Genomic DNA, 230,686 nt, shown 5'->3' on the forward strand with positions numbered 1-230,686 from the left:
CGCCCCCGGCAAGGCCGCAGCCGGGTTCGGTGGCGTCGGGCTCGGGGGAAGCGATGCCGAGGGGGTCGGGTGTCCGGAGCGGACCACTCGCGCGACCGCGCGGGCCAGGCCCGCCGTCTCGACCGGGCCCAGGCCGTCCGCAGCGGGCAGGACCCCGAACGCGTCCGGCCGCAGCGCCAGGCGACGCCCCCGCACGTCCCCGAGCACGAGCATCCGCCGCGTCCGGCCCCGGGTGAATGCCGCGAGCTCGTCCTCGTGTTCGGGTTCGGGCTCCGCGCAGACCAGGACCCGCACCCCGGGATCGGCGCACAACTCGCCCGGCGTACGGCCCGCGAAGCCCGGATGCACACCCCGAGCCACCCCGACCGAACCAGCCGGCAAACGCCGCGCCAGTTGCGCGGTCAGCGCGTGCCCCAGGTCCCGACCGGAGGCCGGATCTCCGGTCACCGCGACGACCGGTGCCACCGCCGACAGATCCAACAGCACGACACCCGAGTCCAGCAACCCGACCACGACCGGCAGCGCCGCCTCCGCATCCGGCGCCGCCGAATCCGGTACTCCCGGACCCGCCGCCCCCGGACTCGGTGCCGCCGCGCCCAGTTCGGCCACCGAGGCCGACCAAAGCAGGGGATCCTCCGGGTCCGCCGACCAAGGCCCCGTCACCTCGGGGGACTTGGCGGCGGCGAGCCGCACCGACACCCGCTCGTCCGCCAGGACCACGGCCCAGGGCTCGACGCCCGCCGACCTCGCCCGCGCCACCGCGCGCGTCGCGAGATCGAACGTCTCGGGCGTACCCAGGTACCGGGTCAGCGTGGCCACTCCGCGTCGATCCCGTCGCCAGGCGACGAACGGTGCGGCGAACGCCCGCCCCGTCGCCACGATCTGCTGCCACAATCCGCGGAACAACCCACGCGGCCCGGCCCGGCGGGCGAGCACCCGCAGCAACACCACGACAAGGACCACGAGTTCGAGCAGAGCCAGCCAGGCGATGCCCCGGTTGCCGCTCCAGAAGTCCGCGCCGAATGGATTCGCGGCCGTTGTGCTGCTGATCGTGCCCTCCCGAAGAACAGGTGATACCGAGGCCACCCGGAGATCAGTGAGCATTGAAGCAGTCGCGCAGCGTATTCGAAAGGCCTGCGGCGATATTCGGGAAAGGGCTTTCCGGAAGCATCCGTCACCGTTTCGGGGGAGGGAAGGACGTTGGCGAACCGCATCGACCCCATGGTCGCCCGGGCCCATGTCCACCTGGTGAAAGGGCTGTGACCTGCGCATACGGCGAGATGCCCAGGGCTCGTTCACACCTGCGCGGCAGCGGCCCCCCGGACCGCCCGTCCCGCTTTCCTCATTCTCTGGAAAATCCCGCAACGAACTCGAAACGGGATTCCGGCAATCCTGCACGCGGATCGACAAACCTGCGAATCGACGTGACATTCCCCTTGCCTGGGAAATATGTGCGCCCGTGTTGCGGCGATTCCACAAAATAGACGCGGAGTCGCCCGCGCGACACGGATCTGAGCATCATCTGAGGTTTCGCTTGCACGAACGCATGTAAATGGGCGCAAGCAGAGCAAATCGCCCCAAGTGCCGTATTACGCCCGAAGATGCCAACCCGGCGCCCTGCAACCCCGCGCGGTCCGCCCCGCGACTCCGCCCCGCAACCCCGCGGGGCCCGCCCCGCGACTCCGCCCCGCAACCCCGCTCCGCGACTCCGCTCCGCAACCCCGCTACAACACCCCGCGCTCCAAGCGCGCCCGCAATTCCGGATCCGGACTCGCCGTCGCCGCCCCGGCCAACAGCCCGACCGCCACCAACACCACCGGAAATTCGGCCACGTAGTCCATCGAGGCCTGCACGACGAACGCCGTCAACGTCGCCGTGCCCACCACGACCACCGCGACCGGCTGCGGCGAACGCCACAACCGGACGTACGTCCACCCCACCAGCGCGACCAGACACAGTGCGCCGGGTACCCCCTGCTCGGCGCCCTGGCGCAGCCACAACGAGTGCGCCGACCGCGCATCCGCGTCCGCGCTCGCGGTCGGACTGTTCGTCACGAACATGCCCGGACCGGTCCCGCGCAGCGGGTACCTCTTCGTCAGATCCACGGCGTCGGACCACAGTTGCACCCGACGCTCGGTCAGACCCGCCTCGGCGGCACCCTCCAGGCCGCCCGTGCGGCTGCCGAGCACCCCCAACACCACGGTGCCCAAAGCCACTCCGAGTACGCACACCGCCGACACCACCACGACCGTGCCCTTGCGATACACCACCGCCGACAACAACGCGGTCAGCAGCACGGCCAACGCGCCGACCGCCGCCGCCACCGAGCGCGTCGCGAATGCCGCGAGTACCAACAACCCGGCCAATACCAGGATTTCGCCCCGCCGCCGATCGGACGCGACGACCAGTGCGGCCAGACACGCGGCGCCCACCGCCTGCGCCACCAACGCGCCGTCGGCGTTCCCGTACTCCAACGGCGGCGCCGTGGCGTCCCCGCTCAACGCGCCGGGCCACAACACCAGCAGCGCCGTCACCCCGCCGGCCACCAGTGCCGGCGCCAATAACGCGGAACGCGCGCCCAGCACCCGCCCCAGCACATAGCCCCCGACCGCGGCCAACAGCGCGAACAGATACGCCTCCGGCTCACCGGCCCGATTCGCCGCCGCCGCCAACGCCCACATCGCGGTCGCCGCGACCACGGCCGTGCCCAACAGGTCCAATCGGGACAGATACCGCGCCGAACCCCGGACCCGATGGTCGCCTTCCCGGTCAGTACTCACAGCACAATCCGCTTCCGCTCGAGGATCCGGACCACCCGTACCGCGCCCGCGTGCGCGGGCGCCCCATCCCGGCCGCCCGGCGATGCCAGGATGTCCCCATGCCGCTCTACATCTGCGGGGCCGGCGGCGTCGGCCGCGAAGCCCTCGACGCCGCCATCGCCGCCACGCTCACCGTCACCGCGTTCCTCGACGACGCCCGAGCCGGCGAGAAGGTGCGCGGCCTGCCGGTGCTGCGCCCGACCGACGTCGACGCCGGCGACTACCTGGTCGGCATCGCCGCGCCCGACGCGCGCGCCCGACTCACCCGCCTGCTCGACGAACGCGGCCTGCACGCGGTCACCCTCGTACACCCGCGCGCGGTCATCTCGCCGGAGACCGCGATCGCCGCCGGCTGCCTGATCCAGGCCAACGCGCACGTCTCCAGCAGCGTCACCCTGGGCCCGCACGCACAGGTCCACTACAACGCCACCATCGGACACGACGCCGTGCTGGACGCGCGCAGCACCGTGTACCCGGGCGCGAACATCTCCGGCAACGTGCACCTGGGCGAGGACGCCACCGTCGGCAGCAACGCCGTGGTCCTGCAAGGGCTGACCGTCGGCCCCGGCGCCTTCGTCGGTGCGGGCGCCGTGGTCACGCGCGACGTACCGGCGGGCACGACCGTGGTGGGCTCGCCGGCCCGCCCGCTGCGCCCGCGCGAGGACGCGGACCGGCTCAGTTGAGCCGAGACCGGAACCACGCGACCGTCTGCGCGAGTCCCTCGCGCAGTTCGACCGGCTCGGCGGTCGGGAACAACGCGCGCAGCCGCGACCCGTCCGCCTGCGAGTCCCGCACGTCGCCCGGCCGAGGCGGCGCGTGCTCGACCTCCACCGGATGCCCGAGCACCTCCGTCAACAAGGCGATCAGCGCGTTCAGCGAAGTCCGCGAACCGAACGCCAGGTTGACCGGGATGTCGGAGACCACCCGGCGCAACACCGCGTCGATGAGCACGGCGCATACGCTGCCGATGTTGGTGAAGTCGCGCGTCTGTTCGCCGTCGCCCTGCACGGACAGCGGTCGACCGGCCAACGCCGCGTCCACGAACCGGGGAATCACCGCCGCGTAGGCGTGATCGGCCGGCTGACCGGGCCCGAACACGTTGAAGAAGCGGAACGGCAGCACCGGCAGGTCGTAGCAGTTGCCGTAGGCGATCAGATACGACTCGGTGGCCAACTTGCTGACCGCGTACGGACTCAGCGGCGCGGTGCGCATGTCCTCGCGCTTGGGCAACTCGCGATTCGCTCCGTACACCGACGACGAGGACGCGGCCACCACATGGATGTCGCCCGCCCGCCGTGCCGCCTCGAGCACCTCCAGGGTGCCGGTCGCGTTGGCGTGATGGCTGGCCAGCGGCGCCTCCACCGAGCGCGGCACCGACGGCAACGCCGCCAGGTGCACCACCGCGTCCGCGCCGGCGAACGCGCGATCGAGCAACTCCGGCTCCAGGATCGACCCCTGATGGAACGTCACCTTCAAGCCGTCCAGGCTCGCGAGCGACCCCGTGGAAAGGTCGTCGACCACGTGCACGTCGCGCACGACGTCGTGGTCCTGCAACGCGGCGGCCAGATTCGAGCCGATGAAACCGGCACCGCCGGTGATCACTACCTTCACAAAGTCCCCCCGGACCATCGTGCGGAACCATCCCCGCCAGGGCCTGTGTTTCGAACTCCCCCAAGTCCGATCCGAGGCCGACCCGCCCCCGGTTCCCGCACTGTACCCACGGCCCGCTTCACGAGAGGGCAAAACCCGGACAACAGGCCGGAACGTGCGCCACACTTTCCCCTATCTCGGACCCGGGACACCGCCCCGGGCACCGATACCGGGGTGGGGGACACTCATGAAATTGCCCAGACCACGGCTGCGCAGAGCGACGATTCCGACATTGTTCGCTTTACTGCTGGCGCTGACCGTCGCGGCACCGAATACACCCGAGGCCGCCGCGGGGCCGTGTGACGCACCCGTTGCGAACGCGGTTGCCTGCGAGAACACCAAGACCGGCAACCCGCGGACCGAATGGGACATCAGCGGTGCCGGCAGCAACGCCATTCAAGGCTTCTCCACCGACATCAGCGTCAACGCCGGTGGCCAGATCAAGTTCAAGATCGACACGTCCGCAAGCTCCTACCGCATCGACATCTACCGACTCGGTTGGTACAACGGCAACGGCGCTCGCAAGGTCTACACGATCCCGGCGTCGGCGGTCACGCCGCGGCAACAGTCCAACTGCGACACCGACAACCTGGTGACCGGACTGATCGACTGCTCCAACTGGACCGACTCCGCGTCCTGGACCGTGCCCGCGGACGCGGTATCCGGCTACTACATCGCCAAACCCACGCGTACCGACGGCTCATCGGGCGCGAGCCACATCCCGTTCGTGGTCCGCAACGACGCGTCGCACTCGGCGATGTTCATGCAGGCGTCCGACACCACCTGGCAGGCGTACAACGCCTACGGCGGCAACGACCTGTACACCGGGCAGCCGGTGGGCCGGGCGTACAAGGTCAGTTACAACCGACCCTTCACCACCCGTGCGGACAACCCCGGGGACTCGCTGTTCAACGCCGAGTTCGCGATGCTGCGCTTCCTGGAACGCAACGGCTACGACGTCACCTACACGACCGGCGTGGACAGCGACCGACGCGGCCAACTGATCAAGAACCACAAGGTCTTCCTGTCGGTGGGGCACGACGAGTACTGGTCCGGCACCCAACGCGCCAATGTCGAGGCGGCCCGCGACGCGGGGGTCAACCTCGCCTTCTTCTCCGGCAACGAGATCTTCTGGAAGACCCGTTGGGAGAACGGCGGGATCAACGGCAACGGCCCCGATCACCGCAACCTGGTCTCGTACAAGGACACCCACGCCAACGAGTCGATCGACCCGCTCGGCCCGGCCATGTGGACCGGCACCTGGCGCGACCCGCGATTCTCACCGCCCGGCGACGGCGGCCGACCGGAGAACAGCCTCAGCGGCACCATCTTCACGGTCAACTGCTGTACGACCGACATGAACGCCAACGGCGCCGACGGCCGCCTTCGCCTGTGGCGGAACACCCGCCTCGCCACCCTCGGCCTCACCGCACAGACCACACTCGGAAGCGGAACCCTCGGCTACGAATGGGACTCCGATCTGGACAACGGCTCCCGTCCCGCGGGCCTGATCCGGCTCTCGACCACGGTCAAGTCCGGCATGTCCGTGATCCAGGACCAGGGTTCGACCTACGCCGACGGCAGCTCGACGCACAGCCTGACGCTCTACCGCGCACCCAGCGGCGCCCTCGTCTTCGGCGCGGGCACCATCCAGTGGGCCTGGGGTCTGGACGTATACCGGGTCGGCGCCAACGGCACCGTGGACACCGCGATGCAGCAGGCCACCATCAACCTGTTCGCCGACATGGGCGTGCAGCCCGGCACGCTGATGGCCGGCATGGTCGCGGCCACGGCGAGCACCGACACCACCCGGCCCACCTCGACCATCACCGCGCCGACCAACGGCGGTAGCCTGCCCGCCAATTCCAACGTGACGATCACCGGCACCGCGACCGACATCGGCGGCAAGGTCGGCGGCGTCGAGGTCTCGGTGGACAACGGCGCCACCTGGCACCCGGCCACCACCGGTCGGGAGAACTGGACCTACGTCTTCACCACCGGCGCCGGCGGCTCGATCACCATCAAGACCCGGGCCACCGACGACAGCGCGCGCACCGAGATCCCGTCCGCGGGCGTCACGGTCACCTTCGGCGGGCCACCACAACCGGTGAACTGCCCATGCACGCTGTGGACGCCGACCGACCAGCCCTCGTCCGGCCCGGATCCGGACACCGCCGCCACCGAACTGGGCGTCAAATTCCAGCCCGACCGGGCCGGTTTCATCAACGGCATCCGGTTCTGGAAGAACGCCGAGAACACCGGCACACACACCGGGACCCTGTGGTCCGCGTCCGGCAGCCCCCTGGCCACCGCGCCGTTCACCGGCGAAACCGCTTCCGGATGGCAACAGGTGACATTCGCCCAGCCCGTGCCGGTCACCGCCGGAACCACCTATGTCGCGTCGTACCAGGCGCCCAACGGCAGGTACTCCGCCGACCAGGGCGGCCTGACCAACGCGCACATCCGCGGTCCGCTCACCGCACCGGCGAGCAACACGTCCGGCGGCAACGGCGTCTACCGCTACGGCACCGGATTCCCGACCTCGACCTGGAACGACAGCAATTTCTGGGTCGACCCGGTGTTCACCACCTCGAACACCACGCCGACCGGCCCCGCGCCGGTGGTCACCGCGACCGCCCCGGTGAGCGGGGCGACGCTCGCCCCGGTCGGCGGCAACATCACCGCGACCTTCGACCTCGCGGTCCAGCCCGCGACGATCGTGTGGTCGGTCACCAAGGCGGACAACAGCACCGTCGCCGGCACCGCGAGCTACAACGCCGCGACCCGGGTCGCGACCTTCGACCCGACCGTCGACCTGGCCGCCGGCACGACGTACACGGTGTCCCTCACCGGCGCGCAAACCGCAGAGGGCACCACGATGGCCGCCAAGACGTGGTCCTTCACCACGGCGGGCAGCACGCCGCCGCCCACCTGCAACCCGTCCTGCACGATCTGGCCCGCCACCGCGACGCCCGCCGTGCTCCAGGACAGCGACACCACCGGCATCGAACTCGGCGTCAAATTCAGCAGCACGATGCCGGGTAGGGTATCCGGCTTGCGGTTCTACAAGGGCGCCGGCAACACCGGCACGCACACCGGAACGCTCTGGTCCGGCACGGGCACCCTCCTCACCAGCGCGGTCTTCGGCAGTGAGACAGCCTCCGGATGGCAACAGGTGAACTTCACCCAACCGGTCGTCATCGCGGCCAACACCACCTACGTGGCCTCGTACTTCGCCCCGGTGGGCCGGTACTCCTCCACGGACGGCGGGTTGACCGCGGCGGCCGGCACCGGACCCGTCAAGGCCGCCGCATCCGGCACCGTCGGCGGCAACGGCGTGTACGCCTACGGCGCAAGCGGGTTCCCGACCGACACATGGAACGACAGCAACTACTGGGTGGACGTCGTCTTCACCACCAACTAGCCGCGGCAGCCGGTCGCGGCAACATCGAACACCGAACGCCCGGTACCCGGCACCGAACCCGATCGAGTCACCACCATCGACCGGGCACACCCCGCGAGCCGGCCGCCGGCGGCACCGATCCGCCGGCGGCCGGCCCCGGGGCGAGCGCGGCGGCCCGGACTCCCCGCGCCGCCCGCCCCGAACCACGAACCGACCGTCATGCCATTGAGGAGCACCAACTCGATGAAGGCTGCCCGCGCCAGAACCAGATCGGGTCACCGACAACGCAGAGGAACGTGGACGAGCATCGCGTTCGCCGCGATCGGTGCGTTGCTGTTCACCCTGTTCGCACCGATCACCGCGGCCCAGGCCGCGCCATGCAGTCTGTGCTCGCTGTTCGCCGGCGCCATCCCGAACGGCGCCGTGACCGACACCGACGCGGTGGCCGTCGAACTGGGCGTGCGCTTCAAGCCCGACAGCAACGGCACCATCACCGAGATCAAGTTCTGGAAGGACGCCGGCAACACCGGCACCCACACCGGCCGGATCTGGGACACCGCCACCGGCACCGCGACCTCGGTGACCTTCATCGCGGAATCCGCGTCCGGCTGGCAGACCGCGACCTTCGCAAGTCCCGTCGCGGTCACCGCCGGACACACCTACATCGCCTCCTACGTGGCACCGGTCGGCCGCTACACCGTCACCGACAACTACTTCGCGTCGGACCGCACCGTCGAACAACTCGTCGCCCCCGCCAGCAACGGCAACCAAGGCAACGGCGTCTACACCTACAACCCCGGCGGCGGCATGCCGACCGACTCCTACCAGGCCGGCAACTACTGGGTGGACGTCTCCTTCGTCCCCGGCGCCGACACCACACCGCCCACGGTCACCCAGACCACCCCCGCCGCGAACGCCACCGGAGTGGCCACCGCCGCGCCGCTGTCGGTGACCTTCAACGAGCCCGTACAGCCCGCCACCATCCAGTGGGCGGTCAACCAGACCGGCGGCCCGGCCGTCGCCGGCACCGCGACGTACAGCGGCAACACGGCGACGTTCCAGCCCTCCGCGCCACTGGCCGTGTCCACGGGCCACACCGTCACGGTGACCGGCGCCAAGGACGCCGCCGGCAACACCATGGCCACCAAGTCCTGGTCGTTCACCAGCGGCACCGGCACCAGCCAGTCCGTGGAGACCAACATCTGGACCGGCCCGGTCAGCCCGAACACGCCGAACCAGACCGACAACAACAGCGTCGAGGTCGGCGTCAAGTTCCGCACCACCACCGACGGCCAGATCAAGTCGATCAAGTTCTGGAAGCTCACCGGCAGCACCGGCCCGTACGCGGTCAGCCTGTGGGACAAGAACACCCAGACCCGCCTGGCCACCGTGCCCAACGTCAGCCGCACCGGCAGCGGTTGGCAGACCGTCGACCTGCCCACCCCGATCACCGTGCACGCCGGCGTCACCTACGTCGCCTCCTACTTCGCGCCCAACGGCAACTACCCGGCCAACACCGGCTCGTTCTCCCAGCCCGTCGGCAACTCGCTGATCACGGCCCTGGCCGACGGCGTCGACGGCGGCAACGGCGTCTACAAGTACAACGCGGGCAGCATCTACCCGACGGACAGCTGGAACGGCAGCAACTACTGGGTGGACGTGGTCTTCAGCACCAACGCCGAGGACACCGTCGCCCCCGCGGTCACCGGCCAGTCGCCGATGCCGAACGCCAACGGCGTGCTCTCCGGCGTGCAACCCTCGGTGACCTTCAGCGAATCGCTCAAGCCCACCGGCCTGAGCTTCGCCCTCAAGCGCAACGGCACGGCCGTACCCGCCGAACTCGAACTCGACAACCCGACCACGCCGACCCAGCTCACCCTCAAACCGAACGCCGAACTCGCCTACGGCACGCCGTACACACTCACCGTGAGCGGCGTCAAGGACCAGTCCGACAACGCGATGCCGGACACGACCTGGACCTTTACCACCGGCCAGGCCCCGCCCACACCACCGTGCGACGCGCCCAACACCGGCCCCATCCTGGTGATCAAGGCCGACTCGAACCCGTTCAGTTGCTACTACACCGAGATTCTGCGCAGCGAGGGCCTCAACTCGTTCGCGGTCAAGGACGCGAGCGCGGTCAACGCCGCGGTGCTCGGCGGCTACACCACCGTCGTCCTCGGCGACTTCGCCCCCTCGGCACAACTGGTCACCGACCTCACCACCTGGGTCAACGGCGGCGGCAACCTGATCGCGATGCACCCGCGCGCCGCCCTGGCCGGCCTGCTCGGCCTCGGCACATCCGGCGGCTTCCAGGCCAACCAGTACATGAAGGTGGACAGCGGCACCGCCGCCGGCGCCGGCATCTACAGCCAGCAGAGCATGCAGTACCACGGGCCGGCCGACGTCTGGACGGTCCCCGGCGGCGCCGGCACGGTCCGGGTCGCGGACCTGTACACCCGCACCGGTACCACCCCGCTCGGCCCCGCCGTGACCACCCGCTCCGTGGGCAGCGGCACCGCGTCCGCGTTCACCTACGACCTGGCCCGCTCGATCGTGCAGACCCGCCAGGGCAACCCGGCCCAGGCCGGCGTCGAGAACGACAACTTCTCCGACAGCGGCGGCCCGCTGATGCGTGCCGACGACATGTTCTACCCGGACTGGATCGACCTGAGCCGGGTCCAGATCCCGCAGGCCGACGAGCAGCAGCGCCTGTTCGCCAACCTGATCGAACTCGGCAACCGGGCCAAGGCCCCGATCCCGAGGACCTGGTACCTGCCCGGCAACGCCGCCACCGCGGCACCCGACCTGCTCAAGGTCGTGATGGTCTCCACCGGCGACAACCACGGCCAGAACCTCAGCGACATGCAGGGCAGGGTCACCCGCTACAACAACAACAGCTCCGACCCGGCCTGCTCGAGCCCGATCGCCGCACTGCGTGACGCCGCGGTACGGAACTGGAAGTGCATGCGCGGCACCATCTACGTCTGGGGCCCGGGACCACAGGGCACCCAGGCGCCGTCGGTGTCCGACGTGCAGAACTGGACCGCGCAGGGCTTCGAGATCGCCCGACACGTCGACCAGAACGGCAGCTGCCCGCAGCTTCGCGCCGGCGCCTCCCAGACGGACATCAACGCCGGACTCGGTGCGGTGTACGAGAACAGCCTCGACGACTTCACCCGCTACGCCCCGCTGAAGCCCACCACCAACCGGACACACTGTCTGACCTGGCCCGACTGGAGCTCGAACGCCTCGATCGCCCGGGCCAAGGGAATCCGGCTCGACACGAACTACTACTACATGCCGGATTACTGGAAGAACACGTGGGGCGGGCCGCTCATGAAGGCGAGCCCCGGATTCTTCACCGGTTCCGGCTTCCCGATGCGATTCACCGACCCGAGTGGTCAGATGATCGACATCTACCAGGGCACCACCCAGATCAACGACGAATTCCAACAGGTCTACCCGGACACGTTCGACCAGCTCGTCAACGGCGCCAACAACGACGGCTTCTACGGCGCGTTCGTGATGAACAACCACACGGACTCGGCGAACGCCAACGGCGGCGTCGGCAACGTGGGCCAGCTCGACATCGAACAGGCCCTGATCGCGTCGGCCAAGGCGAAGAACGTCCCGATCGTCTCCGCCAAACAATTGCTGGACTGGACCGACGCCCGGAACGCGTCCACCATCACCGGCCTCAACCGGGTCGGCAACACGGTCACCTTCACGGTCAACCAGAACGCGGCCGCGACGAACCTGATGACGATGTTGCCGACCACCGGCTCCGGCGGCACCACCCTCACGGGCCTCTCCCGAGGCGGCTCCGCGGTCACCTTCCAGAAGACCACCGTCAAGGGCATCGAGTACGCCGTCTTCGACGGGACCTCCGGCGCGTACACGGCGACCTACGCCAACGCGGTGGCGCCGCTGATCGCCGAGGCCAAGGCGGCCCCGGCCGCCGACGGCTCGGGCACGCTGACCTGGACGACCGACGTGCCCTCGACCACGGAGATGCAGCTCGGTACCAAGCCGGACCAGATGCCGATCACCCACAAGAGCGTGGAGACCGCGGGCGAGCACAAGATCGCCCTGGGCGCGCTCAAGCCCGACACCACCTACTACTACCGACTCACCTCGGAGAACGTGAAGGGCGAGCGCACGGTCTGGCCCGCCCCGAACGCGAAGCCCGCGGAGTTCCGCACGCCCAAGGCCGACCGCAAGGCGCCGGTGATCAGCGACGTCTCGGTCAAGACCTGGCCCGACGGCAGCGCCGACCTGACCTGGAAGACGGACAAGCCCACGACCACCTCGGTCCTGCTGGGCGACAACCCGAACTCGGTCCGACCGGTGTACGCGGACCGGAAGCAGTCCACCACCGAGCACCACGCCAAGCTCGGCCACCTCGGCGCCGGCAGCACGTACGCGTTCCGCCTCGCGGGCGTCGACGCGGCCGGGAACGAGGGAACCTGGACGGGCGGCAGCGACAGGAAGAAGGACACCGCGCGTCTGGTGATGCCCAGGCCGGGTGTCGCCGAGACGGGCGCGTTCGACTTCACCAACGGCACCGTCTCCGGGGGAGCGGTGAGCGGTGACCGCCCGGACGCCCTCACCCTGGACAAGGCCCCGACCGGTACGTACGTGTCGAAAGCCTTGGACGCCGGCCGGATGGTGACGTGGCTGGCCGGCGATTGGCAGGCCGAGATCCCCAAGGGCACGACGCTGCGGGTATCGGTGCGGACCGGAACGACGGCGGTTCCGGACGCGAGCTGGACCGCATGGAAGGACCTGTCCCGACCGGGCGACACCGTGGGGACCGCGTCGCGTTTCCTGCAATACAAGGTGGAGCTCACCGGCGACGGGCGCGCATTGCCCACCCTCAAGGGCATCGGCTTCACCCACGACGGCAAGGTCACGACCACGCCGCCGGTGACCGAGGCGGGACCGAACACGGTGCCGGGCCCGAACCCCGTGACGGGGAAGGGGCGTTGATCCTCGGCTGAGCCCGCAGGGGCGGTACGAGCGGCCGGGCCCGGAACGATTTGGAGCTCCGGGCCCGGCCGTGTACTGTTGCGAAGTCCGCCCGGGAGGCGAGCAAATCCATGATCACCGATTAGGTGATCGGGAATGCGCTCCGCTAAAGTCTGCGGACATCGCCAAATGCCTCGGAGAATGTGAATTCCCGATGCCCGAAGCGATGGGCGGAGCAGGCCGGAAGGGCTGCTAAGCTCGAAGAGCCGGAAGCCGGGAAACGAAAGTTTCGTAGGCCGAAAGCAACGGACGAAAAGCGGGTCGGAAGATCTGCTAGAGTCCGGGAGGCGGAAAACGCGGAAACGCGGTGGAAGCTGAAAGCGAGGAAAGCGAAGCCGCCGAAACGGTGTGCTAGGCTGGAAACGCGAAAGCGAAACACGGAAAACGAAAAACTGAAACATCTTGAACGTTAAACGCCCGGAGGGCGCGGTTGACTCCGCACCGAAGGAAGTGTCCGTTCCTTGAGAACTCAACAGCGTGCCAAAAGTCAACGCCAAAGAAACACCCCCGGCGCTTGAAGCCCCGTCACATGGCGGTGTGTGGAGAGTGTTGGTGGTTCCTTTGAAGAAAATCCTGGGTTCCGTCAGTGGGCCCAGGTCACAGCAAGGACGCCGGCGACATACCCGGACTATTCCTTCGGGAGAGTCGCCGCTCACTTATTGTGTTCCACCGGATTACCGGTGAACATCAATGGAGAGTTTGATCCTGGCTCAGGACGAACGCTGGCGGCGTGCTTAACACATGCAAGTCGAACGCTGAAGCCCTTCGGGGTGGATGAGTGGCGAACGGGTGAGTAACACGTGGGCAACCTGCCCTGCACTCTGGGATAACTTCGGGAAACCGGAGCTAATACCGGATAACATCCTCCTCCGCATGGTGGGGGGTTGAAAGTTCCGGCGGTGCAGGATGGGCCCGCGGCCTATCAGCTTGTTGGTGGGGTAGTGGCCTACCAAGGCGACGACGGGTAGCCGGCCTGAGAGGGCGACCGGCCACACTGGGACTGAGACACGGCCCAGACTCCTACGGGAGGCAGCAGTGGGGAATATTGCGCAATGGGCGAAAGCCTGACGCAGCGACGCCGCGTGAGGGATGACGGCCTTCGGGTTGTAAACCTCTTTCAGCAGGGAAGAAGCGAAAGTGACGGTACCTGCAGAAGAAGCACCGGCTAACTACGTGCCAGCAGCCGCGGTAATACGTAGGGTGCGAGCGTTGTCCGGAATTATTGGGCGTAAAGAGCTCGTAGGCGGCCTGTCGCGTCGGATGTGAAAACTCGGGGCTTAACCCCGAGCCTGCATTCGATACGGGCAGGCTAGAGTTCGGCAGGGGAGACTGGAATTCCTGGTGTAGCGGTGAAATGCGCAGATATCAGGAGGAACACCGGTGGCGAAGGCGGGTCTCTGGGCCGATACTGACGCTGAGGAGCGAAAGCGTGGGGAGCGAACAGGATTAGATACCCTGGTAGTCCACGCCGTAAACGTTGGGAACTAGGTGTGGGCGACATTCCACGTCGTCCGTGCCGCAGCTAACGCATTAAGTTCCCCGCCTGGGGAGTACGGCCGCAAGGCTAAAACTCAAAGGAATTGACGGGGGCCCGCACAAGAGGCGGAGCATGTGGCTTAATTCGACGCAACGCGAAGAACCTTACCAAGGCTTGACATACACCGGAAACATCTGGAGACAGGTGCCCCTTTTGGTCGGTGTACAGGTGGTGCATGGCTGTCGTCAGCTCGTGTCGTGAGATGTTGGGTTAAGTCCCGCAACGAGCGCAACCCTCGTTCTGTGTTGCCAGCATGCCCTTCGGGGTGATGGGGACTCACAGGAGACTGCCGGGGTCAACTCGGAGGAAGGTGGGGACGACGTCAAGTCATCATGCCCCTTATGTCTTGGGCTGCACACGTGCTACAATGGCCGGTACAATGAGCTGCGATACCGCGAGGTGGAGCGAATCTCAAAAAGCCGGTCTCAGTTCGGATCGGGGTCTGCAACTCGACCCCGTGAAGTCGGAGTCTCTAGTAATCGCAGATCAGCATTGCTGCGGTGAATACGTTCCCGGGCCTTGTACACACCGCCCGTCACGTCACGAAAGTCGGTAACACCCGAAGCCGGTGGCCCAACTCGCAAGAGGGGGAGCCGTCGAAGGTGGGACCAGCGATTGGGACGAAGTCGTAACAAGGTAGCCGTACCGGAAGGTGCGGCTGGATCACCTCCTTTCTAAGGAGCACATAGCCCGCTTCGATCGCATGTATCGAAGGGGTTGCTCATGGGTGGAACGTTGACTATTCGGTGGGATCTTTCAAAGATCTTCGTGAGTACTGCTCTTCGGGGCGTGGAAAGCGCGGGTCGGTCGGAGGCTTCCGCCGGGCACGTTGTTGGGTCCTGAGGGAACGGGCCCGGCCCCACAGCCTGTTGGCTGTTGGGGCTGGTCTGTTGTCTCGGGAGGGTTCCGATCCTCGGACGGTCCTCGAACCACTTGCCTTTGGGGTGAGCAGGCGGGATCGGATGTTCGTGGGAATCGGTTGTTGTTTGAGAACTGCACAGTGGACGCGAGCATCTGTGGCCAAGTTGTTAAGGGCGCACGGTGGATGCCTAGGTACCAGGAACCGATGAAGGACGTGGGAGGCCGCGATAGGCCCCGGGGAGCTGTCAACCGAGCTGTGATCCGGGGGTGTCCGAATGGGGAAACCCGGCAGTCGTCATGGGCTGTCACCCGCACCTGAATATATAGGGTGTGTGGAGGGAACGCGGGGAAGTGAAACATCTCAGTACCCGCAGGAAGAGAAAACAACCGTGATTCCGAGAGTAGTGGCGAGCGAAATCGGATGAGGCTAAACCGGTCACGTGTGATACCCGGCAGGGGTTGCGTGATCGGGGTCGTGGGAGTGTGCTTGATCGGTCTGCCGGCCGGTCGGCGAGTCAGAAACCGTACATGTAGTCGAAGGACATGCGAAAGGTCCGGCGTAGAGGGTAAGACCCCCGTAGACGAAACATGTGCGGCTTGCTTGCGCATTTCCCAAGTAGCACGGGGCCCGAGAAATCCCGTGTGAATCCGGCGGGACCACCCGCTAAGCCTAAATATTCCCTGGTGACCGATAGCGGACTAGTACCGTGAGGGAAAGGTGAAAAGTACCCCGGGAGGGGAGTGAAATAGTACCTGAAACCGTGTGCCTACAAGCCGTGGGAGCGTCGCCATCCGCGTTTAGTCGTGGGTGGTCGTGACTGCGTGCCTTTTGAAGAATGAGCCTGCGAGTTTGCGGTGTGTGGCGAGGTTAACCCGTGTGGGGTAGCCGTAGCGAAAGCGAGTCCGAACAGGGCGATTGAGTCGCGCGCCCAAGACCCGAAGCGGAGTGATCTAGCCATGGGCAGGGTGAAGCGCGGGTAAGACCGTGTGGAGGCCCGAACCCACCAGGGTTGAAAACCTGGGGGATGACCTGTGGTTAGGGGTGAAAGGCCAATCAAACTCCGTGATAGCTGGTTCTCCCCGAAATGCATTTAGGTGCAGCGTCGTGTGTTTCTTGCCGGAGGTAGAGCACTGGATTGTTGATGGGCCTCACCAGGTTACTGAGATAAGCCAAACTCCGAATGCCGGTAAGTGAGAGCGCGGCAGTGAGACTGCGGGGGATAAGCTCCGTGGTCGAGAGGGAAACAGCCCAGAGCACCGACTAAGGCCCCCAAGCGTGCGCTAAGTGGGAAAGGATGTGGAGTCGCAGAGACAACCAGGAGGTTGGCTTAGAAGCAGCCACCCTTGAAAGAGTGCGTAATAGCTCACTGGTCAAGTGATTCCGCGCCGATAATGTAGCGGGGCTCAAGCGCACCGCCGAAGTCGTGTCATTCGTACATGTAGCCAAGCCTTCGTGGTTCAGGCGTACGGATGGGTAGGGGAGCGTCGTGCAGCGAGTGAAGTCGCGGTGGAAACCAGCGGTGGACGCTGCACGAGTGAGAATGCAGGCATGAGTAGCGAATCACACGTGAGAAACGTGTGCGCCGGATGACCAAGGGTTCCTGGGGCAGGCTAATCCGCCCAGGGTAAGTCGGGACCTAAGGCGAGGCCGACAGGCGTAGTCGATGGACAACGGGTTGATATTCCCGTACCCGCTACGATGCGCCAGCGCCGAACCTCGTGATGTTAAGGCCGTGAAGCCGCCGGGATCCTTCGGGTGAACGGTTTTGGTGGAGCCGCCGAACCAATCGGGTAGTAGGTGAGCGATGGGGTGACGCAGGAAGGTAGTCCAGCCCGGGCGGTGGTAGTCCCGGGGTAAGGGTGTAGGGCGTTGTGTAGGCAAATCCGCACAACAGGAGCCTGAGACCTGATGCCGACCCGATTGTGGGGAAGTGGATGATCCTATGCTGCCGAGAAAAGCCTCTAGCGAGTGTCGTGGCGGCCCGTACCCCAAACCGACTCAGGTGGTCAGGTAGAGAATACTAAGGCGTTCGGGTGAACTGTGGTTAAGGAACTCGGCAAAATGCCCCCGTAACTTCGGGAGAAGGGGGGCCATTGTTGGTGAGGAGACTTGCTCTCCGAGCTGGTGGTGGCCGCAGAGACCAGCGAGAAGCGACTGTTTACTAAAAACACAGGTCCGTGCGAAGTCGTAAGACGATGTATACGGACTGACGCCTGCCCGGTGCTGGAACGTTAAGGGGACCGGTTAGCTCTTCGGGGCGAGGCTGAGAACTTAAGCGCCAGTAAACGGCGGTGGTAACTATAACCATCCTAAGGTAGCGAAATTCCTTGTCGGGTAAGTTCCGACCTGCACGAATGGCGTAACGACTTCTCGACTGTCTCAACCACAGGCCCGGTGAAATTGCACTACGAGTAAAGATGCTCGTTTCGCGCAGCAGGACGGAAAGACCCCGGGACCTTTACTATAGTTTGATATTGGTGTTCGGTTCGGCTTGTGTAGGATAGGTGGGAGACTTTGAAGCGGACACGCCAGTGTTCGTGGAGTCGTCGTTGAAATACCACTCTGGTCGTGCTGGATGTCTAACCTGGGTCCGTGATCCGGATCAGGGACAGTGTCTGATGGGTAGTTTAACTGGGGCGGTTGCCTCCTAAAGGGTAACGGAGGCGCCCAAAGGTTCCCTCATCCTGGTTGGCAATCAGGTGTCGAGTGTAAGTGCACAAGGGAGCTTGACTGTGAGACCGACAGGTCGAGCAGGTGCGAAAGCAGGGACTAGTGATCCGGCGGTGGCTTGTGGAAGCGCCGTCGCTCAACGGATAAAAGGTACCCCGGGGATAACAGGCTGATCTTCCCCAAGAGTCCATATCGACGGGATGGTTTGGCACCTCGATGTCGGCTCGTCGCATCCTGGGGCTGGAGTAGGTCCCAAGGGTTGGGCTGTTCGCCCATTAAAGCGGTACGCGAGCTGGGTTTAGAACGTCGTGAGACAGTTCGGTCCCTATCCGCTGTGCGCGTAGGAGTCTTGAGAAGGGCTGTCCCTAGTACGAGAGGACCGGGACGGACGAACCTCTGGTGTGCCAGTTGTTCTGCCAAGGGCATGGCTGGTTGGCTACGTTCGGGAGGGATAACCGCTGAAAGCATCTAAGCGGGAAGCTTGCTTCGAGATGAGGACTCCCACCAACTTCGGTTGGGTAAGGCCCCCGAGAGACGATCGGGTTGATAGGCCGGGTGTGGAAGCCCTGTAAGGGGTGGAGCTGACCGGTACTAATAGGCCGAGGACTTGTCCTCAGTTGCTACGCGTCCACTGTGTGGTTCCCGAACCGCAATCGGTTTCGGGGAACCCGTTTGATAATTGAATCACCGCATGTGATTTCTGGTTCACCGAACGACCCTTTTGCAGGGTTCGATGGTTTTCCGGTGGTCTTGGCGGAGAGGAAACGCCCGGTCTCATTCCGAACCCGGAAGCTAAGCTCTCCAGCGCCGATGGTACTGCACTCGAAGGGGTGTGGGAGAGTAGGACGCCGCCGGAATCAACGTGTGAAAGGCCCGCCCCTTTTCGGGGGCGGGCCTTTTGCGTTCCTGTTCGACATTTCCCCTCCCGGTTTCCCGTCCCGCCTCCCCCGTCAACGTGGCATCGGCTTGCGAGTGCGTGGCCCAGCTCGCCATCGTTTCGTGGGCCAGGTCCCGGATCCGCAGGGCAGGGCGGCCGGCCGGCAGTCGTACGCTCGTAGTCCCAGGGGGATTCGCGTTCGGGAAGGTGTGCCGGTGGGCGTTCCACAGGAGAGCCAGGAGAGTCGGGAGAGCCGGGAGAGTGACGCGGTCGGGCTGTTCGGGCCCGATTCGGTGACGTGGCAGTTGCACGCCGACCCGGTGATGTGGGTGGCCGGTATCCGGGCGCTCTATCTCCAGGCGCTGCATCCGCGGGCGGTGCGCGGGGTCGTGCAGAACTCCGATTTCCGCAAGGACCCGTGGGGACGGCTGATGCGGACCGCCGATTTCGTCGGGGTCACGACCTACGGGACGCGGACGGAAGCCGAGCGGGCGGGGGCGCGGGTGCGGCGGATCCACTCCGTGATCAAGGCGGTCGACCCGGTCACGGAGCAGCCGTATCGAATAGACGAGCCGGAGCTGCTGCGCTGGATCCACTGCGCCGAGGTCGGGTCGTATCTCTCGGTCGCCCGGCAGGCCGGGTTCCCGATGACGGACGAACTCGCCGATCTGTATCTGGCCGAACAGCGCCGCTCGGCCGAGTTGGTCGGGCTCGGGGCCGAGGAAGTCCCGGGCTCCGTGGCCGAGTTGAAGCGCTACTTCGAGGAGATCCGACCGGCGCTGGCCATGTCGGACGAGGCCCGCGGTGTTTTCGACTTCCTGCGTCGACCGACGGTGCCGTTCGTACTCGTGCTCGGGCGCGAGGTGTTGTGGCGCCAGGTGGCCGAGTCCGCGTATGCCGCGCTGCCGCGCTGGGCCAAGGACCTGTACGGGTATCGCGGGCTGCCGTCGGTGGTGGCCCGGCCCGGACTCAAGGTGTTGCGTCGTGCCGTGGGAGCGGCCACGCCGGTGATTCGCGCCGTGTACCCGTCGCCGCACCTCCGCGGCGCGATGGAGCGACTGGGGCCGGAGGTCGAACCGTCGGTCTCCCGGCTGCCCCGCCTCGAGGCTGCCGGCGCTGCCGGTTCCGCTGACGCTGTCGGGACTGTCGCGGAGGCCACAGGGGAGAGCCGTCGGTAATAAGTAAGGTCCCCTTTCTTTCTGGGCGTGCTGCCGCCACAATGTACGACATTGTCAAGTAACCGGTCAGCTCGAAGGGAACCGCACGTGGCGAACGGCTTCTGGGCCCATGCGCAGGCCAATCCGGACCGGCTGGCGCTGGTCGACCCCGATGGCGCCGAGTGGACCGCGGGGGAGTTGTTCGCCGCGTCGAACCGGCTCGTGCACGGTCTGCGGGCGGCGGGGCTCGGCGCGGGCGACGTCTTCAGCGTGATCCTGCCGAACTGCGCCGAGTACATCGTGGCGTACATGGCCGCGGCGCAGGCCGGGATGTACATGGTCCCGGTCAACCATCACCTGGTCGGCCCCGAGATCGCCTGGATTCTCGCGGACAGCGAGTCGAAGGTGGTGATCGGCCACGAGCGGTTCGCGGACACGATCGTGGCCGCCGCGGACGAGGCGAAGCTGCCCGCGGCGGCGCGGTTCGCGGTCGGCGCGGTGCCCGGCTTCCGGCCGTTCGTCGAGCTGACGGACGGCCAGTCGGCGGACCTGCCCGCCGATCGCGGCGTGGGCATGACGATGAACTACACCTCGGGCACCACCGGTCGCCCGCGCGGCGTGCGTCGGCCGTTGTCCGCGGGCCTGCCCGAAGACGCCCGGTACGGCGGCACGTTGCTGATCTACGGTGTCAAGCCGCACGACGACAACGTGCACCTGGTCGGCTCGCCGCTGTACCACACGGCCGTGCTTCAGCACGCCCAGCAGTCGCTGCACATCGGGCACACCGTGGTGCTGATGGACAAGTGGCGGCCCGAGGAGATGTTGCGGGTGATCGACCGCTACAAGGTCACCCACACGCACATGGTGCCGACCCAGTTCCACCGACTCCTGCAACTGCCCGAGGAGATCAAGGCCAAGTACGACGTGTCGTCGATGCGGCACGCCGTGCACGGCGCCGCGCCCTGCCCCGATCACGTCAAGCGGCGGATGATCGAGTGGTGGGGGCTGTGCGTCGAGGAGTACTACGCCGCCAGCGAGGGCGGCGGCACGTTCTGCTCCGCGCAGGAGTGGCTGGATCGGCCCGGCACGGTGGGCAAGGCGTGGCCGATCAGCGAGATCGGCATCTTCGACGACGACGACAATCGGCTGCCGGCGGGCGAGATCGGCACCGTGTACATGCTGATGCGGGCCGGGAAGTTCAAGTACCACAAGGACGAGGAGAAGACCCGCAAGGGCCGGATCGGTGACTGGTTCACCGTCGGCGACGTGGGCCTGCTCGACGAGGACGGCTACCTGTACCTGCGCGACCGCAAGATCGACATGATCATCTCCGGTGGCCAGAACATCTACCCCGCCGAGATCGAGAGCGCGCTGCTGCGGCATGCCGCGGTCGGCGACGTGGCGGTGTTCGGCATCCCGCACGAGGACTGGGGCGAGGAGGTCAAGGCGGTCGTCGAGGCGAACGAGGGCTTCGCGGCAGGGCCGGATCTGGCCGCTGAATTGCTCGCGTTCTGCGCGGAGCAACTCGCCACGTACAAGCGCCCGCGCACCATCGATTTCGTGGACGCGATGCCGCGCGACCCGAATGGGAAGTTGCAGAAGCGGCGGTTGCGCGACCCCTATTGGGAGGGGCGCGAGCGGGCGGTCTGAGGCGATATACGAATACACCGCCCGGGAAATCCCGGGCGGTGTATTCGGCGTTTTTCTCGGCGATGACGAATCTTTTCGAACCGCGTTCCGTCAGACGGATTCCGGCGCGGCTTCAGCCGTACCGTCGGATACGGTTTCCGGGGCGGAGGCCACCGCGAGTGCCCATTGCAGGTCCGGCTTTCCGGTGGGCGTGCGCTGCGTCCGCTCGACGATGCGCATGACCCGGGGCACCTTGTATCCGGCGATCTTGGTGCGGCAGTGCTCCTGGATGTCCGCGAGGTTCGGCGAGCGGCCCTCGCGCGGCTGCACGACCACCGCGACCGTCTGGCCCCAGCGCGGGTGCGGGACGCCGACCACGATCGCGTCGTAGACCTCGGGGTGGGCCTTGACCGCGCCCTCGACCTCCTCGGTGAAGATCTTCTCGCCGCCGGAGTTGATCGTCGCCGACCCCCGGCCCAGCAGGGTGATCCGCCCGTCGCCCTCCAGGCGGGCGTAGTCGCCGGGCACCACGTAGCGGGTGCCGTCCGGGCCGGTCCGGAAGACCTCCGCGGTCTTGGCCGGGTCGCCCAGGTAGCCCAGCGGGATGTTGCCCTTGCGGCCGAGGCGGCCCACCACCCCGGCGGGCAGCGGGTTGAGGTCCTCGTCCAGCACGACCGAGTCGGGCACCGCCTTCACCGTGATCCCGCTCTGTTGCTCGGTCTGGCCCTTCACCGCGACGCCCACGCCGTTGGCGCCCGACTCGGAGGCCCCGATGGCGTCACTGACCACGATCCCCAGGCGCTCCATGAACTCCTCCTTCAGCGACGGCGAGAACAGCGCCGCGCTGGAGGAGAGGGCGAACAGCGAGGACAGGTCGTAGGACTCGCGACCGTCGCGCGGTTCGTCGAGGGACTCCAGCAGTGGGCGGGCCATCGCGTCACCGGTGATCAGGACGACGTTGATCCGTTCGGCCACCACCGTCTCCCACACGCCGTGCGCGTCGAACTTGTCGATCAGCACCACACGGTGGCCCTTGGCCAGGTTCTGGAGCACCCCCCACTGGGTCGCGCCGTGCATCAGCGGCGCGATCGGGAAGGTGGTCATCTGGCCGTTGCGGCCCTTCTCGACCATCTCCTCGGGCCGGGATATGCGCTCGCCGTTGGTGGGGTCGATGCCGCCGCCGAGGGCGAAGATCACGTCCTCCTGGCGCCACACGACGCCCTTGGGCAGGCCGGTGGTCCCGCCGGTGAACAGCAGGTACAGGTCGTCGGCCGACCGCGGCTCGAAGTCGCGCTCGGGCGAGCCCGCGGCCATCGCGTCCTCGTACCGCACCGCGCCCAGCGATTCGGCGGTGACCGTGCCCTCGGCCGCCGGTTCGGTGTCGTCCTCGACCACCAGCAGGTGGCGCAGCGAGGCGACCTTGGGCGCGACCTCGGCGACCCGGTCGGTGAACTGCCGCTGGAAGACCAGCGCGACGGGCTTGGCCTGGTCCAGCAGATAGGCCAGCTCATCCGCGACATAGCGGAAATTCACATTGATGCAGACGGCTCGGATCTTGTAGATCGCGAGCATCGCCTCCGCCCATTCGATGATGTTGAAGGCGTAGACCGCGACATGGTCACCCGGCTGCACACCGGAGTCCCGAAGGTGATGGGCGAGGCGATTCGCCCGCTCCTCCAGAAGGGCATATGTACGGCGTTCACCGTTCGCGACGATCGCCTCGCGTTCGGGGTATTCCCCGGCCGCGCGCTCGAAGAGGTCGGCAAGGTTGAATTCCATGGGCGGAGCGTAAGGCGTGGGCCCGGCGATATTCCAGAGGCAATATCGTTTGGAGGCCCCTCGGAAACTGTGACGCTGTCGACCGCCGGGAACACTTGACTGGGGCAAAGATGTGCGATGGGGGTGGCCCGGTGGCCCGGTGGCCCGGTGGCCCGGTGGCCCGGTGGCCCGGTGGCCCGGTGGCCCGGTGGCCCGGTGGCCCGGTGGCCCGGTGGCCCGGTGGCCCGGTGGCCCGGTGGCCCGGTGGCCCGGTGGCCCGGTGGCCCGGTGGCCCGGCGTGAGGCTCGGGGACCGGCCTCGAGACGGGCGCGGTCAGCGCGGCGCGTACTCCCGCAGACGCGGGCGGGCGCTTGCCAGGACGAGGACCACGCACACCCCGAGGACCGCGATCGGGACCCACGGCCAGCCGCTGAGCGCGTCGTCGGCACCATCGGTGCGGCGCTCGAAATCGGCCAGATTCGCGTTCGCGACCTGGGCGAGTGAGGTCTGGTAGTCGTAGAAGTCGAAGGCCAGGTTGCCTCGACCCACCTTGGTGGCCAGGCCGACGGCGACATCCAGCCGGCCCTCGGCCACCGCCGCGCGCAGCGTGCGGTCGTCCCGCCGGAAGGCGTCCAGGCGGGTGGCGACGCGCTCGTTGGGCACGACGCGCTCGAGCTGAGCGGACTTGGCGGCGAAGCTCTCGGTGTACGCCCGGGCGCGGTCGGGCAGGATCACGAACCGGCTCTCGTCCGCGTTCGCGTCCGAGGCGGTCGCCCGGGCCCGGGCCAGCGCCAGGAACGGATCGAACGCCTGCGTCTGCGCGTCGCGCAGGCGGGACGCGTGGTCGGTGAACAGTACGGCGGCGGTGCCGGTGAGCGCGGCCACCGCGATGGTCACCGCGGCCAGCCCCGGCGCGAGGATGCGGTGGAACCGGCGGGCCCACCAGACCTGGCCGATGATCAGGCAGGCCACCAGGGCGAGGCCGACCAGCCCGACCGCCAACGCGGCCCAACGCGCGTGCGTGCCGTCCGAGTCCGCGTCGGAGGCGAGCTTCTCCTCCGCGCCGCGACCGAGCGCGTCGGCGGCCGGCAGCAGGTCGTCGTGCAGGAGCGTGGTCGCGCTCGCGAAGTAGTTGAGCGCGAGTATCGGCGGGCGCCCGGCCGGACGGTCCTGGACCTGCTCGTCGGCCAGCCGCGCCTGCGCGACGTACGCGTCGTAGCGGCCGAGTCCGTTGATCAGCGCGCCTACGGTCGCGGTGGGCGCGCCGCCGGAGGAGAGCGCTTGGATGTCGATGGTGATCCGGGCGCGCCGCTCGCGCATTTGGCGCAGCGCCAACTGTCGGTTGCCGATCGTCTCGTCCGAGCCGACCAGGAGGACGTTGGCGACCTGGGCATCGAGGTCGGCGAGCGCGAAGTACAGGTCAGCGGCGGCCGCGGCGCGCGGAGCCGAGGTGTCCGCGACCTCGCCGAGCCCGGACCGGGCGTTGCCGGCGCCGACCGCGATCACCGCGGCCAGGGCGACGATGCCGACCAGGACCAGTGCGACGAACCCGTACACCCGGGCCGGGACCGCGCTCACTTGGCGCAGGCGCCGCAGCCGTACTCGGGGCATCCGGTCCGGAGCCGGCACGACCGGCGCGCCGGGCGCGACCCGCGACGGCGATGGCACGTGCGCGGGCTTCGGGGGCGCGGGTAGGGCGGTCGGGGCGGCCATACCGGAACGGTAGGCAGGCGGCGCGAAGGGGCGGCCATGAATCGGTGGCGTGGGCGCGAAGGGTGAGTGAACATCCGTGCGGTCGGAGGGGGTTGGGGTGGGGCGGGGGCGGTGTGGAGGTGGTTCGGGGGCGGTTCGGAGGTGGTTTGGGGGGTGGTTCGGAGGTGGTTGGGGGCGGTTCGGAGGCGGGTTGGGGGCGGTTTGGGGGCGGTTCGGAGGGTGACGGAGGAGCGAGCGGTTGGGTTCGGAGAGTGTTCGGAGGATGGTCGAGTGGCGGTCTCGACTGACGCTTTGTCAGCCCTTGGTTGCGCCCAGTTGTGTCACCCACGCGGATGAACCGTGCGGCGTGTGCCGGCTATGCCCCCCGTTAACCGCTTTGGTGACGGTCGGATTCGCGCTGCGAAGGGCTGTTGCGGAGCAGTCGTTGGCATGTAGCGTTGTCCGCGGTTGCAGCAGTAGATGTAGTTCCCTCGCACGTCCAACGCCTGCGGACATCAACAGCCGTGGGCGTTTTTCGCTCCTCACAGCGAGGGCATCCCGGGGTAACGCGGGGAGTGGGACCACTCGACGGTTCGCGACCCGGGCATCACGAGGTGTGGTGTCTGTGGGTTACGTGAAGGAATCAAGACATGGCCACCGGTACGGTCAAGTGGTTCAACGCCGACAAGGGCTACGGCTTCATCTCGCAGGACGACGGCGGCGCTGACGTCTTCGTCCACTTCTCCGCCATTCAGACGAACGGCTACCGTTCGTTGGAGGAGAACCAGCGCGTGGAGTTCGAGGTCACGCAGGGTCAGAAGGGCCCGCAGGCCGAGATGGTTCGCCCGCTCTGAATCGGTCCCGCGGCTCCGGCAACGGACCGCAGACCTAGCAAGGCCCGCGCCCGTGCAGGGTGCGGGCCTTGGGGCGTTTTTGGGTCGATTTGGGTTGGTTTGGGTGGGCTGGGGGCTGGGGTTCTCGGTCTTTGGCTTGGCCGCAGGCTTCCGGTTTCGGCCGGGCTTGGGGTTTCGGGGTCCTGTGGTTGGTGTCCCCGGTGGGTGGCCGGCCGTATGGCGGGGGGCCACTAGCATGTCTGTATGGGTTTCCTGCGCCGCCGCCCCCCGTCCGGGCCGGATTTCGACGTTCTCGCCATCCCGTTCACCGACTGGCCCGGCTCCGTGATCGTGGCCATGTTGCCGGGGGAGGACGGCAGTTGCCAGGGGATCTTCGTCCGGTACGACCTGCTGGCCAACCGCGGCCCCGCGATGCTGATCGGCAACCTGCCCCCGGGTTCGCCCGCGCGTGAGGAAGGTGTCGGCCGGATCGAGGCCCAGCAGTTGGTCGCGGCCCTGGGCCACGAAGAGATGCCCGAGGAGTTGTCCACCGAGGACACCCCGATCATGCTCGGCGACGACCTGCTGATCATCCGCAAGGTCAAGTACGCCGAGGGCCGCCTCGCGTGTGTGGAGTTCGACCGCAGCGACAACGTCCTGGTGCGAATCGTGACGTGGGATCGGCCGATCACGGATGACGTTTTTCAGTTGCTGAAGCCGATCCCGTCGGACTCGTTCGGGGGGTGAGGGCCGGGGTGGGTCGCGGGGTGTCGGTCGGGGTGCGCTGAGTCGCGGGCGGGGCCGGTCGGGGGCCGGGGTCGCGGGTGGAGCGGGTCGGGGTGGCCCGAGTCGGGAGTAGAGCGGGTTTGGGGCTGGGTCGCGGGTGGAGCGAGTCGGGGTGGCCAGAGTCGTGTCCCGCAGCGGTGCTCCTTGTTGGGCGACTTCGTCGCCGGCTCGCGAGGGACCACTTCTTTCTCTCCCCCGCAAGCTCCTCCGAGAAAAAAGCGGCCCCTCGCTCGTGACTTCGTGTCCCTCCGCTTCGCTCCGGGCCACGAAGTCAAAGTTCTGCGGCTCCGCCGCTCTCCGCGCTTCGCGCGTCGATCACGAGGTCTCACCCGGGTCGTGGGCGCTGACGCGCCAAACCGCAGCCGAGCTCGGCGGCCCAGGGAAGGCCCACCCGTTCCCGCAGCCAACCCACCCACCGGCGGGCAGCCACACCGGGGACCGCAACATTCAGACCAGCCCCCTTGCGTCGCCCTGCCCCCGCCCCTCGCGCAACCTCAGGCATCCACGCCGGGGACCGCAACATTCAGACCAGCCCCCTTGCGTCGCCCTGCCCCCGCCCCTCGCGCAACCTCAGGCATCCACGCCGGGGACCGCAACATTCAGACCAGCCCCCTTGCGTCGCCCTGCCCCCGCCCCTCGCGCAACCTCAGGCATCCACACCGAGGGCGGGACCACCAGAAGCCGCAGGGCAAAACCCCAAACCCCCACCCATCACGCCGCAGCTGCCGACCACTCCGAGGAGGGCCGCGGGGCCAGACCAGGCCGCCCCGCCGCCCCTGGAACCCCAACCTCCGCCCCAGAGGCAACGGGTGGAGCGGGTGGGTACACAACCCAACGCAACCCACCAGACAACCGCAGCCCGCCACACCCAACCCCGCCAAACCACAGAACATGCTCACCGGGCCAAACCAGCCCCACCGACCACCCAAAGGCCCGCAGCCCTCACTCGCACACGCAACGGGCGGGCGGGTGGGCGTCATACCCAAGCCGAGTGCCTCGTGAGCGCAGCCTGCGAGCCTGGGTCGGGTGGTCCCATCGGGGCCATGTGGCCACGAGCACCGCACCGCTCCCAAGCCGAGTGCCTCGTGAGCGCAGCCCGCGAGCCTGGGTCGGGTGGTCCCATCGGGGCCATGTGGCCACGAGCATCGTCAGCGGGTGCCGATTGCGGCTCGGACCGCTCGGCGGACCATGCCGCAATCGTCGTGGAGGCGGCGGAGGAGGCGGCGTTGGTCTTCGGCGACGGGGCTCACGTCGTTGAGGCGGATTTCGCGGACGAGGACCAGCATGAGGTTGACCAGGAACGCGTCGCGGGAGAGGGAGCCGGATTGTTGGGCGGTCTGGATGATCTGGCGGCGGGTCATCGGGTCGCGGGCCAGGAGGGTCCACAGGACGGCCAGGTCGTAGCCGGGCAGGTGGTAGCCGGAGGACTCCCAGTCGACCAGCGCCGCGCCCTGGGCGGTGAGCAGGATGTTGGACAGGATGGCGTCGCCGTGGCAGAACTGCGCGGGCACCCGGCTGAGGCCGCGCAGGAGTTGGGCCAGGTCGCCGGCGTCGCGGTCGGTGAGCAGGCCGAGTTTGTGGTACCGGTCGACGCGGGCCGGATAGTCGAACGCGAGCGGGAAGGACCCGGGCGGGGGCTTCCAGCGGTTGAGCGTGGTGAACGCGTTGAGGACCGCGCGGACGTCGGCGCGGGCCATCGCGGTGCCCGGGTGGCGTTCGTTGGCGGCCGGTCGGCCGGCCACGTGTTCCATCACCAGGATGCGGCGCTCGGGGTCGGCGGCGATCAGGCGGGGGACTCGCACGGGTGGTCGTTGGCGGGTGAAGGTGCGGTACGCGTTGACCTCGTGCCGGAATCGCTGGAGCCAGTGCGGTGACGGGTCGGTCAGGTACTTCACCACCACGGGGCCGCGACCGACCGAGCCGGACAGGAGCAGGGAGCGCGGTGTTCGCCGCAACACCGCGCCCGCGGTGAAGCCGGGACAGACTCGGGCCGCGATCGTGGCCACCGCCTCCGGACCCGGAACCTGCTGCGCCATGCGAGATGCTCCCGGGCCCGCTCCACCGGCGGCCACGGCCGCACCGGTCGCGACCGCGGCGTTGGCCGCGACCACGGTGTTCGTCGACGCCACCGTGCCGGGCGCGGAACCACCGGACGGGGAACGCCTGTTCGGACCGGGGGTGACCGGCCGGGAGGTCGCGGAACCGGGCGTGGTCGGGCGGCCGGGGGTGGTGGACGTCGTGGATGACATGTAAACCTTCCTGCGCTGCCGAGGGGCGGATCCGGCCGCGCGACGGGTGGGGGCCCACGTGCCGGATCCACCATCCACAACACTCCGAGAACCGGGTGGTGATCCACGTGGCGGACCCTGGCGAACCATGGCGAATCGGAGCCGGCTGCTCCGGACCGGGCTAGCCTCGGTCCGGCAGGCGACCTCGTACAGGACGCTTTTCGAGCCACGGTCCCCACATCAACGGGCGGTTTGCAATGCGCCGGGAACCCAACACCAAACTGGTCGACCTCTTCGCCCTGACCGGGTGGTCCAAGGGCGAACTCGCCCGACTGGTCAACCGCCGGGCCGCCGCGATGGGCCATCCCCAGCTTGCCACGGACACCTCCAGGGTCCGACGCTGGCTGGAGGACGGCGAGCGTCCGAGGGACCCGGTGCCCCGGGTTCTGGCGGCCCTGTTCACCGAGCGGCTCGGGCGTGTCGTCACCTCCGAGGACCTCGGTCTGACCGGTCGTCCCCGGCACAACGCGCAGGTGGTCCAGGAGGACCTGCCGTGGAGCACCGAGCGCACGGTGACCGCGCTGACCGAGTTCACCGGCATGGACCTGATGCTCAACCGGCACGGTTTCGCCGGCAGCGGGTTCGCACTCGTCGCGGGGCCGGCCCTGGTGGCCAATTTCGATCGCTGGCTCACTCCCGGACGGGGTCTGCCCCACCCGCGCGGCGTGCCGGCCGACCCGGTCTCGTACGGGCTCGCCGACGCCGGTCCGATCGGGGCGGAGGAGGTGACCGCGCTGGAGAACGCGGTCACGGTGTTCCGGACCTGGGACGCCGATCGCGGTGGCGGTCTGCAACGCAAGGCGGTGATCGGACAGTTGAACGAGGTCGGCAATCTGTTGACCTATCCCAATCCGCTGCCGGTCACCCGTCGGCTGTGGAACGTGGCGGCCAACCTGGCCGCGCTGGCCGGCTGGATGTCGCACGACGTCGGGCTGGATCCGACCGCGCAGAACTACTTCGTGATCGCGGCGCACGCGGCCCGGGAGGCGGGCGACCTGCCGCGGGCGGCCGAGGCGCTCTCCCGCGCGGCCCGGCAGATGGTGCACCTGGAGCGCCCGGCGGACGCGCTCGCGCTGATCGAGTTGGCGCAGCGTACGGCGGGTGATCGCGCGGGAGCGACCACACGCGCGATGTTCCACACCGTGGAGGCGTGGGCGCAGGCGGCGCTCGGGCGGGCCGCGGACTGCCGGCGCACCCTGGGCCGGGCCGAGGCCGAGTTCGGCCGGTCGCGCCCGGACGAGGACCCGGACTGGGTGGCCTTCTTCGACTCGGCCGATCTGCACGGCATGCAGGCGCTGGTGTACCGCACGCTCGCCGAGGTCGATCCCACCGCGGCCGGCCGTGCTCAGGAACACGCCGAGCGGGCATTGGAGTTGCGTGCTCGCGGGCACGAACGGTCCAAGACCTTCGACTTGATCTCGCTGGCCTCCGCCTGTTTGTTGGATGGCCAACCGGACCGAGGCGCCCACCAGGCCCGCCTCGCGGTGCACGCCGCCGGCGAGGTGAGCTCGAAACGCACGTGGGACCGCTTGGAGGTATTGCGCAGACTCACGGATCGGTATCGGGACGTGCCGGAGGTGCGTGTCTTCCGCGAGGAACTCGCGGAGGGCTCCTGACGCCCGAAATCCGCAACCTGCCCACTCGACGCAACGGGTGGGCGGCTGGGCACAAACCCCGAGCCGAGCGCGGCGCTACCGCACGCACACCGCCATCACGCACGCGTCGTCCTCGTAGCGGGTGTGGCCCAGGCGGCTCAGGACCACGTCCACGCACGTCCTGGCGTCCGAGCCGAGGACGCGGGGGCCCAGGCCGAGGAGGGCGCGGACCGCCTCCTCGGTGCCGCGCCCGCGGCGCTCGACCAAGCCGTCGGTGAAGATCAACAGCACGTCGCCGGGCAGTAGTTCGACCCGGTCCTCGACGAACTCGGGCTCGTCGAGCGCACCCAGCAGTACGCCGAAGGGTGCCGACAGTGCCCGTCCCACGCCGTCGCGGTACAGCAGCGGCGGCGGGTGGCCGCCCTGGGCCCAGGTCAACACCCGCCGTTCCGGGTCGAATCGCGCGCACACCGCGGTCGCCACCTTGTCCGCCGGCAGCGTGTGCACCACGATCCGGTTCAGCGCGGTCAGCATCGCGGCGGGCCCGGCCCCCGTCATCGCCACCCCCTGCAACGCCCCGCGCAGTGTGGTCATCCCGGACGCCGCGGCGACCCCGTGCCCGGACATGTCGCCGACCGCGAGCAACACGTCGCCGCTCGGCAGCGCGAGCGCGTCGTACCAGTCGCCGCCGACCTTCGAGTCCTGCTCGGCCGGGAAGTACCGGGTGGCCACCTCGATGCCGGGCAGGCTGATCGGCCGGGTCCACCACGGCATCACCACGCGCTGCAACTCGGCGGCGATCCGGTGCTCGGAGCGCGCCAGTCGGCGCTGGGCCAGCAACTGCGCCCGGGTCTCCGTCAACGCCTCCTGGGTGCGCCGCAGTTCGGTGATGTCGCGAAGCAACACCCAGACCGCGTATGGGGTTCCGTCCGCGTCGAGGACCGGTTCGCCGACGAACTGGACCGACACCCGGCTGCCGTCGGCGCGCACGATCCGGAACTCGCCCTCGGTGCCGTTCGTCTGTTCGAGCAGCTCGCGCAGCAGGTCCGTGACGAACGCCCGATCCTCGGCCGCCGCGTGGTCGGGCAACTCGGACAGCGGCAGCGGGCCGAGCGCGCGGTCTCGGCCGAAGAGCGTGTACATCTCGTCGGACCAGCGCACGTCGTCGCGATCGAGATGCCACTCGGCGCTGGCCACCGGTCCCGAACCCGGCGCCGGCGGTACGGCCGTGCGGCGCTGCTCGGGCAACAGCCCGTGTGGGTCCGGCTCGACGAACAACCGGCGCAGGTGCCGCCACGGCAGTACCGCGTCCTCGACGTCACCGAGCGCGAACGGCGCGGTCGGCCCGACGTCCGGCGGCCGGACCGCGCTGCGCGCCGGAGTGCTGGCCGCCAGGCCCGGATCTTCGGCCTGGCGGTGCTCGGGATCGTCGGTGTCCAGGCTCAATCGGGCCAGATGCTCCGCCGTCCGGCCGAGGCTGCCCGCGAGCAGATCGCACAACATGCCCCGGCGGTGCGCGTCCTCGATCGCCGCCGCGTCCTCGCCCGAACCGCCGCCGGCCGCCCCCGGGCGCGGACCGAAACCACCGCGCAGGACCTCGAGTTCGGCCCGCATCCGGTCGATGTGCGCGAGCCATTGCGCCGGGTCCACCACGAGGGGTGCGTCCACGGGGTGTTCGGGCCGTTCGCGCATCCGCTCGCGCTCCTCCGGACATGACGAGGCAGGGTGCAATGACTGTCGCACATCAAAGGCCCGGACGCGGATGAAACCACGGTAACCATGATGCTTGTGGCAGATTGCCCATTTCCGGTGTCCGGAGATGGCGAAAGGGGCCCGATCGCGACCGCGATCGAGCCCCTCACCAGCCTTGACGAGCAAAACCCGACGCGGGTTCGACGGCCTTCGAACAACGCGTGGGGGAACGGCGGTCAGCCGAGTTCGTTGCCCAGGATGGAGATGAAGGAGACCATCTCGCCCGGATAGCCGCCGAGGTTGTGGGTCAGCGCGAGCTTGCGACCGTCCGCCGGGATCCGTCGATCCGCCGGTGCCTCGCCGCGCAGTTGCAGCCAGGCCTCGAACATCATCCGCAGTCCGGATGCGCCGACCGGGTGACCGAAGCTCTTCAGCCCGCCGTCCGGGTTGACCGGCAGCCGGCCGTCCAGGTCGAAGGCACCGGCCAGGACGTCCTTCCACGCGGTCCCGCGATCGGCGAACTGCAGATCCTCCATCAGCACCAGTTCGGTCGGCGTGAAACAGTCGTGCACCTCGGCCATCGCGAGCTCCTCGCGCGGGTTGCTCACCCCGGCCTGACGGTACGCGTCCTGCGCGCACGCGGCGATCTCCCGGAACGTGGTGTAGTCGTACTCCGGGTCGATCACCCCCGAGCCGTTGCCCGCCACCAGCGACAGCGCCTTGATGTACAGCGGCTTGTCCGTGTACAGGTGCGCGTCCTCGGCCCGGACCACGATCGCCGCCGCCGCGCCGTCGGCGACGCCCGCGCAGTCGAACACGCCGAGTTGGCCCGCGAGTTTGGGCATCGCGGAGATCTTCTCCGGCGCGATCTCCTTGCGGAACTGGGCGCGCGGGTTGCGCGCGCCGTTGTAGTGGTTCTTCGACGCGATGTGCGACAACACGTCGCGCATCTCCGCCTCGGACACGCCGTACTTGTCGCCGTACGCGGGCACCACCATCGAGAACATCGCCGCCGCGGTGAGCGTGCGGGCGGTTCCGTCGCCGGGGATCGGGAACGCGTTCAGCCCCTGGAAGCCGCCGTCCTTGACCTTCTCCACACCGACCGCCATGGCCACGTCGTACGCGCCGGACGCGACCGCGTACGCGGCCTGGCGCAGCGCGTCGGAACCGGTCGCGCACATGTTCTCCACGCGGGTGACCGGCTTGCCCTGCAGTTGCAGCGGCTTGGCCAGGGTCAGCCCGGACATGCCCGACTGCGCGGTGCCCAGCCAGTACGCGTCGACCTGTTCCTGCGCCACGCCGGCGTTCGCGAACGCCTCGGTGGTCGCCTCGATCAGCAGGTCGTCGGTGCCCTTGTCCCAGTGCTCGACGAAGGGGGTGCAACCCATCCCGATGATGGCGACGCGGTCCTTGATGCCGTGCGATCCCATGCCTATGCCTCCTCGGCGGCTCGGGCGGTCCGCACGGGGCGGGCCTTCCAGAAGTAGTTGTGGATGCCGTCGGCGGTGCCCAGCCGGCGGAAGGTCGGCTCGACCCGGTCGCCGATGGCCACCTCGGTCGCGTCCATGTCGGTCAGCTCGATCGGCAACCGGCCGCCCACCCGTCGCCCACCTTCGCCCTCGCCGGATGCAGCGTCGCTGCCCGCGGGGTCGTCGAAGTCCACGACCGCGAACACCACCGGCGGGCTGGGCGAGTAGGCCATCCGGTCCACGGTGAACGTCTTGACCGTGCCGAGCACGTCGGCGGTGGGCACCGGCTCCATGTCGTCCACGTTGCCACCGGTCATCGACACCCGTTGCGGCGGCAGGTGCACGGCGCCGCTCTCGCGATCGCGCGAGCCGACGAAGCCGTACTTCCACTCCACCGAGCGTACGGCGGCCGAGGACGAGGTGCGGGCGGGCTCGGGTCGGCGCGGCGGTTCGACCGGGAGCAGCCCGCGCCACGCGAGGTACTTGCCGTACGGCAGCGGCGCGCCGCCGGCGATCTGCTCGGCGACCGTGCGGGTGGGCCGGTAGGCCGCGAGCGCGTCGGTGGTGCGGAACAGGAACACGTCGGCGCCGTCGGACAGCACGACCAGCGCGACGACCGCACCCGGCTCGGCGCGCTCCAGCGTCGCGCTCAGCAGCAGTCCCGGGTGCGCCGCGCCGGTGTTGCCCACGGTGCTCGCGAGGTCGTCGCCCAGGACACCCTCGCGCACCCCGAGCCTGCGGCCCAGCCCGGCGACCGCGCGGCCGTGCAGCCCGGCGATCACCGCGTGGTCGACCTGGTCGGCGGTCAGCCCGGTCGCCTTGAGCGCGTCGGTCCAGGCCTGCCGACCGGCGGCGAGGTAGTTGTTCTCGCCGAACTTCTCCTCCCACAACTTCGAGCGCACATCGCCCGGAGTGCGCCAGCGGTCGACGAACTCCGCCGTGGCGGACGCGCCGCCGAGGTACTCGGCCAGCACCGGGCCGTCGGCGGACGAGCCGACCAGCAGCGCGGCCGCGCCGTCGCCGCCGGCCGCCTCGTCGCCGCTGCCGGGCAGGCCGACCCGGATGTCGGCACCGACCACGAGCGAGCTGCCGGCGCCGTCCAGCGCGAGCCGGAGCAGACCGGCCGCCGAGCGCACCGAGCCGGTGGCGTCCATCGCGGGCACCGAGCCGTCCAGGCGCAGCGCGGCGTGCATCACGGTCGCGTTGGTGCGGTCCGCGTACGCGGGTGCCACCGTGGCGAACAGCAGCGCGCGCGGGCGGATCCCGGGCGTCGCGCGCAGCGTGTTGCGGGCGGCCTCGACGCCCAGCGTGGTGGTGTCCTCGTCGAAGGAGGCGACCGTGCGGGTGCCCTTGCCGCCGCCGGTGCCGGCCACGGCGGCGATGCTCTTGCGGTCGAGGCGCCGGTAGGGGAGATAGGCCCCGTACCCGAGGATGCCGCGTCCCGTCGAAACTGCGGTTCCGTCAGTCGTCATTTCTCCGCTTCCGCCTCGTTCCACTTGGGGTTCGTCGCGTTGTCGCGTGGCCGCCCGCCGTTGCGGGCCGCCGTGCGGGATGGGTTGGGGAGTACGTGCTCGGCTACGGGGTCTCCAAGCCGATCGCGCCGTCGGCCGCGAGGCGGTCTATCTCCGCGCGGGACAGGCCCAGTTCGGCCCCGAGCACCTCGGCGGTGTGCTCGCCGACCCAGGGCACCCGGGTCTCGGGGCCCTCGGCGACCCGGGAGAGCTTGACCGGGTTGCCCGGCGACAGGACCGGCGCCGGGTCGCCGTCGGTACGCTCCATTTCGACGATCATGTTGCGATTGCGCACGTGCTCGTCCTCGATCACGTCGCCGGGGTTGTAGACCGGGCCGGACGCGACGCCCACTCCGCTCAGCGCCGCACACGCCTGCAGCCGGGACTTGTCCGCCGCCCATTCCTCGATGCCGGGGCGCAGGATGTCCTCGATGTGGTCGAACCACTCCTGCGGGCCGCTCAGACGCGGATCGCTCTTCCACTCCGGCCTGCCGACCAGGTCGGCGAGCGCCTCGAACATGTGCGGGCGCGCGCACTGGATCAGGAAGTAGCCGTCGAAGGCCCGGAACGAGTGGTTGATCAGCGGCGCGAGGCCGGGGTCCTTCAGTCCCATCGACCAGTAGCTGATTCCCGCGTCGTTGAGCGCGACCATCGCGTCGAACATGGAGATGTCCACGTACTGACCGACGCCGGTGGCGTCCCGATGGCGCAGCGCGGCCAGCACGCCGATCACCGCGAACAGCGCCGAGCCCGAATCGCCGAGCGCGCCGAGCGGGGACACCACCGGCGCGGTGTTCGGGTCGCGCTTGAAGTCGTACAGACCGGCCATGCCCTCGGCGACCGGGGCGTAGGCGGGCCAGGACGCGTACGGCGACTCGGTGGTGTTGCCGAAGCCGGACACGGAGAGGTAGATCGCGCGCGGGTTGACGGCGGCGATGTCCTCGAAGCCCAAGCCGAGCCGGCCGGCCGTACCGGGCTTGAAGTTCTCGCAGACGATGTCCGCCTTCTCGGCCAGGCGCAGCACTATCTCGCGGCCCTCGGGGTGCTTCAGGTCGACCGTGACGCTGCGCTTGCCGAGGTTGTTGCGCAGGAAGGTGACGCCGACGCGGCGACCGAGCGGGTCGGTCATCATCGGCAGCGCGGCGCGCCCGGACTCGCCGACGCCCGGCGACTCGATCTTGATGACCTCCGCGCCCAGTCGGGCGAGCATCTGCGTGGCGTAGGGGAGCGCCTGCATCTGTTCGATGGCAAGGACCCGGATCCCGTCGAGCGGCTTCCCGAAGCGTTGCAGGTCCGAGCCTGCCACCTCTCCCACGCGCATGGTCACTCACTCCCTGTTGTGCGGTCGTACGTGTGCCGCGCGGTCGACCGGCCGGCCGAACCTGCTGCAGCCGTGATGCCCGGGACCCGGCGGGACACCCGTCGGGTACCTCGCACGAGCGCCCAATAGTCGCGAGACAGGCACCTCGTCACCATAGCTGACGGACAGTCAGATGAGCATGGGTCGGGTTCCGTGCCGCTCGTCACGCGGGATGGGGGATGGGGGTGGGGGTGGATCGGCAGGGCTTTCGCGGGAGTCGTTCGGGGCCGTTCGGAGGGTGATGGGCGGGCGAGTCATCGGCTTGTCGATTTTCCGGTGCGCCGACATGTCCATTACGGTGCGTGCATGACCGATGACGCATTGATTCGTGACGCGGAGGTGGCCGCTCGTGCCCTCCTTGACCGGCGCATCGAACTGATCCGCGAACTCGCCACGTCGGCGGCCGAGTTGGAACCGCTGCTCAGGGCCGCCGCCGAGGGCGAACGGCGCGCGCTCAAGGCCTGGGCGGATGCGTTGGCGGGTGGCTGGACGCCGGATGAACTGCGCAAGTTGGGCTACCGCGAGCCGGACAAGCGCCCGGGGGCCAAGAAGGCCGGGCCGAAGCGGGCCGGCGGGGCCACTCCGGTGGCGGGTCGGGCGGACGGCGGCGCGGGTGCGGGCGAGGCGGGCGGAAGCGCGGGCCCGGGTGAGACGGGTGTGGACGAGGCGGATGCGGCTGGGGTGGGTCGTGGTGCGGCCACGGTTGCCGATGCGGTCGATGGCGCCAGGGCAGTTGAGGGCGCCGGCCCCGGGGAGGCCGGTGCGGAGGACGCGCCCGATGGGCCGGTCGGCGCGGACGGTGCGCCGACGCCGGACGCGGGTGCGGGCGCGGATGTGCACGCGAGTGTGGATTCGGGCGTCGGTCCGGGCGTCGGTCCGGGCGGGGAGGGCGCGCTCGACCCCTCCGCCGCGGTAAGCCCCGGTGCGTCGTCGGTGCCGCAGCCCGGGCCGCGCCCGGGGCCGAAGGCGGGCGTGACACCGGCGGGTGGTCCCGGCGCCCAGTCGTCCGCGCCGGCCGCCGAAACCATCGAGCGGTCGGCCGACCGGTCCGACGCGGCACCCGCCGAGGCGGCCGGCGCCCGATAGCGCGTCCGCCGGGCGGCCCCGCCCGGTTGCCGCCGTCCCGGGCGACGGCCCGTCGGTCGACCCGCTTCCGAGACGATGGGGCCGCGGTCGTCGAGCGGGGCTGGTCGAGCGGGCATGGCCGGTTCGACGGGATGTGCTCCCGAGATTCCCCGGGACCACGGGACGTGCTCCCGAGATTCCCTCGGGGCGCGGCCTCGCCCCGAGGCGTCGGTCGGGCCTCGGCCGCGGAGGCGCGAATCGGGCGCGGTGGTGAAGGGCGCTATTGTTGGTTGAGCCATGCAGTTAACGCGTGGCGAGGGACAAGGGGGGCGGTCATCGATACCGCGACGACACCGTGTGACGAGCCGACAGCCGGCCGCGCACCCGACGAACTGGGACGCGAACTCGCGCGTCTCATGCGGCTCTCGGCCGCCGCCAAGGCGCGCAACCGCGCCGAAGGCGGCCCCGTGCCCGACGGGGGAGACCGGCTGCTGCTGGCCTACCTCGCCCTCGAGGGGCCCCGTCGGGTGACCGACCTGGCCGCGATGACCTACCTGGACGTGTCCACGGTCAGCCGGCAGATCGCGTCCCTGGTCCAGCGCGGGCTGGTCGAACGCCGCCCGGACCCCAACGACGGTCGCGGCACCCTGCTCGCGGTGACCGACGCCGGCAACCAGGCGTTCGAGATCTACCGCGCCCGCCGGCAGACCGAACTGGACCGGGTCACCCGCGACTGGTCCGCCGAGGAGCGCCGAACGCTCGTGCACCTCCTCGGCCGCTTCAACGACGATCTCGAACGCGACCAGGCACCCACGCGCGACGCCGCGCCCGGTGCCCCGGAAGGCACTACCGCATGACCGAACCGCAAGCGCAGTCCGGCCCGCAACAGGCCGTGAGCGAAGGTGCCCTGAGCCACCGTCAGATCATGACGATCCTGTACGGCCTGATGGCCGGCATGTTCCTGGCCGCGCTGGACCAGACGATCGTCTCGACCGCGATCCGAACCATCTCCGACGACCTGCACGGCCTCAGCCAACAGGCGTGGGCGACCACCGCGTACCTCATCACGTCGACCATCGCCACGCCGCTGTACGGCAAGCTGTCCGACCTGTACGGCCGCCGCCCGTTCTACCTCGCCGCCATCACGATCTTCGTGGTCGGTTCCGCGGCGTGCACGTTCTCCACGTCGATGTACGAACTCGCCGGGTTCCGCGCCCTCCAGGGCCTGGGCGCGGGCGGTCTGATGTCGCTCGCCTTCGCGATCATCGGCGATGTCGTCCCGCCGCGCGAACGCGCCCGCTACCAGGGCTACTTCCTGGCCGTCTTCGGCACCTCGAGCGTGCTGGGCCCACTGGTCGGCGGGTTCTTCGCCGGGCAGGGCGAGATCCTCGGCATCGCGGGCTGGCGCTGGGTGTTCCTGGTCAACGTGCCGGTCGGCGTGCTCGCCCTGCTGGTCGTCGCCAAGGTGCTGCACATCCCGCACACCCGTCGCCCGCACCGGATCGACTGGTTCGGCGCGATCACCCTGACTCTCGGCGTCGTTCCGCTGCTGATCGTCGCCGAACAGGGCCGCGAATGGGGCTGGGGCTCGGGCACCTCGATCGCCTGCTACCTGATCGGCGGCATCGGCGTGATCACCTGGATCCTGGTCGAGCGCCGGATGGGCGAGGACGCGCTGATCCCGATGCGCCTGTTCGCCGACCGGATCTTCAGCCTCGCGTCGCTGATCGGCGTGATCTTCGGGATGGCCATGTTCGGCGGGTTCATGCTGATCCCGCAGTACTTCCAGATCGTCAAGGGCGCCGGCCCCACCGAGGCCGGCCTGCTGATGATCCCGGTGATGGCCGGGATGATGGGCTCGTCCATCCTGTCCGGGCAGATCACCTCCAAGACCGGCCGGTACAAGATCTTCCCGATCCTGGGCACCGGCATCGCGGCGATCGCGATGGCCCTGTTCGCGCTGTACGTCGACACCGAGACGTCGCTGGTGACCACAAGCCTGTTCATGGTCCTGCTCGGCATCGGCCTCGGCCAGTGCATGCAGACGCTGATCCTGGTGGTGCAGAACGCGGTCCCGGCCCGGGACATGGGCGTGGCCACCTCGGCCGCGACCTTCTTCCGGCAGATGGGCGCCACCGCCGGTACCGCGGTGTTCCTGTCCGTGCTGTTCAGCAACGTCTCCGGGGAGATCGCCAAGGCGTTCACCCGAGACGCCCGTACGCCCGAGTTCCAGGCCGCGTTGGCAGATCCCTCGGTGCTCGCCGATCCGGCCAACGGGCCGGTGATCGAGATGGTCCGCAATCCGAACCCCGGCGGCGCGCAGGGTTCCGGCGTGCTCAGCGACTCGTCCTTCATCCAGCACCTGGACCCGCGCCTGGCCGCACCGTTCAAGGAGGGCTTCTCCGAGGCGATGCAGTTGGTGTTCCTGATCGCCGCGTGCGTCATGGCGGTCGCGTTCGTACTGGTCTTCTTCATCAAGGAGGTTCCGCTGCGCACGATGTCCGGCCTCCAGGCGAAGGCCGCTGCGGAGGCGGAGGAACTCGCCGACGCGCAGGCATCGGCGGCGGCATCCGTCGACCCCGCTCGGGACGGCGAGCTCTTGCAGCGGGCCGGCGCCGGGTCGGGAGTTGGTGCGCGCGCGGGATCCGAGGTGGGTTCGAGTGTGGCCGCGGGAGCGGATCCGGGCTCGTCCGGCTCGGGTGTCGGAACCGGAGCCGGAAGCGGCAACGGAGGCGGATCGGGTTCGCGGCCGAGCCGTTCGCCGGAGCAGGACGCGCGGCGCGCGGCGGGCCGCCGCTGGCCCGAACGGGACTGACCTCGCGGAGCCGACCACCCGCTCGAAGCGTCGCGAGGGGGGCTCCATCCGACGCGAGGACACCACCCGCGCGCGGTCTTCGGGCGACCCGCGCCGGCGTGACCCGCACCGGCCGAACGGGCTCAACCGCCCGCCCGGCCGGTGCGGGTGCACGTATGAGTGCGTGTGTGTGCGCGGTCCGGGAGGGGCTGGGCGGGCGCCCCGGCGCCGAGGACGCGCCGTGCGGCCCGCAGGCCCGTCCGCCCGGCCTCCCATCCGATCAGGCGACCCGGGTGACCCGGCGCCGCGCGACCACGCGCCACGCCCACACCGCCGCGCACAGGTTCACCGCGGCCAGCGCCACGAACGTCACCACCGCCGCGTGCGCCGAGGCATGGGCACCCACGCCCGTCGCGGACAGGAAGGTGGTGCCGTACGTGGCCACCCCCAACACCGCGCCGACCTGCATGAGGGTGACCAGTACGCCGCTCGCGTCGCCCGCGTGTTCGGCTCGGACCCGGCCGAGCGCGCTCGCCATCAGCGGCCCGATCACCGCGCCCTGCCCCAGGCCCATCCCGGCCAGCCCGATCGCCAGCGCGAAGCCGCCCTCGCGACCACCGTGCACGGCGGCCGCCATGCCGACGTACGAGACCGACACCAGCGCGAAGCCCAGATAGCCGACATGCGCCCGAATCCGCTCGGGCAGCCGCCCCCACCACAACCCCGAGACCGCGAACCCGATCGCGCACGGCACATAGGTCAACCCCGCCCGCAGCGGACTGTCACCGAGACCGGATTGCAGGTGCAGCGCGAGCGTGAACAGGAATCCGTTGTAGCTGCCGACCGCGATCAACAGCGCGATCCCGCCGGACAGCAGCCCGGGGGAGCGCAGCACCGCACCCGGCACCAATGGCGACCCACCGCGCGCCGCCACCGCCCGCTCGACCAGCGCGAACAGGCCCAACCCGGCGACCCCGGCCGCGAGCAACACCCACCCCCACACCGGCCAACCCTGCTCGTGCCCCACCACCAGCGGCACCACCACCGCGAGCATCGCCGGCGCGAGCACCAGCACGCCCGGCACGTCCAACCGACCCCATCCGGTCCGCTCGGCGGGATCGGGACGGTCCCCGCCCAGCGCACGCCATCCGACCACCAGCAACAGCACGCCGATCGGCACGTTGACCAGGAACACCGGCCGCCAGCCGGTACCCAGCAGATCCGCGCTCACCAGCACTCCGCCGAGGATCTGTCCGACGACCGCGCCGCCGGCGATCGCGGTCTGGTACAGCCCCATCGCCGCGGTCCGCCGCCGTCCCTCGAACCGCCGCTGGATCAGCGTCAACACCTGCGGCACCAGCAACGCGGCGCCCGCACCCTGAAGACACCGGAACGCCACCAACTCGCCGGTCGAAGTGGCCAGTCCACACGCCAGCGACGCGAGCGTGAACAGCCCGAGCCCACCCAGATAGGCCCGGCCATACCCGAAGATCGCCCCCAGCCGCGATCCGGTGATCAGCAACATCGCGTACGCGATCGTGTAGCCGGCGATCATCCACTGCAATCCGGCCCCCGAGGCGTGCAGGTCCGAACGCATCACCGGGGCCGCGACATTGACGATCGACGCGTCCAGGACCGCCATGAACTGCCCGGCCACCAGCACCACCAGCAACACCGTGCTCGCGGCCCGATGCCGTACCCCGCCCCGCTCTCCTTCGGTCTCCTCGCTCGTGCCCCCGAGAGCGGTCGTCACCCGCTCCACGTCCCCCTCGCGTCGGGCGTCGCTGCCCGACCGCAGATTCGTATCGGTCATGGCGACGACTGTGGTCGGTCGCGAGTACCCGCACCAGTAGCCTGGTTATCCGGGTATAACCAGGCACCTGGCAATCGACTCCGACCCGAGCACAGGATGGGCGAATGACCGCCGGCCCGCATCTCGACGCCTTCCCCGAACGCAACCTCCGGGAATGGGACGACTCCGACCGGGACGCCCCGAGCACCTCGACAGAGAGCCCGGGCGCCCCGGAAGAGAGCCGGACCACCCCGGAAGGGCTCGTCGCCGACCGGGTCGACCCGCCCCGACCGGCCGAGCCCGACCGGACCACACCGCAGTACGTCCGACCCGCCCGCGCCGCGTCGCGCGCCGAGCTCGGCGCGTTCCTGCGCAGCCGCCGGGAGCGGATCACCCCGGACCAGGTCGGCCTGCCCGTCGGCCGCCGGCGCCGTACCCCCGGCCTGCGCCGCGAGGAGGTCGCGCAGCTCTCCGGCGTGGGCGTCACCTGGTACACCTGGCTCGAACAGGGCCGCCCGATCAACGTCAGCGCGCAGGTGATCTCCGGCATCGCCCGCACGCTGCGCCTGGACGGCGTCGAGGTGGAGCACGTCAAGCGGTTGGCCTGCGTACCGAGTACGGCGACGCTGCGCGCCGAGGACGAGGTGGACGCGGACACCCAGGCCCTGCTCGACGACTTCGCGACGCTGCCCGCGGTCGTGCTGAACGGGCGCTACGACGTGCTGGCCTTCAACGAGCTGTTCGCGAGGGTCTTCCCGGCCCTGGCTGCGACGCCGCGAGTCCGGCGCAACATGATCTGGGAACTGTTCACCCGGCCCGAATGCTGCAACCCGTTCCACGAGTGGACCCGGGAGTGCCAGGGCGTGGTCGGCGTCCTGCGCGGCACCTACGCCCGCAACGTCGGCGATCCGGTCTGGACCGCGTTCATCGACGAACTGATCGAGGCCAGCCCCGAGTTCGCCAAGGCCTGGGCCGCTCACCCGATCTCGCTCACCCGCACCCGGGTCAAGCTCTTCCGAAACCTGGACGTCGGCGTGCTGCGCGTCCGGGCGATCTCGTCGGAGCTGACCGCGTTCCCGGGGCAGCGGCTGAACGCCTACGTGCCGCAGGACCAGGAGTCGCGCGCCACGCTGGCCCGACTCGCCGCGCCGGACTTCGTCCCCAGCCCGCCGCATGCGCATCCGGGGTTGTGATCGGACCCCAACGTCGAAGGGCCGGAAGATCGAGATCTTCCGGCCCTTCGATACTGCTGGTGCGCGATACTGGGATTGAACCAGTGACCTCTTCCGTGTCAGGGAAGCGCTCTCCCGCTGAGCTAATCGCGCGGGGGTACTGCGTACCGCGTACTGCGGGTGACCCGTGATGCGTGTTCGGTTGTGCGGCGTGCGCGATACTGGGATTGAACCAGTGACCTCTTCCGTGTCAGGGAAGCGCTCTCCCGCTGAGCTAATCGCGCGGGGGTACTGCGTACCGCGTACTGCGGGTGACCCGTGATGCGTGTTCGGTTGTGCGGCGTGCGCGATACTGGGATTGAACCAGTGACCTCTTCCGTGTCAGGGAAGCGCTCTCCCGCTGAGCTAATCGCGCGGGAAGTTCACCTTCGGCACGGAGCCTCGGGGTCTCTTGGAGGTGGAGACGGGATTTGAACCCGTGTAGACGGCTTTGCAGGCCGTTGCCTCGCCTCTCGGCCACTCCACCAAGTGAAGGAACCATAGTGGTTGCCCACCACATTCCTCTACTTCTTCCGAGCGGACGACGAGATTCGAACTCGCGACCCTCACCTTGGCAAGGTGATGCTCTACCAACTGAGCCACGTCCGCATGTCGGCCCGGGTTGCGTTTCCGCGTCCCGGCGACGTTGAGAACTTTAGCGGATCCGAGGGCCATCACAAAAACCGATTCCCCGCGGACCCCGCCGCGCGACCCGCGCAACCTGCGAAAACGACCGAGGCCGGCCCGAACCACCAGGGTTCGAACCGGCCTTCGGGGCGTCTTCGGGTGGGCCGTCGAGGGGCTGCCGGAGGCTGCCGGGATGCCCCGGACGTCTCCTCGACGGTCTCCCGATGTTCTTCCGATGATCTCCGACGGGCGCTTGACGGGCACTTGACGGGTTGTCGACCCGTCGCGACGGGCTCGCGACGGGCCTGCGACAGGTGTGCTCGGGTCAGCCGCGGCGCTCGCCGGAGGGGGCCGGTTCGGCTGCCGCGTCCACGGTGCCGTCGGAGCCGTCGGAGCCGTCGGAATTCTCGGTGTTCTCGGTTTCGTCGGTCGGTGCCGCCGAGGGCGCGTCCTGGACGCGGTCGGCTTGGGCCGGGGCCTGGGCGGGCACCTGGGGGAGTTCGGTGGTCGGAGCGAGGGACGGGACCCGGTCGGCTTCGACCCGGTCGTTGGCGGCGTCCGGTGTGGAGTCGGCGACGGGCGGTGCGGTCGGCGTGGCTTCGGCGACGGTTTCGGCTTGGGCTTGGGGTTCGTCGTCGTCGGCTGCGGCTTCCGGAGACGGAGCCGGCCCGGTCTCGGGCTCCGCCTCGCTCTCGGCCTCGTTCTCGCGCTCGGCCTCGTCCTCGGTGTTCTCGGTCCTGTTCGCGGCCTCGGCCTCGGACTTGGCTTCGGTCTCGCCCTCGGCAGCAGATACGCCCGCGCCCTCGGCAGCGGCCTCCTCCTCCGCAGCCTCGGCCGGCTTGGTCAGGGACACTGGTTCCTCCGGTGCGGCTAGGGTGGGCGCCTCGACGGGTACCCCCATCCCAGCCGTCGGCGCCGCGGCGGGCCGGGGCGGCGGCATGCGCTTGGCGGGCGCGGCCGGCGGTACGCCGTCGACCGGCAGGACGGTCGTCGCGTCGGCCGAGTCCGAAGCATCGGGCGAAGCCGGGGTACCAGTACCAGACGAAGCCGGAGCGTCGGACGAGACCGGAACGTCGGGAGTGACCGGTACGACCGGAGCAACCAGAGTCTCCGATGCGGCAGGCGTGGCAGGTGCGGCAATGCCCGGAGCCGCGGCCGGAGTCTCCGGACCCGAGGCCACCACATTCGGCGCCAGCGGTACCGGCGGATCGCCCGGCATTCCGGGAGCCGGCGGCACCGGCGGCGCCAAGTACCGGCCGGTCGGCGCCTGCGCCGGATAGGCCGCCCACGGCGTGGGCGCCCCGGTCGGGAACCCGGCCGTCATCCCGGGCATCCCCGGCATGCCGCCCGGAACGCCGCCGGGGATCAGACCCGACGCGAACGCCAGCGCCTCGCGCTCGTGCTGGAAGGTGGTGATCTTCCGGACCACGAAGATCGCCGCGACGGCGGCCAGGACCAGTACGAGGTCCGCGACGCCGGACAGGATGTCGATGGTGCGCAGCCGGTCGGCGTCGGACAGCTCGATGTCCTCGTCGAGCGGGTAGGACAGCCGGCTCGCGAAGAACAGCACTCCGGACGCCACCAACAACACCCACCACGCCCACAGCAGCGGCAGGCGGCCGGGAGTCCGGCCGCCGCGCTCGGCGGTCCGCGGGTCGCTCGCGCGCCACACGTCGTGCAGGATCAGCTTGGGGAACCACAGGCTGACCACCGGTACCAGCCAGCCGCCGATCGCCCATCCGGTGGACAGGTGCTGCTTCGAGGGGCCGAACAGGTCCACGTTGGCGCGGGCCCGGTACATCCAGATGATGAACAGCACCGCGGTCGCGATCATCGACAACACGAGGAACGTGGTCGCCGCGGCCACGAGCCCGTCCGCGTCCTCGGCCTTCGTCCGCAACGCGTCCGTCATGCCGAGTTCACCGGCGTCGGCGATCTGCCGCAGGACGTCCGCGCGGTGGAGGAACGCCGCCGCGCACAGCCCGGCGAACACCGCCGACAGCGGCAGCAGGATGTACAACGTCACGGCGAGGCCGCGCAACGCGCGAAACGGCTGCGGCAGCCAGCCGGCGTACGGCGAGACCGGATACGCCCCCGGCATGCCGTAGGGGGCCTGCGGCGCGAACTGTCCGGGCGCGTGCGGATAGACACCGGTGTACACGCCGGTCGGAGCGGGCGCGGGCGCCGGCGCGGCGTACGGATCCAGCGGGATGGGCGCCGCTGGAGCCGTGGCGGGCCCGGTGCCCGCGGGGGCCGACCCGGCGCCGGGCTGCTGCGATGCGGCAGCGGCCGGGACGGCGCCGCAGTACGAACAGCGGTCGGCCCGCGTAGACCAGGTGTCGCAGGCGGAACAGTGCACGGATGAACGTCCTTCGATCGCGTGGTGCTGTGGAGACTTCGACGGGTCGGGGCGAACCGACCGGGGAGGTGCGGTCGCCGGACTCGGGGCTGCCGGGTTCCTACCCACCGTGCCGCATCATGCCGTGCCCGACCGGCACGCGGGAACGCGGAATCGTTTCGGGGTAGTTCCGGCCGCGTCCGGTGCGGGTGCGCGGACCCTTTCCGGCCGCCGCGCGCGGGCGGCTCGGAGCCTCGGGACGGCCCGCCACGGACGCGGGGACGGCCTTCTACAATGGACGATCTGATCCGCGCGCCGATCCTCCACAGGTGCCGCGGTCGCGACCCCCGGAACGAACCAGTGAGTCAGCCACCCCCTCTCGCCCACCTCGGCGGGCGCTTGGCCACCGGCCTGCGTGATGTCACGCGGGACCCGGCCGCGCTGGACTCGCACGGGTTCTGGGCCGTCGTCGCCGACTTCGAGGGCGACCTGCTGTGCGCACGCTTCGACGAGGTACGACCGGCCCCGCTGCCGCCCGCGCCGTGGATCGGCCCGCCCGCCCACACCTGGACCGACTCGCTCGGCGCCGAGGCGTACCGCGCCGGAGTGCGCCGGATCCGCGAGTACATCGCCGCGGGCGACGTCTACCAGGTCAACCTGTGTCGCCTGCTCGGCGCGCCGCTGCCCGAGGGCGCCGACATCGTCGGCCTCGCGGGCCTGCTCGCGCACGGCAACCCCGCCCCGTACGCGGGAGTGATCCGGCTGCCCGACCACGATGTGCACGTCGCGTGCGCGTCTCCCGAGCTCTATCTGCACCGGGCCGGCGACCGGGTCTGGTCCGGCCCGATCAAGGGCACCGGCCGTACCGAGGCCGACCTGCTGCCCAAGGACTACGCCGAGAACGTGATGATCGTGGACCTGGTCCGCAACGACCTCGGCCGGGCGAGCGCGATCGGCTCGGTCACCGTGCCCGACCTGTGCGTGGTCGAGAAGCACCCGGGCCTGGTCCACCTCGTCTCCACCGTCGCGGGCACGTTGGCCCCGGGGGTGGGCTGGCCGGAGCTGTTCGCCGCGACCTTCCCGCCCGGTTCGGTCAGCGGCGCGCCCAAGAGCAGCGCGTTGCGGATCATCGAGGAACTCGAACCGGTTCCGCGCGGCCCGTACTGCGGCGCGATCGGCTGGGTCGACGCGGACCGCCGCGAGGGCTCGCTCGCGGTGGGCATACGCAGCTTCTTCGTTCGGGACGGCCGACTGCACTTCGGCACGGGCGCGGGCATCACGTACGACTCGGACCCGCAGCGCGAGTGGGACGAGACCGAGCTCAAGGCCCGCAACCTGCTCGCGGTGGCGGCGCGGGACCACGTTCCGGGCGCGCGGGATCACGCTCCCGGGTGGGAGGACCCGCCGGGACCGGAGTAGCACCCGTACGACCCGTACGACATGAACGATGTGCACGGCCCGCGCGACGCCTCGGAGGGCGCATGAGCAGGATTTGGCTGAACGATCGCCTCGTCGACGACGAGCACGCGGTGGTTCGGGTGGACGACCACGGCCTGACCGTGGGCGACGGCGTCTTCGAGACGATGAAGGCGAGCGGAGGGCAGGCCTTCGCGGTCACCCGGCACCTGGACCGGCTGGCCCGCTCCGCGCGCGGTCTCGGGCTGCCCGCGCCGGACCCGGACCTGATCCGCCGTGCGTGCGCCGAGGTGCTGGCGGCCAACCCGCTGCCGGGGATCGGCCGGCTGCGGATCACCTACACGGGCGGCCGGTCGCCGCTGGGCTCCGAGCGCGGCGACGCCGAGCCGACCCTGGTGGTGGCCCTGGCCGCGGCCAAGACCCGCGGCAAGAGCACGGCCGTGGTCACCGTCCCGTGGACGCGCAACGAGCACGCGCCGACCACCGGGCTCAAGACCACGAGCTACGCCGACAACGTGGTGATGCTCGCGTACGCCGCCGAACGCGGCGCGAGCGAGGCGCTGTTCGCGAACACGGCGGGCAACCTGTGCGAGGGCACGGGTTCGAACGTGTTCGTCGTACTCGACGGCCGCGTGGTCACCCCGCCGCTGTCGGCCGGCTGTCTGGCCGGCGTGTCGCGCGCGTTGGTGCTGGAGTGGGTCGGGGCCGAGGAGATCGACGTACCGCCGGCCGTGCTCGCCGACGCCGAGGAGGTGTTCCTGACCTCGTCGCTGCGCGACATCCAGGCCGTACACCGAATCGACGAGCACACCCTGGCCGCCCCCGGACCGCTCACCCGCAAGGCGATGGAGATCTTCGCGGCCCGCGCCGCCGCCGACATCGACCCGTGATCACCCCGCACGGCCCGGCCAGGTTGGCCGGGTCCGCGTGCGGGCAGCACTGCCGGTAACGGGGCGCTGCGCCCGGGAAGGCGGGGGCACCCGATGACGACCACTTTGCGACCGGCCGGACCCGGCCGTGACGGCGTGTACTCGATCTGTGCCAACGGCCGAGCCGTCGGCGGCGTGCACCTGACCCCACTGGGCCCGTGGGGTGTCGGCACCGGATGGATCCTGCACATCCAGGTGCTGCCGTCCCGCCGCCGCCGCGGCCACGCGTGCGTCGCGATGCTCGCGGCCGAGGAGATCATGCGCGGCCGGCGGTGCACCCGGATGGCGGCGGCCGTCCCCGAGGGCAACCGGGCGGCGACCGGCCTCGTGCAGGCGTTGGGCTACGCCCCCGACAGCCGCCGACTCGCGGCCGGCGTACGCGCCACCGGCCTGCCGTCCGGTGTGCGGATGATGGACACCGACGAACGCGAGGAGTGGTGCGCCGCGGAGTTGCATCGGTACGCGGCGAGCCTGCGCGCGTCGGGCTGGGCCGCCCCCGCCGCGCAGGCCCGGGCGCAGGCCCGGTTGGACCACCCCACCGCGCCCGCGCCGTACACACTGGGCGACGGCGCGGGCGTGTGGGTGGCGCACGGCGTCATCCTGGCGCTGACGGCGCCGAACCCGGAGGCCACCGCGACGCTGCTCCGCGCGGCCGGCCACGTGACGGCGAGCCAGGGCCTGCACGAGATGGCCATCGACCTCTCCGACGACACCCACACGAAGGCCTGCACGGCGGCGGGATTCGCGCCGCGCACGCGTTATTGGGGGAAACCCATCCTGTGAGGGTGGGGTACATCCCTGATCCTGGGTGTACTCCACGGGGAGGAGATGGATCGGTCGGTGTCCTCCCCGAGTACCGAACCGACCGCCGATCGTGGCGTCCGGGGGCGGAGGCGGCGACGATGGGGGGAGGACCGATGCCTCGAGGCTTCGAACGCCTCGAAAGTCGAACGCTGTGAACGAAGCTGCGAACAAGCTGCGAACGAGGAGGCCGAGCGCATGTCCGGCGCAGATGTGGTGACCGGCGCCTTGTGCATGGCGCTGACGGGTCTCGGCCTGGTCATCGCGGTACAGAAGGCTCGCCAACGACGTTTCCTGACAGCGACGCGGTGGACCGCCGCGGCGCTGTTCCCGATCGGCCTGTACCTGACCGGTCTGGCCACGCTGAGCCGCCGGGTGGGCAGCGCGGCCGCCGACTGGGCGACCGACCTCGCCTTCGGGATCAAGGCGTGGGGCGGCGTCGCGATCCTCGCGTTCGCCGTGATGCTGCTGATGATCGCCCGGATGATCGGCGGTCGAAAGAACCCGGACTCGAGCGGCACGGCCGCCTCTTCGGACCTGTCCGCGCTCACCGGCGGGACCGGCGCGGGGGGCGCTCTGCCCCGCAGCCAACAGCCCAAGCCGGCCGCCGCTCCACGCTCGCGGCGCGCGGCGCGCGGTGCGGTCGACGACGAGTTCGCGGAGATCGAGGAACTGTTGCGCAAGCGCGGGATCTGAAGTCGGGGAATCCCGATTTGCGGATTACCGCCGGTTGGCGTGGGTTACCGGAGAGACCGGGAAACACGCGCTGTGCACAACAGGCCACGCCCCGGGGTGGTGAATGTGAACGCATTCCCACGCGCGTTGTCGACGACCGATGCCGATGCCGGAAAATGTGTTCGACTGCGCGCTTTCTTTGCACCATGTGCGGATCGTGTACGTATTCGGACCGACCGATCGCTCGGTGTGTTCGATTCACTCGTCCGGCGGTCGCGAGCGGTCGCGGCGGCCGGGAGAGAGGTGGACGGATGTCCCGTAACAGGACGTGAAAACGCTCCGCCGCCCCCACCTTGTGGACGGTGGGTGCGGCGGAGCGGTGACGTACGTACCCGGCGCTGCGGACAGGGGCGTGCCCGCCGTTCCGGGAGCTCAGTTCTCGGCGAGGATCTGCGAAAGTTCCCGGTCGAGGTCGAAGAAGCGATGCTCGTTGCCGGGGGTGACGGCAGCGTTCGTACGCTTCAGGAACGACTCCAGCGCCCGAGCGGGCGCTTCGAGCAGGGCTTCACCCTCCGGCGAACTGAGGGCGATGCAGACGATGCTCTGTCCGTGGCTCCGGGAGGGCCACACACGAACGTCGCCGGTGCCGGAGGGCTGACGCAGCCCGTCCGCGAGAAGGTCGCGGGCGAAGACCCAATCGACCGTCTCATCGGCACCCGTGTGGAAGGTCGCATGCACGGCGTACGGGTCCGACGAGTCATAGCGCAGTCCCGCGGGGACTGGCAATGAAGACTCGCTCGAGACGACGAGGCGCAGGTGCAGCTCACAGCTGACCGTGGTGTTCATAAGCGCCATGGCCTTTCGCTCAGTGTGCGCTCGGGGATTCGCACGTCGGCGTTCGCAACATCCCACCTGCGGACCTCTTGTAAACGTCTCTGCCCGATATACGGGCGTCTGGGTACTCCTTAAGAGCGATGCGGAGGTGTAACGTTCGCCCGCATGATTTCCGGAAGGGAACAGGCGTTCAGTTCATGCCACGAGCGGACCCGCTCCGCACCCTCGGGCCTGCACCGAACGTCTGCCCCCTTGTAGCGTTGTCAAGCCAGGCCGAGCCATGGTCGGCTCCGGCCGCAGGCCAGACGGAGGTGCCCGGTGAACGACGGCCGGTACGACGAGAGAGGAAGGCCAACGATGGACACGGGGGTCGCGGAGAACAGCGCGCACGCCACACGGGAACCCGCCGCGGACCAGGACGCCCCGAGCGACCCGGCCGGCAAGCAGGCGAAACCATTCGGCTCCCGCGCACCCGCATTCATCAAGCGCTCGAAGCCACTGCACATGACCTGGCAGATCGGCGTCGCCGTCATCGGCTTCGCGATCATCGTCGGCGGCATCATCATGCTCCCGCTCCCGGGCCCCGGCTGGGCGGTCATCTTCCTCGGCCTGGCCGTCCTGGGCACCGAGTTCGTCTGGGCCCAACGCACCCTCCTGTGGACCAAGGACAAGGTCACCAAGGCCGCCAACCGAGCCCTGGACCCCAAGACCCGCCGCCGCAACATGATCATGCTCGCGATCGGCCTCATCCTGATCGCCGCAGCCGTGGCCCTGTACCTGTGGAAGTACGGAATGGCCCTCCCCTTCTGACCCCGCCCGGCCGCCGGGCCACCACCAGGAGGTGCCCGGCGCCCGGCCCCACGCGCCCGGAGGAGGGTGGGCGCGACCTCCCCCACCCATGCGGTAATGTTCTCCCTGCGCCCGGGCGATTAGCTCAGCGGGAGAGCGCTTCGTTCACACCGAAGAGGTCACTGGTTCGATCCCAGTATCGCCCACCCGGGTCAAAGCCCCGGATCATGAAAATGATCCGGGGCTCTGCCACGTTTCACACCGCGCCCGCTCCGAAACCGCACTTGCGAGCCCAACTGCCGGCGCCTGGCGGTGACGACTTTCGGATCACTCGTCGATGTCGAGGCCGACCAGGTCATAGCGGTACTGGGTCGGCTTGGCGCGGTCGAGATCGATGATCCAGGGATCCCAGCGCAGTTCCGTGCCGCCATCGGCGGTGACATCGTCGTCGGAGTGGTGCAGCACGATTCCGTGAACGATGTACAGGGCGGAGTGCGTGCAGGAGTGTGCGTGCTTGACTTCGTTGGCCGTCAGGTGGATCCCCTGCGGGGTGCCGGTCATCCCCTTGACCTCGACGTGCTTTTCGGCGCCGTCCTTGCGGCACGTGAGGTCCCAACTGCTGGTGTTCGCGACCACGTCCACCGTCCAGCCTTCCGCACGGTATCGATCCTCGGCCAGCTGCATGGCTCGCGTCTCGACAGCGCGATTCGCGGCACTGTCGGCCGAGCGACCCTGGCCTCGAGACCGCCCACCATCATCTTGTGATTCGGGCCCGCCCGTTCGAAAGGGTGAGGGCGGAGGAGCATCACCGACACCGACACCGGTTCCGTCGATTCCGGTCTCGGTACCGCTTGCTGGCTCGACGGTTTCCGGGTGATTGAGGACCTGTTCGAGGTGCTCGGCGCTCTCGACCGCGGGGACATTCACCGTGAGTCGAAGCCGCCGGCGTTCATTTGATCCCTTCGAACCCGGCTTCGCCCCGATTTCCTTCTGTGGACGCGTCAGGGCCAGACGCAGCCCCTTGAAGTCGTTGACGGTGTACAAGTCGACGATGCCCCAGTCCGGCGAGAGCACGCGCCGTTGCTCCAGGGAGAGCTTCTTGCGTGCGGTGTCTCGGCTGTCGACCGCGGCGTCGAGGAGATGGCCGTGCAGGGCGCCGAGTCGGCGAAGCAGGAGCTCGAGTGCCTGCGTGTAGTCCCGATTTCGTGCCACGCCTGTGCCCCCGCCTGCCGAAGCGAGTACCACGTCGTAGTGGTGAGGAGCGGTTCGTTCAGGCGTGTTCTCCACAGTGAAGGCGGCAACAAGGGGGTCGCCGAAGTCGTCGAGCAGCGCCATGAGGGTCTCCTTCGCGGCTGCCAGGCGATACGTGTCACGGGTATTCCACACCGCGGCTCCGACACTGCCGCTTCGGCAACTCTTGAGGCGAGCGGGCGTCGGGCGGTGGGCGGGCGTGTGGGTTCAGGAGTTTTAGGTGTGGGGTGGGTTGTCGGGGTGGTGTGTTCAGGGATTGAAGTATTGACAGGGGTGCTTGGGGAGGACAGGCTCCTGTGCAGGTTGTGAGAGCGCTCTCACTGTTCAGGTTTCGGCGCTCCGATACTGCGTGACTTGTGCTGCCCGTGATTCGTTCCGCCGCACCGCCGCACCGCCGCACCGCCGCACCGCCGCACCGCCGCACCGCCGCACCGCCGCACCGCCGCACCGCCGCACCGCCGCACCGCCGCACCGCCGCACCGCCGCACCGCCGCACCGCCGCACCGCCGCACCGCCGCACCGCCGCACCGCCGCACCGCCGCACCGCCGCACCGCCGCACCGCCGCACCGCCGCACCGCCGCACCGCCGTGGGTTGTGCTCCTTCGCCATTGCGTTCGGGCGGCGGCGGTGGGGGTGGAGATCTTGCTTTTCGGATGCACATCTTCAGGAGGTCGTTCATGCGTACGCGTCACGTTCGTGGTCGGGTCAGAGCGGTGGCGGCGCTGTGTGCCGTGTTGTTGGTCGGGGGTGGGCTCGCCGGGTGTGGGGACGGTGGGGGGTCCGGTTCGGGGGATGGCAAAGTCACCCTGAATGTCGGGCTGTTCGGGACGTTCGGCTTCGAGGAGGCCGGGCTGTATGCCGAGTATCAGCAGACGCATCCGGGCATCAAGATCGTTCAGCACGACACCGAGAAGGAGGAGGACTACTGGCGTACCGTGCAGACTCGGCTTGCCGGTGGGGGTGGGATCGACGACATTCAGGGCATCGAGGTCGGGCGGATCGCCGACGTCGTGAAGAACCAGGCCGACAAGTGGGTGGATCTGAACTCGCTGGGCCTGTCCGCCGGCAACGCCCAGTACCTGCCTTGGAAGAGCAAGGCGGCGACCACCGCCGACGGGAAGGTGTTGGGGGCCGGGACCGATACCGGGCCGATGGCGATCTGCTACCGCAGCGACCTGTTCAAGGCGGCCGGACTGCCCACCGATCGGGAGGAGTTGGCACGGCGCTGGTCGACGTGGGAGGGATACGTCGAACTGGGGCGGCAGTTCCAGGCGAACGCCCCGAAGAAGACGCATTACCTGGACAGTGTGACCGGGTTGTACAACGCGATCATCGGGCAGCAGCAGGAGTCCTACTACGACCAGGCCGGCAAGCCGATCTACGACACCAACCCGACCGTGAAGCACGCGTGGGACCTGGCCACCCAGGCTGCCGACGGCAAACTGTCCGCCACGTTGCAGCAGTTCCAGAGCGACTGGAACCAGGCGTTCGCGGCCGACGGCTTCGCGTCGCTCTCGTGCCCGGCGTGGATGATCGGGTACATCAAGACTCAGGCCGGTGACGCGGGTAAGGGCAAGTGGGATGTCGCTCCCGGCCCCGGTGGAACCGGCAACTGGGGTGGCTCATACCTCGCCATTCCCAAGGGCGGCAAGCACCACAAGGAAGCCGCGGAACTGGTCGCCTGGCTCACCGCGCCCGAGCAGCAGACCAAGATGTTCCAGAAGCAGGGGAACTTCCCGTCCAAGACCGGCGCGATCGAAAGCGTCAAGGCGACCACGGATCCCTACTTCAACAATGCGCCGATCGGCGCGATCTTCAGCACGGCCGCGGAGCGGATGCCCGTGCAGGTCACCGGAGTTCGGCACAACGACATCAAGGAGAACATCACCACCGCGCTGACTTCCGTGGAGGCACAGGGAGTCAAGCCGGACGACGCGTGGAAGCAGGCGCGCGACGCGGTCAAGAACGCCCTCGCCAGCTGACGGCGACCACCCGCAACGGCGCCGACAGCCGGCCACGGACTCCGGCGCCACGCCGGCCACGGACTCCGGCGCCGTGCCGGCCACGACCCGCGGTGCCCGTGCCGGCCACGACCCGCGGCGTCCGCGCGGGGCACCGAACCTCGCACCAGGCCCGGGTCCGCACCAGGCTCGTGCGACGGCCGGCACCACGGCTCGCATCAAGGCCCGCGCCGAGGCCCGTGCCGGCGGCAGGGCAGCCGGCGACCGTGACGCCGTATCGGACCCGCCTCTCCGGGTCACCCGTTTCGGTGGCCCGACCGTCCCTCCTCGGTCGGGTCACCCCCACGCCCGCCCACCCACCTCACCCGGCCCGGAGTGATCCCGATGGCGGCACCACCCCCCGCTCGTGAAGCCCGATCCCGACTTCGACCCGGATCCCGATCTCGTCCCGAGCCCCCACCGGATCTCCGGCCCGACTCACGCCCCCAGCCGCCCACTTCACTCCTGACTACCCGTCAAATGTGGCGACGACGTGCCAACACCGCGTCGCCCTACGCCTTCGTTGCTCCCTTCTTCGTCCTCTTCATCGCCTTCGGGCTGTTCCCGCTCCTCTACACGGGCTATATCTCGCTGCACCGCGTTCGCCTGCAGAACCCGGACGAGATGACCTGGCTCGGCCTGGAGAACTACACCAACCTCTGGCACGACCGGTTCTTCTGGAAGGCGCTGCGCAACACCTTCACCATCGGCGTGATCTCGACCGTGCCGCAGCTGTGTATGGCGCTCGGCCTGGCGCATCTGCTCAACCGGCGGCTGCGCGGGCGGACCTTCTTCCGGGTTGCGATCCTGATGCCCTACGCGACGTCCGTCGCCGCCGCGACGCTGGTGTTCGGCGGCCTGTTCGGGCGTGACTACGGCATGGTCAACTGGTTCCTCGGCCTGTTCGGCGTCGACAACGTCGACTGGTACAACGGCACTTGGACGTCGCAGATCGCCATCTCCACCATCGTCACCTGGCGTTGGGTCGGCTACAACACGCTGATCTATCTCGCCGCGATGCAGGCCATTCCGCACGATCGCTACGAGGCCGCCGCGCTGGACGGGGCGAAGTCCTGGCACCAGTTCCGGCACGTGACCATTCCCGGACTGCGGCCGACGATCGTGTTCACCGTCGTGGTCTCGACGATCGGTGCGATGCAGATCTTCGCCGAGCCGTTGCTGCTTCAGGGCGGACCGATCGGTGTACGCGGTGGGGCCTCCCACCAGTACCAGACCATCGGGCTCTACATGTACGAGACCGGGTGGAGCAACTACGCGCTCGGCAAGGCATCCGCGATCGCGTGGACGACGTTCCTGATCATTCTTCTCGTCATCGGGGTCAACGCGCTTGTCTCCAGGAGCCGCTCGCGCCGCGAAATCCGGGAGGGCCGCTGACATGGCAGGTACGACAGGGACATCCGTTGCCCCTCCGCCGCATCCCACCGACCGGCGATCGCACGGCCCAGCGACGCCCGCACCGCGGACGGGGCGAGGCCGTACTCGCCGATCCAGGCACTCGCGTCAACTCCACGGCGGGCCCCTCGTATACGTGATCCTGGGCTTCGCGACCCTGCTTTCGGTGTTCCCCTTCTACTGGTCGATCGTCGCCGCCACGCGCAGCAATGCCGACATCAACCACGTACCGCCGCCCCTCACGCCGGGTGGCAACCTGTTCTCCAACTTCGGCAAGGCGCTCGACGAGGCCGACATCGTCCAGGCGTTGATCAACTCGACGATCGTGTCGGCCACCGTCGCCGCCGGCACCGTGCTGTGCTCGACGCTGGCCGGATTCGCCTTCGCCAAGCTGCGGTTCCGGGGGCGCGGCATCCTGCTCGGGATTACGGTCGCGACGATGATGATCCCGCCGCAACTCGGGTTGATTCCGCTGTTCATGATCATGGCGAAGTTGCAGTGGGTGAACCAGTTGCAAGCCGTCATTCTGCCCACGTTGGTCACCGCGTTCGGCGTGTTCTTCATGCGGCAGTACCTGCTGGAGGCGCTGCCCGACGAACTGATCGAGGCCGGCCGGGTGGACGGCGCGTCCTACGCGCGGATCTTCTGGTCGATCGTCGTGCCGATCGCCCGCCCGGCGATGGCGGTGCTCGGTCTGCTCACCTTCATGACCACGTGGAACGACTTCTTCTGGCCGATCATCGCGTTGTCGTCGAGCAATCCCACCGTGCAGGTCGCGATCAACTCGCTCGGCGGGGGTTACGTGCACGACCAGTCGATCATCCTCGCCGGAACGTTGCTGGGAACGCTGCCCGTCCTGGTGGTCTTCGGCCTGCTCGGCCGGCAGATCGTCGGCGGCATCATGCAGGGCGCGGTCAAGGGCTGACCACAGCCGACGCCATCGAGGCCACGAGCCGACGAGGCCATCGGAGCCGATGAGGCCATCGAGCCGACGAAGCCATCGAGGAAAGGAATTCCCATCATGACCGACCACGCCCTGACCGCCCGACCGGCGCTGTCGACCCGGCTCGACGGCGGCTTTCCACCCGGATTCGTCTGGGGCGCCGCCACCGCCGCCTATCAGATCGAGGGGGCCGCGGCCGAGGACGGTCGAGCGCCGTCGATCTGGGACACCTTCAGCCGGATCCCCGGCCGGGTACACGCCGGCGACACCGGCGATGTGGCCACCGATCACTATCACCGCTATCGCGAGGACGTCGCCCTGATGGCCGAACTCGGCCTGGGGGCCTACCGGTTCTCCATCGCCTGGGCGCGGGTCCTGCCCACCGGGAGTGGCCCGGCCAACGCGGCCGGGCTGGACTTCTACGACCGTCTCGTGGACGAACTCCTCGCGCACGGCGTGGATCCGTACGCGACGCTCTATCACTGGGACCTGCCCCAGGCGCTCCAGGACGCGGGCGGGTGGGGCGCGCGCGACACCTCGGCCCGATTCGCCGAGTACGCGCGGGTGGTGGCGGCGCGGCTCGGTGACCGAGTGCGCGACTGGACCACGCTCAACGAGCCCTGGTGCTCCGCGTTCCTGGGATACGGATCGGGCGTGCACGCGCCGGGGTCGACCGACCAGGAGTTGTCCCTGCGCGCGAACCATCACCTGTTGCTCGCGCACGGGCTCGGTGTCGGGGCGCTCAGGGCCGAACTGCCGACCGGGCATCGGATCGGGATCACCCTCAACCCGGCGGCGGTACGGCCCCTTTCGGACCGGCCGGCGGACTTGGACGCCGTGCGTCGGGTGGACGGCCTGGCCAACCGGATCCAGGTCGGCCCGCTGCTGCGCGGCGAGTATCCGGCGGACGTGCTTCGGGACACCGCCTCGGTGACCGACTGGGCGTTCGTCCGGGACGGTGACCTCGCCGAGATCGCCCGGCCGATCGACATGCTCGGGGTGAACTACTACACGCCACTGCTGGTGGGCGGAGCCGAGGACGGTGTCACCGAGGTCGGCCGAGCCGCCGCGCCTCGCGACGACGGCCACGGCGCGAGCGCGTACTCACCGTGGCCCGCGTGCGCGGACGTGCGGTTCGCGCAGGCGCCGGGCGAGCGCACCGCGATGGGCTGGGGGATCGACCCGAGCGGGCTGTACGACGTGCTGACCCGGTTGCGAGCCGAGGCGCCGGGGCTGCCGCTGATGGTGACCGAGAACGGCGCGGCGTACGAGGACCGGATGGACGCGACGGGCGCGATCGAGGACGTCGAACGTACGGCCTACATCGCGGCGCATGTCGCGGAGGTGGGCCGGGCGATCGACGACGGGGTGGATGTTCGGGGCTACTTCGTGTGGTCCCTGTTGGACAATTTCGAGTGGGCGTACGGATACGCGAAGCGCTTCGGCATCGTGCACGTGGACTTCGCGACCGGTCGGCGTACACCCAAGCGCAGCGCACGCTGGTACGCGGCGGTGATCGCCGACAATCGGGTGCTCGGGGCCGATCCAGCCTCGGACGGAATGGGGAGCATTGACCAGGACTGACGGTCGGAGCAAGGTCGCCTCGGCGGCCGAGCCGCCGACCCTGGAGACGGTGGCGGCGGTGGCCGGGGTGTCCCGTGCCACCGTCTCGCGGGTGATCAACAGCTCGCCCAAGGTCAGCCCTCGGGTGCGCGAGGTGGTCGAGGCGGCGATCGCGCGGACCGGGTACGTGCCCAACCGGGCGGCTCGCACGCTGGTCACTCGGCGCACCGACTCGGTGGCGCTGGTCGTCCAGGAGCCGGAGACGCGGTTGTTCGGCGATCCGTACCTGTCGGCGATCGTGCGTTCGGTGGGTGCGGAACTGGCGGATACGGACCATCAGTTGGTGCTCATGATGGTGCGCACCATCGAGCAGCAGGATCGGCTGGAGCGGTATCTGCGTGGCGGGCACGTGGACGGGGCGCTGCTGGTGTCGCTGCACGGCGACGACTCGCTGGCGGGGCGGCTGCACGGTGCCGGGATGCCGGTGGTGGTGGGTGGGCGGCCGTTGGGGCCGGACGCCGACTTCGTCTACGTCGACGCGGACAATGTGGGCGGCGCGCGTGCGGCGATCGAGCATTTGAGCGTGCGTGGGCGGCGGCGGATCGCGACCATTGCCGGACCGCAGGACATGTGTGCGGGGGTGGACCGGCTGCGCGGCTACCTGGACGCGGTACCGGGGCGCCCGCTCGTGGCGCACGGCGACTTCAGTCGGGCGGGCGGGGCGGCGGCGATGCGCACGCTGTTGGCCGAGGATCCGGACCTGGACGCGGTGTTCGCGGCGTCGGACCTGATGGCGGTCGGGGCGATGGCGATGTTGGGGGAGGCGGGTCGGCGAATTCCGGAGGACGTGGCGGTCGTCGGGTTCGATGACGCGGACGTCGCGGGATGGGCGGAGCCTTCGCTGACCACGGTGCGGCAACACGTGGCGAAGCAAGGGCGGTTGATGACGCGGCTGTTGCTGGATCGGATCGGGGGTGGGGTGGGCGCGGCGTCTGTGGTGTTGCCGACGACGTTGGTTGAGCGGTGCTCCTCGTGAAGCGTCGCGGGTGGGGGTGGCCTCAAGCGCCGGCCGGGCTGGTTGGATTCTTGGCTGGGCTTGGGTGTTGGTGGGCTTGGGGTGGCCTCAAGCGTCGGCCGGGCTGGTGATGCCGGTTGGGCTTGGGTGTTGGTGGGGTTGGGTTGGCCTCAAGCGCCGGCCGGGCTGATTTTGGCCTTGCGGGCAGGTCGAGCCGAGTTGGGGGCCGGCGGTGGGTTGCTTTTTGGGAGCCGGTCGAGCCGAGTTGGGTGCCGGGTGGGGGAGTTGGTTCTTGGGTGTTGGAGTGTGGGTCGGGTGGGGTGGGGTGTTGGGCCGAACGTGTGGTGTCGATGTCGGGAAGTCGACACATTGATGGGTGAGATTTTCGGGCGGATGGGCTCTGAGATGGGTGTTTTTCGGGCCGTATCACGTCACGTGAGCGGTGGTGACCATGACCCGATGTTCCGCCGGATGGGGGATCGCGCGATGATCTCCCGGTGACCGATACCTGTCTACCGATCCGCTGCGCGTGCACGGGGGTACACCAGTGACCGGCGCCGGGACCGGACTGCTGTTCTCTCCCTGGCTTTGGCTCGCGATGCCGCTGATCGTTTCCATCGACGCCGTGCTTCCGATCGTGCCCGGTGACGAACTCGTGATGGCCGCCGCGGCGGTCGCGGACGGTGACCTCCGGTACATCGTTCTGGTACTGCTGACCGCCGGGGTCGGCGCGTTCATCGGGGATCAGTGCGCCTACGCGGTGGGCCGCGCACGGCTGCGTCGCGGGGGCGACGCCGTGCTGGGGCCGCGCCGGCAGAAGGCGATGGATCTGGCCCGCAACGCGCTGGCCAAGGGCGGGATGTCCGCGCTGATCGCGGCCCGCTTCCTGCCCGGCGGGCGGACCGCGGTGAACATGCTCGCCGGCCGACTGGGCTACCCGCGGCCGCAGTTCCGCGCGGCGACCCTGGTCGGGGCGACCATCTCGGTGTCGTACGCGATGACGGTCGGCACGCTGGCCGGCCGCATCGTCCAGGACAGTCCGCTGTTCGTGGCCCTCGGCGGGATAGCCTTGGGCGCCTCCGTACCGCTGATCGTGGGCGTGCCGGCACGTGTCGTGCGCGAGGTCCGCCGCCGGCGGCACGCCGGCGAGACGACCGCCACCACCGTCGAGGTCTGAGAAACGGCGGAACGAGCGACAGTGGGGCGCGGGATCACCATCGATCCCGCGCCCCACTCGTCTCGGGGCCGGTTCGGTCCATCCGACCGTCCGCCCCGACCGTCCCGCCCCGACTACCCCGCCCCGCGCTCCGTCAGCATCGAGCGCATCAGGTCGATCTCCGAGCTCTGGCCCACCACCATCGTGTTCGCCAGATCCCGGACCTGCTGCACCTGTGCGCGGGTCTGACCCTCGCGGGCCATCGCCACCCCCGCCTCGTGGTGCGCGATCATCAGCTGGAGGAACATCACCTCGGCGTCCTTGCCGTGCAACGTCGCCAGCCGGTCCAACTGCGCCTGCGTGGCCATGCCCGGCATCAACTGGGTGTCCGCCCCGGCCGCCGGCGTACCGTGCCCCGAGTGGTTCGGCATCGAGCCCGGCGTCATCCACTGCATGACCGGCCGGGTCGAACCGAGCGTCAGGCCCCACATCTGGAGCCAGGACGCCATCCGGCCGATCTGCTCCTGCTGGGTCAGCGCGATGTCGTACGCGAGCTTTCGCGTCGCGTCGTCCTGCGTCAGGTCGCGGATCATCATCGCCATCTGCACGGCCTGCGCGTGGTGCGTGCGCATGTCACGCGCGAACCCGGCGTCGACGGAGTCGTCGGCGGGCGGGTTCGGCACGGCGGCCGGCGCCGGACCGAGCGACCGGGTGGGCGTGGTCGCCGCGGCCGGCTTGTTCGAGTCGTCCGACGAACACGCGGCCAGCGCCGGCACCGCGAGCAGACCGGTCGCGACGATCATCGCGACCCGTGCTCGGGGCCTCACGAGGTCGGCTTCCCGACCCCACCCGTGCACGGCGAGCCGGGCTCCGGGGTCTGCTTGCCTTCCTTGTACGCCTTGATGAACTGGTCCAGACGCGGGTCGCTCGCGTTGTCCAGCTTGAGCTGCAGACCCCACGCCGAGGCGACGACCGGCTTGTCCAGGCCCTCGTACGGGCTCAGCATCATGTACGTCTTGCCCTTGACCTTGGACTTCAGGATCTCGAGCTGGTCCGCGGGCAGGTTGGACTGGTAGGTGAGCCACACGGTGCCGTGCTCGAGCGAGTGCACCCCGTTGCGGTTCGGTATCGGCGAGTCGTAGATCCCGCAGTTCTGCCAGACCGGGTCGTGTTCGCCGCCGACCGGCGGGATCTGCTTGTAGGTGACCTCCTTGGGCTTGGCGATGTGCCCCTGCGACGCCGTGTACGCGCTGACCCCGACTATGTCGCTCTTGACGCTGGGGTCCGGCTTGACGTCGGCGATGACGTTCGAGGCGCTCGACTTGTCGCCGTCGTCGTCGCCGGAGGACATGACCACGGCGGTCAGCCCCGCCACCAGGGCGATGACCGCGATGCCCGAGGCGGTGAAGATGATCGCCGAGCGGCGCTTGGCGGCCTTGCGCTCCTGCTCGCGCTGAGCGGCCACCCGCTCACGGGTCGCCGCCATCCGGGCGGACCGCTGCGCCTTGCTCTGCTTCTTCGAGGTGTTGGGGGACTGTTGCCCCATGGCTCCGCCTTATTCCGATTCCGGATTCGTTTGTGGACCGTGCGAGGGTGTGCCGCGCGGATCACGTACGACTGACGCAGAGCACCGTCAGATCGGGGGCGTCCTTGGCGGGCGTCGGCGCGAGCGCGATACCGAGGGCGTCCGGTTCGGCCAACCACGGCGGGAGCATCGAACTGGGCGCGGGCGCGACCACCGGCGGCAGCGGCGGAACGGTGGCGGGTACACACGCGTGCGTGCGGTCGCCGCATCGTCCCGAGCCGTCGCCCTTGTCGTCCGGACCGCCACCGTCCCGGTCCTGGTGCGCGGTGTGGTGGAACGGGCACACCGTCGGGATCGTGGCGGTCGAGGGCACCGACTCGGCGTGGATCGGGAACGCGCTGCCGAGCAGCGCGGCGCACGCCAGAGCAGCCCCGGCCAACAGCCGGATCACCGGCCGCAGCGGGACTGCCAGCGAGGCCATCCGTTGCGTCACGGGCCCTATTGTCACCTGAACGAGGGACCCTGTGGGAAGTCGGGGCGCGATCTTTCGTCGTCGTGACTGGGCCGTGACGGTGCAGGTGTCTCCACCGGCGGCCGTACCGACGCGCGCCGGGTCCGGGCCGGGTCCCGCTCGGGGTCGGGAAACCGAGGCAAGGTTCCCGCTCCCGGCTCGATAGCATCGGTGTGCGAGCGATGCCGGCTCGCCTTGCAGCACACGCCAACCACACGTCAGGAGACGAACGGTGTCCGAAGCCCGAGTGACCATCAGCCGCGACCCGGACCGGGACGAGCGGGTGGTGACCACGGGCACTACGGCTGCCGACCTCTTCGAAGGCGACCGCTCGGTGGTCGCCGCGCGCGTGGCCGGCCGGCTGGTGGACCTGGCGTACGTCGTGGTCGACGGCGATGAGATCGAACCGGTCGAGATCGGCTCCGAGGACGGCCTGAACATCCTGCGCCATTCGGCCGCACACGTGATGGCGCAGGCTGTCCAGGAACTGTTCCCCGAGGCCAAGCTCGGCATCGGTCCGCCGATCAAGGACGGCTTCTACTACGACTTCGACGTCGAGACGCCGTTCCACCCGGACGATCTCAAGCGCATCGAGAAGAAGATGCAGGAGATCATCAAGCAGGGGCAGCGCTTCGCTCGTCGGGTCACCACCGACGAGGACGCGCGCGCCGAACTGGCCGACGAGCCGTACAAGCTGGAGCTGATCGGGCTCAAGGGCTCGGCCGCCGAGGCCGCCGAAGGCGCCTCCGCCGAGGTCGGCGCCGGCGAGCTGACCATCTACGACAACCTGAACGCGAAGACCGGCGAACTGTGCTGGAAGGACCTCTGCCGAGGCCCGCACCTGCCCACCACCCGCAACATCCCCGCGTTCAAGCTGATGCGCTCCGCCGCCGCCTACTGGCGCGGCAGCGAGAAGAACAAGCAGCTCCAGCGCATCTACGGCACCGCGTGGCCGAGCAAGGACGAGCTCAAGGCCTACACGACCTTCCTCGAGGAGGCCGAGAAGCGCGACCACCGCAAGCTCGGCGCCGAGCTGGACCTGTTCTCCATCCCCGAGGAGATCGGCTCGGGCCTGGCCGTCTTCCACCCCAAGGGCGGCATCATCCGCCGCACGATGGAGGACTACTCGCGCCGCCGGCACGAGGAGGCGGGCTACGAGTTCGTCTACACGCCGCACGCGACCAAGGGCAAGCTCTTCGAGCTGTCCGGCCACCTGGACTGGTACGCCGACGGCATGTACCCGCCGATGGAGCTGGACGAGGGCCAGAGCTACTACCTCAAGCCGATGAACTGCCCGATGCACAACCTGATCTACCGGGCCCGGGGACGCTCGTACCGGGAGTTCCCGCTGCGCCTGTTCGAGTTCGGCACGGTCTACCGCTACGAGAAGTCGGGCGTCGTGCACGGGCTGACCCGTGCCCGCGGCTTCACCCAGGACGACGCGCACATCTACTGCACGCGCGACCAGATGGCGGACGAGCTGGACTCGCTGCTGACCTTCGTGCTGAACCTGCTGCGCGACTACGGGCTCGACGACTTCTACCTGGAGCTGTCCACCAGGGACCCGGAGAAGTCGATCGGCACCGACGAGAACTGGACCGAGGCCACCGAGACGCTGCGCCAGGCCGCGCAGAAGCAGGGTCTGGAGCTCGTCGACGACCCGGGCGGCGCCGCGTTCTACGGCCCGAAGATCTCGGTCCAGACCAAGGACGCGATCGGCCGCACCTGGCAGATGTCGACCATCCAGGTCGACTTCAACCTGCCGGAGCGCTTCGACCTGGAATACACCGCCTCCGACGGCACCCGGCAGCAGCCGGTGATGATCCACCGTGCGCTGTTCGGCTCGATCGAGCGTTTCTTCGCGGTCCTGCTGGAGCACTACGCGGGCAAGATGCCGCCGTGGCTCGCGCCGGTCCAGGTGGTCGGCATCCCGATCACCGAGGAGCACGTCCCCTACCTCGAAGAGGTCGCGGCCAAGCTCAAGGCGCACGGCATCCGGGTCGAGATCGACGACTCGGCGGACCGCATGCAGAAGAAGATCCGCAACGCCAACAAGTTCAAGATCCCGTACATGCTCCTGGCGGGCGACGAGGACGCGCAGGCCGGCGCGGTGAGCTTCCGCTACCGCAGCGGCGAGCAGAACAACGGCGTCCCGATCGACGACGCGGTGGCCGAGATCGTCAAGGCCGTCCAGGACCGCATCCAGATCTGACGTGGTGTCACCGACCGCGGCCCGGGATCGTGCGACAGCGCGCGGTCACCGGGTCGCGGCCCCTCCCGGCCCACGGCATATGCTTCCTGACATGACGAGCGAGCCCGAGATCCAGGATGGGGTTGGGGGGCCGGATGCCTTTGCCCGGCTGTGGACTCCCCATCGGATGGCGTACATCAAGGGTGAGAACAAGCCGTCGGGGCCGACCCCCGACGACGGGTGCCCGTTCTGCCGGATTCCGGCGCTGAGCGATGTCGACGGGCTCGTCGTCGCGCGGGGTGAGCAGGTCTACGCGGTGCTGAACCTGTACCCGTACAACGGTGGCCACCTGATGGTGGTGCCCTATCGGCACGTCGCGGACTACACCGACCTGGACGACGCGGAGACCATCGAACTCGCCCGGTTCACCAAGCTCGCGATGGCCACGCTGCGCAAGGTGTCCGGTGCGCAGGGGTTCAACATCGGGATGAACCAGGGCCACGTCGCCGGGGCCGGCATCGCCGCGCACCTGCACCAGCACCTGGTGCCGCGCTGGGGTGGCGACACCAACTTCATGCCCGTGGTCGGGCACACCAAGGTGCTGCCGCAACTGCTCGCGGACACCCGCGAGATGTTGGCCGCCGCCTGGCCGGTCGACTGACCGGGTCGGTCGGCGTTCCGGGGGCGCGGACCCGCCGCGGGCGCGGTGGGCGGGCCCGGTGGGCAGGGTCGGTCCGGTGGCAGGATCCAAGCGGCTGTTGTCAAGGAGAAGAGCTTTGAGCGCACGACCGGTTCTCGTGTACGACGGCGACTGCGGTTTTTGTACCCGGTCGGTGGAGTTCGCGCGGAAACACATCCCGTTCGACGCCGACGTGGTGGCCTGGCAGTTCGCCGAGTTGGAGGAGCTCGGGGTCGAGCAGCACCGTGCCGAGCACGAGGTGTTGTGGGTGACCCCCATCGGCACCGTCTACGGCGGACACCACGCGGTGGCCAAGCTGTTCATGAACGCCGGCGGCCCGTGGGCCCTCGCCGGTGCCGCGCTGCGCGTGCAGCCGGTGAGCATCGCCGCGCACGGCGTGTACCGGCTGGTCGCGGACAACCGTGACCGCATGCCCGGCGGCACTCCCGCGTGCGCGATGCCGGCCCACCTGCGGCCGGACACCGTCAACGCCGCGGGGTGACCCGCCGGACGGCTCTCGCGGTGGCCGCGTGCTCGCTGACCGCGTATCTCCTGCTGGGCACCTTCGGGTCCGCCGACATGTGGTGGCTGGGCGATCTGAAGGTCTATCGCCAGGGCGGGGTGGACGTGCTGGCCGGCCACGGTGAGCTGTACACGATCCGGCCCGGGCGGCTGCCGTTCACCTACACGCCGTGGGCCGGGCTGACCTTCACGCCGCTGGCGTGGTTGCCGTGGGGCGCGGTCGAGGTGCTCGGGGTGGTGGGCAACCTGGCGTTGCTCGGTACGGCGACCTGGCTCGCGTGGGGGATCCTCGGCCTGCGCGGCGACGACCGGGTACGGGCGACCGCGCTCGGCGCCGCCGCCCTGTTGTGGACCGAGCCGGTCCAGGAGAACCTGCGCTTCGGGCAGATCAACCTGTTGCTGCTGGTCCTGGTGCTGGCCGACTTCGCGCGCCCGCGCGGCGCGCGGTTCACCGGGGTCGGCGTCGGTCTGGCGGCCGGGCTCAAGCTCACCCCGGCGATCTTCATCCCGTACCTCCTGCTGACCGGGCGCGTGCGCGAGGGGCTGACCGCGCTGGGGGTGTTCGTCGGCACCTTCGCGGCGGCGTTCGCGGTGCTGCCGCGCGAATGCGCGGACTACTGGGGCGGGTTGTTCCTGGACGACACCCGGATCGGGCTGGCCCAGTTCCCCGGCAACCAGTCCGTGCACGGCGCGGTGACCCGCCAGTTCGGCGCGCAGTCGCCGCCGGGATGGTTGTGGCCGCTGCTGGCGGTCCTGGTCGCGGCGGTGGGCATGACGCTCGCGGTCGCGGCGGCGCGACGCGGGGCGGCCCTGGCCGGGATGGGGTTCTGCGCGCTGACCGCGCTGCTGGTGTCGCCGATCTCCTGGACGCACCACTGGGTGTGGGCGCTGCCGCTGGTGATCGTGCTCGCCGACCGGGTCCGGCGTACCCGCTCGCGGGCGCCCTGGGGTGTGCTCGTGGCGGTGTTCGCGGTCGCCGCGGCCTATCCGATGGAGCGTGCCCGGGTGTCCGGGGTGCTGCCGAGCGGGATCGTGTGGACGGTGCCGTTCGGTGACGGCGCCGAGTTGGACCTGCACGGTTGGCAATTGATCGTGGGCAACGCGTACGTGCTCGTCGCCGTGGCCGGGCTGGTGGTGGCCGCCTGGGCGCTGGTCGCGGATCGCCGGCATTTCACCTGTTCGACCGGTTTGAGCCCGACCGCCGAGCCCGACCCGGATCCCTCTTCGTAAACTCGTCGTACTTTCAGGTGATCCGTTCCATTCGCCGCGGCGGGTGATCGCGGGTCGTACGGCGAGGCGGGCGCGATGCGGTCGAAGGCGCTGCGGGTGGTCGGTCCGATCGTTGCCGCGCCCGGTTCGCGCACCGGTGCCCGGGTCGTGGGGGAGTGGCCGGGCGGAGGGCCCGGCGCGGGCCGTACGACGGTTCGAGTGATGATCCGATCATGCCTAGACTGAGCCGAACGGGGAGCGGCCCGGCCGCCGGCGAGGCGGCGAGGGGGTCGGGGGCGGAGACGGCACGCATGGGCAGCAAGACTCGGTCCGCCGACGGCGATCCCTCCCCTGACCAGGCCCGCGGCCTCGGCAGGTTCCGTTTCCCGGGCAGGGCCCGCTCGATCGGCCTCGCCGTGGTCGGTCTGCTGGTCGCGATCGGCATCGTCGTCACCGTCGGCGGCGCGGCGCCCCCGCCGCCCACGACCCGGCCGCTGCTCCTCGGCGGCGTCATACCCGGCCCCGAGGGACCGATCGCGCTGCCCACCGACGCGCCGCCGGTACCGCCCACCGACGCCGAACGGGCCTGGCTCGCGCAGGGCAGCGTCCCGGGCGACACCCCGCGCTTTCGGGCGATGGCCGAGCGCGCGCTGCTGGACATGCGGGTGCTGACCCAGCCCGACGGTTCGGTCGCCGCGGCGTGGTTCGGGATCTGGAAGTACGTCTGGCCGCGCGACGCCGCGTGGGTCGCGGCGGCCTTCACCGTCACCGGGCACGACCGGGAGGCGCTCGCGGTGCTGCGCCGACTGGCCGCGCTGCAACGGGCCGACGGCACCTGGGAGGCGCGCTACCGCCTGGACGGGGGACCGGTCGGCGACAAGCGGGCGGCGCAGTTGGACGGCAACGGCTGGGTGCCGTGGGCGGTCTGGTTCTGGTACGTCCACCAGGACCCCCGGGACCCGGGGACGGCGGCCGCGCTCGCCGAGTTGTGGCCGACGGTGCGCAGGGCCGGTGACGCGGTGGCCGGTCGGTTGCGCGCGGACGGGCTGCCACCGCGTGGTTCGGACTACTGGGAGACCCGTACCGACCAGGTCACCCTGGGCACCGCCGCGCCGCTGTCGGCGGGGCTGCGGGCGTCCACCGACCTGGCGCGGCGGACCGGGAGCGGGGCCGAGGAGCAGCGCTGGACGGGCGCGTCGACGCGACTCGATCGTGCGGTCCGCGAGGAATTCGGGCCGCACGGCTATCCGCGCACGGCGTCGGCCAAGGGCGGCGCGGACACCGCGGTGACGTGGCTGGGCCCGCCGTTCGCGCGCGCGGACGCCGGGGTCGCCGGCGCCGTCCGTCGATCCGCCGAATTGTTGACGCTGCCCAACGGCGGGATCCTGCCGGGTGAGCGCTGGGGCGGCGATCCCACCGCGGCCTGGACCCCGGAGACCGCGTCCTTCGCACTGTTCAGCGCGGCGAGCGGGGATCGGGCCGGGGCGCTCAGCCGGCTCGACTGGCTCGCCGACCATCGCACGGCGGCCGGCTCGTTGCCGGAGAAGGTCGACGCGCACGGCAAGCCGGCCTCGGTGGCCCCGCTGGCGTGGACGTCGGCGACCGTGCTGCTGTCGCTGGTCGCGCTGGACCGGGCGCTGCCGATCCCTTGAGCGGGCGGGGCACGGTCGGCCGACCCGCGCGGCCGGCCCCGGGCCCGACGAGCGGCTCGCCGCGCGCCCGAAGAGGCACGACAGCCCTTGGACGGGCGCCCTCCCGCGTCGGCCGACCCGCCCCATCCGTGCCGCGCCCCACCGGGCACGCTCTCCCAGTGCGCCGCCGAAGCGTCCCGGCATCCCCGTACGGGACGATCCGGCGGCGCACGAGCCGGTCCGACGGCCGCGACGGGGTGTGCCCGGCCGCCGGATCGGATCGGCTCGTGGGGTCTAGGCGTCGGTGTCGGCGGTGACCTTCGCGGCGAGTTGCGGGGGCATCGGGTCGTGCCGGCAGTAGGCGCGGGCGAACTGGCCGGTGCCGTGGCTGATCGAGCGCAGGTCGATCGCGTAGCGGCTGATCTCGATCTCGGGGACCTCGGCGCGGATCAGGGTGCGGCCCGAGCCGGTCGGTTCGGTGCCCACCACCCGGCCGCGGCGCGAGCTCAGGTCGCTGAGCACGCCGCCGACGTACTCGTCGGAGACGGTGACCCGCACCTCGGACACCGGTTCCAGCAGGTGGATCCGGGTGCTCGCGGCGGCCTCGCGCAGTGCCAGCGCGCCCGCCATCTGGAAGGCCATGTCGGAGGAGTCGACGGAGTGCGCCTTGCCGTCGGTCAGCGTCACGCGCAGGTCCACCATCGGGTAGCCGGCGGCGACGCCCTTCTCCATCTGCGCCCGGACGCCCTTCTCCACCGACGGGATGAAGTTGCGTGGCACCGAGCCGCCGAACACCTTGTCCACGAACTCGAACCCGGAGCCGCCGGGCAGGGGCTCGACGTCGATCTCACAGATCGCGAACTGGCCGTGTCCGCCGGACTGTTTCACATGCCGACCGCGTCCGCTGGCCTTCTCCGCGAACGTCTCGCGCAACGACACCTTGTGCGTGACCGCGTCCACCGCGACCCCGTAGCGGCTGCGCAGCCGGTCGAGCAGCACCTCGACGTGCGCCTCGCCCATGCACCACAGGACCAGTTGATGGGTGTCGGTGTTGTGCTCCAGGCGCAGCGTGGGGTCCTCGGCGACCAGGCGGGCGAGCGACTGGGAAAGCTTGTCCTCGTCGGCCTTGCTGTGCGCGCGGATGGCGACCGGCAGCAGCGGGTCGGGCATCATCCACGGCTCCATCAGCAGCGGATCGTCCTTGTCCGAGATGGTGTCGCCGGTCTCGGCCCGGGTCAGCTTGGCGATCGCGACGATGTCGCCGGCGATGCCCCGGTTGAGCGAGCGCTGCTGCTTGCCCAGCGGGATCGACATCGCGCCGATCCGCTCGTCCAGGTCGTGGTCCTCGTGGCCGCGGTCGGCCATGCCGTGGCCGGAGACGTGCACGGTCATGTCCGGGCGCAGGGTGCCGGAGAAGATCCGGACCAGCGAGATCCGCCCCACGTACGGGTCGGACGTCGTCTTGACCACCTCCGCCGCGAGCGGGCCCTCGGGGTCGCAGGTCAGCGGGTCGTGCGGCTTGCCGTCCGGGGTGGTCACCGGCAGCACCTCGTGCTCGGGCGGTGCCGGACAGGCGCGGACGATGCCTTCCAGGAGTTCGATGGTGCCCAGCCCGTTCGGCGCGACCGCGAGCACCGGGTAGAACGAGCCGCGCGCGACCGCCGTCTCCAGGTCCGCGATCAGCGTGTCCACGTCGATCTGCTCGCCGGAGAGGTAACGGTCCATCAGGGACTCGTCCTCGCTCTCCGCGATGATGCCCTCGATCAGCCGGTTGCGGGCGTCCTCGATCAGCGGCAGGTGCTCGGGGTCCGGGTCGAGCGTCTCGCGGGTGCCGGAGGAGTAGTCGTACACCCGCTGGGTCAGCAGGCCCATCAGGCCCGCGACGCTCTCGTCCTCGCCGTGCAGCGGCAGGTAGAGCGGGAGCACGGTGTCCGCGTCGGGGTCGCCGAACACCCGTTGGCAGATCAGCACCATCTCGTCGAAGTCGGCGCGCGCCTGGTCGAGTTTGGTGATCACGATCGCGCGCGGCATGCCGACCGCGGCGCACTCGTCCCAGATCATCCGGGTCGAGCCGTCCACGCCGTCGGCGGCCGAGACGACGAACAGCGCGGCGTCCGCGGCGCGCAGGCCCGCGCGCAGGTCGCCGACGAAGTCCGCGTAGCCGGGGGTGTCGAGCAGGTTGATCTTGACGCCGTCGAATTCGACGGGGGACAGCGACAGCGCCACCGAGCGGTGTTGGCGGTGTTCGATGTCCTCGAAGTCGGACACGGTCGTCCCGTCCTCGACGCGACCGGCCCGGGGAATCGTCCCGGTCGCCACGAGCAGGGACTCCACCAATGTCGTCTTGCCCGCCCCCGTGTGGCCCACCAGCACCACGTTGCGCACCGAGTCCGGGCTCGCCGGCGCGGTTACCCTGCCGACGGTTCCGGCGCTAGCTCCGGATTTGTCCGCCATGTGCCACCTCCTGGTTGTCCATGTCGTGCGGTCGTCGTCGACGTCTCCGGACGCACAGGTGCCAGGGCCTGTCCGGTCGATCCCGACGGGTCCGCCGAGATCGGACGGACAGGCTCTTGTCGGTCGTCGGTACGCCAACGTCCGCAAATCGATTCCTGAACGGCAGCATTGCCCCGACGTCCGACCGAGTACAAGTGTCCTCGCCGTACACGCTGTTCTCCAACGCGGCGCGCCCGGGTGCGGCACGCCCGGACGACGGGGGGCTCGGGAGGCACGACCGCGTCAGTACGATGGGCGCACCAGGCGGGTCGAGTCCTTCGGATCCCCCGCCGCCCCGGCAATCCCTCGGGAAGGCGATGCTCAACAAATACGCTCGTGCCTTCTTCACGCGTGTGCTCACCCCGTTCGCGAGCTTCCTGCTGCGCCACAACGTCAGTCCGGACACGGTGACGCTGATCGGCACCCTCGGGGTGGTCGTCGCGGCGCTGGTGTTCTTCCCGATCGGCTGGTTCCTCACCGGCACGCTCGTGATCACCGCGTTCATCTTCTCCGACCTGGTCGACGGCAACATGGCGCGCCAGCTGGGCCGCTCGACCAAGTGGGGGGCCTTCCTCGACTCCACCCTGGACCGGGTCGCGGACGCCGCGATCTTCGGCGCGCTGGCGATCTGGTTCGCCGGCGACGGCGACAACCTGCGCATGTGCATCCTGGCGATCGTCTGCCTCGGGTCCGGCCAGGTCGTGTCGTACTGCAAGGCCAGGGCCGAGAGCCTGGGCCTGGCCTGCGACGTCTCGGGGCTGATCGAGCGCGCCGAGCGGCTGGTCATCTCGCTGGTGGCGACCGGTCTCGACGGTTTGGGTGTGCCCTACATCCAGGAGGCCGCGCTGTGGTTCATCGCGGTGGGCAGCCTGATCACCGTCTTCCAGCGGATGATCGCGGTGCACCGCTCGGCGTCCGCGATCGACAACGCGCTGCCCGGAGGTGACAAGGGATGACCGAAGTCGGGCAGCGGCTGGCCGACACCGGGTACGCCCTGGGCTGGTCCGTGGTCAAGCGCCTGCCCGAACCGGTCGCCACGGCGATCTTCCGGCGGATCGCCGACGCCGTCTGGCGCAAGCGCGGCAAAGGCGTCCTGCAGTTGGAGGCCAACCTGAGCCGGGTGCTCGGTCCGGAGGCCACGCCCGAGCGCGTGCGCGCGCTCTCCCGGATGAGCGTGCGGTCCTACCTGCGCTACTACCAGGAGGCGTTTCGTCTGCCGGTCTGGGACCGCGAGACGGTGCTGGCCCGGATGGAGTGCGATCTGACCCTGCTCGACAAGTGCAGCGCGCGCGGCAAGGGCGTGATCTTCGCGCTGCCGCACATGGGCAACTGGGACCACGCCGGCGCGTGGATCACGCTCAAGGGCTATCCGTTCACCACCGTCGCCGAACGACTGAAGCCGGAGTCGCTGTACAAGCGCTTCCTGGACTATCGCGAGTCGCTGGGCATGGAGGTGCTGCCGCTCACCGGCGGCGACGGCAACACCTTCGGCACGCTGGCGCGCCGGCTGCGCGAGGGTCGGCTGTTGTGCCTGCTGTCCGACCGCGACCTGACCGCCGGCGGGGTGCCGGTGAGCTTCTTCGGCGAGCCGACCCGGATGGCCGCGGGGCCCGCCGCGCTCGCCGTGCAGACCGGCGCGGCGCTGATCCCGGTCACCCTCGCGTGGGACGGCACGGTCATGCGCGGCACGCTGCACCCGGAGATCGAGGTGCCCGCCGAGGGCACCCGGCGGGAGAAGATCGCGATCATGACCCAGCAGGTCGCGGACGCCTACGCCCGGGCCGTCGCCCGCGACCCGCAGGACTGGCACATGCTGCAGCCGCTGTGGCTCGCCGACCTGGACGCCGGCCGGCTCGCCCGGATCGGGGAGGCCAAGTGAGGATCGGCGTCGTATGCCCCTACTCGTGGGATGTGCCCGGCGGTGTCCAGTACCACGTGCGCGACCTCGCGGCGAACCTGATCGCGCGCGGGCACGAGGTCTCGGTGCTGGCTCCCGCGGACGACGACACCCCGCTGCCGGACTACGTGGTGCCGGCCGGGCGGGCCGTACCGGTGCGCTACAACGGCTCGGTGGCCCGGCTCAACTTCGGCTTCCTGTCCGCCGCGCGGGTGCGCCGATGGATCCACGACGGCCACTTCGACGTGTTGCACATCCACGAACCGGCGACGCCCAGCCTGTCGTTGCTCGCGTGCTGGGCCGCGTCCGGACCGGTGGTGGCCACCTTCCACACCTCCAACACCCGCTCGCGCGCGATGATCGCGGCCTACCCGATCCTGCAGCCCGCGCTGGAGAAGATCAGCGCGCGGATCGCGGTCAGCGAGTACGCGCGGCGCACCCTGGTCGAACATCTCGGCGGCGACGCGGTGGTCATCCCCAACGGTGTGGACGTCGGCTTCTTCGCCGACGCCCCCGTGGAGCCCGCGTGGCAGGGCACCGCGCAGGCACCCACGATCGGCTTCATCGGCCGGATCGACGAGTCGCGCAAGGGACTGCCCACGCTGATCGAGGCGTTCCCGCGGATCGTCGAGGCGTTCCCGGGGGTGCGACTGCTGGTGGCCGGGCGCGGCGACGCCGAGGAGGCGGTGGAGGACCTGCCCGAGGCGTTGCGCGGCCAGGTCACCTTCCTGGGCATGGTCAGCGACCTGGACAAGGCGCGGTTGTTGCGCAGCGTGGACGTGTACGTGGCGCCCAACACCGGCGGCGAGAGCTTCGGGATCATCCTGGTCGAGGCGATGTCGGCGTCCGCGCCGGTGTTGGCGAGCGACCTGGACGCGTTTCGACAGGTGCTCGACGGCGGGCGGGCGGGGGAGTTGTTCGCGGTGGAGGACGCCTCGGCGCTCGCCGCCGCGGCGGTTGCGCTGTTGCGCGATCCGGTGCGGAGGGACGCGTTGCGCGAGATCGGGCGCAAGCATGTGCAGCGGTACGACTGGGAGACCGTCGGCACGGACATCCTGGGCGTGTACGAGACGGTCACCGCGGGTGCGCCCGCCGCGTAGCGGGCCTCGGCCTCACGCGCGCCGGCTGGGCTGGGTTGGGTTGGCCTCAAGCGCCGGCCGGGTTGGGTTGGCCTCAAGCGCCGGCCGGGCTGGGTTGGCCTCAAACGCCGGCCGGGCTGAAAGGTGGCCTCAAACGCCGGCCGGGCTGTTGGGTTGCTTGGTCGGGTTGAAAGGTGGCCTCAGGCGCCCGCCGGGCTGTTGGGTTGCTTGGCCGGGCTGAAAGGTGGCCTCAGGCGCCGGCCGGGCCGTCGGGTGGCATCGAACGCCGGCCGGGCTGTCGGGTTGGTCGGGCCGGCGGTACTAGGGTCGCCGGGTGATGACTGTCATCTGGATTCTGCTCGCGGTGCTCGCGGTCGGTGTCTATCTGAGCTGGACCGCCGGGCGGCTCGACCGCCTGCACGCGCGGGTGGACTCGAGCCGGGCCGCGCTGGACGCGCAGTTGTTGCGGCGCTCCGCCGTCGCGCAGGAGATCGCCACGTCCGGGCTGCTCGATCCGGCCTCCTCGCTCGTGCTGGCCGGTGCCGCGCATGAGGCGCGCAACGCCGCCGAGGAGGAGCGCGAGGTGGCGGAGAGCGACCTGACCCGCGCGCTGCGGATCCTGTTCGAGGACCCGGCCCAGGCGGACGACCTGCGGGCGCGGCCCGGCGGCGCGGAACTGGTCGCCGAACTGCAGACCGCGGTGCGTCGGGTGCCGATGGCACGGCGCTTCCACAACGACGCGGTCCGCGGCGCCCGTGCGGTGCGCCGACACCGATTGGTGCGCTATCTGCGCCTGGCGGGCCATGCCCCGTACCCGGTCACCTTCGAGATGGACGACGAGGAGCCGCGCACATTGCAGCCCGGTGGGTCCTGACGGGAGCCACGCAAAGGCCACCCTGGACAGATTGGCCCGAGTATTTCGCCGGGGTGGCATGACATTAGGATCCACCTCACCCGTACGATGGAGCCAACCGTCGTCGTTCGCATCTGTGTGAGGTCATCCGTGTCCACCACCCCCGCAAGCCCCCAGACCGGCACCGACCTGGTCAAGCGCGGCATGGCCGAGCAGCTCAAGGGCGGCGTGATCATGGACGTCGTCAACGCCGAGCAGGCCAAGATCGCCGAGGACGCGGGCGCGGTCGCCGTCATGGCGCTCGAGCGCGTGCCGGCCGACATCCGCAAGGACGGCGGCGTCGCGCGCATGTCCGACCCGGACATGATCGACGGCATCATCAGCGCCGTGTCCATCCCGGTGATGGCCAAGGCCCGGATCGGCCACTTCGCCGAGGCCCAGGTCCTGCAGTCGCTCGGCGTGGACTACATCGACGAGTCCGAGGTGCTGACCCCGGCCGACGAGTCGAACCACATCAACAAGTGGAAGTTCACCACCCCGTTCGTGTGTGGCGCGACCAACCTGGGCGAGGCGCTGCGCCGGATCACCGAGGGTGCGGCGATGATCCGCTCCAAGGGCGAGGCCGGCACCGGCAACGTGGTCGAGGCCACCCGGCACATGCGCACCATCCTCAAGGACATCAAGCAGCTCTCCGTGCTGGACGAGGACGAGCTGTTCGTCGCCGCCAAGAACCTCCAGGCGCCGTACGCGCTGGTCAAGGAGGTGGCCGAGGCGGGCAAGCTCCCGGTCGTGCTGTTCACCGCGGGCGGCATCGCCACCCCGGCCGACGCGTCGATGATGATGCAGCTCGGCGCCGAGGGTGTGTTCGTCGGCTCCGGCATCTTCAAGTCCGGCGACCCGGCCAAGCGGGCCAAGGCGATCGTGGACGCGACGCTGCACTTCGACGACCCGGACGTGATCGCCAAGGTCTCGCGCGGTCTGGGCGAGGCGATGGTCGGCATCAACATCGACACCCTCCCGGCGGAGCAGCGCTACGCCGGCCGCGGCTGGTAGTAGTTCCCGCCCCGCCGACGACTTCGAAGCACTCGAACACTCGGAAAAGCTGTGTGCCGGGCCCGAACGCGAACGCGTTCGGGCCCGGCTCGGTACCTACGACCGGACGAGGTTGACGTGTCCACCACTCCCATCATCGGTGTCCTGGCCCTCCAGGGCGACGTCCGCGAACACGCCATCGCGCTGGCCGAACTCGACGCGATCGCACGCCCGGTGCGCAAGGTCGAGGAGTTCGCCGAGCTCGACGCGCTGGTCATACCCGGCGGCGAGTCGACCACGATGTCCAAGCTCGCGGTGTCCTTCGGGCTGTTCCCGGCGCTGCGCGAGCGGGTCGCGGGCGGCATGCCGGTCTACGGCTCGTGCGCGGGCATGATCATGCTCGCCGACAAGATCCTGGACGGCCGCGAGGACCAGCAGACGGTCGGCGGGATCGACATGATCGTGCGGCGCAACGCGTTCGGTCGGCAGAACGACTCGTTCGAGGCGGACGTCCCGTTCGAGGGCCTGGTGGGCGGCGACCCCATCCACGGCGTGTTCATCCGCGCCCCGTGGGTCGAGTCGGTCGGCGCCGAGGTCGAGGTGCTCGCCCGGCTGACCGCCGAGCCGTACGCGGACCGGATCGTCGCGGTGCGCCAGGGCAACCTGCTCGCCACGTCCTTCCACCCGGAGCTGACCCCCGACCGGCGGGTGCACGCGTACTTCGTGGACATGGTCCGTGCCACGCTCTGAGTGCTCGCGCCGGTAGGATCTTCCAGCCTGTACAGGCTCGTGCAGCGCACCCGCGACCCGAAGGAGTAGAGGCGGATGTCCGGCCACTCGAAGTGGGCGACCACCAAGCACAAAAAGGCCGTCATCGACGCCAGGCGCGGAAAGCTCTTCGCCAAGCTGATCAAGAACGTCGAGGTGGCGGCGCGCACCGGCGGCGGTGACATCGCCGGCAACCCGACGCTCTACGACGCCATTCAGAAGGCCAAGAAGTCCTCGGTCCCGAACGACAACATCGACCGCGCGGTCAAGCGCGGCTCCGGTGCGGAGGCCGGCGGCGCCGACTACCAGTCGATCACGTACGAGGGGTACGGACCGAACGGTGTCGCGGTGCTGATCGAGTGCCTCACCGACAACCGCAACCGCGCGGCGTCGGACGTTCGGGTCGCGATGACGCGCAACGGCGGCTCGATGGCCGACCCCGGCTCGGTGTCGTACATGTTCACCCGCAAGGGTGTCGTGATCGTGCCGAAGAACGACCTGAGCGAGGACGACGTGCTCGGCGCGGTGCTCGACGCCGGCGCCGAGGAGGTCAACGACCTCGGCGAGTCCTACGAGGTGGTCAGCGAGGCGACCGACATGGTCGCGGTGCGGACCGCGCTCGTGGACGCCGGGATCGACTACGACTCGGCCGACGCCAACTTCATCCCCAGCGTCTCGGTCGCGCTGGACGAAGAGGGCGCGCGCAAGATCTTCCGGCTGATCGAGGCGCTGGAGGACAGCGACGACGTTCAGGACGTCTGGGCGAATTTCGATGTCTCGGACGAGGTCATGGAGCGGGTCAACGCCGACTAGGGCGGCCCGGTCGAAGTACTCGAACGCGCGTGGGGCCGGCGGCAACTGCCGCCGGCCCCACGCGCGTTCGGGTACCGCCGCGAGCGCTACGGGTTGGTGTTTATCACGTACAGCAGGAAGCTCACGTACCACCCGGAGAACGCCGCCCCGGCGACCAGCACCGCGATCACCACGCCGCGCGGCCACTTGGCCATCAGGCGGGCCAGCGGCAGCGCGATGGTGAAGGCCGGCAGCATGAAGCGCGGCTTGGAGTGGAAGAACCAGCCGTTGCTCGTGGTCAGCGCCAGGAACATCACCACGGCGCCGTACACGTGCACCGGCAGGGGGATCCGCCGGTCGCGGAAGGACCAGATCATCAGCGCCACCGACAGGATGATCACGAACGTGCAGACCACGTAGATCGGTCGGCCCAGGTGGGTGAGGTACTTGCTCATCCACTGGACGGTGCTTATGCCCCAGTCCATCCGCAGGTTGAAGGCCTTGTCCTGGATCCAGATCCACCCGTCGGGGCGACCGGCCAGCCAGCCCACCCAGCCGATGAAGCCCACGCACGCCAGCGGCGAGATCAGCGTGGCGATCACCGGGCGCCGGGTCTCCGGGGCCAACAGGCCCACCCGCGCGCCGTCCTCGCGGCGCCGCAGCGCGATCGCCAGGGTGGCCACGCCCAGGGCCGCGACCAGGGCGAACGCGGTGTTGCGGGTCAGGCCGGCGAACAGGCACAGGACACAGGCCAGGGTCCACTGCCGGCGGATCACGGCCAGCAGGCCCCAGGACGCGAACGCTACGAACAGGGCCTCGGAGTAGACCATGGTGAGCACCATCGAGCCCGGTGCGACGCCCCACAACACCGCGAACAGGGTGGCCACCCGGTGGTTGCCGGTGAGTTCGCGCCCGAGTGCGTACAGCCCCCAGGCCGCGACCACGCCGGCCAGCAGCGTGACGACCATGCCGGCGTTGAGCGCGGACAGGCCGGTGACGTCGCCGACGAGGCGGACCGCCCACGGATAGCCGGGGAAGAACTCGACGTTGCTCCAGTACGGCTTCCCCGCCGGGGACACCGGGATCTTGTCGACGTAGCCGAAGTCCGCGATGTCGCGGAACCAGACGCCGTCCCAGGAGCCGACCATGGACCAGAACGGTTTCCCGGCGGCCAGCGCCATCACGGCGAGCACCACGAGGTTGATCGCGCGCGCGATCAGGTACCCGATCACGGCCGTGCGGGCCGGCCGGAAGGACGCCTTCGCGCGGTGCGCGAAGTCGACGACGCCCAGCCGCAGGCGCTCGGGGAGACCGTCGACGAAGGCGGTGTCGGGGACCGCCGGCATCCTGGTCGCACCCTTCTCGACGGCCGGTGGGGTCTCGGCGACCGGCATGGACGGCGACGGCATGAAAACCTTCCGGGCGGCGAGCGGGGCAGTCTCCAAGCGACCCTAGCGCCGCCTGCGCGGGCTCCCGCGCGGCGACCGGGCCGGCTGGGGAAGGATCGTCACAGGGCTGTCATCGGGGCGTTATCGACCGGGACAAGCGTACGTGTCGCTCGAACGAGTGATCGCGGAGTGGCGGTACCGAGGGGATCGGCGCAGCTGCACTAGGGTTTGTCGGGCGAACAGATGTTCGTATCGGGTGGTGTTCGACTCGAACGGCCCAACGCACGAGGGCGAAACGACGCGGGACGAGAGGGGCGCGGCATGCGGGTCTTGGGGGTCGACCCCGGTCTGACCCGATGCGGCGTCGGCGTCGTGGACGGCGCGGTCGGCAAGCCGCTGCGGATGGTCGCGGCGGGCGTGGTGCGCACCCCCGCCGACGCCGCGATCGACGCCCGGTTGTTGGGCATCGAGCAGGGCATCGAGGAGTGGCTGGACCGGCACCGCCCGGACTGTGTCGCGGTCGAGCGGGTGTTCAGCCAGCACAACGTGAGCACCGTGATGGGCACCGCGCAGGCGTCCGCCGTCGCGATCGTGTGCGCCGCGCGGCGCGGCCTGCCGGTGACGCTGCACACGCCCAGCGAGGTCAAGGCCGCGATCACCGGCAGCGGGCGCGCCGACAAGGCCCAGATCGGCGCGATGGTGACCCGTATCCTGCGCCTGGACGGCCCGCCGAAACCGGCCGACGCCGCCGACGCGGTCGCGTTGGCGATCTGCCACATCTGGCGCGGCGGCGCCTCCGACCGGCTCGCGGCGGCCGTCGCCGCGGCCCGCACCCCGGCCGGCCGGTTGCCGCGCGGCACCCGCCGCTGACCGACCGCCGCCCTCCCCGGCCGGGCCCGCGACGGCCGGCCCTCGTACCCCTAGCCAAGCAGGAGCACTCAGGTGATCGCGTTCGTCTCCGGAACGGTGGCCGGCCTCGGCCCGGACACCGCCGTCGTCGAGGTCGGCGGGGTCGGCCTGGCCGTGCAGTGCACGCCCACCACGCTGGCCACGCTGCGCGTCGGCGAATCGGCCCGGCTGGCCACCTCGCTGGTGGTGCGGGAGGACTCGCTCACCCTGTTCGGCTTCGCCGACGACGACGAGAAGCGCACGTTCGAGGTGTTGCAGACCGCCAACGGGGTGGGGCCCAAGCTGGCCCTGGCGATGCTCGCGGTGTACAGCCCGGACGCGCTGCGGGCCGCCGTCGCGGGCAAGGACGCCAAGGCGCTCACCGCCGTGCCCGGGATCGGGCCCAAGGGCGCGCAGAAGCTGCTCTTGGACCTCAAGGACAAGCTCGGCGCGCCCACCGGCACCGGTGCCGCGCTCGGCGTCGGCGCGCCCGTGAGCGCGGGGTGGCGGGATCAACTGCACGCCGCCCTGGTCGGCCTCGGCTACGCGACGCGCGAGGCGGACGACGCGGTCGCCTCGGTGACCGCGGAGGCGGAGGCCGCCGCCACGCCCGACATCGGCGCGCTGCTCAAGGCGGCCCTGCGCGGCCTGAACCGCCGGTGAACCGGCGGAGGCGACCGGTGGTCGGGTGTGACACCGCGGTGTCGCCCGGGTCGGGCAGGATGAACGCAGGCCGCACGAACACGACCATGGGCGGAACACGATGACGCAGGACGGCGAACGCCTGGTGACCGCCGCGGCGGACGGTGAGGACCAGGCCGTCGAGGCCGCGCTGCGGCCGAAGAACCTCGACGAGTTCATCGGCCAGGAACGGGTGCGCGAGCAGTTGTCCCTGGTGCTGACCGCGGCGCTGGGGCGCGGCGGCACCGCCGACCACGTGTTGTTGTCCGGGCCGCCCGGGCTGGGCAAGACCACGCTGTCGATGATCATCGCGGCCGAGATGGGCGTGCCGATCCGGATCACCTCCGGCCCGGCCATCCAGCACGCCGGGGATCTGGCCGCGATCCTGTCCTCGTTGTCCGAGGGCGAGGTGCTCTTCCTCGACGAGATCCACCGGATGTCGCGGCCCGCCGAGGAGATGTTGTACATGGCGATGGAGGACTTCCGGGTCGACATCATCGTCGGCAAGGGCCCCGGCGCCACCGCGATCCCGCTCGACCTGCCGCCGTTCACCCTGGTGGGCGCGACCACCCGGGCCGGGCTGCTGCCGCCGCCGCTGCGCGACCGGTTCGGCTTCACCGGCCACATGGACTTCTACGCGCCCGCCGAACTCGAACGGGTGCTGAACCGATCGGCAAGATTGCTCGACGTCGAGCTGTCCGCCGAGGGCGGGGCCGAGATCGCGGGCCGCTCGCGGGGCACGCCCCGGATCGCCAACCGGCTGCTGCGCCGGGTCCGCGACTACGCGCAGGTGCGCGCGAACGGCAAGGTCGACCGGGACATCGCCGCCCGCGCGCTGGACGTGTACGAGGTGGACGCGCTGGGCCTGGACCGGCTGGACCGGGCCGTCCTGCAGGCGCTGACCACGCTGTTCGGCGGCGGTCCGGTGGGCCTGTCCACGCTGGCCGTGGCGGTCGGCGAGGAGACCGAGACGGTCGAGGAGGTCGCCGAACCGTTCCTGGTCCGCAGCGGCTTCCTGGCCCGCACGCCACGTGGTCGGGTGGCCACCGCCAAGGCCTGGACGCATCTGGGCCTGAACCCGCCGCGGGGCGCGCTGCCGGGGCAGCACGGCACACAACAGAGCGTGTTGTTCGACAACGGGGCCGTGACCGGTAAGGATGCAACCGAGTGAGGCCGGTGCGCGTCGGGAACGCACGCGGCCGGTAGTCGTTGTTCCTGTAGTAAGTACCCGTCTAGACTCCGCCGAGGCTGCCGCACCGTGGCCGGCCGAGTGTCACCGTCCGGGCCGCCGAGCGGCCTTGGGAAGGAATCGTTTCAAGCCGTGGACCCGCTTACCCTCCTCCTGCCAGTAATCATCGTCGTGGTGTTCTACTTCCTGATCATCAAGCCCGGGAAGGCACGCCAGCGACAGGCCATGGAAACGCAGAACTCGCTGGTCCCGGGCGCCGAGGTCCGCACGATCGCGGGGCTGTACGCGACGGTGACCGAGGTCGAGGACGATTCCGTCATCCTTGAGGTCGCGCCCGACGTGCACTGCCGCTTCGTCAAGAGCGCCATCGCCGCCGTCCTGTCCTCCGGTGACGAGCCCGAGGACGACGAGGCCGACGACGAGCACGAAGACGGCGCCGAGGCCGGCGACGACGTCGTCAAGCTCGACAAGAAGCCCGACGCCGCCGAGGCCGAGGCCGAGGACACCGAGACCGTGGACGTCGGCAAGAACGAGGGCGCGAGCAAGGCGTCCGAGTCGGGCGACCGGCTGCGCAAGAACGACAAGCAGGACTAGTTCGGCTCGTGGTGGGTGCGGTGGTCCCAGGGCTACCGCAGAGCAATACAGTCATGTGACCGGGGGTGACACCCCGGATACGAAAGCGCCTGGCGTTCCGCCGGGCGCCGTGCCGTGCCGGCGGACGTGGCGCACGCCCGTCCGCGGCGGCATCGAGAGGGAGATTGGGCGAAGGTGGCAGCACCGAAATCGAGTTCCCGAGGGCACCCGGGACGGGTCCTTGCCTTCATCGGGGTCGTGATCGTGGCGTTGTACGCGATCATGTTCTCGACCGGGGACAAGACCCCACGTCTGGGCATCGACCTCGCGGGCGGCACCAGCGTCACGCTCACCGCCAAGGCCGACCAGGGCCGTAACGGCGCGGTCAACAAGTCGAACATGCAGACCGCGGTGGAGATCATCCGCCAGCGCGTCAACGCGTTCGGTGTGTCCGAGGCGGAGGTGCAGACCGAGGGCGATCGCAACATCGTCATCAGCATCCCCAAGGGCAAGAACGAGAAGGAGACGGCGGAGCAGGTCGGCCAGACCGCGAAGCTGTTCTTCCGCCCCGTTCTGGAGGCCGCGCAGATCACCCCCCAGGGTGGTACCAAGCTGCCGCTGACGCCGCCGTCGACGCCGCCCGCGAGCGCCCCGCCGGCAAGCACGCCGCCCGCGAACACGCCGCCCGCGGCCGAGTCGGGCAAGCCCCAGGGTCGGGTCATCCCGAACCTGAAGGACGCGTCCGGCGCCCCGACCCCGCCGCCGTCGACGCCGCCCGCGAGCACGCCGCCCGCGACGCCTCCGGCGAGCACCCCGCCGGCCGGAGCCGACGCGAACGGCATCACGCCCGAGCTGCGCGCGAAGTACCAGAACCTGGACTGTTCCCTCCCGGAGAACCGCGGCCTCGGCCCGGTTCCGGCCCCGGAGGACAAGCCGACCGTGGCGTGCAGCCGCGATCAGGGCGAGGGCGAGGAGAAGTACATCCTCGGTCCGGTACTGATCCCCGGCACGGACGTGGACTCGTCCAAGGCGCAACTTCCGCAGAACGGCAGCGTCGGCGGCTGGGAAGTCGAGCTGAAGTTCACCGACGCGGGCACCAACAAGTTCACCAAGATCACCGGTGACCTGGCGGCGGGCAAGTACCCGACCAACCGCTTCGCCATCGACCTGGACGGTGTGGTCGTCTCCGCGCCGTCGGTGAAGTCGGAGATCCCCGGCGGCAGCGCGGTGATCTCGGGCAACTTCACCCGCGGCTCGGCCAAGGACCTGGAGAACGTGCTCAAGTACGGCGCGCTCCCGCTGTCCTTCACCAAGAGCGACGTGACCACGGTGTCCGCGTCGCTGGGCGGTGACCAGCTCCGGGGCGGTCTGATCGCGGGTGCGATCGGCATCGTCCTGGTCATCCTGTACTCGCTGTTCTACTACCGGGGCCTCGGCCTGGTGAGCATCGCGAGTCTGGCGGTCTCGGCGGCCCTCACCTACGCCATCATGTGTCTGCTGGGCCGAAGTATCGGCTTCGCACTCAACCTGCCGGCGGTGTGTGGCGCGATCGCCGCGATCGGTATCACGGTGGACTCGTTCATCGTGTACTTCGAACGCATCCGGGACGAGATCCGCGAGGGTCGCACGTTGCGACCCGCGGTGGAGAAGGCGTGGCCGCGTGCCCGGCGCACCATCCTGGTGTCCGACGCGGTGTCGTTCCTGGCCGCCGCCGTGCTGTACGTCGTCTCGGTCGGCAAGGTCCAGGGCTTCGCGTTCACGCTCGGCCTGACCACGCTGCTCGACGTCGTGGTGGTGTTCCTGTTCACCAAGCCGCTCATGACGATCCTCGCCAAGCGCAAGTTCTTCGCGGACGGCCACAAGTGGTCCGGACTCGATCCCGTCGCGCTCGGTGCCAATCAGCGCCAGTCGTACCGCAGCCGTCGCCCGCGCGGGCGCGCTGCCGGCGTCAAGGAGGCGTGATGAGTCGCTTCGGTGACCTCAAGAACATCGGCGTCCGGTTGCACCACGGCGACGTCTCGTTCGACTTCGTCGGTCGCAAGAAGTTGTGGTACTCGATCTCCGCGCTGATCCTGCTGCTCGCGGTCGGCGGGCTGCTCGGCCGCGGGCTGCACCAGGGCATCGAGTTCAAGGGCGGCTCGGTCTACACGATCGAGCACACCTCGGCCTCGCAGAACGACGCCCGCAAGGCGGTGGAGCCGTTCACCGACGGCACCGACGCCATAGTGCAGAAGGTCGGCGGCGACGGCCTGCGGATCCAGATCGCGGAATCGGACGCGGACAAGACCAAGCAGGTCGCGGCGGCCATCGCCAAGGACCTCGACGTCGCGCCGGACAAGGTCAACACGCAGGTGGTCGGCCCGAGCTGGGGCAAGGAGATCTCCAAGAAGGCCCTCCAGGGCCTGGTGATCTTCATGATCCTGGTGGTGATCTACCTCACCTTCGCCTTCGAGTGGCGAATGGCCGTGGCGGCGCTGGTCGCGCTGATCCACGACATCGTGATCACCATCGGCGTGTACGCGCTGGTGGGCTTCGAGGTGACGCCGGGCACGGTGATCGGTCTGTTGACCATCCTCGGTTACTCCTTGTACGACACCGTGGTGGTGTTCGACACGGTCAAGGAGAACGCCAAGAACATCACCAAACAGACCAAGCTCACCTACAGCGAAGCGGCCAACGCGGGTCTGAACCAGACCCTGGTGCGCTCGATCAACACCACGGTGGTCGCGCTGCTGCCGGTGGCGTCGCTGCTGTTCGTCGGTGGCGGTCTGCTCGGCGCGGGCATGCTCAAGGACATCGCGCTGTCGCTGTTCGTGGGTCTGGCCGCCGGTGCGTTCTCCTCGATCTTCATCGCCACGCCGATCCTGGCCGACCTCAAGGAGCGGTCGCCGGAGATGCGGCAGCTCGCGAAGAAGGTGGCCCAGCGCCGCGCGTCCGAGGCGAAGGCGGCCAAGGCCGCCGAGGCCTCGGGCATTCCCGCGGACCAGGCCGAGGGGCACCCGAACGTGGACGAGGGCGCGGAGCCGGAGTCCGAGTCGGACGACGACACCGTGCCGGCGCAGGGCGGAGCACCCCGTGCGGGCGCCTCGCGCGGCCGGGCGCGGACCCGTCCCGGCGGCAAGAGGAAGCGTTGATGGCCGACGACGACCTGCGCAAACTGCTGGAGAGCCGGATCCGGGACGTGCCGGACTGGCCGCAGCCGGGCGTGGTGTTCAAGGACATCTCGCCGCTGCTGGCCGACCCGGTCGCGTTCGCGGCCCTGGTCGACGCGCTGGCCGAGCGTTGTCGGGGTCGGGTGGACAAGGTGGTCGGGATCGAGGCCCGTGGCTTCATCCTGGCCGCACCGGTGGCCTACCGCGCGCAGGCCGGGTTCGTCCCGGTCCGCAAGGCGGGCAAGCTGCCGTGCGCCACCTACGCGCAGTCCTACGAGCTGGAGTACGGCTCGGCCACCCTCGAGGTGCACCAGGACGCGTTCGAGCCCGGTGACCGGGTGCTCGTGATCGACGACGTGCTCGCCACCGGCGGGACCGTCGAGGCCACGATCGACCTGGTGAAGCGGGCCGGCGCGGAGGTGGTGGGGGTCGAGGTGCTGCTCGAGCTCGGCTTCCTGAACGGCCGGGCGCGGCTCGCCCCGGTGCTGCCGGAAGGCACGCTGGAGTCGTTCATCGTCGTGTGACACGCCGCCGAAAGGCGTGTCGTCGGAGGCCGGAGGCGCCCCAGGTGGGGAGCCTTCGGCCTTCGCCGTCGCGGCGGCCGGCGTTCCGGATGGCCGAGTCGTGAGGGCGTGGGTCAGTACGATGGAATTTCCGTCATCTGTGGGAGGAGTTCCCTTGCCGGACGAGGTCGCGCCCGTCGCGTCGTCCTCGGGGGATGCCGTCGAACACGCGGCTCCCTCGGACGACGCCACACGTGCCACACCGGGCCCCTCGGGCCATCCGCCGGTGAGCGGCGGGGGCCCCGAGGAGGCTCCGGCCCGGGCCCGCCCCGACGAGGCGCCCGATGGGCCGGACCGGGCTCCGGCCCAGGCGCCCGCCGAGCAGCCCGCCGCCGCTTCCGGCGAGACCCGCGCGGCGGCCGAGACCCGCGCCGACCCGCCGGCCGAGGCTCAGGCCATCGCGTCGGAGGAGAGCGCCGACGGCCCCCGGGGCAGCGACGGCCACAGCGGTCCGGCCGCCGGCGCCGCCGGGCCCGAGGCCAGGGGGCCGCGGCCGGTCGCGAAGGCGGCGCCGACCCCCGCGGGCGCCTCGCGGGGCAGCGGCACCGAGCGCTCGCGCTCGTTGCGGGTGGACGGCCCCAGCCGGGTCCGCGCCCGCCTGGCCAGGCTGGGCGTACAGCGCAACAGCGTGTACAACCCGGTCCTGGAACCGCTGCTGCGGGTGGTGCGGGTCAACGACCCCAAGGCCGACCTGCGCCAGATCGAGCGGGCGTACACGACCGCCGAGCGCTGGCACCGCGGCCAGCGCCGCAAGAGTGGCGACCCGTACATCACCCACCCGCTCGCGGTCGCCACCATCCTGGCCGAGCTCGGGATGGACCCGCCGACGCTGATGGCCGGGTTGCTGCACGACACCGTCGAGGACACCGACTACGGGCTCGACGCGCTGCGCCGCGACTTCGGCGACACCGTGGCGATGCTCGTGGACGGCGTGACCAAGCTGGACAAGGTCAAGTTCGGCGAGGCGGCGCAGGCCGAGACCGTGCGCAAGATGGTCATCGCGATGGCCAAGGACCCGCGCGTGCTGGTGATCAAGCTCGCCGACCGGCTGCACAACATGCGCACGATGCGCTACCTCAAGCGGGAGAAGCAGGAGCGCAAGGCCCGCGAGACGCTGGAGATCTACGCCCCGCTGGCGCACCGGCTGGGGATGAACACGATCAAGTGGGAGCTGGAGGACCTGGCGTTCGCCATCCTCTACCCCAAGATGTACGACGAGATCGTGCGGCTGGTCGCCGAGCGCGCGCCCAAGCGGGACGAGTACCTGGCCCTGGTCACCGATCAGGTGCAGGGCGACCTGCGCTCGGCGCGGATCAAGGCCACGGTGACCGGGCGGCCGAAGCACTACTACTCGGTCTACCAGAAGATGATCGTGCGCGGCCGCGAGTTCACCGAGATCTACGACCTGGTGGGCATCCGGGTCCTGGTCGACTCGGTGCGGGACTGCTACGCGGCGCTGGGCACGATCCACGCGCGCTGGAACCCGGTCCCGGGGCGGTTCAAGGACTACATCGCGATGCCCAAGTTCAACATGTACCAGTCGCTGCACACCACGGTGATCGGTCCCGAGGGCAAGCCGGTCGAGCTGCAGATCCGCACCTTCGACATGCACCGCCGAGCCGAGTACGGCATCGCCGCGCACTGGAAGTACAAGGCCGAGGCGGTCGGGGCCAAGGGCGCCGCGAAGACCGATACCAAGCCCGCGCGCAAGGGCGAGAACCCGGCCAACGACATGGCCTGGTTGCGGCAACTGCTGGACTGGCAGCGCGAGACCGAGGATCCGGGCGAGTTCCTGGAGTCGCTGCGCTTCGACCTCTCCAGCCAGGAGGTCTTCGTCTTCACGCCCAAGGGCGACGTGATAGCGCTGCCGGCCGGCTCGACCCCGGTCGACTTCGCCTACGCGGTGCACACCGAGGTCGGGCATCGCACCATCGGGGCCCGGGTCAACGGACGGCTGGTCCCGCTGGAGAGCCGGCTGGACAACGGCGACCTGGTCGAGGTGTTCACCTCGAAGAGCGAGACCGCGGCGCCCAGTCACGACTGGCTCGGCTTCGTCAAGTCGCCCCGGGCGCGCAACAAGATCCGTCAGTGGTTCTCCAAGGAGCGCCGCGAGGAGGCGATCGAGCAGGGCAAGGAGGGCCTGACCCGGGCCATGCGCAAGCAGGGCCTGCCGTTGCAGCGGCTGATGTCCGGTGGCGGCGACACCCTGGTCACCCTCGCGCACGAGCTGCGCTACTCCGACATCTCGTCGTTGTACGCGGCGATCGGCGAGGGTCACGTCTCGGCGCAGACCATCGTGCAGCGCCTGGTCGAGTCGCTCGGCGGCGAGGAGGGCGCGTCGGAGGACCTCGCGGAGGCCACCAGGCCGACCACCACCCGGCGCCGGCCGCGCTCGACCGGCAATCCCGGCGTCGTGGTCAAGGGCGTCGACGACATCTGGGTCAAGCTGTCCCGCTGCTGCACGCCGGTACCGGGCGATCCGATCATCGGATTCGTCACCCGGGGCAACGGCGTCTCGGTGCACCGGCAGGACTGCGGCAACGTCGAGTCGTTGTCCCAACAGTCCGAGCGGATCGTCGACGTCGAGTGGGCGCCGACCGCGTCCTCGGTGTTCCTGGTGGCCATAGAGGTCCAGGCGCTGGATCGTTCGCGGTTGTTGTCGGACATCACCCGGGTCTTGTCCGACCAGCACGTGAACATCCTGTCCGCGTCGGTGGCCACGACCCGGGACCGGGTCGCGGTGAGCCGGTTCACCTTCGAGATGGGCGACCCCAAGCACTTGGGCCACGTGCTCAAGGCGGTGCGCGGGGTCGAGGGCGTGTTCGACGCGTACCGGGTGACCAGCGGGCGCCAGCAGTAGTCGGCCGGACCCTGCCGGCCCGCGGCCGGGCCTGGCGTACACGAGGCGGCGTCGGGAGTGATCCCGGCGCCGCCTCGTCGTGCGGTGGTGACTTCGGTTCGCCCGCGTGCCGCGGGTGTTCGGTCCGGCGGCGTGCGGTGGATGCCCGGTTCGGCGGTGTGTGGTCGGGTGTCCGGGTCAGCGGCGCGGGCCGCGCCAGACGGTCATCGAGACCTTCCAGTACTGGCTGGGGCCGGAGTTGGACGGGATCTCGTTGATCCGGATCGTGCCGACCAGGCCGTTCGCGAAGTCCTTGGTGCAGATCACCGAGCCCACCTTGAGGTAGGTGAACGGGAGCTGGTTGTTGTTCGCGTACCGGGTCTCGCCCAGGCAGGTCTGGACTCGGCTCGGAAACCGCAAGCAACCCGTAGCCATCGCCCGCGGGTTCCCCAACCACCGTGCCTCGGCCCCCTGTTCGGACCCGACCAGGCCTGCGAAGACGGGTGCGGCAACGCTCACGGCCCGCCTCCGGCCCACACGTGCCGGGAGCTGTACGCCCCGCCGGTGCCGGCGCGTCGCCGACGAACCCGACACCGACGGCCGCGACGGTGCGCCGCCGGCCCCGCGCGTCGTGCCCCGGGTCGGTGGCGCGTTTCGGCGGGGCGTTTCGGTGGCGCGGTTCGGTGGGGCGCGGTTCGTTGACCGGAGTTTCCTTACGTCATATAGTTACTGCATGTTGAGCGTCGTGGGACTGCGGAAGCGGTACGGCGAGGTCGTCGCGCTGAACGGGTTCGAACTCGACGTGGGGGCCGGGGAGATCGTCGGTTTGGTGGGCCACAACGGGGCCGGGAAGACGACGTTCGCGCGGGCGGTGGCCGCGTTGATTCGGGTGGACGCGGGGGAGGTGCGCATCGATGGGCGGCCGGTCACCCCACGACACCGGCTCCCCCATGAACTGGGGCTCGCGCCCCAGGAGTTGGCGCTGTTTCCAACCACCGCGCTGGAGAACCTGCGGTACGCGGGCCGGTTGTACGGCCTGGGACGGCGGTTGCTGGCCGAGCGGATCGAGGAGATCGCCGAGGCGCTCGGGCTGACCGAGATCCTGCCCCGACCGGTCGAGGACCTCTCCGGCGGCCAACAGCGCAGGCTGCACGCCGCCGCGGCGATGCTGCATCGACCGCGCGTACTGCTGCTGGACGAGCCGACCGTCGGCGCCGACCCGGTGACCCGCGAACTGCTCCTGCGCGCCGTGCGGAGCATGGCCGACCGGGGCGCCGCAGTCGTGTACACCACCCATTACCTCCCCGAACTCGAGGTGCTCGACGCGACGTTGGCGGTAGCCGACCACGGCCGGGTGATCGCCCGTGGCGCGCGCGCCGACCTGCTCGCCGCGTTGCCCGGCCGGGTCACGCTGTCCTTCGCGGACGGTGCCGGACTGTGCTTTCCGCACGGCCTGCGCGACGACGACACCAGGGCCGACGGCGACGACGTGGTGATCACCGCGATCGACCCGGCCGCCGCCGCCGCGCGGCTGCTCGCGGCCAACCCGGAGCACGCGGCGCGGCTGCGCTCGATCGCCCTGGACGCGCCGACCCTCGACGACCTCTATCGGGAGTTGTTGACCCGCAATGGCGCTTGAACTCGCCGGTGTTCGCCGGTTCTCCGCGGTCGCCCGGCACCAGTGCGTCCTGATGGCCGGCGACCCCGGCCCGCTGATCGCCTTCACCGTCATCCCGATGGTTCTGGTCAGCGTGATCCGGCCGATGATGGTGCTCCTGTCCGACGCGATGCCCGACGACATGGCCGACGGCACCGCCCAGGCCACCGCCGGCATGGCGGTGATGTTCTCGCTGTTCGTGCTGAAACTGGTGGGCGCCGGCCTGCTCGACGAGCGCGCCACGTGGCGCACCTGGGACCGGGTCCGGGCCAGTCCGGCCCGGCTGGGCGAGATCCTGGTCGGCAAGGCCGCGCCCATGTTCGCCTTCCTGCTCGTCCAGCAGTTGTTGCTGTTCGGCTTCTCCGCCGCCGCGTTCGGGTTGCGGCCGGCCCGGGGGTGGTGGCTGGTCCTGGTGGTGAGCGTGGCGTGGCCGTTGTGCGTGCTGGCGCTGGGGACCGGCGCGTCCACTCTGGTGCGCACATCGGCCCAACTGAGCGCCGTCGGGGACATCTCCGCCGTGGTCACCACGATCATGGCCGGCGCGCTGGTGCCGTCCGCGATGCTGCCCGGTTGGATGCGGCACCTGGGCCCGCTCACCCCCGGCTACTGGGCGATGAGCGGCTATCGGTCGGCCCTCAACGGTTCGGCCCCACACGGCCTTTCGGTCTCGCTCGCGGTACTGGCCGGGTTCGCGCTCGCCGGGCTCGGGGCCGGCGCGTGGGCCGGCCGACGTGCGTCGCGCTGATCTCATACCGGGGCGGTGGCGGTGCGATCCCACACCACCAGAGCGGCGGCGGCCGTGGTCTCGTGCGTGATGGTGACCGCGATCCGCCCGCCGCGGGCCCCGCCCGCCGCCGTCCTGGCCGCACCACTCAGGACCACGCTCGGGCGATGCCGCGCCCGGCACGGCCCGCCCGGCGCCCGGCAGTCGGCCTCGTCCGGCAGGATCTCGACATCCGACCACACCGGCTCGGTCAGCCCCAGCAACTCGATCACCGCGAGCTTCGCGGCGTACTTGCCCGCCCAGGACAGACTCGCCGGCCCGCACGCCAGATCCAGGCTCTCGCGCGCGGAGAACACCGTCCACGGGTCGGCCGGCAGCACCTCCTCGGGACACCGGCTCGGCAACGGCAGCAGCACCAACACGCCGGAGCCGCGCCGGTCGCGAAAACGCGAGACGGCGGGCCCGGGGGGACACCCCGGACCCGCCGTCCGTGCCGGCGGGCGGTCCGCGTCGACCGCTCGCCCGTCGGCACCCCTCATCGCGACCCGTCCGGTGCGCCGCCGTCCGGTGCGCCGAGCACCGTCGCGATCACCCCGCCGCAGCCGACCGTGTCGATCAGCACCCGACGCACCGGCGCCGACCCGGCCGCCGACGAGGCGCGCACGTCGTCCACGGGCAGTCGCAGCCCGCCGCGGATCGCCGCCATGGCCGCGACCGCGTCCACCAGGCCGCCCGCGGCCATCGTCTCGCCCAGTCGCGACCGGGTCCGCCCGACCGGTGTCGAGTCCGGGAACAACCGTGCCAACGCCAGCAGTTCCGCCCGCGCCTCGGCCCGATCGGGTCGTGCGCCGGCGGCCAGCACCCAGTCGATCTCGCGCGGCCCGCGCCCGGCCGCGGCGAGCGCCCGGGTCGCCGCAGTCACGAACGCCGCCGGATCCGCGGCCTGCCCGGCCCGGAAGTCCGCGCCCCCCGCCTGCCCGGTGCCCTCGACCACGGCCAGTGCCCGCCGCCCGCGGGCCCGCGCCCGCGCGGCGGACTCCACCACCACCGCGACCGCGCCGTCCGCCCACCGACCCGGCCCCCACCACCTGGTCTGCGCGTCCAGGACCGCGTCGGTGATCTCGTCGCAGCCCACCACCACGGCGTACGGCACGTCCCCGCGCGCGACCGCCCCGCACGCGTGGTCGAGCGCCTGGAGACCGGCCGTACCGCCGGAGAGGAACGTGATGGTCGGCCCGCGCAGCCCCAGGCAGATGCCCAACGTCCCGGGCGCGGAGGTCATCGTGGTCCGCGCGAACGAGGATCGCCGCTCCGGAACCAGCAGTTCGGACAACGACCGGCCGAACTCCTCGACGCTGCGCATCGGACCGCCGGCCGTGGCGAACATCAGCGCGGCCTCCTCGGCCGCCCCGTCGTCGGCCCGCGGATCGATGCCCGCCTCGCACAACGCCTCCGACGCGGCGAGCACCGCCCGCCGGGTGAAGTCGTCCATCCGGCGCCACAGCGCGGTCAACACCTCGTCCGGACGGACCGGTTCCGCGCTCGCGGCCGAGACCGGATCGCCGGCCAACGCGGCCAGCAGCGCGGCGTGGCCCACCCCGCCCGGACCGACCGCCCCCACGCCGGTGATCACCGCTCGGTCCCGGGCCGGCCGCGGTCGGGGCCGGGGGCGTACCGCGCCGGGGGAGGCGAGCAGGATCGAGGCGTTGTTGCCGCCGAACGCGTAGCTGTTGGACAGCACCACCTCCACCCGGGCCGGTCGGCCCACGTCCGGCACGATGTCGATCCGGTCGTCGAGCACTCCGCCCGCGCCCGCCGTCGGCGGCAACACGCCCTCGTGCAGCGCGAGTACCGACGCGACCGCCTCGATCGCCCCCGCGGCGCCGAGCGTGTGTCCCACCGCGGACTTGACGCTGCTGATCGGGACCGAGCCCACCCGGTCGCCGAACAACAGGATCATCGCCTCCTTCTCCATCGCGTCGTTGCCGGCCGTGCCGGTGCCGTGCCCGCTGACGTAGTCGACCCGCTCCGGGCCCACGCCGCCCGCCGCCAACGCGCGGCGCGCAGCGGCCAACGCGCCCCGGGCGGTGGGGTCCGGCGCCACGGGATGGTAGGCGTCCGCGGACATCCCGCTGCCCAGGAACTCGACCAGCACGGTGGCGCCGCGCCGCACCGCGTGCTCCCACTCCTCCAGGATCAGCACCGCGGCTCCCTCGCCGATGCTCATCCCGTCCGAAACCGTGTACGGCGCACAGCGGTTGGGACTGGTGGCGCGCAGTCCGTGGAAGCCGGCCAGGGCGAACAGGCACAACGATTCGGCACCGCCGGCGACCATCACCTCGGCCCGGCCGTCCCGGATCTGCGCGGCGGACCAGGCCAGCGCGGTGGTGCTCGACGCGCACGCGGTGGAGATCACCGCCTGCGGCCCGCGCAGCCCGAAGCGGCGGGCGACGTGGTCGGCGGGCCGGGTGTACATGTCCACCACGTGCCGGTCCGCGCGCAGCGGCAACTCGGCGCCCTCGGCGTGGAACATGCCCTGGCAGGTGCCGATCCCCAGCCCGTGCCGGGTGCCGTCCGCGACCGGCGCGGCGAGTCCGCTGTCGGCGAGCGCCTCGGCGACCGCCGCGCCGAGCATCGCCGAGGTGCGCTCGACCGCCTCGCCGCCGGTCGCGGCGGCGAGCGCACGATCGTCCACACGAGTGACGTACAACTCGCCGACCGAGCCGGGCACCGAGCCCAGCGGCCGCAGCGCGGTCCGACCGGCCAGCAGCGATTCCCAGAACGGCTTGACGCCGACGCCGAATCCGGACACCAGGCCCAGTCCGGTGACGGCCACGCGCCGATCGCCGCCGACCCGGCGAGGGTGGCCTTCGGCGGATTCCGCGTCCTTGTCCATGGGGTCCATGGGGCCGCCTCTCACGCGATCGATGTGGACCAGCTCAGCGGGACCAGGTACGGCGAGGACACCGAGCGGGCCGGGATCGGACCGTGCGTCCCGGCGACTTCCCAGTCGAAGCCGGACGCCGCCCACTCCGCGCTCACCCGGGCCAGCGCGAGGGTGCGCCCCAGGCCCGGGCTGTCGGTGTGGTGGACGAGGTGCCCGATGGTCAGCCCGGCGACCGACACCTCGGCGTGCTCGGGTGGTTCCGCCCCGCGCGGCATGGTCAGCCCGACGGTGCGTACGGCCGGCCCGGTCTTGAACTCGGCCAACACCGCGTCACGACCGACGAAGTCGGGCTGGTCCAGGTCGGCCAGCCAGTTGTAGCCGCAGCCCGACACGGTGTCCTCGGGCCCGACCTCGCGATGCGGGAGCGGTTGGCGCACTTCGATCATGGCCGCCTCCAGGGTGCGGTACCCCGCCGGCACCGCGGACCGCTCGACCGCGGCGTCGAACAACTCGGCGGCCAGTGACGGGGGCACGAACACCTTGTAGCCGTACTCCCCGGTGTAGCCGCTGCGCGCGATCAACACCGGCGCGTCCCGCCACGTGCGGTGCACGATGCCGCCCAGCGGGACCGAGGTCACCCCGTCACCGAACAAGGCGCGCAACACCCGCCACGCGTGCGGGCCCTCCAAGCCGAAGGTGGTGAACTCCGGCCGCACGTCCACCGGTTCGATTCCGTCGGCGCCCTCCACAGCGGCCGCGGCGGCGGTCAGGTGGGTGAGCGTGTCCGGGCCCCGGCCGAACGCGGTCTCGATCAGCCAGCGTTCACGCAACCGGTACACCGTGATCGTGTCCAGCGGATGCCCCTCGGCGTCCAGCAACAACGAGGTCGCCGACTGGCCCGGGAACACCGCCTTGAGGTCGCTGGGTACGAGGGTGCGCAGCAACGCCTGGGCGCTCCCCGTGGCCGGCAGCGCGATCAGACCGGTGGAGTCCAACTCGAAGATCGCGGCCTCGTGCCGGAGCGCGTGGTACTCCCGCTCGTCGTCGGCGTACGTCCAGGGCACTACCGCGTGCCCGATCGTGACGGTCCGCATCGGTGTAGCCGGCACAGTGATGTCCCTTCGTCTGATGGGGGATTCGGCACAAGGACCCGCTGGAGGTGCGGGCGCGTGGGCGGCGGCTCACCCGGCCTTGGCGGCGGCGGCCCGGACCGCCTCGGCGATCGTGGCGAGCACGCCGGCGGGCACCGGGCGCGGCTCGTCCAGGACCGCGAGACACGTGGCGGTCACCGCGTCGCCCGCCGCCGGTGATCCGGCCCGGACCAGCGCGCGCACCGACCAGTCGTCCCCGTCCCGGAAGCCGAGCACCTCGGCGCCCGGCGGGGCGGCCAGCAGCAGGCCGGGCCCGGTCGGGCCGGTGTCCGCGGCCGGGACCAGGGCGCCGACGCCGGGAGAGCCGGCGATCGGCCGGTTCGACCCGTGCGGAGCGGGGTGGTACTCGAACTCGGCGCCCTCGCGCAGACCCCGGAAGAACCACGGCGGGTCCTGCGCCGCGTGCACCGCGACGCAGACGTCCGGCGGCGGGCCGAACACGCCCGCGTCGTCGCGCAGATGGGTGAGCACCATCAGTAGCGGAACCCCCGCCGGCATCAGGTAGTCGATGTCCAGACCCACGGTCGAGCCGGCCAGATCCAGATCGCCGGTGAGTCGGATGCCGGACCAGTTCAGGCCGGCCGCGGTCAGACCCGTGGTCGCGGTGTGCACCGGTGTCCACGCGAACTCCTCGCGCGCGACGCTGGTGTTGGGGTCGGCGCGGTGCGCGACCGTGGACACGTTGATGCCCCCGCGCGCCCTGGGCACGATGCCCATCGGCCGGGTGCGCGGATAGGTCGAGCGCAACAGCTCGCCGCCGCCGTCTCGGCGCAGACCGACCACGGCGCCGCCGAAGTCGGGCGCGATCCGGGCGGTCAGCTCGCCGTTGCCCAGCACCCATACGTCGCCGGTCTCCACCGCCGACACCGGATCGGCCGTGCGCGCCACGGGCAGCACATCGCACCCGGCCCGCTGCCGGGCGAGTTCCTCGACCCAGGCGAGCCGTACCCGCAGCGGGCCCCCGGGGCCCGGTGGCAGCTCGATCCGCCCGGTGAACAACCGCTCGGCGTCGCCGTCCGCGTCGCCCTCGAAAAGCGTCCGGACCGGCCCGTCGCCGACCGCCGCGGTCAGACGGCCGCGTCGGGCCCGCGCGGACAACACGGTGAGCCGACCGCGCAGCCGCACGGCGCCCGGCCCGTCCGCGCCCGGTTCCCTCTCGGCGGTCGGATCCAGCGCGATGTGTACCGGGACCGGGGCCGAGAGCGGTGGCCGGGTGGTGACCGGTACCCGCTCGGTGGGGTCGGTCACCGCCGACCACGCCTCGCGCACCGCGCGTTCGTCACCGGAACCGCAGAAGAAGGCGTAGCGGGGGAAGCGCGCCACACCCCCGCCCGGGTCGCCCGGGTCGGCGGCCAGCAGCAGCGAGGGCATCCACTGCAACCCGAACCGCAGTTGCGCGGCCCGCTCCCACACCAGACCCACGCTGCGCCCGTCGTCGTCGGTGAACGCGGTCCACCGCTCCCGGTAGCGGCCGGGATCGCGGGGCAGGTCGGCCGAGCCCGTCATCTCCAACGAGTGCATCCCGAACGGGAAGCGCTCGTACACCACCGGTGCGCGCAACACCCCCTCGTTCAACGGCACACTCATCGTCAACGACCGTCCGCGAGCCCACGGATGAATCCTCAGCAGACAGTCGCCGGCCGCCACCGCGTGTAACAACTCGGGCTCGGCGTCCACGAGTTCGGTGCGCACCTCGACGACCTGGTCGCCGCCGAGCACCAGGGTGCGGCGCAGTCGGGCGCGGGCCAGTCCCAGGTCGGGCCGGGCCGCCGCGTACGCCGTCCCGTGCCGCTGCCACCAGCTGTTCGCCGCCGCCTCCAAGGTGAGTTCCGCCCGGCCGTCGACCACGCCCGCCCGTACGCGGCGCACGTCGCGGCGCGGTGGGGTCTTGAGCGCGGCCGGGAAGGGCGGGCCCAGATCCGGCCACAACTCCCGGATGGCGGGTCCCCGCTCGCGCGTCGGCTCGATCTCGCAGGTCCCGGTTGCTCGGTCCACGGCCAACCGCAACCAGCGATTGCCCAGCACCCACCGGTCGTCCCGCTCGTCCAGGTACGGCAGATCCCGGCGCGGTGGGCGCGGGTTCGTGGCGACCGCCGGGGCGACCGCGCGCACCCAACTGTGCAGGGTCAGCCGAGCCGGATGCGCCCGGCCGTCGTGCGATACGTCGGTGCGCACGGTCAGTTCGACCTCGTGTCCGCCGGGGTGTTCGAGTGCGAACGCGGTCTCGCCCTCGACCACCTCGCCCGGCGCCAGGATGAGTTCGCGCACCACCGCCGGGGCGGTGTCGCCGGGCCGGCGCACCTCCAGGGCGAGGGTGAGCGCTCGGGTGCCCCGGTTGGCGATGCGGTGGGTGAACGCGGCCGAGCCGCCGACCGGCACCCGGCGGGCGGGGGCCGTCGGGTGGAAGTCGAGCTCCAGACCGTCCCAGTTCAGCGCGCAGATCCGGTCGTGGGCCAGGTCGACGACGAAGACGCTCTCCGCGCCCGAGCCGACCATCGAGTACCGGAACGTCGGCGCGCCGTGGTAATTGCTCACATCCTCGGCGGCGTTGCGCGGAGCGCGCCCGGGCACCCACGGACTGGAGCCGAAGTCCGTCCAGGCGCGCGCCAGTTCCGCCACCCGGGCGCCCAGCCCCAGGGCCTCGATGACGAAGCGGTAGAGGTACGGCAGGTGGGAGCGGAATTCCAGCCGGTCGTCGCCGCACGGCTCGGTGGAGGCCTGCCGGAAGCCGCCGGGGCGCACGATCGCGACCATCGAGGGGTTCGCGGGCGAGGCGTTGCAGTCGACCCGGTCGTAGCCGTGCGCCACGCAGTACGCGAACGCCTCGACGAACAGCCGGATGGGCACCGCGCCGAGCCGGAATCCCGGGTCGATCGCGAAGGTGTCCATCCACACCACCGAGCCCTGTCCGGCCTTGAGCGCGGAGACCGGGTAGAGCGCGAGCGAGCCGACCACACGGCCCTGCGCGAGCGCCACGAACGTCTCCACCGCGCCGCGTTCGGTGACGAAGGCGGTGTAGTCGTCGGCCGACAGCGGTGCGCCGCCCAGCGGTCCGGGGTTCCAGTGGAAGGCGTTGATCCACGCGGCCATGGCGCCGGCGTCCACCGAGGAGACCGGCGCGACCACGACCTCGGCGACGTGTTCGCCGGGGCCGGGCATCAGGCGTCCTCGCGCCGGGACTCGATGAAGTCGGCCAGCATGTTGACCGAGCCGAACCGGTCGAGTTCGTCGTCGGTGATGTTCACCTTGAACTGCCACTCGATACCGACCACGACCTCGATCACGTGGATGCTGTCCAGTTCCAGGCCGCGTCCCAGGATCGCCTGATCGTCGGTGAGCCACTCCGGATCCAGGTCGAGGTCCAGCCGCTCGACGATCACCTCCTTGATCTCGCGGCACAGGGTTTGCCGCTCCCGTACCCGCTCCAGGACCTGTGCCTGCGCCGCTGTCAGCACGCCGCGCTCCCTTCCGTGTCGATGTCCTCGCTCGGTGCCGGGTCGCGGGTGAGCACCACCGCGACCACGAGTCCTTCGCCGCAGCCCCACGCCGCGCTCGCGCCGCGCCCGGCCGGGCAACACGTGGGTACGCCGGGCGCGCGCACCGTGGCCGGCGTCGGTCGGCCGGCGAACAGACCGCGGATGAGTGTCTCGGCGCGGTCGCCGCAGTCGCAGCGGCCCGTCCGGACCGGATCGATCCGGATGTCGTGCCACGCGAAGCCGGGACGGCGCCCGCCCGCGCATTTGATCGCCGCCTCCTTGAGCGCGATACCCGCCGCGAGCCGCACCGGCGACGCGGGCCGGGCCAGCGCCCAGCGCAACTCCCGGGGACCGAGCACGGCGCGCGCCACGAGCTCGTCCGCGCGGCCGGCGCGGGCCAGGCGGGCCACGCGGACCGCGTCCACGCCGATTCGGTCGGCCGTGCCGACGCCGGGCATCACCGGGCCCCGGCGAACACGCGCGAGCCGAACCGGGCCAACCGGCGCGGAGCGACGGTGGACAGCGCGGCGAGCAGCCGATAGGGAGTGCCCGGTACGCAGACCGGTCGGCCGCGCTCGACCGCGCGCAGCCCGGCCAGGGCCACCCGCTCGGCGGGCAGCCACGCCCGCGCGGGCACCCGACTGACGTCGATACCGGCACGACGGTGGAACTCGGTCGCGGTGAAGCTGGGGCACAGCGCGGTCACCCGCACACCGGAGCCGCGCACCTCGTCGTACAGCGCCTCGCTCAGACTCAGGCTGAAGGCCTTGGCGGCGCCGTAGGTCGCGGTGAGCGGGTCGGGCTGGAACCCGGCCAGCGAGGAGACGTTGACGATCCAGCCCGAGCCGCGCTCGACCATCGGGGCCAGCGCCGCGCGGCACAACCGGACCACCGCGACCGCGCTCAGCGCGACCACGTCCAACTCGGCCTGCACCGGCAGCGTGTGGAACGCGCCGCGGGTGCCCGTCCCGGCGTTGTTCACCAGCAGGTCGATCGGTGCCTCGCCGTCGCGCAGCCGGTCCTCGATCCGGGTCAGGCCCGCGTCGGTGCGCAGATCCGCGGCGATCGTGGTGACCGCGATCGGGTGCCGCGCGCGCAGCCGGTCGGCGACCTCGGCCAACCGGTCGCCGTCCCGCGCGACGAGCACGAGGTGCGTGCCGTCGCGGGCAAGGATGTCCGCGAAGGCCAGACCGATGCCCGCGGTGGCGCCGGTGATCAGCGCGGTGCGCCATGGCGCGTGACGCGGGCGGGCGGTGCCGGCGGCGGGTGCCGGGGCGCTCACCCGCGCGGCCCGTCGGCGGGGGTGAACTCCTCGGCGATGCGGAGGAGTTCGTTGAACTTGGCGACCCGGTCCATGCGCGAGAGCCCACCCGCCTTGAGCCAGGCCGCACCGCCGGCGACCGCGAGGTGGGTGATGAAGGCGCTCGCGCTCTCGCCGCTGCGCTGGGAGACCACGGTGGTGATCCCGTGCCGGGCCCCGCAGGCCAGCGCGTCCAGGGCCTGGGTGACGGTGCCGACCTGGTTGGGCTTGATCAGCGCGCCGTCGGCGAGACCGGCCGCGACGCCGTTGTCGATGCGCTCGGCGGCGGACGCGAACAGGTCGTCGCCGACCACCGCGGCCCGGCCCGCCAACCGCTCGCGCAGCCCGCGCCAGGCCCCCTCGTCGGCGGGCTCGAAGGGGTCCTCCAGGAAGGTCAGCGGATACCGGTCCACCCAGTCGAGATAGCGCCGGGTCAACTCCTCGACGGACAGCGGGCGTTCCAGCCACGGGAAGGCGTAGCCCGGCGGCCGGGCGAACTCCGCGCCGGACAGGTCCAGGCCCAGGTGGAAGTCGTGCCCGCCGGCCAGCCCGCAGTCCTCGGCGGCGGCGACGATCATCTCCATGGTCGCCTCGCAGCCGCCCAGGTCCACCGACCAGCCGCCCTGGGTGCTGTCCGAGCAGCGATGCCCCTTGGCCGTGAGTCGGGCGGCCAGCGCCGCGCGCACCCGGGCGCCCTGCTCGAGCGCCACGGCCGGCTCCGCGGTGGTGGGCAGCAGCAGGAACTCGGTGTAGACCGTGTTCGAACCCACCGCGCCGTCCGCGATGTTGAACATCGGCACCGGCAGCCGGGCCGGCGCGGTCTCGGCGAGATGCCGGTACAGCGGGCGCCCGGCGGCCGTCGCGCCGGCCTGCGCGACGGCCATCGAGGCGGCCACCGCGACGTTGCCGCCGATCCGGCGGAAGTACGCGCCGCCGTCCACCGCGCGCAGGGCCGCGTCCACGGCCCGCTGGTCGCACACGTCCAGGCCGATCAGCGCCGGCCGCACCAGGTCGGCGACCGAGGCCAGCGCCGGGGCCACCGCGGCGAGCGCGGGCAGCGCCGCCGCGTCCTCCAGGACGTACGCCTCGAACTCGCCGGTGGTCGAGCCCCGGGGCGCGAGCTCCGCCGCCCGGACACCGCCGTCGGCGCGGATCTCCACCTCGATCGCGGGAATGCCGTTGGAGTCGAACACCGCTCGGGCCCCGACCTCGCGTATCGCTCGCACAGTCCGCTCCTTCACCACGTGTTGGTCAGCATCGACAGTTCGGCGCGCGGCCCGGCCGTGTCCGCGCCCGGGTCGGCGCGCCGGGCGGCGTGCGTGGCGGCGGCGATCGCCGTGGCCTCGATCCCGTACTTGTCCAGGAGTTGCCGGTAGGGCCCGGTCTCGGTGAACGTGTCCGCGATGCCCAGACGCAGCACCCGGGGGCCGCCGCGCGCCGCGATCAGCTCGGCGACCGCGCCACCCAGACCGCCGACCGTGGTGTGCTCCTCGACCGTCACCACGAGCGCGCAGGCGCGGACCAGGTCGTAGACCTCGGCGTCGGGGAAGGGCTTGATCCGCAGCGCCCCGAGCACCCGGGCCGGGACTCCGCGCTCGGCCAGCAGCCCGGCGGCGGCGACGCACTCCGGCACGGCCACTCCGCAGGCCACGAACACCACCTCCGGGTCCGGGTGGTCCCACACCCGCAGGTCGCCCGGCCCGCGCGGGCCACCGGCCACCGGCGGCACCGGGTTGCGGCACAGCCGGATGTAGTTCGGACCCGGGAGCGGCGGTGCGCCGGCCGGCCCGATCCCGGCGAGCACCTCGCCGCCCAGCACCCGCGCGTCCGCGTCGTCGGCGGGCACCCATACGTTCATCCCGGGCACCGAGCGCATGAAACCCAGGTCGGTGATCGCGTGGTGCGGGGCGCCCTCCAGCGAGCCGGACACGCCCGCGTAGTGGCCCGCGATGGTCACCGGCAGTCCCGGCCAGCCGATCGAGAGCAGGATCTGCTCCGCCGCGCGCCCGACCAGGATCGAGGCGAACCCGGAGACGACCGGGCGAAAGCCGGCCAGCGCGAGGCCGGCCGCCATGCCCATCATGTTCTGTTCGGCGATGCCGGTGTTCAGGAACGAGCCGGGCAGCCGGTCGGCGACCCGGCCGCTGCGGGTGGAGTGCGAGCAGTCCCCGTCCAGGACGAACAGTCGCTCGTCCGCCTCGCAGGCGTGCAGCAACGCCTCTCCGAACGCGTCACGCATGGCTCAACTCCTCCACTGCCTCGGCCAATCGGCCCGGATCGGCGACCGAGTGCCAGTTCGGGTCGTCCTCCATGAACGAGACGCCGCGTCCCTTGACGGTGCGCGCGATCACCGCGCGCGGGCGCGGGCCCGGTGCCAGCGCCGTGATCAGCGCGGCGCAGTCGTGGCCGTCGACCTCGACGACCTCCCAGCCGAAGGCGCGCCACTTGGCGGCGAGCGGAGCGGCGCCCATGATGTCGAGCGTGCGGCCGTCGTGTTGGATGCCGTTGGCGTCCACGATCACGGTCAGGCCGGCCGGCCCCAGTTGTGCCGCGCACATCGCCGCCTCCCACACCTGGCCCTCCTGGCACTCGCCGTCGCCCAGCAGGGCGAACACCCGGGCGCCGACTTCGCGTTTGGCCAGGCCCAGGGCCATTCCCACGGCGACCGAGAAGGCTTGACCGAGCGAGCCGGAGCCGACCTCGATGCCGCGCGTGCGCGGATCGGGGTGGCCCTGGAGCGGCGAGCCGAGCGCGCGCAGCGTGCCGGCCGACGCGCGCGGGAGTACGCCCAGGTCGATCAGCACCGCGTACAGCGCGGGTGCCGCGTGCCCCTTGGAGAGCACGAACCGGTCCCGCTCGGCCCAGGTGGGATCGGCCGGTCGGTGGCGCATGGTGTGGTAGTGGAGCACGGTCAGGATCTCGATCGCGGACAGCGAGCTGCCGGGGTGGCCGGCGCCCGCCGCCGCGATCATCCGCATCGTCTCCAGACGCAACCGGGCCGCGATCGCGTCCAGTTCGGGGTGGCCGCTCATCGTCTTCCCGCGTTCACGAGCCGCACCGAGGTGACCACGTCGTCCAGGTGCGGGGTCCCGCCTCGGGCGGCCCGGTCGAAGGCCTCGACCAGGGCGCGGGCGGCGCCGTGCGGCAGGGGGTGCTCGTCGATCGCGCCGACGACGGCGGCACCCAGCGAGGAACTGCACAACACCACGCCGTCGGCGCCGATCACCTCGGCCGGCTCCAGCGCGCGGTGTTCGGGGGTCAGGCCCAGCGCGCCCTTGGCCACGATGCCCAGCAACTCCCGCGTGACGCCCGGAAGTACGCCCTCCTCGACCGGCGGCGAGATCAACCGGTCGCCGGCCAGGACGAGCAGGCTGGCCCGCGAGGTCTCGGTGATCCGGCCCGCCTCGTTGCGAAAGAGCACGTCGTCGTGGCCGGCCCGGCGGGCCCGCAGCACCGCGCGCCGGGCCCCGGCGTAGTGCGCCGTCGCCTTGACCCAGCGCGGCAGGTCGGTGTGCGCGGGCCGGGGTTCGCCGGTGGTGGCCAGGGTCAGCGGTCGGTTCGGCGCGTAGCCGTCCAGGGGGCGCAGGAAGACGCAGACCCCCGGCGGTTCGTCGTCCAGGAAGCCCTCGCCCTCCGCGTAGGCGAAGAGCCGGATGCCCACCGCGCCGCGCCCGTCGTGGCGCCGGGTCACCTCGACGACCGCGTCGGCCAACTCGCCGGCCGACCAGGACAGCGCGAAACCCAGGCCCTCGCAGGAACGGCGAAAACGCGAGAGGTGCGCGCCCAGGTCGAGAATGCGCAGTTCGGTCCCGGTGGAATCGGCCACCGCGGCACACCCGTCGAATACCACCTGCGCATAGCGCAACGCGGCCGAATCAATGGACAACCGCACCTCGTCGAGTTCGGTCATACGGCCGTCGCGCCAACATTCCTGGTGCACGATCCAGCACCCCCATATCCTTACGCGAAGGATAACTATATGACGTATAGAATAACTGTGCGCGCAATGGTGTCAACGCCGCGTCGGCGATATCCGGCCGATATTCGAGGCGGGATTTCCAGGGCATACGGGCAGGTGGAATCCACCCACCGGAAAGAGAAGGAAAGAGAAGGAAAGAGATTCGACCCGTTCGGTCCCCGGCCGGGATCAGCCGGTGGTGTCGCCGACCTCCGGCACCACGCCCGGCGCGGTGGTCGAGGTGATCAGCTTGCGGAGGGTGTCCTCCAGGTAGGCGTAGTCCGCCTCGATGTCCGCCGCCGACTGCCCGAACCGACCGCTGACCTCACTCGTGGCGAACCCGACCACCATCGTGCTCAACAGCCGCTCGGCCCGATTGACCTCGGTGATCGACAGGCCCGCGTCCAACAGCGCGGCGAACACCGCCTGCCGCACCCGATGCGCGCCCGGAGTGGCCGCCGAGCGGGTCAGCAGCAGCGGGAACACGTCGGGATGGCGCCGGGCGGAATCCCGGGCCGCCCGCCCGATCCGGGCCAGTCGTTCGTCCCACGGCAGTTCGGCGTCCGGCAACGGGAACTCGGAGAGCAACTCCTCGACGATGCCGTCGAGCAGGGCCGCCTTGTTCGCGATGTGCCCGTAGAGCGACATCGCCGTCACGCCGAGCCGGCGGGCCACCGCCTGAAGGGTCACGGCCTGCAGCCCCTGCTCGTCGGCCAGTTCGAGACTCACCCGAAGAATGGCGGAGCGGTCGATAGTGCGCGGGCGACCCATGGGCCTCAAGGTATCACCGCCGATCGGCGTGATCCGCCCACGGCGGCCCGGCGCCCAACGCGGCGGTGAGCCGGTGGTGGATGTCCCGCGCGCCGATCGAGGAGGTCGCCCGGCGCGGTGCCGGACCCGCCATCCGGCCGATCGGCACGACCAGCAGGTGCGGCCCCGGAGCCGCCCGCGCGGCGGCCATCGCGGCGTCGATCCGCGCGCCGTCGGCGCACACCACCGCCGACGCGTACCCCGTCGCCCGCGCGATCGCCGCGAAGTCGGTGCCGGCGGATGTGGTGGCCTGCGCACCCGTCGACTCGTACACGCCGTTGTCCAACACCACGTGGATCAGCCCCGGTGGAGCCGCCGCGCCGATCGTGGACATCGTGCCCAGGTGCATCAGTGCCGCGCCGTCGCCGTCGAGCAGCACCACCTCGGTACCCGGCGGACGCAGCGCCAGACCCAGCGCGAAGGCCGACGCGTGCCCCATCGAGCCCTGCATGTAGAAGTGCGTCGGCGCGTCACCCGCCGCGAACAACTCGCGCGAGGTGTACCCGGTGGTGGCGACCACCGCGATGCCCCGCGTGTGGGCGGTGATCGCGCGCAATGCTTGGACTCGGGTGAGCGTGGGCCCCTCGGCGGACCCGTCCGCCGCCGCGCCCTCCGGTACTTCCACCGCGCCCTTCTCCACCAGCACGAACACGCAGTTCCCGGCCTCCAGTTCCTTGCCTGCCTCGGCCAACAGGGCGCGCAGCCCGGCCGCGTCGGTGCCGCGCCGCAACGTGCGGTGGGCGACCCCGATCGCGTCCAACACCTCGTGCGTGGCGGTGCCCATCACCGCGTGTTGCGGTTCGTCGCCGGCCGGATCCGGCCACCCGCGCAGACTGGTGAACACCAACGCCGGGATGTCGTAGGTCATCAGCAGCGACGTCAACGGGTTGACCAGATTGCCCAGCCCCGAGTTCTGCGCCACCACCGCGACCCGGGTGCCGGCGACCGCGGCCCCGGCCGCGATGGCCAGCGCCGCACCCTCGTTCGCGGCCGGCACGTACCGGCCCTCGCGGGTGAACCGCGCGATGGGCGCGGAGAAGTACGAACACGGCACGCCCGTCACCAACTCCACACCGAAGTGGGCCAGCGCGGCGCAGAAGTCGTCCGACCCGATCACCAGTCCAACGCCTTCCACGCGTCCAGCCGTTGCAGCCGGAACACCTCCTGCACGCTCGCGATCCGGTCCTCCACCTCGACCGAGCTGCCCTCGCGGAAGATCGCGCCGTAGGTGTCGCGCAGCGAACTGACCGTGGCCCGCAGGCCCTGGTTGGCGTAGATGACCACCGAGACCCCGGCCGCGGCGGCCGCCTTCGCGTCCCAGTCCGGGTAGGTGGTGGGCACCACCACGACCGGTACCGCGCCGCTCCAGCCGTCCAGGAACCGGGTGATCTGCTCGCTGGTGCGGATCTTGGAGTGCACGAGCACCGCGTCCGCACCCGCGTCGGCGTAGGCCGAGCAGCGCTTGAGCGCCTCGTCCACGTCGAGTCCGCTGATCAACGCCTCCGTCCGGGCGATCAGGAAGAAGTCCGGGGTCTGCTGGGCGTTCTTGGCCACCTCGATCTTGCGCGCGAAGGTGTTGATGTCGAGCAGCGTGTGATCGACCGCGGCGAAGCTGTTGATCTTCGGGAACATCTTGTCCTCGACGCACACCGCCGTGATGCCGCCGGCCTCGTACTCGTGCACCATGTGCGCGATGTTGAGATTGTTGCCGTACCCGGTGTCGCAATCGGCGACCACCGGGATGGACAGCGCCTTTTGCATGTTGACGGCGGCTTCGAGGTACTCGGTCATCCCGAGCAGACTCGCGTCCGGCAGGCACCGGGCCGCGGACACCTCCAGGCTGGAGGACCACACGGCCTGGAAGCCGGCCTCCTGGGCCAACACCGCGCCCAGCGCGTCGTGCGCGCCGGCGACGCGCACCAGGTCGTGTTGATCGAGAACCGCCCGGAACGGCGCTGCGAGAGCAGTCCTGAGCACTGACGATCTCCTATCCGGTTCGAAGGGTCGGGCAGAGGGCGGGGGAGGAGCCGGGCGGTTCGGGCCGGCGGGTGCTGCGGGCGCGAACCGGCCTCATCGCATGACGAGCTTGTAGAAGTCGGTGGGATGCGCCTCGTCGCCGAGTTCGCCGAACATCAGCCGCTGACGTTCGGTCATCGAGGCCACCACCTCGGCGGGCATGCGGTGGAAGTCGAGCGGTCGGCACCACAGGTGCCCGTACCGGATGATCACCGAACGGCGGGTCCTGCCCACGGAGTTCGGCGCCACCGCGTGCCACAGGTTGTACGGGAAGACCACCGCGTCGCCGGGCTCTGCCAGGATCTGCATCGCGTTCGGCGGCATCTGGCCACGCCGCCAGTAGTCGTTGGGCTCGGGCAGGTAGCAGTCGTCGTCCAGTCGCTCCGGGCGGATGCGGTGACTGCCGGGAATGACGGTGAAGTTCCCCGAGTCGGGCCGGCTGACGTCGGTGAGGAAGTACTGCACCTTCAGTTGCAGCGCCCGGCTCGCCGGATCCAGCACGATCCCCATCAGCGAAGCGCCGCCGTCGGTGTGCCAGCCCTCCAACGGCGCGTCGCCGCCCTCGCGGACGAACGCCTCGCTGCCCAGCACGTGCAGATCCGGCCCGAGCAGTTCGACCAGGGTCGGCAACACGCCGGGATGGTCGACCAGTTCCAGCAACGCCGGGCTCGCCGCGGCGGCGTTGCGCACCCGTACCGAATGCTCCTGGTCGTTGCGATAGCTGATGTGCGCGGTCCGCACCAGATCCTGTTGCCGGACCGCGAAGTCGACGCCCGCCAGGGCGCGTTCCACGTCGGCGGCGGAAAGCGCCTTTCTGATGTGAATATAGCCGTTTTGATTCCACTGCTCGCGCAGGCTCCCGAGTATTCCCTCGGGTGATTCCCCCACCGGTGGACCTCCGTTCGGTCGTGTTCGCGCATTGCCCTCAGCTTCACAGCCGTTTAGGACGGCGGCCAGTGTCGGTCCACCACGCCGGGCGTGTGTTCCGGGCGGGGCATCCATGCGAAACACATGATCCATATCCGCTTTCCGCATCTTTCCCGGTCTCTCCGCACGGGGACATCCGCGGATTCCCGCGTTGTAGCATCGGCGGATGGGCCCGGAATCGGGTCCCGGAACTTCTTCCAGCAGTCGCCATCACCATGCAGCAGTCGCGATCGAAGAGGGCCGTCTCTTGCCTCACGCCGCTCAGGTTCCGGTGAACTCCGTGGACTCCCGCGCTCTTCGCATTCCCACCGTGATCACGGTGGTGGTTCTCCTGAGTTGTCACGCGGCTTCGGTGCTGTCGTTGATCACATTCCCGGTCGCGGCCTGGCGAATGGCCGCCGCACTGGTCGCGGTCACCGCGGTCGCGGTGATCCAATGCGCGCATTCCCTGCCCGGCCGGCTGCGGTGGTTACCCCGCCCCGGCCACCGACTCCTGCTCTGCCAGGCGGTGTTGGCGCTGATTCCCTCGTTCGCCTGCCCCGGGACCTGGACCGCCGCGCCCGGATTCCTGGCGGGCTCGCTGCTGCTGTTCCTGCCGCAGAAGCGCGCCTGGTGGGCGTTCGGCACGCTGATGATCGCCACCGGGGTGATGACGTTCCTCCTGGCCGACGACTACGACGACGTGCCCTACGCGGTGGTGGCGAGCACCTCGACCGGGCTCGTGCTGTACGCGCTGATGCGGATCACCGAACTGCTCGCGGAAATGCACCGGTCCCGACTGGAGCTGGCCCGGCAGGCGATCGTGCGCGAGCAACACCGGTTCGCCCGCGACCTGCACGACCTGCTCGGCTACAGCCTCGCCACCATCGGGGTCAAGACCTCGCTGGCCGCGCGGCTGCTCACGCACGACGTCGAGCAGGCGCGCACCGAACTCGCGGAGATCGTGACCATCACCCAGCAGGCCGCCACCGACATGCGCGAAGTGGTGCACCGCTACCGGGGGATGTCGCTGGTCGCCGAGGTGGCCGCGGCCGAGTCGCTGCTCGCCTCGATCGGGGTGCGGGCCACCACCCGGATCGGCGTCGAGGCACTGAACGGGGCCACCGAGACGGTGCTGGCCACCGTGTTGCGCGAGGGGCTCGCCAACATGATGCGGCACAGCTCGGCCACCCAGTGCGTGATCAGCGCCGAACGCGACGGGGAGTTCGTCCGGTTCGGGGTGGGCAACGACGGGGCCTGCGTCCCCCGCCCTCGGGGCACCGGCGCGGATCGCCAGGGCGGTACCGGGCTGGCCAGCCTGGCCGCGCGGGTCGAGGGCATCGGCGGGCGGTTGGACGTCGGTACCGACGGCGGCGGCTGGTTCCGTCTGGTCGCGCTGGTTCCACTGGTTCCGGACACCGCGGCGGCCGCCGACCGTGCGGTGCTCGCCGACCCTGCGCCGCTCCCCGACCCCGCCGCTCTCGCCGGCCACGCCGCGCTTTCCGACCTCGCCGCGGTCCCCGACCTCGCCGCAGTCCCCGACGCCGGCACGGTCCCCGACGTCGGCACGGTCCCCGACCCCACCGGGGAACCGTGCGAGCCGGCCCGAACTCCCGTCGCCGGCTGAGGCGCGAACCCGCTACGCGACCCGACGGGTCACAACCACCCCTCGTCCCGGGCGATCCGAATCGCGTCCACCCGGTTACGCGCGTTGAGCTTGGCCACCACCGAGTTCAGGTGGTTGCGCACGGTGCCCGCGCACACCCACATCTGGTCGGCGATGTCCGCGACCCGATTGCCGTCGGCCGCCGCACGCAGCACCTGCAGTTCGCGGGTGGTCAACCGCGAGGGACCACCGTCGATCGCGGCCAGCGCGACCGAGGCGTCGATCACCCGGCCCCCGGCGGCGATCTCGCGGATCGCGCCGCTGAACCGATCCGGGTCCGAGTTCTTGAGCAGGAACCCGGACACGTTCGCCGCCGCGGCGCGGCGCAGATGGCCCGGCGCGTTCATGCCGGTGAGGATCAGCGTGCGACATTCCGGCAGCGCCACACGCAGCGCCGCGGCGGCCTCGATCCCGTCGATACCCGGCAGGCCGATGTCCAGTACCGCGACGTCCGGACGCACCGCGCGAGCGCGCGGCACCACGTCGGTACCGGACTCGACTTCGGCGACCACCTCGATGTCCGGCTCCAGACTCAACAATGACACCAGCGCTCTGCGCAGTAATTTCATGTCCTCGGCAATCAGGACCTTGATCAAGGACTCCCCCTCATCCCGAATCTCGACACCGAACTCCCCGGCGCCGAAGTTCGTCGGTGATCCCCCGTATCAAGATGCCGATTATGCAGGAGGAGTTCGGCGGCCCAATAGAGCAAATTGCACACGGATCGAACGCCGATGAACGAACCCGATCGCCGACCGCGTCCGAACATCTGCGCGAGGCCGCTCCGAGCACGCCGCCGGCCTCCGCCCGACGTCGTACACGCGAAAACGGGCGGACCCGGGTCGGCAACTCGCCGATACCCGGATCCGCCCGTTCCTCGTCGCGGCGCCGTGCGGACGCGGCGGCTCCCACGTCACATCGTCCGCCTCGCGACCGCGCGCACGCGGGAGCGTGTGCGTGCGCGCGTCACGCGCGCGCGACTGCCCGACCGAGCCGGAGAGGCCGAGTCGGAACATTCCTCCGGCTCAGCCGGAGAACTCCTCCAGCGCCTTGTTCGCCTCGGCCAGCCACTCCGCGCGCGCCGCGATCGACTCCTCGGCCTCGCGCACCTTGCGCTCGTTCCCGGCCGCCCGGGCCTTCTCCGCCTGCTGGGTCAGCTTGTCGATGGACGCCTGGATCTGGTCCACCGCCGCCTGCGCCCGCGCCCGCGCCTCCGGGTTGGTGCGCTTCCACAACTCTTCCTCGGCCTCGCGGATCGCCCGCTCCACGCTCTGCAGCCGGGCCTCCATCTTCGGCCGGGCGTCGCGTGGGACGTGGCCGATGGCCTCCCAGCGATCGTTGATCGAGCGCAGCGCCGCCCGCGCCGCCTTGACGTCGGTCACCGGCACGATCGTCTCGGCCTCCACGAGCAGCACCTCCTTCGCGGCCTGGTTCTCCCGCTGCTCGGAGTCGCGCTCGGCGAACACCTCGCTGCGGGCCGCGAAGAACACGTCCTGCGCGGCCCGGAAGCGCTGCCACAGCTCTTCCTCGACATCGCGCTGGGCCCGGCCCGCGGCCTTCCAGTCGTTCATCAGATCGCGGTAGCGCGCCGCGGTGTCGGTCCAGTCGGTGGACGTGGACAGCGCCTCGGCCGCCTCGACCAACTTCTCCTTGACCCGCTTGGCGCTGTCGCGCTGACCGTCCAGCTCCGCGAAGTGCGCCTTGCGGCGCTTGGCGAAGTTGGACCGGGCCTGCGAGAACCGGTGCCACAGCTCGTCGTCCGCCTTGCGGTCCAGCCGCGGCACGGCCTTCCAGGCGTCCACCAGCGCGCGCAGCCGCTCGCCGGCCGGCCGCCAATCGGTGCTCTGGCCCAGCTGCTCGGCCTCCGCGACGATCCGCTCCTTGGCGCCCTGCGCCTCCTCCTGCGCCTTGGCGCGGGTGGCCTTGCGCTCCTCGCGCTTGGAGTCCACCACGGTCACCAACGCGTCCAGGCGCTTGACGAGCGATTCGAGATCGCCGACCGCGTTCGCGTCGACGATGCTCGCGCGCAGGCGCTCGATCGCGTGGTGGGCGTCCTTGGGGGCGAGGTCGGTGGTCCGTACCCGCCGCGCGAGCAACTCCACCTCGACGGCGAGCCCCTCGTACTTGCGCCGGAAGTAGGCCAGGGCCTCGTCCGGGGAACCCGCCTGCCACGAACCGACGGAGCGCTCACCGTCCGCCGTCTTGACAAAGACGTTTCCCTGCTCGTCCACGCGGCCCCACGGGTCGCTGCTCACAGCGGCCTCCTTCGATGCTGAATGCGGCGCACTTTACACAGGACCCCGGGGCATGGGCCGGGCCGTGCCCCGGGAGTCGCCGTGGAACATGCGTCCGGTCGGTTGCTACTTGGCCACGGTCACGCTGTCGAGGACGACGTTCTCGCGCGGCGCGCCGTCCGAGCCGCCGTCCTCGGTGCCCGCGGCGGCGATCTTCGCCAGGACGTCCATCCCGGCCGTGACCTTGCCGAACGGGGTGTAGTTCGGCGGAAGCTTGCTGTCCGCGGTGACCAGGAAGAACTGGCTCCCGTTGGTACCCGGGCCCGAGTTCGCCATCGCCACGGTGCCCGCCGGGTAGGCGGCCGAGCCGTCCGGGCCCGCCGTACCCAGATTCTCGTCCACGAACTTGTAGCCGGGCCCACCGGTGCCGGTGCCCGTCGGGTCGCCGCACTGGAGTACGGCCAGACCACCCGTGGTCAACCGGTGGCACTTGGTGTGGTCGAAGAACTTCTTGCCCGCCAGGAACGCGAACGAGTTCACCGTGTGCGGCGCCTTCTTCGCCTCCAGCGCGACCTTCACCTCGCCACACGTGGTCTTGAGGGTCATCGTGTACGCCGCGTTCGTGTCGATCGACATGGCCGGCTCGGTGGGGAACTGCTCCTTGGTCGGCTCACCCGGAGCCGGCGCCGCGCACGTCTTCGGCTTGGGCTCGGGAGCCGGCGACTGCGGGGCCGAGGGCTGCGTGGACGGCGTGTTCGACGCGTTCGTCGTCTTCTTGTCGTCGTCATCACCCGCCGCCACCGCGAGCCAGGCGCCGCCACCGGCCACGACGACCACCGCGGCGACCGCGGCGATGACCTGGTTGCGCCTGCGCCGACGTGCCTGCGCGGTCCCGCGTCGCTCCTGCTGGCGCTCGAACTTCTCGCGCGCGAGCTGCCGCTGGCGCTGCTGTTTGGTGACCACCGCGTGCTCTCCTGGATTCGAACGGACTCGATGTGGATGGACTCGACCCGGGACACCCGACCAGCGGGCGAGGGCTCCCGGCGCCGGAACCGGAAACCGGCGGCCGTGACGGGATCCGTGCACCGGCCCCGACCTGCGGTGATCCCACAGGCCCGGAACCGACCGCAGCTCGCGCACAGTCTAGGCACGCACCCCCTGAACCGGTTCGCGATCCGCCCCCGCGCGCCGGTAGTCTCGTACCTGATTCCCACGTCCGCCGCATACTTCCGTGCTTGCCCCGCCGCCGGAAGACCCCGAGACCGAGAGGACGAACGTGATCGTCGCCGGGTTCCCCGCAGGGTCCTTCCAGACCAACTGTTACGTGGTCGCCCCTGCCGCCGGCGAGGAATGCGTCATCGTCGACCCCGGGCAGGACGCCTTCGACGGCGTACAGGACATCATCCGCGAACACCGGCTGCGCCCGGTGGCCGTCGTACTGACCCACGGGCACATCGATCACATGTTCTCCGTGGTGCCGGTCTGCGCCGAGCACAAGGTGCCCGCGTGGATCCACCCCGACGACCGTGACCTGCTCTCCGACCCGGCCAAGGGCCTGTCGCTGGGCGTGGGGCAACAACTGTTCGGCGGGATGACCTTCACCGAACCCGAGGACGTGCGCCTGCTCACCGACGGCGCCGTGCTCGACCTCGCCGGCCTCGAACTGACGGTCCATCATGCGCCCGGCCATACACAGGGGTCGGTGGCGTTCGGCACCCAGGGAAGCGCGGACATCCCGCCCATCCTGTACTCGGGTGACCTGCTCTTCGCCGGCTCCATCGGACGCACCGACCTGCCCGGCGGCGATCACGCGCAGATGTTGCGCTCGTTGTCCCGGGTGTGTCTGCCCCTGCCGGACGAGACCGTCGTCCTGTCCGGCCACGGCCCCCAGACGACGATCGGCCGCGAGCGCGCGAGCAACCCTTATCTGCAAGAGCTGACGCCGCCCGCGGGACCGCACCGAGGAATGTGACGGATTTTCATACCGTGAGTACCTTCAACGCCCCCAAGGGCACCTTCGACATGCTTCCGCCGTACTCGGAGACGTTCAACCGGATCCGGATCCAGTTCGGCCTGGAGCTGCGCGACGCGGGGTTCCAGTACATCGAGACCCCCACCTTCGAGGAGACCGGCCTCTTCCTGCGCGGCGTCGGCGAGTCCACCGACATCGTGACCAAGGAGATGTACACCTTCGAGGACCGCGGCGGCCGCTCGCTGACGCTGCGCCCCGAGGGCACCGCGGCCGTGATGCGCTCGGTACTCCAGCACAACCTGTACGCCGGCCGGCTGCCGGTCAAGCTGTGGTACTTCGGGTCGTACTACCGCTACGAGCGCCCCCAGGCGGGCCGCACCCGCCAGTTCACCCAGGTCGGCGCCGAGGCGATCGGCAGCGACGACCCGCTGGTCGACGTCGAGATGATCGCGCTCGCCGCCGAGGGCTTCATGAAGCTGGGCCTGCGCGACTTCCGGCTGCTGCTCAACTCGCTCGGCTGCCGCGAGTGCCGCCCGGTCTACCGGGCCAAGCTCCAGGAGTTCCTGCGCGCGCTCGACCTGGACGCGGAGACGCACGCGCGGATCGAGATCAACCCGCTGCGCGTGCTCGACGACAAGCGCCCCGAGGTGCAGGCGCTGATCGCCGACGCCCCGCTGATCACCGACCACCTGTGCCAGGCGTGCGCCGAACACCACACGTTCGTCCGCGGCATGCTCGACGAGCTGGAGATCTCCTACGAGGACACGCCCCGGCTGGTCCGCGGGCTGGACTACTACAACCGGACCACCTTCGAGTTCGTGCACGACGGCCTCGGCGCGCAGTCGGCGATCGGGGGCGGCGGGCGCTACGACGGCCTCTCCGAGGACCTCGGCGGCCCCGACCTGCCCTCGGTGGGCTGGGCGCTGGGGATCGGCCGCACGATGCTCGCGATGGAGGCCGAGGGCCAGGCCGTGGAGACCCCGGCCGACTGCGACGTCTACGGCGTCGCGATCGGCGACGCGGCCCGCCGCGCGGTGTTCGGCATGATCACCCAGCTTCGGATCGAGGACATCCCCGCCGACATGGCCTTCGGCGGGAAGAAGCTCAAGGGCGCCATGAAGGCCGCGTCGCAATCCGGCGCCCGCTACGCCATCGTCGTCGGCGACCGTGACCTCACCGAGGGCGTCGCCCAGATCAAGGACCTGTCGAACGGGGACCAGACCCCGGTCCCGCTCGACCAGGTCGTCACCGTCTTGAAGGAGAAGCTTCAGTGATCCGCACCCATGACGCCGGGACGCTCCGCGCCGAGCACGCCGGCCACACCGTGACGCTCGCCGGGTGGGTCGCCCGGCGGCGCGACCACGGCGGCGTGGCGTTCGTGGACCTGCGGGACGCGTCGGGCACCGTACAGGTGGTCTTCCGCGACCTGGAGACCGTGCACAACCTCCGCTCCGAGTTCTGCGTGCGGATCACCGGCGACGTGCGGGTGCGCCCCGACGGCAACGAGAACACCGAGATCCCCACCGGTGCGATCGAGGTCGTCGTGGACGACTTCGAGATTCTCTCCGAGGCGGCCCCGCTGCCGTTCCCGATCGAGGAGTACACGCCGGGCACGGTGAACGAGGAGGTGCGGCTCAAGCACCGCTACCTCGACCTGCGGCGCGCGCCGATGGCTCGCAACCTGCGGCTGCGCTCCAAGGTCACCCGGGTGATCCGCGAGGTGATGGAGGACCACGACTTCCTCGACATCGAGACGCCGTACCTGACCCGGTCCACGCCCGAGGGCGCCCGCGACTTCCTGGTGCCGGTGCGGCTCCAGCCGGGTTCGTGGTACGCGCTGCCGCAGTCGCCGCAGCTGTTCAAGCAGCTGCTCATGGTCGCCGGCATGGAGCGCTACTACCAGATCGCGCGCTGTTTCCGGGACGAGGACTTCCGGGCCGACCGGCAGCCCGAGTTCACCCAGTTGGACGTCGAGATGTCCTTCTGCGACGCCGAGGACATCCTGGCGCTGACCGAGAAGCTGATCGCGCGCGTGTGGCGCGAGGTGCACGGCGTGGAGATCCCGCTGCCGCTGCCCCGACTGGCCTACGCCGAGGCGATGGCGCGCTACGGCTCGGACAAGCCGGACACCCGCTTCGGCTGCGAACTGGTCGATCTGACGGCCTACTTCGAGGGCACCTCGTTCCGGGTGTTCCAGGCCGAGTTCACCGGCGCGGTGGTGATGCCCGGCGGCGCCGCGCAGACCCGCAAGGAGCTCGACGGCTGGCAGGACTGGGCCAAGGCACGCGGCGCGCGCGGGCTCGCGTACGTGCTGGTCGACGCGGAGACCGGCGAACTGCGCGGCCCGGTGGCCAAGAACCTGTCCGAGGAGCACCTGGCCGGCCTGGTCGAGGCGACCGGCGCGGCCAAGGGCGACTGCATCTTCTTCGCGGCGGGTCGGCGTACGGCCTCGCTGGAACTGCTGGGCGCGGCCCGGCTGGAGATCGCGCGTCGGGGTTCGCTGATCGACGAGTCGCGGTGGAACTTCCTCTGGGTCGTCGACTTCCCGATGTTCGAGCCGATCGAGGACGCGGCCGGCAACCACCAGGGCTGGCACGCGATCCACCACCCCTTCACCGCGCCGACCGCGGAGTGGCTCGACGGGTTCGACAAGAACCCCGGCGAGGCGCTGTCGAACGCGTACGACATCGTGCTGAACGGGACCGAGATCGGTGGCGGTTCGATCCGTATCCACCGTCGGGACGTGCAGGAGCGGGCGTTCGCGGCGATCGGGATGTCGGAGGAGGAGGCGCAGTCGCAGTTCGGGTTCCTGCTGGACGCGTTTGCGTACGGGCCACCGCCGCACGGCGGGATCGCGCTCGGCCTTGACCGGTTGGTGGCGCTTTTGGGCGGAACCGAGTCGATTCGGGACGTGATCGCCTTCCCGAAGACCGCCTCCGGTGGCGACCCGTTGACCGGGGCTCCGTCGCCGATCACGGCGCAGCAGCGGCGCGAGGCGGGGATCGACGCGAAGCCGAAGGCCAAGTCGGACTCGGGTGACGGTGTCACGGGTGAGGGTGCGGAGAAGGCGTAACCGCTTGCGGGTGGATGTCGTTGGGACGGTTGGCGTAGGAGTGGCCCCGTCCTTCGACATGGTCCGTGCGGGGATGGTCCGGCAATGACGTCTCGGATCCTGTCCGCCCTCCCGTCGGCCCCACGCGTGCGGGGATCAGGGCGGTCGAGCCAATGGCTCGGCCGCCCTTCGGCGTTGCCGGACTTTGTCGACTCGAAGAGGTAGCCGAAACGCTTCTGCACAGGGTCGGAGCGCACGGATCCGGGTCTGCCTACCTTGGAAGTCGAGCCGGTGCCGCACCGGTTCGGATGACCTCGGGGAGGCCGACATGGCGGTGGAGTTGACGAAGCGGCGGGTGCCGGCGGAGTACGTGACGCGGTCCGTCGTGCAGGGGCGCGGCTGGACGCAGGGCGCCATCGCACGATTCCTGGCCGAGCCGGACGGGACGGTGGCCAACATGCGATATCGCGGGTCGCCGCCGACCCGGTTGTACGCGATGGCGCGGGTCCGGGCGATCGAGGGCACGCGCGAGTGGCAGGAGTGGTACTTCGCGTCGCGCCGACGGCGGGCCGCGACGGCGGAGCGGGGGAGCGCGGCCGGGGGCGTCGTGCGGGGCGGCTCGTCGGCGCGGACGGCCGGCGCGGGCGGCGGAACACGCGGAGGTGGTGGGCCCGTTGCGCCCGGCGGCGGCGACGTCGGTGGGGGCGTCGTCGGCGGCGCCGATGTCGGAGCCGAGCGGGATGCTGGGGTGGGCCGGGTTTCGGGCTTGAAAGGGGAGGTCGCATGAGCCACACCGTGCACATCAATCCGCTGCGCTGGTTCACCGATGGCGAGGGTGGCCTGGAGTTCGTCGAGTCGTTCGGCACGCCGGTGCCGGCCGACCTCCTGGAGGAGGCACGTGCCGTGTCCTACCCGGGAGTCGGCGAGGTACTGGCCGTGCTGCGGGGCGAAGGGCTGTCCGCGCGCTGTTGGTTCACCCTGTGGGTGGAGGGTGCGGAGGTGCCGGACCCGTTGCCGGAGCGACCCGGAGCGGGTGACGGCGACCACCTGGGCGGGTTCGCGGTCGCGGTCGCGGGTGAGCGGAAACGCATCGGGGCCGACGAGCCGGTGTCCGGATTGACCTTCCGGGCGCCGGGGCCGGGCGCGGCGGAACGGGCGGTGGTGGCGCTGGCCGAGGCGTTCGGGCCGCAGGTGATGTGGGCCGGCGACATCGGTGATGTCGTGGTGGTGCCGCCCGGGCTGACGCCGGACGGGTTGCGGGAGCTACGGGTGGGCTGCGACATGGCCGATTCCTGAGGGATCTGCCCCTGTTCGTGAGGGCGGGCGATCTGGGAGCGTAGGCCGGTGAAGCCCCCGGGAGGGGGCGGCCACCCGACTCGCTCGACTGCTGGGAGCCCTCGCCATGCCCTTCTCGCTGTTCGGTCGCAAGAAGTCGAACCCGGACTCGTCGACGGCCGCCGCACCGCCCGCCGCCGCACCCCCGGCCACCGTGCGCAGCGGGAGCGGCTCGGCGGTCTCGCTGGCCAAGATCGAGCGCTCCGCACCCGGGTTGGTCAGCCTGTACAAGGCGGCCGGGGTGAGCCTGGAGAAGAACCGGCTCGCGGGTGTGCGCGCCGCCGTCTACCTCGTGCTCGACCGCTCCGGCAGCATGGCGCCGTTCTACAAGAACGGCAGCGTACAGGCGCTCGCCGACCGGGTGTTGGCCGCCGCCGCGCACTTCGACGACGACGGCTCGGTGCCGGTGATCTTCTTCGACACGAAGGCGCACGAGGCCGAGGAGATCTCGCTGGACAACTACGGCGGCCGGATCGCCGCGCTGCACAAGAAGCTGGGCCACATGGGCACCACGGACTACGTGTCGGCGATGGAAGCGGTGATCGCGCACTACCGGTCGTGCGGGGCGACCGATCCGGCCTTCGTGATCTTCCAGACGGACGGCGCGCCGAACAACGCGAAGGCCGCGGAGAAGGCGATCTGCCAGGCGGCCGGGCTGCCGATCTTCTGGCAGTTCATCGGCTTCGGCCGGGACGAGTTCCGCTTCCTGCACCGCCTGGACGACCTGCCCGCGCCCAAGTACCGCGTGGTCGACAACGCGGGCTTCTTCGAGGCGGGCGCGGACCCGAGGCGCATGCCCGACGGCGAACTCTTCGACAACCTGATGAACGAATTCCCCGAATGGCTCCAGACGGCCAAGGCGGCCGGGGTACTGCGCTGACCCGAGCGCTTCGGGAGAGGTGAGCCGCGCGGGCGACGGGGCTGCGTCCGCGTGGTTGGGCCGGGCGAGGCGCGGCCGGGCCGGGCGGGTCGGTGGCGTTGGCGTTGCCCGGGTTGCCGGCGGGCGGGCCGGCGCGGGGGGTATGCGGGGGCGAGGCGCCGGAGATCGTGTGGCTGTGGCTGTGGCTGTGGCTGTGGCTGTGGCTGTGGCTGTGGCGCGGGGCGCGGGGCGCGGTGTCGCGTCGCGGTGTCGGGCGGCCAGGCGCAATGCTGCCCGGTGGGTGCGCCGACGTTTCGTGGTGTGCCGCGTTCCGCTCGGCGACGGCGCGTCGTGGCGAACGGGCTTGGCCGGCCGCTGGGCGCTCCGGGTGGCGTCCTGCGTCGGTCGGCCGGGGGTCGTCGGCGCCGTGGCGTGTGGTGATGGTGTCGAGTCGTGGGGCCGTGGTGTCGGGGGCGAGGCGTGATGCCGTCTGGTGGGGCGCCGACCGTTTCTTGGTGCTTGGTGCTTGGTGCCTGGTGCGCCGCGTTCCGCCCGGCGACGGCGCGTCGTTTTGCGTGCGGTGGGCCGGTCGGCCGGCGGGTCGGGTTGTGTCCCGGGCCGGTTGGGTGACGGTGCTGTGGGGGCGCGGTGTCGTGTGGCGGCGGTGCCGAGTTGCGGGGCCAAGTCTCGGGCGGCAGGGCGCAGTGCTGCCCGATGGGTTTGCCCACCGCTTGTTGGTGCGCTGCTTCCCGCTCGGCGACGGCGCGTTGCGTCGAGAGCGGTCAGGTGGGGGCTCCGGGCGGTGTCGCCGGCCGGTCCGGAGTCGGTGGCAGTGGCGCGGGGCGCGGTGTCGTGTGGTGGCGTCGAGTCGGGGTGGTGGTGTCGGGCGGCGGGGCGGGGGCTGTCCCGTGGGTGCGCTGCGCCGCCTGTTGGTGTGCCGACCGTTTCTTGGTGCGCCACCTGCTGTTCGGCGGCGGCGTGTCGTGGCGAGTGCGGTGGAGCGGTCGGTGGGGCTCCGGGTCGTGCGCTGGGGCGCGTCCCGGGACGGTTGGGAGTCGGAGGTGGGGGTTAGGGTCGGGGAGTGGATTCCGATCTCTTCACCGCTGCCGCCGAGGCCCGGCAGGCCAAGGACCCCTCGCTCGCGCCGCTTGCCGTGCGGATGCGACCGCGCGATCTGGACGAGGTGCTCGGTCAGCGGCATCTGTTGGGTGAGGGATCGCCGCTGCGCCGGTTGGTGTCGTCGGAGAGCCGGGTCACCGCGCCGTCCTCGGTGATCCTGTGGGGGCCGCCCGGTACCGGCAAGACCACGCTCGCCTACGTGGTCAGCCACGTCACCAAGCAGCGGTTCGTGGAGTTGTCCGCGATCACGGCGGGCGTCAAGGAAGTACGCGCGGTGATCGAGGACGCGCGGCGGCAGGCGGGTGCGCAGGGGCGCGACACGGTGCTGTTCCTGGACGAGATCCACCGCTTCTCCAAGGCCCAGCAGGACTCGCTGCTGCCCGCCGTGGAGAACCGCTGGGTGACCCTGATCGCGGCGACCACCGAGAACCCGTACTTCTCGATCATCAGCCCGCTGCTCTCCCGCTCGTTGCTGCTGACCCTGGAGTCGTTGACCGACGACGACCTGCGCGAGGTGGCGCACCGCGCACTCACCGACGAGCGCGGGCTCAAGGGCACGCTCACCCTCGACCCGGACGCCGAGGAGCACCTGCTGCGCATCGCCGGCGGCGACGCGCGACGGATCCTGACCGCGCTGGAGGCGGGCGCGGGATCGGCGGCGGACAAGGGCGAGGACACGATCACGCTGGCCACGCTGGAGAGCGCGGTGGATCGCGCGGCGGTGCGGTACGACCGGGACGGGGACCAGCACTACGACGTGGCGAGCGCCTTGATCAAGTCGATCCGGGGCTCCGACGTGGACGCGGCGCTGCACTACCTCGCGCGGATGATCGACGCGGGGGAGGACCCGCGCTTCATCGCCCGGCGGTTGATGATCTCGGCGAGCGAGGACATCGGGATGGCCGACCCCACCGCCCTCCAGGTCGCGGTGGCCGCCGCGCAGGCGGTCGCGCTGATCGGCTTCCCCGAGGCGCGGATCACGCTGTCCCAGGCGGCGATCCACCTGGCCCTGGCACCGAAGTCGAACGCGGCGTACCTCGCGATCGACGCCGCGCTCGCCGACGTCCGCAAGGGCCTTGCCGGTCCGGTACCGCCGCACCTGCGCGACGGCCACTACAAGGGCGCCGCCAAACTCGGCCATGCCCAGGGCTACGTCTATCCCCACGACGTCCCCGGCGGCGTGGCCGCGCAGCAGTACGCCCCCGACGCCATCCACGGCCGCACCTACTACGAGCCCACCCGCCACGGCGCCGAAGCCCGCTACGCCGACATCGCCACCTGGACCAGATCCCGCCTCTCCGGCACCACCCCCACCACCGAGTAGCCCCCGCCGAACCCGCCAACCCCCGAATCCCCCGAGCACCCGAAGGCGTGACCGACCCAGCGGCGAGATCAGCGCGTCCGGGCCGTGGCAAGGGTGCCTGATCGGCAGGGTGGTGGGGGCACTGACCCGATTGCGCGCGTTGCCGGGAGTCGCCCGGGCGCGCGGCGTGTTGGAGGGGTTCACCGGCGTGGTCGACCGCGACGGCGACCTGCTCGGATCCGGGTGGACCACGATCGGGACCAACTTCGTGCCGAGCCGCGACGGAGTCGACCCGCGCTTCCCGATGCGGGCCGGGCGCGGGCCCGCGGGCGGCGGCGAGATCGCGTTGGACGCCGGGACCGCCGACAAGGGTGGCTTCCGGGTCGGTGACACCGTGCGCGTCGCGCTGAGCGGCCCGATGGTCGAGGCCCGGCTGACCGGCGTGTTCGGGACCGACGATCCGAGGGTGTCGTCGGGCGGCTCGCTGGTGCTGTTCGACACCGCGACCGCGCAGCGCCTGTTTTTCAAGCCCGGCCGCTACGGCCGGATCGACCTGACCGCGGCCCCCGGTACGAGCGAGGCGACGTTGCGGGACGCGGCCGAGCGGCTGTTGCCCCGGTCGGACAACCTGCGGGTCGACTCCGGACGGGCGCCGGCCCGGGCCCAGGTGCACATGATCGAGGCCGGCACCCGGCAGATGACCATCGCGCTGCTCGTGTTCGCCGGCATCGCGCTGTTCGTCGCCACGTTCATCATCGCCAACACGTTCACCATGCTGGTCGCCCAACGCACCCGCGAACTCGCGCTGTTGCGCGCGGTCGGCGCGCGGCGCGAGCAGGTCACCCGGATCGTGCTCGCCGAGGCCGCGGCGGTCGCCGTGGTCGCGTCGTCGCTCGGCCTCGGTGTCGGGATCGCGCCGGCGGGCGCGCTGCGCTCGGCGCTGGAACGGTTCGGCGCGCACCTGCCCGCCGGGCCGCTGATCGTCGGCGGTCGCACCATCGCGGTCGCGTTGCTCGTGGGCGGCGCGGTCACCCTGCTCGCCTCCTGGCTGCCGGCCCGGCGCGCGCCCCGGATCCCGCCGGTCGCCGCGCTGAACACGGTGGAGCAACCCGCCGGCCCCGTCGGCCCACGCGGGCGCGGCGTGCTCGGCGTAGCGGTGACCACCGTCGGCGTGGCGCTGACCGCGTACGGCCGTTCGACCGCCGGCGACAGCGGCCGAGTGCCGGTGGCCGTCGGGGTGTTCCTGGTCCTGGTCGGCATCCTCCTGCTCACCCCGCTGCTGTCCCGACCGGTGATCGGGATGAGCGCGCCGTTCCTGGACCGGCCGTTCGGCGTGGCCGGTCGGCCGGCCCCGCGCAACGCCGTTCGCAACCCGCGACGCACCGCCGCCACCGCGTCCGCGCTGACCATCGGCCTGTCCCTGATCGCCGGCCTGAGCATGCTCGGCGCGTCGATCCGGCAGGCCGTCGAGGACCGGGCGATCGCCGAGGTCGCCGCGGACTACCGGATCCGGACGGTCAACGGCGCCTCCGTCGACCCGAGCGTGCTCGAAGCCGTCGCCCGGGTGCCGGGGGTCACCGCGGTGTCCCCGCTGATCCGGGACACCGTGACCCTGGACGGCCACGACGACGCGGTGATCGGGGTGGATCCGCAGCGAATCGAACGCCTGCTCAACCTCGGCGGCACGGCGGACGCCGCGGCGGCGCTGCGTCGAGGCGAGATCCTGGTCGCGCCGGACATCGCGAAGCGGCGCGGGTGGCGGGTCGGCTCCGTCGTCGCGATCGGCTATCCCGACGGCACACGCGGCCGCGTCACCGTCGGCGGCTTCCAGGGCGACCTGGAACAGTTGACCGGGATCACCGTGCCGGCCGCGCTCGTACAGGCGCGTTCCGCCCACCGCGACATCCGGTCGATCATGGTGCGGACCGCCGACGGCGACAACCCCCGAACCACCCGCGCGATCGAGCGGGCGATCGGCGACAACCCGTTGATCACGGTGGAGGACCGCCCCGACGTCCGGCGATCCATCAGCCGCTCGGTCGACCTGCTGCTCGACATCATGTACGGGCTGCTCGCGATGGCCGTGCTGATCGCCGTGCTCGGCGTGGTCAACACCCTGGCCATGTCGGTGTTCGAACGTCGGCGCGAGATCGGGATGTCGCGCGCGATCGGCCTCGACCGCTCGCGGGTGCGCACGATGGTCCGGCTCGAATCGCTGGTGATCTCGGTCTTCGGCGCGGCGCTCGGGGTGGTCGTGGGCGCGTTCCTGGCCTGGGGGATCCTGGGCACCCTGCGCGACAGGCTGCCGGATCTGGTCCTGATCGCGCCCTGGGCCGGCGTCGCCGGATTCCTCGCCCTCGGGGTGGTCGTCGGCGTGCTCGCGGCGGTCTGGCCGGCCCGTACGGCGGCCCGCGCGGACGTGCTCACCGCGATCGGCAGCGCATGACCGGCGTCGGCGCACCCGGGCGACGCGCCCGCCGCACGGACGCCCGTCAGTTCACCACCGCGCGCAGCCCGTCCGGATCCGGCGCCGTCATCGCCCGAGCGATCTCGGGGTCCAGCGTTCCGGTGACGGCGCCCACCACGGTGCGGTGGATCAACGCGGTCCAGGCCGAGGACCGACGCACCATCGCGTGGCCGTCCGGGAGTTCGAACCGGCAGACCCGTTCGGAGACCTCCCGGGCGGTCAGCGCGTAGCGGTGCGAGGCCCTCGGGCTCGTGGTGTGGTCGGCCGTACCGTGCACGATGACCACGTCGCGGCCGGCGAGTTGGGCGTACGGCTCGTCGTCCTCGATCCACGGCGCGAGGGCGCAGATCGTTCGCACGCTGTCGTGATCGGCGACCCGCAACGCGGTACGGCCGCCCATCGAGTGGCCGACCAGGGTGACCTCGGCGTGCGGGTAGCGGCTACGGATGCCGTCGAGCGCCCACCACGCGTCCTGGACCGGATCGTGGTCGGGCTCGTTCCACCCGCGCACCCGGTAGCGCAGCAGCCAGGTCGCCACACCCTCCGCGCGGGTCGCCCGGTGGATGCCCCGCGCGATCGGCACCATCCGGCGATACGCCAGATTGCGGGTCGAGGCGGGCTGCCGCCCCCGCGCACGCCCACCGGGCAGGACCAGCACGACCGCGCGTACGTCCGTCCCGGTCGGCGGCGACCATGTACGCAGCGCGGCGAGCGGCCCGGTCGATGCGTGCGCGTCCGACATGCGGAGCCCTCCATGCCTGTACTCGGTCCCGACGACCCGGACCACCGTCATCACTCCGGGGCCGCACCCCGAACCACCGCCCCAAATCCCGAACGCCCCCACGCCCCACGTCGTTCCCACCACCCGAGAACCCACCGCCCGAGAACCCACCGCCCGAGAACCCACCGCCCGAGAACCCACCGCCCGAGAACCCACCACCCGGGCTCCGCCGCACGAAGCGACGGCCCACGGGAGCGGCCCGGCCGGATCCGGCGACAAGGTTCCAAGCGCGGGGAAGCGCACACCGGGTGCCCCACCCGCCCGGTCGCCGCACCGTGCCGCCGGTGAAGTGCCGGGAGCCGGAGCGACGGCGTCGCTCGCCGGGCCGGGCCCGCGCCGGGTCCGAGCCGCCCCGCCTCAGAACCCGCGGGTCCGCTTCGAGGCGGGCCGCATTTCGCGCCCCGTGCGTGGCGGCGGCGACGGGAGCACGAAGCGGGCCGCCTCGGAGCCGACGTTGACGCCCGCCGCCAGGGCCAGGGCCAGGGAGGCCGCGTTGACCAGGCTGCGCCAGCCGGAGTCGGTGTGGCCCAGGGACAGGCCCAGCATGCCCTGGTACATCGCGCTGCCCGGCAACATCGGGCCGATCGCCGGGATCACGTACGGCAGCGCCGATGTCCCGTGCCACCGCGCGAGCAACTGACCGAGCAGTCCGAGCAGTCCCGTGGCGACGGCGGTCGCGAGCACCGGCGCGGCGCCCGCCTCGCGCAACACCTGGAACACCGCCCAGCCGACCGCGCCACCCGCCGCCGCGACCGGCAACAGTACCCGGCGCACCTGGACCAGCACCGCGAAGGTCATCGACACCGCGCCCGCCGCGAGCAGTTGCACCACGCGGGGGTTGGCGTTGAGGTCGAACGTCCCCTCGACCTCGAACTGCACGCCCACCTGGTCGCCGATGTAGAGCACGATCGAGATGCCGACGATGATGCCGACGATCAGGTAGAAGACCTCCAGCAAGCGGGCCGCGGCGGTGATGTAGAAGCCGGTCAGGCCGTCCTGGACGGCGGCGACCAGGGCTCTTCCGGGCAACAGCGCGAACAGCCCGCCGGTGACCACGGCGTACGGATTGATCCCGACGCCGACCTTGATCATCGCCACCGTGATCGCGGCGGCCGGCATCGAGGCGAGCACGAACTGGTAGAACTCCGGGACGCCCCGGTCGGCGAGCAACTGCGCCAGTCGCTCGCCGATCAACGCCGCGACGCAGGCGGCGATGGCCACGATCAGCCCGCCGCCGACCATCACGCTCGCGAAGGCCGCGATCAGACCGGCCGACAGCAGCAACAGGTTGCGCGGGTAGGGGTGTCGGTTGCGGCGGATGTCGGCGAGCCGGTGGTACGCCTCCTCCAGGGTCAATTCGGCGCCGGTGATGTCCGAGACCAGTTGGTGTGCCTCGTCGAGCCGGGTGTAGTCCACCGCGCGGCGGCGCACCACCCGCTCGCCGGTGACCGGCGGTTCGACCAGGGACGGCTGGTAGGACAGGGTGATCGCGACGAAGGTCACATTGGGTTGGCAACGTTCGAGGCCGTACGCGTCGGTGATGCCCAGCATCGCCGCCTCGACGTCCTCGCCACCCTCGCCGCTGGCGAGCAGCAGTTCGCCGGTGCGCAGCGCCAGGTCCAGGACGCGTGGGACCGAGGGGCCGGCCTCGGGCTTCTCCGGGGCGGGCACGATCGGGATGCTCGCGGTGTGCCCGCTGAACCGAAGCTGGGTGCGCAGTCGGTCCTGCCACGGACTGGCCCCGGATCGGGACGTCGGTCGGGGCTCCGGTTCCCAGGGCGCCCGGGGGGTGGGGTGGTCGCGACCGTCCCCGTTCGTCGGGTTCTCCGGACCGTGCCGCGCATGTTGCTCCGACACCCCGTGTCGTCCCTTCCGCCGTCCGCCGATGCGGTCGTCTCGCGCCGGCGGACGCGTGGTCGGTCCGCCGTGGCGATCCGCCCGGGTGGATCGCCACCCGGTGCCGCGACCGGAAACGTTAGCCGGTTCCGGGTACCGGGCACGGCGCCGCTGATCTTGGACGGGGAGACTGCCCGCACGGCGGCGCATCATGCGACACCGGGAGGCCCTCGCGGCTCGCCGGGGCGTCACGCCTGTCCGTGCACCCCGTGCAGCAGTCGGCGCAACGCCCCGCCCAACTCGAGCGGACCGGACACCGGCGCCTCGAACTCGAACCGCACATCGCAGGTACGATCCGGCCCGCCGGTGCGCAGCCGGATGCCGTGCCGGTCCAGCGACACCGGCACGACCCGGTCGTCGCAGGCCGGGGCGCCCGCCACGCTCGCCAGCCGGCACAGGTCGTTGCCGTGTGCGGCGGCCAGGTGTTGCAGCAGTTCGGCCTCGTGGCCGGCCAGCGGGTCGGGCTCGGCGTCGGCGTACTCGTCCGGCTCGACGTGCCCGCTGCCCCACAGGTCGTCGACCAGCACCTCGCCGACCTCCAGCCGCACGACGGTGCCCGCGCGCGGCGACGCGGTGGGGTCGGGGGTCAGCTCGGCCAACCGCTCGGCGGCCCGCTCGGCGTCGGCGCCGGTGGGCACGGTCAGCCAGCCCGCGATCCAGCAGTGCGCCCGGACCCGGTGCGGCACCGCGACCGGCGCGACGTCGACCAGGTGCAGCACGGCGGCCACGTCCTCGCGCGAGGTCAGCACGACCGCGGCGGTCTCGGCCGGGACGAGCAACAGCAGCGCGCCGTCCGGCTCGACCGCCCGCGCGGCGGGGATCACGTGCTCGTCCCGGTCGCCGGGCACGTCCAGGGTGGCCGAGCCGGCGTACGCGGCCAGGGTGCGGGCCCGCTCGGCGGTTCGCGGCCTTCGGGAAGAGACATCGGTGCGCCCGGCGTTGGCCTCGGTGGGAACAGACATGGCGTCCTCCAGGTGTGGCGCTCGTTTGCGACCCCCGCTGTGGGCTACCGAACGCATCGACGTTAAGGTTAGGCTTACCTAAGTGCACCGATCTTGGCAAGGCGACCCGCGTCACGGCGGCCCGAGCGAAGGCGGCCCACCCCGGGGCGCCGGCGCGACGGCGACCCATGCGTGACCGACCCACCGAGACGACCAGCACCGAAAAAACAGCCCCGCACGGAGGACCCGACCTTGAACCAGACCCGACCCAAGATCCGGCGCAGCCGTGCGCTCGGTGTGGCGCTCACGCCCAAGGCCGCGAAGTACCTCGAGAACCGGCCCTACCCGCCGGGCGAGCACGGTCGTGGTCGCAAGCAGTCCTCGGACTACAAGACCCGGTTGATGGAGAAGCAGCGGCTGCGCTTCCAGTACGACATCTCCGAGGTCCAGATGCGGGCCGCGTTCGACCGCGCCAACAAGCACTCCGGCAAGACCGGTGACGAACTGGTGGTCGACCTGGAGCGCCGGCTGGACGCGTTCGTGCTGCGCGCGGGCTTCGCGCGCACCGTCTACCAGGCGCGCCAGATGGTCACCCACGGGCACATCGAGGTCAACGGCGGCAAGGTGGACAAGCCGTCCTACCGGCTCAAGCCCGACGACATCGTCGGTGTGCGCGAGCGCAGCCGGAACAAGCCGCTGTTCCAGGTGGTCCAGGCCGGCGGGTTCGCCGCCGCCGAGACCCCGCGCTACATCGAGGCGCGTCTGGACAAGCTGATGGCCCGGCTGGACCGGCTCCCGCAGCGTCGCGAGGTCCCGGTGATCTGCGACGAGCAGTTGGTCGTCGAGTACTACTCGCGCTGACCCCCGCGCACCCCGATCGGCGCCGACCCGGACATTCGGGCCGGCGCCGACGCACGTACCGCCGCAGCGCTGCCACCGCCGCACCGCCGCACCCGCGCACCCGCCGCGACGCCGCGGCGTCGATGCGCGCCCGCGCCGGGCGTCGGTCCACGCCGACGCCCGCGCCGCGTCCGGGCGGCGCCGAGCGCCGATCCGGCACCCGCCCACCGTCGATCAAGAAACGACACCGGGCCGCGACACGCGCCACACCGACCGCGCGGGTTTCCTCGGACGAGGGGACCCGCGCGGTCGCGGTAGGGTCGGGTTTTCCGAGGTGGGCGACGCGTATCCGCCTCCTCGACTGATCCCACTCATCAAGGAGCGCATGACGGTGTCGGGTGGCGAAGTCGCGCTGATGATCATCGCGGTTTTCTGGGCGATCCTGGTCGCCTTTCTCGCAGTGGCTCTGGTCAAGCTGGCGAAGGTGCTCAAGGAGGCCACGACCCTGGTCGCGGGGGTGGCGGACCGGGCGGTCCCGCTGCTCGACGAGGTGACCGAGACGGTCCGGGCGACCAACGCCCAGATGGGCCGGGTCGACCAGATCGCGGGCAACGTGCAGACCATGACCACGAACGCCACCGCGCTGTCCTCCACGGTCGCCGCCACGCTCGGCGGCCCGCTCGTGAAGACCGCCGCGTTCAGCTACGGCGTCCGCCGCGCGCTGTCCGCGCAGCAACGCGCCGAACTCGGCCGCCGGGTGCGCGTCGCGGCCAAGGCGCAGAAGGTCGCGCGGCAGCGCAGCATGCGCGGGAGGGGCTGACCGATGGCGAGACTGTTCTGGATCGCGGTCGGCGCCGGCGCCGGCGTCTGGGCCGCGCGCAAGGTCAAGGACAAGGCGTACAAGTACACGCCCGAGGGCGTCGCCGACAATGTCACCGGCATCGGCGAGGCGATCAAGTACTTCGCGGACGAGATCCGGGCGGGAATGGCCGAACGCGAGCAGGAGCTGTACCGCGCCATCGGCGCGGACGTGGCCGCCGCGTCGCTGCCGCCCGCCCCGGTGCGGCGCGCGCTGCCCGGCGCGCGCGAACCGCACGACGATTGGCACGACGGGCGTGACCTCTACGACCCGCGTGAGCTGTACGAAGGCAAAGCAAGGTACGACCGAAGGGACGGCAGCTGATGGAATCGGCAGAGATCCGGAAGCGCTGGCTGCGCTTTTTCGAAGAGCGCGGGCACACCGTCGTCCCCTCGGCCTCGCTGGTCGCGGACGACCCCACGCTGCTCCTGGTGAACGCCGGCATGGTGCCGTTCAAGCCGTACTTCCTCGGTGAGGTCAAGCCGAGCTTCAAGCGCGCCACCAGTGTGCAGAAGTGCGTACGCACCCTCGACATCGAAGAGGTCGGCAAGACCACCCGGCACGGGTCGTTCTTCCAGATGTGCGGCAACTTCTCGTTCGGCGACTACTTCAAGGAAGGCGCGATCGCGCTCGCCTGGGAGTTGCTCACCAACTCGGTCGAGGACGGCGGCTACGGGCTGGACCCGGAGAAGTTGTGGATCACCGTCTACCTCGACGACGACGAGGCCGAGCGGATCTGGCGGGAGGTGATCGGCGTGCCCGCCGAGCGCATCCAGCGCCTGGGCAAGTCGGAGAACTTCTGGTCCATGGGCGTACCGGGTCCGTGCGGCCCGTGCTCGGAGATCAACTACGACCGCGGCCCCGCCTACGGCGAGGAGGGCGGGCCGGCGGTCAACGGCGAGCGCTACCTGGAGATCTGGAACCTGGTCTTCATGCAGTACGAGCGCGGCCCGGGCACCGGCAAGGACGACTACCCGATCCTCGGCGACCTGCCCGCGAAGAACATCGACACCGGGCTCGGCCTGGAGCGCCTCGCGTGCATCCTGCAGGGCGTCGACAACCTGTACGAGATCGACACGTCGCGGATGATCCTGGACCGCGCCGCCGAACTCGCGGGCAAGACCTACGGCGAAGACCACCGGAACGACGTGTCGCTGCGCGTGGTGGCCGACCACGTGCGCACCGCCGTGATGCTGATCGGCGACGGCGTGGTGCCCGGCAACGAGGGCCGCGGCTACGTGCTGCGCCGGATGATGCGCCGGGCGATCCGCAACATGCGCCTGCTCGGCGCGCAGGGCGAGACGCTGCACGACCTGGTCGAGACCACGATCAAGGCGATGGCTCCGCAGTACCCGAACCTGCTCGAGGAAGCCGAGCGCATCGACGCCGTCTCGGTGGCCGAGGAGAAGCGCTTCCTGGCCCGCCTGCACGAGGGCACCGCGCTCCTGGACGAGTCGATCGTCAAGGCGAAGAGCTCCGGCTCGACGGTGCTTCCCGGTGAGGTGGCCTTCCTGCTGCACGACACCGAGGGCTTCCCGATCGACCTGACCCTGGAGATCGCCGCCGAACAGGGCCTGGCGGTCGACGAGGACGGGTTCCGTCGGCTGATGAACGAGCAGCGGCAGCGGGCCAAGAAGGACGCCCAGGCGCGCAAGCAGGGCCTGGCCGACCTGTCCGTCTACCGCGAGGTCGCGGACGCGGCCGGCGGCACCGAGTTCACCGGCTACCTGGACACCTCGGACGAGGCGACCGTGGTCGGCCTGCTCGTGGACGGCGTGCCCGCGCCCGCCGCGCACGAGGGCGACGAGGTCGAGGTCGTGCTCGACCGCACCCCCTTCTACGCCGAGGGCGGCGGCCAACTCGCCGACACCGGCCGGATCCGGCTGGACACCGGCGCCGTGGTCGAGGTCCGCGACGTGCAGACCCCGGTGGCCGGTGTCACCGTGCACCGCGGCCGGGTCCAGGTCGGCGAGGTCCTGGTCGGCGCCCAGGCGTTGGCCCAGATCGACACCGGCCGGCGCAACGCGATCGCCCGCGCGCACAGCGCGACGCACCTGACCCACCAGGCGCTGCGCGACGCGCTCGGCCCCACCGCCGCGCAGGCCGGCTCGGAGAACGCGCCCGGCCGCTTCCGCTTCGACTTCGGCGCGCCCGGCGCGGTGCCGGGCAGCGTGCTCACCGACGTCGAGCAGAAGATCAACGAGGTGCTCGCGCGCGACCTGGACGTCACCGCCGAGGTGATGTCGATGGACGAGGCGAAGAAGCAGGGCGCCGTGATGATGTTCGGCGAGAAGTACGGCGACCGGGTCCGCGTGGTCACCATGGGGGACTACTCCAAGGAACTGTGCGGCGGCACGCACGTGCACAACACCGCGCAACTGGGTCTGGTCAAGCTGCTCGGCGAGTCCTCGATCGGCGCCGGCGTGCGCCGGGTCGAGGCGCTGGTGGGCACCGACGCGTACAACTTCCTGGCGCGCGAGCACACCATCGTCAACCAGCTCACCGACGTGGTGAAGGGCCGTCCCGAGGACCTGCCCGAGCGGGTCGCCTCGATCATGGCCAAGCTGCGCGACGCGGAGAAGGAGATCGCGGCGCTGCGCGGCGCCCAGGTGCTCCAGGCCGCCGCGGGTCTGGTCGAGAGCGCCCAGGACGTGCACGGCGTGGCGCTGGCCACCGCGCAACTGGCGGACGGGACCACGCCCGACGACCTGCGCAAGCTCGCGCTGGACGTGCGCGGCCGGCTCGCGGCGCGCCCGGCCGCGGTCGCGGTCGTGTCGGTCGTGGGCGGCAAGCCGATGGTCGTGGTGGCCGCCAACGAGGCCGCGCGCGAGCGTGGCGTCAAGGCCGGCGAACTGGTCCGCGTCGCGGCGCAGACCCTCGGCGGCGGCGGTGGCGGCAAGGACGACGTGGCCCAGGGCGGCGGTTCGGACCCGACCAAGGTGGCCGACGCGCTGGCCGCGGTCACCCGGACAGTCGCCGAACGTACATCCTGAGTCGTCCCCTACCCTCGTTCCCCCGGTGGGTGTGGAAGTCTGGAACCGGACTCCCGCACCGCCGGGGGACTTGTATGCCGGGGCGTCGAGCCCCGACGGTCAATGACGCAGAGCCTTGTGACGGAGAGCCGACCTTGAGACGCGGAGTACGAATTGCGGTCGACGTGGGAGACGTTCGGATCGGCGTCGCGGCCAGTGACCCGCACGGGTTGATCGCCACTCCCGTGGAGACCGTGCCCGCCGGCAAGCGGGACGTCGCCCGCATCCTGGAGATCGTCGCCGAGTACGAGGCGATCGAGGTCGTAGTCGGGCTGCCGCGCTCGTTGTCCGGCGCGGAGGGCGCCGCCGCGGCCAAGGCGCGGTCCTTCGCCGATCGCCTGGTCGACGCGCTCGACCCGGCGATCGGAGTGCGCCTGGTCGACGAACGACTGACCACCGTCACCGCGACGCGTGGCCTCCGGGCGTCCGGCGTCAAGGCGAAGAAGGCCCGCGGTGTCGTCGACCAGGCGGCCGCGATCGTGATCCTGCAAAACGCGCTCGACACCGAGCGTGGTTCCGGACGTCCTCCGGGCCTGGCCGTGTCACCTGCCCCGGCCGGGTCCGTCTCCGACTCTGAAAGGCCCACGGCATGAGCGATCTCGGACTGCGCATGGAGTCGGAGCCGCGCAGCCGGCGACGGGGCAAGGACGACAACTCGCGGGGCGGCCGGCGCGGGCGGGGTCGCAAGAAGAAGAACCGCAGTGGTTGTGCGGTTTCCCTGGCGCTGGTGATCGTCCTGGCCGTGATCGGCGGCGGTGGCTACTGGGCCTACGGCTTCCTGAAGGACCGTTTCGGCCCGCCGCCGGACTACAGCGGCAGCGGCTCGGGTTCGCTCGTGGTGGAGATCAAGCAGGGCTGGGCCACCCCGCAGATGGCCAACGAACTCAAGAAGGTCGGGGTGACCAAGAGCGTCGAGGCGTTCACCAAGGTCGCCCGCGAGGACAAGGACCAGCGCGCGTCCAAGATCCAGCCCGGCGCGTACACGATGGCCAAGCGCATGTCCGCCAAGGCCGCCTTCGAGATCCTGGTCAACCCGAAGAACAAGCAGGACTACATCGTCAGGCCCGGCATTCGCGCCACGCAGGTCTACGAATCGTTGGCCAAGGCGCTCAAGGTGCCGAAGGAGAAGGTCGAGGCCGCCGCGAAGGACCCCTCGCTCGGACTGCCGGAATACGCCAAGGGCAACATCGAGGGTTTCCTGTACCCCGCGTCCTACATCGCGGCGCCGGGCATGGACCCGCTCGTGGTGCTCAAGGACATGGTCGCCAAGGCGGTCAAGGAGTACGACAAGCTCGGCCTGCCGGCCAAGGCCCAGGCGATGGGCAAGTCGCCCTACGACCTGATCATCATCGCCAGCCTGGTCGAGGCCGAGGGCAAGACCACCGACGACAAGGGCAAGGTCGCCCAGGTCATCTACAACCGGCTCGGCAAGAACATGACGCTGGGGCTGGACTCGACGGTCAACTACTACCTCAACAAGAGCAACATCCAGCTCACCAACAAGGAACTCAACGACGCGAGCAACCCGTACAACACCCGGGTCAAGAAGGGCCTGCCGCCGGGACCGATCGGCAGCCCGAGCAAGGCCGCGCTCGACGCGGCGGTGGCGCCGCCCGCGGGCAAGTTCCTCTACTTCGTCACCGTCGACCCGATCGCCGGCACCACGAAGTTCACCGACAACGACGCCGACTTCCAGACCTACAAGGCCGAGTTGGCCAAGTGGATAAAGGATCACCCGACCCCGAGTACGAGCCCGTGACCGAGTCGACTTCGCTCCCGCGCCGAGCCGCCGTGCTCGGCTCGCCCATCCGGCACTCGCTCTCCCCGGTCCTGCACCGGGCGGCGTACGCCGAACTGGGCCTGACCCACTGGTCCTACGACGCGTTCGAGATCGACGAGGCGGCCCTGCCGGGCTTCGTCGGCGACCTCGACGCGTCCTGGGCCGGGCTGTCGCTGACCATGCCGCTCAAGCGGGCGATCCGGCCGCTGCTCGACGAGATCGGGCAGGTCGCGCGCGACGTGGACGCGGTGAACACGGTGGTGTGCACCGCGGACGGCCGGCGCGTGGGGGAGAACACCGACGTGCCGGGCCTGGTCGCGGCGCTGCGTGAACGCGGCGTGCGCCGGGTCGAGTCGGCGGCCGTGCTCGGCGCGGGCGCCACCGCGACCTCGGCGCTGGCCGCGGTGCGCGAGGTCACCGACGGGCAGGTGCGGGTGTACGTGCGCGGCGAGGAGCGGGCCCGCGAGATGCGCGCGGCGGGCGAGCGGCTCGGCGTCGCGGTCGAGGTGCGCCCCTGGGCGGACGCGGCCGAGGCGTTGCGCGCGCCGCTGGTGGTGGCGACCACGCCCAAGGGCGCGGTCGACCATCTCGCGACCGAGGTGCCCGCCGGGCCCGGTGTGCTCTTCGACGTCGTCTACGACCCGTGGCCCACCGCGCTCGCGGGCGCGTGGGGCCACGCGGGCGGACCGGTGGTGGGCGGACTGGACCTGCTCGTGCATCAGGCGGTGCTCCAGGTCGAGTTGATGACCGGCCGACCGGGGCCGTTGGCCGTGATGCGCGCGGCGGGCGAGGCGGCGCTGACGGGGCGGCGCTGAGCACGAAGGGCCGAGCACGGGGCCCACCGGCCGGGTTCGTCCTGCCGGATTCCCCCGTGTCCGCGTGCCGCGTGCCTGCCCGACCGCGGTGCCGCATGCCGCGGTGCCACGTCCAGCGTTCCTGCGATCATCGGATCGGCGCTGGGGACGACGGAACGTGACCGCCGATGGATCCTGCGTATCGTCACAGGCGTGTTCCCCGTTCTCACTCTCGCGTGTGCGCTGCTCGGCTTCGTCGCCGGCCTCGGGTTGCCCCGTCCCATCCACCTCCTGCTCGCCCAGGGCGCCGGCCCCGGGCCGCGCTCCCCGGTCGCCGGCCCCGTCGCCGGTCCGGTGGTGGCCGCCACCGGTCGCTACGGGCCCCTGCCGGTCGCCGCGCTGACCGGCCTGGTGTGCGCGCTGCTGGCCTGGCGGCTCGGGCCTGGCCTGGACCTGCTCGCGTTCCTGGTGCTCGCCGTCGCGGGCGTGACCCTGGCCATCGTGGACGTGCGCACGCTCCGGTTGCCCGATCCGGTGCTGCTGGTGACGCTCGCGACCGGGCTGACCCTGCTGGGCATGGAGTCGCTCGCGCTGGGCGACTTCACCGCGTACCGACGGGCCCTGCTCGGCGGGCTCACCCTGGCCGGCTACCACCTGTGCCTGGCCGCGCTCTCCCGGGGCAGTCTGGGTATGGGCGACGTCAAGCTCGCCGGCGTGCTCGGCATACACCTGACCTGGCTGGGCTGGGGGGTGCTGGTCACCGGCGCGTTCCTGGCGTTCCTGCTGGCCGGGCTCACCGCCGGGCTGCTCGTCTCGGTGGGCCGGGCCCGTCGGGGCAGCCGGTTGCCGTTCGGGCCGTGGTTGCTGCTCGGCGCGCTCGGCGGGGTGTTGTGCGGCGCGGAGTTGTCCCGGCTGCATCTCGCCTGGTGAGACGACGGAGGCCGGTGAGGCCGCTGTCCGACACCTGGACGCGGCGCGGGGAGCCCGCCGCCGGCATGAAAGGATTCGGGTGGACATCCGCCGGGCGAATCGTGGACGGCCTCCGCGCCGTTCCCCGGACGTGATACGCGGCAAGCGCAAGAAGGAGCATTCGTGGGCAACCTACGCTGGCTGACCGCCGGGGAGTCGCACGGCCCCGCACTCGTGGCCACCCTGGAAGGGCTGCCCGCCGGCGTGCCCATCACGACCGAACTGGTCGCGGACGCGCTCGCGCGCCGCCGGCTGGGCTACGGGCGTGGCGCGCGGATGAAGTTCGAGCGGGACGAGGTCACCTTCCTCGGCGGCGTCCGGCACGGGCTCACCCAGGGCGGCCCGGTCGCGATCATGGTCGGCAACACCGAGTGGCCCAAGTGGGAGACGGTCATGTCGGCCGACCCGGTGGACCCCGACGTGCTCGCCGCGCAGGCCCGCAACGCGGCGCTGACCCGCCCGCGGCCCGGCCACGCCGACCTGGCCGGCATGCAGAAGTACGGCTTCGACGAGGCCCGGCCGATCCTGGAGCGGGCCAGCGCCCGTGAGACCGCGGCCCGGGTCGCGCTCGGCGCGGTCGCCAAGTCGTTCCTGGAGCAGGTGGCGGGCGTTCGCATCGTCAGCCACGTGGTCGAGTTCGGCGCGGCCAAGGCCCCCGCCGGCATGCTGCCCGGCCCCGACGACACCGCGCGCCTGGACGCCGACCCGGTCCGCTGCTTCGACCCGGACGCGTCGGCCGCGATGGTCGCCGAGGTGGACGACGCGCAGAAGGCCGGCGACACCCTCGGCGGTGTGGTCGAGGTGCTCGCCTACGGCCTGCCGCCGGGCCTGGGCAGCCACGTGCACTGGGACCGCCGGCTCGACTCGCGGCTCGCGGGCGCGCTGATGGGCATCCAGGCGATCAAGGGTGTCGAACTCGGCGACGGCTTCGAGCTGGCCCGGACGCGCGGCTCGCGGGCCCACGACGAGATCGTCAACACCCCCGACGGCGCCAAGCGCACATCGCACCGCGCCGGCGGCGTCGAGGGCGGCATGTCCACCGGCGAGGTGCTGCGCGTGCGTGCGGCGATGAAGCCGATCGCCACCGTGCCGCGCGCGCTGTCCACCTTCGACGTGCGCACCGGCGAGCCCGCGCAGGCGCACCACCAGCGCTCCGACGTCGCGGCCGTGCCGGCCTCCGGCATCGTGGCCGAGGCGATGGTCGCGCTCGTGCTGGCCGACCTGGTCACCGAGAAGTTCGGCGGCGACTCGGTCGCCGAGACCACCCGCAACGTGCGCGGCTACCTGGACGCGCTGGAGATTCGGTAGCGCCATGGCGGATATCGGGGATACCGGGGACATCGGGGACACCGCGCACAGCGAGGCCGCGGGCATCGAAGAGGCGGGCACCGGCCCGCTGGTGGTCCTGGTCGGGCCGCCCGGCGCGGGCAAGACGACGGTGGGCCTGCTGCTGGCCCGGGCGCACGGGGTCGGCTTCCGCGACACCGACGCCGACGTCGAGGCGCGCGCGGGCAAGTCGATCCCGGACATCTTCGTCGACGAGGGCGAGCCGCACTTTCGTACGCTCGAACACGAGGCGGTCGCCGCGGCGTTGGCCGAGCACGACGGCGTGCTCGCGCTGGGCGGCGGCGCGATCATGGACGACGCGACCCGCGCGCTGCTCAAGGGACACCGGGTGGTCTTCCTCGAGGTCGCCCTCGCGGACGCGGTCAAGCGGGTCGGCCTGGACGCGCCGCGCCCGCTCCTGGTGGGCAACCCCAGGGCCCGCTGGCGCGAGCTGATGCAGGCGCGCCGACCGCTGTACCTGGAGGTCGCCGTGCTGACGGTGGACACCGCCGGACGCACCCCCGAGGACGTTGTCGCCGAGATCCTCGACGCCTTCGCCATCGCACCCGAGCAGGCTCCTTCCGAGCAGGCCCCATCCGAGCAGACCGAGCCCGAGAAAGACGTGAATCGATGAGCGGCAACCCCTCCGAGCCGGTCCGGATCCGCGTCGGCGGCGCCTCGGAGCCGTACGACGTGCTCGTGGGCGCCGGCCTGCTCGGCGAACTCGCGGGCCTGATCGGCACGTCCGCCCGCCGCGTGGCGATCCTGCACCCGGAGGCGCTGACCGCCACCGGCGAGGCGGTCCGCGAGGACCTGGCCGCGCAGGGCTACGAGGCGATCGCCATCCAGGTGCCCAACGCCGAGGAGGCCAAGGACGTCGCGGTCGCGGCGTACTGCTGGTCGGTGCTCGGCCAGACCGGATTCACCCGCTCCGACGTGATCGTCGGCATCGGCGGCGGCGCCACCACCGACCTCGCGGGCTTCGTCGCGGCCACCTGGCTGCGCGGCGTGCGCTGGATCGCGATGCCCACCACGCTGCTGGGCATGGTCGACGCGGCCGTCGGCGGCAAGACCGGGATCAACACCGCCGAGGGCAAGAACCTGGTCGGCGCGTTCCACCCGCCGGCCGGCGTGCTCGCCGACCTGGCCACGCTGGAATCTCTGCCGCGCAACGACTACGTCAGCGGCCTCGCCGAGGTGATCAAGGCCGGCTTCATCGCCGACCCGGTGATCCTGGACCTGATCGAGGCCGACCCCGAGGGCGCACGCGACCCGCGGGGCAAGGACACCGCCGAACTGATCACCCGCGCCATCCGGGTCAAGGCCGACGTCGTCTCCGGCGACCTCAAGGAGGCCGGCCGGCGCGAGATCCTCAACTACGGCCACACCCTCGCGCACGCGATCGAGAAGGCCGAGCGCTACAAGTGGCGGCACGGCGCCGCGGTCAGCGTCGGCATGGTCTACGCGGCGGAACTGGGTCGACTCGCCGGTCGCCTCGACGACGCCACCGCCGACCGGCACCGCACGGTGCTCGCCTCGGTCGGCCTGCCGCTGACCTATCGCGGCGACGCGTGGCCCAAGCTGCTGGAGACCATGCGCGTGGACAAGAAGTCGCGCGGCGACATGCTGCGCTTCATCGTGCTGGACGGCCTGGCCAAGCCGGTCGTCCTGGAGGCGCCCGATCCGACCTTCCTGGTCGCCGCGTACGCCGAGGTGTCCGGGTGAGCGCACGCAGGGTGCTCGTGCTCAACGGTCCCAACCTCGGCCGCCTGGGCAGCCGCGAGCCCGACGTCTACGGGGCCACCTCGTACCCGGCACTGGTCGCCGAGTGCGAACGGCTCGGCGGCGAACTCGGCTTCGCGGTCGAGGTCCGCGAGACCAACGACGAGGGCGAGATCATCCGCTGGATGCACGAGGCCGCCGACGGCCGCATCCCGGTGGTGATGAACCCGGGCGCGTTCACGCACTACTCGTACGGTCTGCGCGACGCGGTCGCCCAGCGCACCGCGCCGTTCATCGAGGTGCACATCTCCAACCCGTACGCGCGCGAGAGCTTCCGGCACACCAGCGTGGTGGCCGCCGTCGCCAGCGGCACGATCGCCGGCTTCGGCATCGGCTCGTACCGCCTGGCACTGCGCGCGCTGGCCGAGGAACTCGAGGACTGACGGCGCCCGCGGGGGCGCGGGCCCGGGGGTCACCCACGTGAGTGACCCCCAGGCCCGCGACCCCAAGCCCGCCCGAGACCCCAAGACCCCGACCCCGCGACCCCGGAGCCGTACCCGCGACCGCGACCCGGGAGAGTCCCTCTCACTCCAACAGTCGCCCGATCGCCGTAGCCACCTCCCGATGCGCCAGATACGCGCCGATGTCGTGCGCACGATCATGCGGATTGGCCACCGTGCACTCCGCCGCCAGCCCGCTCCAGTCGTCGGCCAGCGGACACCCGATCGCGACCGGGTCGGTCGGACACCACGCGTTGAACCACGGCCCGGCGATCGGCGGCAGATGTGCCCCGCCGACCCGCAACCGCGAGTACACCGCGTCCATCCCCAGCGGAGCGCCCGCCGTGATCAACCCGGCCACCGGCACCGCCGGCCCGAGCCGGGTCAGCAGGTCCATCGCGACCACCGTGCCCAGGCTGTGCGCGACCAGCACCACCGGACCGGACCCGGGCAATCCCGCGAGCACCCGCTCCAGCACCGCCTCGCGCGTGTCGTCGCGATCCAGGTACGCCGCGACGTCGCGGAACGCGGCCCGGATGACCAGCCGATCCACCCCGGTGTGCGCGGCGATCCAGCCGAGCGGCTCGTGCACCGTGCCCACCACGTGGTCCCAGATGCTCTCGGTCACCACGCCCTGGCCCGGCGCCGGCATCCCGGCCCGGCGCGCGGCCTCGCCGAGCAGTTCGTCGTACAACCCCTGCGCGGACGGCGACAACGGTGCCTCGATCGGCGCCGCGGACTCCATCACCTCGACGAGCCGATCACCATAGAAGGGGAACCAGACGTCCTCGGGATCCACGGTCGGCAGTCCCGCCATGGTCAGCCCGCTGTTCAGCCCGGCCGCCCAACTCCGCCGCAGCGCCGCCGGATCGTGCCCCTGCTGACTGCGCCCGTGCAGGAACACCAGCCGCACCCGGCTGCCGAACGCACCCGGGCGCCCGGACACCCCCGAGACGGTGACCGCCTCGGCACCGGACGCCGGCTCCACCGGTGAGCGCGGCGAGGGCACCGCCGTGCGCGCCGCCGGTGTCGTGCCCAGCCCCGATCCGGCGCCCAACTCGGCCAGCAGCGTTCGCAGGCGGTCGTCGCCGGTGGCCAGCGCGCTCAGCCGGGCCAGGATCACGCTGATCCGCACCCCCTCGTTGGCGACCCACTCGATCTGCGCCAACCCCTGCTCGGGTCGCCACGGCAACCCCTGCAGATTCAGCGCCGCGCCGCTGTCGTCGTGCGCGGGCACACCGCTGTGGTGCAGTGCGACCGCCTCCCACTGGTCGTTGAACACCGGGGATCCGGAGTTGCCCGGTTCGGTGTCGGTCTCGTAGTGGAGGAAGTCGTCCAAGCGCTGGGTGAACCGATTCGCCCGGATGGCGATCTCCTTGAGCCGCCCGTCCGGGTGACCGATCACGTTCACCGGATCCCCCACCACCAGCTTGCCCTCGGCCGCGATCAGCCCGATGTGTCCGAAGATCCGCCCGGGCGGGCGACCGTCGCCGCCCGGACGCATCGCGACCAGGGAGAAGTCGAGGTCCTCGTCGGTCAGGAACAGGGTGTCCGGGTCCGGCGCGAAGCGCGTGGTGTGCACCGGCAGGTCGTTGTCGACACCCATCTCCGCGCCGAACTCGGCGAACGCGCCACGCGCGGTGGCCGCGTCCGGGAACACGTGATGGTTGGTCAGCAGCAGGCTGGGCGCGACCAGGAAGCCGGTGGCCTGCGGTCGCACCGGCCCGCCCGTCGAGTACCAGATCCGCGCCACGCACGCGGCGGCCCGCAACCCGCGGGCAAGGAAGTTCAGGCTCTGGAGGTCGTTGGTGACGCCTATGATCCGTTCGGCCAATCGCGGTGCGCTCTCGTCCGGCGAGGTGGCCAGCAACACCTGCCCGGGCACCTCGTGCTGCTCGACCAGCCGGGCCGCGCGCAGTTGCAGCCGGTCGTCCTCGTCCGGGAAGCGACTGCCCGCGGCGCGCCGCCGCTCGATCTCGCCGCGATCGGCTTCCGCCGCCCGGTACCGCGCACCCGCGGCCTCGATCTGACGGACCAGCCGCTCGTCCACCGACGCGGCGCGAGGTCCGTCATTTCCGCTGATTTCCACTGAAGTACACCCCCTCGTTGGCAGCGTAGGACCCGACCTCGGCCGCTGTCCGGCCTTCACACGATTGCCCTGGTCGCGGCACGAACGATGCAGTTCGCCGAGTCACGCCGGGCTCCGCCTACCTCGCGGGACTACGCTGGTCCCATGCCCGAGGCCCATGCTCAACGCCGTGATCGGCTGCGTTCCCGCCTGGCCGGTGCCGGCGCCGATGTCGCCCTGATCACCAATCTCGTCAATGTGCGCTATCTGACCGGTTTCACCGGTTCGAACGGTGCGCTGCTGGTGTACACACCGGGAGCGGCGGGCGAGGGGACCACCGACTCGGGCGCCGTGCTGTGCACCGACAGCCGGTACGCGACCCAGGCGGGCGAGGAGTCGCCGGGCGTCGACCTGCTCGTCGAGCGGTCCTGCGCGCAGGCGCTGACCAAGCGCGCCGCCGCGGCCGGCGCGGTCCGGCTGGCGATCGAGGAACAGCACGTGACCGTCGAGCTGTACCGCGCGCTGGGCGCGGTGCTCGCCGAGGAGAGCCCCGCCGCCGCGCTGGTCAAGCTCGGCCGGGTGGTCGAGGACCTGCGTCGGGTCAAGGATCCGGCGGAGATCGCCGCGCTGCGGATCGCCTGCGAGATCGGCGACCGCGCGCTGGGCGAGATGATCGAGTCGATCCTGGTCGGGCGGACCGAACGGCACATCGCGATGGAGCTGGAGCGGCGCATGGCCGACCACGGCGCGGACGCCGTGGCGTTTCCCACCATCGTGGCCACCGGGCCGAACTCGGCGATCCCGCACCACGACCCCGGCGACCGGCGGGTCGAGGACGGCGACTTCCTCAAGATCGACTTCGGTGCCCGCTATCGCGGCTACCACGGCGACATGACCCGCACCTTCGTGATCGGCACCGAGCCGGCCGCGTGGCAGCAGGAGATCTACGGCGTGGTGTTCGCCGCCCAGAAGGCGGGCCGCGAGGCGCTGGTGCCCGGTGCCGAGGCGGTCGCGGTGGATCGGGCCGCGCGCGAGGTGATCGAGCGGGCCGGGTACCTGGAGTTCTTCGAACACGGCCTCGGGCACGGCGTCGGTCTCGAGATCCACGAGGACCCGCGTCTGGGTCCGACGGCGACCGGTAAGCTGGACGCTTGCATGCCGGTCACCGTCGAACCGGGGATCTATCTCCCGGGCCGAGGCGGCGTCCGCATCGAGGACACCCTTGTGGTTCGTCCGCTCGAAGACGGCGGCCCCGAGCTACTCACCATCACGACCAAGGAATTGCTCGTCCTGTAGCGGGCCGTCTTCGCACCCGCCCCGTCCGACGCGCGATCATCCGGTCCCAGAAGCACGCAGGAGACACCACACTCGTGGCCACGACCAACGACCTGAAGAACGGCATGGTGCTCAAGCTCGACAATGGCCAGCTCTGGTCCGTCGTCGAGTTCCAGCACGTCAAGCCCGGCAAGGGCGGCGCGTTCGTTCGTACGAAGCTCAAGCATGTCCTCTCCGGCAAGGTCGTGGACAAGACCTTCAACGCCGGCACGAAGGTCGAGACGGCCACCGTGGACAAGCGCGGCATGCAGTTCTCGTACAAGGACGGCACCGACTTCGTGTTCATGGACACGGACACGTACGAGCAGTTGCCGATCTCGCCCGAGACCGTCGGCGACGCCGCCAACTACCTCCTCGAAGGCTTCGAGGCGACCGTCGCGATCTACGAGGGCGCCGCGCTCTACGTGGAGCTGCCGGCCTCCGTCGAGCTGCTCATCGAGTACACCGAGCCGGGTGTCCAGGGCGACCGGTCCACCGGTGGCACCAAGCCCGCGAAGCTGGAGACCGGCTTCGAGATCGCGGTTCCGCTCTTCATCACGACGGGCGAGAAGGTCAAGGTCGACACCCGTTCCGGTGACTACCTGGGCCGCGTGAACAGCTAGTGGCCGGTGCCCGCAGCAAGACCCGGAAGCGTGCGCTGCAGATCCTGTTCGAAGCCGACCAGCGCGGCGTCGACCCGGTGACCATCCTCGCGGACTGGGTCGGCCGGTTCCAGGCCGACCGGGCGGAGCCCCAGGTCGCGGACTACACGATGCAGTTGGTCGAGGGCGTCCAGGAGCACCGCAAGCGGATCGACGACCTGATCGGCACCTACGCCGTGGGCTGGACGCTCGACCGGATGCCCGGCGTGGACCGCAACGTCCTGCGCCTGGGCATCTACGAGCTGCTCTGGGAGAGCGACGTCCCCGACGTCGTGGCCATCGACGAGGCCGTCGAACTCGCCAAGGAGTACTCCACGGACGAGTCGCCGGCCTTCGTGAACGGCCTGCTCGCCCGGATAAAGGACCTCAAGCCGACGCTGCTGCGCTAGCCGCGCCCGTTTCCGGGACTCCGGTCGAGCCGCCTGCCCCGTGTGGGGGAGGCGGCTCGTCGGCTTTCCGGAGCCGGGCCCCGGGGCCGGTGCGATCGAATCATGATCGAATGCCGATAATGAAGATCATGAGATCCGACCGCAAGGGTTCCCGGCTGCGGGAGATCGGGGACGAGCCCGACTACCGCTTCACGCTCGCCAACGAGCGGACCTTCCTGGCCTGGATCCGGACGGCTCTCTCGCTGCTCGCGGGTGGCGTCGCGGTGGTCCAGTTGGTTCCGGATCTGGCTCCGCACGGACAGCGGCTGCTGCTCGGCCTGGCCCTGGTGGCGCTGGCACTGACCCTGTCGGCCACCGCGTACCGGCGCTGGTATCGGGTCGAGCGGGCGATGCGGCTCGGGCACGCGCTGCCGTTCTCCGCCGTGCCCCTGGTGCTCTCGGCGGGTCTGGTGGTCGTGATCGTGGTGAGCGTCGTGCTCATGATCGCCTCCTGATGTCGGGCCCCGCGTCGCTGCCGGGCGCACCTCTGGATCCGGGGCTGCAACCGGAGCGGACCAGGATGGCCTGGTCGCGCACGTCGCTCGCGTTCGTCGCCAACGGGGCGCTGTTGGTGCACGCGGGTCATGTGCCGGATCGCTGGTGGTTCATGCTGCCCGGGTGTGCGGTGATGGCGGCCGGTCTCACGGTGTACGTGGTGGGGCTGCTGCGGCACCGGCAGGTGGACCGGGCCGTGCGGGCCGGCGGCGCCGTGTGCGGCGATCGGGCGATCCGCGCGACGCTGCTGACCGCGGTGTCGGTGTGCGTGCTGGCCGCGGTGGTCCTGCTCGGCAGACCCTGAGGACCCTTGTCCCGACCGGGGACGCCCGGCGAGAATGCGCGGCATGACGACCGACGATCTCGGCACGTGCGGCTTCGCCCAGGGTACGGATCGGTACGAGCGGGCGCGGCCGTCCTACGCGGCCGAGGCGGTGGAACACCTGTGTGCCGGCGCCGGGATCGGGCCCGGTACCCGGGTGCTCGACCTGGCCGCGGGGACCGGCAAGTTGACCCGGCTGCTGGTCGAGCGCGGCGCGAAGGCGATCGCCGTCGAGCCGTCGGCGGCGATGCGCGAGACGTTCGCCCGGGTGGTCGAGGGTGTACCGGTGTACGCGGGCAGCGCGGAGCGCATCCCGGCTCCGGCCGGCGCCTACGACGTGGTCACCGTCGCCCAGGCGTTCCACTGGTTCGAGCCCGAGGCCGCGCTGGGCGAGATCGCGCGCGTGTTGCGGCCCGGCGGGGCGTTGGCGATGGTGTGGAACGAGTTGGACGAGAGCGAGGCGTTCGTCGCGGGTCTGCACGAGGTGGCCGAGTGGCCCTTCCACAAGCTGCACGACTATCGCTCGGAGTTGGCCGCGGCCGAGCCGTTCGGGCCCGCCGAGCGCAGGGTGTTCCGGTGGCGCGACGAACTGACGCACGATCAGGTGTTGGAGCGGTTCTCGACGTTCAGCTACGTGGCCGCGATGGAGGCCGAACCGAAGGCGCAACTCATGGCCCGAGTAAGCGAGTTCGTCCGAGCGCACGCGGAGCCGGTGGAACTCGCCTATCTCACCGACACCTACATCGCCCCCCGCAGGGAATTCGAGCCGCCCCTGTGAACCCACGGCGCGGGCGGGCACCCGCCACGGTCCCCCGGCACCAGTGCCGCGCCCGGCACTAGTTCTCCCGCCACCACCAGGCCTGGCTCAGGTTGTCGGGCAGTTCACCGGACGCGCCGAGTTGGCGCATGCCCGCGCGTAGACCCTCCTTGAGCACCTCGACGCCGTCGTCGCCGACCGCCTTGGTCCACGCGCCCTGGATCCAGGACAGCTCGGCCCAGATCACCCGCAGGCACTCGCGCCCGCGTTCGGTGAGGGTGATCCGGCGGGCACGGCGGTCGGCGGGGTCGGGCTTGCGCTCGACGTATCCGTGTCGGGCCAGGTGCGAGACCACCTCGCCGGCCGACTGCTTGGTCATGCCCAACCGGCGCCCGAGCTCGGTGGCGGTGGTGCCGCCCTCGCCGACCAGGGTCAGCGCGAAGCCGTGCGTGGGCCGGATCTCGTCGAATCCCGCGGCCGTCATGCGGTCGGAGAACAGTTGGCTGATCCCGCGCACGGCGCCGACCAGCAACGTCACCAGTTCGGGCCCGGAGGAGGTGTCTTGCTGCACGAGGTAAGAATACCTGTCTAATTTGCCGGGCAAACCGGAACGCCGCCCCCGATGTCGATCGGGGACGGCGCGACGGTCTTGCCCACGACCATTGCCCGGGGATGATGCTCCCCGTCGATCATGCCCTACACATGCACGGCGACCGCGCCTTCCCGCTTTTCGCCCTGCCGGACGAACAGCGCGAGCACGATTCCGACCGCCATGGTGATCGCGGCGATCGTGAAGGCGAGCTGCATGCCGTCCAGGAACGTGGTGTCCGACGCGTGGCGGATCGCGTCGATGGTGTGCCCGTTCATGGTCGTCGGGTCCACCGGCGGGAAGCCCTGCGCGACCGAGCCCTCGATCGCCTCGCGCCGGTCGTGCGGCAGGGTGTCGTAGGCGCCCGCCTCGGCCGGCCAACGGTCCGGCAGCACCGAGGAGACCTTGGCCGCCACCACCGCGCCGAGCACGGCGGTGCCGAGCGCGCCGCCGACCTGCATCGCGGCCTGTTGGATGCCGGAGGCGACGCCGGAGAGTTCGAGCGAGGCGTTGCCGACGATGATGTCCGTCGCGCCGACCATGATCGGGCTGAGCCCGAAGCCGAGCAGTACGAACGGCACCATCGTGGCGCCGAAGCTCGCGTCCTCGCCCAGCCGGGCGAGCAGCGCCATCGCGGTCGCGGACAGCGCGAGGCCGGCGATGATCGGGATGCGCGGGCCGAGCTTGGTGATCGCGAAGCCGCCGATCGGCGAGCCGATCATCATCACCACGGACATCGGCAACATCCGCACGCCGGTCTCCGTCGGGCTGAGCCCGTTGACGCCCTGGAGGTAGAAGGTGATGAAGAACATCGCGCCGAACATCGCGAACGCCATGAAGATCATCAGCACGATGCCGATCGAGAACGACCGGTTGCGGAACATCACCAGCGGCATCAGCGGCTCGGGCGCCCTGGTCTGCCACAGCGCGAACAGCGCGAGCAGGATCAGTGAGGCGGCCATGAAGCCCAGCGTGTACGCGCTGCCCCAGCCCTTCTCGCCGCTCTTGATCACGCCCCAGACCAGGCAGAACATCGCCACCGACAGCAGCAGGACACCCAGGTAGTCGATCCGGTTGCTCGCGCCGGCCACCCGGCTGTTGGCCAGCGCCCAGATGCCCACCACCAGGGTCAGCACACCGATCGGCACGTTGATGTAGAAGACCGACTGCCAACTGACGTGCTCCACCAGCAGCCCGCCGACGATCGGACCGGCGGCGGTCGCGGTGGAGATCGCCGCGCCCCAGATGCCGATCGCCATGTTGAGCTTGTTGCCCGGGAAGCTGTTGCGCAGCAGGCCCAGCGCGGTGGGCTGGAGCAGCGCGCCGAACACGCCCTGGAGCACCCGGAACGCGATCAGCATCGAGACCGACTGCGAGAACGCGATGATCAGCGACGTGGCGGCGAAGCCGGCCGCGCCGATCAGGAAGATCGTCTTGTGGCCGTAGCGGTCACCGAGCTTGCCGGCCGGGATCAGGCACACCGCGAGCGCGAGCAGGTAGCCGTTGGTGACCCATTGCAGGTCGGCGAGCGAGGCGTCCAGGTCCTTGGAGATGGCCGGGTTCGCGATGCCGACCACGGTGCCGTCCAGGGCCACCATCATCACGCCGAAGGCGACCGCCAGCAGGGTCAGCCAGGGGTGTCCCTGCATGCCCCGGCGCACGGCGCTCTTCGAGATGTCCGGCGGGAGCGCGTCCGAAGTCGCCGCCGTCGAAGTCTGACTCATGCGTCCCCTACATCCATCCGTGTCCAGCGCCGTATCGAACCATCGAACGATATGGCACGCAGTGCCATATAGCCAAATCACTCAAATTGCACACAGTGGCAAGTGCCATACTGTGCATAGACGAACGAGAGGATCACCCAACGTGCGGGAGACGGCCGGCACCGCGACGGGCTTGCGGGAGCGCAAGAAGGAACGCACGCGCGAGGCGTTGGTGGACGCCGCGCTGGAGTTGTTCCTGCGCAAGGGGTACGACGCCACCACGATCGACGAGATCGTGGCCGCCGTGGAGGTGTCCCGGCGCACCTTCTTCCGCTACTTCGCGGGCAAGGAGGAGGTGGCGCTGGCCCGGGCGATCGAGTTCGAGGGACTGTTCCTGGAGGCGCTCACCGCCCGACCGGCACAAGAGGCGCCGCTGACCGCGCTGCGGCGCGCGGGCGCCGAGGTGTTCGCCCGGGTCGCCGAGGAGGAACAGGAGGGCGCGGGGCAGGAGTTCCTGCGGATGCGCCGGATGATCGAGGCCACTCCCGTACTGCTGGCCGCGTCGCTGCGCAACGCGATGGAGTTGGAACGACGGATGGCCCGGGAGATCGCCCGGCGCGAGGGACTGGAGTCCGAACGCGACCGGCGCCCGGCGCTGTTGGTGACCCTGTACCACTCGGTGATGCGGGTGGCGATGGACGAGTGGACCGAGGGCGGGGCGCTGGACGTCGCGCGCCTGGCCCGCGTCATCGACGAGGCCTGGGACGACATGGGCACGCTGCTGACCGGCCGCTGGACGGCGGGCGAGATCCCGCGCGCGTGAGCGGCGCGGCGAGACGACCCGACTCGACCGACTCGACCGGCGAGTGACGAACGCCGACATACCGACGGGGCGGACCGGTGATCCGGTCCGCCCCGTCGGCGTATACGGCGCGCGAAGCCGCGCGCGGGCGTGCCGCCCGCGCGCCTACCGCACGCGCTTGACCAGCAGCGCCAACAGCGCCCCGAGCAGGGATATCGCGGCGGCGAAGGCGAACAGGCCCTCGTAGCCGAAGTCCAGGTCGTCGACCAGGAACGGGGCCAGGAACGGCGCGGCGATCTGCGGCCCGGCGTTGGCGATGTTGATCAGGCCCATGTCCTTGCCGACGTCCTGGGGACGCGGGAGCACCTGGGTGATCAGCGCCATGTCGACGGCCATGTACATGCCGAAGAACAAGCCGTTGGCGACCTGGAAGGCGATCATGCCGTCCTCGGTGGCCCACATCAGCGGAATCATCAGGGAGAGCGCGGCGCCGGCGCCCGAGCCGATCACGAACGGCTTGACCCGCCCGACGCGGTCCACGATCGGGCCGATCACGACGGCCGCGACGATGGTCACCACGGCGTTGATCACGGTGAGGGTGCCCAGCTTGGACAGCACCTCGGCCTGCGGGATCTTGATGTACATCAACAGGATGAAGAAGTTGAACTGCAGGACGACCATGTAGCCGAGCATCACGCCCAGGCGCGAGACCAGGGCGATGAAGAAGTCGGCGTGCTCGCGCGGCGAGACCCAGAAGCCCTTGACGAACGAGACGAACTCGAACTTCTCCCGCGGCATGTCCTTGGAGGATTTGTCCGGGCTGACGATCACGAAGATCAGCGCGGCGGCCACGAGTACGGCGGCGATCAGGTAGAAGCCCTTGGCCCCGCCGTCCGCCGGATCGGCGAACCTGCCGTCGAAGCCGCCGATCTGGGCGTCGATCCCGATCATGCTCAGGTCGACGCCGGCCAGCAGCAGCGAGGCCACGATCGTGCCGACGGGGATGCCCAGGCCGATCATCGCGGAGAACCGGCCGTACTTGCCCGCGGACACCCGGTCGGGCATGACCGCGGTCACCGCGGCCTGGTACCCGTTCATGATGAACTGGATGACGCCCCAGGTCAGGCCGACGACCGCGATCGAGTTGGCGTTGGCCTGGAAGCACAGGGCGGCCGCGCCGACGAGCGCGCAGAACAGGATGAACGGCGACCGGCGGCCGAAGCGCGAGCGGGTGATGTCGGACAGCTTGCCGAACAGCGGGTTGCCGACCGTGGCGAACAACGCGCCCCAGAAGATCGGCCACTTGAGCGCTTCCTGGTCGGGAACGCCCTTGATGTGGATGACCTGGGTCGGGAGCAGGTAGACCCCCACACCCAGCCACAACATGTACAGCGCGATGTTGGCGATGGGCAGCGTCGCGTAGAGCGGCCCGATCTTGTACCCGGTGTGCCCGGCACCGGGGGTGGACTCCGGCGCAGGGGACGACGAGTCGGGTGCCTCTGTGGTGGTCGAACTCATGTGGACCGTCCGATGGAGGGGACTCGAAACCCTCCCTGCACGGAGGTCTCGAATCTGCTGACGAGGTGTTGGGTTGGGAGCCTAGGTGACACGAATAAGCAGGGGAATGGGTCCACAACGTGAAATCAGTCCGACTAGATAACGATTTGATTGTTCAAGGCTTGAACGGAGCGAAATCCGCAGCGAATCGTCACTGCGAGTGATCTTGTAACGACCGACACGTGTCGGTAGCGCATTCGAGCGATTACGGCCAAGGTTGTCCCCGCTAACCAAGCGGTAACGGATCGCACGACCCTGTGATCCGGTGGACATCGGTTGCGCGCGGGCCGGCCCCGCGTGCGGGTGCGGTAGGGGGTGTCGTCGAGATGACGAGCACGAAGTCGGTTACTTGCCGCCCGGGGGGTCACGGATGAGCGCGCCGGAGGCGGGGGCGAAACCGCCCACCAGTTCCGACGTGGCCCGGCTCGCCGGCGTATCCAGATCCACCGTGAGCTACGTGCTCAACTCGCCGCCCGGGGTCCGGGTCAGCGCGCAGACCCGGGAGCGGGTCATGCTCGCGGTGCGCGAACTGGGCTACGCGCCCAGCGCGCCCGCTCGATCGTTGCGCTCGGGCAACAGCGACGTCGTGCTCTTCCCGCTGCCGCTGCAGCCGATGGGCCAACTCCTCGAGGCGTTCATCGACGAGCTGACCGAGGCACTCAATCGGCACGAGCTGAGCCTGCTCATCCACGCCGACCGCACCTCGCGCGGGGCCGACGCGGCCCGGCAGTGGGCCGCGCTGCGCCCGCTCGCGGTGATGGCCGAGTCCAACCGGCTCACCGGCGGCGCGGTCGACGTGCTCAAGCGGGCCGGGGTCCGGGCGATCTTCGCGTGGGGCCGCGAGGAGCACCCCGACGTGCCCACCGCGATCTTCGACAACCGGGACACCGGCCGGGTCGCGGTGCGCCACCTCATCGATCGGGGCCACCGCCGGCTGGCCTGCCTGGTCCCCTCCGGGCCGCTCGCCTTCCTGGGCGAGGAGCGCTGGGCGGGCGCGCAGGCCGCGGCCGAGGAGGAAGGGGTCTCGCTGCGCCGGGTGGACGTGGGCTACGTCCGCGAGGACGTGCTGGCCATCGTGCGGCAGTGGCAGCGCGAGAGCGAGCCGCCGACCGCGGTGTTCGCGGGCAACGACGACTTCGCCCTGATGATCATCTCCGCGCTGCGCGAGTGTGGTTGGTCGGTGCCCGACGACATGGCCGTGGTCGGCGCCGACGACCTGCCGTTCTGCGACCTGGTCTGGCCGAGGCTGACCAGCGTCTCGATGCACACCCGAACGATGGGCTCCGGTGCCTCGGACGCGATCACCACCTTGATCCGAGGCCGTGACTACCGCCCGGGTGGTCGCATGGTCGTGCACCCGCGCGTGATGGTCCGCGAATCCGGCTGAGGCGGGCGATCGTACAAAAGGTGAAGGGTCCCGAAGCCGATCGGCTTCGGGACCCTTCGATGTTTCCGCCCGCTGCGGTGACGCTCCGTCTAGCGGATCGTCACGCGTTGTTCTGACTGTCGACGGCCCGACGGGCCTCCGGGTTGAGCACGCCCCACCCGATGAGCTGCTCGGTCAGCACGCTCGGCGACTGGTCGTAGATCACGGCCAGGGTGCGCAGGTCGTCCTGGCGGATCGACAGCACCTTGCCGTTGTAGTCGCCGCGCTGGCTCTGGATGGTGGCCGCGTAGCGCTGCAGCGGACCGGCCTGGTCGGACGGCACGGTCTGCAGCCGCTCCAGGTCCAGAACCAGCCGCGGCGGCGGCTCGGCCGCGCCGTTGGGGGTGCCGCCGGGCAGCAGCTCCTGGACCGGAACGCCGTAGAAGTCGGCGAGCTCGGCCAGGCGCTGCACGGTTACCGCACGGTCGCCGCGTTCGTACGAACCGACGACGACGGCCTTCCAGCGGCCCTGGGACTTCTCCTCGACACCGTGCAGGGACAGGCCCTGCTGGGTCCGGATCGCGCGGAGCTTCGCCCCGAGCTGCTTGGCGTAGTCGCTGGACATCTCGCTCCCAAAACAGGTGACTGACCGTGAAGGTCCACCGGTGGTTGGCCGAACCGATGGGGTGGCTACCTCCGGGCCGGCTTTCTGTACCTCGAACTCTCCCCGAAGCTGCGAGGTTCGGCACGTCGCGACTGTCGCGTTTGGCCCGGTGGTGACTCATTGTGAGGTTACGCAGAGTAATTTGCGTCCGTCAAGCCGAACGGCCTACAAAGCCGGATTCGCGCAGGTGAGAGGCCCCTTTACGCCGCTTTCGCCCCGGCTCGATCGAACGGTCCGGGCGGCCGAAAGACTGATGATGTTGGCTGATACTGTGAGGGACGTACCCCGGCGTCCTTTAAAGCCCGTCCTGTGAGACGGGGAAGGAGGTCTGTTTCCCATGACAGCACCTGGCAACACCCCCGGCGGCACGTCGGCCGCCCGTCCCAAGGACCTCGACCCGGCCACCGCCCGCGCGGTCCTGGACACCTCCGATATCAACCGGGCACTGACCCGGATCGCGCACGAGATCGTCGAACGCGCCAAGGGCGCCGACGATGTCGTGCTGCTGGGCATCCCGACCCGAGGCGTGGCACTGGCCCGCCGGCTCGGCGAGCGGCTCGCCTCGATCGAGGACGGCGCGAAGGTCCCGGTCGGCGCGCTGGACATCACCATGTACCGCGACGACCTCCGGCTCGGCCCGGCTCGCGCCCTGGAGCGCACCGAGATCCCGGCCGAGGGCATCGACGGCAAGCTCGTCGTGCTGGTCGACGACGTGCTCTTCTCCGGCCGCACCATCCGCGCCGCCCTGGACGCGCTGAACGACATCGGTCGCCCGCGCGCGGTGCAACTGGCCGTCCTGGTCGACCGCGGCCACCGTGAACTCCCGATCCGCGCCGACTACGTGGGCAAGAACCTGCCCACGTCGCTGCGCGAGACCGTCAAGGTCCACCTCGCCGAGTACGACGGCCGCGACGCGGTCCTGCTCGGCACCCGCGCGGCCGACCCCGCCGCGGCCCCCACCGACGCGGAGAAGTAGCCAGTGAAGCGCCACCTGATCTCGGCCGCGGACCTCACCCGTGACGACGCCATCCTGATCCTCGACACCGCCGAAGAACTCGCGCACATCGCCGAGCGGCCGATCAAGAAGCTGCCGACGCTGCGCGGCCGCACCGTGGTCAACCTGTTCTTCGAGGACTCCACCCGCACCCGCATCTCGTTCGAGGCCGCCGCCAAGCGGCTGTCCGCGGACGTGATCAACTTCTCCGCCAAGGGCTCCTCGGTCTCCAAGGGCGAATCGCTCAAGGACACCGCGCTGACCCTGCAGGCGATGGGCGCCGACGCGGTGGTCATCCGGCACCACGCCTCCGGCGCGCCGCACCGCCTGGCCGGCTCCGGCTGGCTGCGCGGCTCGGTGGTCAACGCCGGCGACGGCACCCACGAGCACCCCACCCAGGCGCTGCTCGACGCGTTCACCATGCGGCGCAGGCTGGCCGGCGGGCGCGGCGATCTGGAAGGCCGCCGAATCACCCTTGTGGGTGACGTCCTGCACAGCCGGGTGGCCCGCTCCAACGTGCTCCTGCTGGCCACCCTGGGCGCCGAGGTCACCCTGGTCGCGCCGCCCACGCTGCTCCCGATCGGCGTGGAGAGCTGGCCCTGCACGGTCTCCTACGACCTGGACGCGCCGCTGCCCAAGAGCGACGCGGTGATGATGCTGCGCGTGCAGCGCGAGCGGATGAACGCCGCGTTCTTCCCCACCGAGCGCGAGTACTCGCGCCGCTACGGCCTGGACCTGCGCCGGATGGCGATGCTCCCCGAGCACGCCATCGTGATGCACCCCGGCCCGATGAACCGCGGCATGGAGATCGCCGCCGAGGTCGCCGACTCGACCCGCTCGACCATCGTCGAGCAGGTCACCAACGGCGTCAGCGTGCGGATGGCGGTCCTGTACCTGCTCCTGGGCGGCAACGAACCGGCCCTGAGCACCCCCAGCACCCCGAACACCAGCACCAGCACCGACACCGGCACCGAGGAGAGCACCCAGTGAGCACGTACCTGATCAAGGACGCCAAGGTCCTCGGGGGCGACGCGTCGGACGTGCTCATCCGCGACGGCGTGATCGCCGAGATCGGCACCGGCCTGAGCGCCGACGGCGCCGTCGTGATCGAGGCCGCCGGGCAGATCCTGCTGCCGGGCCTGGTCGACCTGCACACCCACCTGCGCGAGCCCGGCCGCGAGGACGCCGAGACGGTCGCCACCGGCGCGAACGCGGCGGCGCTGGGCGGCTTCACCGCCGTGCACGCGATGGCCAACACCGACCCGGTCGCGGACACCGCCGGCACCGTCGAGCAGGTCTGGCGGCTCGGCCAGGAGACCGGTCGTTGCGACGTGCACCCGGTCGGCGCGGTCACCGTGGGCCTGGCGGGCAAGCGGCTCGCCGAGCTGGGCGCGATGGCCGACTCGGCCGCGCGCGTGCGGGTGTTCTCCGACGACGGCAAGTGCGTCGACGACGCGGTGATCATGCGCCGCGCGCTGGAGTACGTGAAGGCCTTCGACGGCGTGGTCGCCCAGCACGCGCAGGAGCCCCGGCTGACCGAGGGCGCGCAGATGAACGAGGGCACCGTCTCGGGCGAACTGGGCCTGCGCGGCTGGCCCGCGGTCGCCGAGGAGTCGATCATCGCCCGCGACGTGCTGCTCACCGCGCACGTCGGCTCGCGCCTGCACGTGTGCCACGTCTCCACGGCGGGCTCGGTGGAGATCCTGCGCTGGGCCAAGTCCAAGGGCTGGAACGTCACCGCCGAGGTCACCCCGCACCACCTCCTGCTCACCGACGAACTCGTGCGCAGCTACGACCCGGTCTACAAGGTCAACCCGCCGCTGCGCACCGCCGCCGACGTCACCGCGCTGCGCGAGGCGCTCGCCGACGGCACCATCGACGCCGTCGCCACCGACCACGCCCCGCACCCCAGCGAGGACAAGGACTGCGAGTGGGCGGTCGCCGCGATGGGCATGCTCGGCCTGGAGACGGCCCTGTCGATCGTGCAGGAGACCATGGTCGACACCGGCCTGCTCGACTGGGCCGGCGTCGCCGACCGGATGTCGGTGCGCCCCGCCGCGATCGGCCGACTCGACGGGCACGGCCGCCCGGTCGAGGTCGGCGAGCCCGCCAACCTGGTGCTGGTCGACCCGACCCCACGGCGTACGGTCGAACCGTCCGAACTCGCCTCGCGCAGCCGTAACACCCCCTACGCCGGCTTGGAACTGCCCGGCAAGGTGGTCGCCACGTTCCTGCGCGGCGTACCCACGGTGATCGACGGGAAGCTCGCGTGACCTCAGGCACGGCGCACCACGACCTGCTGCTGCTCGCCACCGAACAGAAGTCGGCGGAGGTGACGAACTGGGGCGGTCGCATCCTGTGGATCGGCATCTGCCTCGCCTTCGTGCTCGGCGTCTACCTGCTGATGTGGCGCGCCTGGAAGAAGCGCGGCAAGCGGCAGGAGGGGCTGCCCGCGCTGCCCACCGCGCCCGAGGCCGGTGCCGCGCCGCTGCTGCCGCCGCTGGTCGGCCGCTACTTCGGCAGCACCACCGCCGGCGACTGGCTCGACCGCGTGGTCGCGCACGGCCTGGGTACCCGCAGCCCGGTCGAGCTGACCCTGCGCGCGGACGGGCTGGTGGTCGAGCGGCCCGCCGCGACCGACTTCTTCGTGCCCGCCGCGGCGCTCACCGGCGTGCGACACGAGAAGGGCATCGCCGGGAAGGTGCTGCCCGAGGGCGGCCTGCTGGTGATCACCTGGACGCACGGCGACACCTCGCTCGACTCCGGCTTCCGCGGCGATCACCCGGACGACCACGACGCGTGGATCGAGACCATCACCCGGCTGATCGCCGGGGAACTGCCGGCGACCGCCGGCACCGCTACACAGAACCACCAGGAAGGATCGGTCACGTGACCGCAATGACCGGACGGGCCACGACGCCTGCGGTGCTCGTCCTCGAGGACGGGCGCACGTTCCGCGGCAGCGCCTACGGCGCGGTGGGGGAGACGTTCGGCGAGGCGGTGTTCTCCACCGGCATGTCGGGCTACCAGGAGACCCTGACCGACCCCTCGTACCACCGCCAGGTCGTCGTGATGACGGCCCCGCACGTCGGCAACACCGGCGTCAACGACGAGGACCCCGAGTCGTCCCGGATCTGGGTCTCCGGCTACGTCGTCCGCGACCCCGCCCGAGTGCCCTCCAACCACCGCTCGCGGCGTTCGCTCGACGACGAACTCGTGCGCTACGGCGTGGTCGGCATCAGCGGCATCGACACCCGCGCGCTGACCCGCCACCTGCGCGAGCGCGGCGCGATGCGGGTCGGCATCTTCTCCGGCGACGCCGCCCGCGCGGACGAGGCCGCACTGCTGGAGCGGGTGCGCACCAGCCCCGAGATGGCCGGCGCCGACCTCGCCGAGCAGGTCAGCACCGACACGGCGTACGTGGTGCCGGCCATCGGCACCAAGCGCTTCACGGTCGCCGCGCTGGACCTGGGCATCAAGGGCATGACCCCGCACCGGATGGCCGAGCGCGGCATCGAGGTGCACGTGCTGCCCGCCACGGCCACGCTGGACGAGATCAACGCGGTCGCCCCCGACGGCGTGTTCTTCTCCAACGGCCCCGGCGACCCGGCCACCGCGACCCACCAGATCGAGCTGCTGCGCGCCGTGCTGGCCCAGGGCACCCCGTTCTTCGGGATCTGCTTCGGCAACCAGTTGCTCGGGCGCGCGCTGGGCTTCGGCACCTACAAGCTCAAGTACGGCCACCGCGGCATCAACCAGCCCGTGCAGGACCGCACGACCGGCAAGGTCGAGGTGACCGCGCACAACCACGGCTTCGCCGTGGACGCGCCGCTGGACACCGTCTCGGACACCCCGTACGGGCGGGCCGAGGTCAGCCACGTGTGCCTCAACGACGACGTCGTCGAGGGCCTGCGGCTGCTGGACCGACCCGCGTTCAGCGTGCAGTACCACCCGGAGGCGGCGGCCGGACCGCACGACTCCGCCTACCTGTTCGACCGTTTCGTGACGCTGATGGAGACCAAGAGTGCCTAAGCGCAGCGACCTGAAGTCCGTCCTGGTCGTCGGCTCGGGCCCGATCGTCATCGGCCAGGCCGCGGAGTTCGACTACTCCGGCACCCAGGCGTGCCGGATCCTCAAGGCCGAGGGCCTGCGGGTGATCCTGGTCAACTCCAACCCGGCCACGATCATGACCGACCCGGAGATCGCCGACGCGACCTACGTCGAGCCGATCACCCCCGAGTTCGTCGAGAAGATCATCGCCAAGGAGCGCCCCGACGCGCTGCTGCCCACCCTGGGCGGGCAGACCGCGCTCAACATCGCGGTCTCGCTCAGCGAGAACGGCGTGCTGGAGAAGTACAACGTCGAGCTGATCGGCGCCAACCTCGACTCGATCCAAAAGGGCGAGGACCGCGACCTGTTCAAGGGCGTGGTCGAGCGGGTGCGGGAGAAGATCGGGCACGGCGAGTCGGCCCGCTCGGTGATCTGCCACTCGATGGACGACGTGCTCGCCGGCGTCGACACGCTCGGCGGCTACCCGGTCGTGGTCCGCCCGTCCTTCACCATGGGCGGCGCCGGCTCCGGCTTCGCGCACGACGAGGAGGACCTGCGCCGGATCGCCGGCCAGGGCCTGACCCTGTCGCCGACCACCGAGGTGCTCCTGGAGGAGTCCATCCTCGGCTGGAAGGAGTACGAGCTCGAGCTGATGCGCGACAAGCACGACAACGTCGTGGTCGTCTGCTCGATCGAGAACTTCGACCCGATGGGCGTGCACACCGGCGACTCGATCACCGTGGCGCCCGCGATGACGCTGACCGACCGCGAGTACCAGACGCTGCGCGACATCGGCATCGCGGTGATCCGCGAGGTCGGCGTGGACACCGGCGGCTGCAACATCCAGTTCGCGATCAACCCCGAGGACGGCCGGGTGATCGTGATCGAGATGAACCCGCGCGTCTCGCGCTCCTCGGCGCTGGCCTCCAAGGCGACCGGCTTCCCGATCGCCAAGATCGCCGCGCGGCTCGCGATCGGCTACACGCTCGACGAGATCCCCAACGACATCACCAAGGAGACCCCGGCCAGCTTCGAGCCCTCGCTCGACTACGTCGTGGTCAAGGTCCCGCGCTTCGCCTTCGAGAAGTTCCCGGCCGCCGACGACCGCCTCACCACCACGATGAAGTCGGTCGGCGAGGCGATGGCGATCGGCCGCAACTTCACCGAGGCGCTGAACAAGGCGCTGCGCTCGCTGGAGAAGAAGGGCTCGCAGTTCGACTTCGTCTCCGCGGTCGGGGACAAGGCGGACCTGCTCGCCGCAGCCGAGAAGCCCACCGACGGGCGGATCAACGTGGTCATGGACGCCATCCGGGCCGGTGCCACACCCGAGGAGCTGTTCGAGGCGACCCGGATCGACCCGTGGTTCCTGGACCAGATGTACCTGATCCACGAGATCGCCGGCGAGGTCCGCGACGCGGCCGAGCTGACCCCCGAGGTGCTGCGGCTGGCCAAGCGGCACGGCCTCTCGGACGTGCAGATCGCGGCGATCCGGGGCATGCGCGAGGAGGTCGTGCGCGAGGTGCGCCAGGCGCTCGGCGTGCGTCCGGTGTACAAGACCGTGGACACCTGCGCCGCCGAGTTCGCCGCGCGCACCCCGTACCACTACTCGTCCTACGACGAGGAGAGCGAGGTCGCGCCGCGCACCAAGCCGGCCGTGATCATCCTGGGCTCCGGGCCGAACCGGATCGGGCAGGGCATCGAGTTCGACTACTCGTGCGTGCACGCCGCGTTCGCGCTGCACGACGCGGGCTACGAGACCGTGATGGTCAACTGCAACCCGGAGACCGTCTCCACCGACTACGACACCTCCGACCGGCTCTACTTCGAGCCGCTCACCCTGGAGGACGTGCTGGAGATCGTGTACGCCGAGACCCAGGCCGGACCCGTCGCCGGCGTCCTGGTCCAGCTCGGCGGACAGACCCCGCTCGGGCTGGCGCAAAAGCTCAAGGACGCGGGCGTGCCGATCGCGGGCACCTCGCCCGAGGCGATCCACCTCGCCGAGGAGCGCGGCGCCTTCGGCCGGGTGCTGGCCGAGGCCGGACTGCTCGCGCCCAAGCACGGCACCGCGTTCTCCTTCGGCGAGGCCAGCGCGATCGCCGCCGAGATCGGCTACCCCGTGCTGGTGCGGCCCTCGTACGTGCTCGGCGGGCGCGGCATGGAGATCGTCTACGACGAGCCCTCCCTGGCCACCTACCTGGAGCAGAACGCCGGCCTGGTCAGCGACCACCCGGTGCTCGTCGACCGCTTCCTCGACGACGCGATCGAGATCGACGTGGACGCGCTCTACGACGGCGAGGACCTCTACCTCGGCGGCGTGATGGAGCACATCGAGGAGGCCGGCATCCACTCCGGCGACTCGGCCTGCGCCCTGCCGCCGATCACGCTCGGCGCGCACGACATCAAGCGGCTGCGCGCGGCCACCCTGGGCATCGCGCGCGGCGTCGGGGTACGCGGACTGATCAACATCCAGTTCGCGCTCTCCGGCGACATCCTCTACGTCCTGGAGGCCAACCCGCGCGCGTCGCGGACCGTGCCGTTCGTGTCGAAGGCCACCGCGGTCCCGCTGGCCAAGGCCGCCGCGCGCGTCTCGCTCGGCGCCACGATCGCCGAACTGCGCGCCGAGGGCCTGCTCCCGGCCGAGGGCGACGGCGGCACGCTGCCGATGGACGCGCCGATCGCGGTCAAGGAGGCGGTCCTGCCCTGGAACCGCTTCCGCGACACCAAGGGCCGCGGCGTGGACACCGTGCTCAGCCCGGAGATGCGCTCCACCGGCGAGGTGATGGGCATCGACGCGGTGTTCGGCACCGCCTACGCCAAGTCCCAGGCCGGCGCGTACGGTTCGCTGCCGCTCAAGGGCCGCGCCTTCGTGTCCTTCGCCAACCGGGACAAGCGCTCGATGGTGTTCCCGGTCAAGGCCATGCACGACATGGGCTTCGAGATCCTGGCCACCGAGGGCACCGCCGAGGTGCTGCGCCGCAACGGCGTGCCCGCCACCGTGGTGCGCAAGCACAGCGAGGGCCCGGGCCCGAACGGCGAGCCGACCATCGTGCGGATGATCCACGACGGGGAGGTCGGGCTGATCGTCAACACCCCGTTCGGCACCGGCGGCCGACTCGACGGCTACGAGATCCGCACCGCGGCGGTCACCCGGGGCATCCCGAGCATCACCACGGTGCAGGGCTTCGCCGCGGCGGTCCAGGGCATCCAGTCGCTGATCGCCGGCGACATCGGGGTGCGCTCGCTCCAGGAGCACGCCGACCACATCACGTCCCACCGAAAGGGCTGACGACAGCGATGGCACTTCCGCTGCAGGTGCAGGCGGAGATCGTCGGCCGCGAACCCGCGGGCGCGTACCACCGCCTGGTGTTGCGCGCCCCCGGGATCGCCGCCCGCGTCGAACCCGGCCACTTCGTCGCCGTGGCGATCGGCGGCGTCGACTCGGCGATGCTGCTGCGCCGCGCGTTCTCCATCCACCGGGCCGACCCGGGCGCGGAGACGATCGACGTGGTCTTCGCCGAGGCCGGGCGCGGCACCCGCGAACTGGCCCGGCTGCGGGTCGGCGACAGCGTGAACGTGGTCGCGCCGCTGGGCACGCCGTTCCCGCTGCCGGCCGAGCCGGTCAGCGCGGTGATGGTGGCCGGCGGCTACGGCAGCGCGCCGATGTTCGCGCTCGCCGAGCGGATCGTGGCCGACGGCGGCTCGGTCGCCTTCGTGCTCGGCGCGGCGACCGGCGAGCGGCTGTACGGCGTGGACCAGGCGCGCGCGATCACCGAGGACGTCGTGGTCACCACCGACGACGGCTCCGAGGGTGTGCGCGGCTTCGTCACCGGCCCGCTGCCCGAGGTGCTCACCGCGGTGGCGGCGGACGTCGTGTACGCGTGCGGGCCGATGGGCATGCTGCGCGCGGTCACCGAGGTGGCGACCGCGCACGACGCGCGCGTGTTCACCGCGGTCGAGGAATCGATGGCGTGCGGCGTCGGGGTATGCATGACGTGCGTGCTCCCGGTGGTCGGCGACGACGGCGTCAGCCGGTTCGTCCGCTCGTGTGTGGACGGGCCGTGCTTCGACGGCACCAAGGTGCGCTGGGACGACGCCGGCACGATCCCGGCGGACATCGAGGGCGCAGCGGCGATGGGAGCGCACTGATGACCGACGTGTACGGCGGTTACGCCGACAACGAGGACGCGAGCGACTTCGACGAGCCGCCGCCGTCCACGATCATGCTGCCCGGCGGCGGGATCGACCTGGCCACCCGGCTCGGTTCGACGCTGCTGCCGAACCCGGTGACCACGGCCTCGGGCTGCGCCGGCTACGGCAAGGAATTGGCCAAGTTCTTCGAGCCGGCCGCGATCGGCGCGGTGGTCACCAAGACGATCATGCCGTACCCGCGTTCGGGTCGGGCCACCCCGCGGATGGCCGAGACGCCGTCGGGGATGCTCAACTCGATCGGCCTGCAGGGCCCGGGCATCGACGCCTTCGTCGAGCGCGACCTGCCCTGGCTGGCGGCCCGCGGCGGGCGCACCATCGTGTCCATCGCGGGCGGCCACGTGGACGACTTCGTCGCGCTTGCCGAGCGGCTCAAGGGCGCGCCCGGCGTGGTCGGCATCGAGGCCAACATCTCGTGTCCGAACGTGGCCAACCGGGGCCAGGTGTTCGCGTGCAACCCGGCCACGTCCTACGACGTGATCCGCGCGGTGCGCGACGCGGCGGACCCGCTGGTGCCGGTGCTGGCCAAGTTGTCGCCGGACGTGACCTCGATCGTGGACATCGCCCGGGCGTGCGTGGAGGCGGGCGCGGACGGCCTGTCGATGATCAACACGCTGCTGGGCATGGTGATCGACACCGACACGATGAAGCCGGTCCTGGCCGGCGTCACCGGCGGGCTCTCCGGCCCGGCGGTACGACCGGTCGCGGTGCGCTGCGTGTACCAGGTGCACGCGGCGATGCTGGACGGGCAGATGGCGCAGGTGCCGATCGTCGGCATGGGCGGCATCCGCACCGGCCTGGACGCGCTGGAGTTCATACTCGCCGGCGCGGCGGCGGTGTCGGTGGGCACGGTGATCTTCAACGACCCGTCGGCGCCGGTGCGGATCCTGGACGAACTGCGGGCGGCGCTGATCGCCCGCGGCTTCGGCTCGCTGGAGGCGGCGATCGGGTACGCGCATCGTTAGGGGTTCGTGGTGAGGGTGATGCCGGTACGGACGGGGTTCGTGCCGGCATCGCCATGTCCGGGCCCGGACCCGGACGAATATTCGATGTCGACGAGAGTGGGATTTCGATGAGCAACCTCGCACCCGTGGCGGTGGCCCTGGACGCGCCCGACCTCGACCGCGCGCTCGCGTGGGCGAAGGCCGTGGGCCCGCACGTGAGTACGGTCAAGGTCGGCCTGGAGGTGTTCCTGCGGGACGGCGCGGACGCGGTCCTGGGCGCGCGGGAGGCCAGCGGCGGGCGGGACGTGTTCCTGGACCTGAAGCTGCACGACATCCCGAACACCGTGGCGGGTGCGGTGCGTTCGGTCGCGCGGCTGGCGCCGACGTATCTGACCGTGCACGCGAGCGGTGGGACGGCGATGATCCGGGCCGCGGCCGACGCCGCGCCGGAGGTGAACATCGTCGCGGTGACGGTGCTGACCTCGATGGCCGAGGAGGACCTGACGGCGATCGGTCTGGCGGGCCCCTCGATCGAGGCGGCCCGGCGGCTGGCCGGGCTCGCGGTCGCGGCCGGGGCACGCGCGATCGTGTGTTCGCCGCGCGAGGTCGCGGCGGTGCGGGCCGAGGTGGGCCCGGGCATCGTGCTGATCACCCCGGGAGTGCGGCCGGCCGGCGCGGCGCTCGGCGACCAGAGCCGGGTGGCCACGCCCGAGCAGGCGTTGGCCGACGGCGCGGACCTGCTGGTGATCGGGCGGCCGATCACGGGCGCGGCGGACGTCGGCGAGGCGGCGCGGGAGATCGGCGCGGCGCTGGCGGCGCGCTGATTGCGGCGGAGCGCGCGGGTGGGCCGGGCCCGGTCGGCCGGCCCTTGCCCGGGCGTGCGCGTCGGCTCGCGGATGCCGCTGTGGCGTGCGTGTGGCCCCGGACCGGGTGTCCGGCACCCGGGAGCGCCGGGAGTGCCGGACGCGGCCCAGGGGCGCTCCGAAGGCGATCTCGGGCCGTTGCGGCGGTTCGGTGGGCTCTGCGGCGTGGCCGCCGTACGTGCGGATTGCTCCGGGCGGGACCGATCGAGCCGTCGCCGCCGAGCCCGACGCGGCCTGCGTCCGGGATCGGAGTGTGGTCGCCGTGCGCAAGAGCGCCGGGAGGGGGTGCGGAGGCGCCGGCGGGTCCGGCGACCGCCCCGTAGGTGTCCGACGCTCCGTCAGGTTCGGGTTTTGTCGCAGGTAGCCGGGCTTTTCCCATCGATTCGGGCGACGCGGACCGATTCGCCGACTAGGCTCCCTCGTGAGCCGGCCCGGTGGAGTGTCGCGCGTTGCCGCGAACGCTCTGACCAGCTAGGTTCCACTGTTTGTTGGTGGCCGTCCGAGCCGGGCGGCCTTGAGGATCGCAACGAAGTCCGAGGTGACACGGCGTGGCTCTCCCACCCCTGACCCCCGAAGAACGCGCGGATGCGCTCGCTAAAGCCGCTGCGGCTCGGCGGGAGCGCGCCGAGGTGAAGAACCGGCTCAAGAACTCCGGTGCTTCGCTCAGCGACGTCATCAAGGAGGGCAAGGACAATCCGGTCGTGGGCAAGATGAAGGTATCGGCCCTCCTGGAGTCCCTCCCCGGCGTCGGCAAGGTGCGCGCCAAGCAGCTCATGGAGAAGCTGAACATCTCCGAGACCCGGCGCGTCCGCGGTCTCGGCACGAATCAGATCGCAGCACTCGAACGGGAATTCGGTGGCTCCGCGTCCTGAACCGGGCGCCGGCTCCGATCCCCGTAACGTGCACGGCACCCGTCGACTCATCGTGCTCTCCGGCCCCTCCGGGGTCGGCAAGAGCACGGTGGTCGCTGACCTGCGCCGCCGTCACCCCGAGGTTTGGCTGTCTGTGTCCGCGACCACACGAAAGCCCCGTCCAGGGGAGACCGACGGTGTGGAGTACCACTTCACCGACGGCGATCAGTTCGACAAACTGATCGCTTCCGATGAACTGCTCGAATGGGCCGAATTCGCCGGGAACCGATATGGGACCCCGCGACTGCCCGTGCTCGAACGGCTTGACGCCGACGTTCCCACCCTGCTCGAAATCGACCTGCAGGGCGCCCGGCAGGTACGGCAGGCGATGCCCGAGGCACGCCTGGTGTTCCTCGCCCCGCCCTCGTGGGACGAACTGGTCCGCCGTCTGGTGGGCCGGGGGACCGAGTCCCCCGAAGTCATCGAGCGGCGCCTGGCCGCCGCGAAGGTCGAGTTGGCCGCGGAATCCGAATTCGACATGACGCTGGTCAACACGTCCGTCGAAGACGTCGTACGCGAACTGCTAGCCTTGATGAACGTATCTTGATCGTCCGGGCTGCCCGATAGTCACCAGGCAGCCCGACTTTCACCCACAGCTTTCACAGCTTTTCGAAGGGCCCCCGCCTTGTCAGCTTCTTCCACCGCACCCGAGGGCATCATCAACCCGCCCATCGACGAGCTCTTGGAGGCGACCGACTCCAAGTACAGCCTCGTCATCTACGCGGCGAAGCGTGCTCGGCAGATCAATGCCTACTACTCGCAGCTCGGCGAGGGCCTGCTGGAATACGTGGGTCCGCTCGTGGACACGCACGTGCACGAGAAGCCGCTGTCGATCGCGCTTCGCGAGATCAACTCGGGCATGCTGACCGCCGAGCCCATCGAGGGCTGAGCGAGTCACGCGACTCGAATGCGCTGTATCGCTGGACCGCTGGACACGAAGGGCTCGACGGTGTGCCGTCGGGCCCTTCGTGCGTCTTGATCCTTGATCGCGTATGGCGTACCTGTGCTCTGGGCGCCGACACGCGCGCCACGCAGGTGATCCGGAGGGTGGGCGACGAGGGTGGACCGGATCGAGAGCGGCGCGCACGCGCCGAAGGCGGGCGGACGACCGCTGCCCGTGGACACGCTGCTGGACGCGCCGTTGGCCCGCGCCGGCGAGCGGGCCCGGGAACTGCGTGAGGCGGGCTTCGACGGGGTGTTCACCTTCGAGGGCCCCACCGACGTGTTCCTGCCGCTGGTGCCCGCCGCCGCGGCGGGCGTGGACATCATGACCAACATCGCGGTGGCCTTCCCGCGCAGCCCCACCCATCTCGCGCACACCGCCTACGACCTGCACCTGGCCTCGCACGGCCGGTTCCGGCTCGGCCTGGGCACCCAGATCCAGGCGCACATCGAACGCCGGTACGGCGCGAAGTGGTCGCGCCCGGTGGCCCGGATGGCCGAGACGCTGCGCGCGGTCCGGGCGGTGCTCACGTGCTGGCAGCGGGAGACGCCGCTGGACTTCCACGGCGAGTTCTTCGACCTCACGCTGATGCCGCCGACGCTGCGACCGGGGCCGAACCCGTACGGGCTGCCGCCGCTGCTCGCGGGCGGGGTGGGCCGGCGGATGATCACCATGGTCGCCGAGCACGCGGACGGGCTGCTCGTCCACCCGCTCAACACCGACCTGTTCGTGCGCGGCCCGGTCACCGACGCGGTCACCGACGGCCTGGTGTTGTCCCGGCGCACCAGGGAGGAGTTCTCGGTGATGCTCGACGTGATCGTCGCGGCCGGGCGGACCGAGGAGGAGATGCGCGCCGCGATCAAGGGCGCCCGGGCGATGGTCGCGTTCTACGCCTCCACGCCCGCCTACCGGCCGGTGCTCGACGTGGAGGGCTACGGACCGTTGCAGGCCGAACTGCACGCGCTGATCCGGGCCGGCCGCTGGTCGGACATCCCGCACGCGGTCGACGACACGCTGCTGGGCCGGGTGGTGGCGATCGGCGACCCCAAGGACGTCGCGGCCCAACTGGCCTCGCGCGCCCACGGAGTCGCCGACCGCCTCGGGTTCTACCTGCCCTATCGGGCCGACCCGGCGTGCGTGTCCGAGGTGCTGGACGAGCTGCGGGCGCTCACCTGAGCCGGCCCCGTCGACGGCCTACCCCAGTCGTCCCACCGCGCGGCGCAGCCGCTTGAGGTCGCGCAGCCGGCGCTCGTAGCCGGCGCCGATCACGATCAGCAGGACGCCCGCGGTGCCGAGCACGGCCCAGCGTGGCACCGCGTCGTACACCGGCGCCAGGTGCGGCAGCAGGTGCACCAGGCCGACGGTGGCCAGCACCGCCGCGCCCAGGAACAGCGGTGCCTGGAGCCGGAATCGCGCGCCGACCAGGAGTGTGGCGATCGCCGCCGCGCCGAGCAGGCCGGGCCGGATCGGCTCGCCCTGGCTCAGCGCGAGCGGCAGCGAGGGCAGCAGCAGCACCGCGAGCGGCGCGCCGTACCCGGCCCACGAGGTGGTCTCCGGGTCGGCACGCCGGCGCAAGAAGCCCTCGGCCAGCAGGGCCAGGCCCAGCGGGATCGTGTACGCCTCCGGGTGAGCGACCCCGAGCAGCGCCAGCCGTACCCAGTAGGCGGCGAACAGCAGCGACATGGCGGTCGGTCGGGCCGGCCGGCGCAACGGTCCGTCCGGGGTGGTCGCCGCGGCCGCGCCGGCGGCGGCCAGGGCGAGCCAGACCTGCTCGGGGGCCACCACGAGGGTCGCGACGGCGGCCATGAGCACACAGCACGCGGCGACGAGCGCGGTCGCGAGGCCGGCGGCGGCGTCGGAGCGGGGGAGCCGGGCGGTGGCGACGTACAGGAGGGCGGCCGTGCCGACCGCGGCCAGGACGGACGCGGTGGGCGCGGCGTCGAGGCGGTGCAGGGTGGCCGGCACCGTCGCGGTGAACAGCGCGACGGTGGCGGGCGCCCAGATCGGGCGTGCCTCGCCGTGCCCGCGGATCGCGCTGTGCAGGGTGCCGGCGGTGACGACGGCGAGCGCGACCGGCAGCAGGCCGCCGGACTGTGTGATCGACACCGCCGCCGCGACCACGGCGACCCCCTCGATCGTGAGCGCGGCCATCGGCAGATCGTGCAGACGGGTGGCGACCACCAGCAGGATCGCCGCCGCGCACGCGCCGGCCACCGCCTGACCGGGCACCCCGACGTCGAGCCGGTACAGCGTGGCCGCCGTCGTGGCGTACAGCAGGACGGCGGTCGCGGGCGCCCACCCGGGCCGCAACACCGTGCGGCCGAACAGCGCGCCGGACAGGGTGGCCCCCGCCGCGATCGCGAACGTGACGGGCGAGGTCGTGCGGCCGGCCAGGAGGGCGACGAGCAGGGCCGCGCCCGCCGTGCCCTCGATCGCCAGGGCGACGGCGGGCCGACCGGTGGGTGCGGTGGCGAGCGGGAACAGCAGGGCGGCGGCGATCACGGCGGCGTGCGCGGCGGCGGGCCGATCGGCGCCGAACGCGTGCGCGCCGGCCGCGATCGCGCCGACCCACCACACGCAGGCCGCGCCGGCCCAGGCCGGCCGGGTGGTCGGCAGGTCGCGGAGCGCGCCGGCCAGGCACGTCGGCAGGGCCGCGGCCAGGCCCACCGCAAGCGGGACCGGGGCGTGCGCCGCGGCGAGGAGGCCGATCGCCCAACCGGCGCCGCTGACCAGGGTCAGCGCGCGGGTGGTCGCGGCCTTCGGGCGCAGCGCCACCGCGATCAGCGTGACCAGCGCGCACAGCAGGGCCGGTACGAGGCCGGTCGGGGCCGTCGCGGCGCCCAGGTGGCGTGCCGCCATCGCGACGTCGGCGCCGGCCAGGGCGAGTGCGAGACCGGCCGTGATCGGTCGAACGAGCGGGCCAAGGAGCGCGGGAGCGGGGGTGGGGCGAGGCGGATGGTCGGCGGTGTGGGGGTGGTCGCTGCCGGGGCGGTCGTCGGCGGCTCGGTCGCCGTCGGGGCGATCCTGTGGCGGGGCGAACGGGTTGGTGGTCGAGTCCTCGGGGGCCGGTGATCGGTGGTTGTTCGGGTGATGGGTGGCTGCTCGGTCGGATGCCCGGTGGTCGGATGTCGCGTCGGCGTTTGCCTCGGTGTTTGCGTCGGTGTTTGCGTCGGGGGCCGCCTCGGCGGTCGCCCGGTTCGGCTCCGGCGACAGGCGTCCCGGTGACAGGACGGCGGTGAACGTGAGGCCGGCCGCGCCCAGGGCCCAGACCGTGATCGAGGTCAGCGGGTGCGCCGTCGCCCACGTGAGGGCCACGACACCGTGCGCGAGGGCGACGAGGGGCAGCCACGGGCGTACCCGCCCGGTCAGGGCCCAGCCGCCGGCGGCCACCAGATGCCAGCCGAGCGCCGCCCACAACGGCAGATCCAGGGCCGGCGGCAGGACCAGGAGCAACCCCTCGACGACGACCGCGCCGGCCACCAGGGTCGGCGTACGTCCGGGCCGACCGCGCAGCAGGGTCACCGCGATCAGCGCCACCGGCAGCGCCAGGGGCAGCAGTACCAGCGGCGCCAGGCCGAAGTCCCAGTCGCCGTCCGGCAGGATCGCGTTTCGTGCGCCCACGCCGGCCGAGTCGATGCTCCATGCGCGGCCGGGCCACGACAGCGGGCCCACCAACGCCATCACCGGCGTCGCGATCACCCAGAACGCGGGCACGGCCGTCAGCGGCGCGAGCACCGCGAGCGGTCCGGCCCGGAACGCGCGCGGCACCGCGAACAGCGGCGCCATCGCGACCAGGACCACGATCAGCAGACCCACACCCGTCCACGCGATCGGCAGGTCCGAATCGTCGGCGGGCCGGGTGGCCACCAGCAGGGCCACGGCCGCGAGCGAGCCGGCCATCGCGGATCCGGACGCCAGGTGGCGCACCGCGGGGGAGCGACGCAGCGCGAACGCGATTCCGCCCGCGATCGCGGCGAGCCCCAGCATGGTGGCCGCCGCCGGGCCGCTCGGACCCTCGACGAAGGTCAGCACGACCGCCGTCAGCCAATAGCACAGCACGCCGACCTCGGTGACGATCCGCAGCCCGCGCGCGGCCCGGGCGTAGACCCGGCTCAGCAGCGCGACGTCGACGGCGGCCTGGAGCCCGAGCCCGATGGCCGGCGGCAACAGCGACGAGTGGCCCACCCCGAACCACGCGATCAACAGCGGCAGCGGACCCTGGAGCAGCACCGCCGCCGAGACCCGCAACGCGCGCAGCGGCGCCACCATCGAGCCCAGCGCCGCCGCGCCACCGACCGCGAGCATGGTGCCGGCGACGACCAACACCGCGCTCCCGTCGCGCAGCCCGGCCAGGTCCGCGGCCCAGGCCGCGTAGCCGTCGAGCAGGCCCATCGCGACGGTGAGCGCGGCCATCGCCTCGGCGGTCGCGGGCAGTTCGCGCCGCTCGGCGACCGCGGTGCCGGCCGCGGCCAGCACCAGGGCCAGCGCCATCACCAGGGCCCGGCCGCCGGTGCCGGTGCGATTCCAGGTGACCGCGACGAACACGAGCGCGGCCAGCACCACCAGCAGCACACCCGCGCCCAGCACGATCCGGGCCACCCGACGCCGCCCGACCTCGGCCATCTCGCGCAGGCGGGCCGCGGGCGGCTGGGTGGGGACGGGCGGGGACACCGGCGCGGGTGTCTGCGTCGGGGGCGGGGCCGGCGCCGGTGTCGACGGTTGTGTCGCCGCCGGGAGCAGGGGCGGGCGCGTGAGCGCCCGGTGCGCCTCGGCGCGCATCGCCTGAAGCAGTGCTTCGCGCTGCCGCAGAAGTTGCGCCGCCGACACGCTGACCTGCCACAACCGGTCCGCCTCCGGCCCGCTCAGGCGGATCGCACACCGGTGGCAGCGCTCGGTGCGCGGAGCCCCCAACTCCCGCGCACAGCCGGGACACCGCGTCGCGTCGTCCAACAGCCACTCGTTCAACATCGACGTCATCTCCCCCGATGGAATCCTCGCCACGATGCTGGCAGCGGCAGCGGGACGGGACATCCGTACGAGTACTCAGATTCCGGCCCGCAGTGCGGGCGCCTCGTGCGGAATGCGGTGCGCGAGGGCCGCCCGCGACGGCCGGTCGGCAATCGCCGCCGGCGCGACACGAGATCGAGCCGCCAGGGGCGGTGTCGTAGGCTCGCCGTGCCGGTCGGAACACGGGTCGGCCGCGACGGAGGACCAGGAGCAGCGATGAGTACCGGATCTCGACCCCGCGTCGTCCTCGGCGTCGCGGGCGGCATCGCCGCGTACAAGGCGTGTGAACTGCTGCGCAGATTGACCGAGTCCGGGCACGAGGTCCGGGTGGTGCCGACCGCGTCCGCGCTCAACTTCGTCGGCGCGGCGACCTGGTCGGCGCTGTCCGGGCAGCCGGTGGCCACCGGGGTGTGGGACGCGGTGCACGAGGTGCCGCACGTACGGATCGGCCAGAACGCGGACGTCGTCGTGGTCGCGCCGGCGACCGCCGACATGCTCGCCAAGGCCGCGCACGGGCTCGCCGACGACCTGCTCACCAACACGCTGCTCACCGCGCGATGTCCGGTGGTGTTCGCACCGGCGATGCACACCGAGATGTGGGAGCACCCGGCCACGGTGGAGAACGTCGCGACGCTGCGTCGGCGCGGCGCGATCGTGATCGAGCCGGCCGTGGGCCGGCTGACCGGCAAGGACACCGGCAAGGGCCGACTGCCCGACCCGGAGCAGATCTTCCAGGTGGTCCGGCGCGCCCTCGCGCGCGGGGCGACCGCGCCCGATCTGGTCGGCCGGCACGTCGTGGTCACCGCCGGCGGCACCCGTGAACCGCTGGACCCGGTCCGCTTCCTGGGCAACCGCTCGTCCGGCAAGCAGGGCTACGCGCTGGCCCGCACCGCGATCGCCCGCGGCGCCCGGGTCACCCTGATCGAGGCCAACACCGGCCTGCCGGATCCCGCCGGGGCCGACGTGGTGCACGTGGGCACCGCGCTCGACCTGCGCGACGCGGTGGTCAAGGCGGCGGCGGACGCGGACTGCGTGGTGATGGCCGCGGCGGTCGCCGACTTCCGGCCCGCGAACCGGGTGGGCGGCAAGATCAAGAAGACCGACGCGGAGCCGGACCCGATCGCGCTGGTCAAGAACCCGGACATCCTCGCCGAGTTGGCGCACGACCGGCTCCGGGACGGTCAGATCGTGGTCGGTTTCGCGGCGGAGACCGACGACGTACTCGCCAACGGCCGGGCCAAGCTCGCCCGCAAGGGCTGCGACCTGCTCGTGGTCAACCAGGTGGGCGAGGAGTTGACATTCGGCACGGATGTCAACGAGGCGATCGTGCTGGCCGCCGACGGTGCCGAGACGCCGGTTCCGCACGGCCCGAAGGAGGACCTCGCGGACGTGGTCTGGGACCTGGTCGTGCCCCGTTTCGGCTAGTTCGTCGGCCGAAACGAACGCCCCATCGCCCCAAGTTCACACAAAGTGAGCAACGCCACGCCGTCCATTGCGTGGGACACCCAGTCCCCCGTCGGGGGTCGGGGGGATAAACTCGGGCCCAGTATTCGGTGGACTCGCCCGTCCCGACCTGTCCGGACGGTCCGGGTCCACCTGCCAGCCAGCAGCCGCTGCAACCCCAGGGAGCGATGTGTCCCGCCGTCTGTTCACCTCTGAGTCCGTGACCGAAGGTCACCCGGACAAGATCGCCGACCAGATCAGCGATTCCATCCTGGATGCGCTCCTCAAGGAAGACCCCAAGAGTCGGGTCGCCGTCGAGACGCTGATCACCACCGGTCAGGTGCACGTGGCCGGCGAGGTCACGACGCAGGGCTACGCCGACATCCCCACGATCGTGCGCGAGCGGGTCCTGGAGATCGGCTACGACAGCTCGAAGAAGGGCTTCGACGGCGCCTCGTGCGGCGTTTCGGTGTCCATCGGCGCGCAGTCGGCCGACATCGCCCAGGGCGTCGACACCGCGTACGAGAACCGGGTCGACGGCGACGAGGACGAGCTGGACCGCCAGGGCGCGGGCGACCAGGGCCTGATGTTCGGCTACGCGTGCGACGACACCCCCGAGCTGATGCCGCTGCCGATCACGCTCGCCCACCGGCTGGCCAAGCGACTCGCCGACGTGCGCAAGAACGGGACCATCCCCTACCTGCGCCCGGACGGCAAGACCCAGGTCACCATCGAGTACGACGGCGACCGCCCGGTCCGCCTGGACACGGTCGTGGTCTCGTCGCAGCACGCCTCCGACATCGACCTGGACTCGCTGCTCGCGCCGGACATCCGCGAGTACGTGGTGGAGCCGGAGCTGGCCGGCCTGGACATCGAGACCGAGGGCTACCGGCTGCTGGTCAACCCGACCGGCCGGTTCGAGATCGGCGGCCCGATGGGCGACGCCGGACTCACCGGTCGCAAGATCATCATCGACACGTACGGCGGCATGGCCCGGCACGGTGGCGGCGCGTTCTCGGGCAAGGACCCGTCGAAGGTGGACCGCTCGGCCGCGTACGCGATGCGCTGGGTGGCCAAGAACGTGGTGGCCGCCGGCCTCGCCCGTCGTTGCGAGGTACAGGTCGCGTACGCGATCGGCAAGGCCGCGCCGGTCGGCCTGTTCGTGGAGACCTTCGGCACCGAATCGGTGCCGGTGGAGACCATCCAGGCCGCCGTGGGCACCGTGTTCGACCTGCGGCCCGCCGCGATCATCCGCGACCTGGACCTGCTCCGGCCGATCTACGCCCAGACCGCCGCGTACGGCCACTTCGGCCGCGACCTGCCGGACTTCACCTGGGAGCGGACCGACCGCGTGGACGCGCTCAAGGCGGCCGCGGGCGCCTGAGCCTTCCGCCGATCGTTTTCCGCAGTCTCGTTTTTCGCCGCCGGCCGCGGCGCGGACCCTTCGGGGCGCGCACCGCGGCCGGCGGCGTTTCTTTCGCGGTGGATGGTGACCGGGGCGGCGGCCGATGGTGACCGGGGCGGCCGACGTCGAGGGGCCGCGCGCGATGCCGGGGCGGGCCGGGGTCAGGCGGCCTGGGCAGCCATGCGCAGGCGGGTGACCAGGTCGGCACGGTCGCCGCCGGCGGTCATCGCCGGGTGCGCGTGCAGCGCCTCGACGGCGTCGCGGGCCTGAGCCCACAGCCGGGCATGCTCCTCTTCGGTGAACTGCCCCGCGTGTCGGGCGATGGCCTCGTAGGCGGCGTCTCGGGCCCGCTGCAACTCGATCAGGTCCGCCGGGATGGGCTGTTCGGACATACCCCAGAGCTTACGAGAGACCACGTAAACACAGGGTTAGCGCCAAATTGCGGCAGACCCCACGCCACGTCCGTTTCAGATGGCCTCGTGATCACGACCGGGCTGATATTGCGGGTGGCGCGGTATTCGGTACTCGGTCACCGGCGGCATGCAGAAGATGGTCAGGTCGCACGCGACGCCGACCGCCTGGGTGGGGGTGTGGCCCAGGTGCAGCGCGGCGCGCGCGTACTCCCAGCCGGAGCCGATCGCGCCGTAGTCGTAGTAGAAGACGTCGAAGTCGTTGCTCGTCTCGAACAGTTTGCCGTCGAACGCGAACATGAACTCCGACTTGGGCTCGAAGCTGGACAGCTTGCGCTTGCCCCACTCGACGAACTCGGCGTAGAACTCCAGGATGTCGCGTTCCTCGGCCGACGCGGGTGTGTGCGTGTCCAGGAACAGGCGCATCAGGTTGATGTCGCGCAGCAGTCCGGCGCCGCCGAAGATCAGGCTCTCGCCGATCTTGTACAGCTTGGTGCCCTCGGTCTTGGCCTGACCCCAGGTCACCTGGGAATCGGCGGCGATCACGATCGACTCGTCGATGATCTTTCCGGCGACGACACTCATCAACGCCCCCCGTACGTACGGCTGATGCGAATCCGGACGTGCCGGTTCAGGATCGCAGAGGGGCGGGCTTCGGCGCAGGCGTTCGGGGTGGCGCGGGACGGTTTCCGCCGGACGCGTGCGGGCCGGCCCCGCCGGACGGGCGCGGGCGTGCGGCCCGCCCGGCGGTCGTGGTGGTGCTCGGCCGGCGGGTCAGAGGCGGACGACGACCTGGTCCAGCGGCTTGCGCCGGATGTCGGGGACGCGTGCGTCCTCGGCCGGGTAACCGACCGGGATGACGTAGGCGGCGCGCTCCTCCTGGGGGCGACCGCACACCTCGTTGAGGAAGCGCATCGGGCTCGGCGTGTGGGTCAGCGTGGCGAGGCCGGCCTGGTGCAGCGACGCGAGCAGGAGGCCGACGGCGATCCCGACCGATTCCTTCGTGTAGTAGGGGCGCGGCGAGTCCGGTCCTTTGTGCACCTCGAACACGACGATCACGACCGGAGCCTCCTCCAGGAAGGGCTTGTGCCAGTCGGTGCCGATCGGTGCGAGGGCCTGGAGCCATTCCGCGGACGCGCGGTGTTCGTAGAACTCGCGCTCCTCCTGCTCGGCGGCCTCGCGCAGGTGGCGCTTGCGCTCGGGGTCGGTGAGCACGACGAAGCGCCAGGGCTGCACGTTGGCGCCGCTGGGCGCGGTGCCCGCGGTGCGGATCGCCCAGTCGACCACGTTGTCCGGGATCGGCCGGGAGGAGAAGTCGCGGACGGTGCGGCGTTGGGCCATCACGTCGTGGAAGGCTCGGCTGCGGGCTTCCGCCTCGTGGGCGGGGACGCCGCGGTGCCGGTGCGGAACCGTGGGGTATGTGGGTTCGTCGACCATGGCGCACAGCACAGCACGGCGCGGGGGTTCGACGGAAGGCCCGCTCGCGGTCGACCGCGGTCCGCTTACCCGAGTGGGTCACTCGGCAGGCCGAGTCGCCCCGACTCGGGTCGACTGGTGGAGCCCGGGCTCCCGTTCGAGGTCCGGGCTCCCGTCTCGGAAGGACGTTCGCGATGAGGGATCAGCGGTTGCCCGCGCCCGTGGAGCGACTGGTCGCCGCCACGAACGCCGGCGATGCGGAGGCGTTCCTGGACGCGTTCGCCGCCGACGGGTCGGTGAACGACTGGGGCCGGGTCTTCACCGGTCGGGACGCGATCGCACGGTGGAGCGACGCCGAGTTCGTCGGAGTACGGGTGACCCTCTCCGTCACCGCGGTCCGCGAGGACGGGGACGAGACCGTGGTGACCGCAGACGTCGGGGGCGACGGGTTCGACGGCCCGTCGGACTTCGCGTTTCGCGTGGCGGGCGACGTCGTGCGCGAGATGCGGATCAGCGGGTGAGTGGTGCGGGCGGTGTGCGCCGGAGGCTGTGTTTGTGCCCGTGCCTGCGCCTGTGCCCGTTGTGCTCGGGTCCGGTTGTCGGGCGGCGGCGGGCCGGCGTCAGCGGTTGAGCAGCGGCTGTTCCGCTTCGGTGCGTTGCGGTTCGCTGAGCGAGATCGTCGGCGCGGGAGCGCTGGTCCGGGTGACCCGGAACTGCCGGCCGGTGCTCGCGACGGTCACCACGGAGCCCGCCCATGCCTCGGTCACCCGTCGGGCCAGGTCCGCCTCGGCCACGCCGGCGCGGGCCAAATCCTCGCGCAACCCTCGGGCCGCGGACTCCCGAGTCCCGGTGTGCAGCGTCTGCCATTCGTCGCGGCTCGTCTCGCGTGTCTGCGCCTCGTGCATTCCGTCCGCTCCCTCCCCGGCCCCAGGACCGGGCTTTCCGTCCCTGACCCCCTGGACCACCCTGCGCCGGCGATCAAAGATCGTCCAAATCCATCAGGAAATATCAGCCTCAAGCATGAGACGGGTGGAGGTGTCTACGTCGTTGGAACGAGCGGTTGGGTGGGCTGTGAGTCCGGTGGTGGGGGACCCGCCTCCAACCGGTCGGAAGCGCCGCGGGCGGGAGTCGGCCGAGGCGTCTCGGTTCGGCAGCCGGCCCGATGCCTGGGCTCGGCAGTCGGTCGGGATGCCTTGGCTCAGCAGTCGGCGCCCACCGGGACGCGCACCTTCGTCTGCAACCCGCGCGAGCGCACGACCAGGGTGAGGCAGCCGGGCCGGTCCACGTGGTAGCCGCCGGGGAAGGCCGTCCAGGCGTTCGCGGTGGAGCCGGTCGTGCAGCCCGGGATCCGGACGGCGACGGCGGAGGACTGGCCGTTGCCCCAGCCGATGGACGCGCCGTTGCCGGGCGCGGGCAACACCTCGATGTCGACGACGGCGCCGTCGCGCACCATCAGGCCGGATTTGGCGAACAGGGGATGCAGGTACTCGGTGCCCGTGGACTTGGTGGTCTGGAGCCTGCGGCCGGTCTCCAGGGCGACGTCGCCGAGGACGACGGTCGACCCGCTCGTGGGCTCCGGGCGTTCGCCGATGGTGTGCAGGCAGTTGATGGTCAGGGACGGCTCGGGGCGGACGTCGGCGACCTCGGTGGGCTCCTGAGCGCGGTCGGCCCTCGCGGGTCCGTCGGCCCTGTCGTCGGGTCCGTCGTCGTCGGAGCCGCATCCGGTGGCGGTGAGCAGAAGGCAGGTCAGGACCGCGGCGACGCGCAAGCGAGATTCCGGCACCCGGACATGCTGCCAGGCGGGGGCCGCTCCCGGGCAGCCCCGAATGAACCGGCCGACGCTGGGCAAGGTCACTCGGGTCGCGGGGGACGGGGCCGAGCCCTGGACGCACGGCACGAGCACTTCAGCGGAAGGTGGCAGGCGATGAGCGACGACACTCCGGACCCGACCGAAGACTCCCCGGACACGCCGGGCGACGACGGCGTACTCGGCCCCGAGGACACGCTGTCGACCGACGACCTGTCGTACGACCCGCTGGACACCGGGATCCTGCCGCCGGACCGCTGGTCGGCGGCGGAGCGCTACGGCAACACCCCCGAGGAGGAGCGGCGCGGCGAGTCGCTCGACCAACTCCTGGCCGAGGAGGAGCCGGACGTCTCGGCCGACGAGGTCGTCTCGGACGAATGGGAGGGCGGCCCCGACCCCAGGGCGGGCCGGCTGGTCGCCGAGGACGAGGGCGCCCACGAGGACACCGAATCGGAGGCGGTCGCCCACGACGTCGGCATCGACGGCGGCGCGGCGGGCGCGGAGGAGGCGGCGATGCACATCATCCCGGAGGAAGAGGTCCCCTAGACGGAAGCGGTCCCGAGGACGGAGGCGGTCCCGAGGACGGAAGCGGTCCCGAGGACGGAAGAAGTCCCGTGGACGCAAGCGGTCCCGTGGACGCAAGCGCGGGCCGGTACGCTCCGTGCGACCGGAGCGCGCGGGCGGACGGGTGGCCAGGTGGCCGGGCGAGGTGTGCGGGTGCGGATGCGGATGCCTGCGGCCCTGCCTGTCGTGCACCCGCGCCTGTCCCGGGTGAGCTGCTGTCCGGGTGCCTGCGACCCCGCCCGTCGTGCACCTGCGTTCGTCCCGGGTGAGCCGCTCAGCTCGTCCCGGCTCCTGTGCTCGTTCCCGTCGGTGCTCGCTCCCGCGCCCGTCCTCCGCGCCCGGCCCTCGCCCTCGCGCCCGCCCCCCGCGTTCGCGCCCGCCCCGCTCGACTCGCCCCGCCCGCTCCGCTCGACTCGCCCTCGCCCCGCTCGCGCGTCTGCGCTCGCCCGGCTCGGCCCGCTCGACTTGCCCCGCGTTTGCGCCCGCCCTCCGCGTCTGCGTTCGTGCCCGACCCGCTCGCGCGTTCGTGCCCGACCCGCTCGCGCGTTCGTGCCCGACCCGCTCGCGCGTTCGTGCCCGACCCGCTCGCGCGTTCGTGCCCGACCCGCTCGCGCGTTCGTGCCCGACCCGCTCGCGCGTTCGTGCCCGACCCGCTCGCGCGTTCGTGCCCGACCCGCTCGCGCGTTCGTGCCCGACCCGCTCGCGCGTTCGTGCCCGACCCGCTCGCGCGTTCGTGCCCGACCCGCTCGCGCGTTCGTGCCCGACCCGCTCGCGCGTTCGTGCCCGACCCGCTCGCGCGTTCGTGCCCGACCCGCCCGACCCGCCCGGCCCGCCTGCGTGTCTGCGCGTCTGTGCTCGCTCCCGGACCGCCCGCCCTCGCGCCCCGTGCTTGTTGCGTTCGGGTTCGTGGCGTGGCGTGGTGAGGTGGTTGGGGTCAGGCGGTGGTGGGGGGACTGGGGGGTAAGAGGGTTTCGGGGGTGGGTTCGGGGCCGGTCAGGGGGCGGCCGTCGAGGAGGTCGAGGGTCGCGGACAGGCTCGCGGCGGCGGCTCGTGCCGCGCCGGCGGCGAGTGGGTCGCCGGTGTGCGCGGCGAAATCGGCGAGTTCGCGGTCGGCTTCGGGGCGGTCGGCGATCAGGGTGTGGCGCAGGTCGGCCAGCGGGCCGGCGATCCAGGACTCCGCCTCCGATTCGGTCTCGGCGACCCGGCGCATGGCGTCCACCCAGCGGCTCACCGTGCCGAGCGACTCGCGGGCGTACTCCAGCAGTCGGCGTCGGGCCGGCCCCTCCAGGCGGTGGCCCTTGCCGTTGCGGAACTCCTCGTCGATCGCGGAGAGTCGGTTCTCCAACTCGTGGTGCTTGGTGAGCCGGCGCAGCGCCTCGGCGACCTCGTCCAGGTCGCCCCGTTCGTTGCCGGCCGCCAACCGCAGCAGTCGGCCCAGCAGGCCGTCCTCGGGTCGCCACCACAGTTGGGCGATCGAGGTGGCGCGTGGGAAGCGCAGGTGGCGGGGGTGCAGCAGGGCCTCGGCGGCGTCCGCCGCGCACGTGGCGGCGCCGGCCTCCGCCTCGGCGAGGGCTTCCAGCGCGCCGAGGTTGCGGGCGCCGCCGAGCAGTCCCTGCGCGGAGCCGGTGGCGATGTGTCGGGCCAATGTGGCCACGGCGGGCAGGTCGCTCAGCCCGGCGGCGGCCTCCTGGAGCAGGCCGTACGTGCTGTGTCCGCACAGTACGGCGGCGCGCGCGGCCGCGCCCACGGTCAGCAGTTGGGTCGCACGGTCGTGGCCGGGTACGCGCAGGGCCATCTCGTCGAGTTCGTCGCGCAGGGACACCGCGAGGGCGCCGGTGTCCGAACGCGCGCCGTTGGCGTAGGCGAGGGCGCGCAGCGCGGATATGCGCTCCGGAACGTCGGCGGACATGGCCTGTACCGCCGAGGCGTAGTCGCCCCGACCGATCAACTCGCCGATCAGCGTCGCGGAGTCGGGACCGGCGTCGGGTCGGGGGGCGGGATCGGGGCCGGACTCGGGGTCGGACTCGACCGGCACCGTGCCGACGGTCTCGACCCTGGCATCGCCGTCGTCGGCGTCGTCGGCGCGGTCGTCCGTATCGGCAGCCGCAGCCGCAGTGTCCGCCCCTGCCGGCGGATCGTCGGCGTCGTGCGGCGGAGCCTCGGGCGTCGGGGCGGGTTCGGCGTCGGTGTCGCTCGTGCTCTCGGGCGCCGTCCGCGTTTCCTCGGCGGTCGGCGGAGGCGTCGCGGTGTTCGCGGCGGCCGTGGTCGGTGTCTCGTCCCAGGACAGCCGGCCGCGCAGCACGGCGTTGACGATGGTCGGGTCGGGCAGGTGTGGGCGGACCGTCTCGGCCAGTGCGTCCACGCCCTCGTCCCGGTCGGCCGCGATCTCGTCGATCAGCGCGCCGAGGTCGGCCAGGGCCAGTACCCGGCGCCGGTCGGTCGGCTCCCAGCTTTCGTGACGCGTACTCAGATCGGTAGCCAGTTCGCGCAGTTCGGTGATCGCCGCGCCGTGCATCGACGGGCCGACGAGGTTCCGGAAGCGGTCCACACCGGCGAGTTCGCGGGCGTGTACGGCGGCCTCGTGCGCGGTGATCGCGGCGGCCAGTCCCGGTCGGTCCTCGGGCAGCGTGTCCGGCTCGGCGCCGACCAACGCGCCGACCGCCTCACGGGCCTCCGCGACGGCCGGGCCGACCAGCGCGAGCATGGTCAGGTCGGCCTCCTCCGGCGCGCGGCCGGCCGCGACGGAGGCGGTCACCGAGTCGGCGGCGGCCCGGGCCCGGCCGAGCGCGTCGTCGAGCGAGCGCAGCGGCGACGGGGGTTCGCTCGCGCCGCACATCCGGTCGCGGCAGAACGCCTCGAACCGACGACACGCGGTCACCACGTCGGCGATCACGTCGGCGGGCCACCCGGGCAGTGCGAGATCGGCCTCGGTCAGCGTCAGTCGCAGCAGCGCGGCGGCCTGACAACTGAACCCCCAGTCGGCGATCGCGGTGAGCCGGATCAGATCGGGGGTCAACGTCGTGGTCTTCAGGCTTTCCAGGATCTCGCCGTCCAACGCCTCCGAGTCGGTGTCCAGGGTCGCGGGCAGCAGCACGCGCAGCACCGGCAGGGTGACGACCTGGGCGGTGTAGCCGCGTACGCTCGCGGTCTGTTTGCGCAGCCGCTTGAGCGCGTGTTCGGCGATCGCGGGGGTGGGGCGGCGCGCGGGCGGTACCCGCAGCGCGCGCAGCGTGTCGGTCCGGGTGGGGTTCGGCAACCGCCACAGGGCGTCGGCCAGGACGTCCGGGGCGATTGCCCCCAGACAGTCCACGAGTGGATCGCCGAGGCGGGCGAGTTGGACCGCGACCGCCGACTTCTCCCGGGCTATCTCCTGTTGATCGTGATCCGGATGATCCAGGAAGGGTTGCAGTTCGCCCGACGAGGTCGCCCACCACAACCAGTCGACACTGCGGGATCGTGGCTGACGCACCATGTTGGCCTCCCGAGGGAGAGGGGGCTGGTCTCTGGTTATACCGCCGCCGGCCCGAGATGCGGATGGTTCTGCCCGAATCGCAAGGAATGAGCGTGGGTCGATCGACGCTTGTCTATACCCCTATGGGGTATAAAGGGGAAGTCGGTGACGGGCGAGAAGGGAAGCGGCATGGAGCGCGGGCGGGTTGAGCGGGACGGACGAGACGCACACGCGGGCCGCGAAGGACCGGGCGAGGGTGGCCGTCACGAGGAGCACGCGGGGCGCGAGGCGCATGCGGGGCATGCCGCGCACGAAGGCCCCGACGGGCACGGCGAGTCCGGAGGCCATCCGGGGCATGGTGGCCGCGAAGGCCACGAGGGCCACGACGAGCACCAAGGTCACGGCGGTCACACCGGGCACGCCGAGATGTTCCGCCGCAGGTTTCTGCTGAGCCTGTTGCTGTCGCTGCCCGTGCTGGCGCTGAGTCCGATGCTCGCGGACGTGCTCGGGTACGACGAGCCGTCGTTCGCGGGCTCGTCCTGGATTCCGCCACTCCTCGGCACGGTCGTGTTCGGGTACGGCGGATGGCCGTTCCTGACCGGGGCCCGTGCCGAACTCGCGGCCCGGCGCCCGGGGATGATGACGCTGATCGCGATGGCGATCACGGTCGCCTTCCTCGCGTCCTGGGCCTCGACCCTGGAACTCGCCTCGCACGAGCTGGACTTCTGGTGGGAACTGGTCCTGCTGGTCGACATCATGCTGCTCGGCCACTGGCTGGAGATGCGCGCGCTCGGCGCCGCCTCGGGTGCCCTGGACGCACTCGCGGCGCTGCTCCCCGACGAGGCGGAACGGATCGGACCGGACGGGGAGTTCGAGCGCGTCCCGGTGGCCGATCTGGCGACCGGCGACACCGTGCTGGTCCGCTCCGGCGCGCGCGTCCCGGCGGACGGTCGGATCGCGGACGGCGCGGCCGAGTTCGACGAGTCGATGATCACCGGCGAGTCCCGAGCGGTGCCGCGCGGTGCGGGCGACACGGTGGTCGCCGGCACCGTCGCGGTGGACAGCGCGGTGCGGGTCACCGTGACCGCGACCGGCGAGGGCACCCAACTCGCGGGTATCCGAAGGCTGGTCGCCGAGGCGCAACAATCCCGGTCCCGGGCCCAGGCGTTGGCGGATCGGGCGGCGGCGCTGCTGTTCTACTACGCGGCGGGCGCGGCGGTGCTGACGCTGGTGGTGTGGTCGCTGCTCGGCGAGGGCGGGTCGGCGATCGAGCGAACCGTCACGGTGCTGGTGATCGCCTGCCCGCACGCGCTCGGGCTGGCCATTCCGCTGGTGATCGCGATCTCGACGGAGCTCTCCGCGCGACAGGGCATCCTGATCAAGGACCGGATCGCGCTGGAGCGCATGCGCAACGTCGACGTGGTGTTGTTCGACAAGACCGGCACGCTCACCCGCGGAGCGCCCGCGGTGACCGGGGTCGCGGCGGCACCCGGCCGGGACGAGGGCCGGGTGCTGCTGCTCGCGGGCGCGGCCGAGCGGGAGAGCGAACACCCGCTCGCCCGGGCCATCGTGCGCGCGGCCGAGGAGCGCGGAAAGCCGGTCGTGGCAAGCGGGTTCTGGTCCATGACGGGCCGAGGCGTCGAGGCGGACGTGGCCGGCACCCGGGTGCGGGTCGGCGGGCCGGCGTTGCTGCGCGAGACGGCCGTCCGCGTGCCCGACGGGCTGTCGGCGACCGTCGAGGACTGGGTCGGGCGCGGCGCTGCCGTGTTGTACGTGCTGACCGGTGACGAGGTGGCCGGGGCGCTCGCGGTGGAGGACGAGATCCGCCCCGAATCCCGCTCCGCCGTCCGTGAGTTGCACGCCGTGGGAGTCCGCGTCGGGATGCTCACCGGGGACGCGCGGCAGGTCGCCGAATGGGTCGGGCGCGACCTCGGGGTGGACGAGATCTTCGCCGAGGTACTGCCCGGCGACAAGGACGCCAAGGTCGCCGAACTCCAGGCCCGGGGCCTGCGCGTGGCCATGGTCGGCGACGGCGTCAACGACGCGCCGGCGCTGGCCCGGGCCGACGTCGGCATCGCGATCGGCGCCGGCACCGACGTCGCGGTGCAGTCGGCGGGTGTCGTGCTGGCCTCCGACGACCCGCGCGCGGTGCTCGGCGTACGTCGCCTGTCCACCGCCGGCTACCGCAAGATGCGGCAGAACCTGGCCTGGGCGGCGGGCTACAACCTCGTCACCGTGCCGCTGGCCGCGGGTGCCCTGGCCTGGGCGGGCGTGGTCCTGCCGATGGAGGTCGGCGCGATCCTGATGAGCCTCTCCACGGTCGTGGTCGCCCTCAACGCCCAACTCCTGCGCCGGCTCGACCTCCGCCCCGGCATGCACGAGGCATGATCAACCGGCCGCCGCCGCCCCGCCGGCCCGGCACCGCGTCGAATCTCCCGCCACCGCCCTTCCGCGCTTGCCGTCCGGGGCCATGCGGTAGTGGGTCTCGCAGCTCGTCATGCGCGGACGGTGGGGCGCGTGGGCGGGAGTCGGCGGGCGGATCGGTCGGTACGCTGCCGGCGTGGGTGACGAGGGTGTGGAGTGGGCCGCGACGCGGGCGTGGGTCGAGTCGGCGTTGCCCGCCGGGGAGCGGGTGGTCGGGGCCGGGCGGCTGGTCGGTGGTTGGACGTCGGTGATGCGCCGCCTGCGGGTGGTCGGCCCCGCCGGTGAACGGGCGCTGGTATTACGGTCGTTCGTGAAGCCGTTCTTCGTGCGGCACGCCGAGGGGCTGTTGGGTCGGGAGGCGGCGATCCTGAAACTGCTCGCCGGGAGCGGCATCCCGGCGGCGACGCTCGTGGCCGTGGACCCGCGCGGCGAGCACTGTGACCATCCGTCCCTGTTGATGTCGTTGCTCCCGGGGGAGATTCGGCTGGGCGACGACGGGGCGGAGCAACGGACCGTGTTGTCGGCCCGCTTGCTTGTCGCCGTACACGCGGTCGAGGTCGACGATCGCACCCGGCCTCGGGACTATCAGGCGTGGACCTCCCCGGAACGGGTGCGCGCACCCGATGCAACCGGGCGGCCCGAGCTCTGGCGGCGCGCGATCGACCTGATTCGCCGCGAACCGCCCCCGTATCGCGGGTGCTTCCTGCACCGCGATTTCCACCCGGGGAACGTGCTCTTCGCCGGGCACGGTCCGCAGGCGCGGGTCGCCGGGGTGGTCGACTGGGTGGAGACCTCGTGGGGACCGGCCGACCTGGATGTCGCGCACTGCTCGACCGCGTCGGCCCTGCTGCACGGCCCGGCCGCCGCGATGGGCGTCGCGAGCGCCTACACGGCGGCCGGTGGGCGGCTTGCCGACGATCCGGCCGAACACCTGTACTGGCGCCTGCTCGACGCACTCGCCTTCGCGCCCGACGCGGAGAAGGTCGCGGTCCCGTGGCGGGAGTCGGGTCGCCCGGACCTGACTCCCGCGCTGCTCACCACACGGCTGGAGGAGTACGTCGGCGCTCTGCTCGACACCTTCGACGCACCCTCGCGTACGCGCTGATCGCTCCGAGGGATCGGTTTCCTGGATCGACACCGCGCACGCACCCCCGCGCACGCGCGGATCGATCCGAGGGGGCCGGCGGGGTTGCTCGGGGTCAGGTGCAGGGCGTCCAGTGGCCGCCGGCGGTGGCGGAGGCGCGGATCGCGTCGAGGACTCGTTGGCCGGCGACGCCGTCGGCGAAGGTGGCGTGGCGTGGGGCGTCGGGGACCGGGGCGCCGTTGATCAGGGCGGCGAAGGTCGTGGCGAGCCTGGTGTACGGCGCGCGGTCGATGCCCATCGAGTGCAGGAGGTCGTAGGCGGTGTGCATCAGGTCGGACGGGGGCGCGATCGGGTCCGGGTTGGCCAGGTCGGCGGGGGTGTCGACGCGCCGGTCGCCACCGGCGTCGGCGAGCCAGACGTCGTCGAACTCGACCCAGGCCGTGCCGTGGGTGCCGGCCACGCGCGTGGTCAGCAGCGGTGGTCCATAGACTCCGGCGGAGCTTTGCAGCGTGCCTTCGACGCCGGTCACCGTGCGGAAACGGATGTTGAAGGTGTCCTCGGCGGTCTGCCCCGGCCGGTCGGCGACCAGCGGCAGGCCCGCGCTGACCCCGGCGAACTCGCCGAGCGTGTGCCGGATCTGGTCGATCCAGTGCGACGCGTGCGCCCCCAGCCAGCCGCCGCCCTCCTCCGCCCGACCCCACCACGCGGGCACCTCGGCGTCCGGCCCGGTCAGCACCGGGATGTGCAACAGCCAGGTGGCGAGCCGGGGTTCGCCGATCGCGCCGGTCGCGATCAACCGCGCGAGCAGGGCCTGCGAGGACTGCCAGCGGAACTCGGTGCCCAGCATGTGTACGACGCCGGCCTTCTCGGCGGCGTCCAGCATCCGGGCCGCCTCGACCGCGTCGGTCGCGAACGGCTTCTCGCACACCACGTGCTTGCCCACCGTCACCGCCGCGATCACGATGTCGGCGTGCGTGTGCGGCGGCGTGGCCACGGTCACCGCGTCCACGCCGTCCAGCGCGAGCGCCGCGTCGAGGTCGGTGAACGAGTGCGGGACCCCGAACCGCTCGGCCCGCTCGGCGGTACGTGCCGGGTCCCGGCCGACCAACGCCCGCACCTCGAAGCCCGCGTCCCGGAAGGCGGGCAGATGCGTGATGCATCCGAATCCGGTCCCCACGATCGCCACACCCAGCTTGTCCCGCGCCATGACGCCGCTCTCCTTTTCGGGGCCGAGGATGCCCGGGAGCGGGATCGGGACCGTGGCCGGTCGTCCGGGTCCCGACCGGGCCGAAACGCGCGCCTACGGTAAGGGAAGCTGTCCAATTTCACCATCGCGCCGTCATGTGACGAAGCGCATCCGACAGCGCCCGGTGGCGTCAGCCGATCCGGCGCGCCGATCCGCCCTCGGTGGTCAGCCACGCCCGCGCCATCCGGGTCGCCGCCTCCGCCGTGCCCCGGATCAGGAACAGCCCGACGGCCTCGCGCGCCGACCTCGGCGCCAACGCGGCCTCGACCTCGTCGGCGGGATACCCGAACACGTCGACGTCCCGCCACACCACCGGATCCGTGGTGGTGCCGGACTCCGGTTCGAACGCGATGGTGCGACACCCGTGCTCGGAGCCGGTCACATCGATGCGCAGGGTGCCCAGACAACCCCCGAAGCTCCAGAACTCCCGGTGGCCGTCATCCCCGTAGCCGGCCCCGGCACAGGACCAGTACGGGCGTACGTCCACCACCGTGGACAGCACCCACTGCGCCTGCGACTCGCTCATTTCGAACCGCAACGTCCCGGCGCCGCGCGGCAGCACCACCCCGATACCCGGCAGCAGTTCGAACATGACCCGATTGTGCCCGGGAAGCCCCGGCGCGGGTGATCGGGACTCTGGTTCGATGATCACCTGCCGAGGGCCGCGCCGCCCGCGGCCCTCCCGATTCCTCCACGCGAAGGGCGACACCACGATGACTCAGACCCCCGCCGATCCGCCGACCACGCCCGAAGCGGCGGATGCCCCCGACGCGCGTGCGGCGCGTGAGGCGCTCGACTTCGCCCGATCCGTGCTGGCCGCCCAGCCGTTCAGCCGGCTCGTCGGTGCCCGGGTCACCGCCTTCGGTGCCGGGGAGGCCACGCTGGAGGTGGACGTTCGTGACGAACTCCGGCAACAGAACGGCTACTTGCACGGCGGTGTGCTCGCCTATGCCGCCGACAACGCGATCACCTTCGCGGCCGGCAGCACGCTCGGTTCGGCCGTACTGACCGGCAGCGTCTCCGTTCAATACCTGCGCCCGGCGCTGGGTGTCACGTTGCGTGCCGACGCGCGGATCGTGCACGCCGGCCGCCGACAGGCGGTCTGCGACTGCACGCTGACCATGGTGTCCGCCGACGGCGGCGAGACGGTCTGCGCGATCGGTCGAGGCACGGTACTGGTGGCGAACGGGACCGGCACGTGACGGGACGCCCGCCCGACGAGATGCCCGCCTGGCCGGACGCCCGCCCGACGGGACGCCCGCCCGGCGGGATGCCCACGCGGGCGCGGCTTCCACGACGGGACGTCCGTGCGACGACCGCCGACGCGTCCTGCCCGGCGTCTCGGCGGGAAGGGGATGCCATAGCGGATCGATGTCGCGTACCGTTGACTGTCGTCACGATGGCAACAGGATGATGAGGTGCCGGCATGCAGCTCCGTCCCTCCGCGCACGTCGACACGTTCTCCCGGGATCGGCTGCCGCCGGTCGAGCAGTGGCCCGAGCTGATCTTCGACCTGCCGGACGTGCGCTACCCGGACCGGCTCAACTGCGCCGCGGCACTGCTCGACGACACCATCGCGCGGCACGGGGCGCAGCGACGGTGCCTGGTCACCCCGGACGAGACCTGGACGTACGGCGACCTGCTCACCCGCGCCAACCAGGTCGCGCACGTCCTGACCGAGGACCTCGGCGTCGTGCCCGGCAACCGGGTACTGCTGCGTGGTCCCAACAACCCCTGGTTGGTCGCGAGTTGGTTCGGCGCGCTGAAGGCCGGCGCGGTCGTGGTGACCACCATGCCACTGCTGCGCGCGCACGAACTCGACGCGATCCACAACATCGGCAGACCCGCGGTCGCGCTGTGCGACCACCGTTTCACCGCCGAACTCGACGCGGCCGACACCCCGGGCCTGCGCGTACTCACCTACGGCGGCCCGGGCGAGGACACGCTGCCCGCCCGCTGCGCCGCGAAGAGCACCGTGTTCGAGACGGTGGACACCTCGGCCGACGACGTCGCGCTGATCGCGTTCACGTCCGGGACCACCGGGCGGCCCAAGGCCACCATGCACTTCCATCGGGACGTGCTCGCCATCGCCGACACGTTCTCCGCGCACATCGTGCGTCCCGAGCCCACCGACCTGTTCACCGGCACGCCGCCGCTGGGCTTCACCTTCGGGCTCGGCGGCCTGGTGGTGTTCCCGCTGCGCGCGGGTGCGGCCACGCTGCTCCTGGAACGCGTGACGCCCGAGGAACTCGCCGCGGTGGTCGCCGAGCGGCAAGTCACCGTACTGTTCACCGCGCCCACCGCCTACCGGGCCATCCTCGGCGCGGGCCTCGCCGACCTGCTCGCCGGCGTGCGGCGCTGCGTGTCCGCGGGCGAGGCGTTGCCGGCGGGGGTGTGGCAGGCGTACCGGGACACGATCGGCCTGCGGATCATCGACGGGATCGGCGCGACCGAGATGCTGCACGTGTTCGTCTCCGCGGCCGACGACGCGATCCGACCGGGCGCGACCGGGCTTCCGGTGCCCGGTTTCCGGGCCGTCGTACTCGGTCCGGACGGCAAGCCCGTCCCGGACGGCACCGCCGGGCAGCTCGCGGTGAAGGGCCCGACCGGGTGCCGCTACCTGGACGACCCGCGTCAGCTCGACTACGTGCGGGACGGCTGGAACATCACCGGGGACACCTACATCCGCGACGCGGACGGGTACCTCTGGTACCAGGCGCGCAGCGACGACATGATCGTCTCCTCCGGCTACAACATCGCCGGGCCCGAGGTCGAGGCGGTGCTGTGCACCCACCCGGACGTGGCCGAGTGCGGTGTGGTCGGCGCGGTCGACGACAGACGCGGCATGGTGGTCAAGGCATACGTGGTGCCGGCTCCCGGGGTGAGCGCGGACGAGGCGACCGCCCGCGCGCTCCAGACTTTCGTCAAGCGGACCATGGCGCCGTACAAGTATCCGCGGCTGGTCGAGTTCGTCGACGAGTTGCCGCGCACCGGCACCGGGAAGCTGCGGCGCGGCGAACTGCGCCGGCGCGCGGCCGAGGGCACGCCGGTCGCCGGCGCGGAGGCGGACCCCGGATAGGATCGCCGGCGAACCAGACTCCGCGAGGAAGGCGACCATGGCGGAGACCCCGGCCCGGCCCAGCTCCCTGATCAACACCGTGTACGGCGCGTTCGTGCGCGGACTCGGTGGCTGGATCTCGATCGCCGACCTGATCGTGCTGATGGGCGAACTCGGCGTGGACGCGCCGGCGGTGCGATCGGCGATCTCGCGGTTGAAGAAGCGCGGCACACTCACGCAGGAGCGGCGGGACGGTACCGGCTATCGGCTCAGCCCGGCGATGGAGTCGATCTTCGACGAGGGCGATCGGCGGATCTTCGGCAACCTGGAGCCGGCTCGGCTCGAGGACGGCTGGGTGCTGGCGATCTTCTCGGTGCCCGAGTCCGAGCGGGCGCATCGGCATCAGTTGCGGTCGCGGTTGACGTGGCTGGGGTTCGGCAACGTGTCGCCCGGTGTGTGGATCGCGCCGGCGCGGTTGCTGGAGGATGCGCGGCGCACTCTGGTTCGGGTCGAACTCGCTGACTACGTACACCTGTTCACCGGCGACGCGGCGTTTGCGGAGCTGGGGTCCGCGGTGGGGGACTGGTGGGACTTCGAGGCGATCGAGGAGCAGTACGCGCTGTTCACCGACGAGTATGGGCCGGCCGCCGCCGAACTCGTGCGGCGTCCGGGGGTGGATCCGGGCGAGGCGTTTCGGACGTATGTTCCGATGCTTACGCAATGGCGGCGGTTGCCGTATCTGGATCCGGGGTTGCCTGCGGAGTTGTTGCCGGCGGATTGGAACGCGGTCGAGGCGCGGAAGGTGTTTTTGGCCCTGCGGTCGCTCCTTGCGGAGGGGGCGGGGCGGCACGTTCGGGAGGTTGCGGGGTTGGCCTCAGTCGCCGGCCGGGCTGATGGGTCGTTGGTCTGACCTCAAGTGCCGGTCGGGCTGGGGTTGGCCTCAAGCGCCGGCCGGGCTGACGGGTTGTTCGTCTGACCTCAAGCGCCGGTCGGGCTGGGGTTGGCCTCAAGCGCCGGCCGGGGCTGAAGTGGTTGGGCTTGGAGTTGGGCTTGGGCGTGGGTCGGGCTGGGGTGGCCTCAAGCGCCGGCCGGGCTGAAGTGGGTGGCCTCAAGCGCCGGCCGGGCTGAAGTGGGTTGGGGTTGGGCTGGGGTGGCTTCAGGCATTGGGTGGGCTGGAGTTGGGCTTGGGGGCCGGCCGGGCCGGTGGGTGGGTTAGACGAGGGTTTTGGTCAGCCAGCGGAAGACGTCGGGGACCATTCGGCGCCAGACGTCGGTGCCGTGGCCGCCGCCCGATATTTCGGCGATGGTGATTGCGGTGGGGGGCTTGGCGATGGATTTGAGGGCTTGGGCGTCGCCGTAGCCGTCGCCCTTTTCGCCGGCCAGGTAGAGGGCGACCTTCGGGGGCTGGGGGGCGTTCTTGAGGATGGTGAGCGGGTTCGAGGACTCGCGGAGGGCCGGGTCCTTCGAGGTGACCGAGTCGGGCTCGCCCTTGGGGTCGTTGTAGCCGGACAGGCTCACGCCCGCGCCATAGCGGTCCGGGTGCAGCAGCGCCATCCGGGTCGCGCAGTGGCCACCGGCCGAGTAGCCCGCGATGGCCCAGTGCTTGGGGTCGGACTCGGCGCGGAAGTTGTCGATCACCATGCGGCGCACGTCGCCGGAGATCCAGGTGTCCGCGTTGGCCTTGCCCGGCACGTCCGCGCAGCCGGTGTCCTCCTGGCCCGCGAGCAGCTTGGTCCGCGGCGAGACCAGGATGAACGGCGCCACCTCGCCCTTGGTCATCAGGGCCTTGAGCTGCTTGTTGACGTCCAGCGTGCCGAACCATGCCTTGGCCGAACCCGGGTAGCCGGGCAGCAGTTCGACCACGGGGAACTTCTTGTTCGCGAACGCCGGGTCCTTGTACTGCGGCGGCAGCCACACGTAGACCTCGGCCTCGACGGCCGACTGCGGACCCTTGAGGGTGGTCTCCTGGACACCTTCGCCCATCTTGCCGTCCGAGGTGGGTTCGAACTTGGTGAGCAGCTTGACCTCGGGCGCGGGCGGCGGCGCCGGCTCGCGGGCCTCGGTCACGTGGCCGCCGCCGGTGCCGAGGAAGTCGTCCCAGGTGTCGTAGAGGCTGTTCGCGTTGTTGACCATCACGAAGACCATCAGGATGGCCGTCGCCTGGCAGGTCACCAGCATGAACAGCCGCGCGACGATCCTGACCGGTTTGGGTCCGGGGATGCGGTTCCACGCGATCATGGCCGCGGCGACGGCGGCGATCGCGAGCACGATGGTCGTTATATAGAAGGGCGTACCGGTCAGGCTCACTGTGGTCTTCCAGGGTGATTCAGCGACGGTCCGGACACGGTCAGTCGGTGGTGGGTGGGGACATGTGTCGGCCGAGCCAGCCGAGCAGGTCGGGGATCATCCGCTTGAAATGTGAGGTGAGATGCCTGCCACCGGGCTGCTCGTAGTACTCGATGCGCACGGGTTGCGCCGCCTTGGCGACGAAGGCCTTGACCAGCCGGACCTCGGCCGGATCCCCGCCGCCCGCGGTCGCGAGCACGTCGATCCCGGCCTTGCCCGCCGCGATGAGCTGATCCGGGCTGTTGGCGAGCCGTTCGGCCTCGTGGCCCTTCCACAGCGGCGAATCCGGGTTGAAGTAGCCGTCGATCGGCACCGCGACCTTGAACTGCTCCGGGTGCCGGAGGGCGAGTTTGACGCTGCAGAACGCGCCCGTGGACGCGCCCATCACACCCCATCCGGCCGGGTCGCGGAGTGTGCGGAAGTTGGCCTTGACCAGGTCGGGGATGTCCTGCGCCATCCAGGTGCCCATCTTCGGCTGACCCGGGATGTCGCTGCACTCCAGGCTGCGCTTCTCGTCCTTCTCCAGGTTCTGCACCGGCATCACCATGATGAACGGATGCGTCCGGCCGGCCTTGGCCTCCTGCACGTTCAGCTCCTGGATCGGCAACTGGTTGTCGGTCCAGGTGTTGTAGCCGTTGCTCTGGCCACCCGCGTACAGGGTGAGCACCGGGAAGCCGTGTTTCGCGTAGGCCGGGTCGTGATATTCCGGCGGCAGCCACACCCACACCTTTCCGGTGACCCCCGACTTGGGGCCGGTGTACGAGGTCATCAGGATCGGCCCGACCGAAGTGGTCGTGGCGGTCGTGAAGTTCGTGGTGGGTCCGGTCGGCGTGACGACCTTGCTCGGCAGCGCGGGCTTCGCGGGCGGGTTCACCGGGTGGCCGCCGGACTGGGTCGGCGCGCTCGTGGACTTGGCGTTCTCCGCCGATGAGTCGCCGGACGAGCCGCACGCGGACGCGGTCACCGCGACGAGTACGGCACCGGCCAGTGCCGTCGCGCGACGACGGCGTGCGGAAAGGGAGTTCAAGGGAAGGGCTCCGGCAGGCGTTCAGGGGGTGGTGCTGTTGACAAAAACGACCCTAACCGGACGGCGAGACGGTCCTTCGACGGCTCTGTAACAGCCGTCCATCGATCGGTGGGACGAAAACAACGTTTTCGTGATTTTACCGTGACCGAATCACTCGTTCGGTCGAGCGCCGAGTGACATTCGGCGACGGCGGGGGTACCGGCGGAGACGCCCCCGACGCCAGACAGGAGTCGCCCTTGTCTCTCACCGCACCCGTTCCGCGACCACCTTCGCCGGATTCGAGCCCGAGTTCGAGGTCGGCACCGATCCCGTCCACCCACGGACTGCGCGCGACGCTCGTGGTGGCGGTCGTGATGTTGCTCCTGATCGCGATCCCGTACCTGCTCAACCGCTCCGTCGTCGGCGCCGCGCCGGTGCACCTCGGCCAGGTGGTCACACTGGGCACGTTCCGGTACCACCCGGCGCCCGGCTGGCAGATCGACCGGGGCGCGTCCCAGGCCGATCTGGTCAGCGTGTTGGTCAAGGGTGCGACGAGGTACCGGCTGACCCCGCTGGGTCGACAATCCTCGGCGGCAAGCGCGTTCAAGGCGGCGGCGCGCCGCTACGAGGCGACCGGGCGCGGGCGAGTCGGTGGCGATCCGGCCTCGGTGACCACCGCGCGCGGGCTCACCGGCCTGGTCGCGCCGATCAGTGGGAACACCGTGGCCGGCACGCTCACCGTGCTGGTCGGCGGCGGCCAGGGGCTGGGCGTCTCGCTCACCGCGCGGCACACCGCGCCGCTGACCGAGGCGATCGCCGACGACGTGGTGACCATGCTCGACTCGGTGGAGGTGGTCGAGTCGTGAGTGTGGCTCCGCTGACCGACCGCCGGGGCCGGCGGGACGCGGGCAGCATCGTGCGGCCGGCGAGTGCGGCGTTCTGGCTGTATCCGATCGTGCTCGCACTGGGCGCGGCGAGCGTGGTGCCCAACTTCATCCGGCTGTCCTCGGCGGCACCCTCCGGGGCGCTCGTACTGAGCGTGGTCATCCACACGATGTGGCTGATCCCGGCGCTCGCGGTGATCACCCATCTGGACCTGTTCGAGCGCGAACCGCTGTCGTTCTGCGTGGCCGCCGTGTTGTGGGGCGCCGTGGTGGCGACCGGCTTCGCGCTCGTGGCCAACGACAACGTGCTCAGCTATCTGTCCAAGCTGGATCCCGCGTTCGCCACCGACTGGGGCGCCTCGATCTCGGCGCCGATCGTCGAGGAGACGCTCAAGCTGCTCGGCGTGGTGGTGCTGATCCTGATCAACCGACGAGTCTTCGAGAGCGTGCTCGACGGCTTCGTCTTCGGCGCGCTGGTCGGCCTGGGCTTCCAGGTGGTCGAGAACGTGATGTACGCGTTGAACGCCGCGATCCAGGCCGGCGAGACCTGGACCGGCGGGATCGTGGCCAGCTTCTTCGTCCGCGCCATCGTCAACGGGCTGTGGAGCCACGCGGCGTTCACCGCGATGACCGGCGCGGGTGTCGCGTACGTGGTGGTCGGGGTGCGTCGGCCGCTCGGGGTGCGGCTCGCGGCGGCCGGCGCGCTGTACGCGGTCGCGTGGGGCCTGCACTTCGTGAACAACTCGCCGCTCCTGGAGATCGTCCTGGGGCGGACCGACTGGTACCTGACCATCGTGCAGATCGTGCTCAACGGTCTGGTCGTGCTGGCCATCGCGAGCTTCGTCTATCGGCTCGCGGCCCGGCAGGAGTACCGCTGGTTCGCGCACGCCGTGGGCGACGAGCCGGAACTGTTGCCGCTGCGCGAACTGGCCGCGCTCGCCTCGAACAAGACCCGCAAGGAGGCGGTGGAGGCGGCCCGGCGCGAGCACGGCCGCAAGGCGGCCCGGGCGCAGAGCCGGTTGCAGCGCGCCCAGCTCGGCTACGGCGTCGCGCTGGCCAGGTCCACCGATCCGGACAACGACCCGGGTGTGGCCCGCTGGCACCGCCGGATCGACCGGGCTCGGGCCCAGGTGGTGGCCGCCGACGCGGAACCGCCCGACGCTCCCGACGCGCCGACGGCACACGCGACGGTGCGCGGCGAACCCGACGCGCCGTAGCGCGCGTCGTCGGAGCCCGCGCTCGGTCGGGGGTGGCAGCCGGCAGCCGGCAGCCGGCAGCCGGGAGCCGACTCCGGCGCCGAACCGGCCGTCGATGCCGGACCCGGCACCGCTGCCGACGCGTGCGGGCTTCGCCCGGCCGAGTCAGCGGCAGGTGCGCGAGTCCGGCGCGGTGCCGGCATCGGTCTGCCGAGGCCATTCGGTGTCCGGTGACCACTCGGCCGCGTCGAGGTCGGCGACGCCGTCCTCGCGCAGCAGGTCCCTGGGGGCGGTGCTGAGGTCGCGACGGCCGAGCGAGCGCACCACCAGGAGCACGGTCAAGCCGAGCAGACACGCGGACACGGCGAGCACGACGAGTCCGTCCATGGCGCTCCTCCCTACCTACATCTATAGGGCAGTTGCCCTCCATGGTCCCGTGCCGAGCCGGAGTTGTGAACCCGACCCGAGATGAACACCGGGCGACGGGTGCCGCGGCCGGCGGTCACCGGGCGTCCGGGGGATTGCCGTCGGCCATGATCCGACGTTGCCGCTCGGTGCCCGTGTCGAAGAACGCGTCGAGGTACTCGCTCGGTTCCAGCGGGCTGTCCCGGGCCAGTGAGAAGACCTCCATACCGTGTCCGACCTGCGCGTCGAACAGTCGGAACGCCTGCGCGAGACCCAGGTATTCGGCGTCGTTCACGTCGCGGGCGTATTCCAGCGCGTCCGCCTCGGCCAGCGCGATGGCCTCGTCCAAGTCGGCGGCGCGCCACAGCGTGATGCGTTCCTCGTAGATGTCCGGCTGATGGCGGAACAGACAGCGCACGGAGTGCCAGGCGGGATCCTCGGCGGGGGTCGGGATGTCAGTCGATTCGGTCACGCGGCCGAGTGTGCCGGCGCCCGGTCACGGGTTCGGCACGTTTGCCGGTCGAAGAGGTACGCCGGCGCTCCCGGAACCGGGCGGACGGTCCCCGGTCGTTGCGTGGTTCGGGCGGGGCGCCCGGTGACAATGGCCGGATGCGCGCACCGATCGAAGCCATGGACCGCAACCTCGCCGAGCACGCGTGCCACCTGCACCGGATCACTCCCGGGATGCGGGTGGACGAGGACGACCGGGTGGTCCTCGCGGACAGCGGTCTGGCGCACGACTCGTACAACATCGTCGCGGGCGCGCGGCTGACCGCCGAGACGGTCGACGCGGCCGTCGAGCGCACGGTGCGCCGAATCGCGGCGACCGGGCGGCCGTTCTCGTGGTGGGTCACCGGGGGATCGCGGCCGACGGATCTGGCCGAGCGGCTGGTGGCGCACGGCCTGCCGGTCAACGAGACCGAGGTGGCGATGTGGGCGCGGTGGACCCGGAGTACGCCCGCCGAGGCCGCGCCGCCGGCCGGGTTGCGGATCGAACCGGTGTGCACGCGCGCGGGGTTGCTCGACTTCGCCGAGGTGTTGTCGACGCTGTGGACGCCGTCCGCGGGTGATGTCGTACGGTTCGTCGAACTGACCGCCGAGGCCGCGCTCGCATCGGCCGCGCGCTACCTGGTGGGGTACCTGGACGACCGGCCGGTGGCCACCGCCGAGGTGTTCGCGCACGCCGGTGTCGCGGGCGTGTACAACATCGCGACGTTGGCCACGCACCGCATGCGCGGGTACGGCGCGGCCCTGACCCGGGCCGCGCTGGACACGGCGGTCGACCAGGGGCATCCGGTCGCGGTGCTCCAGGCGTCTGCGGCCGGCGAACCGGTGTACCGGAAGCTGGGCTTCGAGGCACTCGGGCCGGTCACCGAGCACGCGTTCGCGAGGTGAGCGCGGGCCGAGCGTGAACCGGACGCGGGCCGGCGGCGGGCCGAACGCGGACGGGTGCGGGCCGGACGCGGGCCGGACCGACGCGTCGTCGGACGACGTGCGGCCCGACGACGCGCGGCCCGGTTCGGTCCTACTTGAGCAGTTCCGGGTGCAGGGCCTCGACCATCCGGCGCATCCCGTCCTGCCAGTGCACGGTGGTGCGGCCGGTGATCTCGTGCATCCGGGTCAGGTCCAGCGTGACCGAGTCGATGGTCGCGTCGGTGGCGTTGAACTCCGGCTTCACCCCGGTGAGTTCGGCCAGGTAGCCGCACCATTCCTCGATGCTCACCGGGTCGCTGCCGCCCCAGTTGACCGTGGTGACCTCGGGTGTGGCCGCCGCGAACAGCGCGGGCAGCGTGCCGGCGATGTCGTCCACGTGGATCGGGTGGTAGACGCTCGGGGCGTTGGTGTGCACGTCGACGGGCGCGCCGCCGAGCATCATCTCCAGGTGGATGCCGGGCCAGCCACCGTTGTCGCCGTAGGGCACCGACAGGCGGGCGATCGTGGTCGGCAGCGCGAACCGGCGCGCACCCCAGCGGGCGGCGCCCTCGGCGGCGATCTTGCAGATGCTGTACGTCTCCAGGAACGACCACACGCCGTGGTTGTCTCCGAGAGAAGCGCTTTCCCTCAGTTCCTTGTGGCCGGCGGGCTGGTAGACGGCGGTGGAGGAACAGTGCAGGAAGGCGCGAGCGGCCTGGTGATGCTCCATCAGGGACAGCACGCCGCCCGCGTTCGCGTCCAGGTCCACGTTCCAGTCGCCGTTCTTGGCCACGGCGAAGTTGACCACGTAGTCGGCGTCGGCGGGCAACCCCGCGACGTCGCCGGCGGCCAGGTCGATCTTCACGCATGTGACGCCGGCGGCCTCCAGACGCTCGCGGGCCTCGTCGTCGTGGAAGCGGGCGGCGCCGTACACGTCGTTGTCCCGGGCGAGGATCTTGGCGACCGGTTCGGCGACTTGGCCGGTGACACCGGTGACGACGATCTTCGCGCCGGTGAGGGTCGATGCCATGGGGACAACCTCCGTGCGGGTCGCTGCGCTGTGCGTGGGGGCCGGATTCCGCCGCGAGTTCGACGGACGCCGGTGGGGCCGGGTGGGTTCGGCCCGCGGTCGTGGTGTCCGGTGCACGGATCGTCCGAGGACGCCGGGCGGCCGGGTGTGCCGGCACGTTAGTGCAGGATGCGATCAGGGGGAAGGGAGGGAACGAGGGGCTTCCCTTATCTGCGGACGAATGCGGAACGGGTGCTCTCGGTTGGGCGTCTTCGGACGCGGGGGGATCGACGTTCGGGGGCAGCCATGAGTGTGACGGGGCACTGCCGACTGTGTGGGACTCCGGTGGCGGACGAGCGCCACGGATACTGCGAGGGACCGCTGTGCGGGGCCGATCTGGCCGGGCAGCGGGTGGGCGATCCGGCCCTCGCGGTGCAGGTCGGATTCGAACGGGCGCGGATCGCGGCCACCCCCGGGGAGGTGGTGGAGGCCCGGTTGGTGGTGCGCAATCGCGGGGGCGGGGCCGAGCGGTTCCGGGTCCGGGTGTTCGACCAGGAGCGGGTCGCGGTGGTGGAGCCGGAGCCGGGCGCGCCGATCGGCCCGGGCGCGGAGGTGGTGTGGACCGTGCGCTATCGGGTCCCGCGCGAGGGTGGTCCGATCGGCGCGGGGGCGTTCGCCGGCACGGCCGGGCCGTACCACGCGGCGGTGCGGGCCGAGGCGGTACGCGACGGGCGGGTGGGCGCGGCGGCGGTGCTCGACATACGCGTTCGCGACGATGCCGACCGGGCCGGGCCGGAGTCGGGCGGTGACCGGGCGCTCAGCGTGCCCAGTCGGGTGCATGGCGCGCGACCAGGCTCCGCCAGGCGGGGACGCCGCCCTTGAGCGGCCAGGCCCGGGTCGGGCCGTAGCCCTGTCGCAGCCGGTGCAGGTCGCGGGCGAGTTGCAGGCCCGCGTCCCGTACCGCGTTCGCACCGGCGTCGGGAGCCGCGGTGATCGATGCCATCCGCTGCTCGTAGCCGCCCACCGGGCCCTCCACATAGGCGTCGTACGCCATCGGGCGGGACAACACCAACAGCGGCGGCACCCGGTGCTCCGCGATCGACGCGGCGAGCCGATCGTGCCCGTCCAGCACCACGTGGGTCTGGAGCACGCTGATCCACCACACCAGCACCGGTGGCAGCGAGCCGTCCCGCACCTGTTTGCGGTACGCCTTGACCCGACCGTGCTCGGCCGGCGAGAGCGCGCGCAGCGGCAGGATCTCCCAGTAGTCCGAGGTGTGCGCGTTGAAGTCGATCCGCCCACCGGGTCGGGTGGGCATCGTCGGCGCGGCGAACGCCGGAAAGCGCAGCCGGGTGCGATCCATGTCCCGCGACAACACCCACGCGCCGCCGTACAGGGGACCGCCCGCGGCCAGCTCGTCCGCCATGCGGTGGGCCCAACGCGCGTACCAGGTCCGGTCGTCCGCGCTGCCCAGGGCACGCGCGTCGGCGGCGCGCAGCGGTGCCGGCGAGGAGTGGAGCGGGGCCGGACAGTGGTAGTCCACGCCGTAGCACTGCGGGTCGATCTCGCCGAGCAGGAGCGGTGGCGCGTCGGCGTCCGCGGCCGACTCGTCGACCAGGACGAGATTGCGGTTCCCGGCCACCGACAGGCGCAGCGACGGTCGCGCGGACTCGGGTACATCCAGGCGCAGCGCGTCCCATTCGCCACCCGGGCGGGTGAGATTCGTGCGATCCATGCGGTGATCCTAGGACGGCCGGCAACATGTCCGGAATGAAGGCATCGCTGTGGTTCACCTGGACCCTTTCGGGTTCCGGCTGGGCCGACTGCACCATCGCCGACATCGCCGGGGAGGCGCAGTTGGTCGTCTCCTACATCACCGACGCGCCCGCGGAACTGATCGGCGCGGCGACCCGGCTCGCGCTCGGCGAACCGGGCGACCACAAGGTGATGTTCGAGGCCGAACCCAACGGCTATCTGTGGCACCTGAGCCCGGACGGCGACGCGGTGGACATCAGGATCGTCGAATACGCCGACGCGTCGATGCGCAACCGGCCCGGCGAGGTGTTGTGGGAGGCAAGCCACCCGATCGAACTGCTCGCGCGGAGCGTGTTGCGCGGATTCGACCGGGTGGACTTCGACCTCGGCGAGGACCGCTGGTACGCGGACTGGCGGCGGCCGTTCCCCCGTCGCGAGTTGGAGGCCCTGCGCACGGCTTGGCACAAGCTCCGGTTGTGAGCGCGCGTCGCGCGCCGGGGCGTCGAATTTCCGCGAGCAGGGGTGGTCGGGTGGAGCCGTGGTGCGACGCTTGGGCGCATGACCGCGCCTCGTGATCCATCCGCTCCGGACGTGACCATCCATACCGGCGGCGCGCTGTGGCCCACGCCGGGGCAGTTGCGGGCCGAACTCCCGGAGGGGGCGCGGGAGGAGTTCGAGGTCGAGTACGGCCGGGCCCTGGACCACGCGCGCGGCGGGGGCGATCCGACCCTGCTCGCGCACGTGTTGGTTCCGCGGCAGTGGCGGCTCGTGCATCACCGGAACGGCGACTACGAGGCCGTGTTGGAGCGGGCCCGGCGGATCCGGGAGGGCGATCTGTCCGGGGTCGTCCGGCCCCGGGTGGATCGGCTGTTCCGGGCGCAGTGGTGAGCTATGGCGTCGAGTACCACGTCGAGGCCGAGGCGATTCGGCGCACTCTGCCGACCGCCGCCCGCCGGGCCTGGGTCGAGCTGGAGCGGCGACTGCGCCACGACCCGTGGAACGCGGGCGCGCGGATGAGCGGTGGTCTCAAGGACACCCTGGAGGCGGCCTTCGCGGCGCACGGCTTCGCGACGTACATCGTGCAGGAGAACCGGGTGATGGTGAGTGTGATCAATCTGGTGTGGATCGGGTGACGGGTGGCTCGGTCGGCTCGGGCGGCTCGTTTCCCGGGTCTCCTGGCTTCCCTGGCTTGTCTCGCTCGGCTCGGCGGTTCGATCGGCTCAGTCTGCCTTGAGGGTGAAGTGGTGGGTCGGGAAGGTCAGCGGGATGTCGGTCGCGCCGGTCGGGCAGGCCGCGCGCAGAGTGCCGGTCGGGGTCAGGGCGAGAGTGCCGGTGCGGAAGGACTCCGGTACCTGGAAGGCGAGTTCGACCGAGGCGGCGTAGAGGTCCGGCTGCGGGGAGGCGTTCAGAACCGGGACGCGGCGGCCGTCGGGCAGCCGCAGCACCACCTCGTCGGCGAGCTTGTGGCCGTAGGCGAAGGTACAGTCGGCCGGGTCTGCACCGGAGGCGGAGGCCGAGGCGGAGTCGGGAACGGAGCCGGAGCCGGAGCCGGGAAGGGCCGTCGGACGCAGGGCCGCGTGCAGGCCGATCAGGACGAACATCGTGCCCTTCGGGGCGGTGCCGACCCTGGGCAGTCGGTCGGTGATCCGCGGCGGTTCGGGCGAGGTGGTGACGCCCACCGCCACCTCGAAGCTGATCGACCGGCCCTGCCACGGGACCGTGGCGGACACGACGCCGTCGGTGTAGCCGGTGACGGCTCGGTCCGGGGCCGCGGCCGCGGTGTCGCCGCACGCCGCGCAGCCGGCGGCGGCGAGCAGGGCAAGGGCCGACAGTTGCACCGTGCCGCGTCGCGCGGGCACATTCGGCCGTCGCCTGGGCACGCGGTTCCTCCTCGATCCTGGTCGCCGTCCATGCAAGCAGGGGTTCGGCCGAGGGGACACCTTTGCGGGTGGATCGGCGGGAAGTCCCTCACCGGGCACGGCCCGGCGCACGAGCGGCGGACGCCCGGAAGGCCGAGCCGGTGGGCGGGGCGCCGGGACGGCGGTTTCCCGGTGTCATATCGTCTGGAATCCGTCGCTCACAGCGCCGGGGGAACGGGAACGGGAGAAAGCGAACGATGACGGAGCACGAACTTCTTGCCGAACGCTTCGAGGAGAACCGCAGCCACCTGCGGGCGGTGGCGTACCGCATGCTCGGCTCGCTCAGTGAGGCGGAGGACGCCGTCCAGGAGGCCTGGCTGCGCCTGGACCGCTCCGACATCAGCGATGTGCACAACCTCGGCGGCTGGCTGACCACGGTGGTCGGGCGGGTCTGCCTGGACATGCTGCGCTCGCGCAAGTCCCGGCGCGAGGACATGTGGGACACGCACGTGCCGGACCCGATCGTCTCGCACGCGGAGGGGGCCGATCCCGAGGAACTCGCGGTCCTCGCCGACTCGGTCGGGCTGGCGATGCTGGTCGTGCTGGACACGCTGCCGCCCGCCGAGCGGCTCGCCTTCGTGCTGCACGACATGTTCGCGATGCCGTTCGACGACATCGCGCCGATCGTGGACAAGTCGACCGCGGCGACCCGGCAGCTCGCCAGCCGTGCCCGGCGTCGGGTGCGGGGCGCGGCGCCGGAGCCGGACCTGCCGCGTCAGCGCCGGGTCGTGGACGCCTTCCTGGCCGCCTCCCGGGCCGGCGACTTCCAGGCCCTGCTGGACCTGCTCGACCCCGACGTCCTGCTCCGCGCCGACGCCGGCGGCGGCCCGATCGGTGTCTCCCAACTGGTCCGCGGCGCCCGCGCGGTGGTCGAGCAGGCGCTCAGCTTCGCGCGCTTCGCGCAGTACGCCCGACCCGTGCTCGTCAACGGCGCTCCGGGCCTGCTGAACGCGCCGGGCGGCAAGGCGTTCGGGGTGATGGACTTCACCATCGTGGGTGACAAGATCGTCGAGATCAACATCCTCGCCGACCCCACCCGCCTGGCCCGTCCGGACATCAAGGACGTGGTCGGACCGGGCGACCCGGCCGAGTTGCGCGCCCTGGGGCTGCCCACGGAGTAGGCGCGAGGCAACCGGGAGGGTTCGCGCGCGAGCGGGTCGGCAACGGAGCGTCGCCGACCCGTTCGCGGCGGCTCGGTTCGGCTCGGTCCGTGTCGGCTCGGTCGGGCTACCCCGGTGTGCCGGGGGTGATCAGGCCGCTCTCGTACGCGAAGACCACCGCCTGGGCGCGGTCGCGCAGGTCGAGCTTGTCCAGGATCCGGCTCACGTGCGTCTTGACCGTCTGTTCGGCGAGCACGAGGTGGGCGGCGATCTCGCCGTTGGAGCGGCCCTGCGCGATCAGCCCGAGCACCTCGGTCTCGCGCGGGGTGAGGGTGCCCAGGCGGGTCGAACTCGCGCGCGTGATGGGCCGGTTGCGGGCGAAGTCGGCGATCAGCCGACGGGTGATCGAGGGCGCCAGGAGCGCGTCCCCGGCCGCGACGATGCGCACCGCGGCGATCAGCTCGGCGGGGGAGGCGTCCTTGAGCAGGAAGCCGCTCGCACCCGCGCGCAGCGCCTCGTACACGTAGTCGTCGATGTCGAACGTGGTCAGCATCAACACCCTCGGCATCGCGTCGAACGCGTCGGGTGCGCCGAGCAGTTCGCGGGTCGCGGCCAGGCCGTCCAGGATCGGCATCCGCACGTCCATCAGGACCACGTCCGGCCGGGTCTCCCGGGCCAGGCGGACCGCCTCGCGCCCGTCGGCGGCCTCGCCGACCACCTCCAGGTCCGGTTGGGCGGCGAGCAGCGCGGCGAAGCCGGCACGGATCATCGCCTGGTCGTCGGCGATCACTACGGTGGTCATGCCGCTCCGGGGGTGATCGGGGCCGACGTGGCGTCGGCCGGCGGTAGGGGAAGCATGGCAGCGACCCGAAAGCCGCCGTCCGGCAACGCCCCGGTGTGCAACTCGCCGGCCAGCATCGCGACCCGCTCGCGCATGCCGATCAGGCCCTGGCCGGTGCCGGTCGGGCCGGAGCCCTCGACCGGCCCGCGCGGCTCCACGGGCCTGCCGGCCGCTCCGGGCGCGGAGTTGACCACGGTCAGCCGCAGCGCCGAGGCGTCCGCGGCCACGGTGACCCGTACCGAGGCGCCCGGCGCGTGTCGGACCACGTTGCTGAGCGACTCCTGGATCAACCGGTACGCGGAGAGTTGTACGCCCACCGGGATCCGGTCCGGCGCGGGCACGGAGTCCTCGATCGACAGGTGCGCCTCCAGGCCGGCCCGATGCGCGGTCTCGATCAGTACGGGCAGTTCGGCCAGGCCCGGTTGCGGGCTGTGCTCGGCGCCGGCGTCCGCGTCCTGGCGCAGCACGTGCAGCAGGCGGCGCATCTCGGTGAGCGAGCGGCGTGCCTCGGCGGCGATCGTGCCGAACTCGGTGACGGCCGCGGGCGGCAGGTCGGCGATGCGATACGGCGCACTGTCCGCCTGCACGGTGATCACCGACATGTGGTGGGCCACCACATCGTGCAACTCGCGGGCGATCCTGGTGCGTTCTTCCAGGAGGGTGCGCCGGGCGTGTTCGGCCTGGCTGATCTCCTCGACCCGGACCAGTCGGCGCTGCACGGCACTTCGGCTGCCGATCGCCTCGGCGGTGAGCGGGGCGAGGGCGGACAGGATGGCTATCGGCAGCAGTTCGTCGACGTCGATCGGACTGCGGGCGAGCAGCAGCACCGTGCCGGCCGCGAGCAGCACCAGCCACAGGACGACCAGCACCCGACGCGGCGCCCGCAGCGCGATCACGCTCAGTACGACCACCAGCGAGAACACCGAGGTCACCGCCCACGGCCACGGTTCGGAGTCGGACACCGGGTGGGTCGGCACCGCCGTCGCGATCGCCGCGGCCAGCGCCAACCACCAGGCCGCCAGCGGGCGATACAGGCACAGCAGCACCGGGACCGCGCGGGCGATGGCGGAGACGGTCGCGCCCGCGGCCGACACGTCGTAGTGCTGGTACAGGTCGAGCCAACCGGCCACGCCGATCAGCAGCGCGGTCAGCGACAACACCCGCCTCGCGCGGCGGGTGTGCGGCAGCGGGGCCACCGAGTCCAAGGACAACGCCTCGCGCAGCGCGGCCAGGACGGTCGGCAGTCGAACGATCTTCACGGTTGGTGATGCTATGCCCGGATGGACCGATCGGTCGGGCGGGGCGAGGGCGGTGTCCATCACGGTCTCCGGGGCGGGAGCGGGAGCGGGCGAGCGGGTGCCTGCGTGGCGGTCAGGTCGGCTGCCCGAACGTTCGGCGGGCCACGGTCGCCTGCACGTCGGTGAGCGCCTTGATCAGGCACAGGCACACCGCGAAGAAGGCGAGGCCGCCGATCGCGTGCACGGCCCAGACACCGGCCAGGGTCGGCCCGCCCCATGCGTCGTGGTAGTCGGTGTCGCCGTACCAGATCGGGTAGGTCAGGTTGCGCAGCGTGTTGCCGTACGCGTACCCGGCCAGGACCAGTGTCGGGATGCCCAGTGCGGTGTCGAGCACGCCGTCCCGGAGCACCCGGAGCGTGCCGGGGTTGGGCCGCCCGGTCGTCTCGTCCGACTCCGTGTCCAGGAACCGCCGGGCCGCCGCGAGCCGTACGCGGGCCGCGCGGGCGGGCCGGCCGCCGAGCACCAGGCCGATGCTCAGCAGGCCGAGCGGCAGCGCGATCAGCGCGTACATCGAGCGCCGACCGGCCTCGCGCACCGAACCGGGCGCGAAGCGGCGGATCGTGCGGCGCGTCGTGCGCCGGCTCGGGGTGCGGGCGAGGGGCGCGGCGGCGGGGCGAGCGGTCGTGGATGTCATGGCGGAGTCCTCGGGGATGTGCCCGCGAGGCTTGCGGGCGGGGCGATACCGGCACGGGTGCGGCCGGTTTCGGCGTGTTCCCCAAGGTAGGAGTCGGGCCCGGCGGAGGGCATCACACCGCGGCGCCAACTCCGCAGTGATACCCCGGTAGGGGGTCGGGGCCTGCGCGGCGGGGCCGAGGGCGCCGACGCGACGGCGCTCCGGAGTCGGCGTGCTCGAACCCGCGTCGGTGCCGCGGTCGAAGGCCGGGAAACGGCGCGACCGCCGGGTCGACGACCCGGCGGCCCGGTCCGGCCGCACTGTGCCGGGAGAAGCAGGCGGCCCGCCGAGATCGAGGCGGCCGCGGAGACCGGGACTCTGGGCCCCGTACATTTCACTGCCCTTGAAGGCTCCATGGAGTATCCGCGGCCTGCGCACCGGAAGGCCGCGGAAACCGTAGCGTGGCCCGCCGGTTCGGGGCCAGGCGATTTCCTCCGGCGGGCCGGTCCACCCGGCTGCTCGGCCGGTACCGCTCCGCCGGCCGAGCACTTCGCGCGCGCTCCCGGGCCGATCGCGGTGCGCCGGGGTCAGCCCCGGCGACGTCCGAACCCGATGGTCAGGACGAGGGCACCTGAGTCTCGGCGTCCTTCTTGGCGTAGTGCTCGCGCTCGCGCCGGTCCGCGCGCAGGATGCCGCGGATCACGAAGGTGAAGCCGACCGCCACGACGAGGAAAGGGGTGAGTTCGGCGAGGGCGCCGAGGGCGTTCAACACGATGACTCCCAAAGGTGGTGCAGCCGGCCGACCACGCCACCGGCGACACCGATCGCGCGAACCGGACCCGGCTCGCTCCGCCGTTCGTCCGCCGAACGGCGCCACAACACTACCGTCCGCCCCCGCGTCAACCGCCGGCGACCACCGGTCCACCGCGGGTGGCGCCGGCGTGGACCGCTACGACGCCGGGCGCACTCCTTGCGGTCAACGCGGGCCGCCGGCGGCCTCGGTGAAGCGGCGCAGGTCCTCGACGTGCGCACCCCAGCCGTCACGGTGCGCGGCGGCCAGGCTCGGGCCGTCCTGGAGCCGACTCCAGCCGGTCTCGCGGACCCGGATCTGGGTGCCCGGACGGGCCCGGGCCAGCTCGATGGTCACCGTCGTGGACACCGCCCAGTCGTCGTCGGCCCAGGTGAAGCGCAGCAGGCGGCACGGTTCCAGCGCCCGGACCCGGCCGGTGGTCAACCGGGCCTCGCCGTCCGCTCCGCTCCAGCGCTCGCTGAGCCGACCGTCGACCCGCGCGTCCAGGTCGAGATAACGCCACCACATCGCGCGCCTGTCCGCGTCCACGAGGGCATGCCAGACCGCCTCGGCGGGCGCGGCGATCACGACACTGACCTCGACGAGCGGTTCACGGACCATTCACCAACGGTAGATCTCGTCAACGCCCGCGTCAGCCTGCCAACGGTCCGCGAAAGGTCCGCTGAAGGTCAAGACTGCGCCGTGCGCGCGCCCTGTGCGCCTCCTCGGCCGAAGCCCGCCGCCCGAGCGGGCGGACACCGGGCGCGAAGACGGACGAATGACCGAAAGTTCGGCTTTGTCGAGAATGCGATTCGGCCTGAAACGTCCGCCGCCCGGCACCGCTACACCCATCCGTGAATCGTTCGATTGGCGATCACCTCGGATGGGGAACGCACAGCCACAGGTGCGTATCGCGCATCGCCGGCCACCGGGAGGAATCCGCCCATGCCCCACCCGCCGATCGCAGCTCTGCGAAGCGCGTTCACCGCGTCCGCCAAACCGGGCAGCGAGGACTGGCCCACGCTCGCCGACTTCACCGCGTTCGCCGCCGCCGGCCGCGCCTGCGGCCGAGCGCCGCTGATCGGCCTGCCCGGCTGGACCTGCGACGACGCCGCGCGGGTCCTGGCGCTGGCCGAATTGGCCGCGCGTACGCCCGAGTGCGACCTGTCCGCGCACCTGCGCACCCTGTACTGGCGCGGCGACGCGCACGAACGTCGGGCCGTGTTGCGGGCCTTGCCCTACCTCGCGGTGTCCGAGCGTGATCCGGCCCTGGCCGGCGCGCTCGTCGAGGACGCGCTGCGCACCGGCGACCCGCAACTGATCGCCGCCGCCCGCTTCGCGGAGGTCGTCGCCGGCACGGAAACGGCGGAATCGGCGCGATCGGACGGGTCGCAGGGATCGGATGGTTCGGACGATGCGGACCGGGCGGTGGTGCAGCCGCGCCGGGCGGAACGGTCCGAGCAGGCGGAGCAGTCCGTACAGCCGGTGCAGCCCGGCTAGGCCCTGTCCGGCCGGCGCGGTCCCGGGCCGGCCGACCCGGTGCGGACCCGCCGGTGTGGAGCGAAGCGCACCGGCAGGTCCGCACCGCGTCGGCGACCGGGCACGGTCGCCCGGGTCGGGAGCGCCGACGTCCGCCGGCACGCCGCGGCGGCCGGCCGGGCGCGTGCTCGTGGCGGATCGCCGCGGGTACTTGTGGCGTGCCGGGTGCGCCGGCCGGGCCGGCCGTCGTAGAAGGAGGGGGAGGGCGATGCGACGCAGGAAGGCGTTGGCCGTGCTCGCGACGCCGGCGCTGATCGGCCTGGGAGCGGGCACCGGCCGGGCGGGTGAGCAACCGGTGGCGGAACGCATTGCCGGCGCGCTGGGCGGTGACCTCGAGGTGCGCGGGCGCGAACACGGCTCCGGCTGGACCCGGACCCGGCTGGAAGTACGGGACGCGGCGGTGCCGTTGGTGGTGGACGTGGTCGCCGACACCCGACACCTGCCGCGCCGACTCGTCTACCTGCTGCCCGGCGGCGGCCTCGACTTCTCCTCGAACTTCTTCACCCCCACCGCCCACAACCTCACCCATTACCTGCGTGAACGCGGCTACCTGGTGATCGGCGTCTCGCCGCGCGAGAACGACGCTACGGCCGCCGATCTCGGCGCCGCGTGGGGCCTGGCCGCGCACAAGCGGGACGCGCGCAAGGTGATCGACGCGGTCGACGCGGCGCTGCGGGTGCCCTACGACCTGCTCGGTCACTCCGCCGGCGCCGCGCTCGCGCTCGACCTCGCGGCGGACCGATCGCCCAGGCTGCGCCGGGTGATGGTGCTGGACACCACCGGGCCGTACGAGGGCGAACTCGCGGTACGGGCCGCGCGGACCAGGGCCGCGCTCGACCGCCAACTCGCCGCCGGCACCTACGCGAGCGACCCGGGTCTGAAGGCCCTGCTCGCGCGGGCGGTCGGCGACCCGAACGGCGCCTCGCCGGTACCGCGACCGGTCGACCCGAGCACTCGTTTCACCAACGCGGCACTCGCGCACTTCGCGCTGATCCACACGAACAGCCAGCCGGGGCTTACCAACTGGGTCTACGAACAGGGCTTCGCCGCAGGCGACTTCACCTTCGGGGCGACGCCCGACCGGGACCGGTTCGCGCTCGCGCACGCGCCGCTGTCGGTGTGGGCCGAGGCCGGCGCCCGGTTCGGCGGCGGCCTGATCCCGACCGCGCTGATGCGCGACCTCACCGCGATCCGGGCCGGCGAGGAATCGGTCTATCGCATCGACTGGTCGGCCATCGACGCCGAGGTCACCTGGGTGAACACCGCCCTGGGACGCGGCGACCACCCCCGGGGCGCGGAACTGATCCGGGCCGGCGGCAACCCGAAGGTGAGCTTCACCGTCGTGGCGAACCACGGCCACGGCGACGCGACCTGGAGCGGCACGGCCGACGTCGACGTGTGGCGGCACCTGGTCTGACAAGCGGTCCGGCCGGTTCGGCCGCAGGCGGGTGCGGGCCCGCGCCGCGGCCGAACCCGGCCGGCTCATGGCGCGAGTTCGTCCAGCGCCGTCGACCACGACACGCACAGGGATTCCGCCAGCTCGCCCGGCAGGGCCGTGTCGACCGTGGCGCTCACGTACAACGTGTCCTCGAACGTGCCCAGGAACACCCCCAACGGCACGCCCCGGGGCACGCCGCCGAAGGGGACCGCACCGACCATCGAGGACCCGCGGAACGCGTACGGCCGGCGCAGCCACCCCTGGGCCGGCTCCGCCGCCACGTCCACCTGCCACGGCGACATCGCCGCGCGCAGCCCCCGGCGCACGCCCGATGCCGCGGGCGCCTGTGCGATCAGCGCCAGGCGCCGAGCGGGGTCCGCCTGGTCGCAGGGCAGCCGGACCCGGGTCGGCCGGGCGTGGCTGCCCGGTTCCGCGCGGGGCCGGCCGCCGGCGGCGGACGGTACGAGGGCCCAGACCGGCTTGGGCCCGCGTCGCCACGGGACGCCCGGGCAGTCCCGCAACGCGCCGGTGAGGGCGGCGAGGAACAACGCGTCCGGCTCGGCGCCCGTGTCGTGTACCGCCGCGCGCAGCCGCTTGGCGTCCAGGCCCAGCCAGGCCATCCGACGGGTACCGGTCAGCCCGCGCGTCGCGAACGGCCGCGTGCTCGGCGGAACCAGGCGACGCAGCCGGCCGCCCGCGCCGAGCTCGCCCATCCCGGCCGCGGGCGTCGGAGCGGCGTCGATCGGCTCCACCCCGAACAGGCGCCGACCGACCTCGACCACCGACGCGCCGTCCAGCAGGGACCGATGAGCCTTGAAGACCACCGCCCACTCGTCCGCCGCGTACCCGTGCACGAGCCTGGCCTCCCACAGCGGCCGATCCCGAGGCAGCCGATCCGCGAGCGCCTCGTCGACGGCGGCGCCCAGGCGGTTCACGTCGACCGGGTGCACGTGCACGTGCCGGGCCAGGTCGAGCGCGCCGCGCCGCCGGTACGCGCCGTCCACGCGATAGGCCAGTACCGGCACCCGCCACAGCCGGGCCGCGATTCCCTCGCGCAGGTCCTCGACGCGCGGCGCGAGGCCGCGAAAACGCAGGACGCCGCCGACCTGAAGCGCGTCGACCCGGTCCGCGCGGCCGTGGTCCCGATACACGTTCTCCGCCGCGTCGGCGCGCCGACCGCCGCGGCCGGGCCGGACGCAGTCCACGAGGTAGTCGCGATCCACGCCGATCCTCGAACGCGGCTCACCGAGCAGCGCGCGCACGCCCGAGTCGTCGTAGCCACGACGGTGCGTCAGATACGGCGTGAACGCCGTGTGCGCCTCGGCGAGCCGCTCCACTCCGGTCGGCCGCTCCGGCGGTTCGTCGACGAACCGCAGCCGGACCGGCAGGAATTCGGCGAGCACCTCGCGGACCACCCCGATCGGGACGTCGTGCGGATGCCGTACGTGGTAGACGTCCACGCCCCCGGAACCGGCGAGATCGGCGAGCCGGGTCATCACCCGCGCGGCCTCGTGCACGGGGACGAAATTGAGCCGCCCGTCCGGCGCCGAGGCCAGCCGCAACACCGGCCGCACCCGGCGCGGCAACCGGGCCGCCCAGCCCAGGGCCGCGCAACCTGCGGTCGCCTCCGCGCGTTCGACCATGTACCGCAGAGGGTTTCCGGGCAGACCGGGCCGGTCGGAGACCAGCGTGGTCGGCCGCAGGATCATGGCCGAGCGCCCGCACCGCGCGGCCCAGTCCCGCACGAGCACCTCGGCCTCGTACTTGGACCGCTCGTAGTCGTTCTCGAAACCGCCCGAATCGTCCGGGAGTTCCTCCTTCACCGTGCCATCGCGCCGGCCGCCGGCCACGTACGCGGTGCTGATGTGCAGCACGCGCGGGCGACGCCGGCCGACCTCGGCCAACTCCAGCAGGTGTCGGGTGCCTTCGACGTTGGTCGGGCGCAACTCGGCCAACGGCGCGTCGATCCTGGAATCGCCGGCGCAGTGCCAGATCACGTCGACCGAGTCGGCCAGCGAGGCGAAGTCCGCCCGGGTCAGGCCCAGCCGGGGCAGTGTCAGGTCGGTCTCGACGATCCGCAGCCGTTCGGGGAGTCGCCGCACCAACTCGTCGGGAGCGGCGGAGACTTCCAGAAAGGCCCGAACTCGGTCGATCGCGCCGCGCGAACCCGCGTGGGTCAGGACGGTGATCGTACGGTGCCGGTCGAGCAGTTCGCGGAGCAGATGGAGACCGAGGAATCCGGTGGCTCCGGTGATGGCGACGCGCATGGCTCAGCAAACTCCTTGCAGGTTTTCCCGATTGGCCTGACGAGGCGTCACATCGACGGTGTCGACGCGCGGCGAGTCCGGCCCGATGGCGCGCCGCGCCGGGGCATGCGTGGTCAATGTCTTCCCTGGGACGAGTGGGTTTCGTCAGGACGCTAGTCGCCGGACGGCCGGCACCCGGGCGGTATTGGGCCAACCGGTGTCGGCGTCACCCGATCGGGTTCGCGATCGTGGTCGCGAGATGATGCGGGGCCGACCGTGGTGTCGGCCGTGGTGTCGACCGGGACCCAACGATTGTGCCGTGGTCGGGCGGCCGATACCCCCGAAAGAAGCTTTCTTGACTGTTTTCGCGCGGGGGGACCGGTCGGGGGCACTACGGTCTGGAGCGGGACGAGCGCCCGGGCCGGGCCCGAGGCACGCCAGGACCACAGGGGGCATACGCGGATGGACACTTCCCAGGCCGGGGCCACGGTGGCCGCGGTGGGAGCGATGGATTACGGCAGCCACTGCTGCTTCGTGTCGGCCGACGAGGCGGTGGTCCGGCTCGCGGTGCACAGCTACGTGCGGGACGGGTTGTCCGCCGACGAGCGGGTGATGTGCCTGCTCGGCCGGCGCGATCGATCCTGGCTGATGAGTACGCTGTCCCAAGGACCCACGCGGCCGGCCGAACGCGAGGCCGACGGCTCGCTGGTGGTCGTCGATGTCGGCCGAACACCGCTGTGGGACGGCGAGTTCACGCCCGAGGGGATGGCGCAGACGTTCTTCGCGGCGGTGGATCAGGCGCTCGAGGACGGCTACCGGGGCCTGCGCGTGTGCGGTGACATGACGTGGGGCCGAGCCGGTGGCGTCGGGTACGACGAACTGCACGAGTTCGAGCGGCTCGCCGGTCTGGGCCTGCCCGGCCGCCGGGCGATGGGGATCTGCCTGTACGACCCGCGCGAGTTCAGCTCGGTGCAGATCGACGCCCAGGAACGATTACACCCGATCGTCGCGGGCACCGGGCGCGCCCGGCCGCCCAGCCTCCAGGTCACCGACACGACCAAGGGGCTGCGGCTGATCGGCGAGGCCGACGTGGCGACCCTGGGCCTGTTGGAGGAGGCGTTGCGACGGGCCGCCGCGCAGCCGGGACGCGACCTGGTGGTCGACCTGTCCGCGCTGGAGTTCGCCGACCTGAGCACGATGGAGACGTTGTACCGGGCCGCCGCCGCGCTGGGCCCGCACCGGCGATTGGTCCTGCGCGCCGCCGGGCCGGCCGTACGCAAGGTGGTCGATCTGCTCGGCTGGAGTGGTGCCGGTGGCCTGATCGTGGACGGGGACCGACCGTCCGGCGAGCGTAGTGGGGGAACGCAGTGACCGGCCCGAACCGCGACCGCGCCCGTTCCGGGGGCCCGGTGGAGGTGCTGCCGTTCGGCGCGTCGGACCTGTGCCTGGTGCGTGCCGTGGTGCGTCGGCACGCCGACGCGGTGGGCCTGGCCGACGACCGCCCCGACTGTCTGGTGCTCGCGGTGCACGAGATCGCCGCGTGCGCGGTCACGAACGGCTCGAAGCCGGCCCTGTTGCGGTGTGTGCCCCGGGCGGGCCGGGTGGTCTGTGAGATCCACGCGAGCCGGGACGAACAGAACGGCTGCCGACGGCGGAGCTTTCCGCGGCTGACCGACAAGCACGAGACCCCGGGACGGGGATTGTGGATCGCCCGCGCGTTGTGCGACGAGGTCGAGGTGGCCGAGTGTGCCGAGGGTGTCGTCGTGCGGATCACGATGCACCTGGGCACGTCGGCGGGCGCGGCATCCCCCGAGGCGGGTGGGCGACCCGAGGCGGGTGGGCGAGCGGACGCGGGTGGTCGAGGGGACGTCAGCGGTCGAGTGGACGCGGGTGGTCGAGGGGACGCGGGCGGTCGACCGGAGGTGGAGGAGACCGCGGCGGCATCGGGGCCGACCTCGATCGACCCTGACGGCCGCCGCAATTCGATGGGCCCGCCGCCCGCCGTGTGACACCGTCGGTCGCGATGACGGACGAACAGGCGATTACGGTCGAGCAGGGGATGACGGCCGAACAGGGGATGACGGCCGAGCAAGTGAAGACGGCCGAACAGGCCATGGTGGGCGAGTGCGCGGTGGCGGACGCACAGGTCATGGCGCACGGGGGCGTGATGCCGCTCGGGCCGGCGATGCCGGGCGGGCGCACGATCGAGTGGGCGGTGGGGTCGGGCGCGGCGGCGGTGGCAGCAGGGCCGGAGCGGACGGCGATCTTCGAGGCGGTGCGCGCGGACCGGGACGGACCGATGACGCGCGTGCTGCTGGGACTCTCGGACGCGGGAGCGGTCGAGATGCGCGTGCGTGCCATCGAACTGCTGTGCTCGTTGCGCGAGTTCGGACGAACCTGGCCGGTTGTCGCCGAGCGTGCCGCGGCGTATGTGGTGGACCCGGAACCGGCCGTCCGGGTGGCGGCGGCACCGCTGTTGGTGGCGACGGGCGAGGTCGAGGAGGTTTCGGCGCGGCTGCCGGGGTCGGCCGATCCGGCGGTGCGGATGGCGGGCGCGAACGCCCTGCTCGGGAGCGGTGACCGGTTCGCGGCACTGTCCACGACGCTCTCGGAGGATGGCGACCCGACGGTCCGGGTGCCGGTGGCGCTCGGGTTGTCGGGCGCGGAGGGTGTTCCGTGGGCCCGGTGTCGTGCGCTGAACGACGCGATCCTGGCGGACCTGCCGGCGGCGGTGGACCGGATCGGCCTCGACGCTCGCTCGTGGGGCTCGACTTGGGCGTGGCGCCTGGCCCGCAACGACCACGAGGACGAATGCCACCGCGTTGTGCGGATGTTGCTCGCCGCCGAGGACGAGGGCGTGCGGTGGGTCGGCGTGGACATGGCGGCGGCGGCCGTTCGGCTGTGGCGGACCGGGCCGGTCGAGATCCTGCCCGCCCTGGCCGAGGTCGCGGCCGGCGCGGGACCGGCTTTGCGCGAGGAGACGCTGCGGGTGTTGCGGCTGTCGGGCGATCTGTGGCGCGCCGCGGCCGCATGGTGGGCGGCGGGTACGGGTGAGGCGGACCGGCTGCCGGCACGCGAACTGGGCGAGCCGCCGCGAGTCGGGGCGGCCGTACCGGAGTTGCACACGGTCTTCGCCGCCCGGCGGGTGAGCGGCGGGCGCGCCGAGGTCGACGCGTGGTTGGCGGAACAGCCGATCGAGGTGGTCGACTCGCGGCGCAGGGCCGGTCGGGCACTGATCGGGTTGATGGCGTGTGGCGGCTTGACGGAACGTCAAGGGCGGCAGGCGATGAGCCTGTTCGAGCGTGGGTCGGTGCTCAAGTACGAGTTGGCGGGCGTGGTTTGGCGAGTGCACGGTGTCGTGGACGCCGGGATCGCCGATCGGCTTGTCGGGGAATTGGCCGCGGTGGCCGGGGATCAATACGTGGGGGCGCACGCTCTTCCGGTGCTCGCCGACATGGGCCGGCACGCGGCCGGTGCGCTGCCGAGGCTGACCGCGTTGATCGACGCCCGGTGCCGACTTCCGGTGAATGAACCCGACGTGGAGACCGAGATCCGCTTCGACGAAACCAGGCGAGCCCAACTGATCGTTGTCCGTGATCGGATCGCCATCGACATCCCGTAGGGTCCTTCCGGGGCTCGTGCGGACATCTGTACGAAGTCGGAAGCGGACAAGGGGAGATGGGCATGCCGATAGGCAGGGTCGCCGTGGTCGGCGGAAGTATCACGGGCTGCGCGTTCGCGCTGGCGGCGGCGCGCGGCGGGGCCGAGGTCACCGTGTACGAGCGCACCACCGGCGAACTCGCCGATCGAGGTGTGGGCATCGCGTTGCACGTGGACCGCTACGTGGAGTTGGAGGCCGCCGGCTATGTCGACGACACCACCCCGTGGCGGGACGTGGTCGGGCGCAAATGGCTCGTCGACGACGGCGGTTCGGCGCGGGGCCGCTTGTTGTGGGATCAGTCGGCCGCGTTCCGGGTCTACAACTGGGGCCAGTTGTGGCAGGGGTTGCGTCGCCGGGTGCCGGCCGAGGTGGACTATCGCGGCGGTACGCCGGTCACCCTCGGCGCGGACGGCGACGTGGTGCTGCCGGACGGCACCCGGGAGCGCTACGACGTGGTGGTCGGCGCCGACGGATACGGCTCCGCCGTACGGACCGCGCTGTTCCCCGCCGCGGTACCGCAGTACGCGGGCTATGCGATGTGGCGCGGGAGTGTTCCGTGGGAGCACGAGCCGATCGACCACCTGGTCTCGATCTGCATCCCGAACGGCCAGGGCGTCATGTACCGCATCCCGAGCGGCACGGGCGACCGCATGTCGTGGGGCCTGTACAGCGCGGTCGGCGGCACGGCCGATCCCCGGCCGGGGCTGCTCGCGCTGGTCCGCAAGTACTTCCCGCCGTTCTGGGCCGACCTGGTGACCGCCACCCCGGAGAGCGAGACGTTGATCCAGCCGATCAACGACCTGGTGGTGGACGCGTACACGAGCGGTCGCACGCTGGTCGCCGGCGACGCGGCGGCGATCGCGCGTCCGCATGTGGCGAGCGGCGCGGTCAAGGGCATCCAGGACGCGGTGGCGTTCGAGAGCGCGTGCCTGGCGGTGGGGCCGGACGGGTCGTGGGACGACGTGCTGGCGCGCTATCAGGCGGATCGCTATCCGGCGGGCGCGGACCTGGTCCGGGTCGCCCGGGCGATGGGCTACGCGATGGTCGAGGACACGCCGGACTGGACCACGATGACGCCCGAGCGCATGGTCGACTGGTGGGCCGCCCAGCACGCGGACGACGGCTTCGGCGGACACGCGTTGGGGGCGTCGATCGGCACACGGTGATGGCGGCGGTGCGTCGGCGGCGCGGTGGCTGCGTGATGCCTGCGTGATGCCTGCGGTCGGGCACGCCCGCCGACATCGTCCGGGAGTCGGGCGATGTCGGGGGCGAGGGTTGTCGGGATGCCGCGTGGCCGCTCGGGTCAGGAACCGTCCTCCAGGTTCCAGCCGATCACTCGCTCGGGGTGGATCCGCAGCACCTCGTTGCTGAAGAAGTCGGCGGCGAAGGGCGGTTCGTGGTCGCGGAGCAGCTCGGCCCGGCCGCGGATCTCGACGCCGCGACCCCAGCCCGGCCGGTAGGCCCCCGGCTCGTCCGGCGTCATGTCGTCCACGACGAACGCCACCGCCGGATTGCGCTCGGCGTTGCGCCACTTCTGGCTCGTGCTGAGCTTGGGTCCACCGATGTCGACGGTCCCGTCCTCGTTCAGCCGAAACCCGACGGGCCGCACCTGCGGCACGCCGTTCGGGCCGACAGTGGCCAATCGGCCCAGGTTCTGTCCGATCAGGTACGCACGTTCGATCTCGGTGTAGGTCGCCATGTCCGCCGCGCTCCGTCCGTGTGGGCCGGGGCTCCCGAGGCCCCGGACGCTCGTCTGGAGCCTAGAACTTCAAGTCGACTTGAAGTCAAGGGTCGATGGCTTGGGCAGGCGGGCAGGCAGGTGGATGGGTGGGCGGATGGTTGGGGGCGCGTTGGGCGCAGTGCGCAGGACGCAGGGCGTTGGCCGACCTCAGGCTTCTGCCGGCACTGTTCGGATCACGTGTCGGGCGTTGTGGGACATGGTCGGGTTGGTGGTGCGGTAGTACGGCAGGGCGATCAGGGCCTGGGAGAGCGTTCGGCCCCGGCCGCGCCGCCAGGTCGCGTCGTCCGCGGCGAGTGCGTTGCGGAAGGCCTTCCCGGCCTCGATCGGCAGCAGGTTCCACGCCGGGAACAGGTCGCAGGCCGGATCGCCCACGCCGAGGCATCCGAAGTCGATCACCGAGGTCAGCCTGCCGCGATCGTCCACCAGGAGATTGCCCGGCATCAGGTCGGCGTGCAGCCACACCGGCGGCCCGTCCCAGGCGGGCGCCCGGAGTGCGTCCTCCCAGACGGCGGTCACCGCGTCGCAGTCGATGCCCTCGTCCGGGATCGCGCGCAATGCCTCGATCGCCGCCCGGGTCGAGGTGTCGAGTGCGGTCAGCGGCCCGCCGCGATGGGCCTGCGGCGCGCCGGGCAGGGTGATGCCTCGCATGGCCGTCACGAAGCCGGCCAAGTCCTCGGCGAGCGCCGCGGGCTCGGTCAGCGCCCCGGCCTCGGGGTTCGCGCCCGGCTGCCACCGGTATACCGACCACGACCACGGGTAACCCTCGGCCGGCTCCCCGGCGCCGAGCACCTCCGGGATGGCCGTCGGTAGCAAGGGCGCGAGTCGAGGCAGCCACTCCCGTTCGAGGGCCACGTCCCCGGCACCGCCCTTCACCAGCGGCAGCCGTACGACCAGGTCCGGTTCGAGCCGGTACATGGCGTTGACCGTGCCGCCGGAGGGGAAGCGCCGTACGGCCGCAGCGGACCATTGCGGGAACTGCCCGGCGAGCAGCCGCCGGACCAGGTCCTCGTCGACGGGGTGCAGATCGGGATGCATCGGGGCGTCGCTCATGGATGGCCATCCGACCGGCGGCGGGGGCGAGCGTCAAACCGTTTTCCGGCCGGCCGGCTGGCGGCGCGACGGGGCGCGGCGCCGGCCGGTCGTTGGGCTCGGGCAGGGTTGGCCCGGACGGCGGTTCGCTCACTGGGGCTGTGCTTGCCGGGCGGTTCGCTCGCCGGGCGCTTCGTTCGCTGGGCGGTTCGCTCACTCGGGGTCGAGCGAGCCCGCCCACAGGAGCCGTTCGTGTCCGCGCGGGTCCGGGACGACCTCGTTCACCGGCTCGTTGTCTCGGCGGAAGGTCATGACCGGGCGCTGCGCGGTGTCGTACGCGGGCCAGTCGGTTGGCGTGCCGGTCAGGATGAACTCCACCCAGCGCCGGTGCATTTCGTCGGCGAGATCGCGGGGAGGAGCGACGACGAGTTCGTCCACGCCGGGGGCGTCGAGGGACTGCCAGATGAAGGGGATCTCCGCGATGTGGCACGCCCCGAGGGGCCGGGAGTCCTCGCGCGACTTGGGCGTACGCCAGCCGAACTCGTATACGTGGGTGGTGGCGGAGGCGACATTCGCCCGGGCCTCGGCGATCCGGTAGGCGGGAATCCGGAACAGTCGGTCGGTCATCACCGCGGCGAAGACCTCCGGGGGATCTTCGCGCGGGTAGGCCTTCGGGAAACCGGCCTTGTAGTGGTCGTACATGTCGGAGCTGTCGGGCACGCCGTAGTCCGTGAGCCGTTGTTGCCAGGCCTCCGGCGGCACATCCGACGGGGCGGGCAGGACGAAGTGGCGGTTCTCCTCGACGTTGGTGCCGATCAGCAGCGGTACTTCCCTTCCCGCGCCGCGGGCGATGGCGTCGATGGGGCGTTGCTGCAACAGCGCACCGTCGATCACGGGGACGAGCGACATGCCGCAGGTCTGGATGGTGGTGTGGCCGTACTTCACCGGGTCCGGGTTCCCAACGATGGCGTTGTGCACCTCGGTCTGCTCGGCGACGACTTCGGCGGGTGTCTTCGCGGACAGCCCGGCGAAGGAGGCCGTAACGCCCAGGCGTGCCGCGACCTCCCCGACGACGAGGGCGGCGTCCTCGGGGGTCTGGGCCACGTGCGCGCTGCCGCTCTGCACGATGGCCCGGTGGAACAGATCGCGGCGGCCGGTCGAGAGCAGGGCCAGGATGCACATGGCGCCGGCCGACTCGCCGGCCACCGTGATGTCGTCCGGGTCGCCGCCGAAGTTCGCGATGTTGTCACGCACCCACCGCAGGGCGAAGATCTGGTCGAGCAGCCCGCGGTTGGCCGGGGCCGGCGCGTCCGCGATGTAGCCGAACCCTTCCACGCCGAGTCGGTAGTTGATGGACACGCACACGATGCCGTGCCGGGCGAATACCGCGCCGTCGTAGGCGGTTCCGGCCGAGGAGCCGCGTACGAAGGCGCCGCCGTGGATCCAGACGAGCACCGGTCGGCGGACGGCCGGGCCGTGAGCCTGGGTCCAGACGTTGAGGTTGAGCCAGTGCTCTCCCGGCACCGGCTCCTTGCCGCTGAGCAGTTCGTCGAGCCGAGCGCCGACCGTCCTGGGAGCCGTCGGGCCGAACGCGTGGGCGGGCAGCGGGAGGGTCCAGGGGTCCGGGGGGACCGGCGCGGCGAACCGGTTGACCCCGGTGGGAGCCGCCGCGTATGGGATGCCCAGGAAGCGGGCCGTGCCGTCGTCGTCGACCAGGCCGGAGACCGGTCCGTAGGTGGTCGGCACTTCGAAGATGTCGTCGTTCGGCACGCGTCGTCTCCTCGGGTGTCGGTTCCTGCACGCAGAGGCAGCGTCTCACCGAACGCGCGCGCACCGTCACGGAATGGGCAAACTCCGCGATGGTCCCGGGCCGGTCGTATCCCGGTTTTTGCGATTGATGACGCGTGGCATGCCCGAATCGCTACCGTGTGTGCAGGTGAACTCGCCGCACTGTGATCCCCGCATACGCGAACGCCGGGGCCGGCGCGTGGGGATGAACCAACCGGAGAAGCCATGCCCGCACGACCCCTCGGCGCCAACTCCAAGCTGGTGACCGCACGACGCACCCTCGGCCTGCACTCCCAGGCCGGCTTCGCCGACGCCTTCGAGGAACACGCCCTCGTGATGGGCATGCGGCTGGCGGTGAGCGTGCGCCAGGTCCGACGGTGGGAGAGCGCCGATCCGCCGTATCCGACGCCGGATTATCGGCGAGTGTTGGAGGACTTGTTCGGGAGGCCGCTGGTGGCGCTGGGGTTCGTGGCACCGGATGAGCCGAACGACGATCACATGGACGCGGGGTGGCGCGACATCCTGAGCGACGTTCCCGAGCGACTGCATCGGCTCATTCGGTTGGAGAGCACGACGCTGAGTTTGCGGAGCTACGAGACCACGTTCATCCCTGGTTTGCTTCAGTCTGCCGACTACGCTCTCGCGACCATTCTCATGCACGATCCCGGCTTGTCGCTGGTGGCGGCCCGCGAGAGGCAGCGGCTACGGATGGAGCGAGCTCAGCGGCTGATGACGGCACGCGAGTCTGCCCGGTTCATCATTGCGGAACCGGCTCTCTATCAGCCGATCGGAAGTCCGACCGTGCTCGCACATCAGCTCGACCATCTCGTCGAGGTCGTATCCGCGCACGCCCAGATCCGCCTCCAAGTGCTACCGACGGGGGCGCCGTTCGCGGTATCTGCCCCGTGCCTGATCCTGGAACCAAAGCGAGGTCGATATGTTGCCTGGCTGGAACAGCTCACGGGCTCGCTGTTGATCGAGAGCCGGGATGATGTGGAGGCGTTCAGAGCCGTGTTCGACCGCCTGCACACGACCGCACTGTCCCAGGCGGCGTCGCTCGCGATGATTGCCGGATGGAGGCAGGAGCTTTGCAGATCGATCGAGTTCAGCGCGAACCTCGTTGGATCAAGTCCAGTTACACCGGAAATGACAATTGCGTCGAAGCTGCGGTCATCGGCTCTGCCCTGGGCGTCCGGGACAGCAAAATACCCCGATCCCCAGTGATATCCCTGGCCCAACCAGCCTGGAAATCGCTCGTCACCCAACTGCGGCAACGTTAGCCACCCCGACGATCGGAGGCCCGATCCCGCGTCGCCGGCCGAGCTTTCGGTCGGTGGGCGCAGCCGTTGTGTTGGCGATTGGGGGCTGTGGAAAGTGGCTTGCCGGGGCGGAGGTTGCGTGGGTAGCGTCGCCGCCTGTGACTCCGACTCTGCGTACCGAGCGGCTGGTTCTGGAGCCGTACATTCCCGAGGACGAAGAGGCTTTCGTTGCTCTCTTCCAGGACACCAGGGTTTCGCGGTGGATGGGTGACGGGCCGTCTTCCGAAGCGGAGGACCGAGCTCTGTTCGGGCGGGTCTTCACGAAGGTCTATGCCCAGGACCTGTTCGATGTCTGGGCCGTTCGTCGCGACGGTCTCCTGGTCGGACACGCCGAGATCAAGCGGACGGACACCGTCGGAGGGCACGAGATCGTCTACGCCCTCGCGCCGACCGTCTGGGGGTCCGGCCTGGGGACCGAGGTGGCCGAGGCGATCATCGCGTATGGCTTCGACACCCTCGGCCTGACCGAGGTGCATGCCACGGTGGCCGCGTCGAACGAGGCCTCACTGGTCCTGCTGGACAGAATCGGCTTCGAGCATGTCCGCGACATCGAAGAGGACGACGGCCACACCACCCGCGTGCTGACCCGCCGTGCGAGCGCGACCGACAAGGCGACCCTCACCCGATAGGGACGGACCCGAACCGCCGCCGAACCGATATGCCCGCCCTGGTGACCGCTCAGCGGTGAGGGCAGGCGAGTTGGTGGAGGATTTCCTGGGTCAGGAGGTCCTCGCGGCCTTTCAAGGCGTCCGCGGGTTGTGGGTTCAGGGGGAAGACCAGTTCCGCCGCGACGTTGTCCTGGACGATTCGGGCCAGGTTGTCGAGGGCGACGTGGATCGGGTCGGTGGATGGTTGGGCCGTCTGGATGTCGATCAGGTGTGAATCGGCCTTTGCGGGGTCCATGAACTGTTTGACGATGATCGAGTTCTGGTTCTGGGCGGACGTCGTCCAGATGGACAGGACGACGATGTACAGGCCGGGCCAGTCCGCGCGGCCGACCTTGTCCCGCCAGCGCCCCATGAGGGCTTCCACGCCGTCGATCTGTGCCCGGGACGCGTGCTTGACGTTGGTTTCGATGGCGTCGTTCAAGCCGCCCGTGAAGGTCTCGAACGACGCCATGTCGAAGGAACCGCGCCGCACCGACTCGTCGATGAACTCGATCGCGGCGTCGAGGATCCGTGCGCAGGACGCTTCGAGTTCGCGCGCCATGTGCGCGTTGCCGAGCTGCCGCCGGGCGGTGGTCAGGGTGGCGCCGAAGTCCTGAAGCGGGCTGATCCATCCGTTCGTTCCCGGGCCCTTGAACGCCACCATGTCCACGTCGTGCTGGTCGAGGCGGGCGGAGCTGGGGAGTTCCGGGATTCGGCGGCTCAGATACGGCGCGATGATCGAGTAGATGCCCAGGGGTGCGTGGGCGACCGACTTGGCCAGCTCGAAGATGTCGGAGACAGGGTGCAAGGACTCCTGCTCCCCATTGTGGATGAGCGTGTACCGGCCGCCCCGGTAGTCGTTCTCGATGACGATGACCGGGCCGAGCTGCTTGATCACCTCGGCCCGGAGCGTGTCGTAGCTCTCGCGCATGGCGGTGTCGATCGCGAAGATCGCTTCGCGGGCCCGGAGTTCCGGTGCCGGCCCCGGATTGCCCGCCGCCGCGGACGCGGTCCGCGCGCCGCCGAGATACGCGCCGGCACCGACCGCGGTGACGATGCCGAGGAATCGTCTGCGTGTGCTTCTTCCCCGCCTCCACAAGCCGTTCGGAACGATCCCACCCGACCCCGAAGTTCCCATGCCGACTCAACGGCGTCGCGATCACCCAGGACACGGCCCCACCGCCGAACCTTGAGAGCCGTCCGGTGGATCCTGGTCGATGGTCGTCAGGAGGCTGCCGACCAACGGGCTGTCGTCGTCCTTGCGCCACGCGACGGCGACCCGGGTGCGGGGTGCGTCCGGGTCGATGGTGCGGAAGGCGACGCCCTTGAGCCGGATGCGGCGGATGCTCGCCGGGGCCAGGGACACCCCCAGGCCGGTTTCCACCAGGGCGCAGACGGTCTGCCATTCCACCGCGTGCTGGGCCACTCGTGGGGTGAAGCCCGACGCGGTGCACAGGCCGATGATCCGGTCGTACAGGCCCGGGCCGACTTCGCGCGGAAGGAGCACGAAGGGCGAGTCGGTCAACTGCGCTACCCGGACGGTTCGTTGGGACGCGAGCGGGTGCGTGGAGGGCAGCACGGCCACGAACGGCTCGGTGAGGACGGTCCTGAAACCGAGCCGTGGTTCGTCGTCGGTGGGCGGTTCGCGCAGCAGGCCGATGTCGATGCTCTTGTCATGGAGGGCGGCGAGCTGCGGCGTGGTGGTCATCTCGTGGATGTGCAGATGTACGTCGGGGAACCGCTCCCGGAAGGTGCGCAGCAGGTCCGGCAGGACGGTCAGGGCGAGGGAGGCGGCGAAGCCCATCCGCAGATGGCCGGCCCGGCCGCTGCCGACCGCCCGGGCCGCCGCCAGGCCGTCGGCGAGGTCGGTGAGGATTCGGCGGGCCGCGGGCAGCAGTTCCCGGCCCGCCGGGGTGAGCGTCACGTGCCCCGGCTCGCGGCTGAACAGCGCGTGGCCGACCTTGTCTTCGAGGCGGCGGATCTGCTGACTCAGCGGGGGCTGTGCGATGCCCAGGCGGGCGGCGGCATGGCCGAAGTGGAGTTCCTCGGCGAGCACGACGAAGGCGTGCAACTGCGGCAGGGGAAGTTCGGGGCGCTCCATACGCCCAGAGATATCACATGGCGATGATGGAAGTATTGGACGTATCGATGGTGGTCACCTAGCTTCGCCGAATGACAGAACGACGCGCGATCCTCAGCGGCTCGACGTTCGAGGAACAGATCGGGTATGCCCGTGCCGTGGTCGACGGTGACTGGGTGCATGTGTCCGGGACGACCGGCTTCGACTACACCACCATGACGATCTCCGAAGACGTGGTGGAGCAGGCTCGACAGTGCCTGCGCAATATCGGGGCCGCGTTGGCCGAGGCGGGGTGCGGCTTCGCGGACGTGGTGCGGGTGCGGTACATGCTGCCCGACCGGGACGACTTCGAGCCGTGTTGGCCGGTGCTGCGCCGCTGCTTCGGCGAAGTGCGACCGGCCGCCACGATGTTGATGTGCGGCCTTGCCGATCCCGGGATGAGGATCGAGATCGAGGTGTACGCGCGGCGGGCCATCGCGTAGTGGCCCGCCGCGCGTGGGTGGCCGCGCGCGGATCCGAGGGCGGGCCCGAGGGCACGCCTCCTCGGGCTCAGTCCGTGTGCTCGAGGGGGTCGAAGGAGAGGGCGATGCGGCGGCCCTCGCGGTCCAGCTCGATGATGGTGACGCGTACTCGGTCGCCTGCTTCGACCGGCGGGTTCGGTGGTTCGGTGCGGTGTACGAGGCCGGTGACGCCGTCTCCGATGTCCACGAACACGCCGATGGGAAGCAGCGTGGTCACGGTGCCGACGACCGCGTCACCGACCTGGTGGGTGTCGATGTAGCGCCGCCAAGGATCCGGTTGAAGTGCCTTGACGGACAGGCCCACCTGTTCCCAGGACCAGTCGATCCGGAGGATCTTCGCGCGAATCTCCAAGCCGATCGGGACGACCTCGTCGACCGAGTCGAAACGGGTCCAGGACATCTCGGGGGTACGGAGAAAGCCCAGGTGGTGCCCCGGGTCGCCGGCCACGTCCACATACACGCCGACACCGTCCAGTCCTGTTGCGACGACGCCGGTGACGACGTCGCCGACGCGCAACGAGGCTATGAACGTGCGACGTTCGTCGGCCCGCGTTCGATTGGTTCGCCAACGGGCTCGCAGGATGCCGTCGGAGTCGGGAAGGACACCGGCCAGGAGCGGATGCCGATCGTCCGGTTCCAGCGGTACGAGTGCGGCCCGGTGGCCCGGATCCGTGATCAACCGGTTGAAGGTCATGGTCTGTTCGGCGACGCATTCCTCGTGGAATCCGCCCGGGTACTGCTGAACGAGCAACGCGAGGTGTTCCTGGCGCACGATGGCGGTGTGGATCACCTCGACGTCCTCGGTCAGGTCGGGCCAAGCAGCCAATCGGGCGCGTGGAGTCAACTCTCCACGCACCGCGCCGACTTCCGCCGCTGTGGTGAGGCGGTGCCAACGGTAGGCGTTGCCGACGGGACGCTCTTCCAACAAGATCCCACCGCGCTCGGCGACCAGTGCGGTCAACCGGGCCCAGAAGGCATCGTCGGCGACTCGGTCGTCCGCGACTTCGTCGGTGGCCGGGTCGAATGGAGAACCGGCCACCTGCTCGACGAACAGGCCGATCGCACGCGCACGATTCTCGGCTTCGGGACGTGGAACGGCGCTGCCGACGTAGACGTCCCTCTCGTAGCCGACGTGAACGAAGAACCCGTCATCGCCGAGCAATCGACACCAGAGGCCATGACCCAACAGCCTTGCCCGCACGAGGCCCAGAGCGGTGCCGAGCGGAACCAGGGCACCGTCGTGATAGCCGGTGAGGTTGTACGGAAACAGTCCGTCCAGTCCGTTCCAACCGGGTGCCGAGCGCCCGGAGAACGAACCGAAACCGTTCTTCATCGGGTTGTCGATCGCGAGCCGGTGGATGCCGGCGTCGAAGGCGAATGCGCCCAGTGCAGCGGAGTACGCGGCCGTGACACCTTCGCGGCAGTCGTACCGGATGTAATTGCCGGAGGCCGAATCGGCCGGGTCGTACGGGGCGATGCGGTACACGGAAGGCGCCATGTCAGCGCCCGGTGCGGCTCGAAGTTGCCCTGAGGGCCGGTCGCGGGTGGACAGGGGGGATGGTCACCGGCGCAGCGTAGCGGCATGATCCACGCGGGGACCAGGCCTGCCGAGCACTGGGCCGTATGGGGACGGCATGTCCCCGATCGGGTGGTAACAACCGGGAGGTCTGGCGGGTTCAGGGCTCGGGTCAGCAGCATGGCGACGCCGCGGCAGATTGCCGTCGCCGTTTCGATCGTGGAGAAACCCCATGCGTATGCGTACCTTGGCGCTCGGCGCCGCCCTGTCGCTGACCGCCCTGTTGTTGCCGGCGACGAGTGCGAGTGCGGCGCCCGCCGCGCCGCCGTCCTGCAATGACGGCTCGGTGTGCTTCTGGACCGGGGAGGGTTTCCACGGCAACACGTGGGAGTGGACCGCGCGCAGCGGCTACCGCGATATGCCGCCGGCCTTCCACGACCACGTCGGCTCGGCCGTCGCGAGCACCAGGGCCTGTTTCATCAACTGGAGCCCGGTGGAGAAGCGCGACGTGTTCAACGGTGACTGGCGCTCGAAGTACCTCGGCGACTTCGGCGGTCGGATCGACGGTGTCGGGCCGGGCGCCTGCTGAGCTCTTTCCCGGTGGCAACGGCCGGAGCTCCGAGGGGGCACCGGCCGTTGCGTGGGCGACTTCGGGCTCGGCCTCGGTCTCAGTCGCGTCCTCGGCCTCCGTTCTCGGCCTCGGTGTCAGTCGCGGACCGGCACCGTTACCGTGGACGGGTCGTTCGCCGGTGAGGAGAAGGTGAGTCCGGCGGCGAACGGGTTGTGCTCCAGGTAGAGCGCGTCGACGGTGTCCACCACGACCGCCAGGCGGTGGCCCGCCGGGACGTCGTAGGCCGTCGCGAACATGTCGATGTCGACCGGGAAGGCCACACCCGGTGTCCTACCGTGGAAGCTCAGCGGCGAGTGGGTCACCAACTTGCCGATGCCCAGCGGGCCGACGTCGTACAGGTAGGCGAAGATCGTTCCGCTTTCGTGCGACGCGGTGACGGTGGTGTGCAGCTTGGTCGTACCGCGCACCTTCGTCTGCGTGTCGTAGCGGTCGCTCTGCCACACGCCCGCGAACGCCCTGGGCAGCAGCGGGATCGAGGCGACCGGCGGGACCTGGAGGAACTGGTCGAGGATGCTGGACAGGAAGATCGTGCCGCCGTTCGCCCCGGAGTCGATGTTCGCCAGGACGCGCTGGGTCCCGGTGAGCGCGATCGTGCGGGTCGAGGACGGTACGGCCGCCCAGCTCGGATAGCCTTCGTAACCGCCGTCACCCGTGCGGGACTTGAGTTGTACGGGCTGCTCGCGATCGATGCCGTTGTCGACGCCCTTGAGGTGGTGGTCGAACCAGCGGGTCGAGTCGGCCCACATGTCGTTGGGAAGTCCGAACAGGCCGCCCGCCTCGGCGGTGGCGTGGTCGCCGGGACGGAATTCCAGTCGCTTGGGACCGGTCAACTTCCCATAGAAGTCCGCGTATTGGTTCGGTGGGAAGAGCGAGTCGCCCCACGCGTTGCCGAGCATGATCGCGGCGCCGTTGGCGTTGATCCGGTCGAGGTAGGTCGCGGGTGAGCGCTTGGCGCCCCACGCGAGCATTTCCGCCTCCTTGGCCAGGTTGCCGGAGAGGAAGTTCTTCAGGATCTCGGTGAGTTCGGCGCTGGGCCGGCCGGTGAGGAAGCCGGCGCCGCCCAACAGCGTGGCGGCCTGGGCGTGTTCGGTGCGGCCGCTGTAGATGGAATCGATCAGGTCGGCCCAGCCGCTCATCGCGACCACGGCCTTGATCCGGGGATCGAACGCGGACGCGAGCAGGCTGATCCCGGCGCCGTAGGAGACGCCGGCCATGCCTATCCGGGTCGGATCCGCGGGCGTGTTGGCCAGTGCCCAGTCGATCACCTTGGACACGTCGGCGATGTCCTTCGGCCCGGCCGTCTCGATCTCGCCGCCGGACTGCCAGAAGCCGCGCGAGTTGTAGCCGACCACGACATAGCCCTTGTCCGCGAGCTTTTGCGCGGGGACGACGTACTCGATCTGGGGCATCGCCCAACTGGTCGGCAGTACCACGATCGGGTAGCGGGCGCCGGGGGCGCCGCCGGTCGGGGTGGTCACGTTGGCGGCGAGCTTGGTGCCACCGTCACCGGGGATGTCGACGAAGCGCAGGGACGTCCCGGCGGCGGTCTGCACGGCCGCCGCCGGGGTGCGAGTGACGGTGGTGCCGGCCGAGGCGGCCGGACCGAGGGCGGTCCCGGCGAGGATCGCGGCCGAGACGACGGCGACCGCACGAGCGCGTGGGCGCACACCAGCGCGTGGGCGCATGCGGAATTGACCCATGAGGGTCTCCTGACGTCATGGTCGGGGCGTGGCCCGACCAGCGGGAATGCGTGGCGAAGCGACGCCCAGGGACGGCGTCGGAGGGTGACTCACGAGTAAGTTACGCGCCGGTAAACCAAGACGGAAGAGCCATGGACCGCTCCGCTACGGCAACCGGAAGGTTCACTTGCGCTCCCGCTCGACACACCCCCGGAAGCAACGGTTCCGGCACGAGGAGGCTCCACCGACGAAGCGACGGGGTGCCCGAGGGGCGGGGCGGGGGAGGCGTGTCGGTGGACCGGTGGACCGGTGGACCGGTGGACCGGTACGCCGGGCGGCGCCCGGCGGTCGGGCGTCGGGTTGGGCCGGGGTTGGGTGGTGGCGTGGCAATGGGTCCGCGGAGCGGTCGGGTGGTGGAGCGTGTGCCGGCGGGTCGGGTGGGTGTGGCGTCCCGGCGATGGCGTGGTGGGGCGGTGGGTCGGGGGACTGCCCGTGTGGTGCGGCGGGGGGTTGGCGGGACGGCGGCGTGGTGGGTCGGGTTGGGGGTGGAGTGGTGGGATTGGGCGATGGGATCCGGCCGCGGTCGTGACGGCGCGTTCGTTGGGGCGTGTTCGTGCCCCGGTACCGTGGTTCCGGCGTGCGGGGGCTAGCGGGGGGTGGGCGTGGCGGATGTCGACGCGGAGACGCGGCGGGCTCGGGAGCGGGGTGAGCGCGGTCGGGCACGCTGCGCCGAGGCGTTGGCGGCCGAGTCGGCCGAGGGTGGCCCGGACACTGTGCGGGAGTTGCTTGCCGAAGCGATCGAGTTGCTGACCGAGGCACTCGGCACGCTCGACGGCGCCGACGGCCGGTGGCCGGAATTCGCCTACGCGGCGGGCGTCGCGTACGCCGCGAGCGCGGCACCCGCCGGCGACCGGCGGGCCTGGGACCAGGCGCGGCTCTGCTTCCGGCGCGCGGATCGGGCCGCGCCGGCGGATGCCCACCTGCTCCGGGCCGCCGCGCAGGTGGCCTCGGCCCGGATCGGGCTCGACCCGCGCGGCACCCCGTGGCGTACGCTCCTCGACCCGCCGTCGGCCGCCGAGCTCGCCGCCGCGCTGGTTCGGCTCGGCAATGACGCGCTGGTACAACTCGTCCCCGGAGCCGCGGTGATCACCGGCGCCGACGGCGCGACGCGGGTGCTGGACCTGCCCGAACTCGAATACGGACTGGACCTGGGCAGGGGCGATCGGGAGAACTGGGCCGACCTGCTCGACGCGCTGTGCGAATGGGCCTGGGCCGCGGTGATGGAACCGGTACTGACCGCGCTGCCCGACTCGTTCGGCCACGCGCCTTCCCTGGTGCTGCTGCCCGCCGGACCGTTCGGCATGGTGCCCTGGCACGCGGCCTGGACGGTCGTCGACGGCCGCCGCCGGCACGCGCTGCAGGGCACGCGCATCTCGTACATCGGCGCGCCGCGGTTGTTGTGCGACGTCGCCGCGCGGTCGGCGGGCGACCTCGACCGGCGGTACCGGGTCGAGGTCGGCCGCGCCGCCGGCGATCCGATCGCCTTTGTGCCGGCGGGTGGTCACGACGAGAACTGGCGACGAGCCGCCGAGTACCTGACGGCCGGCAGCAACACGGTGGTGTCCACGCTGTGGCCGGTGGACGAGACGATCACGGCGCTGGCGCTGTACATGGCCCGCCACTACCTCGACCGCCGCGACCTGCCGCCGGCTCAGGCCGTACGCACCGCCCAGTTGTGGCTGCGCGACCCCAAACGCGGCATCCCGGCCGCGATGCCGGCCGAACTGGCCGCCAGGGCGCGCGCGATCGCCCCGGACGACCTGACCGCCTGGGCGGGCTTCACCCACTCGGGATGGTGAGCGCGTGGGCGTGCGGTCACCCACTCCGGGTGGCGGCGGGCGTGTGTTCATCGACTCGGGGTGGTGAGCCGCGAAGTGCGTTCACCCGCTCGGGGCGGCGGGCGCGTCGGCAACTGCGTTCACCACCGGGGGTGGTGGGCGCGATGGGTGTGTTCACCCACTCGGGATGGTGGGCGCGCGCCTGTGCTCACCCGATCCAGATGGCGCGCGCCTGTGTTCATTGGCTCGGGATGGTGGGCCGGGAGGGTGCGTGTACTCATTCGGGATGCCCAGGCGCGGGCCACGGTTCACCCACTCGGGATGGTGGGCGCGTCTGTGTACGCCCCCTCGGGATGGCTGGGCGCGAGCATGTGCTCACCCACTCGGGATGGCGGGCGTGAGGTTGCGTGCTACCACTCTCGATCGCGGTCGCGGCCCAGGTTTCACCCCTTCGGGAAGGCTGACGCGAGCGCATGTGCTCACCCACTCGGGAAGGCCGGCGCGGGCCAGGGTTCACCTCCTCGGGAAGGTCGGCGCGGCCCACGGTTCACCCACTCGGGAAGGCCGGCGCGAGCATGTGCTCACCCCACTCGGCATGGCCCGCGCGAGCATGTGTTCACCCACGCGAGGCGGTCGGCGTGTGCGTGTGTTCGCCCGCGCGAGGCGGCGGGCGCGAGCGTGTGTTGGCTCACCCCGCCTTCCCAAGCGACCCGCGGGGCGCGTACTGTACGCCACGCCATCGCGGGAGCTCGGACCAACCGGGCTGAGAGGGCGGCATGGGGTGTCGGCGTAGCGCCGGCGCATCCGGGGCCACCGACCGCTTGAACCTGTCCGGGTAATGCCGGCGTAGGGAGAGCAGGTAGAGCCATGTCGGCTCCGGTCATCGACGACGCACGCCCCGAGACACCGCACGGCGGGACCGAGGCACCACTGATCCTGGACACCGCGCCGCCACGTACTCTCGGGTTCCGTGACCAGGCGGCGTTCTGGGCCAACCTCGGAGTGAGCCTGCTCGGCTTCTCCGGAGCGCTGTTCGTGCTCGCCCCGGCCGGCTATCCGCAACTGTCGATGGTGGCCGCGATCGTCGCGGCCGTCGGCGGCACGCTGATCGGCACCCTCATGGTCGCCGTCGCCGGCATCCCCGGTGCCCGCAGCGGCGCGCCCGCGATGACCGTGTTGCGTGGTCTGTTCGGCACGAAGATCTCCTACGTGCCGACGGTGTTCAACATCGTCCAGTGCATCGGCTGGGGCACCTTCGAGCTGCTGGTGATCTCGATGGGCATCGAGGCGATGACCGACGGTGACGGCCCGCACTGGCTGTACATCGTCGCCGCCGGCGCGGTCACCACGGCGATGACGCTGCGTCCGCTGGGCATGCTGCGGATCCTGCGTCGCTACGTGACGATCGCGGTGGGCATCGCGATGCTCTACTTCTCCATCCAGTTGTGGCGCGAGGGCCTGCCGCC

Annotated in this window: 192 protein-coding genes, 6 tRNA genes, 3 rRNA genes, 1 pseudogene and 1 riboswitch (1 of these 203 only partly in view); of the genes and pseudogenes, 122 read left to right on the top strand and 80 right to left on the bottom strand. The window is 71.2% G+C overall.

Annotation, left to right across the window (positions count from 1 at the left end; translation table 11 throughout):
* Window positions 1-1,724: 1,724 nt before the first annotated feature.
* Complete coding sequence (locus OG948_RS29240) at window positions 1,725-2,780, bottom strand: O-antigen ligase family protein (RefSeq protein ID WP_406299316.1); 1,056 nt, start codon at window positions 2,778-2,780, stop codon at window positions 1,725-1,727.
* 98 nt (window positions 2,781-2,878) lie between these two features.
* On the opposite strand from OG948_RS29240, the gene OG948_RS29245 reads away from it, so the two are divergent.
* Window positions 2,879-3,502 (top strand): acetyltransferase, encoded by a 624-nt coding sequence (locus OG948_RS29245; RefSeq protein ID WP_406299317.1) that lies wholly within the window; start codon window positions 2,879-2,881, stop codon window positions 3,500-3,502.
* Here the strand turns inward: OG948_RS29245 and OG948_RS29250 are convergent.
* Window positions 3,495-4,430 (bottom strand): NAD-dependent epimerase/dehydratase family protein, encoded by a 936-nt coding sequence (locus OG948_RS29250; RefSeq protein ID WP_406299318.1) that lies wholly within the window; start codon window positions 4,428-4,430, stop codon window positions 3,495-3,497. The genes OG948_RS29245 and OG948_RS29250 overlap by 8 nt on opposite strands.
* Before the next feature lie 271 nt (window positions 4,431-4,701).
* Between OG948_RS29250 and OG948_RS29255 the strand changes: the two genes are divergently transcribed.
* From OG948_RS29255 to OG948_RS29285, 7 genes are all read left to right on the top strand, one after another.
* Window positions 4,702-7,893 (top strand): DUF4082 domain-containing protein, encoded by a 3,192-nt coding sequence (locus tag OG948_RS29255; RefSeq protein ID WP_406299319.1) that lies wholly within the window; start codon window positions 4,702-4,704, stop codon window positions 7,891-7,893.
* A 222-nt stretch (window positions 7,894-8,115) separates the two neighbouring features.
* A complete protein-coding gene (locus OG948_RS29260; protein WP_406299320.1) occupies window positions 8,116-12,864 on the top strand; it encodes a DUF4082 domain-containing protein in 4,749 nt (1,582 codons plus the stop codon).
* A 726-nt stretch (window positions 12,865-13,590) separates the two neighbouring features.
* Window positions 13,591-15,114: ribosomal RNA gene (locus OG948_RS29265) — 16S ribosomal RNA — on the top strand.
* Between the two features lie 344 nt (window positions 15,115-15,458).
* A 23S ribosomal RNA gene (locus OG948_RS29270) occupies window positions 15,459-18,587 on the top strand.
* 125 nt (window positions 18,588-18,712) lie between these two features.
* Window positions 18,713-18,829: ribosomal RNA gene (gene rrf / locus OG948_RS29275) — 5S ribosomal RNA — on the top strand.
* The 16S, 23S and 5S rRNA genes sit together here, the layout of an rRNA operon.
* 235 nt (window positions 18,830-19,064) lie before the next feature.
* On the top strand, window positions 19,065-20,027 hold the full coding sequence (locus OG948_RS29280; RefSeq protein ID WP_406299321.1) for an oxygenase MpaB family protein: 963 nt from the start codon (window positions 19,065-19,067) through the stop codon (window positions 20,025-20,027).
* A gap of 87 nt (window positions 20,028-20,114) precedes the next feature.
* Window positions 20,115-21,656, top strand: coding sequence for an acyl-CoA synthetase (locus OG948_RS29285; protein ID WP_406299322.1), 1,542 nt, complete (start codon window positions 20,115-20,117; stop codon window positions 21,654-21,656).
* Between the two features lie 90 nt (window positions 21,657-21,746).
* Here the strand turns inward: OG948_RS29285 and OG948_RS29290 are convergent, their stop codons facing one another.
* Both OG948_RS29290 and OG948_RS29295 read right to left on the bottom strand, forming a co-directional pair.
* The gene (locus tag OG948_RS29290; RefSeq protein ID WP_406299323.1) at window positions 21,747-23,414 is read right to left on the bottom strand and encodes an acyl-CoA synthetase; all 1,668 of its coding nucleotides are present in this window, start codon (window positions 23,412-23,414) and stop codon (window positions 21,747-21,749) included.
* 312 nt (window positions 23,415-23,726) lie between these two features.
* The gene (locus OG948_RS29295) at window positions 23,727-25,106 is read right to left on the bottom strand and encodes a hypothetical protein (RefSeq protein WP_406299324.1); all 1,380 of its coding nucleotides are present in this window, start codon (window positions 25,104-25,106) and stop codon (window positions 23,727-23,729) included.
* 629 nt (window positions 25,107-25,735) lie between these two features.
* On the opposite strand from OG948_RS29295, the gene OG948_RS29300 reads away from it, so the two are divergent.
* Both OG948_RS29300 and OG948_RS29305 read left to right on the top strand, forming a co-directional pair.
* Window positions 25,736-25,939 (top strand): cold-shock protein, encoded by a 204-nt coding sequence (locus OG948_RS29300; protein WP_020557813.1) that lies wholly within the window; start codon window positions 25,736-25,738, stop codon window positions 25,937-25,939.
* A gap of 243 nt (window positions 25,940-26,182) precedes the next feature.
* A complete protein-coding gene (locus OG948_RS29305) occupies window positions 26,183-26,665 on the top strand; it encodes a hypothetical protein (protein WP_395872079.1) in 483 nt (160 codons plus the stop codon).
* A 1,187-nt stretch (window positions 26,666-27,852) separates the two neighbouring features.
* Here OG948_RS29305 and OG948_RS29310 read toward each other — a convergent pair.
* Window positions 27,853-28,740, bottom strand: a complete 888-nt coding sequence (locus tag OG948_RS29310) for a phosphotransferase (RefSeq protein ID WP_406299325.1) — start codon at window positions 28,738-28,740, stop codon at window positions 27,853-27,855.
* Here OG948_RS29310 and OG948_RS29315 point away from each other — a divergent pair.
* Entirely contained in the window at window positions 28,739-28,957 is a 219-nt protein-coding gene (locus OG948_RS29315; RefSeq protein ID WP_406299326.1) for a hypothetical protein, read from the top strand. The two genes, OG948_RS29310 and OG948_RS29315, sit on opposite strands and share 2 nt — an antisense overlap.
* 232 nt (window positions 28,958-29,189) lie before the next feature.
* Window positions 29,190-30,608, top strand: coding sequence for a hypothetical protein (locus OG948_RS29320; protein WP_406299327.1), 1,419 nt, complete (start codon window positions 29,190-29,192; stop codon window positions 30,606-30,608).
* 75 nt (window positions 30,609-30,683) lie between these two features.
* On the opposite strand, the gene OG948_RS29325 is transcribed toward OG948_RS29320, so the two are convergent.
* From OG948_RS29325 to OG948_RS29340, 4 genes are all read right to left on the bottom strand, one after another.
* Window positions 30,684-32,279 (bottom strand): PP2C family protein-serine/threonine phosphatase, encoded by a 1,596-nt coding sequence (locus OG948_RS29325; RefSeq protein ID WP_406299328.1) that lies wholly within the window; start codon window positions 32,277-32,279, stop codon window positions 30,684-30,686.
* Window positions 32,280-32,515: 236 nt separating this feature from the next.
* Entirely contained in the window at window positions 32,516-33,709 is a 1,194-nt protein-coding gene (locus OG948_RS29330) for an acetyl-CoA acetyltransferase (protein ID WP_406299329.1), read from the bottom strand.
* 2 nt (window positions 33,710-33,711) lie between these two features.
* Window positions 33,712-35,220, bottom strand: a complete 1,509-nt coding sequence (locus OG948_RS29335) for a hydroxymethylglutaryl-CoA synthase (protein WP_406299330.1) — start codon at window positions 35,218-35,220, stop codon at window positions 33,712-33,714.
* A 103-nt stretch (window positions 35,221-35,323) separates the two neighbouring features.
* Window positions 35,324-36,580, bottom strand: coding sequence for a CaiB/BaiF CoA transferase family protein (locus OG948_RS29340; protein ID WP_406299331.1), 1,257 nt, complete (start codon window positions 36,578-36,580; stop codon window positions 35,324-35,326).
* 345 nt (window positions 36,581-36,925) lie between these two features.
* Between OG948_RS29340 and OG948_RS29345 the strand changes: the two genes are divergently transcribed.
* From OG948_RS29345 to OG948_RS29355, 3 genes are all read left to right on the top strand, one after another.
* Complete coding sequence (locus OG948_RS29345; protein WP_406299332.1) at window positions 36,926-37,705, top strand: hypothetical protein; 780 nt, start codon at window positions 36,926-36,928, stop codon at window positions 37,703-37,705.
* Between the two features lie 446 nt (window positions 37,706-38,151).
* Window positions 38,152-38,541: a MarR family winged helix-turn-helix transcriptional regulator gene (locus OG948_RS29350; RefSeq protein ID WP_406299333.1), complete on the top strand. Its 390-nt coding sequence runs from the start codon at window positions 38,152-38,154 to the stop codon at window positions 38,539-38,541.
* On the top strand, window positions 38,538-40,499 hold the full coding sequence (locus OG948_RS29355; RefSeq protein ID WP_406299334.1) for an MDR family MFS transporter: 1,962 nt from the start codon (window positions 38,538-38,540) through the stop codon (window positions 40,497-40,499). Before OG948_RS29350 ends, OG948_RS29355 begins: the two co-directional genes overlap by 4 nt.
* A gap of 259 nt (window positions 40,500-40,758) precedes the next feature.
* On the opposite strand, the gene OG948_RS29360 is transcribed toward OG948_RS29355, so the two are convergent.
* Complete coding sequence (locus OG948_RS29360) at window positions 40,759-42,291, bottom strand: MFS transporter (RefSeq protein WP_406299335.1); 1,533 nt, start codon at window positions 42,289-42,291, stop codon at window positions 40,759-40,761.
* A gap of 104 nt (window positions 42,292-42,395) precedes the next feature.
* Here OG948_RS29360 and OG948_RS29365 point away from each other — a divergent pair, with 104 nt between their 5' ends.
* Window positions 42,396-43,463 (top strand): helix-turn-helix transcriptional regulator, encoded by a 1,068-nt coding sequence (locus OG948_RS29365; protein WP_406299336.1) that lies wholly within the window; start codon window positions 42,396-42,398, stop codon window positions 43,461-43,463.
* Window positions 43,464-43,520: 57 nt separating this feature from the next.
* Here the strand turns inward: OG948_RS29365 and OG948_RS29370 are convergent.
* The 6 genes from OG948_RS29370 to OG948_RS29395 all read right to left on the bottom strand — a co-directional run bounded on the left by OG948_RS29370 (window position 43,521) and on the right by OG948_RS29395 (window position 46,467).
* Window positions 43,521-43,595, bottom strand: a tRNA-Val gene (locus tag OG948_RS29370).
* A gap of 59 nt (window positions 43,596-43,654) precedes the next feature.
* Window positions 43,655-43,726 (bottom strand) — tRNA-Val (locus OG948_RS29375).
* Between the two features lie 59 nt (window positions 43,727-43,785).
* Window positions 43,786-43,857 (bottom strand) — tRNA-Val (locus OG948_RS29380).
* A gap of 37 nt (window positions 43,858-43,894) precedes the next feature.
* Window positions 43,895-43,968, bottom strand: a tRNA-Cys gene (locus OG948_RS29385).
* Between the two features lie 49 nt (window positions 43,969-44,017).
* A tRNA-Gly gene (locus tag OG948_RS29390) sits at window positions 44,018-44,090 on the bottom strand.
* 343 nt (window positions 44,091-44,433) lie between these two features.
* Window positions 44,434-46,467: a DUF4328 domain-containing protein gene (locus OG948_RS29395; protein ID WP_406299337.1), complete on the bottom strand. Its 2,034-nt coding sequence runs from the start codon at window positions 46,465-46,467 to the stop codon at window positions 44,434-44,436.
* A 339-nt stretch (window positions 46,468-46,806) separates the two neighbouring features.
* Here OG948_RS29395 and OG948_RS29400 point away from each other — a divergent pair, with 339 nt between their 5' ends.
* The 4 genes from OG948_RS29400 (at window position 46,807) to OG948_RS29415 (ending at window position 50,288) form a co-directional block, all read left to right on the top strand.
* Window positions 46,807-47,865, top strand: a complete 1,059-nt coding sequence (locus OG948_RS29400) for a chorismate-binding protein (protein WP_406299338.1) — start codon at window positions 46,807-46,809, stop codon at window positions 47,863-47,865.
* Window positions 47,866-47,927: 62 nt separating this feature from the next.
* A complete protein-coding gene (locus tag OG948_RS29405) occupies window positions 47,928-48,752 on the top strand; it encodes an aminotransferase class IV (protein WP_406299339.1) in 825 nt (274 codons plus the stop codon).
* A 93-nt stretch (window positions 48,753-48,845) separates the two neighbouring features.
* Complete coding sequence (locus OG948_RS29410) at window positions 48,846-49,574, top strand: GNAT family N-acetyltransferase (RefSeq protein WP_406299340.1); 729 nt, start codon at window positions 48,846-48,848, stop codon at window positions 49,572-49,574.
* Window positions 49,575-49,790: 216 nt separating this feature from the next.
* A complete protein-coding gene (locus tag OG948_RS29415; protein ID WP_406299341.1) occupies window positions 49,791-50,288 on the top strand; it encodes a hypothetical protein in 498 nt (165 codons plus the stop codon).
* 411 nt (window positions 50,289-50,699) lie between these two features.
* On the opposite strand, the gene OG948_RS29420 is transcribed toward OG948_RS29415, so the two are convergent.
* Complete coding sequence (locus tag OG948_RS29420; RefSeq protein ID WP_161356292.1) at window positions 50,700-51,113, bottom strand: SsgA family sporulation/cell division regulator; 414 nt, start codon at window positions 51,111-51,113, stop codon at window positions 50,700-50,702.
* A gap of 345 nt (window positions 51,114-51,458) precedes the next feature.
* Between OG948_RS29420 and OG948_RS29425 the strand changes: the two genes are divergently transcribed.
* A complete protein-coding gene (locus OG948_RS29425; RefSeq protein ID WP_395872040.1) occupies window positions 51,459-51,911 on the top strand; it encodes a TIGR02611 family protein in 453 nt (150 codons plus the stop codon).
* Window positions 51,912-52,024: 113 nt separating this feature from the next.
* Window positions 52,025-52,096, top strand: a tRNA-Val gene (locus OG948_RS29430).
* Window positions 52,097-52,217: 121 nt separating this feature from the next.
* On the opposite strand, the gene OG948_RS29435 is transcribed toward OG948_RS29430, so the two are convergent.
* Window positions 52,218-53,225, bottom strand: coding sequence for a protein NO VEIN domain-containing protein (locus OG948_RS29435; RefSeq protein ID WP_406299342.1), 1,008 nt, complete (start codon window positions 53,223-53,225; stop codon window positions 52,218-52,220).
* Window positions 53,226-53,819: 594 nt separating this feature from the next.
* Here OG948_RS29435 and OG948_RS29440 point away from each other — a divergent pair.
* From OG948_RS29440 to OG948_RS29465, 6 genes are all read left to right on the top strand, one after another.
* Window positions 53,820-55,124, top strand: coding sequence for an extracellular solute-binding protein (locus OG948_RS29440; protein ID WP_406299343.1), 1,305 nt, complete (start codon window positions 53,820-53,822; stop codon window positions 55,122-55,124).
* Between the two features lie 498 nt (window positions 55,125-55,622).
* On the top strand, window positions 55,623-56,537 hold the full coding sequence (locus tag OG948_RS29445) for a carbohydrate ABC transporter permease (RefSeq protein WP_406299344.1): 915 nt from the start codon (window positions 55,623-55,625) through the stop codon (window positions 56,535-56,537).
* 1 nt (window position 56,538) lies between these two features.
* A complete protein-coding gene (locus tag OG948_RS29450) occupies window positions 56,539-57,480 on the top strand; it encodes a carbohydrate ABC transporter permease (RefSeq protein ID WP_406299345.1) in 942 nt (313 codons plus the stop codon).
* A 96-nt stretch (window positions 57,481-57,576) separates the two neighbouring features.
* On the top strand, window positions 57,577-59,082 hold the full coding sequence (locus tag OG948_RS29455) for a glycoside hydrolase family 1 protein (RefSeq protein WP_406299346.1): 1,506 nt from the start codon (window positions 57,577-57,579) through the stop codon (window positions 59,080-59,082).
* Complete coding sequence (locus OG948_RS29460; protein ID WP_406299347.1) at window positions 59,069-60,097, top strand: LacI family DNA-binding transcriptional regulator; 1,029 nt, start codon at window positions 59,069-59,071, stop codon at window positions 60,095-60,097. The genes OG948_RS29455 and OG948_RS29460 overlap by 14 nt, the downstream gene beginning before the upstream one ends.
* A gap of 526 nt (window positions 60,098-60,623) precedes the next feature.
* Complete coding sequence (locus OG948_RS29465) at window positions 60,624-61,253, top strand: DedA family protein (RefSeq protein WP_406299348.1); 630 nt, start codon at window positions 60,624-60,626, stop codon at window positions 61,251-61,253.
* A 113-nt stretch (window positions 61,254-61,366) separates the two neighbouring features.
* Here OG948_RS29465 and OG948_RS29470 read toward each other — a convergent pair whose 3' ends face one another.
* The 3 genes from OG948_RS29470 to OG948_RS29480 all read right to left on the bottom strand — a co-directional run bounded on the left by OG948_RS29470 (window position 61,367) and on the right by OG948_RS29480 (window position 63,250).
* A complete protein-coding gene (locus OG948_RS29470; RefSeq protein WP_406299349.1) occupies window positions 61,367-62,035 on the bottom strand; it encodes a DUF305 domain-containing protein in 669 nt (222 codons plus the stop codon).
* A 20-nt stretch (window positions 62,036-62,055) separates the two neighbouring features.
* Entirely contained in the window at window positions 62,056-62,778 is a 723-nt protein-coding gene (locus OG948_RS29475) for a DUF3105 domain-containing protein (RefSeq protein ID WP_406299350.1), read from the bottom strand.
* Between the two features lie 61 nt (window positions 62,779-62,839).
* Complete coding sequence (locus tag OG948_RS29480; protein WP_406299351.1) at window positions 62,840-63,250, bottom strand: hypothetical protein; 411 nt, start codon at window positions 63,248-63,250, stop codon at window positions 62,840-62,842.
* A gap of 250 nt (window positions 63,251-63,500) precedes the next feature.
* Here OG948_RS29480 and thrS point away from each other — a divergent pair, with 250 nt between their 5' ends.
* The 5 genes from thrS to OG948_RS29505 all read left to right on the top strand — a co-directional run bounded on the left by thrS (window position 63,501) and on the right by OG948_RS29505 (window position 69,521).
* Entirely contained in the window at window positions 63,501-65,480 is a 1,980-nt protein-coding gene (gene thrS / locus OG948_RS29485) for a threonine--tRNA ligase (protein ID WP_406299352.1), read from the top strand.
* Between the two features lie 79 nt (window positions 65,481-65,559).
* A complete protein-coding gene (locus tag OG948_RS29490) occupies window positions 65,560-66,120 on the top strand; it encodes an HIT family protein (protein WP_406299353.1) in 561 nt (186 codons plus the stop codon).
* Window positions 66,121-66,235: 115 nt separating this feature from the next.
* The gene (locus OG948_RS29495; protein WP_406299354.1) at window positions 66,236-66,640 is read left to right on the top strand and encodes a thiol-disulfide oxidoreductase DCC family protein; all 405 of its coding nucleotides are present in this window, start codon (window positions 66,236-66,238) and stop codon (window positions 66,638-66,640) included.
* Window positions 66,637-67,890, top strand: coding sequence for a glycosyltransferase 87 family protein (locus tag OG948_RS29500; RefSeq protein WP_406299355.1), 1,254 nt, complete (start codon window positions 66,637-66,639; stop codon window positions 67,888-67,890). Before OG948_RS29495 ends, OG948_RS29500 begins: the two co-directional genes overlap by 4 nt.
* Window positions 67,891-68,180: 290 nt before the next feature.
* Complete coding sequence (locus OG948_RS29505; RefSeq protein WP_406299356.1) at window positions 68,181-69,521, top strand: hypothetical protein; 1,341 nt, start codon at window positions 68,181-68,183, stop codon at window positions 69,519-69,521.
* A gap of 273 nt (window positions 69,522-69,794) precedes the next feature.
* Here OG948_RS29505 and OG948_RS29510 read toward each other — a convergent pair whose 3' ends face one another.
* A complete protein-coding gene (locus OG948_RS29510; RefSeq protein WP_406299357.1) occupies window positions 69,795-71,954 on the bottom strand; it encodes an elongation factor G-like protein EF-G2 in 2,160 nt (719 codons plus the stop codon).
* A 290-nt stretch (window positions 71,955-72,244) separates the two neighbouring features.
* Between OG948_RS29510 and pgsA the strand changes: the two genes are divergently transcribed.
* The 7 genes from pgsA to OG948_RS29545 all read left to right on the top strand — a co-directional run bounded on the left by pgsA (window position 72,245) and on the right by OG948_RS29545 (window position 78,435).
* Window positions 72,245-72,949 carry a phosphatidylinositol phosphate synthase gene (gene pgsA / locus OG948_RS29515; protein WP_406299358.1) on the top strand — a complete coding sequence of 235 codons (705 nt, stop codon included), beginning with the start codon at window positions 72,245-72,247 and terminating at the stop codon, window positions 72,947-72,949.
* Window positions 72,946-73,872: a phosphatidylinositol mannoside acyltransferase gene (locus OG948_RS29520; protein ID WP_406299359.1), complete on the top strand. Its 927-nt coding sequence runs from the start codon at window positions 72,946-72,948 to the stop codon at window positions 73,870-73,872. The genes pgsA and OG948_RS29520 overlap by 4 nt, the downstream gene beginning before the upstream one ends.
* Window positions 73,869-74,990: a glycosyltransferase family 4 protein gene (locus tag OG948_RS29525; protein WP_395872005.1), complete on the top strand. Its 1,122-nt coding sequence runs from the start codon at window positions 73,869-73,871 to the stop codon at window positions 74,988-74,990. Before OG948_RS29520 ends, OG948_RS29525 begins: the two co-directional genes overlap by 4 nt.
* Before the next feature lie 316 nt (window positions 74,991-75,306).
* A complete protein-coding gene (locus OG948_RS29530) occupies window positions 75,307-75,843 on the top strand; it encodes a hypothetical protein (protein ID WP_406300365.1) in 537 nt (178 codons plus the stop codon).
* Window positions 75,844-75,930: 87 nt separating this feature from the next.
* A complete protein-coding gene (pdxS, locus tag OG948_RS29535; protein ID WP_406299360.1) occupies window positions 75,931-76,875 on the top strand; it encodes a pyridoxal 5'-phosphate synthase lyase subunit PdxS in 945 nt (314 codons plus the stop codon).
* A 117-nt stretch (window positions 76,876-76,992) separates the two neighbouring features.
* On the top strand, window positions 76,993-77,604 hold the full coding sequence (gene pdxT / locus OG948_RS29540) for a pyridoxal 5'-phosphate synthase glutaminase subunit PdxT (RefSeq protein WP_406299361.1): 612 nt from the start codon (window positions 76,993-76,995) through the stop codon (window positions 77,602-77,604).
* A gap of 75 nt (window positions 77,605-77,679) precedes the next feature.
* Window positions 77,680-78,435 carry a YebC/PmpR family DNA-binding transcriptional regulator gene (locus OG948_RS29545; RefSeq protein WP_406299362.1) on the top strand — a complete coding sequence of 252 codons (756 nt, stop codon included), beginning with the start codon at window positions 77,680-77,682 and terminating at the stop codon, window positions 78,433-78,435.
* 86 nt (window positions 78,436-78,521) lie between these two features.
* Here OG948_RS29545 and OG948_RS29550 read toward each other — a convergent pair whose 3' ends face one another.
* Window positions 78,522-79,823 (bottom strand): mannosyltransferase family protein, encoded by a 1,302-nt coding sequence (locus OG948_RS29550; RefSeq protein WP_406299363.1) that lies wholly within the window; start codon window positions 79,821-79,823, stop codon window positions 78,522-78,524.
* Between the two features lie 300 nt (window positions 79,824-80,123).
* On the opposite strand from OG948_RS29550, the gene ruvC reads away from it, so the two are divergent.
* The 8 genes from ruvC to OG948_RS29590 all read left to right on the top strand — a co-directional run bounded on the left by ruvC (window position 80,124) and on the right by OG948_RS29590 (window position 89,708).
* Window positions 80,124-80,672, top strand: coding sequence for a crossover junction endodeoxyribonuclease RuvC (gene ruvC / locus OG948_RS29555; protein ID WP_406299364.1), 549 nt, complete (start codon window positions 80,124-80,126; stop codon window positions 80,670-80,672).
* 72 nt (window positions 80,673-80,744) lie between these two features.
* Window positions 80,745-81,353 (top strand): Holliday junction branch migration protein RuvA, encoded by a 609-nt coding sequence (gene ruvA, locus OG948_RS29560; RefSeq protein WP_395871994.1) that lies wholly within the window; start codon window positions 80,745-80,747, stop codon window positions 81,351-81,353.
* Between the two features lie 100 nt (window positions 81,354-81,453).
* Window positions 81,454-82,542 carry a Holliday junction branch migration DNA helicase RuvB gene (gene ruvB, locus OG948_RS29565; RefSeq protein WP_406299365.1) on the top strand — a complete coding sequence of 363 codons (1,089 nt, stop codon included), beginning with the start codon at window positions 81,454-81,456 and terminating at the stop codon, window positions 82,540-82,542.
* Window positions 82,543-82,692: 150 nt separating this feature from the next.
* On the top strand, window positions 82,693-83,154 hold the full coding sequence (yajC, locus tag OG948_RS29570; protein WP_406299366.1) for a preprotein translocase subunit YajC: 462 nt from the start codon (window positions 82,693-82,695) through the stop codon (window positions 83,152-83,154).
* 174 nt (window positions 83,155-83,328) lie between these two features.
* Window positions 83,329-85,095 (top strand): protein translocase subunit SecD, encoded by a 1,767-nt coding sequence (secD, locus tag OG948_RS29575; RefSeq protein WP_406299367.1) that lies wholly within the window; start codon window positions 83,329-83,331, stop codon window positions 85,093-85,095.
* Entirely contained in the window at window positions 85,095-86,267 is a 1,173-nt protein-coding gene (gene secF, locus OG948_RS29580) for a protein translocase subunit SecF (RefSeq protein WP_406299368.1), read from the top strand. Before secD ends, secF begins: the two co-directional genes overlap by 1 nt.
* On the top strand, window positions 86,267-86,809 hold the full coding sequence (locus tag OG948_RS29585; protein ID WP_395871984.1) for an adenine phosphoribosyltransferase: 543 nt from the start codon (window positions 86,267-86,269) through the stop codon (window positions 86,807-86,809). Before secF ends, OG948_RS29585 begins: the two co-directional genes overlap by 1 nt.
* A 154-nt stretch (window positions 86,810-86,963) precedes the next feature.
* Window positions 86,964-89,708: a RelA/SpoT family protein gene (locus tag OG948_RS29590; protein ID WP_406299369.1), complete on the top strand. Its 2,745-nt coding sequence runs from the start codon at window positions 86,964-86,966 to the stop codon at window positions 89,706-89,708.
* Window positions 89,709-89,885: 177 nt separating this feature from the next.
* Here OG948_RS29590 and OG948_RS29595 read toward each other — a convergent pair whose 3' ends face one another.
* A complete protein-coding gene (locus OG948_RS29595) occupies window positions 89,886-90,122 on the bottom strand; it encodes a hypothetical protein (protein WP_406299370.1) in 237 nt (78 codons plus the stop codon).
* Window positions 90,123-90,420: 298 nt separating this feature from the next.
* On the opposite strand from OG948_RS29595, the gene OG948_RS29600 reads away from it, so the two are divergent.
* Window positions 90,421-91,326: an ABC transporter ATP-binding protein gene (locus OG948_RS29600; protein ID WP_406299371.1), complete on the top strand. Its 906-nt coding sequence runs from the start codon at window positions 90,421-90,423 to the stop codon at window positions 91,324-91,326.
* Window positions 91,316-92,089 carry an ABC transporter permease gene (locus tag OG948_RS29605; protein WP_406299372.1) on the top strand — a complete coding sequence of 258 codons (774 nt, stop codon included), beginning with the start codon at window positions 91,316-91,318 and terminating at the stop codon, window positions 92,087-92,089. The genes OG948_RS29600 and OG948_RS29605 overlap by 11 nt, the downstream gene beginning before the upstream one ends.
* A 2-nt stretch (window positions 92,090-92,091) precedes the next feature.
* Here OG948_RS29605 and OG948_RS29610 read toward each other — a convergent pair whose 3' ends face one another.
* The 15 genes from OG948_RS29610 to OG948_RS29680 all read right to left on the bottom strand — a co-directional run bounded on the left by OG948_RS29610 (window position 92,092) and on the right by OG948_RS29680 (window position 108,554).
* On the bottom strand, window positions 92,092-92,490 hold the full coding sequence (locus tag OG948_RS29610) for a hypothetical protein (RefSeq protein WP_406299373.1): 399 nt from the start codon (window positions 92,488-92,490) through the stop codon (window positions 92,092-92,094).
* Window positions 92,491-92,603: 113 nt separating this feature from the next.
* Window positions 92,604-94,973, bottom strand: a complete 2,370-nt coding sequence (locus OG948_RS29615; RefSeq protein ID WP_406299374.1) for a beta-ketoacyl synthase N-terminal-like domain-containing protein — start codon at window positions 94,971-94,973, stop codon at window positions 92,604-92,606.
* An 11-nt stretch (window positions 94,974-94,984) separates the two neighbouring features.
* Window positions 94,985-96,049, bottom strand: a complete 1,065-nt coding sequence (locus OG948_RS29620; protein ID WP_406299375.1) for a glycine cleavage T C-terminal barrel domain-containing protein — start codon at window positions 96,047-96,049, stop codon at window positions 94,985-94,987.
* Window positions 96,050-96,136: 87 nt separating this feature from the next.
* Window positions 96,137-99,265, bottom strand: a complete 3,129-nt coding sequence (locus OG948_RS29625; RefSeq protein ID WP_406299376.1) for a hypothetical protein — start codon at window positions 99,263-99,265, stop codon at window positions 96,137-96,139.
* A complete protein-coding gene (locus OG948_RS29630; RefSeq protein ID WP_395871970.1) occupies window positions 99,265-99,561 on the bottom strand; it encodes an acyl carrier protein in 297 nt (98 codons plus the stop codon). Before OG948_RS29630 ends, OG948_RS29625 begins: the two co-directional genes overlap by 1 nt.
* A complete protein-coding gene (locus OG948_RS29635) occupies window positions 99,555-100,007 on the bottom strand; it encodes a hypothetical protein (protein ID WP_406299377.1) in 453 nt (150 codons plus the stop codon). Before OG948_RS29635 ends, OG948_RS29630 begins: the two co-directional genes overlap by 7 nt.
* 32 nt (window positions 100,008-100,039) lie before the next feature.
* Window positions 100,040-100,864: an SDR family NAD(P)-dependent oxidoreductase gene (locus tag OG948_RS29640; RefSeq protein WP_406299378.1), complete on the bottom strand. Its 825-nt coding sequence runs from the start codon at window positions 100,862-100,864 to the stop codon at window positions 100,040-100,042.
* Window positions 100,861-102,108: a hypothetical protein gene (locus OG948_RS29645; RefSeq protein ID WP_406299379.1), complete on the bottom strand. Its 1,248-nt coding sequence runs from the start codon at window positions 102,106-102,108 to the stop codon at window positions 100,861-100,863. The genes OG948_RS29640 and OG948_RS29645 overlap by 4 nt, the downstream gene beginning before the upstream one ends.
* An 11-nt stretch (window positions 102,109-102,119) precedes the next feature.
* Window positions 102,120-103,121: a transketolase family protein gene (locus OG948_RS29650; protein WP_406299380.1), complete on the bottom strand. Its 1,002-nt coding sequence runs from the start codon at window positions 103,119-103,121 to the stop codon at window positions 102,120-102,122.
* Window positions 103,114-103,914: a transketolase gene (locus OG948_RS29655; RefSeq protein ID WP_406299381.1), complete on the bottom strand. Its 801-nt coding sequence runs from the start codon at window positions 103,912-103,914 to the stop codon at window positions 103,114-103,116. The genes OG948_RS29650 and OG948_RS29655 overlap by 8 nt, the downstream gene beginning before the upstream one ends.
* A complete protein-coding gene (locus OG948_RS29660) occupies window positions 103,911-104,792 on the bottom strand; it encodes an aminotransferase class IV (protein WP_406299382.1) in 882 nt (293 codons plus the stop codon). Before OG948_RS29660 ends, OG948_RS29655 begins: the two co-directional genes overlap by 4 nt.
* 237 nt (window positions 104,793-105,029) lie before the next feature.
* Window positions 105,030-105,569 carry a TetR/AcrR family transcriptional regulator gene (locus OG948_RS29665; protein ID WP_406299383.1) on the bottom strand — a complete coding sequence of 180 codons (540 nt, stop codon included), beginning with the start codon at window positions 105,567-105,569 and terminating at the stop codon, window positions 105,030-105,032.
* Window positions 105,570-105,624: 55 nt separating this feature from the next.
* Entirely contained in the window at window positions 105,625-106,767 is a 1,143-nt protein-coding gene (aepY, locus tag OG948_RS29670) for a phosphonopyruvate decarboxylase (protein WP_406299384.1), read from the bottom strand.
* On the bottom strand, window positions 106,764-107,627 hold the full coding sequence (locus OG948_RS29675) for an isocitrate lyase/phosphoenolpyruvate mutase family protein (RefSeq protein WP_395871952.1): 864 nt from the start codon (window positions 107,625-107,627) through the stop codon (window positions 106,764-106,766). The genes aepY and OG948_RS29675 overlap by 4 nt, the downstream gene beginning before the upstream one ends.
* A 93-nt stretch (window positions 107,628-107,720) precedes the next feature.
* Window positions 107,721-108,554, bottom strand: a complete 834-nt coding sequence (locus OG948_RS29680; RefSeq protein WP_406299385.1) for a phytanoyl-CoA dioxygenase family protein — start codon at window positions 108,552-108,554, stop codon at window positions 107,721-107,723.
* 358 nt (window positions 108,555-108,912) lie between these two features.
* On the opposite strand from OG948_RS29680, the gene OG948_RS29685 reads away from it, so the two are divergent.
* Window positions 108,913-110,199, top strand: a complete 1,287-nt coding sequence (locus OG948_RS29685; protein WP_406299386.1) for a sensor histidine kinase — start codon at window positions 108,913-108,915, stop codon at window positions 110,197-110,199.
* Between the two features lie 29 nt (window positions 110,200-110,228).
* Here OG948_RS29685 and OG948_RS29690 read toward each other — a convergent pair whose 3' ends face one another.
* From OG948_RS29690 to OG948_RS29700, 3 genes are all read right to left on the bottom strand, one after another.
* Window positions 110,229-110,834, bottom strand: coding sequence for a DNA-binding response regulator (locus tag OG948_RS29690; RefSeq protein WP_406299387.1), 606 nt, complete (start codon window positions 110,832-110,834; stop codon window positions 110,229-110,231).
* A gap of 429 nt (window positions 110,835-111,263) precedes the next feature.
* Window positions 111,264-112,493 carry a DUF349 domain-containing protein gene (locus OG948_RS29695; RefSeq protein WP_395871944.1) on the bottom strand — a complete coding sequence of 410 codons (1,230 nt, stop codon included), beginning with the start codon at window positions 112,491-112,493 and terminating at the stop codon, window positions 111,264-111,266.
* Between the two features lie 105 nt (window positions 112,494-112,598).
* On the bottom strand, window positions 112,599-113,435 hold the full coding sequence (locus tag OG948_RS29700; RefSeq protein WP_406299388.1) for a peptidylprolyl isomerase: 837 nt from the start codon (window positions 113,433-113,435) through the stop codon (window positions 112,599-112,601).
* Between the two features lie 313 nt (window positions 113,436-113,748).
* Between OG948_RS29700 and OG948_RS29705 the strand changes: the two genes are divergently transcribed.
* From OG948_RS29705 to OG948_RS29740, 8 genes are all read left to right on the top strand, one after another.
* Entirely contained in the window at window positions 113,749-114,444 is a 696-nt protein-coding gene (locus tag OG948_RS29705) for an MBL fold metallo-hydrolase (RefSeq protein WP_395871940.1), read from the top strand.
* Window positions 114,445-114,458: 14 nt separating this feature from the next.
* A complete protein-coding gene (hisS, locus tag OG948_RS29710) occupies window positions 114,459-115,718 on the top strand; it encodes a histidine--tRNA ligase (protein ID WP_406299389.1) in 1,260 nt (419 codons plus the stop codon).
* Window positions 115,715-117,517: an aspartate--tRNA ligase gene (aspS, locus tag OG948_RS29715; protein ID WP_406299390.1), complete on the top strand. Its 1,803-nt coding sequence runs from the start codon at window positions 115,715-115,717 to the stop codon at window positions 117,515-117,517. The genes hisS and aspS overlap by 4 nt, the downstream gene beginning before the upstream one ends.
* Window positions 117,518-117,824: 307 nt before the next feature.
* Window positions 117,825-118,283 (top strand): hypothetical protein, encoded by a 459-nt coding sequence (locus OG948_RS29720; RefSeq protein ID WP_406299391.1) that lies wholly within the window; start codon window positions 117,825-117,827, stop codon window positions 118,281-118,283.
* Window positions 118,280-118,792: a hypothetical protein gene (locus OG948_RS29725; protein WP_406299392.1), complete on the top strand. Its 513-nt coding sequence runs from the start codon at window positions 118,280-118,282 to the stop codon at window positions 118,790-118,792. The genes OG948_RS29720 and OG948_RS29725 overlap by 4 nt, the downstream gene beginning before the upstream one ends.
* A 106-nt stretch (window positions 118,793-118,898) precedes the next feature.
* Window positions 118,899-119,711 carry a vWA domain-containing protein gene (locus OG948_RS29730; RefSeq protein ID WP_406299393.1) on the top strand — a complete coding sequence of 271 codons (813 nt, stop codon included), beginning with the start codon at window positions 118,899-118,901 and terminating at the stop codon, window positions 119,709-119,711.
* Between the two features lie 1,060 nt (window positions 119,712-120,771).
* Window positions 120,772-122,133, top strand: coding sequence for a replication-associated recombination protein A (locus tag OG948_RS29735; RefSeq protein ID WP_406299394.1), 1,362 nt, complete (start codon window positions 120,772-120,774; stop codon window positions 122,131-122,133).
* Window positions 122,134-122,245: 112 nt separating this feature from the next.
* Window positions 122,246-124,558 carry an ABC transporter permease gene (locus tag OG948_RS29740; RefSeq protein ID WP_406299395.1) on the top strand — a complete coding sequence of 771 codons (2,313 nt, stop codon included), beginning with the start codon at window positions 122,246-122,248 and terminating at the stop codon, window positions 124,556-124,558.
* Window positions 124,559-124,604: 46 nt separating this feature from the next.
* Here OG948_RS29740 and OG948_RS29745 read toward each other — a convergent pair whose 3' ends face one another.
* The 3 genes from OG948_RS29745 to OG948_RS29755 all read right to left on the bottom strand — a co-directional run bounded on the left by OG948_RS29745 (window position 124,605) and on the right by OG948_RS29755 (window position 128,218).
* Window positions 124,605-125,321 carry an alpha/beta hydrolase gene (locus tag OG948_RS29745; RefSeq protein ID WP_406299396.1) on the bottom strand — a complete coding sequence of 239 codons (717 nt, stop codon included), beginning with the start codon at window positions 125,319-125,321 and terminating at the stop codon, window positions 124,605-124,607.
* A 396-nt stretch (window positions 125,322-125,717) separates the two neighbouring features.
* Window positions 125,718-127,217, bottom strand: a complete 1,500-nt coding sequence (locus OG948_RS29750) for a threonine/serine exporter ThrE family protein (protein WP_406299397.1) — start codon at window positions 127,215-127,217, stop codon at window positions 125,718-125,720.
* 227 nt (window positions 127,218-127,444) lie between these two features.
* Window positions 127,445-128,218, bottom strand: a complete 774-nt coding sequence (locus OG948_RS29755; RefSeq protein ID WP_406299398.1) for a DUF2470 domain-containing protein — start codon at window positions 128,216-128,218, stop codon at window positions 127,445-127,447.
* Between the two features lie 231 nt (window positions 128,219-128,449).
* On the opposite strand from OG948_RS29755, the gene rpsD reads away from it, so the two are divergent.
* The 12 genes from rpsD to aroQ all read left to right on the top strand — a co-directional run bounded on the left by rpsD (window position 128,450) and on the right by aroQ (window position 139,962).
* Complete coding sequence (gene rpsD, locus OG948_RS29760) at window positions 128,450-129,058, top strand: 30S ribosomal protein S4 (RefSeq protein WP_395871921.1); 609 nt, start codon at window positions 128,450-128,452, stop codon at window positions 129,056-129,058.
* 364 nt (window positions 129,059-129,422) lie between these two features.
* The gene (locus tag OG948_RS29765; RefSeq protein ID WP_391587549.1) at window positions 129,423-129,857 is read left to right on the top strand and encodes a DUF948 domain-containing protein; all 435 of its coding nucleotides are present in this window, start codon (window positions 129,423-129,425) and stop codon (window positions 129,855-129,857) included.
* 3 nt (window positions 129,858-129,860) lie between these two features.
* Window positions 129,861-130,220 (top strand): DUF6167 family protein, encoded by a 360-nt coding sequence (locus OG948_RS29770; RefSeq protein WP_406299399.1) that lies wholly within the window; start codon window positions 129,861-129,863, stop codon window positions 130,218-130,220.
* Complete coding sequence (alaS, locus tag OG948_RS29775; protein WP_406299400.1) at window positions 130,220-132,889, top strand: alanine--tRNA ligase; 2,670 nt, start codon at window positions 130,220-130,222, stop codon at window positions 132,887-132,889. The genes OG948_RS29770 and alaS overlap by 1 nt, the downstream gene beginning before the upstream one ends.
* Before the next feature lie 74 nt (window positions 132,890-132,963).
* Complete coding sequence (gene ruvX / locus OG948_RS29780; RefSeq protein WP_406299401.1) at window positions 132,964-133,521, top strand: Holliday junction resolvase RuvX; 558 nt, start codon at window positions 132,964-132,966, stop codon at window positions 133,519-133,521.
* Complete coding sequence (gene mltG, locus OG948_RS29785; RefSeq protein ID WP_406299402.1) at window positions 133,518-134,687, top strand: endolytic transglycosylase MltG; 1,170 nt, start codon at window positions 133,518-133,520, stop codon at window positions 134,685-134,687. The genes ruvX and mltG overlap by 4 nt, the downstream gene beginning before the upstream one ends.
* A complete protein-coding gene (locus OG948_RS29790; protein WP_406299403.1) occupies window positions 134,684-135,523 on the top strand; it encodes a shikimate dehydrogenase in 840 nt (279 codons plus the stop codon). Before mltG ends, OG948_RS29790 begins: the two co-directional genes overlap by 4 nt.
* 192 nt (window positions 135,524-135,715) lie before the next feature.
* Window positions 135,716-136,432: a prepilin peptidase gene (locus OG948_RS29795; RefSeq protein WP_406299404.1), complete on the top strand. Its 717-nt coding sequence runs from the start codon at window positions 135,716-135,718 to the stop codon at window positions 136,430-136,432.
* 162 nt (window positions 136,433-136,594) lie between these two features.
* Window positions 136,595-137,779 carry a chorismate synthase gene (gene aroC, locus OG948_RS29800; protein ID WP_406299405.1) on the top strand — a complete coding sequence of 395 codons (1,185 nt, stop codon included), beginning with the start codon at window positions 136,595-136,597 and terminating at the stop codon, window positions 137,777-137,779.
* A gap of 4 nt (window positions 137,780-137,783) precedes the next feature.
* Window positions 137,784-138,431, top strand: a complete 648-nt coding sequence (locus tag OG948_RS29805) for a shikimate kinase (protein WP_406299406.1) — start codon at window positions 137,784-137,786, stop codon at window positions 138,429-138,431.
* Window positions 138,428-139,522, top strand: a complete 1,095-nt coding sequence (gene aroB / locus OG948_RS29810) for a 3-dehydroquinate synthase (protein WP_406299407.1) — start codon at window positions 138,428-138,430, stop codon at window positions 139,520-139,522. The genes OG948_RS29805 and aroB overlap by 4 nt, the downstream gene beginning before the upstream one ends.
* Entirely contained in the window at window positions 139,519-139,962 is a 444-nt protein-coding gene (aroQ, locus tag OG948_RS29815; RefSeq protein ID WP_406299408.1) for a type II 3-dehydroquinate dehydratase, read from the top strand. Before aroB ends, aroQ begins: the two co-directional genes overlap by 4 nt.
* A 142-nt stretch (window positions 139,963-140,104) precedes the next feature.
* Here the strand turns inward: aroQ and OG948_RS29820 are convergent, their stop codons facing one another.
* The gene (locus tag OG948_RS29820; RefSeq protein WP_406299409.1) at window positions 140,105-142,108 is read right to left on the bottom strand and encodes a trypsin-like peptidase domain-containing protein; all 2,004 of its coding nucleotides are present in this window, start codon (window positions 142,106-142,108) and stop codon (window positions 140,105-140,107) included.
* Window positions 142,109-142,252: 144 nt separating this feature from the next.
* Between OG948_RS29820 and OG948_RS29825 the strand changes: the two genes are divergently transcribed.
* The 6 genes from OG948_RS29825 (at window position 142,253) to OG948_RS29850 (ending at window position 146,086) form a co-directional block, all read left to right on the top strand.
* Window positions 142,253-143,383 carry an aminopeptidase P family protein gene (locus OG948_RS29825; protein WP_406299410.1) on the top strand — a complete coding sequence of 377 codons (1,131 nt, stop codon included), beginning with the start codon at window positions 142,253-142,255 and terminating at the stop codon, window positions 143,381-143,383.
* Window positions 143,384-143,457: 74 nt separating this feature from the next.
* On the top strand, window positions 143,458-144,024 hold the full coding sequence (efp, locus tag OG948_RS29830) for an elongation factor P (protein WP_395871895.1): 567 nt from the start codon (window positions 143,458-143,460) through the stop codon (window positions 144,022-144,024).
* Complete coding sequence (nusB, locus tag OG948_RS29835; RefSeq protein ID WP_395871894.1) at window positions 144,024-144,452, top strand: transcription antitermination factor NusB; 429 nt, start codon at window positions 144,024-144,026, stop codon at window positions 144,450-144,452. Before efp ends, nusB begins: the two co-directional genes overlap by 1 nt.
* 119 nt (window positions 144,453-144,571) lie before the next feature.
* Window positions 144,572-144,946: a YidH family protein gene (locus OG948_RS29840; protein ID WP_406299411.1), complete on the top strand. Its 375-nt coding sequence runs from the start codon at window positions 144,572-144,574 to the stop codon at window positions 144,944-144,946.
* Entirely contained in the window at window positions 144,946-145,290 is a 345-nt protein-coding gene (locus OG948_RS29845) for a DUF202 domain-containing protein (RefSeq protein WP_406299412.1), read from the top strand. The genes OG948_RS29840 and OG948_RS29845 overlap by 1 nt, the downstream gene beginning before the upstream one ends.
* Window positions 145,291-145,333: 43 nt before the next feature.
* Window positions 145,334-146,086, top strand: coding sequence for a class I SAM-dependent methyltransferase (locus OG948_RS29850; protein WP_406299413.1), 753 nt, complete (start codon window positions 145,334-145,336; stop codon window positions 146,084-146,086).
* Between the two features lie 58 nt (window positions 146,087-146,144).
* Here OG948_RS29850 and OG948_RS29855 read toward each other — a convergent pair whose 3' ends face one another.
* Both OG948_RS29855 and OG948_RS29860 read right to left on the bottom strand, forming a co-directional pair.
* A complete protein-coding gene (locus OG948_RS29855) occupies window positions 146,145-146,636 on the bottom strand; it encodes a MarR family winged helix-turn-helix transcriptional regulator (protein WP_395871885.1) in 492 nt (163 codons plus the stop codon).
* A 125-nt stretch (window positions 146,637-146,761) separates the two neighbouring features.
* On the bottom strand, window positions 146,762-148,303 hold the full coding sequence (locus OG948_RS29860; protein ID WP_406300366.1) for an MFS transporter: 1,542 nt from the start codon (window positions 148,301-148,303) through the stop codon (window positions 146,762-146,764).
* A gap of 217 nt (window positions 148,304-148,520) precedes the next feature.
* Between OG948_RS29860 and OG948_RS29865 the strand changes: the two genes are divergently transcribed.
* On the top strand, window positions 148,521-149,180 hold the full coding sequence (locus OG948_RS29865; RefSeq protein WP_406299414.1) for a TetR family transcriptional regulator: 660 nt from the start codon (window positions 148,521-148,523) through the stop codon (window positions 149,178-149,180).
* Window positions 149,181-149,324: 144 nt separating this feature from the next.
* Here OG948_RS29865 and OG948_RS29870 read toward each other — a convergent pair whose 3' ends face one another.
* Window positions 149,325-150,677, bottom strand: coding sequence for an MFS transporter (locus OG948_RS29870; protein ID WP_406299415.1), 1,353 nt, complete (start codon window positions 150,675-150,677; stop codon window positions 149,325-149,327).
* Window positions 150,678-151,086: 409 nt separating this feature from the next.
* On the opposite strand from OG948_RS29870, the gene OG948_RS29875 reads away from it, so the two are divergent.
* Window positions 151,087-152,103, top strand: coding sequence for a LacI family DNA-binding transcriptional regulator (locus OG948_RS29875; protein ID WP_402236565.1), 1,017 nt, complete (start codon window positions 151,087-151,089; stop codon window positions 152,101-152,103).
* Window positions 152,104-152,203: 100 nt separating this feature from the next.
* On the opposite strand, the gene OG948_RS29880 is transcribed toward OG948_RS29875, so the two are convergent.
* Window positions 152,204-152,707 carry a transcriptional regulator gene (locus OG948_RS29880; protein ID WP_161356183.1) on the bottom strand — a complete coding sequence of 168 codons (504 nt, stop codon included), beginning with the start codon at window positions 152,705-152,707 and terminating at the stop codon, window positions 152,204-152,206.
* A 376-nt stretch (window positions 152,708-153,083) separates the two neighbouring features.
* On the opposite strand from OG948_RS29880, the gene pyrR reads away from it, so the two are divergent.
* The 13 genes from pyrR to OG948_RS29945 all read left to right on the top strand — a co-directional run bounded on the left by pyrR (window position 153,084) and on the right by OG948_RS29945 (window position 166,833).
* Window positions 153,084-153,722 (top strand): bifunctional pyr operon transcriptional regulator/uracil phosphoribosyltransferase PyrR, encoded by a 639-nt coding sequence (gene pyrR, locus OG948_RS29885; protein WP_395871878.1) that lies wholly within the window; start codon window positions 153,084-153,086, stop codon window positions 153,720-153,722.
* A 3-nt stretch (window positions 153,723-153,725) separates the two neighbouring features.
* Entirely contained in the window at window positions 153,726-154,730 is a 1,005-nt protein-coding gene (locus tag OG948_RS29890; protein WP_406299416.1) for an aspartate carbamoyltransferase catalytic subunit, read from the top strand.
* Complete coding sequence (locus OG948_RS29895; RefSeq protein ID WP_406299417.1) at window positions 154,727-156,013, top strand: dihydroorotase; 1,287 nt, start codon at window positions 154,727-154,729, stop codon at window positions 156,011-156,013. The genes OG948_RS29890 and OG948_RS29895 overlap by 4 nt, the downstream gene beginning before the upstream one ends.
* Entirely contained in the window at window positions 156,010-156,633 is a 624-nt protein-coding gene (locus tag OG948_RS29900) for a hypothetical protein (protein ID WP_395871872.1), read from the top strand. The genes OG948_RS29895 and OG948_RS29900 overlap by 4 nt, the downstream gene beginning before the upstream one ends.
* A gap of 5 nt (window positions 156,634-156,638) precedes the next feature.
* Window positions 156,639-157,772 (top strand): glutamine-hydrolyzing carbamoyl-phosphate synthase small subunit, encoded by a 1,134-nt coding sequence (carA, locus tag OG948_RS29905; RefSeq protein ID WP_406300367.1) that lies wholly within the window; start codon window positions 156,639-156,641, stop codon window positions 157,770-157,772.
* Complete coding sequence (carB, locus tag OG948_RS29910; RefSeq protein ID WP_406299418.1) at window positions 157,765-161,076, top strand: carbamoyl-phosphate synthase large subunit; 3,312 nt, start codon at window positions 157,765-157,767, stop codon at window positions 161,074-161,076. Before carA ends, carB begins: the two co-directional genes overlap by 8 nt.
* 8 nt (window positions 161,077-161,084) lie before the next feature.
* The gene (locus OG948_RS29915) at window positions 161,085-161,936 is read left to right on the top strand and encodes a dihydroorotate dehydrogenase electron transfer subunit (protein ID WP_395871868.1); all 852 of its coding nucleotides are present in this window, start codon (window positions 161,085-161,087) and stop codon (window positions 161,934-161,936) included.
* A complete protein-coding gene (locus OG948_RS29920; RefSeq protein ID WP_406299419.1) occupies window positions 161,936-162,961 on the top strand; it encodes a dihydroorotate dehydrogenase in 1,026 nt (341 codons plus the stop codon). Before OG948_RS29915 ends, OG948_RS29920 begins: the two co-directional genes overlap by 1 nt.
* Window positions 162,962-163,068: 107 nt before the next feature.
* Entirely contained in the window at window positions 163,069-163,764 is a 696-nt protein-coding gene (gene pyrF / locus OG948_RS29925) for an orotidine-5'-phosphate decarboxylase (RefSeq protein ID WP_406299420.1), read from the top strand.
* A 587-nt stretch (window positions 163,765-164,351) separates the two neighbouring features.
* Window positions 164,352-164,675: an integration host factor, actinobacterial type gene (gene mihF, locus OG948_RS29930; RefSeq protein WP_026218483.1), complete on the top strand. Its 324-nt coding sequence runs from the start codon at window positions 164,352-164,354 to the stop codon at window positions 164,673-164,675.
* Window positions 164,676-164,703: 28 nt separating this feature from the next.
* Window positions 164,704-165,261 (top strand): guanylate kinase, encoded by a 558-nt coding sequence (gene gmk / locus OG948_RS29935; protein ID WP_395871862.1) that lies wholly within the window; start codon window positions 164,704-164,706, stop codon window positions 165,259-165,261.
* 78 nt (window positions 165,262-165,339) lie between these two features.
* On the top strand, window positions 165,340-165,603 hold the full coding sequence (rpoZ, locus tag OG948_RS29940) for a DNA-directed RNA polymerase subunit omega (protein WP_020551792.1): 264 nt from the start codon (window positions 165,340-165,342) through the stop codon (window positions 165,601-165,603).
* Window positions 165,604-165,774: 171 nt separating this feature from the next.
* A complete protein-coding gene (locus OG948_RS29945; protein ID WP_406299421.1) occupies window positions 165,775-166,833 on the top strand; it encodes a TIGR03617 family F420-dependent LLM class oxidoreductase in 1,059 nt (352 codons plus the stop codon).
* Window positions 166,834-166,851: 18 nt separating this feature from the next.
* On the opposite strand, the gene OG948_RS29950 is transcribed toward OG948_RS29945, so the two are convergent.
* Complete coding sequence (locus OG948_RS29950; protein WP_406299422.1) at window positions 166,852-170,634, bottom strand: SCO7613 C-terminal domain-containing membrane protein; 3,783 nt, start codon at window positions 170,632-170,634, stop codon at window positions 166,852-166,854.
* A 246-nt stretch (window positions 170,635-170,880) separates the two neighbouring features.
* Here OG948_RS29950 and coaBC point away from each other — a divergent pair, with 246 nt between their 5' ends.
* Complete coding sequence (gene coaBC, locus OG948_RS29955) at window positions 170,881-172,089, top strand: bifunctional phosphopantothenoylcysteine decarboxylase/phosphopantothenate--cysteine ligase CoaBC (protein WP_406299423.1); 1,209 nt, start codon at window positions 170,881-170,883, stop codon at window positions 172,087-172,089.
* Between the two features lie 208 nt (window positions 172,090-172,297).
* The gene (gene metK / locus OG948_RS29960; RefSeq protein ID WP_406299424.1) at window positions 172,298-173,491 is read left to right on the top strand and encodes a methionine adenosyltransferase; all 1,194 of its coding nucleotides are present in this window, start codon (window positions 172,298-172,300) and stop codon (window positions 173,489-173,491) included.
* A 182-nt stretch (window positions 173,492-173,673) separates the two neighbouring features.
* On the opposite strand, the gene OG948_RS29965 is transcribed toward metK, so the two are convergent.
* The 3 genes from OG948_RS29965 to OG948_RS29975 all read right to left on the bottom strand — a co-directional run bounded on the left by OG948_RS29965 (window position 173,674) and on the right by OG948_RS29975 (window position 175,359).
* Window positions 173,674-173,904: a hypothetical protein gene (locus OG948_RS29965; RefSeq protein ID WP_406299425.1), complete on the bottom strand. Its 231-nt coding sequence runs from the start codon at window positions 173,902-173,904 to the stop codon at window positions 173,674-173,676.
* Window positions 173,905-173,979: 75 nt separating this feature from the next.
* A complete protein-coding gene (locus tag OG948_RS29970; RefSeq protein ID WP_406299426.1) occupies window positions 173,980-174,507 on the bottom strand; it encodes a hypothetical protein in 528 nt (175 codons plus the stop codon).
* Window positions 174,508-174,696: 189 nt separating this feature from the next.
* Complete coding sequence (locus tag OG948_RS29975) at window positions 174,697-175,359, bottom strand: nitroreductase family protein (RefSeq protein WP_406299427.1); 663 nt, start codon at window positions 175,357-175,359, stop codon at window positions 174,697-174,699.
* Between the two features lie 173 nt (window positions 175,360-175,532).
* Between OG948_RS29975 and OG948_RS29980 the strand changes: the two genes are divergently transcribed.
* Window positions 175,533-175,859: an SgcJ/EcaC family oxidoreductase gene (locus tag OG948_RS29980; RefSeq protein ID WP_406299428.1), complete on the top strand. Its 327-nt coding sequence runs from the start codon at window positions 175,533-175,535 to the stop codon at window positions 175,857-175,859.
* 99 nt (window positions 175,860-175,958) lie between these two features.
* Here OG948_RS29980 and OG948_RS29985 read toward each other — a convergent pair whose 3' ends face one another.
* Entirely contained in the window at window positions 175,959-176,243 is a 285-nt protein-coding gene (locus OG948_RS29985) for a hypothetical protein (RefSeq protein WP_406299429.1), read from the bottom strand.
* A 293-nt stretch (window positions 176,244-176,536) separates the two neighbouring features.
* Complete coding sequence (locus OG948_RS29990; protein ID WP_406299430.1) at window positions 176,537-177,121, bottom strand: hypothetical protein; 585 nt, start codon at window positions 177,119-177,121, stop codon at window positions 176,537-176,539.
* A 141-nt stretch (window positions 177,122-177,262) separates the two neighbouring features.
* Here OG948_RS29990 and OG948_RS29995 point away from each other — a divergent pair, with 141 nt between their 5' ends.
* Window positions 177,263-177,691, top strand: a complete 429-nt coding sequence (locus OG948_RS29995) for a DUF5709 domain-containing protein (RefSeq protein ID WP_406299431.1) — start codon at window positions 177,263-177,265, stop codon at window positions 177,689-177,691.
* A gap of 952 nt (window positions 177,692-178,643) precedes the next feature.
* On the opposite strand, the gene OG948_RS30000 is transcribed toward OG948_RS29995, so the two are convergent.
* Entirely contained in the window at window positions 178,644-181,181 is a 2,538-nt protein-coding gene (locus OG948_RS30000; RefSeq protein ID WP_406299432.1) for a hypothetical protein, read from the bottom strand.
* 120 nt (window positions 181,182-181,301) lie between these two features.
* Window positions 181,302-181,580, bottom strand: coding sequence for a hypothetical protein (locus OG948_RS30005; protein WP_406299433.1), 279 nt, complete (start codon window positions 181,578-181,580; stop codon window positions 181,302-181,304).
* A 6-nt stretch (window positions 181,581-181,586) separates the two neighbouring features.
* Between OG948_RS30005 and OG948_RS30010 the strand changes: the two genes are divergently transcribed.
* Both OG948_RS30010 and OG948_RS30015 read left to right on the top strand, forming a co-directional pair.
* Window positions 181,587-183,548, top strand: a complete 1,962-nt coding sequence (locus OG948_RS30010) for a copper-translocating P-type ATPase (protein WP_406299434.1) — start codon at window positions 181,587-181,589, stop codon at window positions 183,546-183,548.
* A 109-nt stretch (window positions 183,549-183,657) separates the two neighbouring features.
* On the top strand, window positions 183,658-184,689 hold the full coding sequence (locus OG948_RS30015) for a phosphotransferase family protein (protein WP_406299435.1): 1,032 nt from the start codon (window positions 183,658-183,660) through the stop codon (window positions 184,687-184,689).
* Window positions 184,690-184,783: 94 nt separating this feature from the next.
* Here OG948_RS30015 and OG948_RS30020 read toward each other — a convergent pair whose 3' ends face one another.
* Window positions 184,784-185,875 carry a Gfo/Idh/MocA family protein gene (locus OG948_RS30020; RefSeq protein ID WP_406299436.1) on the bottom strand — a complete coding sequence of 364 codons (1,092 nt, stop codon included), beginning with the start codon at window positions 185,873-185,875 and terminating at the stop codon, window positions 184,784-184,786.
* A 169-nt stretch (window positions 185,876-186,044) separates the two neighbouring features.
* A complete protein-coding gene (locus tag OG948_RS30025) occupies window positions 186,045-186,506 on the bottom strand; it encodes a hypothetical protein (protein WP_406299437.1) in 462 nt (153 codons plus the stop codon).
* Window positions 186,507-186,627: 121 nt separating this feature from the next.
* On the opposite strand from OG948_RS30025, the gene OG948_RS30030 reads away from it, so the two are divergent.
* From OG948_RS30030 to OG948_RS30040, 3 genes are all read left to right on the top strand, one after another.
* On the top strand, window positions 186,628-187,116 hold the full coding sequence (locus OG948_RS30030; RefSeq protein WP_406299438.1) for a PaaI family thioesterase: 489 nt from the start codon (window positions 186,628-186,630) through the stop codon (window positions 187,114-187,116).
* A gap of 224 nt (window positions 187,117-187,340) precedes the next feature.
* Window positions 187,341-188,993 carry an AMP-binding protein gene (locus OG948_RS30035; protein ID WP_406299439.1) on the top strand — a complete coding sequence of 551 codons (1,653 nt, stop codon included), beginning with the start codon at window positions 187,341-187,343 and terminating at the stop codon, window positions 188,991-188,993.
* A gap of 37 nt (window positions 188,994-189,030) precedes the next feature.
* Window positions 189,031-189,882, top strand: a complete 852-nt coding sequence (locus OG948_RS30040; RefSeq protein ID WP_406299440.1) for a PaaX family transcriptional regulator C-terminal domain-containing protein — start codon at window positions 189,031-189,033, stop codon at window positions 189,880-189,882.
* A 302-nt stretch (window positions 189,883-190,184) separates the two neighbouring features.
* On the opposite strand, the gene OG948_RS30045 is transcribed toward OG948_RS30040, so the two are convergent.
* Window positions 190,185-191,279 (bottom strand): alpha/beta hydrolase, encoded by a 1,095-nt coding sequence (locus tag OG948_RS30045; protein ID WP_406299441.1) that lies wholly within the window; start codon window positions 191,277-191,279, stop codon window positions 190,185-190,187.
* Window positions 191,280-191,319: 40 nt separating this feature from the next.
* The gene (locus OG948_RS30050) at window positions 191,320-192,345 is read right to left on the bottom strand and encodes an alpha/beta hydrolase (protein WP_406299442.1); all 1,026 of its coding nucleotides are present in this window, start codon (window positions 192,343-192,345) and stop codon (window positions 191,320-191,322) included.
* Window positions 192,346-192,581: 236 nt separating this feature from the next.
* Between OG948_RS30050 and OG948_RS30055 the strand changes: the two genes are divergently transcribed.
* The gene (locus OG948_RS30055; RefSeq protein WP_406299443.1) at window positions 192,582-193,190 is read left to right on the top strand and encodes a hypothetical protein; all 609 of its coding nucleotides are present in this window, start codon (window positions 192,582-192,584) and stop codon (window positions 193,188-193,190) included.
* Window positions 193,187-194,425, top strand: a complete 1,239-nt coding sequence (locus tag OG948_RS30060; protein ID WP_406299444.1) for a PrsW family intramembrane metalloprotease — start codon at window positions 193,187-193,189, stop codon at window positions 194,423-194,425. The genes OG948_RS30055 and OG948_RS30060 overlap by 4 nt, the downstream gene beginning before the upstream one ends.
* 144 nt (window positions 194,426-194,569) lie before the next feature.
* On the opposite strand, the gene OG948_RS30065 is transcribed toward OG948_RS30060, so the two are convergent.
* Both OG948_RS30065 and OG948_RS30070 read right to left on the bottom strand, forming a co-directional pair.
* Window positions 194,570-194,791, bottom strand: a complete 222-nt coding sequence (locus tag OG948_RS30065) for a hypothetical protein (RefSeq protein ID WP_395873885.1) — start codon at window positions 194,789-194,791, stop codon at window positions 194,570-194,572.
* 115 nt (window positions 194,792-194,906) lie between these two features.
* Window positions 194,907-195,281, bottom strand: coding sequence for a hypothetical protein (locus OG948_RS30070; protein ID WP_406299445.1), 375 nt, complete (start codon window positions 195,279-195,281; stop codon window positions 194,907-194,909).
* A 158-nt stretch (window positions 195,282-195,439) separates the two neighbouring features.
* On the opposite strand from OG948_RS30070, the gene OG948_RS30075 reads away from it, so the two are divergent.
* Window positions 195,440-196,204 (top strand): GNAT family N-acetyltransferase, encoded by a 765-nt coding sequence (locus OG948_RS30075; RefSeq protein ID WP_406300368.1) that lies wholly within the window; start codon window positions 195,440-195,442, stop codon window positions 196,202-196,204.
* Between the two features lie 130 nt (window positions 196,205-196,334).
* On the opposite strand, the gene OG948_RS30080 is transcribed toward OG948_RS30075, so the two are convergent.
* Window positions 196,335-197,252 (bottom strand): NAD-dependent epimerase/dehydratase family protein, encoded by a 918-nt coding sequence (locus OG948_RS30080; protein ID WP_406299446.1) that lies wholly within the window; start codon window positions 197,250-197,252, stop codon window positions 196,335-196,337.
* Between the two features lie 285 nt (window positions 197,253-197,537).
* On the opposite strand from OG948_RS30080, the gene OG948_RS30085 reads away from it, so the two are divergent.
* Window positions 197,538-198,113, top strand: coding sequence for a hypothetical protein (locus tag OG948_RS30085; protein ID WP_406299447.1), 576 nt, complete (start codon window positions 197,538-197,540; stop codon window positions 198,111-198,113).
* On the opposite strand, the gene OG948_RS30090 is transcribed toward OG948_RS30085, so the two are convergent.
* On the bottom strand, window positions 198,049-198,966 hold the full coding sequence (locus tag OG948_RS30090) for a hypothetical protein (RefSeq protein WP_406299448.1): 918 nt from the start codon (window positions 198,964-198,966) through the stop codon (window positions 198,049-198,051). The two genes, OG948_RS30085 and OG948_RS30090, sit on opposite strands and share 65 nt — an antisense overlap.
* A 35-nt stretch (window positions 198,967-199,001) precedes the next feature.
* Here OG948_RS30090 and OG948_RS30095 point away from each other — a divergent pair, with 35 nt between their 5' ends.
* The 3 genes from OG948_RS30095 (at window position 199,002) to OG948_RS30105 (ending at window position 200,119) form a co-directional block, all read left to right on the top strand.
* Entirely contained in the window at window positions 199,002-199,466 is a 465-nt protein-coding gene (locus OG948_RS30095; RefSeq protein WP_406299449.1) for a hypothetical protein, read from the top strand.
* Between the two features lie 78 nt (window positions 199,467-199,544).
* Window positions 199,545-199,874 carry a DUF6247 family protein gene (locus OG948_RS30100; protein ID WP_406299450.1) on the top strand — a complete coding sequence of 110 codons (330 nt, stop codon included), beginning with the start codon at window positions 199,545-199,547 and terminating at the stop codon, window positions 199,872-199,874.
* Entirely contained in the window at window positions 199,871-200,119 is a 249-nt protein-coding gene (locus OG948_RS30105) for a hypothetical protein (RefSeq protein WP_406299451.1), read from the top strand. The genes OG948_RS30100 and OG948_RS30105 overlap by 4 nt, the downstream gene beginning before the upstream one ends.
* An 87-nt stretch (window positions 200,120-200,206) precedes the next feature.
* Here OG948_RS30105 and OG948_RS30110 read toward each other — a convergent pair whose 3' ends face one another.
* Complete coding sequence (locus OG948_RS30110) at window positions 200,207-200,866, bottom strand: hypothetical protein (RefSeq protein ID WP_406299452.1); 660 nt, start codon at window positions 200,864-200,866, stop codon at window positions 200,207-200,209.
* 236 nt (window positions 200,867-201,102) lie between these two features.
* Between OG948_RS30110 and sigJ the strand changes: the two genes are divergently transcribed.
* A complete protein-coding gene (gene sigJ / locus OG948_RS30115; protein WP_406299453.1) occupies window positions 201,103-202,026 on the top strand; it encodes an RNA polymerase sigma factor SigJ in 924 nt (307 codons plus the stop codon).
* A gap of 106 nt (window positions 202,027-202,132) precedes the next feature.
* Here the strand turns inward: sigJ and OG948_RS30120 are convergent, their stop codons facing one another.
* From OG948_RS30120 to OG948_RS30140, 5 genes are all read right to left on the bottom strand, one after another.
* Window positions 202,133-202,807: a response regulator gene (locus OG948_RS30120; RefSeq protein ID WP_406299454.1), complete on the bottom strand. Its 675-nt coding sequence runs from the start codon at window positions 202,805-202,807 to the stop codon at window positions 202,133-202,135.
* Window positions 202,804-204,105: a sensor histidine kinase gene (locus OG948_RS30125; RefSeq protein WP_406299455.1), complete on the bottom strand. Its 1,302-nt coding sequence runs from the start codon at window positions 204,103-204,105 to the stop codon at window positions 202,804-202,806. Before OG948_RS30125 ends, OG948_RS30120 begins: the two co-directional genes overlap by 4 nt.
* A gap of 112 nt (window positions 204,106-204,217) precedes the next feature.
* Window positions 204,218-204,778 carry a hypothetical protein gene (locus OG948_RS30130; protein ID WP_406299456.1) on the bottom strand — a complete coding sequence of 187 codons (561 nt, stop codon included), beginning with the start codon at window positions 204,776-204,778 and terminating at the stop codon, window positions 204,218-204,220.
* A gap of 595 nt (window positions 204,779-205,373) precedes the next feature.
* A complete protein-coding gene (locus OG948_RS30135) occupies window positions 205,374-205,529 on the bottom strand; it encodes a hypothetical protein (protein WP_406299457.1) in 156 nt (51 codons plus the stop codon).
* A 204-nt stretch (window positions 205,530-205,733) separates the two neighbouring features.
* Window positions 205,734-206,168, bottom strand: coding sequence for an SRPBCC domain-containing protein (locus OG948_RS30140; protein ID WP_406299458.1), 435 nt, complete (start codon window positions 206,166-206,168; stop codon window positions 205,734-205,736).
* A gap of 324 nt (window positions 206,169-206,492) precedes the next feature.
* Between OG948_RS30140 and OG948_RS30145 the strand changes: the two genes are divergently transcribed.
* Window positions 206,493-207,047, top strand: a complete 555-nt coding sequence (locus OG948_RS30145; protein ID WP_406299459.1) for an EboA domain-containing protein — start codon at window positions 206,493-206,495, stop codon at window positions 207,045-207,047.
* A 247-nt stretch (window positions 207,048-207,294) separates the two neighbouring features.
* Complete coding sequence (locus OG948_RS30150) at window positions 207,295-208,503, top strand: hypothetical protein (RefSeq protein WP_406299460.1); 1,209 nt, start codon at window positions 207,295-207,297, stop codon at window positions 208,501-208,503.
* A gap of 65 nt (window positions 208,504-208,568) precedes the next feature.
* On the opposite strand, the gene OG948_RS30155 is transcribed toward OG948_RS30150, so the two are convergent.
* Window positions 208,569-210,791, bottom strand: a complete 2,223-nt coding sequence (locus tag OG948_RS30155) for an SDR family oxidoreductase (protein ID WP_406299461.1) — start codon at window positions 210,789-210,791, stop codon at window positions 208,569-208,571.
* A gap of 441 nt (window positions 210,792-211,232) precedes the next feature.
* Between OG948_RS30155 and OG948_RS30160 the strand changes: the two genes are divergently transcribed.
* The 4 genes from OG948_RS30160 to OG948_RS30175 all read left to right on the top strand — a co-directional run bounded on the left by OG948_RS30160 (window position 211,233) and on the right by OG948_RS30175 (window position 215,597).
* Window positions 211,233-212,141, top strand: coding sequence for an MEDS domain-containing protein (locus tag OG948_RS30160; RefSeq protein ID WP_406299462.1), 909 nt, complete (start codon window positions 211,233-211,235; stop codon window positions 212,139-212,141).
* A complete protein-coding gene (locus OG948_RS30165) occupies window positions 212,138-212,779 on the top strand; it encodes an ATP-binding protein (protein ID WP_406299463.1) in 642 nt (213 codons plus the stop codon). Before OG948_RS30160 ends, OG948_RS30165 begins: the two co-directional genes overlap by 4 nt.
* Before the next feature lie 14 nt (window positions 212,780-212,793).
* Complete coding sequence (locus tag OG948_RS30170) at window positions 212,794-214,392, top strand: hypothetical protein (RefSeq protein WP_406299464.1); 1,599 nt, start codon at window positions 212,794-212,796, stop codon at window positions 214,390-214,392.
* 62 nt (window positions 214,393-214,454) lie between these two features.
* Window positions 214,455-215,597: an FAD-dependent monooxygenase gene (locus OG948_RS30175; protein WP_406299465.1), complete on the top strand. Its 1,143-nt coding sequence runs from the start codon at window positions 214,455-214,457 to the stop codon at window positions 215,595-215,597.
* Window positions 215,598-215,734: 137 nt separating this feature from the next.
* Here the strand turns inward: OG948_RS30175 and OG948_RS30180 are convergent, their stop codons facing one another.
* From OG948_RS30180 to OG948_RS30190, 3 genes are all read right to left on the bottom strand, one after another.
* Window positions 215,735-216,130 carry a PPOX class F420-dependent oxidoreductase gene (locus OG948_RS30180; RefSeq protein WP_406299466.1) on the bottom strand — a complete coding sequence of 132 codons (396 nt, stop codon included), beginning with the start codon at window positions 216,128-216,130 and terminating at the stop codon, window positions 215,735-215,737.
* Between the two features lie 189 nt (window positions 216,131-216,319).
* Window positions 216,320-217,222: an aminoglycoside phosphotransferase family protein gene (locus OG948_RS30185; RefSeq protein WP_406299467.1), complete on the bottom strand. Its 903-nt coding sequence runs from the start codon at window positions 217,220-217,222 to the stop codon at window positions 216,320-216,322.
* Window positions 217,223-217,414: 192 nt separating this feature from the next.
* On the bottom strand, window positions 217,415-218,971 hold the full coding sequence (locus OG948_RS30190) for a carboxylesterase/lipase family protein (RefSeq protein ID WP_406299468.1): 1,557 nt from the start codon (window positions 218,969-218,971) through the stop codon (window positions 217,415-217,417).
* 516 nt (window positions 218,972-219,487) lie between these two features.
* Here OG948_RS30190 and OG948_RS30195 point away from each other — a divergent pair.
* The 3 genes and pseudogenes from OG948_RS30195 to OG948_RS30205 all read left to right on the top strand — a co-directional run.
* Window positions 219,488-220,048 (top strand): annotated as a pseudogene (locus OG948_RS30195) (DUF5753 domain-containing protein); the annotation flags it as partial.
* A 14-nt stretch (window positions 220,049-220,062) separates the two neighbouring features.
* Entirely contained in the window at window positions 220,063-220,269 is a 207-nt protein-coding gene (locus OG948_RS30200; protein ID WP_406299469.1) for a DUF397 domain-containing protein, read from the top strand.
* Between the two features lie 137 nt (window positions 220,270-220,406).
* The gene (locus OG948_RS30205) at window positions 220,407-220,937 is read left to right on the top strand and encodes a GNAT family N-acetyltransferase (RefSeq protein WP_406299470.1); all 531 of its coding nucleotides are present in this window, start codon (window positions 220,407-220,409) and stop codon (window positions 220,935-220,937) included.
* Window positions 220,938-220,986: 49 nt separating this feature from the next.
* Here the strand turns inward: OG948_RS30205 and OG948_RS30210 are convergent, their stop codons facing one another.
* Both OG948_RS30210 and OG948_RS30215 read right to left on the bottom strand, forming a co-directional pair.
* Complete coding sequence (locus tag OG948_RS30210) at window positions 220,987-221,886, bottom strand: hypothetical protein (protein WP_406299471.1); 900 nt, start codon at window positions 221,884-221,886, stop codon at window positions 220,987-220,989.
* Between the two features lie 228 nt (window positions 221,887-222,114).
* Window positions 222,115-223,056, bottom strand: a complete 942-nt coding sequence (locus OG948_RS30215) for a LysR family transcriptional regulator (protein WP_406299472.1) — start codon at window positions 223,054-223,056, stop codon at window positions 222,115-222,117.
* 71 nt (window positions 223,057-223,127) lie between these two features.
* Here OG948_RS30215 and OG948_RS30220 point away from each other — a divergent pair, with 71 nt between their 5' ends.
* Window positions 223,128-223,517: a RidA family protein gene (locus OG948_RS30220; protein WP_406299473.1), complete on the top strand. Its 390-nt coding sequence runs from the start codon at window positions 223,128-223,130 to the stop codon at window positions 223,515-223,517.
* Between the two features lie 67 nt (window positions 223,518-223,584).
* On the opposite strand, the gene OG948_RS30225 is transcribed toward OG948_RS30220, so the two are convergent.
* Entirely contained in the window at window positions 223,585-225,054 is a 1,470-nt protein-coding gene (locus OG948_RS30225) for a S1 RNA-binding domain-containing protein (RefSeq protein WP_406299474.1), read from the bottom strand.
* Between the two features lie 250 nt (window positions 225,055-225,304).
* On the opposite strand from OG948_RS30225, the gene OG948_RS30230 reads away from it, so the two are divergent.
* A complete protein-coding gene (locus OG948_RS30230) occupies window positions 225,305-225,661 on the top strand; it encodes a peptidase inhibitor family I36 protein (protein WP_406299475.1) in 357 nt (118 codons plus the stop codon).
* Between the two features lie 116 nt (window positions 225,662-225,777).
* Here OG948_RS30230 and OG948_RS30235 read toward each other — a convergent pair whose 3' ends face one another.
* Window positions 225,778-227,403 (bottom strand): alpha/beta fold hydrolase, encoded by a 1,626-nt coding sequence (locus tag OG948_RS30235; RefSeq protein ID WP_406299476.1) that lies wholly within the window; start codon window positions 227,401-227,403, stop codon window positions 225,778-225,780.
* A 641-nt stretch (window positions 227,404-228,044) separates the two neighbouring features.
* Here OG948_RS30235 and OG948_RS30240 point away from each other — a divergent pair.
* Together OG948_RS30240 and OG948_RS30245 are read left to right on the top strand one after the other, a co-directional pair.
* Window positions 228,045-229,241 (top strand): CHAT domain-containing protein, encoded by a 1,197-nt coding sequence (locus tag OG948_RS30240; protein WP_406299477.1) that lies wholly within the window; start codon window positions 228,045-228,047, stop codon window positions 229,239-229,241.
* Window positions 229,242-229,951: 710 nt separating this feature from the next.
* A riboswitch (TPP riboswitch) is annotated at window positions 229,952-230,092 on the top strand.
* A protein-coding gene (locus tag OG948_RS30245) for a purine-cytosine permease family protein (protein WP_406299478.1) crosses the window boundary here: on the top strand, window positions 230,088-230,686 show its 5' portion. 769 nt of this gene lie beyond the right edge of the window; the window shows 599 of its 1,368 coding nt (coding positions 1-599); it begins with the start codon at window positions 230,088-230,090; its stop codon lies beyond the right edge, outside the window. (Overlaps the previous riboswitch by 5 nt.)

Origin of the sequence: Embleya sp. NBC_00888, from assembly GCF_045207655.1 — a bacterium.
Classification (GTDB): domain Bacteria; phylum Actinomycetota; class Actinomycetes; order Streptomycetales; family Streptomycetaceae; genus Embleya.

Excerpts from the sequence above, each read along its gene's own strand:
- OG948_RS29245 (WP_406299317.1), top strand. The coding sequence starts at position 2,879 with ATGCCGCTCTACATCTGCGGGGCCGGCGGCGTCGGCCGCGAAGCCCTC.
- OG948_RS29260 (WP_406299320.1), top strand. The coding sequence starts at position 8,116 with ATGAAGGCTGCCCGCGCCAGAACCAGATCGGGTCACCGACAACGCAGA.
- OG948_RS29290 (WP_406299323.1), bottom strand. The coding sequence starts at position 23,414 with ATGGAATTCAACCTTGCCGACCTCTTCGAGCGCGCGGCCGGGGAATAC.
- OG948_RS29295 (WP_406299324.1), bottom strand. The coding sequence starts at position 25,106 with ATGGCCGCCCCGACCGCCCTACCCGCGCCCCCGAAGCCCGCGCACGTG.
- OG948_RS29300 (WP_020557813.1), top strand. The coding sequence starts at position 25,736 with ATGGCCACCGGTACGGTCAAGTGGTTCAACGCCGACAAGGGCTACGGC.
- OG948_RS29305 (WP_395872079.1), top strand. The coding sequence starts at position 26,183 with ATGGGTTTCCTGCGCCGCCGCCCCCCGTCCGGGCCGGATTTCGACGTT.
- OG948_RS29315 (WP_406299326.1), top strand. The coding sequence starts at position 28,739 with ATGCGAGATGCTCCCGGGCCCGCTCCACCGGCGGCCACGGCCGCACCG.
- OG948_RS29310 (WP_406299325.1), bottom strand. The coding sequence starts at position 28,740 with ATGGCGCAGCAGGTTCCGGGTCCGGAGGCGGTGGCCACGATCGCGGCC.
- OG948_RS29320 (WP_406299327.1), top strand. The coding sequence starts at position 29,190 with ATGCGCCGGGAACCCAACACCAAACTGGTCGACCTCTTCGCCCTGACC.
- OG948_RS29325 (WP_406299328.1), bottom strand. The coding sequence starts at position 32,279 with ATGCGCGAACGGCCCGAACACCCCGTGGACGCACCCCTCGTGGTGGAC.
- OG948_RS29330 (WP_406299329.1), bottom strand. The coding sequence starts at position 33,709 with ATGGGATCGCACGGCATCAAGGACCGCGTCGCCATCATCGGGATGGGT.
- OG948_RS29335 (WP_406299330.1), bottom strand. The coding sequence starts at position 35,220 with ATGACGACTGACGGAACCGCAGTTTCGACGGGACGCGGCATCCTCGGG.
- OG948_RS29340 (WP_406299331.1), bottom strand. The coding sequence starts at position 36,580 with ATGCGCGTGGGAGAGGTGGCAGGCTCGGACCTGCAACGCTTCGGGAAG.
- OG948_RS29345 (WP_406299332.1), top strand. The coding sequence starts at position 36,926 with ATGACCGATGACGCATTGATTCGTGACGCGGAGGTGGCCGCTCGTGCC.
- OG948_RS29355 (WP_406299334.1), top strand. The coding sequence starts at position 38,538 with ATGACCGAACCGCAAGCGCAGTCCGGCCCGCAACAGGCCGTGAGCGAA.
- OG948_RS29360 (WP_406299335.1), bottom strand. The coding sequence starts at position 42,291 with ATGACCGATACGAATCTGCGGTCGGGCAGCGACGCCCGACGCGAGGGG.
- OG948_RS29365 (WP_406299336.1), top strand. The coding sequence starts at position 42,396 with ATGACCGCCGGCCCGCATCTCGACGCCTTCCCCGAACGCAACCTCCGG.
- OG948_RS29405 (WP_406299339.1), top strand. The coding sequence starts at position 47,928 with ATGAGCAGGATTTGGCTGAACGATCGCCTCGTCGACGACGAGCACGCG.
- OG948_RS29410 (WP_406299340.1), top strand. The coding sequence starts at position 48,846 with ATGACGACCACTTTGCGACCGGCCGGACCCGGCCGTGACGGCGTGTAC.
- OG948_RS29415 (WP_406299341.1), top strand. The coding sequence starts at position 49,791 with ATGTCCGGCGCAGATGTGGTGACCGGCGCCTTGTGCATGGCGCTGACG.
- OG948_RS29420 (WP_161356292.1), bottom strand. The coding sequence starts at position 51,113 with ATGAACACCACGGTCAGCTGTGAGCTGCACCTGCGCCTCGTCGTCTCG.
- OG948_RS29425 (WP_395872040.1), top strand. The coding sequence starts at position 51,459 with ATGGACACGGGGGTCGCGGAGAACAGCGCGCACGCCACACGGGAACCC.
- OG948_RS29435 (WP_406299342.1), bottom strand. The coding sequence starts at position 53,225 with ATGGCGCTGCTCGACGACTTCGGCGACCCCCTTGTTGCCGCCTTCACT.
- OG948_RS29440 (WP_406299343.1), top strand. The coding sequence starts at position 53,820 with ATGCGTACGCGTCACGTTCGTGGTCGGGTCAGAGCGGTGGCGGCGCTG.
- OG948_RS29445 (WP_406299344.1), top strand. The coding sequence starts at position 55,623 with ATGTGGCGACGACGTGCCAACACCGCGTCGCCCTACGCCTTCGTTGCT.
- OG948_RS29450 (WP_406299345.1), top strand. The coding sequence starts at position 56,539 with ATGGCAGGTACGACAGGGACATCCGTTGCCCCTCCGCCGCATCCCACC.
- OG948_RS29455 (WP_406299346.1), top strand. The coding sequence starts at position 57,577 with ATGACCGACCACGCCCTGACCGCCCGACCGGCGCTGTCGACCCGGCTC.
- OG948_RS29470 (WP_406299349.1), bottom strand. The coding sequence starts at position 62,035 with ATGATCGTCGCGACCGGTCTGCTCGCGGTGCCGGCGCTGGCCGCGTGT.
- OG948_RS29475 (WP_406299350.1), bottom strand. The coding sequence starts at position 62,778 with ATGGGGCAACAGTCCCCCAACACCTCGAAGAAGCAGAGCAAGGCGCAG.
- OG948_RS29490 (WP_406299353.1), top strand. The coding sequence starts at position 65,560 with ATGCTTCCTGACATGACGAGCGAGCCCGAGATCCAGGATGGGGTTGGG.
- OG948_RS29505 (WP_406299356.1), top strand. The coding sequence starts at position 68,181 with ATGGGCAGCAAGACTCGGTCCGCCGACGGCGATCCCTCCCCTGACCAG.
- OG948_RS29510 (WP_406299357.1), bottom strand. The coding sequence starts at position 71,954 with ATGGCGGACAAATCCGGAGCTAGCGCCGGAACCGTCGGCAGGGTAACC.
- pgsA (WP_406299358.1), top strand. The coding sequence starts at position 72,245 with ATGGGCGCACCAGGCGGGTCGAGTCCTTCGGATCCCCCGCCGCCCCGG.
- OG948_RS29520 (WP_406299359.1), top strand. The coding sequence starts at position 72,946 with ATGACCGAAGTCGGGCAGCGGCTGGCCGACACCGGGTACGCCCTGGGC.
- OG948_RS29530 (WP_406300365.1), top strand. The coding sequence starts at position 75,307 with ATGACTGTCATCTGGATTCTGCTCGCGGTGCTCGCGGTCGGTGTCTAT.
- pdxS (WP_406299360.1), top strand. The coding sequence starts at position 75,931 with ATGGAGCCAACCGTCGTCGTTCGCATCTGTGTGAGGTCATCCGTGTCC.
- OG948_RS29545 (WP_406299362.1), top strand. The coding sequence starts at position 77,680 with ATGTCCGGCCACTCGAAGTGGGCGACCACCAAGCACAAAAAGGCCGTC.
- OG948_RS29550 (WP_406299363.1), bottom strand. The coding sequence starts at position 79,823 with ATGCCGTCGCCGTCCATGCCGGTCGCCGAGACCCCACCGGCCGTCGAG.
- ruvC (WP_406299364.1), top strand. The coding sequence starts at position 80,124 with ATGCGGGTCTTGGGGGTCGACCCCGGTCTGACCCGATGCGGCGTCGGC.
- ruvB (WP_406299365.1), top strand. The coding sequence starts at position 81,454 with ATGACGCAGGACGGCGAACGCCTGGTGACCGCCGCGGCGGACGGTGAG.
- secF (WP_406299368.1), top strand. The coding sequence starts at position 85,095 with ATGAGTCGCTTCGGTGACCTCAAGAACATCGGCGTCCGGTTGCACCAC.
- OG948_RS29585 (WP_395871984.1), top strand. The coding sequence starts at position 86,267 with ATGGCCGACGACGACCTGCGCAAACTGCTGGAGAGCCGGATCCGGGAC.
- OG948_RS29595 (WP_406299370.1), bottom strand. The coding sequence starts at position 90,122 with ATGGCTACGGGTTGCTTGCGGTTTCCGAGCCGAGTCCAGACCTGCCTG.
- OG948_RS29600 (WP_406299371.1), top strand. The coding sequence starts at position 90,421 with ATGTTGAGCGTCGTGGGACTGCGGAAGCGGTACGGCGAGGTCGTCGCG.
- OG948_RS29605 (WP_406299372.1), top strand. The coding sequence starts at position 91,316 with ATGGCGCTTGAACTCGCCGGTGTTCGCCGGTTCTCCGCGGTCGCCCGG.
- OG948_RS29615 (WP_406299374.1), bottom strand. The coding sequence starts at position 94,973 with ATGGACCCCATGGACAAGGACGCGGAATCCGCCGAAGGCCACCCTCGC.
- OG948_RS29620 (WP_406299375.1), bottom strand. The coding sequence starts at position 96,049 with ATGCGGACCGTCACGATCGGGCACGCGGTAGTGCCCTGGACGTACGCC.
- OG948_RS29625 (WP_406299376.1), bottom strand. The coding sequence starts at position 99,265 with ATGCCCGGCCCCGGCGAACACGTCGCCGAGGTCGTGGTCGCGCCGGTC.
- OG948_RS29650 (WP_406299380.1), bottom strand. The coding sequence starts at position 103,121 with ATGCGTGACGCGTTCGGAGAGGCGTTGCTGCACGCCTGCGAGGCGGAC.
- OG948_RS29655 (WP_406299381.1), bottom strand. The coding sequence starts at position 103,914 with ATGAGCGGCCACCCCGAACTGGACGCGATCGCGGCCCGGTTGCGTCTG.
- OG948_RS29660 (WP_406299382.1), bottom strand. The coding sequence starts at position 104,792 with ATGACCGAACTCGACGAGGTGCGGTTGTCCATTGATTCGGCCGCGTTG.
- OG948_RS29720 (WP_406299391.1), top strand. The coding sequence starts at position 117,825 with ATGGCGGTGGAGTTGACGAAGCGGCGGGTGCCGGCGGAGTACGTGACG.
- OG948_RS29725 (WP_406299392.1), top strand. The coding sequence starts at position 118,280 with ATGAGCCACACCGTGCACATCAATCCGCTGCGCTGGTTCACCGATGGC.
- OG948_RS29730 (WP_406299393.1), top strand. The coding sequence starts at position 118,899 with ATGCCCTTCTCGCTGTTCGGTCGCAAGAAGTCGAACCCGGACTCGTCG.
- OG948_RS29745 (WP_406299396.1), bottom strand. The coding sequence starts at position 125,321 with ATGTCGGACGCGCACGCATCGACCGGGCCGCTCGCCGCGCTGCGTACA.
- OG948_RS29755 (WP_406299398.1), bottom strand. The coding sequence starts at position 128,218 with ATGTCTGTTCCCACCGAGGCCAACGCCGGGCGCACCGATGTCTCTTCC.
- OG948_RS29765 (WP_391587549.1), top strand. The coding sequence starts at position 129,423 with ATGACGGTGTCGGGTGGCGAAGTCGCGCTGATGATCATCGCGGTTTTC.
- OG948_RS29770 (WP_406299399.1), top strand. The coding sequence starts at position 129,861 with ATGGCGAGACTGTTCTGGATCGCGGTCGGCGCCGGCGCCGGCGTCTGG.
- alaS (WP_406299400.1), top strand. The coding sequence starts at position 130,220 with ATGGAATCGGCAGAGATCCGGAAGCGCTGGCTGCGCTTTTTCGAAGAG.
- ruvX (WP_406299401.1), top strand. The coding sequence starts at position 132,964 with ATGCCGGGGCGTCGAGCCCCGACGGTCAATGACGCAGAGCCTTGTGAC.
- mltG (WP_406299402.1), top strand. The coding sequence starts at position 133,518 with ATGAGCGATCTCGGACTGCGCATGGAGTCGGAGCCGCGCAGCCGGCGA.
- OG948_RS29805 (WP_406299406.1), top strand. The coding sequence starts at position 137,784 with ATGGCGGATATCGGGGATACCGGGGACATCGGGGACACCGCGCACAGC.
- aroB (WP_406299407.1), top strand. The coding sequence starts at position 138,428 with ATGAGCGGCAACCCCTCCGAGCCGGTCCGGATCCGCGTCGGCGGCGCC.
- OG948_RS29825 (WP_406299410.1), top strand. The coding sequence starts at position 142,253 with ATGCCCGAGGCCCATGCTCAACGCCGTGATCGGCTGCGTTCCCGCCTG.
- OG948_RS29840 (WP_406299411.1), top strand. The coding sequence starts at position 144,572 with ATGAAGATCATGAGATCCGACCGCAAGGGTTCCCGGCTGCGGGAGATC.
- OG948_RS29845 (WP_406299412.1), top strand. The coding sequence starts at position 144,946 with ATGTCGGGCCCCGCGTCGCTGCCGGGCGCACCTCTGGATCCGGGGCTG.
- OG948_RS29850 (WP_406299413.1), top strand. The coding sequence starts at position 145,334 with ATGACGACCGACGATCTCGGCACGTGCGGCTTCGCCCAGGGTACGGAT.
- OG948_RS29860 (WP_406300366.1), bottom strand. The coding sequence starts at position 148,303 with ATGCAGGGACACCCCTGGCTGACCCTGCTGGCGGTCGCCTTCGGCGTG.
- OG948_RS29870 (WP_406299415.1), bottom strand. The coding sequence starts at position 150,677 with ATGAGTTCGACCACCACAGAGGCACCCGACTCGTCGTCCCCTGCGCCG.
- OG948_RS29875 (WP_402236565.1), top strand. The coding sequence starts at position 151,087 with ATGAGCGCGCCGGAGGCGGGGGCGAAACCGCCCACCAGTTCCGACGTG.
- OG948_RS29880 (WP_161356183.1), bottom strand. The coding sequence starts at position 152,707 with ATGTCCAGCGACTACGCCAAGCAGCTCGGGGCGAAGCTCCGCGCGATC.
- pyrR (WP_395871878.1), top strand. The coding sequence starts at position 153,084 with ATGACAGCACCTGGCAACACCCCCGGCGGCACGTCGGCCGCCCGTCCC.
- carA (WP_406300367.1), top strand. The coding sequence starts at position 156,639 with ATGACCGGACGGGCCACGACGCCTGCGGTGCTCGTCCTCGAGGACGGG.
- OG948_RS29915 (WP_395871868.1), top strand. The coding sequence starts at position 161,085 with ATGGCACTTCCGCTGCAGGTGCAGGCGGAGATCGTCGGCCGCGAACCC.
- OG948_RS29920 (WP_406299419.1), top strand. The coding sequence starts at position 161,936 with ATGACCGACGTGTACGGCGGTTACGCCGACAACGAGGACGCGAGCGAC.
- pyrF (WP_406299420.1), top strand. The coding sequence starts at position 163,069 with ATGAGCAACCTCGCACCCGTGGCGGTGGCCCTGGACGCGCCCGACCTC.
- OG948_RS29950 (WP_406299422.1), bottom strand. The coding sequence starts at position 170,634 with ATGACGTCGATGTTGAACGAGTGGCTGTTGGACGACGCGACGCGGTGT.
- coaBC (WP_406299423.1), top strand. The coding sequence starts at position 170,881 with ATGAGTACCGGATCTCGACCCCGCGTCGTCCTCGGCGTCGCGGGCGGC.
- OG948_RS29965 (WP_406299425.1), bottom strand. The coding sequence starts at position 173,904 with ATGTCCGAACAGCCCATCCCGGCGGACCTGATCGAGTTGCAGCGGGCC.
- OG948_RS29970 (WP_406299426.1), bottom strand. The coding sequence starts at position 174,507 with ATGAGTGTCGTCGCCGGAAAGATCATCGACGAGTCGATCGTGATCGCC.
- OG948_RS29975 (WP_406299427.1), bottom strand. The coding sequence starts at position 175,359 with ATGGTCGACGAACCCACATACCCCACGGTTCCGCACCGGCACCGCGGC.
- OG948_RS29980 (WP_406299428.1), top strand. The coding sequence starts at position 175,533 with ATGAGGGATCAGCGGTTGCCCGCGCCCGTGGAGCGACTGGTCGCCGCC.
- OG948_RS29985 (WP_406299429.1), bottom strand. The coding sequence starts at position 176,243 with ATGCACGAGGCGCAGACACGCGAGACGAGCCGCGACGAATGGCAGACG.
- OG948_RS29995 (WP_406299431.1), top strand. The coding sequence starts at position 177,263 with ATGAGCGACGACACTCCGGACCCGACCGAAGACTCCCCGGACACGCCG.
- OG948_RS30000 (WP_406299432.1), bottom strand. The coding sequence starts at position 181,181 with ATGGTGCGTCAGCCACGATCCCGCAGTGTCGACTGGTTGTGGTGGGCG.
- OG948_RS30010 (WP_406299434.1), top strand. The coding sequence starts at position 181,587 with ATGTTCCGCCGCAGGTTTCTGCTGAGCCTGTTGCTGTCGCTGCCCGTG.
- OG948_RS30015 (WP_406299435.1), top strand. The coding sequence starts at position 183,658 with ATGCGCGGACGGTGGGGCGCGTGGGCGGGAGTCGGCGGGCGGATCGGT.
- OG948_RS30020 (WP_406299436.1), bottom strand. The coding sequence starts at position 185,875 with ATGGCGCGGGACAAGCTGGGTGTGGCGATCGTGGGGACCGGATTCGGA.
- OG948_RS30025 (WP_406299437.1), bottom strand. The coding sequence starts at position 186,506 with ATGTTCGAACTGCTGCCGGGTATCGGGGTGGTGCTGCCGCGCGGCGCC.
- OG948_RS30030 (WP_406299438.1), top strand. The coding sequence starts at position 186,628 with ATGACTCAGACCCCCGCCGATCCGCCGACCACGCCCGAAGCGGCGGAT.
- OG948_RS30035 (WP_406299439.1), top strand. The coding sequence starts at position 187,341 with ATGCAGCTCCGTCCCTCCGCGCACGTCGACACGTTCTCCCGGGATCGG.
- OG948_RS30040 (WP_406299440.1), top strand. The coding sequence starts at position 189,031 with ATGGCGGAGACCCCGGCCCGGCCCAGCTCCCTGATCAACACCGTGTAC.
- OG948_RS30065 (WP_395873885.1), bottom strand. The coding sequence starts at position 194,791 with ATGGACGGACTCGTCGTGCTCGCCGTGTCCGCGTGTCTGCTCGGCTTG.
- OG948_RS30075 (WP_406300368.1), top strand. The coding sequence starts at position 195,440 with ATGGACCGCAACCTCGCCGAGCACGCGTGCCACCTGCACCGGATCACT.
- OG948_RS30080 (WP_406299446.1), bottom strand. The coding sequence starts at position 197,252 with ATGGCATCGACCCTCACCGGCGCGAAGATCGTCGTCACCGGTGTCACC.
- OG948_RS30085 (WP_406299447.1), top strand. The coding sequence starts at position 197,538 with ATGAGTGTGACGGGGCACTGCCGACTGTGTGGGACTCCGGTGGCGGAC.
- OG948_RS30090 (WP_406299448.1), bottom strand. The coding sequence starts at position 198,966 with ATGGATCGCACGAATCTCACCCGCCCGGGTGGCGAATGGGACGCGCTG.
- OG948_RS30095 (WP_406299449.1), top strand. The coding sequence starts at position 199,002 with ATGAAGGCATCGCTGTGGTTCACCTGGACCCTTTCGGGTTCCGGCTGG.
- OG948_RS30100 (WP_406299450.1), top strand. The coding sequence starts at position 199,545 with ATGACCGCGCCTCGTGATCCATCCGCTCCGGACGTGACCATCCATACC.
- sigJ (WP_406299453.1), top strand. The coding sequence starts at position 201,103 with ATGACGGAGCACGAACTTCTTGCCGAACGCTTCGAGGAGAACCGCAGC.
- OG948_RS30120 (WP_406299454.1), bottom strand. The coding sequence starts at position 202,807 with ATGACCACCGTAGTGATCGCCGACGACCAGGCGATGATCCGTGCCGGC.
- OG948_RS30130 (WP_406299456.1), bottom strand. The coding sequence starts at position 204,778 with ATGACATCCACGACCGCTCGCCCCGCCGCCGCGCCCCTCGCCCGCACC.
- OG948_RS30140 (WP_406299458.1), bottom strand. The coding sequence starts at position 206,168 with ATGGTCCGTGAACCGCTCGTCGAGGTCAGTGTCGTGATCGCCGCGCCC.
- OG948_RS30145 (WP_406299459.1), top strand. The coding sequence starts at position 206,493 with ATGCCCCACCCGCCGATCGCAGCTCTGCGAAGCGCGTTCACCGCGTCC.
- OG948_RS30150 (WP_406299460.1), top strand. The coding sequence starts at position 207,295 with ATGCGACGCAGGAAGGCGTTGGCCGTGCTCGCGACGCCGGCGCTGATC.
- OG948_RS30155 (WP_406299461.1), bottom strand. The coding sequence starts at position 210,791 with ATGCGCGTCGCCATCACCGGAGCCACCGGATTCCTCGGTCTCCATCTG.
- OG948_RS30160 (WP_406299462.1), top strand. The coding sequence starts at position 211,233 with ATGGACACTTCCCAGGCCGGGGCCACGGTGGCCGCGGTGGGAGCGATG.
- OG948_RS30170 (WP_406299464.1), top strand. The coding sequence starts at position 212,794 with ATGACGGACGAACAGGCGATTACGGTCGAGCAGGGGATGACGGCCGAA.
- OG948_RS30175 (WP_406299465.1), top strand. The coding sequence starts at position 214,455 with ATGCCGATAGGCAGGGTCGCCGTGGTCGGCGGAAGTATCACGGGCTGC.
- OG948_RS30180 (WP_406299466.1), bottom strand. The coding sequence starts at position 216,130 with ATGGCGACCTACACCGAGATCGAACGTGCGTACCTGATCGGACAGAAC.
- OG948_RS30185 (WP_406299467.1), bottom strand. The coding sequence starts at position 217,222 with ATGAGCGACGCCCCGATGCATCCCGATCTGCACCCCGTCGACGAGGAC.
- OG948_RS30200 (WP_406299469.1), top strand. The coding sequence starts at position 220,063 with ATGGAGGCAGGAGCTTTGCAGATCGATCGAGTTCAGCGCGAACCTCGT.
- OG948_RS30210 (WP_406299471.1), bottom strand. The coding sequence starts at position 221,886 with ATGCGCGAGAGCTACGACACGCTCCGGGCCGAGGTGATCAAGCAGCTC.
- OG948_RS30215 (WP_406299472.1), bottom strand. The coding sequence starts at position 223,056 with ATGGAGCGCCCCGAACTTCCCCTGCCGCAGTTGCACGCCTTCGTCGTG.
- OG948_RS30220 (WP_406299473.1), top strand. The coding sequence starts at position 223,128 with ATGACAGAACGACGCGCGATCCTCAGCGGCTCGACGTTCGAGGAACAG.
- OG948_RS30225 (WP_406299474.1), bottom strand. The coding sequence starts at position 225,054 with ATGGCGCCTTCCGTGTACCGCATCGCCCCGTACGACCCGGCCGATTCG.
- OG948_RS30230 (WP_406299475.1), top strand. The coding sequence starts at position 225,305 with ATGCGTATGCGTACCTTGGCGCTCGGCGCCGCCCTGTCGCTGACCGCC.
- OG948_RS30235 (WP_406299476.1), bottom strand. The coding sequence starts at position 227,403 with ATGGGTCAATTCCGCATGCGCCCACGCGCTGGTGTGCGCCCACGCGCT.